Source organism: Caballeronia udeis, from assembly GCF_044909315.1.
GTDB lineage: Bacteria > Pseudomonadota > Gammaproteobacteria > Burkholderiales > Burkholderiaceae > Caballeronia > Caballeronia udeis_A.
Window position 1 is genome coordinate 1 of sequence record NZ_JBIYEB010000021.1, and the last position, 178,929, is coordinate 178,929.

General features: G+C 61.4%; 154 protein-coding genes and 2 pseudogenes. 64 read left to right on the forward strand and 92 right to left on the reverse strand.

Going from position 1 to position 178,929, the window contains the following annotated elements:
• The 11 genes and pseudogenes from ABH944_RS28710 to ABH944_RS28760 form a co-directional block, all read right to left on the reverse strand.
• Positions 1 to 1,261: pseudogene (locus ABH944_RS28710) on the reverse strand (hypothetical protein); the annotation flags it as partial.
• 924 nt (positions 1,262 to 2,185) lie between these two features.
• Positions 2,186 to 3,121, reverse strand: coding sequence for an ABC transporter permease (locus ABH944_RS28715; protein ID WP_404610654.1), 936 nt, complete (start codon positions 3,119 to 3,121; stop codon positions 2,186 to 2,188).
• Positions 3,121 to 4,011, reverse strand: coding sequence for an ABC transporter permease (locus ABH944_RS28720; RefSeq protein ID WP_404610655.1), 891 nt, complete (start codon positions 4,009 to 4,011; stop codon positions 3,121 to 3,123). The genes ABH944_RS28715 and ABH944_RS28720 overlap by 1 nt, the downstream gene beginning before the upstream one ends.
• Complete coding sequence (locus tag ABH944_RS28725) at positions 4,008 to 5,087, reverse strand: ABC transporter ATP-binding protein (RefSeq protein WP_404610656.1); 1,080 nt, start codon at positions 5,085 to 5,087, stop codon at positions 4,008 to 4,010. The genes ABH944_RS28720 and ABH944_RS28725 overlap by 4 nt, the downstream gene beginning before the upstream one ends.
• A 104-nt stretch (positions 5,088 to 5,191) precedes the next feature.
• Positions 5,192 to 6,343 carry an extracellular solute-binding protein gene (locus ABH944_RS28730; RefSeq protein WP_404610792.1) on the reverse strand — a complete coding sequence of 384 codons (1,152 nt, stop codon included), beginning with the start codon at positions 6,341 to 6,343 and terminating at the stop codon, positions 5,192 to 5,194.
• A gap of 506 nt (positions 6,344 to 6,849) precedes the next feature.
• The gene (locus tag ABH944_RS28735) at positions 6,850 to 8,310 is read right to left on the reverse strand and encodes a heavy metal sensor histidine kinase (protein ID WP_404610657.1); all 1,461 of its coding nucleotides are present in this window, start codon (positions 8,308 to 8,310) and stop codon (positions 6,850 to 6,852) included.
• Positions 8,307 to 8,993, reverse strand: coding sequence for a heavy metal response regulator transcription factor (locus ABH944_RS28740; protein ID WP_031363551.1), 687 nt, complete (start codon positions 8,991 to 8,993; stop codon positions 8,307 to 8,309). The genes ABH944_RS28735 and ABH944_RS28740 overlap by 4 nt, the downstream gene beginning before the upstream one ends.
• A 129-nt stretch (positions 8,994 to 9,122) precedes the next feature.
• Entirely contained in the window at positions 9,123 to 10,583 is a 1,461-nt protein-coding gene (locus ABH944_RS28745; protein ID WP_404610793.1) for an efflux transporter outer membrane subunit, read from the reverse strand.
• A gap of 53 nt (positions 10,584 to 10,636) precedes the next feature.
• Complete coding sequence (locus tag ABH944_RS28750) at positions 10,637 to 11,860, reverse strand: efflux RND transporter periplasmic adaptor subunit (RefSeq protein ID WP_404610658.1); 1,224 nt, start codon at positions 11,858 to 11,860, stop codon at positions 10,637 to 10,639.
• A 15-nt stretch (positions 11,861 to 11,875) separates the two neighbouring features.
• Positions 11,876 to 15,118 (reverse strand): efflux RND transporter permease subunit, encoded by a 3,243-nt coding sequence (locus tag ABH944_RS28755; protein ID WP_404610659.1) that lies wholly within the window; start codon positions 15,116 to 15,118, stop codon positions 11,876 to 11,878.
• 324 nt (positions 15,119 to 15,442) lie between these two features.
• Positions 15,443 to 16,321: a LysR substrate-binding domain-containing protein gene (locus ABH944_RS28760; protein WP_404610660.1), complete on the reverse strand. Its 879-nt coding sequence runs from the start codon at positions 16,319 to 16,321 to the stop codon at positions 15,443 to 15,445.
• A 189-nt stretch (positions 16,322 to 16,510) separates the two neighbouring features.
• On the opposite strand from ABH944_RS28760, the gene argH reads away from it, so the two are divergent.
• From argH to ABH944_RS28780, 4 genes are all read left to right on the forward strand, one after another.
• Positions 16,511 to 17,944: an argininosuccinate lyase gene (gene argH / locus ABH944_RS28765; RefSeq protein ID WP_404610661.1), complete on the forward strand. Its 1,434-nt coding sequence runs from the start codon at positions 16,511 to 16,513 to the stop codon at positions 17,942 to 17,944.
• Positions 17,938 to 18,822, forward strand: a complete 885-nt coding sequence (locus ABH944_RS28770; protein WP_404610662.1) for an amino acid ABC transporter permease — start codon at positions 17,938 to 17,940, stop codon at positions 18,820 to 18,822. The genes argH and ABH944_RS28770 overlap by 7 nt, the downstream gene beginning before the upstream one ends.
• Before the next feature lie 31 nt (positions 18,823 to 18,853).
• A complete protein-coding gene (locus tag ABH944_RS28775) occupies positions 18,854 to 19,618 on the forward strand; it encodes an amino acid ABC transporter ATP-binding protein (RefSeq protein WP_404610663.1) in 765 nt (254 codons plus the stop codon).
• A gap of 78 nt (positions 19,619 to 19,696) precedes the next feature.
• A complete protein-coding gene (locus ABH944_RS28780) occupies positions 19,697 to 20,533 on the forward strand; it encodes an ABC transporter substrate-binding protein (RefSeq protein WP_404610664.1) in 837 nt (278 codons plus the stop codon).
• A 92-nt stretch (positions 20,534 to 20,625) separates the two neighbouring features.
• Here ABH944_RS28780 and ABH944_RS28785 read toward each other — a convergent pair whose 3' ends face one another.
• The 10 genes from ABH944_RS28785 to ABH944_RS28830 all read right to left on the reverse strand — a co-directional run bounded on the left by ABH944_RS28785 (position 20,626) and on the right by ABH944_RS28830 (position 32,622).
• Positions 20,626 to 21,678, reverse strand: coding sequence for an extracellular solute-binding protein (locus ABH944_RS28785; RefSeq protein WP_404610665.1), 1,053 nt, complete (start codon positions 21,676 to 21,678; stop codon positions 20,626 to 20,628).
• An 891-nt stretch (positions 21,679 to 22,569) separates the two neighbouring features.
• Positions 22,570 to 23,727: an NAD(P)/FAD-dependent oxidoreductase gene (locus tag ABH944_RS28790; protein WP_404610666.1), complete on the reverse strand. Its 1,158-nt coding sequence runs from the start codon at positions 23,725 to 23,727 to the stop codon at positions 22,570 to 22,572.
• On the reverse strand, positions 23,720 to 25,150 hold the full coding sequence (locus ABH944_RS28795) for an FAD/NAD(P)-dependent oxidoreductase (protein WP_404610794.1): 1,431 nt from the start codon (positions 25,148 to 25,150) through the stop codon (positions 23,720 to 23,722). Before ABH944_RS28795 ends, ABH944_RS28790 begins: the two co-directional genes overlap by 8 nt.
• 23 nt (positions 25,151 to 25,173) lie before the next feature.
• On the reverse strand, positions 25,174 to 25,527 hold the full coding sequence (locus ABH944_RS28800) for a (2Fe-2S)-binding protein (protein WP_404610795.1): 354 nt from the start codon (positions 25,525 to 25,527) through the stop codon (positions 25,174 to 25,176).
• A 31-nt stretch (positions 25,528 to 25,558) separates the two neighbouring features.
• Positions 25,559 to 26,353 (reverse strand): ABC transporter permease, encoded by a 795-nt coding sequence (locus ABH944_RS28805; protein WP_062082558.1) that lies wholly within the window; start codon positions 26,351 to 26,353, stop codon positions 25,559 to 25,561.
• A 19-nt stretch (positions 26,354 to 26,372) separates the two neighbouring features.
• A complete protein-coding gene (locus tag ABH944_RS28810) occupies positions 26,373 to 27,287 on the reverse strand; it encodes an ABC transporter permease (protein ID WP_404610667.1) in 915 nt (304 codons plus the stop codon).
• Positions 27,280 to 28,356 (reverse strand): ABC transporter ATP-binding protein, encoded by a 1,077-nt coding sequence (locus ABH944_RS28815; RefSeq protein WP_404610668.1) that lies wholly within the window; start codon positions 28,354 to 28,356, stop codon positions 27,280 to 27,282. The genes ABH944_RS28810 and ABH944_RS28815 overlap by 8 nt, the downstream gene beginning before the upstream one ends.
• A 297-nt stretch (positions 28,357 to 28,653) precedes the next feature.
• Complete coding sequence (amaB, locus tag ABH944_RS28820) at positions 28,654 to 30,168, reverse strand: L-piperidine-6-carboxylate dehydrogenase (RefSeq protein WP_404610669.1); 1,515 nt, start codon at positions 30,166 to 30,168, stop codon at positions 28,654 to 28,656.
• Positions 30,169 to 30,460: 292 nt separating this feature from the next.
• Entirely contained in the window at positions 30,461 to 31,678 is a 1,218-nt protein-coding gene (locus ABH944_RS28825; protein WP_404610670.1) for an aminotransferase-like domain-containing protein, read from the reverse strand.
• A complete protein-coding gene (locus ABH944_RS28830) occupies positions 31,675 to 32,622 on the reverse strand; it encodes a DUF1338 domain-containing protein (RefSeq protein ID WP_404610796.1) in 948 nt (315 codons plus the stop codon). Before ABH944_RS28830 ends, ABH944_RS28825 begins: the two co-directional genes overlap by 4 nt.
• 267 nt (positions 32,623 to 32,889) lie before the next feature.
• On the opposite strand from ABH944_RS28830, the gene ABH944_RS28835 reads away from it, so the two are divergent.
• Entirely contained in the window at positions 32,890 to 33,807 is a 918-nt protein-coding gene (locus ABH944_RS28835; protein WP_062082574.1) for a LysR family transcriptional regulator, read from the forward strand.
• Position 33,808: 1 nt separating this feature from the next.
• Here the strand turns inward: ABH944_RS28835 and ABH944_RS28840 are convergent, their stop codons facing one another.
• Entirely contained in the window at positions 33,809 to 34,723 is a 915-nt protein-coding gene (locus tag ABH944_RS28840) for a LysR family transcriptional regulator (RefSeq protein WP_404610671.1), read from the reverse strand.
• Between the two features lie 101 nt (positions 34,724 to 34,824).
• Between ABH944_RS28840 and ABH944_RS28845 the strand changes: the two genes are divergently transcribed.
• The gene (locus ABH944_RS28845) at positions 34,825 to 35,703 is read left to right on the forward strand and encodes an aldo/keto reductase family oxidoreductase (RefSeq protein ID WP_404610672.1); all 879 of its coding nucleotides are present in this window, start codon (positions 34,825 to 34,827) and stop codon (positions 35,701 to 35,703) included.
• A 12-nt stretch (positions 35,704 to 35,715) separates the two neighbouring features.
• On the opposite strand, the gene ABH944_RS28850 is transcribed toward ABH944_RS28845, so the two are convergent.
• Positions 35,716 to 36,705: a nitrilase-related carbon-nitrogen hydrolase gene (locus ABH944_RS28850; RefSeq protein WP_404610673.1), complete on the reverse strand. Its 990-nt coding sequence runs from the start codon at positions 36,703 to 36,705 to the stop codon at positions 35,716 to 35,718.
• A gap of 102 nt (positions 36,706 to 36,807) precedes the next feature.
• Here ABH944_RS28850 and ABH944_RS28855 point away from each other — a divergent pair, with 102 nt between their 5' ends.
• The 3 genes from ABH944_RS28855 to ABH944_RS28865 all read left to right on the forward strand — a co-directional run bounded on the left by ABH944_RS28855 (position 36,808) and on the right by ABH944_RS28865 (position 39,661).
• Complete coding sequence (locus ABH944_RS28855; protein ID WP_404610674.1) at positions 36,808 to 37,683, forward strand: LysR family transcriptional regulator; 876 nt, start codon at positions 36,808 to 36,810, stop codon at positions 37,681 to 37,683.
• A 206-nt stretch (positions 37,684 to 37,889) separates the two neighbouring features.
• Entirely contained in the window at positions 37,890 to 39,047 is a 1,158-nt protein-coding gene (gene dinB / locus ABH944_RS28860) for a DNA polymerase IV (RefSeq protein WP_404610675.1), read from the forward strand.
• Between the two features lie 17 nt (positions 39,048 to 39,064).
• Entirely contained in the window at positions 39,065 to 39,661 is a 597-nt protein-coding gene (locus ABH944_RS28865; protein ID WP_404610676.1) for an alpha-ketoglutarate-dependent dioxygenase AlkB family protein, read from the forward strand.
• 128 nt (positions 39,662 to 39,789) lie between these two features.
• Here the strand turns inward: ABH944_RS28865 and ABH944_RS28870 are convergent, their stop codons facing one another.
• Complete coding sequence (locus ABH944_RS28870) at positions 39,790 to 41,541, reverse strand: methyl-accepting chemotaxis protein (protein WP_404610677.1); 1,752 nt, start codon at positions 41,539 to 41,541, stop codon at positions 39,790 to 39,792.
• A gap of 205 nt (positions 41,542 to 41,746) precedes the next feature.
• Between ABH944_RS28870 and ABH944_RS28875 the strand changes: the two genes are divergently transcribed.
• From ABH944_RS28875 to ABH944_RS28890, 4 genes are all read left to right on the forward strand, one after another.
• Complete coding sequence (locus ABH944_RS28875) at positions 41,747 to 42,070, forward strand: ArsR/SmtB family transcription factor (RefSeq protein ID WP_097267740.1); 324 nt, start codon at positions 41,747 to 41,749, stop codon at positions 42,068 to 42,070.
• Between the two features lie 65 nt (positions 42,071 to 42,135).
• Positions 42,136 to 42,558, forward strand: a complete 423-nt coding sequence (arsC, locus tag ABH944_RS28880; protein WP_404610678.1) for an arsenate reductase (glutaredoxin) — start codon at positions 42,136 to 42,138, stop codon at positions 42,556 to 42,558.
• Complete coding sequence (gene arsH, locus ABH944_RS28885) at positions 42,558 to 43,310, forward strand: arsenical resistance protein ArsH (protein WP_404610679.1); 753 nt, start codon at positions 42,558 to 42,560, stop codon at positions 43,308 to 43,310. The genes arsC and arsH overlap by 1 nt, the downstream gene beginning before the upstream one ends.
• 160 nt (positions 43,311 to 43,470) lie before the next feature.
• Complete coding sequence (locus ABH944_RS28890) at positions 43,471 to 44,682, forward strand: ABC transporter substrate-binding protein (RefSeq protein WP_404610680.1); 1,212 nt, start codon at positions 43,471 to 43,473, stop codon at positions 44,680 to 44,682.
• 79 nt (positions 44,683 to 44,761) lie between these two features.
• Here ABH944_RS28890 and ABH944_RS28895 read toward each other — a convergent pair whose 3' ends face one another.
• The 3 genes from ABH944_RS28895 to speB all read right to left on the reverse strand — a co-directional run bounded on the left by ABH944_RS28895 (position 44,762) and on the right by speB (position 47,589).
• Entirely contained in the window at positions 44,762 to 45,685 is a 924-nt protein-coding gene (locus ABH944_RS28895; RefSeq protein WP_404610681.1) for a 2-hydroxyacid dehydrogenase, read from the reverse strand.
• 96 nt (positions 45,686 to 45,781) lie between these two features.
• The gene (locus tag ABH944_RS28900; protein WP_404610682.1) at positions 45,782 to 46,552 is read right to left on the reverse strand and encodes a class II aldolase/adducin family protein; all 771 of its coding nucleotides are present in this window, start codon (positions 46,550 to 46,552) and stop codon (positions 45,782 to 45,784) included.
• 86 nt (positions 46,553 to 46,638) lie between these two features.
• The gene (speB, locus tag ABH944_RS28905; protein ID WP_097267752.1) at positions 46,639 to 47,589 is read right to left on the reverse strand and encodes an agmatinase; all 951 of its coding nucleotides are present in this window, start codon (positions 47,587 to 47,589) and stop codon (positions 46,639 to 46,641) included.
• 199 nt (positions 47,590 to 47,788) lie between these two features.
• Between speB and ABH944_RS28910 the strand changes: the two genes are divergently transcribed.
• Positions 47,789 to 48,679: a LysR family transcriptional regulator gene (locus ABH944_RS28910; protein ID WP_404610683.1), complete on the forward strand. Its 891-nt coding sequence runs from the start codon at positions 47,789 to 47,791 to the stop codon at positions 48,677 to 48,679.
• Positions 48,680 to 49,018: 339 nt separating this feature from the next.
• On the opposite strand, the gene ABH944_RS28915 is transcribed toward ABH944_RS28910, so the two are convergent.
• The 4 genes from ABH944_RS28915 to ABH944_RS28930 form a co-directional block, all read right to left on the reverse strand.
• Entirely contained in the window at positions 49,019 to 50,584 is a 1,566-nt protein-coding gene (locus ABH944_RS28915) for an amino acid ABC transporter permease/ATP-binding protein (RefSeq protein ID WP_404610684.1), read from the reverse strand.
• A gap of 67 nt (positions 50,585 to 50,651) precedes the next feature.
• Positions 50,652 to 51,491 (reverse strand): transporter substrate-binding domain-containing protein, encoded by an 840-nt coding sequence (locus ABH944_RS28920; RefSeq protein WP_404610685.1) that lies wholly within the window; start codon positions 51,489 to 51,491, stop codon positions 50,652 to 50,654.
• 62 nt (positions 51,492 to 51,553) lie between these two features.
• Complete coding sequence (locus ABH944_RS28925; protein ID WP_404610686.1) at positions 51,554 to 52,615, reverse strand: isopenicillin N synthase family dioxygenase; 1,062 nt, start codon at positions 52,613 to 52,615, stop codon at positions 51,554 to 51,556.
• Between the two features lie 19 nt (positions 52,616 to 52,634).
• Positions 52,635 to 53,513 carry a sugar phosphate isomerase/epimerase family protein gene (locus ABH944_RS28930; protein ID WP_404610687.1) on the reverse strand — a complete coding sequence of 293 codons (879 nt, stop codon included), beginning with the start codon at positions 53,511 to 53,513 and terminating at the stop codon, positions 52,635 to 52,637.
• A 322-nt stretch (positions 53,514 to 53,835) separates the two neighbouring features.
• Here ABH944_RS28930 and ABH944_RS28935 point away from each other — a divergent pair, with 322 nt between their 5' ends.
• The 4 genes from ABH944_RS28935 (at position 53,836) to ABH944_RS28950 (ending at position 58,046) form a co-directional block, all read left to right on the forward strand.
• A complete protein-coding gene (locus ABH944_RS28935) occupies positions 53,836 to 55,038 on the forward strand; it encodes a GNAT family N-acetyltransferase (RefSeq protein WP_404610688.1) in 1,203 nt (400 codons plus the stop codon).
• 382 nt (positions 55,039 to 55,420) lie between these two features.
• Positions 55,421 to 56,998, forward strand: a complete 1,578-nt coding sequence (locus ABH944_RS28940; RefSeq protein ID WP_404610689.1) for an FAD-binding oxidoreductase — start codon at positions 55,421 to 55,423, stop codon at positions 56,996 to 56,998.
• Entirely contained in the window at positions 56,995 to 57,438 is a 444-nt protein-coding gene (locus ABH944_RS28945; RefSeq protein ID WP_404610690.1) for a hypothetical protein, read from the forward strand. The genes ABH944_RS28940 and ABH944_RS28945 overlap by 4 nt, the downstream gene beginning before the upstream one ends.
• A 320-nt stretch (positions 57,439 to 57,758) precedes the next feature.
• Positions 57,759 to 58,046 (forward strand): hypothetical protein, encoded by a 288-nt coding sequence (locus ABH944_RS28950; RefSeq protein WP_404610691.1) that lies wholly within the window; start codon positions 57,759 to 57,761, stop codon positions 58,044 to 58,046.
• A 169-nt stretch (positions 58,047 to 58,215) separates the two neighbouring features.
• On the opposite strand, the gene ABH944_RS28955 is transcribed toward ABH944_RS28950, so the two are convergent.
• From ABH944_RS28955 to ABH944_RS28985, 7 genes are all read right to left on the reverse strand, one after another.
• Positions 58,216 to 59,004, reverse strand: a complete 789-nt coding sequence (locus ABH944_RS28955) for an iron-containing redox enzyme family protein (protein ID WP_404610692.1) — start codon at positions 59,002 to 59,004, stop codon at positions 58,216 to 58,218.
• A gap of 386 nt (positions 59,005 to 59,390) precedes the next feature.
• Positions 59,391 to 59,651 (reverse strand): hypothetical protein, encoded by a 261-nt coding sequence (locus ABH944_RS28960; protein WP_404610693.1) that lies wholly within the window; start codon positions 59,649 to 59,651, stop codon positions 59,391 to 59,393.
• Positions 59,652 to 59,772: 121 nt separating this feature from the next.
• Entirely contained in the window at positions 59,773 to 60,417 is a 645-nt protein-coding gene (locus ABH944_RS28965) for a response regulator (protein WP_404610694.1), read from the reverse strand.
• Positions 60,414 to 62,441: a hybrid sensor histidine kinase/response regulator gene (locus ABH944_RS28970; protein WP_404610695.1), complete on the reverse strand. Its 2,028-nt coding sequence runs from the start codon at positions 62,439 to 62,441 to the stop codon at positions 60,414 to 60,416. Before ABH944_RS28970 ends, ABH944_RS28965 begins: the two co-directional genes overlap by 4 nt.
• Entirely contained in the window at positions 62,438 to 64,591 is a 2,154-nt protein-coding gene (locus ABH944_RS28975) for an ATP-binding protein (protein ID WP_404610696.1), read from the reverse strand. The genes ABH944_RS28970 and ABH944_RS28975 overlap by 4 nt, the downstream gene beginning before the upstream one ends.
• Before the next feature lie 319 nt (positions 64,592 to 64,910).
• Entirely contained in the window at positions 64,911 to 65,219 is a 309-nt protein-coding gene (locus ABH944_RS28980; protein WP_404610697.1) for a hypothetical protein, read from the reverse strand.
• Between the two features lie 299 nt (positions 65,220 to 65,518).
• Positions 65,519 to 66,856, reverse strand: a complete 1,338-nt coding sequence (locus ABH944_RS28985) for an MFS transporter (protein WP_404610698.1) — start codon at positions 66,854 to 66,856, stop codon at positions 65,519 to 65,521.
• A 296-nt stretch (positions 66,857 to 67,152) separates the two neighbouring features.
• Between ABH944_RS28985 and ABH944_RS28990 the strand changes: the two genes are divergently transcribed.
• Entirely contained in the window at positions 67,153 to 68,091 is a 939-nt protein-coding gene (locus tag ABH944_RS28990) for a hypothetical protein (RefSeq protein WP_404610699.1), read from the forward strand.
• A 9-nt stretch (positions 68,092 to 68,100) separates the two neighbouring features.
• Here ABH944_RS28990 and ABH944_RS28995 read toward each other — a convergent pair whose 3' ends face one another.
• Positions 68,101 to 68,841, reverse strand: coding sequence for an OmpW/AlkL family protein (locus ABH944_RS28995; protein WP_404610700.1), 741 nt, complete (start codon positions 68,839 to 68,841; stop codon positions 68,101 to 68,103).
• 558 nt (positions 68,842 to 69,399) lie between these two features.
• Here ABH944_RS28995 and ABH944_RS29000 point away from each other — a divergent pair.
• The gene (locus tag ABH944_RS29000) at positions 69,400 to 70,254 is read left to right on the forward strand and encodes a helix-turn-helix domain-containing protein (protein ID WP_404610701.1); all 855 of its coding nucleotides are present in this window, start codon (positions 69,400 to 69,402) and stop codon (positions 70,252 to 70,254) included.
• Between the two features lie 22 nt (positions 70,255 to 70,276).
• On the opposite strand, the gene ABH944_RS29005 is transcribed toward ABH944_RS29000, so the two are convergent.
• The 4 genes from ABH944_RS29005 to ABH944_RS29020 all read right to left on the reverse strand — a co-directional run bounded on the left by ABH944_RS29005 (position 70,277) and on the right by ABH944_RS29020 (position 75,013).
• Positions 70,277 to 72,112: an ATP-binding response regulator gene (locus ABH944_RS29005; RefSeq protein ID WP_404610702.1), complete on the reverse strand. Its 1,836-nt coding sequence runs from the start codon at positions 72,110 to 72,112 to the stop codon at positions 70,277 to 70,279.
• Positions 72,082 to 72,579: a putative pterin-binding protein gene (locus ABH944_RS29010; RefSeq protein ID WP_404610703.1), complete on the reverse strand. Its 498-nt coding sequence runs from the start codon at positions 72,577 to 72,579 to the stop codon at positions 72,082 to 72,084. The genes ABH944_RS29005 and ABH944_RS29010 overlap by 31 nt, the downstream gene beginning before the upstream one ends.
• Positions 72,580 to 72,587: 8 nt before the next feature.
• On the reverse strand, positions 72,588 to 74,225 hold the full coding sequence (locus tag ABH944_RS29015) for an ATP-binding domain-containing protein (protein ID WP_404610704.1): 1,638 nt from the start codon (positions 74,223 to 74,225) through the stop codon (positions 72,588 to 72,590).
• A 116-nt stretch (positions 74,226 to 74,341) separates the two neighbouring features.
• A complete protein-coding gene (locus ABH944_RS29020) occupies positions 74,342 to 75,013 on the reverse strand; it encodes a glutathione S-transferase family protein (protein WP_404610705.1) in 672 nt (223 codons plus the stop codon).
• A 214-nt stretch (positions 75,014 to 75,227) separates the two neighbouring features.
• Here ABH944_RS29020 and ABH944_RS29025 point away from each other — a divergent pair, with 214 nt between their 5' ends.
• The gene (locus ABH944_RS29025; protein ID WP_404610706.1) at positions 75,228 to 75,398 is read left to right on the forward strand and encodes a hypothetical protein; all 171 of its coding nucleotides are present in this window, start codon (positions 75,228 to 75,230) and stop codon (positions 75,396 to 75,398) included.
• A gap of 60 nt (positions 75,399 to 75,458) precedes the next feature.
• Here the strand turns inward: ABH944_RS29025 and ABH944_RS29030 are convergent, their stop codons facing one another.
• From ABH944_RS29030 to ABH944_RS29040, 3 genes are all read right to left on the reverse strand, one after another.
• Complete coding sequence (locus ABH944_RS29030) at positions 75,459 to 75,872, reverse strand: response regulator (RefSeq protein WP_231936976.1); 414 nt, start codon at positions 75,870 to 75,872, stop codon at positions 75,459 to 75,461.
• A 398-nt stretch (positions 75,873 to 76,270) separates the two neighbouring features.
• The gene (locus tag ABH944_RS29035) at positions 76,271 to 77,026 is read right to left on the reverse strand and encodes an AraC family transcriptional regulator (protein WP_404610797.1); all 756 of its coding nucleotides are present in this window, start codon (positions 77,024 to 77,026) and stop codon (positions 76,271 to 76,273) included.
• Between the two features lie 314 nt (positions 77,027 to 77,340).
• Complete coding sequence (locus tag ABH944_RS29040; protein WP_404610707.1) at positions 77,341 to 78,294, reverse strand: 4-hydroxyproline epimerase; 954 nt, start codon at positions 78,292 to 78,294, stop codon at positions 77,341 to 77,343.
• Between the two features lie 275 nt (positions 78,295 to 78,569).
• On the opposite strand from ABH944_RS29040, the gene ABH944_RS29045 reads away from it, so the two are divergent.
• The 3 genes from ABH944_RS29045 (at position 78,570) to ABH944_RS29055 (ending at position 81,878) form a co-directional block, all read left to right on the forward strand.
• Positions 78,570 to 79,475, forward strand: coding sequence for a dihydrodipicolinate synthase family protein (locus ABH944_RS29045; protein ID WP_404610708.1), 906 nt, complete (start codon positions 78,570 to 78,572; stop codon positions 79,473 to 79,475).
• A gap of 367 nt (positions 79,476 to 79,842) precedes the next feature.
• Positions 79,843 to 80,340 carry a hypothetical protein gene (locus tag ABH944_RS29050; protein ID WP_404610709.1) on the forward strand — a complete coding sequence of 166 codons (498 nt, stop codon included), beginning with the start codon at positions 79,843 to 79,845 and terminating at the stop codon, positions 80,338 to 80,340.
• A gap of 164 nt (positions 80,341 to 80,504) precedes the next feature.
• Entirely contained in the window at positions 80,505 to 81,878 is a 1,374-nt protein-coding gene (locus ABH944_RS29055) for a DUF2325 domain-containing protein (RefSeq protein ID WP_404610710.1), read from the forward strand.
• 38 nt (positions 81,879 to 81,916) lie between these two features.
• On the opposite strand, the gene ABH944_RS29060 is transcribed toward ABH944_RS29055, so the two are convergent.
• The 3 genes from ABH944_RS29060 to ABH944_RS29070 all read right to left on the reverse strand — a co-directional run bounded on the left by ABH944_RS29060 (position 81,917) and on the right by ABH944_RS29070 (position 83,630).
• Positions 81,917 to 82,240, reverse strand: a complete 324-nt coding sequence (locus ABH944_RS29060; protein WP_183085537.1) for a winged helix-turn-helix domain-containing protein — start codon at positions 82,238 to 82,240, stop codon at positions 81,917 to 81,919.
• Between the two features lie 136 nt (positions 82,241 to 82,376).
• On the reverse strand, positions 82,377 to 82,952 hold the full coding sequence (locus tag ABH944_RS29065) for a nitrogen fixation protein NifQ (protein WP_404610711.1): 576 nt from the start codon (positions 82,950 to 82,952) through the stop codon (positions 82,377 to 82,379).
• Positions 82,953 to 83,138: 186 nt separating this feature from the next.
• Positions 83,139 to 83,630: a molybdopterin-dependent oxidoreductase gene (locus ABH944_RS29070; protein ID WP_404610712.1), complete on the reverse strand. Its 492-nt coding sequence runs from the start codon at positions 83,628 to 83,630 to the stop codon at positions 83,139 to 83,141.
• A 190-nt stretch (positions 83,631 to 83,820) separates the two neighbouring features.
• Here ABH944_RS29070 and ABH944_RS29075 point away from each other — a divergent pair, with 190 nt between their 5' ends.
• A complete protein-coding gene (locus tag ABH944_RS29075) occupies positions 83,821 to 84,774 on the forward strand; it encodes an NHL repeat-containing protein (protein ID WP_404610713.1) in 954 nt (317 codons plus the stop codon).
• A 31-nt stretch (positions 84,775 to 84,805) separates the two neighbouring features.
• Here the strand turns inward: ABH944_RS29075 and ABH944_RS29080 are convergent, their stop codons facing one another.
• Positions 84,806 to 85,234, reverse strand: coding sequence for a TOBE domain-containing protein (locus ABH944_RS29080; RefSeq protein WP_404610714.1), 429 nt, complete (start codon positions 85,232 to 85,234; stop codon positions 84,806 to 84,808).
• 227 nt (positions 85,235 to 85,461) lie between these two features.
• Between ABH944_RS29080 and ABH944_RS29085 the strand changes: the two genes are divergently transcribed.
• On the forward strand, positions 85,462 to 86,337 hold the full coding sequence (locus ABH944_RS29085) for an extracellular solute-binding protein (RefSeq protein WP_404610715.1): 876 nt from the start codon (positions 85,462 to 85,464) through the stop codon (positions 86,335 to 86,337).
• Positions 86,334 to 88,163, forward strand: coding sequence for an ABC transporter ATP-binding protein/permease (locus ABH944_RS29090; RefSeq protein WP_404610716.1), 1,830 nt, complete (start codon positions 86,334 to 86,336; stop codon positions 88,161 to 88,163). Before ABH944_RS29085 ends, ABH944_RS29090 begins: the two co-directional genes overlap by 4 nt.
• A gap of 54 nt (positions 88,164 to 88,217) precedes the next feature.
• Here the strand turns inward: ABH944_RS29090 and ABH944_RS29095 are convergent, their stop codons facing one another.
• The gene (locus ABH944_RS29095) at positions 88,218 to 88,946 is read right to left on the reverse strand and encodes a response regulator transcription factor (RefSeq protein ID WP_404610717.1); all 729 of its coding nucleotides are present in this window, start codon (positions 88,944 to 88,946) and stop codon (positions 88,218 to 88,220) included.
• Between the two features lie 369 nt (positions 88,947 to 89,315).
• On the opposite strand from ABH944_RS29095, the gene ABH944_RS29100 reads away from it, so the two are divergent.
• Positions 89,316 to 90,776: an MFS transporter gene (locus ABH944_RS29100; protein ID WP_404610718.1), complete on the forward strand. Its 1,461-nt coding sequence runs from the start codon at positions 89,316 to 89,318 to the stop codon at positions 90,774 to 90,776.
• 105 nt (positions 90,777 to 90,881) lie between these two features.
• Entirely contained in the window at positions 90,882 to 91,052 is a 171-nt protein-coding gene (locus ABH944_RS29105; RefSeq protein ID WP_404610720.1) for a hypothetical protein, read from the forward strand.
• 79 nt (positions 91,053 to 91,131) lie between these two features.
• Here ABH944_RS29105 and ABH944_RS29110 read toward each other — a convergent pair whose 3' ends face one another.
• Together ABH944_RS29110 and ABH944_RS29115 are read right to left on the reverse strand one after the other, a co-directional pair.
• Positions 91,132 to 91,404 carry a hypothetical protein gene (locus tag ABH944_RS29110; RefSeq protein WP_404610721.1) on the reverse strand — a complete coding sequence of 91 codons (273 nt, stop codon included), beginning with the start codon at positions 91,402 to 91,404 and terminating at the stop codon, positions 91,132 to 91,134.
• A 135-nt stretch (positions 91,405 to 91,539) separates the two neighbouring features.
• A complete protein-coding gene (locus ABH944_RS29115; protein WP_404610722.1) occupies positions 91,540 to 92,193 on the reverse strand; it encodes a hypothetical protein in 654 nt (217 codons plus the stop codon).
• Between the two features lie 338 nt (positions 92,194 to 92,531).
• On the opposite strand from ABH944_RS29115, the gene motA reads away from it, so the two are divergent.
• Both motA and motB read left to right on the forward strand, forming a co-directional pair.
• Entirely contained in the window at positions 92,532 to 93,401 is an 870-nt protein-coding gene (motA, locus tag ABH944_RS29120) for a flagellar motor stator protein MotA (protein WP_404610723.1), read from the forward strand.
• An 81-nt stretch (positions 93,402 to 93,482) separates the two neighbouring features.
• Positions 93,483 to 94,547 carry a flagellar motor protein MotB gene (motB, locus tag ABH944_RS29125; protein WP_404610724.1) on the forward strand — a complete coding sequence of 355 codons (1,065 nt, stop codon included), beginning with the start codon at positions 93,483 to 93,485 and terminating at the stop codon, positions 94,545 to 94,547.
• Here the strand turns inward: motB and ABH944_RS29130 are convergent.
• The gene (locus ABH944_RS29130) at positions 94,536 to 95,018 is read right to left on the reverse strand and encodes a nuclear transport factor 2 family protein (protein ID WP_404610725.1); all 483 of its coding nucleotides are present in this window, start codon (positions 95,016 to 95,018) and stop codon (positions 94,536 to 94,538) included. The genes motB and ABH944_RS29130 overlap by 12 nt on opposite strands.
• Before the next feature lie 237 nt (positions 95,019 to 95,255).
• On the opposite strand from ABH944_RS29130, the gene ABH944_RS29135 reads away from it, so the two are divergent.
• A complete protein-coding gene (locus ABH944_RS29135; protein WP_404610726.1) occupies positions 95,256 to 96,437 on the forward strand; it encodes a porin in 1,182 nt (393 codons plus the stop codon).
• 95 nt (positions 96,438 to 96,532) lie between these two features.
• On the opposite strand, the pseudogene ABH944_RS29140 reads toward ABH944_RS29135, so the two are convergent.
• A pseudogene (locus ABH944_RS29140) lies at positions 96,533 to 98,177 on the reverse strand (bifunctional aspartate transaminase/aspartate 4-decarboxylase).
• A gap of 736 nt (positions 98,178 to 98,913) precedes the next feature.
• Here ABH944_RS29140 and ABH944_RS29145 point away from each other — a divergent pair.
• Positions 98,914 to 101,577 (forward strand): excinuclease ABC subunit UvrA, encoded by a 2,664-nt coding sequence (locus tag ABH944_RS29145; RefSeq protein ID WP_404610727.1) that lies wholly within the window; start codon positions 98,914 to 98,916, stop codon positions 101,575 to 101,577.
• 85 nt (positions 101,578 to 101,662) lie between these two features.
• Here the strand turns inward: ABH944_RS29145 and ABH944_RS29150 are convergent, their stop codons facing one another.
• Positions 101,663 to 102,724 (reverse strand): alkene reductase, encoded by a 1,062-nt coding sequence (locus ABH944_RS29150; RefSeq protein ID WP_404610728.1) that lies wholly within the window; start codon positions 102,722 to 102,724, stop codon positions 101,663 to 101,665.
• Between the two features lie 67 nt (positions 102,725 to 102,791).
• A complete protein-coding gene (locus ABH944_RS29155) occupies positions 102,792 to 103,088 on the reverse strand; it encodes an ArsR/SmtB family transcription factor (protein WP_404610729.1) in 297 nt (98 codons plus the stop codon).
• 238 nt (positions 103,089 to 103,326) lie between these two features.
• Between ABH944_RS29155 and ABH944_RS29160 the strand changes: the two genes are divergently transcribed.
• The gene (locus ABH944_RS29160) at positions 103,327 to 104,238 is read left to right on the forward strand and encodes a LysR family transcriptional regulator (protein ID WP_404610798.1); all 912 of its coding nucleotides are present in this window, start codon (positions 103,327 to 103,329) and stop codon (positions 104,236 to 104,238) included.
• Between the two features lie 24 nt (positions 104,239 to 104,262).
• Here ABH944_RS29160 and ABH944_RS29165 read toward each other — a convergent pair whose 3' ends face one another.
• From ABH944_RS29165 to ABH944_RS29205, 9 genes are all read right to left on the reverse strand, one after another.
• Entirely contained in the window at positions 104,263 to 105,636 is a 1,374-nt protein-coding gene (locus ABH944_RS29165; protein ID WP_404610730.1) for an MFS transporter, read from the reverse strand.
• A gap of 84 nt (positions 105,637 to 105,720) precedes the next feature.
• On the reverse strand, positions 105,721 to 107,460 hold the full coding sequence (locus tag ABH944_RS29170) for a GMC family oxidoreductase (protein WP_404610731.1): 1,740 nt from the start codon (positions 107,458 to 107,460) through the stop codon (positions 105,721 to 105,723).
• 52 nt (positions 107,461 to 107,512) lie between these two features.
• Positions 107,513 to 108,319, reverse strand: a complete 807-nt coding sequence (locus tag ABH944_RS29175; RefSeq protein ID WP_404610733.1) for an enoyl-CoA hydratase/isomerase family protein — start codon at positions 108,317 to 108,319, stop codon at positions 107,513 to 107,515.
• 3 nt (positions 108,320 to 108,322) lie between these two features.
• Positions 108,323 to 109,873, reverse strand: coding sequence for an AMP-binding protein (locus ABH944_RS29180; protein WP_404610734.1), 1,551 nt, complete (start codon positions 109,871 to 109,873; stop codon positions 108,323 to 108,325).
• Entirely contained in the window at positions 109,866 to 110,423 is a 558-nt protein-coding gene (locus tag ABH944_RS29185; RefSeq protein WP_404610735.1) for a (2Fe-2S)-binding protein, read from the reverse strand. Before ABH944_RS29185 ends, ABH944_RS29180 begins: the two co-directional genes overlap by 8 nt.
• Positions 110,420 to 111,235, reverse strand: a complete 816-nt coding sequence (locus ABH944_RS29190) for an FAD binding domain-containing protein (RefSeq protein ID WP_404610736.1) — start codon at positions 111,233 to 111,235, stop codon at positions 110,420 to 110,422. Before ABH944_RS29190 ends, ABH944_RS29185 begins: the two co-directional genes overlap by 4 nt.
• Positions 111,232 to 114,294 (reverse strand): xanthine dehydrogenase family protein molybdopterin-binding subunit, encoded by a 3,063-nt coding sequence (locus tag ABH944_RS29195; RefSeq protein ID WP_404610737.1) that lies wholly within the window; start codon positions 114,292 to 114,294, stop codon positions 111,232 to 111,234. The genes ABH944_RS29190 and ABH944_RS29195 overlap by 4 nt, the downstream gene beginning before the upstream one ends.
• On the reverse strand, positions 114,291 to 114,914 hold the full coding sequence (locus ABH944_RS29200; protein ID WP_404610738.1) for a UbiX family flavin prenyltransferase: 624 nt from the start codon (positions 114,912 to 114,914) through the stop codon (positions 114,291 to 114,293). Before ABH944_RS29200 ends, ABH944_RS29195 begins: the two co-directional genes overlap by 4 nt.
• On the reverse strand, positions 114,911 to 116,395 hold the full coding sequence (locus ABH944_RS29205) for a UbiD family decarboxylase (RefSeq protein ID WP_404610739.1): 1,485 nt from the start codon (positions 116,393 to 116,395) through the stop codon (positions 114,911 to 114,913). Before ABH944_RS29205 ends, ABH944_RS29200 begins: the two co-directional genes overlap by 4 nt.
• A gap of 285 nt (positions 116,396 to 116,680) precedes the next feature.
• On the opposite strand from ABH944_RS29205, the gene ABH944_RS29210 reads away from it, so the two are divergent.
• The gene (locus ABH944_RS29210) at positions 116,681 to 117,595 is read left to right on the forward strand and encodes a LysR family transcriptional regulator (protein ID WP_062082727.1); all 915 of its coding nucleotides are present in this window, start codon (positions 116,681 to 116,683) and stop codon (positions 117,593 to 117,595) included.
• 15 nt (positions 117,596 to 117,610) lie between these two features.
• On the opposite strand, the gene ABH944_RS29215 is transcribed toward ABH944_RS29210, so the two are convergent.
• A complete protein-coding gene (locus ABH944_RS29215) occupies positions 117,611 to 118,003 on the reverse strand; it encodes a VOC family protein (RefSeq protein WP_404610740.1) in 393 nt (130 codons plus the stop codon).
• Between the two features lie 26 nt (positions 118,004 to 118,029).
• Positions 118,030 to 118,398: a YciI family protein gene (locus ABH944_RS29220; protein WP_404610741.1), complete on the reverse strand. Its 369-nt coding sequence runs from the start codon at positions 118,396 to 118,398 to the stop codon at positions 118,030 to 118,032.
• 216 nt (positions 118,399 to 118,614) lie between these two features.
• On the opposite strand from ABH944_RS29220, the gene ABH944_RS29225 reads away from it, so the two are divergent.
• Together ABH944_RS29225 and ABH944_RS29230 are read left to right on the forward strand one after the other, a co-directional pair.
• Positions 118,615 to 119,043, forward strand: a complete 429-nt coding sequence (locus ABH944_RS29225) for a DUF6232 family protein (protein WP_404610742.1) — start codon at positions 118,615 to 118,617, stop codon at positions 119,041 to 119,043.
• A gap of 196 nt (positions 119,044 to 119,239) precedes the next feature.
• Positions 119,240 to 119,479 (forward strand): hypothetical protein, encoded by a 240-nt coding sequence (locus tag ABH944_RS29230; protein ID WP_404610743.1) that lies wholly within the window; start codon positions 119,240 to 119,242, stop codon positions 119,477 to 119,479.
• Between the two features lie 1,014 nt (positions 119,480 to 120,493).
• Here ABH944_RS29230 and ABH944_RS29235 read toward each other — a convergent pair.
• The 8 genes from ABH944_RS29235 to phnS form a co-directional block, all read right to left on the reverse strand.
• Positions 120,494 to 122,944 (reverse strand): glycogen/starch/alpha-glucan phosphorylase, encoded by a 2,451-nt coding sequence (locus tag ABH944_RS29235; RefSeq protein WP_404610744.1) that lies wholly within the window; start codon positions 122,942 to 122,944, stop codon positions 120,494 to 120,496.
• Positions 122,945 to 123,207: 263 nt separating this feature from the next.
• Positions 123,208 to 123,771, reverse strand: coding sequence for a phosphonate degradation HD-domain oxygenase (locus ABH944_RS29240; protein WP_404610745.1), 564 nt, complete (start codon positions 123,769 to 123,771; stop codon positions 123,208 to 123,210).
• 3 nt (positions 123,772 to 123,774) lie between these two features.
• Positions 123,775 to 125,229 (reverse strand): phosphonoacetaldehyde dehydrogenase, encoded by a 1,455-nt coding sequence (gene phnY, locus ABH944_RS29245; protein ID WP_404610746.1) that lies wholly within the window; start codon positions 125,227 to 125,229, stop codon positions 123,775 to 123,777.
• A complete protein-coding gene (phnA, locus tag ABH944_RS29250) occupies positions 125,226 to 126,494 on the reverse strand; it encodes a phosphonoacetate hydrolase (RefSeq protein ID WP_404610747.1) in 1,269 nt (422 codons plus the stop codon). Before phnA ends, phnY begins: the two co-directional genes overlap by 4 nt.
• A gap of 161 nt (positions 126,495 to 126,655) precedes the next feature.
• Entirely contained in the window at positions 126,656 to 127,495 is an 840-nt protein-coding gene (gene phnV, locus ABH944_RS29255; RefSeq protein WP_404610748.1) for a 2-aminoethylphosphonate ABC transport system, membrane component PhnV, read from the reverse strand.
• A complete protein-coding gene (locus ABH944_RS29260) occupies positions 127,485 to 128,384 on the reverse strand; it encodes a 2-aminoethylphosphonate ABC transporter permease subunit (RefSeq protein ID WP_404610749.1) in 900 nt (299 codons plus the stop codon). The genes phnV and ABH944_RS29260 overlap by 11 nt, the downstream gene beginning before the upstream one ends.
• Complete coding sequence (gene phnT / locus ABH944_RS29265; RefSeq protein ID WP_404610750.1) at positions 128,362 to 129,450, reverse strand: 2-aminoethylphosphonate ABC transport system ATP-binding subunit PhnT; 1,089 nt, start codon at positions 129,448 to 129,450, stop codon at positions 128,362 to 128,364. Before phnT ends, ABH944_RS29260 begins: the two co-directional genes overlap by 23 nt.
• 71 nt (positions 129,451 to 129,521) lie before the next feature.
• A complete protein-coding gene (phnS, locus tag ABH944_RS29270) occupies positions 129,522 to 130,610 on the reverse strand; it encodes a 2-aminoethylphosphonate ABC transporter substrate-binding protein (RefSeq protein WP_404610751.1) in 1,089 nt (362 codons plus the stop codon).
• A 329-nt stretch (positions 130,611 to 130,939) separates the two neighbouring features.
• Between phnS and ABH944_RS29275 the strand changes: the two genes are divergently transcribed.
• Positions 130,940 to 132,055, forward strand: a complete 1,116-nt coding sequence (locus ABH944_RS29275) for a 2-aminoethylphosphonate--pyruvate transaminase (RefSeq protein WP_404610752.1) — start codon at positions 130,940 to 130,942, stop codon at positions 132,053 to 132,055.
• Positions 132,056 to 132,087: 32 nt separating this feature from the next.
• On the opposite strand, the gene ABH944_RS29280 is transcribed toward ABH944_RS29275, so the two are convergent.
• Positions 132,088 to 132,843: a DeoR/GlpR family DNA-binding transcription regulator gene (locus ABH944_RS29280; protein WP_404610753.1), complete on the reverse strand. Its 756-nt coding sequence runs from the start codon at positions 132,841 to 132,843 to the stop codon at positions 132,088 to 132,090.
• Positions 132,844 to 132,935: 92 nt separating this feature from the next.
• Between ABH944_RS29280 and ABH944_RS29285 the strand changes: the two genes are divergently transcribed.
• Entirely contained in the window at positions 132,936 to 134,114 is a 1,179-nt protein-coding gene (locus ABH944_RS29285) for a TIGR03364 family FAD-dependent oxidoreductase (protein WP_404610755.1), read from the forward strand.
• A 159-nt stretch (positions 134,115 to 134,273) separates the two neighbouring features.
• Positions 134,274 to 134,462 carry a hypothetical protein gene (locus ABH944_RS29290; RefSeq protein ID WP_404610756.1) on the forward strand — a complete coding sequence of 63 codons (189 nt, stop codon included), beginning with the start codon at positions 134,274 to 134,276 and terminating at the stop codon, positions 134,460 to 134,462.
• A 48-nt stretch (positions 134,463 to 134,510) separates the two neighbouring features.
• On the opposite strand, the gene ABH944_RS29295 is transcribed toward ABH944_RS29290, so the two are convergent.
• The 4 genes from ABH944_RS29295 to ABH944_RS29310 all read right to left on the reverse strand — a co-directional run bounded on the left by ABH944_RS29295 (position 134,511) and on the right by ABH944_RS29310 (position 138,644).
• Positions 134,511 to 135,026 (reverse strand): hypothetical protein, encoded by a 516-nt coding sequence (locus ABH944_RS29295; protein ID WP_404610757.1) that lies wholly within the window; start codon positions 135,024 to 135,026, stop codon positions 134,511 to 134,513.
• Between the two features lie 164 nt (positions 135,027 to 135,190).
• Positions 135,191 to 135,373 carry a hypothetical protein gene (locus ABH944_RS29300; RefSeq protein WP_404610758.1) on the reverse strand — a complete coding sequence of 61 codons (183 nt, stop codon included), beginning with the start codon at positions 135,371 to 135,373 and terminating at the stop codon, positions 135,191 to 135,193.
• Positions 135,370 to 137,868 (reverse strand): ATP-binding protein, encoded by a 2,499-nt coding sequence (locus tag ABH944_RS29305; RefSeq protein ID WP_404610759.1) that lies wholly within the window; start codon positions 137,866 to 137,868, stop codon positions 135,370 to 135,372. Before ABH944_RS29305 ends, ABH944_RS29300 begins: the two co-directional genes overlap by 4 nt.
• The gene (locus tag ABH944_RS29310) at positions 137,865 to 138,644 is read right to left on the reverse strand and encodes a transporter substrate-binding domain-containing protein (protein WP_404610760.1); all 780 of its coding nucleotides are present in this window, start codon (positions 138,642 to 138,644) and stop codon (positions 137,865 to 137,867) included. Before ABH944_RS29310 ends, ABH944_RS29305 begins: the two co-directional genes overlap by 4 nt.
• A gap of 366 nt (positions 138,645 to 139,010) precedes the next feature.
• On the opposite strand from ABH944_RS29310, the gene ABH944_RS29315 reads away from it, so the two are divergent.
• Complete coding sequence (locus tag ABH944_RS29315) at positions 139,011 to 139,331, forward strand: DUF4148 domain-containing protein (RefSeq protein ID WP_404610761.1); 321 nt, start codon at positions 139,011 to 139,013, stop codon at positions 139,329 to 139,331.
• Positions 139,332 to 139,950: 619 nt separating this feature from the next.
• Positions 139,951 to 140,388 (forward strand): PRC-barrel domain-containing protein, encoded by a 438-nt coding sequence (locus tag ABH944_RS29320; RefSeq protein WP_404610762.1) that lies wholly within the window; start codon positions 139,951 to 139,953, stop codon positions 140,386 to 140,388.
• 108 nt (positions 140,389 to 140,496) lie between these two features.
• Here the strand turns inward: ABH944_RS29320 and ABH944_RS29325 are convergent, their stop codons facing one another.
• From ABH944_RS29325 to ABH944_RS29345, 5 genes are all read right to left on the reverse strand, one after another.
• Positions 140,497 to 140,799, reverse strand: a complete 303-nt coding sequence (locus tag ABH944_RS29325) for a putative quinol monooxygenase (protein WP_404610763.1) — start codon at positions 140,797 to 140,799, stop codon at positions 140,497 to 140,499.
• Between the two features lie 56 nt (positions 140,800 to 140,855).
• On the reverse strand, positions 140,856 to 143,006 hold the full coding sequence (gene katE / locus ABH944_RS29330) for a catalase HPII (RefSeq protein ID WP_404610764.1): 2,151 nt from the start codon (positions 143,004 to 143,006) through the stop codon (positions 140,856 to 140,858).
• Between the two features lie 110 nt (positions 143,007 to 143,116).
• Positions 143,117 to 144,754 carry a S10 family peptidase gene (locus ABH944_RS29335; RefSeq protein ID WP_404610765.1) on the reverse strand — a complete coding sequence of 546 codons (1,638 nt, stop codon included), beginning with the start codon at positions 144,752 to 144,754 and terminating at the stop codon, positions 143,117 to 143,119.
• A gap of 123 nt (positions 144,755 to 144,877) precedes the next feature.
• The gene (locus ABH944_RS29340; RefSeq protein WP_404610766.1) at positions 144,878 to 146,440 is read right to left on the reverse strand and encodes a S53 family peptidase; all 1,563 of its coding nucleotides are present in this window, start codon (positions 146,438 to 146,440) and stop codon (positions 144,878 to 144,880) included.
• Positions 146,441 to 146,735: 295 nt separating this feature from the next.
• Positions 146,736 to 147,155 carry a GFA family protein gene (locus ABH944_RS29345; protein WP_404610767.1) on the reverse strand — a complete coding sequence of 140 codons (420 nt, stop codon included), beginning with the start codon at positions 147,153 to 147,155 and terminating at the stop codon, positions 146,736 to 146,738.
• Between the two features lie 190 nt (positions 147,156 to 147,345).
• On the opposite strand from ABH944_RS29345, the gene ABH944_RS29350 reads away from it, so the two are divergent.
• The 7 genes from ABH944_RS29350 (at position 147,346) to ABH944_RS29380 (ending at position 155,133) form a co-directional block, all read left to right on the forward strand.
• Complete coding sequence (locus tag ABH944_RS29350) at positions 147,346 to 148,665, forward strand: inositol monophosphatase (RefSeq protein WP_404610768.1); 1,320 nt, start codon at positions 147,346 to 147,348, stop codon at positions 148,663 to 148,665.
• Positions 148,655 to 149,179 carry an isochorismatase family protein gene (locus tag ABH944_RS29355; RefSeq protein WP_404610769.1) on the forward strand — a complete coding sequence of 175 codons (525 nt, stop codon included), beginning with the start codon at positions 148,655 to 148,657 and terminating at the stop codon, positions 149,177 to 149,179. Before ABH944_RS29350 ends, ABH944_RS29355 begins: the two co-directional genes overlap by 11 nt.
• Before the next feature lie 178 nt (positions 149,180 to 149,357).
• Positions 149,358 to 150,158 carry a transporter substrate-binding domain-containing protein gene (locus ABH944_RS29360; RefSeq protein ID WP_404610770.1) on the forward strand — a complete coding sequence of 267 codons (801 nt, stop codon included), beginning with the start codon at positions 149,358 to 149,360 and terminating at the stop codon, positions 150,156 to 150,158.
• 336 nt (positions 150,159 to 150,494) lie between these two features.
• Positions 150,495 to 151,205 (forward strand): 2Fe-2S iron-sulfur cluster-binding protein, encoded by a 711-nt coding sequence (locus ABH944_RS29365; protein ID WP_404610771.1) that lies wholly within the window; start codon positions 150,495 to 150,497, stop codon positions 151,203 to 151,205.
• A 9-nt stretch (positions 151,206 to 151,214) separates the two neighbouring features.
• Positions 151,215 to 152,204 (forward strand): FAD binding domain-containing protein, encoded by a 990-nt coding sequence (locus ABH944_RS29370; protein WP_404610772.1) that lies wholly within the window; start codon positions 151,215 to 151,217, stop codon positions 152,202 to 152,204.
• Complete coding sequence (locus tag ABH944_RS29375; RefSeq protein WP_404610773.1) at positions 152,201 to 154,429, forward strand: xanthine dehydrogenase family protein molybdopterin-binding subunit; 2,229 nt, start codon at positions 152,201 to 152,203, stop codon at positions 154,427 to 154,429. Before ABH944_RS29370 ends, ABH944_RS29375 begins: the two co-directional genes overlap by 4 nt.
• Positions 154,430 to 154,545: 116 nt before the next feature.
• On the forward strand, positions 154,546 to 155,133 hold the full coding sequence (locus ABH944_RS29380; protein ID WP_404610774.1) for a nucleotidyltransferase family protein: 588 nt from the start codon (positions 154,546 to 154,548) through the stop codon (positions 155,131 to 155,133).
• A 271-nt stretch (positions 155,134 to 155,404) separates the two neighbouring features.
• Here the strand turns inward: ABH944_RS29380 and ABH944_RS29385 are convergent, their stop codons facing one another.
• Both ABH944_RS29385 and ABH944_RS29390 read right to left on the reverse strand, forming a co-directional pair.
• Positions 155,405 to 155,689: a type II toxin-antitoxin system RelE family toxin gene (locus ABH944_RS29385; protein WP_404610775.1), complete on the reverse strand. Its 285-nt coding sequence runs from the start codon at positions 155,687 to 155,689 to the stop codon at positions 155,405 to 155,407.
• Positions 155,686 to 155,928, reverse strand: coding sequence for a type II toxin-antitoxin system Phd/YefM family antitoxin (locus ABH944_RS29390; protein WP_404610776.1), 243 nt, complete (start codon positions 155,926 to 155,928; stop codon positions 155,686 to 155,688). Before ABH944_RS29390 ends, ABH944_RS29385 begins: the two co-directional genes overlap by 4 nt.
• A 283-nt stretch (positions 155,929 to 156,211) precedes the next feature.
• On the opposite strand from ABH944_RS29390, the gene ABH944_RS29395 reads away from it, so the two are divergent.
• Both ABH944_RS29395 and ABH944_RS29400 read left to right on the forward strand, forming a co-directional pair.
• Positions 156,212 to 156,709 (forward strand): hypothetical protein, encoded by a 498-nt coding sequence (locus ABH944_RS29395; protein WP_404610777.1) that lies wholly within the window; start codon positions 156,212 to 156,214, stop codon positions 156,707 to 156,709.
• Positions 156,710 to 157,127: 418 nt separating this feature from the next.
• Positions 157,128 to 157,307 carry a hypothetical protein gene (locus ABH944_RS29400; protein ID WP_097268209.1) on the forward strand — a complete coding sequence of 60 codons (180 nt, stop codon included), beginning with the start codon at positions 157,128 to 157,130 and terminating at the stop codon, positions 157,305 to 157,307.
• A 21-nt stretch (positions 157,308 to 157,328) separates the two neighbouring features.
• On the opposite strand, the gene ABH944_RS29405 is transcribed toward ABH944_RS29400, so the two are convergent.
• Positions 157,329 to 158,624, reverse strand: coding sequence for a sugar efflux transporter (locus tag ABH944_RS29405; protein WP_404610778.1), 1,296 nt, complete (start codon positions 158,622 to 158,624; stop codon positions 157,329 to 157,331).
• 463 nt (positions 158,625 to 159,087) lie between these two features.
• On the opposite strand from ABH944_RS29405, the gene ABH944_RS29410 reads away from it, so the two are divergent.
• From ABH944_RS29410 to ABH944_RS29420, 3 genes are all read left to right on the forward strand, one after another.
• Positions 159,088 to 159,456 (forward strand): helix-turn-helix domain-containing protein, encoded by a 369-nt coding sequence (locus ABH944_RS29410; protein WP_404659569.1) that lies wholly within the window; start codon positions 159,088 to 159,090, stop codon positions 159,454 to 159,456.
• Between the two features lie 4 nt (positions 159,457 to 159,460).
• Positions 159,461 to 160,810, forward strand: a complete 1,350-nt coding sequence (locus ABH944_RS29415) for a type II toxin-antitoxin system HipA family toxin (protein ID WP_404610780.1) — start codon at positions 159,461 to 159,463, stop codon at positions 160,808 to 160,810.
• Between the two features lie 254 nt (positions 160,811 to 161,064).
• Positions 161,065 to 161,286, forward strand: a complete 222-nt coding sequence (locus ABH944_RS29420) for a hypothetical protein (RefSeq protein ID WP_404610781.1) — start codon at positions 161,065 to 161,067, stop codon at positions 161,284 to 161,286.
• Positions 161,287 to 161,986: 700 nt separating this feature from the next.
• On the opposite strand, the gene ABH944_RS29425 is transcribed toward ABH944_RS29420, so the two are convergent.
• The 3 genes from ABH944_RS29425 to ABH944_RS29435 all read right to left on the reverse strand — a co-directional run bounded on the left by ABH944_RS29425 (position 161,987) and on the right by ABH944_RS29435 (position 165,639).
• Entirely contained in the window at positions 161,987 to 162,241 is a 255-nt protein-coding gene (locus ABH944_RS29425; RefSeq protein ID WP_404610782.1) for a hypothetical protein, read from the reverse strand.
• A gap of 720 nt (positions 162,242 to 162,961) precedes the next feature.
• Positions 162,962 to 164,239, reverse strand: a complete 1,278-nt coding sequence (locus ABH944_RS29430; protein ID WP_404610799.1) for a Zn-dependent hydrolase — start codon at positions 164,237 to 164,239, stop codon at positions 162,962 to 162,964.
• Between the two features lie 14 nt (positions 164,240 to 164,253).
• The gene (locus ABH944_RS29435) at positions 164,254 to 165,639 is read right to left on the reverse strand and encodes a dihydroorotase (RefSeq protein ID WP_404610783.1); all 1,386 of its coding nucleotides are present in this window, start codon (positions 165,637 to 165,639) and stop codon (positions 164,254 to 164,256) included.
• A 124-nt stretch (positions 165,640 to 165,763) separates the two neighbouring features.
• Here ABH944_RS29435 and ABH944_RS29440 point away from each other — a divergent pair, with 124 nt between their 5' ends.
• The 10 genes from ABH944_RS29440 (at position 165,764) to ABH944_RS29485 (ending at position 178,822) form a co-directional block, all read left to right on the forward strand.
• Complete coding sequence (locus ABH944_RS29440; protein WP_404610784.1) at positions 165,764 to 166,654, forward strand: LysR family transcriptional regulator; 891 nt, start codon at positions 165,764 to 165,766, stop codon at positions 166,652 to 166,654.
• Between the two features lie 259 nt (positions 166,655 to 166,913).
• Entirely contained in the window at positions 166,914 to 168,005 is a 1,092-nt protein-coding gene (locus tag ABH944_RS29445; RefSeq protein ID WP_404610785.1) for a DUF917 domain-containing protein, read from the forward strand.
• A gap of 13 nt (positions 168,006 to 168,018) precedes the next feature.
• Positions 168,019 to 169,659, forward strand: coding sequence for a urocanate hydratase (locus ABH944_RS29450; protein WP_404610786.1), 1,641 nt, complete (start codon positions 168,019 to 168,021; stop codon positions 169,657 to 169,659).
• Positions 169,660 to 169,663: 4 nt separating this feature from the next.
• Positions 169,664 to 170,998, forward strand: a complete 1,335-nt coding sequence (locus ABH944_RS29455; RefSeq protein ID WP_404610787.1) for an MFS transporter — start codon at positions 169,664 to 169,666, stop codon at positions 170,996 to 170,998.
• Between the two features lie 20 nt (positions 170,999 to 171,018).
• Positions 171,019 to 172,662, forward strand: a complete 1,644-nt coding sequence (locus ABH944_RS29460) for an HAL/PAL/TAL family ammonia-lyase (protein WP_404610788.1) — start codon at positions 171,019 to 171,021, stop codon at positions 172,660 to 172,662.
• Positions 172,663 to 172,686: 24 nt separating this feature from the next.
• The gene (locus ABH944_RS29465; protein ID WP_404610789.1) at positions 172,687 to 173,550 is read left to right on the forward strand and encodes an MBL fold metallo-hydrolase; all 864 of its coding nucleotides are present in this window, start codon (positions 172,687 to 172,689) and stop codon (positions 173,548 to 173,550) included.
• A gap of 47 nt (positions 173,551 to 173,597) precedes the next feature.
• Positions 173,598 to 174,851 (forward strand): NAD(P)/FAD-dependent oxidoreductase, encoded by a 1,254-nt coding sequence (locus ABH944_RS29470; protein WP_404610790.1) that lies wholly within the window; start codon positions 173,598 to 173,600, stop codon positions 174,849 to 174,851.
• Positions 174,848 to 175,690 (forward strand): sulfite exporter TauE/SafE family protein, encoded by an 843-nt coding sequence (locus ABH944_RS29475; RefSeq protein WP_404610800.1) that lies wholly within the window; start codon positions 174,848 to 174,850, stop codon positions 175,688 to 175,690. Before ABH944_RS29470 ends, ABH944_RS29475 begins: the two co-directional genes overlap by 4 nt.
• Before the next feature lie 213 nt (positions 175,691 to 175,903).
• The gene (locus tag ABH944_RS29480) at positions 175,904 to 177,010 is read left to right on the forward strand and encodes a porin (RefSeq protein WP_404610791.1); all 1,107 of its coding nucleotides are present in this window, start codon (positions 175,904 to 175,906) and stop codon (positions 177,008 to 177,010) included.
• 270 nt (positions 177,011 to 177,280) lie between these two features.
• Positions 177,281 to 178,822: a methyl-accepting chemotaxis protein gene (locus ABH944_RS29485; RefSeq protein ID WP_404610801.1), complete on the forward strand. Its 1,542-nt coding sequence runs from the start codon at positions 177,281 to 177,283 to the stop codon at positions 178,820 to 178,822.
• The last annotated feature ends 107 nt before the right edge of the window (positions 178,823 to 178,929 follow it).

Consider the following 178,929-nt stretch of genomic DNA (forward strand, 5'->3'; position numbering starts at 1 on the left):
CCGCCGTCGTTGCCGTGACCGCCGTCGTTGCCATGACCTCCATCGCTGCCGCGACCGCCGTTGTTACCATGATCACCGTCGTTGCCATGACCGCCATCGTTGCCGTGACCACCGTCGTTGCCATGACCGCCGTCGTTGCCGTGACCGCCGTCGTTGCCGTGACCGCCGTCGTTGCCGTGACCGCCGTCGTTGCCGTGACCGCCGTCGTTGCCGTGACCGCCGTCGTTGCCATGACCTCCATCGCTGCCGCGACCGCCGTTGTTACCATGATCACCGTCGTTGCCATGACCGCCGTCGTTGCCATGACCGCCATCGTTGCCATGACCTGATCCACTGCCCGTATTACCGCCGGAATTGCCCCCTGAACTTCCACCCGAACCGCTACCGGACGCACCGCTGCCGCTTCCACTCCCGCCACTACCTCCGGACCCACCGCTCCCACCGCTGGAACCTGATCCGCTACCTGCACCCGCGCCGCTACCGCCCGAACCGCTGCCGGATGCACCGCTGCCGCTTCCACTCCCTCCACCACTTCCGGAACCACCGCTTCCGCCACTGGAACCTGACCCACTACCTGCACCCGCGCCGCTACCGGACGCACCACTACCGCTTCCACTACCTCCGGCGCCACCGCTTCCACCACTGGAACCTGACCCGCTGCCCGCTCCCGCGCCGCTACCGCCCGAACCGCTACCGGACGCACCGCTCCCACTCCCTCCGCTACCTCCAGAACCACCGCTTCCGCCACTAGAACCTGACCCGCTACCCGCTCCCGCGCCGCTACCGCTCGAACCGCTACCGGACGCACCGCTTCCACTCCCTCCCGCACCACCGCTTCCACCATTTGAACCCGATCCAGAACCCGCTCCCGCGCCGCTACCACTCGAACTACCGCCTGACGAACTGCTTCCGTGTCCACCGCTGCTACCAGATCCCGTCCCGCCGCTGCTACCCGACCCTGCACCGCCAGCGCCGGCGTTACCGTTCGAGGTGCCCGAGCCACCTGTACCCGAACCGCTGCCCGAACTACCCGTACTGCTTCCACCGCTTCCGTTCGCCCCGGCACCGCCGCTACCTGCACCACTACCCGAACCACTACCGGAACCACTACCGGAACCACTACCGGAACCACTACCGGAACCACTACTTGAGGTACCGCCCGAAGAGCTACCCGAAGAGCCTCCCGAAGTTCCACCTCCACTTCCCTTGCCTTTGCTACCTGATCCCGTACCGCCGCCCGAAGTCCCGCTCGACGAATCATCACCGTGTCCCTCGGAGGCAATGCCGGAGTTAGACCCGGTCGCTGCCCCGACGGCGAAACCCGACTCCTGCGAGCTGGATGTATCGGACTCCATGCCATAGTCACCGTTCACGGATCCACAATTGCCCGCCATCAGCTTGTGGTGGCTGTCGTAACAAGGCAGCAACGGCGCTGCCGAAAGCGGCGGGCTTCCGGCTTGCGCATTGGCCATTGGCGGAATCGCGCTGGCGATAACAATGCAGCTCACTCTAAGCGCAGTTTTCAGATTCTTTTTATAAGTAGTACTCATATTTCCCCCGGATTTAAACGCGTTTTTATTCCGCATTCCCCGTCAATCAGGGACGCGATGTGATTCCAGAATGACAGTCTGGAAAAAGCGTTCTGTGCGCTGTGCCACGCGAGTGGGGGGAGATGGTTCGAAAGGGTGTGAGAGAGCGCAGAGAACGTTTGCGCACAACGGAAAAACCGTTATGGAAAACCCGACATCCTGATCGAAAACCCTGATACAAGCCTTGTTTTATAGGGGGTTTTTCAGTTCTGAGCCGGTCACGCATCGACATCGACGACCATGCTTTCGTCGTGGCGGCCACGTCGTCTTGCAGATAGAGTGAGGAGTTAGCGACACAACCGGAAACCCATGCGCGAATCACAACGACGGGTGTCGAAACACCGGCGTGATTGCCGAAAAGATAAAACGAAGGATGGTAAAGCGCGGGGTAAAGAGATGACTGCTGCCACGATACATCTATCGGCTGGCAGCGGTCATGTAATCAACTGCATAGATCTTTTCAACAGCCGGCCAAGCACGTCGCGGGTGCCGGATTAAACAAGCCAAGCGCGTTATGCGGCTTCAAATGCTCCGCACACGTCTGCTTGCGTCCGCTCGCCACATCCAAGCATCAAGCGGTCGCGACTACTCGCCTGTCACTGCCGCTGTTCCTTGACGCGCGAGACCAGTTGCGTCGGGCTGACGAACTGCAGCGCGATCAATACCCATACCAGCGTGATCGCCATGTAGATCATCGCCATTGCATCGATGGATTGAGGCGCGCGCACGCCCGTCGAAAAGACCGCGTAATACAGCGCGACCACCAGCGTCTGCGTAGTCGGTCCCGCGGTGAAGAACGTCAGTTCGAACATGCCGATCGTGCGAACGAGCACCAGCAAGCCCGCGGCCAGCATGCCCGGCATCAGCAGCGGCAGCAGCACATAGCGGAAGTACTTCGCCGTGTTAGCCCCGAAGATACGTGCGGCTGCTTCAAGATTCGGATCGATCTGTTCAATGAACGGCGTCATCACAAGAATGACGAACGGCAGCGCGGGCACCAGGTTCGCAAGGATCACGCCGCTCAACGTCCCGGCAAGACCGACCTTGTACATGACGGTTGCCATCGGAATGCCGTAGGTGACGGGCGGCACCATCAGCGGCAGCAGGAACACGAGCATCGCAAAACGCTTGCCGCGAAATTGCACGCGGGCAAGCGCGTAAGCCGCCGGCACGCCCAGCGCAATCGACAGGATCACCACCGCGCCAACCACCTCGATCGTTACCCACAACACGCTCGCGAGCTGGAAGTCGCTCCATGCCTGCGCGTACCAGTGCAGCGTGAACCCGGGCGGCAAGAGCGTGCCGAACCAGCGTGTCGCAACCGAGTTGACGGCAACGGTCGCAATCAGCAACAGGACGTTGAACAGGAAGAACGCCATCGCGCCCCAGACGAATATCTTCCAGAGCCGGTCCCCGAGACTGACACGCGGTTTCATCGGCTTGGCCGGTTGTGCGCCGTCGTTGCGGCTGTTGCGAGGAGCCGAGGCATGAGTGGAAGCCGTCCAGGCAGGTGCATGATTATCGGTCGCCATCAGCCTTTACCTCCGGTCACCGGACCTGTGTAGAAGAAGCGGCGCGCGCTCAGCATGCCTGCAACCACCAGCAACTGTACAAAGCCCATCACCATCGCGATCGCGGAGGCGAGCGAATAATCGTAGCTTTCGAAGGCGGCTTCGGCCGCGGCAATCGAGATCACACGCGTGGGTCCGGCAGGCGCGCCGAGCAGCACCGCCGACGGAAACACCGAGAACGCCTGCACGAACGACAGACACGCGGCCATGGTCAGCCCAGGCATCAGCAGCGGCAGGTAGATCTGCCGAAACTGTTCCCACGGGCTCGCACCCAGGGTTGCCGCAGCACGCGCCAGCGTCGGATCGATGCCGGTCACATACGAAAGCGTCAACAGAAAGGCGAACGGAAAGCCCGAAACGATCAACGATATCAACACGCCCCAGTAGTTATGCGTTAGACGGACTTCGTCGCTATATAAGTGCAGCCCGTGCACCGCCTGCGAGAACCAGCCGTTCGGGCCAAAGTAAGTCAGCATGCCATCAGCGATCAACACAGTGCCCAATGTCACGGGAATCACCAGCAGCGTGGTCACGAACTTCTGATACGGTGAATTCCGGCGCAAAGCGAATGCAACCGGAACCGACAAACCCACGTTGATGATCGTTGCCGGCACCGCAAGCTTCAAGGTGACGATGATGGTGGGCCACATCGCCGTATCGGTGAAAAAGGCGATGTAGTTGGCGAACGTGGAGCCGCCGTTCATCGGCTGGAACGACAGCACTAGGCCGTACACGAACGGATAAACAAACAGCGCGAGGATGAAGATCAGCGCGGGAGAAACCAGCCACGCCTTCGCGTCGCGGGGGACTGCGGAAGGGAGCGGAGAGGTCGGAACGGTTGGCGAGTTCATGGCGTTTCCCCGTCGTACACCAGCGTGCGCGATGGCGGAACCCGCAGGCAAATGGGTTCACCTACTGCCACATCACCCGTCACACGCGCCCACAGATTGCCGAACGCAGCCTTCACGCGGATCAGCGAATCGTGCCCCCCGTATTCCACCGTCAGCACCTCTGCATCAAACGCATTTTCAGCTCCAGACGCGGCGCGTTCCAGGTCTTCGGGACGCATGGCAACACTCACGCGCTTGCTGTCGAAACCGGCCATCGGCATGCCGATCAGCCGCACGCCGTCCGCGCTCACGGCAACCCCTTCACCCTGCATGCCCTCGAGCGTAAATTGAGCCACGTTCCGATACCCCATGAAGCGCGCGACATGCAGATTGCCGGGCCGTTCATAGATTTCTTTCGGCGACGCAACCTGCTGCACGGTGCCCTCACGCATCACGACAATGCGGTCGGCCATCGAGAGCGCTTCGTCCTGATCGTGGGTCACGTAGATCGTCGCGCGTCCGAGCTGGCTGTGAATGCGCCGGATCTCGGCGCGCATTTCAATGCGCAGCTTGGTATCCAGGTTCGACAACGGTTCGTCCATCAGCACGAGCGCCGGTTCGATCACAATCGCCCGGGCGATGGCAACCCGCTGCTGCTGCCCACCGGATAACTGCCCCGGCAGCTTCTTCTCCTGGCCGACGAGCTGCACCATCTGCAACGCTTCATACGCGCGACGGGCAGCTTCGCTCTTGGCCACGCCGCGCATCTTCAGGCCGAAGCCGACGTTGTCGAGCACGGACATATGCGGAAACAGCGCGTAGTTCTGGAACACCATGCCGAAGCCGCGTTTTTCCGGCGGCAGGACATCAATACGCTGGTCGTCAAGCCAGATCCGTCCGCCGGTCAGCGGTTGCAAACCGGCGATGCAATTGAGCGCCGTCGACTTGCCGCATCCGGACGGCCCCAGCAACGCGATGAATTCGCCGCGCTGGATGTTCAAGGCGAGACCACGGAGCGCCGCGACCGCCTGACCTTCGGCGTTCATGAAATTGCGGCTGACCGAATCAAGACGCAACTCATCAAACTGATGCTTCATGGCAGGTTCCTGAGACTAAGAACAACGCCGTGCGACGGGCTTGACGCAATCATCAAGCCGCCGCACGGCCGTTAAAACACGCACTCGTTACTTCGGCATCCAAATTACTTCGACTTCTGCGAGCCGATCTCGCGGTCCCACTTCTGGAATGCGGCGACCATCGCAGCAGCGCTGAGCGGCACCACATGCGGACGGTCGGCAAGCAGCTTCGCGTATTCCGGCCGGCCGTACTTCTTGATGACCTCCTGGCTCTTCGCCGGGGCCTGGTCGATAGTCACGCCCTTCACTGCCGGACCCGGATAGAAATAACCGTCGTCGAAGGTCATGGCCTGCTGCGCGGGTTCAAGCAGGAAGTTCATCATCTTGTAGATGACGTCGAGCTTTTCTTTCGGCACGCCGTTCGGGATCACCATGTAATGGGCGTCGTTGACCCACGTCATGTTGTCGAAGGCCTGGACCTTGTATTCCGCCGGCACGAGGCCGAGCGCGCGCGGGTTGATGTCCCAGCCGGTCACGGTCACCGTCATGTCGCGCGAGCCTTCGCCGAGTTCCTTCATCACCGCCGACGTACCGCCCGGGTAATACGGAATGCAGTCGTTCAGTTGCTTGAGGAACGCCCAGGTCTTGTCCCAGCCGTTGATTGGATCCTGCGGATTCTTGTCGCCGAGCACATACGGCAGGCCCATCAGGAACGTGCGGCCAGGACCGGAATTAGCGGGGCGTGCATAGATCAGCTTGTCCGGATGCGCCTTGCACCATGCGAGCAATTGCTCCGGCGTTTTCGGCGGATCGGTCACCTTGGCGGGGTTGTATTCGATCAGCGGACCCGCCGGCATATAGGTCACTTCAATCCCGTAGCCTTGCGCCAGATCCTGCATCTTGCGCGGGCCGGGCGCGTATTTATCGAGTACGCCGGGGAACGCCGCGGCTTGATCCGGCAGCAGCTTCATCCAGAGCTTTTGTTCGATACCTGCGGCAAGCGCGTCCGTGCCGGTCAGCACGAGGTCGATATCCGAGCGGCCGGCTGCCTGCATCGCCTTGATCTTGCCGGGCAACTGCGGCGCGGGTGCGTTGGTGAACGTGATGTTGGAGACGAGTTGCGGGTACTTCTCCTTGAAGGCCTCGAACGCCTTCTGGGTCAGTTGCAGATTCCCCGCAACGTCCACGATGTTGATCGCCACCGGGTCCGCCGCGTACGCGGCAGATGCGGTAACCATAGACACCGCGGTGACCGCCGCCACGGCGCTCAACGCCATGCGCAGCACCCCCAGCTTCGCCGACAAACGGCCGGACAGAATCATTTCGTCTCCTCGCTCTTTGTATGGATTTTATTGCGGATCGATTAAGGCCGATGCCGGCCGCGCGACACAAATGGACCGCAGCAAAGTCAGTTTCGCGGCGCATTTATCGATGTATGTTGTCGTATGAGAACATAACCGTGAAGACGCGCGCTTTCTATCACCGTAAACCCCTAATCGCGATGACTTCGATGTCTCTGGAAAGGTCGGATAAATCTCATCTTTAGCTTTACGGGTGGCCGTTCCCACGATTTGAACCAGAGCCGAACCAGATCGGCCGAAAGCAGCGCGGCATCGGACATCGGCGTAAATATAATCTCTCTTGTTGTACGACAACCTATCTTTTAAGCGCACAACGGGGCACCGCGTTGAGTAACACGGGAAGGACGATTAAAGACGATTATTGCCCGAAAAAGCCGCTCCCCGGCACGCGAAGCGCCGGGCAAGCTATGCAGGGATCAATCTCAATGACTTGCCGAGGCCGGCTGCATCGGTACGCTGGCGGGCGCGTTGGCAGCCTGCGTCTCAGGCGTACTCTCCTGCTCGCTACCGCGTTCGCTACGAGACGCTGCGACCGAGAACGAAAACGTGTTGACGCCCCCGGCGCTGGTCGCGGACACCTTGCCGCCATGCATTTCCGCGGTCGCCTTGACGATCGCCAGGCCGAGTCCATGGTTCTCGCGGCTGTTGGTCCGCGAGACCTCGGCGCGATAAAACCGGTCGAACAGATGGTCAAGCACGGCGCGCTCGATGGGCTCGCCGGGATTGGCCACCGCCACGCGCACCTGATCGTCTTCGCGGGTGATCGAAACCTTGATGGTCGATCCAGGCGTGCAATGCTGGATCGCGTTCATCAGGAGGTTGATGCACGCGCGGCCGAACAGCGACTTGTTCACCCGCACGAGCGCGTCGCCGGTGGCAACCGCGCGCACGTGCGCCTCCTCGAGCGGAATCTCCAGGAACTCCAGCGTATGCGCGACTTCCGCGGCAAGCGATGCATCGACAAGCCCCGTCGCCCGTTCGCCCTGGTCGGCTCGCGCGAGAAACAGCATGTCGTTGATGATCGCCCGCATGCGCTCGAACTCTTCCAGGTTCGACTGCAGCGTGTGACGCAGGTCGTCGACGGAACGGTTGCGGGTCAGCGCCACCTCGGTCTGCCCGATCAGGATGGTGACAGGTGTACGCAACTCGTGCGCGACATCGGCATTGAACGATTCAAGCCGCCCGTATGCGCCATCGAGGCGCTCAAGCGCCCCGTTGAATGAATTGGCAAGATCATTGAGTTCCAGCGGCAGCGAGCGCGTGTTCAGCCGCTGCGAGCGATTGTTCGGGCTCACCGCCGACGCGTCCCGGGTCAGCCGTGTGAGCGGCGCAAGCCCGATACGGGTGACCGAGTAACTCAGCAGCAGCACCCCGAGACTGCCCAGGGCGGACAGGGCGGCCAGCGCAAAGCCGAAGGCGCGCATGGTCCGGGCGTTGGCCGAATAACCGGCCGCGACCTGCAGCATCACGGCCGGCCGCTGGCCATAAGCGGGAAGCGTAACCGTATTGGTCAGCATGTCGTTTTCGCTGCCCGGGCCGGTTCGCACCCGTTCGTAGCCACCCGACCAGCGGTCCATGACCTGCCCGGTGACCGGCTTGCCGAAGTGGTAGGACGAATCGGCGCTCCACACCGAATACAGCGTGACGCCGTCGCGCGGCGTCATGTCGGTGAGCTTTTCGCGCGCCATCTTCCACTTTTCAGGCGTGACCGCGTGATAGACGATGATCCGCGCGATCTGCGTGCGATCGTCGAGCGACTCCCGCAAATGCAGTTCGAGCTGCGTGCGCAACACCAGGAAAAGCCCGGTTCCGACCAGCGTGAAGACGAACAGCGCGACGGCCGCGAACATGAAAGCCAGACGCCGGGCGATGGATCGATTCATGATGTTCCCGCTTCTTCGCGGACCTCCAGCACATAGCCCATGCCGCGCACCGTGTGCAGTAATTTGGTCGGGAATGGGCCGTCCAGCTTGGCCCGCAAGCGCTTGATCGCGGTTTCCACCACATTGGTATGGCTGTCGAAATTGACGTCCCAGACCAGTTCGGTGATCGCCGTCTTCGACAGGATATCCCCCTGGCGGCGCGCCAGCACGCTCAGCAACTGGAATTCCTTGGCCGTCAGGTCCAGCCGCACACCGTCGCGGGTCGCGCGCCGGCCGATCAGGTCGACGTACAGGTCGCCCAGCGAGATCAGCGTCGACTCCTGCACGCGGGTGCGGCGCGCCAGTGCGTGCAGCCGCTCGACCAGTTCCAGGAAGGAGAACGGCTTGGTCAGGTAGTCGTCGGCGCCTTCGCGCAAACCCCGTACCCGGTCGTTGATCTGGTCGCGGGCGGTCAGCATGATGACGGGGGTCGCCTTGTGCGCGCGCAGCGACTTCAGCACGCTGAAGCCGTCGCGTTTGGGCAGCATTACGTCGAGCACGATCACGTCGTAGTCGAATTCGATCGCGAGATGCGTGCCTTCCTCGCCGTCAAGGGCTACGTCGACTATCCAGCCCTGCTCCGTCAACCCGGAGCGCAGGTAGTCAACCACCTTGTGTTCGTCTTCCACGATGAGCAGTTTCATGCGCGCCTTCTTGTGTACGTCTTCCCATTATAGAAAAACGCTGTGTCTCCCCCTGCGGCGAGCGGTGAAACCCGGTCTCCACAACCCGGGCCAGCGGCACCCGGGCGAGTTCACGTCATCGCACGTCAATCAGTTTGACGGGTTGGCTGCCGCCGTTTTCTCCAGTTCTGCCGCATTGTTGACGTCCCAGCCGCCCCCCAGCGCCTTCACCAGCGACACCGACAGGTTCCATTGCTGACCATGAATCTGCACATCCTGACGCTCGCTCGTGAGCAGCGACTGCTGGGCGGTGATCACATCGAGGAAAGCGACCAGGCCGCCCGAATAACGATCGTTGGCAAGCGCGAGCAAATGCTGTGCGTCGTTCACGGCCTCTTGCGACTCTTTCGACGCTGCATCGAGCACCGACAACCCGGTCACGCCGTCCTGCACCTGCTGGAACGCGTCAAGCACCGTCTGGCGATAGTTCGCCTCGGCCGCCTGGTAGCCCGCGCTCGCAAAGTCGACGTTGGCGGCGCGCCGGCCGCCATCGAAGACGACTTGCGAGAGCGTCGCGCCAAGCGTCCACATCAGCGTGGGCGCGCTCAGCAGGCTGGCGAACTGCGTGCTTTCCCAGCCGATGCCCGGCGTCAGCGAAAGGCTCGGGAAAAACGCGGCCTTCGCCACGCCGATCTGCGCATTCGCCGCGGCCATCGCGCGTTCAGCCGACGCAATGTCGGGACGCCGCTGCAGCAAGTCACTCGGCAGCCCGAGCGGAATTGCGGGCACGGTGGTGTCGATCACCTTCGGCGCAATGGCGAATTGCGGCGCCGGAACACCGATCAACGCAGCAATCGCATGCTCGAACTGGGCGCGCTGGTTGAGCAGCAAGCGCGCCTGGACCCGCGTGGAGTCGAGTTCGGATTTCTGCTGCAGCACGTCAAGCCCGGACACCGAACCGAGGTCATGCTCCGCGGTCACGTAATCCAGCGCCTTCTGCTGCAGGACGACTGACCGGTTCAGCACGTCGATCTCGGCATCGAGTTCGCGCATCGAAAAGTAATCGGTCGCGAGATCGGTGGTCAGCACGAGCCGCGCGTTGGCGAGATCGTCGCGCGATTGTTCGGCGGACGCTGTTGCTCCCTCGACTTCGCGGCGAATCCGGCCGAACAGGTCGGTGTCGTAGTTGATGGTCGGACCGACACTGAGATTGTTCTGCACTGTCGACTGGGTCGGCGTGGAGTAGCTGGTCAGCGGCCGGCTCTTCGAAATCCGGAAACGCGAGCCGCTGGCTCCGAGATCGACCTCCGGAACTTGCTGCGCCTTGTTGTTCGCCAGCGTCGCACGCGCCTGCGCGTAATGCGCGCTCGCGGCAGCGAGCGTCTGGTTCTGCGCGAGCGCCTGCTGTTCGAAGCCATTCAACGACTCATCGCCGAAACGGGTCCACCATTCCGGCGCGAGCGGCGCATGCGACGGCTCGGCGACACGCCAGTACGAGTCGGTATGCCACGCGGGCGGTGCATCGGCGTGAGGCTGCTTGTAGTCCGGCCCGACCGTGCAGGCGGACAGCAGAACCGCTCCGGATGCCACCACGGTCGTGCTGGCCAACACGGTCTTGAGGGCATTGAGCCGTGCCGGCAGAATCGGCCACTGGCGCGCGCGCTTCACGACGTCCCCTTCTTGGCGGCCTGTTGCGGTGCAATCAGGACATGGTCGCCGTCCGCAATGGAATCGCTCGGATTGATGATGATCTTGTCGGTTGCTTCAATGCCGCTTTCAATTTCCAGCGACTGCCCCAGGTCCTGTGCAATCACGATCTTGCGCAGGTTCACCTTGCCGTCCTGGTCAACCACTGCAAGCCGCGGCCCTTCGGAGCGGAACAGCAGCGTATTGCCCGGCACCAGCAATGGCGCCCGCACGCTAGCGGGCAAAGCCACCTGCACGTACGCACCCGGGCGCAGCTTGTTGTCCGGATTGGGCAGGCGCACTTCGATCTGCAGCGAACGGGTGGGAACATCGATTGCGCCGGAGATATGAGCGATCGAGCCGTGGAACTGCTGGCCCGGCAACTCCGCCTGCGTGACGACGACGTCCTGCCCTTGCGTCACGTTCTGTGCATAAGCCTGCGGAAGCTGCACGTAGACTCTCAGCGGGTCCGACTGCGCCAGCGCGAAGAGTGCGCGGCTCGCGCCGCTGCCGGCATCGATCAAATCGCCCACATCCACGTTGCGCTGCGTCACCACGCCCGTGAACGGCGCGACGATACGCTTGAACGATTCGAGCTGCTTCAGGCGCTGCACGTTGGCGTCGGCGGCGGCAAGATTCGCGACGTCCTGGGTATACGTGCTCTGGCGTTCATCGAGCTCTTGCTGCGAAACCGCATCGCGTTGACGCAATTGCTGCCAGCGCTCGTACGAACTCTTCGCGAGCACGAGGCTGGACGCGGTCTGCTCGCGTTGCGCCACCGCCTGCTTCAGTTCCTGATCGATCTCCGGCGTATCGAGATCCGCGAGCAACTGGCCTTGCTTGACCCGTGTGCCAATATCCGCATACCAGTGCAGCAGATAACCCGTAGCGCGTGCGTAGATAGGCGACTCCACGTAGCCGCGCAACGTGCCCGGCAGCAAGGTGTTGCCGCCGCCCACGGCCTGCTTGGGCAAGACGACATTCACGTACACCTTCGCATTTTGCTGCGAGGTCGCGGCCACCGAATGGCTTTGCATCACGTCCGACACCACCGTGCGTCCGGCGCCCAGCACGAGCAGGACCAGCACCACGATGATGGCGATCTTCGCGCGCTTCCATTCCCGGCCGCGAGGCGGCAACGCGTGCCCGTCCTCGGTGTCCCTTGCAGGAATCGCCAGCGAAGCATGAGTTTTTTCAGTCATATCAGTCAGCCATATTTAACTTGGAGCATGCTCGCCGGTGCCATGGCCCGGGCCATCGTGGCCTGGGTTGCCACCTGAATGGCCGCCGCCATGGTCGTCCCCGTCACCCGCTGAACGATCACGCCGCCGCGCCAGCCGGCTGTGAATACCCGCAAACACGAGCGGCACGAAAAAGAGTGTGGATACAGTAGCAAACAGCAATCCGCCGATCACCGCACGGCCCAGCGGCGCGTTTTGTTCCGAGCCCTCGCCAAAGCCGAGCGCCATCGGAATCATGCCGATGATCATGGCGAAGGCCGTCATCAGCACCGGCCGGATACGGCTCGCGCCGGCTTCGAGCGCAGCGGTCAGCGGCGGTGCGCCGGCTTGCAGCCGCTGGCGTGCGAAGGCGACCATCAAGATACTGTTCGCGGTCGCGACGCCCATGGTCATGATGGCGCCGGTCAGCGCCGGAACGCTCAAGTGCGTGCCGGTGAGGAACAGCATCCAGACAATACCGGCAAGCGCCGCCGGCAGCGCGCTGACAATGATCAGCGGGTCGACCCACGACTGGAAATTCACCACGATCAGCAGGTACACCAGCACGATCGCCATCGCCACGCCGACACCCAGGCCGAAGAACGACGAGCGCATGGTCGCGACCTGGCCGCGCACGACGATCTGGCTGCCGCGCGGCAGGGTTGCGCGGGCCTGGTTCACGAGTTTGTCGACCTCCGTCGCAATGCTGCCGAGGTCGCGTCCTTCGACGCTCACGAACACGTCGATGACCGGACGGATGTTGTAGTGCGTGACCACGGCGAACTGGCTTTTCGGCGTGACCTGCACAAGATTGCCGAGCAGTTGCGTGGGCCCGGTGGCGCTGCCGGAAACGGGTGTGCGCAGCAACTCGTCAATCGATGAAACCTGGTACTGCGGTGTCTGCACAGCGACAGAATATTCAACGCCGTTCTTGTTGTTGAACCAGAAACCCGGCGATGTCTGCGAGCTGCCCGACAGTGAAATCAGCACATTCTGCGCGACGTTGTTCGCGGTCAGGTTGAGCTGCTGGAGCCGGGTGCGATCCATCTGAAGATTGAGCGTGGGTTCGTCGAGCTTCTGCTGAATGTGCGTGTCCACCGTGCCGGGAATCTGGCGGATCGACTTCATCAGCCTCGCCGCGACGTCGAAATTACCTTGCTGGTCGGCTCCGGAAATCTGCACGTCGATGGCCGCCGGCAGACCGAAGTTCAGGATCTGCGTCACGATGTCCGCAGGCTGGAAGAAAAATTCAACTCCCGGAAAACGCTGCGGCAGCACGGCGCGCAACTTGTCCACGAAGTTCGCCGTAGGATCGTGGTCGGGCTTCAGCGCCACCTGGATCTCGCCGTCGAGCGTGCCGATCGTGCCCGCGTTGCTGTACGACAGGTTGATGCCGCTATACGGCAAGCCGAGGTTATCGAGGATCGTGTTGAGTTGAGCCGCCGGCACGATCTGCCGCACCACCTCTTCGACATGGTCCGCCAACCGCGCGGTTTCCTCGATCCGCGTGCCGGTCGGCGCACGCATATGCAGGCGGATGTCGCCCGCGTCGACTGTCGGGAAGAAGTCCTCGCCAAGCACGAACACGAGGCACACCGACAGCACGCAAAAGCCGAGAAACGCCGATGCGAACATCCGGCGCCGCACGAGCAGCGTACTCAGGATCACGATGTAGGTAGCGCGCATGCGCTCGAAGCCGGCATCGAAACGGTGATACAAACGCATGAACAGATTCGGCTTCGATCCGTTCTTCGGCTTGTGCGCGTGGCCCATCAGCAGCATGGCGAGTGTAGGCACCAGCGTACGCGACAGGATGTAGGACGCGAGCATGGCGAACACCACGGCTTCGGCGAGCGGCACGAAGAGGAATTTCGCCACGCCGGTCAGGAAGAACATCGGCACGAACACAATACAGATACACAGCGTGGAGACCAGAGCGGGAACTGCAATTTCGCCGGCCCCTTCAAGGATTGCCTCGTGCAGGTCCGTGCCCATGTGCAAGTGCCGCTCGATGTTCTCGATGGTCACCGTTGCATCGTCCACCAGGATACCCACCGCAAGCGCTAGCCCGCCCAGCGTCATGATGTTGATGGTCTGGCCGAGCGCATGCAGCACAAGCAAGGACGAGAGGATCGACAGCGGAATGGAGACCGCGATGATGCAGGTGCTGCGCCAGTTGCCGAGGAACAGCAGGATCATCGCGGCCGTCAGTGCGGCGGCGATCAGCGCTTCGCGAATCACGCCCTGCACTGCCGCCTTGACGAACACGGACTGATCGAAAAGCGGCGTGATTTTCAGATCCTGCGGCAGCGACGCCCGGGCATTCGGTAACAGCGCATAGAGCGAATCGACAATGGACAGCGTCGACGCGCTGCCGTTTTTAAGCACCGAAATCAGCACACCGCGATGTCCGTCCTGGCGCACGATATTCGTCTGCGGAGAGAAGCCATCGCGCACATGGGCCACCTCCTTCAGGTAGGTGGTCGCGCCGTTCAACGTGCGTACCGGAATGTCGTTCAGCGCGTCGATGGTGGCCGGCGAGCCATTCATGTTGATCGTATATTCCTTCATCCCGATCTTGGCCGTGCCGGTGGGCAGGATCAGGTTCTGCGCGTTGAAGGCGCTGACCACGTCAGACGGCGTCAGGCCTTTCGCCAGCAGTGCGCGTGTATCCAGATCGACTGAAATCAGGCGGCTTTTACCGCCATAGGGATAAGGCACGGCCGCGCCGGGAATGGTCACCAGTTGCGGTCGCAGGAAGTTCAGCGCGGTGTCGTTCAGATTCTGCTCGGACAGCGTGGGACTGGACAATCCCAACTGGATCACCGGGATACTGGAGGCCGAATAGCTGATCACAAGCGGCGGCGTGGCGCCTGGCGGCATTTGCTTCAGCTGCGCCTGCTCGACCGCTACCGTCTGCGCAATGGCGGTCTGGATGTTCGCGGTGGGTTGCAGGAATATCTTCAGGATCGCGATGCCGGGCAACGACTGCGACTCAATGTGCTCGATGTCGTTGACGGTCGTGGTGAGACTGCGCTCGTTGACTTGCGTGATGCGGTCGGCCATGTCCTCGGCTGACAGGCCCGTGTAATTCCAGATAATGCTGACGACAGGAATGTTGATATCCGGCAGGACGTCGACCGGCGTTGTCAGGAGCGCAAACGGCGTCGCCAACAGGATCAGGATGGCCATCACGATAAACGTGTAAGGCCGCTTCAGCGCAACGTTGACGATCCACATTGAGGCGCGCTCGAAAAAAGCAGGAATGAAAATGAACCGCTGGGATGCAACGACACCGTTCAGGCAAGGCCATCAGGTACTGTTTTGCACACGGCGAGCCGGATTGATTGCGGCCCGAAGCCATGTGGTCCCTCAGACAGTCGACAACAACCAACGACACGTGACAGGTAACTCACGCCCCGATCTTAACGGGCAGGTGCCAACACCCAGATGGCGCCAAAATGGCAGAAATGTCAGGAAGCGCGGGAGCATCTGCGGGTTTTCCATAGGCAAACGTTTTCGCGCAATCAGGCTGCTTTTCTTATCCAAAAAAAATAGAAGACGTCACGCCAGTTTCGAGTCCACCCACGATACAAACGCCGCCACCAGCGGCGCCTCCGTCAGCTCGTGACGACACACCCAGTAGTACGCATGCTTGGCCGGCACGGTAAACCGGAATGGACGCACGAGGGTGCCATCGGCGAGATCGTCGCGTACGGAAAAGCTATCGCCCAATGCTACGCCTTGTCCCCGCACCGCGGCTTCAATACCTACATGCGCAATGCCAATTTCGAGGATCCGCAAACCTTCCAGCTTGTCCGCCGACGCCTCCGCCAGCCATCGCATCCACGACTCGGCGTACTCGCAGAACAAGGTCCGGTTAGCCAGGTCCTGCACCGTGCGAAGCGCGCGCGGCCCGTTCATCAATGCCGGACTCACGACGGGGAACAGGACCGGATGCGTGATCATCTTGACGTCGCGATCACGCCAGCGGCCCTCGCCGTATCGAACGCAAAGGTCGACATCGGACGAATAGATTTCCTTGTCGTCGTTAGATGGAATCAGTTTCAAGTTGACTGCGGGGAACTGCTCGAGGAAGTCGCCAATGTGCCTTGCGAGCCAGCGCGTAGTGAACAACAGCGGCGCCGACACCACCAGGTCGCCCGCAATGACCGGCGAATCCAGCCTGACAACGGCTGTCGCAATCATGTCGAACGCGTTCTTGACCGGTTGCAGCAGCGCCTCGCCTGCGGGCGTCAGTTTCACCCGTGCCTTCGAGCGGATGAACAAGGCCACGCCAAGGGTGCTCTCCAGCACACGCACCTGATGGCTGACCGCGCTTGCCGTGACGTTGAGCTCTTCGGCGGCGCTTGCAACCGTCCCGTGCCGCGCCGTTGCTTCGAACGCGCGCAGGGGATTGAGCGGGGGCAGCCGATGGCGCATGAGGAAGCCTGCAAAAGCGTGGAACAACCGGAACGATGCTGAGAAAAATTTGATTTAAAGCGAATTTAATTCTCCCTACAAGCAAAAAATTTGTTTGCGTAAGCTAGGCATCATCGGCGACGAGCCGTGAACCAAGCCTCATCCCGAAACGCTTCGAAACGATTCCTTATGCAAACCTGGGCAACGCGCATGAACACTACCGACACAACCGAACGCCTCTGGGGCGGCCGCTTCAAATCAGGACCTTCGCCGGCGCTGGAAAACCTGTCCCGTTCGGACCCAAGCTTCTTCCGTCTCGCCCCCTACGATCTCGCCGGTTCGCGCGCTCATGCAAACGAGCTGAAACGAGCCGGTATTCTCACCGCCGACGAGCTTCAGCAATTGCTCGACGCCATGCAGCAAATAGAAACCGAGTTCGTCGCGGGTGAGCTCGCCCCGATTCTTGCCGACGAAGACGTCCATACCTTCCTCGAACGCGAACTGACGCAACGGCTCAAGGCGATCGGCGGGAAGCTGCGTGCCGGCCGCTCGCGCAACGACCAGGCGGCTAACGACCTGCGTTTGTATCTGCGCGACAAGGCTCGCAAGCTTGCGCTGGCCGTGATCGAATTGCAGCGCGCGCTGGTCGAGCAGGCCGAGGCGCACGTGGAAACCGTCACCGCAGGCTTCACGCATTTGCAGCCGGCGCAGCCTATTGTGTTTGCGCACCAGTTGCTCGCGCATGCGCAGTCCATTTATCGCGATGTCGACCGGCTGGTGGACTGGGACCGGCGCAGCGCACGTTCACCGCTGGGCGCGGCGGCACTTGCGGGGTCCGCAATCTGCTTGCGTGCCGATCTCTCCGCGCAGGAACTCGGCTACGACGGCCCGTGCGAGAACTCTATCGACGCGGTCGCCTCGCGCGACCACGTTGCCGAGTTCACGTTCATCACCAGCATGCTCGCGGTCAACCTGTCGCGGCTTTCGGAAGAAGTGATCCTGTGGACCTCGCGGCAGTTTCGCTGGGTCGAACTCGACGATGCCTATGCGACCGGCAGCTCGATCATGCCGCAGAAGAAAAACTCGGATATCGCGGAGTTGACACGCGGCAAGGCGGGCCGGTTGATCGGCAACCTGAGCGGCTTGCTGGCGACACTCAAGTCGCTGCCGCTTGCGTATAACCGCGATCTTGCGGAAGACAAGATCGCCGCATTCGACAGTATCGATACACTCGAACTCGTGCTCCCCGCGATGGCCGGTATGATCAGCACCATGCACGTGAACGTGGATGAAATGCGGCGTCAGGCGCCGCTCGGGTTTACGCTCGCCACCGAAGTCGCGGACTGGCTCGCGTTGCGCGGCGTGCCGTTCAGCGAAGCGCACGAGATCACCGGTGCACTGGTGCGGGCCTGCGAACAGCAAGGCATCGAACTGGGCGACGTGTCCGTGGCAACCCTTGCAACGGTCGACGCACGGCTTGAACCCGGCGTCCTCGATCACGTCACGCTGGATGCCGCGGTGGCGGCACGCAGCGGATATGGCGGCACGGCGCCGGTACGCGTGGCCGAACAGATCGCGCGCCTGCGCAGCGCTATTGAAGAACAGGTCGCATGGGCGGCTTACTACAAGGGACCTTCATGCTGAGCGCATCGAACGACCGGGCACCGGCGTCCGGCAACGCCGACAGCTTCACCGATATCTCGCACTTCGAACATGTGCCGCGGCGCTATTACGGGCGCTATCTCGCTTCGGCCGTGATCCTCGCGATCGTGGCGTACGTGGTGGTGGCGTTTGCGCGCGGGCAGATCGAATGGGCTGTTGTAGGACGTTTCCTGACAGCCAAGTCGATCCTCACCGGCCTCGGCAATACCATCATCATGACCATCCTCGCGATGGCACTGGGTATTGTGCTTGGCGTGATCATCGCGATCATGCGGCTCTCGACCAACCCGGTCCTTCGCGCGGTCGCGCATGGTTACGTGTGGCTGTTTCGCGGCACGCCGGTGATCCTACAACTGTTGTTGTGGTTCAACCTGGCGCTGGTGTTTCCGGTCATGGGCATTCCCGGCCTGTTCGAGTTTCGCACGGTCGACATCATGACGCCGTTCCTCGCCGCGCTGCTCGGACTCGGGATCAACCAGGGTGCCTACACATCGGAAGTCGTGCGCGCGGGATTGCTCTCGGTAGACACCGGCCAGTACGAAGCCGCGAAATCGATCGGCATGCCGAGGCTCCAGGCGCTGCGCCGTGTGATCCTGCCGCAGGCCATGCGCGTGATCGTGCCGCCTATTGGCAACGAGCTGATCGGCATGGCCAAGCTGACCTCGCTGGCCAGCGTGATCCAGTACGCGGAAATGCTGCACAACGCCGAGAACATCTATTACGCGAACGCTCGCGTGATCGAATTGCTGATGGTCGCGGGCGTCTGGTATCTCGTCATTGTCACGGTTCTTTCCCTGCTGCAGTCGCGAGTCGAATTGCGCTTCGCGCGTGGCGCGGGACGTGCATCCGCGAAACAGTAAGCAGCCCACTCCTACGCGAGCCCAGGCAACCATGAACCCACTAGTCAAAGCGGTCGACCTGCGCAAGTCCTATGGCGAATTCCAGGCGCTGCACGGCATCAATCTCGATGTCGCGAAGGGCGAAGTGCTGTGCATCATCGGACCATCGGGTTCGGGCAAAAGCACCTTCCTGCGCTGCATCAACCAACTCGAGACGATCACCGGCGGCGCGCTGTGGGTGAATGACGAACTGGTCGGATACCGGCGTGTCGAGAAGAAGCTGTACCCGCTGTCTGAAAAGCAGATGGCGCGGCAACGTCTTGCGACCGGCATGGTGTTCCAGCGCTTCAACCTGTTTCCGCACATGACGGCGCTGGAAAACGTGATCGAAGGACCGGTCCAGGTCTTGAAGAAGAAAAAGTCCGCGGCTGTTGAAGAAGCCCGCGCGCTGCTCACGCGCGTCGGACTCGGACACAAGTGCGACGCGTTTCCGGTCGAGTTGTCCGGCGGCCAGCAGCAGCGTGTAGCCATTGCACGCGCGCTGGCAATGCATCCCCAGCTCATGCTCTTCGACGAACCCACCTCCGCCCTCGACCCCGAACTCGTGGGCGAAGTGCTGAGCGTCATGCGCGACCTGGCCAAGAGCGGCATGACGATGATCGTTGTCACGCACGAACTCGGCTTTGCGCGCGAAGTGGCGAACCGCGTGGTGTTCATGGACCAGGGCAAGGTGGTCGAAATCGGCACGCCCGAACAGGTGCTCTCGCGACCGCAGCAGCAGCGTACTCAGGAGTTTATTTCGGCGGTGCTGTCCTAGTTTGATCAGGAACGCATGGCAACGGTTTTCCCCCGGCTTTCGGGCCCCTTCCGTCAACCTCATGTGCAGGCGACTTTTATGATGAATTCCTTGTTCCGGCGAACCCTTGTCACCCTCGCGTTCAGTGCTGTTTCGCTTGGCTCGTCGTTGGCCCTCGCCCAGACGCCCGTGGGGGGCAACGGCACGCTCACGGCCGCCATCGTGCCGAACTATCCGCCGTTCGAGTACAAGGACCCCGCAACCGATGAACTGACCGGCTTCGACGTCGATCTCGGCGTGGCGCTGGCTGCGAAGATGGGTGTGAAACTGAAGTGGGAAGAGACCAACTTCGACCAGATGATGAGCGCGCTGACCACTCATCGCGTGGATGTGATCCTGTCGGGAATGACGGACTTGCCGACGCGCCGCGACGCGGTCAACTTCCTCGACTACATCAAGAGCGGGCCGCAGTTTTATACGTTGAGGACGCACGCGGGCGACTTCCCGTCGATCGAATCGGTGTGCGGCAAGCACGTGGGCACGAGCCGCCGCACGTCCTGGCCTGACGACATCAAGACATGGAGCGATGAGCATTGCGTGAAGGCTGGAAAGCCTGCTGTAGTCGTGGTGGGAACGGATGGTTCGGCCGACGCACGTCTGCAGTTGCGCCAGGGACGGATTGATGCCGCCGTGCAAGGCGGTGAGACGCTGCCGTATCAGAACACCCTTGAGAAAGATGCGTATGCGCCGATCGGCCAGCCGTTTATGTCGCAATACACCGCAATTGGCATGGCGAAGAGCAGCCCGGCCTTGAACGATACGATAAGCCAGGCATTCGGCAAGCTGATCGCCGACGGCACCTATGCAAAGATCCTGAAGAAATGGGGCTTGCAGGAGCATGCGGTGTCGAAGGTCATCATCAACTCGCAGGAGTAAGAGCGGACCGTTACGCTTGATTGACGCACACAACGTAAAACGGGCGTTGTCGGGGCACTCCCTGACAACGCCCGTTTCAATCCAGCTTCAGGTTACCGTTCGATCTGACGGTTCCAGCGCGCGTCCCACTGCGGACGATTCGCGTTGATCACGTCCCAGTCCACCACGTTGACCTTCTTGACCAGCTCGTCGAGGTTGCCCAGTTGTTTCTGCATCGAGTCGGGCATGGTTGCCTGGCGGTTGGTCGGGATCTGGCGGCCGGCGCTCGCTGCCTTGCTTTGCGCGGATGCCGAGATCATGAACGCCGCGAGTTTTTGTGCGAGGACCGGATCGGGGTTGTTCGCCACCACGCATTCATCGACCAGCAACAACACCGGACCTTCCTTCGGGTTCACGTAGGCAACCGGAATGCCCTTCGCCTGCAGGTCGCCCACGGCGGTCGGCGTGAGCGGGAACAGGCCGGCTTGGCCCGTTTGCACCATCTCCGAGATCTTCGCGGAGTTGGGGATGTACTCGATCACGTTCCGGCCCACGGTGCTTTGCCATTTCGTGAAGCCGGGTTCGACGTTCTTCTCCGACCCGCCTTCAAGCCGGTTGATCATCAGGAAACCGTGCAGGCCGAACGTGCTGCTCGATGCCGACTGGAATACCACTTTGTCCTTGTATTTCGGGTCGGCGAAATCGAGCCATGACGTGGGCGGCGCCCAGCCATTTGCCGTGAAGAGTTTCGTGTTGTACGCAATGCCGGTCATGCCGAGCTGCACGCCCGCGCCGATGTCGTCCTTCATCCGCGCGAACGGATAGAGCTGCTTGAGCTCGGGGGTGTCGTTGAGTTTCTGGCAGACGCCCATGCTGACTGCACGCGCCATCACGCCGTCGTCGAGGAACACCACGTGGATTTGCGGCTTGGCTTTGTTCGCCAGCAGCTTGGCGAGAATGTCTGAGGATGTGCCTGGGACCACGACCACTTTTACGTTATTGGCCTTTTCAAATTCGGGCAGGACCTCGCTCGTGTAGGCCTTTTCCATCGCACCGCCGTTCATGCCGATGTATATGGTCTTGTCGTCGGCTTGCGCGGGGGTGGAGAGGGCTGCGGCGCACAAGGCGGCTATGCCCACGCTGGCTACTGTATGAAATGCTTTCATTTACTGATCTCCTTCTAACAGGGTGGTTTCGTTCGTACTTCTTGAAAATGTCTTGGGTTTTTGGTTTTGGGGATGGGCGGAGGGGTTGGCGCCAGGTTGATAGGTTCTTGGGTTAGCGGTCGGGGTCAGTGCCGGGTTGTAGGTTCTGGGGTTAGCGGTCGGAGTCAGTGCCGGGTTGCTGCTTTCGGTGTTAGCGGTCTGCATGAGTCGGATTTTCTCTTTATCACTATTAGCCACTGTGCGTGGCGGCACGTCATTTCTTTGTCCAAAGCGACAAAGAAACGAAGCAAAGAAAACGCTTTCACCGCACTACCCTAAGTGTCCACAGCGTGCAGTTCCAATTCATGGGTGCCCCAAAAGCACGGTGCTCGCCAGAGCGAAGGATGTGTGAACCCCTCCTTCTCCGAACACGGATACCCACACGCTTCGCCACCAGTGATTGAACCTGCCCAAGGACCACCCCGCGCTATCCGCGGACAACCTCCCACCGAATTTGTACGCACGTCGAACCACGTCGCCAACCCACGGAGAAACAAGGTCCAAAAACGCGTGAGGCCGTGCTGACCGTGGGGTGCTGGTGCTTGCCCGAGAGCACTGGTGGCGAAGCGTGTTCATGTCAGGATTCGCGAGAAAGAGGGGTTCACACATCCGTCGCTCTGGCGAGCACCGTGCTTTTGGGGCACCTATGAATAGAAACTGCACGCTGTGGACACTTAGGGTAGCGTGGTTTGAAAGCGTTTTCTTTGCTTCGTTTCTTTGTCGCTTTGGACAAAGAAATGACGTGCCGCCACGCACAGTGGCTAATAGTGATAAAGAGAAAATCCGACTCTCGCAGACCACTAACGCCGAAAGCAGCAACCCGGCATTGACTCCGACCACTAACCCCAGAACCTACCACCTCGACCCCTGCCCCCTGCCCCCAACACCCTCCCGACCAAACCGCCCAATAGAAAACGCCTCAATCGGCGTCCCCGATCCCCCCTCCACTATCAGGTCGGAAAGCACTTCTCCAACCCCCGGGGCAAGCAGGAACCCGCCGCCAGAAAATCCAAACGCGTGAAGCAATCGCGGCGTGGTACGGCTAAAGCCAATCACCGGATTATCATCAGGCGTACTGCCTTCCACACCTGTCCAGGTCCGCAACAGCAACGCATCTTTCAACGCGGGCAACAGTGCACATGCCGCACGCATCACCGTCCGTGTAGTCTCGGTGAGCGGCTGGGCATACTCGCCATCCCCCAACCCACGACCGCCGCCAATCACTACATTGCCGCGCGTGACCTGCCGCGCATAAATGCCGCCACCATAAACCCCAAGATTGTGATCGATGAAAAAAGGCAGCGGCTCGGTCACCCACATGTTCGGGTAGATCGGTTCCATTGGAATGGCCTCGCCAAAGGACCCGGCCACCGTGTTGCCCCACGCGCCGGCAGCATTGACCAGCCAGTCGCTCTGCACCTCGATCGCCGCACCCGAGTCATGCCGGGCCTGCACAACAAACCGTTCCCCCTCCCGCACGATGTTCGTCACGGCAGTCTGCTCGCGGACATCGGCACCGGCCGCACGCGCCGCGCGCGCAAAGGCAGGAGAAACCACACGCGGATTCGCATGACCGTCGCCGGGGCACAGCGAGCCGCCCACCGCAGCCTCGCCGAGCCACGGGTAACGGCGCCTGAAAGTCGGCCCGCTCATCACTTGCAAGTCGAGGCCGTACGGGTTGGCAAGCTGCGCGTATGCTTCCAGCGCCGCCAGATCCGCAACGCTGCGCGCCAGCCGCAAATGCCCCGACACAACGAACTCGCCATCCGTGCCCACGAGTTCCGGCAACCGGTCCCAGATCGACCGCGCACGCACGGCCAACGGCAGTTGTTCGACCGGCCGGCCCTGGCGGCGCACGCCGCCATAATTCACGCCGCTCGCCTGCGCGCCGCAATACCGGCGCTCGAAAAGTCCGACCTTCAGGCCACGCTTTGCAAGCATCAGGGCCGTCGATGACCCCACCAACCCACCGCCCACCACCAGCACGTCAAACCGCAATTTCTCAGTCATCGCGTGCGTGCTCCGGAATGGCCGCGAGATGATCCGCTGGCGAGACTTCGTCCATCATCGCTATCGATAAAGGTACGGGTTTGATCGGCGCCTGTCCACGCAAACGCCCGGCCTCCGCAATGGGTTTGCCCGTCTCCGCGCTCAGCAATTCCGCCGCCGCCGCGCCGCACATGCGCCCCTGGCAACGACCCATGCCCACGCGCGTAAGCGCCTTCAGCCGGTTGATCTCGCTAGCCTCGCCGTTACGTACACAACGGCGCAGCGTACCGGCATCGATCTCTTCACAACGGCACACCGTCATGTCGTCCGGCCAGTTCGACGCGCAATCGGAGGGCGGCGCAAACGCCTTCTCCAGCCCGATACGAAATTGGGCGATGTTCGCCAGTTGCCGGTCCAGCTTCGCAGCCTGAGCCTGAACATCAGCGTTGCCAACTCGATGCCCAAGGTCTTCCAGCATCGCCAGCGCCGCGCGACGGCCAGCCAGTTCCGCAGCATCCGCGCCCGCGATACCCGCGCCATCGCCGGCGAGATAAACGCCCGGCACCGAACTACGGCCGGCCGAATCGCGCTCCGGCAGCCAGGCGCGATTGAGCGCATCGAAGCGAAAACGGCAACCTGCGAGGTCAGCCAACTGCGTTTCGGAACGCAGGCCGTATCCGAAGCCAACCGCGTCGCAGGGAATGGTCAATTCCTGGTCGCCATCACGATAGGTCATGGCCTGCACGGCTTTATCGCCCGTGGCGCGCACAAGCGTCACGCCACGTTCGATACGAACCCCGCGCGACGCAAGCCAGCCGACGTAATAAAGGCCCTTCGCAAAGGTGGACGGCTGACGCAACAAACGCGGCGTCGCGGCGATCTGGCGCGAGAACGGATTGGTATCGAGCACTGCCTCGACCTGTGCGCCCGCCTTCGCGTATTGATACGCCACGAGGTAAAGCAACGGCCCCGTTCCCGCGAACACCACGCGGCGTCCGATCGCGCAGCCTTGGGATTTCAACGCGATTTGCGCAGCGCCAAGCGTGTAGGCACCCGGCAGCGTCCAGCCCGGAAACGGCAGCACGCGATCTGTCGCGCCGGTCGCAATCAGCAAGTGCGAATAAGGCACCGCGCGCTGACGGCCGGCGTGGAAGGTATCGAGTTGTGCAGCACCGCATCCCCACACCAATGTGTCGGGCCGGTAGTCAATCTTAGCGATCAGTCCCGCCATGGTGGAATGCACCGCGTCGGCCTTGCCTGCTTCCATGCCATACAACGTGCGTTTGCTGCGAGCGAAACCCGCATCCGCCGGCGGCTGGCGATAGATCTGGCCACCGGCACGCGGCGCTTCATCGATCACAACAGGCACGATTCCAGCCGCCACCAGCGTCTCAGCCGCGCGCACACCCGCGGGTCCCGCCCCGACGATCACGACCCGACGCATGCTGTCCTTATCGATTGTCGTGCTCACGCTCCTGTCACTCCCAGAGACCGGGTCAGCACTCGCATGCCGTCCTTCACGAAGGTAGAGCAGGCCCTGATCCGTGTGCCCTCTTCCAGTTGTACCCAGCAGTCCTGGCACGCGCCCATCAGACAAAAACCCGCACGTGGCTCACCGCTGAACTCGGTGTCGCGCACCCGGCGAGCATGCAGCAGGATGGCGCTTAATACCGTATCGCCGGTCAGCGCTGTCATGGCCGCGCCGTCCACCGTCAGCGTCACCTGCTTGCGATGCGTCTCCGTAAGACGCACGAATTGCGGCGCGGCATCGGCCGCTATGGGCGGCTGGGTGGCAGATGCTGCACTTGGAAGGTTTGTCATCGCGTAGAAAGAAGTCGTGGGCACCAGGCGATCAATGCGAACCGATCAGGATCCGGTTCAGTCCATACACGCGGTCCAGCACGATCATCGCGCCGGCTGTAATAAAGATCACGAGCGCGGACACCGAAGCCATCATCGGGTCGATCGATTCTGTCGCGTACATGTACATCCGCACCGGCAAGGTAATGGTCTGCGGCGATGTCACGAAGATCGACATGGTCAGTTCATCGAAGCTATTGATGAACGCAAGCAGCCAGCCGCCCGTGATGCCGGGCAGGATCATGGGCAGCGTGATACGGCGAAAGGCTGTCCATCGGTCCGCACCCAGCGATTGCGCCGCGTGCTCAATGCTGCGATCCATGCCGCTGACCGAGGCCAGCACCAGCCGCATCACGAACGGCGTGATGATGATCATGTGCGCCGCGACGAGCCATGTGAACGAGCCGGTCGCCCCGATCATCGCAAAGAAGCGCAGGAATGCAATGCCGAGCACGAGGCTTGGAATCACCAGCGGCGAGAGGAACAAACCGTTGAGGAATTCGCGCCCCGGAAAACGTTCACGGCCGATGGCAAGCGCCGCCGGCAGGGCCAGCGCGAGCGACAAGGTAGCCGACGCAAACGCCAGCCTGATGCTGTTGAAAAACGCGGAGATGAAATCCGGATAGTCGAGAATCGCGCGGAACCAGCGCAGCGAGAAGCCATGCGTGGGCAGCGTCAACGTCTGGTCCGGCGTGAACGCCACCAGCACGATGATCACGAGCGGCGCCAGCACGAACAGGATCACAAGCGTGTGAAAACTCAGGGCAACGAGGCCGTTCTTTCGCATGGCAGCGGTCTCCTTAACCTTAACCCAGGCTTCTGGAGTAACGACGCTCCAGAACCCGGTAATACGTGATCATGATCACGAGGTTCGCGATCAGCAACAGGATCGCGATGGTCGCGCCCAACGGCCAGTTCAGCGAACCGAGGAATTCGTCGTAGACAGCGGTGGCCGCCACTTTCAGGCGACGGCCGCCGAGCAGGCCGGGAATCGCAAACGCGCTCGCCGACAAACCGAACACCATCAGGCTGCCCGACAAAATGCCCGGCGCGATCTGCGGCAACACGATGCGCCGCAACGTGGTTGACGGCGACGCCATCAGAGAGAGCGCAGCGTTTTCCACTTGCGGATCGAGCTTCTGCAGCGAGGTCCACACGGGAATCACCATGAACGGCAGCATCACGTGCACGAGCGCAATCACGATCGCGAAGGTGGTGTATTCCAGCTTGTACGGACCGAGGCCAAAGAGTCCGAAGAACTGATTCACGATACCGCCGGTGTTGAGCAACATGCTCCAGCCGAACGCACGCACCACGACTGAAACGAGCAACGGTGCAAGGATCACCAGCAGGAACATCGAGCGCCACGGGTCACGCATGCGGTACAGCACGTACGCCTCGGGCGCACCAATCGCGACGCACAGCAAGGTCGTCAGGATCGCGATGCCGAAGGTCCGCGCAAAAATGGTCTGGTAATAGCTGTCCGTCAGCACTTCGGCATAGTTGCCGAACTGGAACGCCGCGATCGGGCCGCTGGCCGGATCGAAGCGATAGAACGTCAGCACAATGGTCATTGCGAGCGGCGTCAGCACGAGGACCGCGAAGAGGATGAAAGCAGGCAGACTCATCAGCCATGGCGGCACGAACGCATGCCAGGGCGCGCGGTCTTTCTTCAGCGCGCCGCCATCTTCAGGGCCGGTGGAATCGATCGTACTAGCCATGGCTCGCTTCCTGAATCACGCGCACGGCGTCACGATGCCAGTCGATGCCGACCATCGCGCCCTCGGCCACTGGCTCCGTGCCTTCGTTCTGGCTACAGACCAGCACTTCGCCAATCGCGGTATCCACACGATAAAGCCATTGGCTGCCGAGGAAAAAGCGGCTGGTGACAGTCGCCGTCAAGCGCCCCGCTCCCACCTCGCACAAGTGCAGTTTTTCCGGACGGATGCACAAGGTCACCGTATCGCCTTCGCGCCACACCGTGCCTGGATCAATGCAGGCAATGCCGGTCAGGTCATGCCCGAGATCCACATGCACTTCGTTATGACGCGCCTCGGTCACCTTGCCCGCCAGCATGTTCGCCTTGCCGATGAACTGCGAGACAAACCGGTTCTCCGGCCGCTCATACGCGCGATACGGCGAGTCCACCTGCGTCACGCGCCCTGCTTCCATCACGACCACGCGATCGCTGATGGAGAGCGCTTCCGATTGATCATGGGTAACCATGACCGTGGTCGTGCCGACCTTGCGCTGAATCCCGCGCAATTCGAACTGCATCTCTTCACGCAGCTTGGCGTCGAGGTTGGACATGGGCTCATCGAGCAGCAGCACCGGCGGCTGGATCACCAGCGCGCGTGCAATGGCAACCCGTTGCCGCTGACCTCCCGACAGTTCACGCGGATACCGTGCCGCGAGCGCATCGAGCCGCACGAGGGCCAATGTCTCACGAATCCGCTCCGCACATTCAGCCTTGCCGACGCCCCGCATTTCGAGGCCGAAGCCAACGTTTTGCGCCACCGTCATGTGCGGAAACAGCGCGTAACTCTGGAACACCACGCCCAGGCCACGCTTGTTCGGCCGCACGTTCGTGATGTCCTTCCCGTCGAGCGAAATCCGTCCGCGGGTGACATCGATGAAACCAGCGATCATTTGCAGCGTCGTGGTCTTGCCGCAGCCCGAAGGCCCCAGCAGGGAAACGAATTCGCCTTTTTCAACCGAGAGGCTCACGTCGCTCACGGCGTTCAGGTCGCCGTAGGCTTTTGTCAGTTTGTCCAGCACGAGAAACGACACGGTGGCCTCCAGGGTCAGGCAGAAAAACAGTTGAACGGTCGCGAGGCATGTGCATAAAAGCAAACGCAAACACAGCGCGTGGACAGGCGGAACGCGCTTCTTATGCGAAGCGCGTCATGGGACAGGTTCGAGACAGGTTCAAGCGCAACAACCGGGGATGACCGCGGAGGCCTGACGTCCGCCTGAGCGCGCCGCGGTTCGCATGCGCCCAAGCAGATGAAAGGAGTCGGCGTCGGGGTGGGACGCCAGGTTCATGTCTCGTTTTGATTCTTCTTTTAACGCTGCTGCAACTTCAGGTCAAACGTCGAACTTCACGCCTTGCGCAAGCGGCAATTCACGGCTGTAGTTGATCGTGTTGGTCGCGCGGCGCATATAACCCTTCCACGCATCGGAGCCCGATTCGCGGCCGCCGCCGGTTTCTTTTTCACCGCCGAACGCACCGCCAATTTCTGCGCCGCTCGTGCCAATGTTCACGTTCACAATGCCGCAATCGCTGCCCGCCGCCGACATGAACTGCTCGGCTTCGCGAATGTCGTTCGTGAAGATCGCCGACGACAAACCCTGCGGCACGCCGTTTTGCAGTTGCAGCGCGTCGGCGAAGTTATCGTAGGTCATCACGTAGAGGATCGGCGCGAAGGTCTCGCGTTCGACCACAGCCGTTTGTGCAGGCATGCGCACGAACGCGGGGCGCACATAGTAAGCATCGGCATGGCCGCCTACGTCTACACGCTCGCCGCCCTTCACGTTTCCGCCTTGCTCGCGGGCATCACCTAATGCCTTCTGCATGGCGTCGAACGCGGCGCGGTCGACCAGCGGACCGACGAGCGTATCGGCTTCAAGCGGGCTGCCCACTTTCACCGATCCGAACGCTTTTTCCAGGCGCGGCAGCAACTGATCGACCACGCTGGTATGCACGATCAGGCGACGCAGCGTCGTGCAACGCTGGCCCGCCGTACCGACTGCCGAGAAGGTCACGCCGCGCACGACCAGATCGAGGTCAGCACTGGGCGCGACGATCGCTGCATTGTTGCCGCCGAGTTCCAGGATGCTGCGGCCCAGGCGCTTCGCCAGCACTTGCGCCACTTCAATGCCCATGCGCACGCTGCCGGTCGCGCTGACCAGCGGCACCTTGGGCGACTCGGTCAGCACCTGGCCGACATCGCGTGCGCCGAGCAACAACTGGCTCAGGCCCGCAGGCGCTACGCCCGGATGGGTTTTGTCGAATTCACGCAAAGCCTTTTCGAACAGCGCGTGACAGGCGATAGCCGTCAACGGCGTTTTTTCCGACGGCTTCCAGACCACGGCGTCACCGCAGACAAACGCCAGCGCCGCATTCCACGACCACACCGCGACCGGGAAGTTGAACGCGGAGATCACGCCGACCACACCCAGCGGATGCCACGTTTCCATCATGCGGTGACCCGGGCGCTCGGACGCGATCGTCAGGCCGTAAAGCTGGCGCGACAGGCCCACGGCGAAGTCGCAGATGTCGATCATTTCCTGCACTTCACCCAGGCCTTCGGACGTGATCTTGCCGGCTTCCAGCGTGACGAGGCTGCCGAGCGCAGCTTTGTGTTCGCGCAGCACATTACCGAAAACGCGCACGAGTTCGCCGCGTTGCGGCGCGGGCACGGTGCGCCATTTGAGGAAAGCGGCGTGGGCAGCATCGATCTTGCGGGCGGCATCGGCGGGAGAATCCACGGCCAGTCCGGCCAGCGTTGCACCGTCAAGCGGCGAACGCGCCGTCAGGGCGTCGCCCTTCCATTGACCGAGGTCTACACCGAGTGCGCCAAGAATATCATTCAGTTTCATTACTTCCTCTCTATGTCGGGTGGCTGCCGGACACGGCGGCGCAGCTTGTGGCCGCAGTCCGTCAGTGCCGCTCTGGAACCCGCTCCAGCGCTTGAATGCTTACATTCGCCGGAACAGAGTTTCAGGGCTTTAAAAAACCGCTGCAATTGATTAATCAGCACGACTTGGTGCACTGGAGGAACCAACTAGTCCAAGCCCAAGCCATCATCAGCGTTCAGGTTACGCGATTAGAACGCGTTTCACCGCATCTGGCGAGCCAATACGGTGGCTTGCCCGCGCGTCTGCGCCCGGTCTAGCGGTTCGCCAGCGCGAGCTTGAGCCGCCGCACGCCTTCGAACACTTCGGCCTCGCCCGGTGCGGCGGCAAATGAAAGCCGCATGCTCGATTCGTCCGGATCGCGCACATAGAACGCCGGTCCGGGAACGTAGATCACGTTCTGTTCGATCGCGCGCTTGAGCAGCGCGGCAGACTGCCGGCCACCCGTCAGTCTCGCCCAGATGAACATGCCGCCCTCGGGCATCACATAGTCAATCTCGTCGGGAACAAACTGGCGCAACGCGCTCGACAACGCCTCGCAACGCTTGCGATAAGCCAGCGCAATCGTCTGCATGTGTTCCGCGAGACGCCCGCGCTCCAGATAATGGCGCGCCGTTTCCTGCGCGAGCGGCGAGGTGCAGAGATCGCTGGTCTGTTTGGCGACGAGCATGCGGCGTGTGATGGCGGGCGGCGCAATCGCCCAGCCGATGCGCAAGCCCGGCGCCACGATCTTCGAAAGACTGCCGAAATACACGAGCCAGTCGCTTGCACCCGGAATGGCATCGGCGAATGCGGTAATGGGTTTCACCGGCTCGCCCGAGAAACGCAGTTCGCCGTACGGGTCGTCTTCGACCAGCACGAAACGAAACCGCATCGCAAGCCGCGCAAGCGCTTCGCGACGCGCCGCTGGCAAAGTCGCGCCGGTCGGGTTCGCGAAGGTCGGCACCGTGTAGAGCAGCTTTGGCCGCCGGGACGGATCGAGCGCTTCGAGTTGGGCGGCGAGCGCATCCACGTCGATACCCTGTGCGTCAGTACGCACCGGGATCAGGTCCGCGCCCGCGAGCCGCAGCGCCTGGATCGCGGCCGGATAAGCCGGCTCTTCGATCAGCACCGTGTCACCCGGCGCGACCAGGATCTTGATCAGCAGGTCGAGACCCTGCTGCGAGCCCGTTGTCACGATCACGTCGTCCACGTCGCGCGTCACGCCGCGATCGTTCATCAAACGCAGGATCTGCCGGCGCAGCGCGGGTGAACCGGCCGTGTCGCCGTATTGCAGGCACGCGACCGGATCGGACGAATAGGCGTCTTCCAAAGCCTGACCAATCCCCGCCCGGTCGAACAGATCCTTCGACGGATATCCGCCCGCAAACGAAATCATGCCGGGCCGGCTGAGGTACTTGAAAAGCTCACGGATCGCGGAGCCTTGCGGCGCCTTGAACGGTTCCGTGAAATCGTAGAGGTCAGAGGAGTTCACGCGGCCGCCGTCATCTTGAAGATGCCCGTGGCGTTGCCGGCATCGAAACCCAGATCAAGTTTGCCGCGGCCCGTGGCTTCATCCATGACCGCGTCGCGGCTGATGAACTCGTAGAACGAGCCCGGCACGTCGCGTTCGATCCGCGCGCCATCGGCGCCAATGAACTCGCGGCGCACGGGGTCGGCGCGAAACGCCGTCTGGCGCACCCGGCCCGACTTCGAGATTTCAACGCTGTCCTTGATCGGACGGCCGAGCGCGCGTTGGGCATCGGCGACGGCGAAGACATCGTCCACGCGGTCGGTCGCATGATTGAACGCGTTGCCTTCGGTTGCGATCCACGCCATTTCCGCCGACTCGGCGCGCAGCGTTTCATAGTCCGTCAGGCGCGGCACGGGGTGTTGGCGCTCGAAACAACGCACGAGCACCGGCAACAGGTCGAGGGCGGCCGCCAGCGGCAACGAGCGGTCGCGCTCCAGTTCCGCCAGCGACGCAACCGCTTGCGGCGTGAGCGGATCGACACTCCGGCCGATCACGTTCGTTACCGCTTGCTGGAACTCGGGGCTGAAGCGCTCGGGATGCAATTCGCTCACGAAGTACTGCGCGATTTCATCGGGGGCATCGAGGTGCATGTAGGAGCGCCCCGTCATCTTGATCCGATCGAGCGGATACGTGCCGTTCAGCACGAAACCCAGCGGCTTCAGGATGCGCGTGAACGCGGCTTCGCCCGGCGGCAACGCGCCGGATTCGGTCCAGCGCACGGTGCGCAGCGCGCCGTGGTCGAACTGAACGCGGGTTTGCGTGTGTTGAAGGTCATCGGTATAAGCGCGGCCCGTCGGCACGCGCTCGAGCAGACCGGAGAACAAGGCCATGTTCATCGCCTGCGCCAGTTCGGCGCGGGTGACCGTACCGGGCGTCACGCCGGCGAGCACGGAGGGCAAGTTCATTAATTGCAACAACCCGGTGACATCTGATTCCGGAAGAGCTGTGGCGAGCAGTGCGGCTAGATTCGAGTTCATTGGTTGTTTTCCGGCTGATCCAGCGTGGTGCGAGCCCAGGGCCCGGTTCGGCGCTTCAATGGAAAGCGATTCTGGGGTGTGTCGAAAAGCTGCACAATTGATATAAACTCACCACTTCATTCTGAAACTGAACCAAGTCGGCTGAAAACAGCTTCCGGCCCGGGGTTTTTATAGCGTAATTGGCACAAGGCGAACATGAGAAAAGGCATTCCCAACCTGGTTGCCCTGCAGATCTTCGAGGCCGCCGCGCGTCACGAGAGCTTCACCCGCGCCGCCAATGAACTGGCGCTCACGCAAAGCGCGGTGTGCCGCCAGGTCGCGGGACTGGAAAGCCGCCTGGGCGTCGCTTTGTTCCTGCGCATCAAGAAGCGCATTGTGCTGACCACGCACGGCCGCCATTACGCGGCGCTCGTGCGCAAGAATCTCGACCGGATCGAGCGCGACACCCTCGAATTGATGGCGCAGCGCGGCGTGGGACGGATTCTGGAAATAGCGGTCGTGCCAACGCTCGCCAGCCAATGGCTGATCCCGCGCCTGCCGCAATTTCGTGCGCTGCGGCCGGATATCACCGTGAATCTGTCGATACGCACCGAGCCTTTCCTGTTCAGCGATTCGCCCTTCGACGCCGCGCTGTATTTCGGCGATTCGGTCTGGCCCGGCACGCAGGGGAAGCTGCTGTTTCGCGAGGGCAAGGTCGTGCCGGTCTGCAGTCCGTCCCTGCTCGCCGGGAATGCGTCCGGTTCTTCTGTGTCGCTTGAGCAGCTCGCCGACTTGCCGCTGCTGCATTTATCGACACGGCCCGACGCCTGGCGCACCTGGTTTCGCCTGAACGGGCTGGAGCACGATGTGCGCGCGGTACGCGGCGCGCGCTATGAGTTGTTCACCATGCTCACCAGCGCGGCTCAGGCAGGTTTGGGTGTCGCGTTGCTGCCGGAGATCTTGCTCGCGGACGAATTGTCGTCTGGCCGGCTGGTCGTGCCGCTGGATAAACCGATGTCGGGCACGTCAGGTTATTACCTCGTCGCACCCGATGAAATCGCCCACGACGAACCGTTCGTCGCGCTCTCGGATTGGCTGAGTTCGATCGTGCCGCGAACGCAAGGCGACGCGTAGATCAAAGAGCCGGCGGAATGGATGAATTCGCCGCCTTCACGAAATCGATGAAGACGCGCAACGGTGCGGGCAGGTGGCGGCGCCCCGGATAGTAGAGAAAGGGGCCGGAAAAGCGCGGCCACCAGGGTTCCAGGATCGGCTCCAGCGCGCCGCTGTCGAGGTGCGGGCGCAGCATTCCCTCAAACAGGTGAATCACGCCGACACCCTCCACGGCCATGCTGATTGCAAGGTCCATTGCCGCGCCGGGCCTGACCAGCAGCGGCCCCGTGGGGTCCAGCCGTACCGCCTCCCCATCCCGCTCGAAATCCCACGTAGGCTTCGCGCCGCCGGAAAACTGACCACGCAAACATGCGTGAGAAAGCAGTTCGCGAGGGTGCTCGGGTCTGCCGTGCGTATCAAGATAGCCCGGTGCCGCAGCAGTCGCGAAACGCTGCACACGCGGCCCGATCGGGATGGCGATCATGTCCTGCTCGAGCCTTTCGTCATAACGAATGCCGGCGTCGCAGCCGATCGACAGCACATCGACGAAACCATCCTCGACCACGACTTCCACGCGAATGTCGGGGTACGCTTTCAGGAACGGCGCGATGACCCCGGGCAGCACGATCCGCGCAGCGCTCGACGGCACGTTGAGTTTCAGCGTGCCGCTTGGCGTGTCCCTGAAACCATTCAGGACATCCAACGCAGCTTCCATCTCGCCGAACAACGGCGTCAGCTTTTCGATGAGACGCGAACCCGGTTCGGTCGGTGCCACGCTGCGCGTGGTCCGGTTAAGCAAGCGCAGGCCGAGCTTCGCCTCCAGGCGGCGCACGGCAATGCTGAGACTCGACGCGGAGACGCCGCTGATCCGGGCGGCGTCGCGAAAACCGCCGGCGCGAGCGACCGAAACAAACGCGGCCAGATCATTCAGTTCCATGGTCACTGTTCACTTTTTTTAACAACCCGTGCAATTTAGACCGGATTATCGAACAGCGCAATCGTCTCCATACTGGCGCCACGTTCATCGAGGAGAGTGTCATGTCGAAGTCAACCATCAACACATTTCCGCTTGGTCACCGCCCGGTGCATCGTCTGGGCTACGGCGCCATGCAACTGGCCGGACCCGGCGTATTCGGGCCGCCGAAGGATCATGATGCGGCGGTCGCCGTTCTGCGCGAAGCGGTGGAGTCGGGTGTCGATCACATCGATACAAGCGATTTCTACGGGCCGCACATCACCAACCAGATCATTCGCGAAGCGCTTCATCCGTACCGGGACGACCTTGTGATCGTCACCAAGCTGGGCGCCGTCCGGGGTGAAGACGCCTCATGGCTGCCGGCGATGGAACCGGAAGACCTCAGGCGTGGCGTCCACGACAACCTGCGCAATCTCGGCCTGGACGTGCTCGACGTGGTCAACGTGCGGATCATGGGGAACATCCACGCCCCTGCGGAAGGATCGATTGAAAAGCAGGTCACGGCGCTTGCCGGACTTCAGCGCGAGGGACTTGTGCGCCACATCGGACTGAGTAACGTGACCGCAGCCCAGATCGCCGAGGCGCAGGGCATCGTGGAGATTGTCTGCGTTCAAAACCATTACAACCTGGTTCATCGGGAAGACGACACGCTGATCGACGACCTGGCGAGTCAGGGCATTGCGTACGTGCCGTTCTTCCCGCTTGGCGGGTTCACGCCGATTCAATCGTCCGTGCTGTCAACGGTCGCTCAAACGATCGGCGCGACACCCATGCAGGTGGCGCTCGCCTGGCTGCTGCATCGTGCGCCCAACATTCTGCTGATCCCGGGCACGTCGTCGCTCACGCATCTGCGGGAAAACTTGCAGGCGGCAGATTTGACTTTGCCGGACGCGGTGCTCGCTGAACTGGATGCGATCGGCGAAGCCCACGGGGAACATTGATCGCGTGGAACGCTAAGGCTGGCGGCTGCGGCTGACCTGAGCGAAGCTCAGTGCAATCGCACCTTTTGATGCGGTCTTGCTGCGTTCCGCAAACGCGTTACCGTATGGCGGCATCGAGCGGTTGGGCTGCCCTCCACTATCAGAGCGGCGGGCAGCCAGGCATTGCTGGCCGACGCTTCCCGCTATCAGGCCGGGATCCAGGCTTGCGGAAACCATGGGGCTTGATGAGGAGCCGTGCTCGGCCAGCACTCGCCCGCCCGGATCGATGATCATGCCGTTCTGATGGCTGCCGGTGTCCGAGCCATTGCTAAAGACTACGAACATTCCATTGTCAGACGCTCGCGCGGTCAACGACCGCCGCAGCCAGTCCGTTGTTCCCACGCTCTCTGCGGCATGCGCGCGAGATCGCTGCACTGGAGAAAGCCTCTGTAACGAAGGCTCTCCACGCCCGTCCGATCCATACGTCCGATGCGGCGCAACCAATAACGTCGCGCCCATCATGGCCGTCATGCGAACATTCTCGATCAGATAATTGTCAGCGCCAATCAGTATGCCGATACGAACACCCCACTTCGTATCCACGACGGTGTACTGCTCGCCGCGCTCAATACCCGGATGTTCAACCGCCTGCCGTTTGCGATGACAACAACGTACACCTCCCGGCATGCAAACCACATAGCTGTTGAACAAACTGCCGTCCGGCGCCTGCTCGATGAATCCGACGCCCGCGGCAACGCCGGTGCGCTCGACTGCGTTAGCGACTCCATCGATTGAACGCCCGTCGAGCGGCTCGGCGAGCGTGGCAAGCTGGCGCAGACGAACGTTCAGGGTATCGCCGTATCCGGCAAGGCTGGCCTCAGGAAAAACAACCAGGGATATCTCTTGACGCGCAGCCTCCCCGAGCCAGGCTGACACGTTCGCAACGTTCTGCGACGCATTCCCGCGCAGCGAGATGAGCGGAACCGTCGCAACCTGGAATGGGGAAAACGAAGATAAAGACATGTCGTTCACCACCTGACTGAAGAGCTTGTTGAAGAGTCCATTGGACTGCCCCGCCTTCAATAAGTAAAATGAATCATTCGATATATTCAATAACTCATTGGAATGGAACTCAAACTCCTGCGCGCCTTCCTGACGGTGACTGAACTCCACCATTTCGGGCGTGCTGCCGACGTGCTCAATGTCACTCAACCTGCTCTGAGCAAGCAGGTCGCGGCCTTGGAAGACTCATTGGGTGGGCGGCTTTTTGAACGCGGCAGGCATGGCGCCGAACTGACTTCATTCGGCGCCGGCTTCCTTGCGGATGCGCAAACACTGCTACGCGATGCGGACGAACTGCTCGCGCGGGCGCGCGAAGCCAGCAGTGGAAAGCGTGGATATTTACGCGTCGGTCTCGGACTCACGACCTTGACCCTGGCGCCGCAACTGATAGCGCAATTTCGCAGGCTGAATCCAAACGTCAGCGTGACGCTCAATGATCTTTCTTCAGCCGAGCAAACCCGCCGGCTTCTCGGGGGGAAGCTCGATGTGGGCTTCGTCCGCCTGCCGGCCGACACGGGGTTGTCGTGTTTGCCGTTGCTCACCGAGGCATTGGCGCTTGCCGTGCCTCAGCACGCAAGATGGAAGCGGCTTCCGTCGAATCTGAACGAACTCAACGAACCCGGGTTGATCGCGCTCGCGCGCAGCAGTGGCCCCGGACTGGCAGCGCAGATAGACCGCTGGTGCAGCGAACACGGTTTCGTGCCCCGGGTAATTCAGCAGACCGATGATATCCAGTCCGTTCTTGCGGCCGTGGCTGCAGGCGTCGGCGCTGCATTCCTGCCGTCCAGGGCGAAATACCTGTTGCGGGATGCCCGGGTCCTGCCCTTGCGCGATGCCGCCGCCCGTTGGCAAGTCGGGCTGGCCTGGGAGACGACCCGCGAGAACGCGGTGGCAACACGCTTCGTCGAATTCGTACGCGCGAAGATACCGGCGTTGTGAGTCACCGGCTGCGATAGTTATCCGAGTCCGGGCATCGCTTTCGTCACATGGCCCGCAACGCTCGGATTCTGCTTTTGATGTAAAATACTGTACATCCATACAGCTATTTTCGTCATGCCCGCTCCCAGTGGAAACGTCGGCACATCCGGTTCTTGCGCATTGGTCGCGTCGATCACGTTAAGGCGCTCACCCGCCGGAGCGCAGCGATGACAGCCATGCGGCGCATCGCTCACCTGGACATGGACGCGTTTTATGCGTCCGTTGAACTCCTGCGCTACCCCGAACTGCGCGGCCAGCCGATCGTGATCGGGGGCGGCAGGAACGCCACGCCCGAGACTCTCGCGGACGGTACGCGGCGCTTCAAGCGGTTGCGCGATTACGCGGGCCGCGGTGTTGTCACCACCTCGACCTACGAAGCCCGCGCGCTCGGCGTGTTTTCCGCCATGGGCATGATGAAAGCCGCGCAGCTCGCACCGGACGCCATTCTGCTGCCCACGGACTTTGATTCATACCGGCACTACTCGCGCCTCTTCAAGGAGGCCGTGGGCACCTTTACCACGCAGATCGAGAACCGCGGTATCGATGAAATCTACATCGACCTGACCGACCTGCCGGGCGACCCCGCCGAGACCGCCGCGCGCATCAAGCAGGCCGTGCGCAATGCCACCGGGCTGTCGTGTTCGATCAGCGTCGCACCGAACAAGCTGCTGGCGAAGATCGGATCCGAACTCGACAAACCCGACGGCCTGACCATCCTCACCGCCGCCGACATGCCGCTGCGAATCTGGCCGCTGCCCGTGCGCAAGGTGAATGGCATCGGCCCGAAGGCGACTGAAAAACTGGCGGCTATCGGCATTGAAACAGTTGGCGATCTGGCGCGTGCCGACCTCGAGATACTGCAGGCCCGCTTTGGCCGGACTTACTCCGCATGGCTCGTGGAAGTGGCACAGGGTTTCGACGAACGGCCCGTCGTTGTCAGCTCCGAGCCGAAGTCGATGAGCCGCGAAACCACCTTTGAGCGCGACCTGCATCCGCGGCAGGATCGCGGGGAGCTCTCGTCGGCGTTTACCGACCTGTGCACGCGCGTGGCCGACGACCTGCGGCGCAAGGGGTACGAAGGCCGCACGGTCGGCATCAAGCTGCGTTACAACGACTTCAGCACGGTCACGCGCGACCTGACGGTCCCGTTTCCAACGGCCGATGCAACGGAGATCCGCCGCGCCGCCACGGAATGCCTGAAGCGCGTGCCCCTGGACCGGCGGCTGCGTTTGCTCGGCGTGCGCGTGACTGCGTTGCTGCCGGTGGGATCGTATGTGGCCGAGCCGCAACCGGTTCAGGGTGAACTGCCGTTCGCAGCGGATTAGCCAGGAAAGGAGTCGCCGTGCTTCAAAGCGATCTGTTCGATGCCACCCCGCTCACGCTTGTCGAAGACGCCGAAAGCGGGATTCGTTACCTGCCCGACGTGGTCCGCCAAGCCACTGCACACGCCTGGTTCGAACAGGCGCTTGCCAACGTGGCGTGGGGCAACCAGCGCCGCCTGATGTATGAACGCGAGGTGGATGTGCCGCGCCTGATGGCGCATTTCTCGCTGGAGGCGCCGGATTTGCCTGAACCTTTAATAGCGGCGGCCGCCCAAATGCGCATGATTGCCGGCGCGCAATTCAACAGCGTCGGCTTGAATCTGTATCGCGATGGCAACGACAGCGTCGCGCCTCATAACGACAAGACCCAAGGGCTTGTGCCGGGAGCGCCTATTGCAATCCTGTCGCTGGGCGCAACCCGTCGCATGACACTCCGCGCCAAGTCGGGCAAGGGCCGTACGCTCAATGTGGATCTGCATGCGGGCAGTGTGATGGTGATGAGCTACGCGTCGCAATTCACGCACAATCATGGAATACCGAAAATGAGCGGCGTTGACGGACCGCGCATCAGCCTTGCGTTTCGATGCTTTGATGCTTCAAAGCTCAAAGAGCGGTAAGCATCTACCGCGTGGCTTGTTTGAGCACCGTGAGCCCGCGGAGTGAGCGTGATTGCTGCAGAAAACGCAGCAGGGAGACGCGAACATTTAACGCCTCCCTGGGCCTCCGGCTAAATCAAGCCACCAAGTTAAAAGGCTTCCCAATCAGCGGCTCCGGCCAATGCAACCTGCTTCGACTTCGCGCCGGTCAGCGCCGGCGTCTTGAGCGGTGCAGCCACGGCAACCGGGCCCGGTTTCGAACTCGAATTGTCGACGATCGCGCGTTTCTTCGGCGCCGCCAACGCACGATGTGCCGCGGCACGCGCCGGTTTCACGCCCAGCGGTGTCTTGCTGGTATCGAAACCGCGCTCGTCCAACTGGAACACCGCCACGGCTTCCTTCAACGCACCGGCCTGATCCTCGAGCGATTGCGCAGCAGCCGCGGCTTCTTCCACCAGCGCTGCATTTTGCTGGGTCACTTCGTCCATCTGCGTGACCGCGCGGGCCACTTGTTCAATGCCGCTGCTCTGCTCGGCGGACGCCGCCGCGATCTCGCCCATGATGTCGGTCACGCGTTGCACCGCGCCGATGATTTCGTTCATCGTGCGCCCTGCATCACCCACCAGCGTCGTGCCCGTCTGCACTCGTGACACCGATGTGTTGATCAGTTCCTTGATCTCCTTCGCTGCCGCCGACGAGCGTTGCGCAAGGCTGCGAACCTCGGCGGCGACCACGGCGAAACCCCGTCCTTGCTCGCCGGCACGCGCGGCTTCCACGGCCGCGTTCAGCGCAAGGATATTCGTCTGGAACGCAATCCCTTCGATGATCGTGATGATGTCGGCGATCTTCGTCGAACTCTGGTTGATGTCGCCCATGGTGACGACAACCTGCGAGACCACCGTGCTGCCCTTGTTCGCGATCTCCGACGCGTTGGCCGCCAGCGAACTGGCTTGCCGCGCGTTATCGGCGTTCTGCTTCACGGTGCCGGTCAGCTCGTCCATGCTCGACGCGGTTTGCTGCAACGCCGACGCCTGCTCTTCCGTACGCGATGACAAGTCGATATTGCCCGCCGCAATCTGCTTGGTCGCCGAGGCGATCGATTCACTGCCCGAGCGCACCGTACGTACCGTGTTGACGAGGCTCGCCTGCATCTTCGCGAGACCTGACAACAGTTGCCCCATCTCGTCGCGCGAGGTGACGATCAGTTCACGGCGAAGATCGCCGGCGGCGATTGCGTCGAACTGCGCAAGCGCTTCGTCAAGCGGACGCCCGATCGAACGACGCAGCGACAGCCAGGAGAAAATAGCCGCCGCCAGGCCAACCAGAATGGAGGCTATACCGATGATCCGGAAGTCGACGAACGTTTCCTGCGAGTTGTCATAGTCGCTCTTCGCAGAGTCGAATTGATACTTGCGGAGCCCGTCGCCAATCGTGGACAACTGCCTGAACGCAACCTGCATGGCTTCCGCTGAGGCGACGATCTTGTCTGTGTCGTTCGCCCTGATATTGGCGTAACCGTCGTCCAGCAGCTTCTGGAGTTCAAGACGCTTGGCTGCGAAATCCTCAGCCAGTTTGTGTTCACCCGGACCCTGGGGCAACGCGGCGTAGGTCGCCCACTCCTTGTCGGCACGCGCGCGCATCGTTGCCCCGGTTCCAATGGCTGTCTCCGCGCCGGGCTTGCCGGCCAGCAAAGCCGCGCGATCGAAGCTGAGCCGCTCACGGGCAGTAAACATTTCCGCGTTGCCGGCCGCGACAGCGCTAGGCATCTGGTTCATGAATAGACCGCGAGTGGTGTCGTTACCGCGGCTCATTCCCCAAAGCCCCAGTCCGCCGATCACGATCAGCAACAGACCCAGAAGCGCCATGGCAATGCCCAGGCGGCCTTTAATCGTCGAAAACATGTTCGTCTCACCTTTATATTTCACACCAGTGTCAAAGCGGTGGCGTGCGTCGATGCCTGGCGAACGCGACCGAAGCCGACAGCATTCTCCGGCCCATATCCTTTAACGGCAAACACCGGCGTCACTTGAGCAAATGCTTACATCGCCTTAGCTTACATTTCAATAATTATTGAAATGTAAAAGCGTTTGTTGTACGCTTTGCCACATGAAATCGAACATGGTTGTCCGCGCGCTGGGCGCGCTCGCGCATGAGTCGCGCCTCGCAATCTTTCGGGCGCTGGTTGTGGCTGGACCCGAGGGTCTGGCGGCCGGCGACATTGCCCAGCAACTCGGCGTCTCACCGTCGGGTCTCTCGTTTCACTTGAAAGACCTGTCACACGCAGGCCTGGTCAACGCTCGCCAGGATGGACGCTTCATTTTCTACTCGGCGAACTTCGACGCCATGAGCGGGCTCATTGGCTTTCTTACGGAAAACTGCTGCGAAGGCGGCACGTGTTCGGTAAGCGCGGTGTCGAAACGCTCACGCTGAACGGCGTTGCTCAGTGGTGTTGATAAAGCAGCGCCCTTCTTTAACCATTCATGGAGACATTTAGCATGGCCGTCACGATTTACCATAACCCCGCTTGCGGCACGTCGCGTAACACCCTGGCGCTGATCCGCAATGCGGGCATTGAACCGGAAGTGGTCGAATACCTCAAGACGCCGCCCAGTCGCGACACACTATCCAGCATGATCAAGGATGCGGGACTGAGCGTCCGGCAAGCCATCAGGGAGAAAGAGAAAGTGTTCGCGGAACTCGGCCTTGCCGATGCAACGCTAACGGACGAACAGTTGCTGGACGCCATGCTGGCGCACCCTGTCCTCATCAATCGTCCATTCGTGGTGACGCCTGCAGGCTCACGTCTGTGCCGGCCGTCCGAACTGCTTCTGGAAATCCTGCCCGAGGCGCAAAAAGGACCGTTCAGCAAGGAAGACGGCGAAGCGGTGATCGATGACAAAGGCAACCGGGTGCGCTAATGTCATCAGGAATACAAAATATAAGCTACGCACACAGCGACATTCCGAGTGTCGAAAAGCTGGCGCCCAAATCCGCTGCAACACATCCTCCGCGGATTCTGCTGCTGTATGGTTCGCTGCGCCCCACGTCATATAGCCGCCTCCTGACCCTCGAGGCTGAACGCATCCTTAACCACTTCGGCGCCGAGACGAAAGTCTTCGATCCGCACGGTCTGCCGATTACGGACAGCGTTCCAGCCGATCATCCGAAAGTCGCGGAGTTGCGCGCGTTGTCCACGTGGTCTGAAGGTCAAGTCTGGTGCAGCCCGGAGCGGCATGGAACGCTGACCTCGGTATTCAAGAACCAGATCGACTGGATTCCGCTGGAAATCGGTGGCGTGCGGCCAACGCAGGGCCGCACGCTTGCGGTCATGCAGGTGAGCGGCGGGTCGCAATCGTTCAATGCCGTAAACGCGTTGCGCATCCTCGGCCGGTGGATGCGGATGGTGACGGTTCCGAACCAGTCGTCGGTGGCAATGGCCTACAAGGAGTTCGATGACAACGGCCGCATGAAACCCTCCGCGTATTACGACCGCGTAGTGGATGTCATGGAAGAACTGGTCAAGTTCACTTTGCTCGTGCGCGACCGTGCGTCTTACCTGACTGACCGCTATAGCGAGCGCAAGCAAGCTTCGCCGATGGAAGCCACAACGCTGGCAAATGCCGCGATGACTCATGAAACTGCTCCACCGGAAGACGACGACGTCGAGTAGCGCCGCAACGGTCGTGCTGTAAGCCTTGACTTCATTCCTCTCAAGCGGATATTTTCGATCCTGACGGATTGCTCGCACGAGCCGCCCTTCAGGAATATCGAGAATACACAGCAATACGCGGTGGCCTTTGCACCGCCCATAAAAACCGATGGAGACGTGAATGAACAACACACTCGCCCGACGCTCTGCGTGCGGCCTCGTTACGGCAGCCATCCTGAGCTTCACCGCGAGCGCGGCATATGCAGCGGCCGACTCGGTCAAGCTCGGCTTCATTACAGACCTTTCAGGGCTCTACTCCGACTCCGATGGCCAGGGAGGTCTCGAAGCCATCCGCATGGCGATCGACGACTTCGGTGGCAAGGTGAACGGCAAGCCCATCGAACTGCTGTATGGCGACCACCAGAACAAGGCGGACATTGCGGCATCAAAGGCGCGCGAGTGGATCGACCGCGACGGCGTCAACGGGATCATCGGCGGCACGAATTCAGCCACCGCGCTTGCGACCAACCAGATTGCCGCCGAAAAGAAGATTCCGTACATCAACGTAGGCGCGGGTGTCGACGCGCTGACCAACGAGCAATGCACGCCCTACACGGTCCATTACGCCTACGATACGGTAGCGCTCGCCAACGGCACCGGTCAGGCCGTGACGAAGCAAGGCGGCAAGACCTGGTACTTCCTCACCGCCGACTATGCGTTCGGCAAGGCGCTGGAAAAGAACACGTCGGAGGTCGTCAAGGCGAATGGCGGGCAGGTGCTGGGCGCAGTGCGGCATCCGTTATCGGCATCGGACTTCTCGTCGTTCCTGTTGCAGGCGCAAGCGTCGAAGGCACAGGTCCTGGGGCTGGCAAACGCGGGTGGCGACACGATCAATTCGATCAAGGCCGCGAAGGAATTCGGCCTGAACAAGTCAATGAAAATTGCCGCCTTGCTGATTTTCCTCACCGATATCCATAGCATCGGACTCGAGACCGCCCAAGGTCTGCTCGCGACCGATAGCTGGTACTGGAACAAAGATGCCGAAACGCGCAAATGGGCGCAACGCTACTTCGCCAAGATGAAGAAGATGCCAACCAGCCTGCAGGCCGCCGACTATTCGGCCGCGACCACCTACCTGAAGGCGGTACAGGCGGCGGGCTCGACCGACAGCACGATGGTGATGGAGCAACTGCACAAAATGAAGATCGACGACATGTACGCCAAGGGATATATCCGGCCCGACGGCACCATGATCCACGACATGTACCTGATGCAGGTGAAGACACCCTCGGAGTCCAAAGAGCCGTGGGATTTCTACACGATCACCGCGACCATACCGGGCGAGCAGGCGTTCGGCTCCAAGGCCATATCGCGTTGTGCGCTGTGGAAGTGAACGATAAAGCGGGGCATGGTGGCGCCGCTTGTCCAAAGCGGTCGTCATATGCAACGGGCTTTACCGTTTTAGACCTTCGCTACCGCTGCCCCACGTCCACCTGATTGTTCAGCGGCTCGCCACGCATCAGGCGCCGCACGTTCTCGGCGATCTGCAAGCCAATGGTTTCGAGGCTCGCGATCGCCGCCATATGCGGCGTGACGATGAGCTTCGGATGACACCAGAGCGGATCATCGGGCGGCAGGGGCTCGTTGGGAAAAACATCGACGATCGCACCGCCCAGATGTCCGTCTGACAATGCCGCGAGCAATGCGTCCATCACCAGATGTTCGCCCCGTCCTACGTGGATCAGTTTCGCGCCCGGGTTCAATTGCCTCAGCACCTCCGCGTTCAACAGACCGCGTGTCTCGCTGGTCAGCGGCAACAGGCACACGAGGATATCGACCCCCGACAGGAACGCCGGCAGCGCGTCCCGGCCGCTGAATGACTGGATACCCGGCAGCGCCCTTGTACTGCGCGCCCAGCCCTTCACCGTAAAACCCGCTCGCATCAGATCGATGGCAACCCGCGCGCCGATTTCATCCAGGCCCATCACGCCGATCGTGCAATCGCCGGCGAGTGTTTGCGCCGGCACCCGCCATACTCCACGCTGCTGATTCGCGAGCACCTGATCGAACTGCCGATGAAAATGCAACGCACCCCACATGACAAATTCGCTCATGGCGCGTGCCTGATACGGATCGACCACGCGGCATAACGGTACGGCCGGCAGATGGGGATCGCGCAAGATGTTGTCGACACCCGCGGCAATGCCATGCATCAGCCGGAGATTGGGCAGCGAGCGCAACGCGCCCGCCGGCGGATTCCAGCACACGGCGACCTGCGCATCGCCGGCATCGGGCGAGCCGAACGAATGGACTTGCAGTTCGGGCGCCGCGGCAACAATCGAGGGCGCAAGCGCGGACATGTCGTAGTCGCGACTGATGAGAACGAGCTTGGTCATGAGTGGCTTGAGGAGTGACGCTTGACGCGACAGGCGATCGAGGGATACCGGCGCACGACACTCTTCGTCGTGCAGCCGGTCGTGTGGTCGTGCGGATCAGGACCGGTAGTCGGGAAGGTTGTCGGCTATCAGGCGCAGCGCCGCTTGCCATGCCAGTTCGATGATGGCGTCCGCACCTTCGGAGTCGAACTGCCGCGAGGTGAGTTCGCGGACATGCGCCGGCGGTATCCGCAGTTGCGCGCCGCCGGCCAGCGCCTGAACCTGCGCCTGGCAAGCGCGCTCCAGGAAGTAGATCTCGTGGAACGCGTGCGCGGCGGTCGCACCGCCCGCGAGCAGGCCGTGATTGCGCAGGATCATCGCCTTGTGCGGGCCGAGATCGGCAACCAGGCGCGCGCGTTCGCCCAGGTCGAGCGCAATGCCTTCATAGTCGTGGTAACCCAGCTTGCCGTAGAACTTCAGCGCATGCTGGCTGATAGGCAAAAGCCCCTGCTCTTGCGCCGACACCGCGGTCCCCGCAGCCGTATGCGTATGGATGACAAACGCAATGTCCTCGCGCGCCATGTGGACCGCCGAATGAATCGTAAAGCCGGCCTCATTCACAATAAAGAGTTCGGGCGTGTCGCGCGCACGCTCGTCGATCACCTTGCCTTCGTAGTCGATCTTCACCAGGTCCGAGGCGCGCATCTCATGGAACAACACGCCGTACCGGTTGATCAGGAACGCGGGTTTCGCGCCCGGCAAACGCGCGGTGATGTGCGTGTCGATCATGTCCGTCATGCGGAAATGCGCCATCAGCCGATACAGCGCCGCCAGATCCTCGCGGACCTTTTGTTCGGCGGCCGGGATCGGCGTAGTTGTCGTTTCCATGATGTGCTTCTTCCTCCTGATGACGCGGCTTGGAACTTGATAGGGGGCCTGGCGCCTTATCGACGCTTATCGACGTTTAACGATGCTTATCGACGCTTCACGCCGGGCAGCACGCACAGCATTTCATAAAGCAGGTTCGCGCCTAGCAGCGAGGTGTTTCCGCTCGTATCGTAGGGTGGCGACACTTCAACCAGATCGCCGCCGATCAGGTCCAGCCCATGGCAACCACGGATGATCTCGATGCCCTGGATGGTCGTCAACCCGCCAATCTCGGGCGTGCCGGTGCCCGGCGCCCACGCCGGATCAATACCGTCGATGTCAAAGCTCAGGTACACCGGCCCGCCCGCCACCTTGGCCCGCACTTCGGCCATCAGGGGCTCGAGCGACTTGTGCCAGCACTCCTCCGCCTGCACCACGCGAAAGCCTTGCCGGCGGCTCCAGTTGAAGTCGTCGGCGGTATAACCCTGCGCGCGCAAGCCGATTTGCACCACACGCTCGCAATCGAGCAGGCCCTCCTCCACCGCGCGCCGGAAGGTCGTGCCGTGGGCGATTTTCTCGCCGAACATGTGGTCGTTGACGTCGGCGTGCGCGTCCACATGCACGAGGCCGATCTTGCCATGCTTGCGATGCAACGCGCGCAGGATGGGCAGTGTGATGGTGTGATCGCCGCCCAGGGTCAGCGGCATCACGTCATGCTCGAGGATGCGGTCATACCATTCTTCGATAATGCGCACCGCGTCCAGCAGATTGAAGGTATTGATGGGCACGTCGCCAATATCGGCCACTGAAAGCGAGTCGAATGGAGCGGCGCCGGTCGCCATGTTGTAAGGCCGGATCATGACGGACTCGGCGCGAATGCCGCGCGGGCCGAACCGGGTACCGGCACGCAGCGACGCGCCTATGTCCAGCGGCACGCCGATGAATGCAGCGTCCAGGCCCGCAGCCGAGGTGAGATGCGGCAAGCGCATCATTGTGGCAATGCCGCCAAAGCGCGGCATTTCATTACCGCCAAGCGGCTGATGAAAGATCTTTTCCATGGCACTTCCTCACATTCATTCGTCGAACTGTCTGGATTGAATTCTGGCGCTCACCGGCGCACCGACAAAGTGCTGGTGCGAAATATTTAGTTCAGTTATTTCTAAAGTATCGGCACGTCCGGGCCGGGGTCATTGCTTCGCTGCCCTTGGGCACCGGCTGTTCGCTTGCCGGCATTTACCGTATTCGATGGAGTCCGATGTGGCCACTGTTTTGCCTGAAGCACGCCTGCTGCGCATTTTTACCTGCGTGATCCGACACCAGGGTTTTGCCGCAGCGCAGCAGGAACTCAACTTGTCCACGTCTGCCATCAGCACCTACATGAGCCAGTTGGAGTCCCTGGTGGGCGTGGTGCTGTGTCATCGCGGACGCGGCGGTTTCAGTCTGACGCCAAAGGGAGAGGAATTCCATCAGGAAGCCTTGCGGCTGCTTGGCGAGGTGGACGGTTTCGAGCGCTACGCCGCGGGGCTGCGCGGAGAATTGCGCGGCAATATCAAGCTTGGCGTGCTGGATTCCACAGTCAGCGATAAAGCGTTGCCGCTCTCCGAGATCATTGGCGCATTTACGCGTGAGCATCCGGCGCTGCATCTGCATTTGCATGTGCAAAGTCCTTATGAATTGCAGCTTAGCGTGCTGGGCAATCGCCTTGACCTGGCAATCGGCGCGTTTCAATTGCGCATGAACGGGCTGATTTACCATTCGCTTTATCGCGAGCAGCACTGGTTGTATTGCAGCGACAGCCATCCGCTCTTTAATGAGCGTCATATCCCGCTGGAAACGATCAGCCAGCAGCGGATGGTCGGGCGCGCGTACTGGAGTCAGACTGAGCTGGCGCGGCATGGGTTCAAGCGGAGCGAAGCGACGGTGGACAGCATGGAAGGACAATTGATCCTGATCCTGTCCGGTGCGTTCATTGGTTTCCTCCCGGAGCATTACGCGCAGGCCTGGATTGACAACGGGCGTTTGCGTGCTCTCGCGCCGGCAGGGTTCGGCTATCAGGCGCCGTTTGCATTGATCATCAGGCGGGGGCGTTCGAAGGAACCTTTGATCCAGAAATTCCGCGACACGTTGAAGGGGCATCTTGGGCGCTGAAGGAGGTCAGGATTGGGGGGGTGGGGGTGGGGGTCAGGGGTCGAGGCGGTAGGTTCTGGGGTTAGTGGTCGGAGTCAGTGCCGGGGTGCTAGGTTCCAGGGTTAGCGGTCGGGGTTGGTGCCGGGGTGGTGGGTTCCAGGGTTAGCGGTCTGAGTCAATGCCGGGTTGCTGCTTTTGACCTTAGCGGTCTGCCTGAGTCGGATTTTCTCTTTATCACTATTTGCCGCCACGCACAGTGGCTAATAGTGATAAAGAGAATATCTCACTCTCGCAGACCACTAACCCCAAAACCACCCAAACCCCCACCCCGTCCACCGGCGCGAGCGAAAATTGCACTGTCTAAGACCCCAGCACAACCGACACGCCCTGGTCCACGTGCGACCGTTCCCCTTCCCTTGTTACGCCAATAAACCGCCGCACGCGTTCCGCGCCATCCTGCTGCCTGATCGCATCGGGTGCGGCATCGAGTTCGATTACGCCGTTCTCCATAAAAACAATCCGGTCTGAAATCGACATCGCAAAATCCATCTCGTGCGTGACGATAATCATCGTCATCCCTTCTTTCGCAAGTTCTCCAATCACATTGAGCACGTCGCCGACAAGCTCCGGATCAAGCGCGGACGTGGGCTCGTCAAACAGCATGATGGCCGGGTCCATCGCCAGAGCCCGCGCAATTGCCACGCGCTGCTGCTGCCCGCCGGAAAGCTGATGCGGATACTTGTACGCATGCGCAAGCAGACCCACCTTGTCGAGCAATGCCAGCGACCGCGCAGTCACATCCGCGCGCTTGCCACGGCCGTGATAATGCGGCGCGAGCGTCACGTTCTCCAGGATGGTCCGGTGCGGAAATAAATTGAAGCTCTGGAACACCATGCCGATGTGCCGCACACCATTGCGCACACGCCGGATGTCAGGTTTGTCGGCAGCGGAAATGAAGGTCTTGCCGAACAGGATGATCTCGCCCTCATCAATAGGCTCGAGCGCGTTGATCGTGCGAATCAGCGAAGTCTTCCCCGAACCGGATGGTCCAATCACCGCAATGACTTCGCCCGCCCTGACCTCAAGGTCAACACCCTTGAGCACCTCATGTTCGCCGTAGCGCTTATGCAGGTTCTTCAGCAACAACGCATGCGGCGCACCCTTGCCGTCCGGCCCGGCGTCAGGCGGCGCGACCGGCACAAGCCGCGTGCGCAGCGCCGCTATTTGCTCCGCCGCGAGCGTTTCAGGCTTGCGCTTCGTAAGATCAAGGCGACGCTCGACATACTGCAGCAACCAGCCGAAGACGGTGACGATCAGCACATAATAAATAGCGATGGCCGACAGGGTTTCCATCACCAGGAAGTTCTGCGAATAGAGCCGTTGCCCGACCAGCAACAACTCGCTCAGCGATATCACCGAGATCAGCGACGTCAGTTTCACGCAGGTAATGAACTCGCTGATAAGCGTCGGCAACGCAATGCGAAGCGCCTGGGGAATCACGATCAGCCGTTGCAAACCGAACGGCCGGATCCCCAGCGCCGCACCCGCCTCATGCTGTCCTTTAGCTACGGACAATAATCCGCCGCGATGAATCTCCGCCATATAAGCGGTTTCCGTAAGCGCCAATGCGACAAAACCGGAGAAGAACGGATGCGACAACGCAACGCCGCTAGCGGGAAAAAGCTGCGGCAAGTTATAGACGAACACAACCAGGACCAGCAGCGGGACGCTTCGAAAAAACCAGATGTAAACGGCAGCCGGCATGGCAAGCCAGCGCGAACCGGACAGTTTCGCCGACGCCAGCAGGAAGCCCAGCACCAGGCCTGTCAGCCACGAAAGCGCGCTGAGTTCCACCACGGTCACGCACGCCTGCCAGAAGGCCGGCAACGCAAATAGCGACAGCAGGTAGGGGAAATCGTAGTGCATGAGTGCCTCTCGCTAAACGCGGTGCGCGGATCAGGTGCCGCCAGGAATCGTGACGACTGAAGACAAGTCAGGACGACTTGGCGGGCGGCATGGACAGGTTGTATTTCTTGAGCATCGCATCGTACTCGCCGTTTTTCTTCAATGCGTCGAATGCTTTCGTAAGCGTGTCGTAGAGCGCCGTGTCATCCTTCCTCACATAGATACCCAGTGTCTGCGGATAGATCAGTTGCGGCGACTGCACCACCACCACGCGCCCCGACGACTTGGCAGCCAGTGCATGAGCCGCTCCGGCAATTTCCATCTGCGCTTGCACGTTATTCGAGAGCAGCGCCTGCAATACCTCCGGCGCCGACGGATACTCGCTGACCGTGATCTCGCCCTTGCCGTTCGCCTTGCAATAGTCCTTCGACAACGCCTGCAGTTGCGCTACCCATGTCGTGCCCTGCTCGAGGCCCACGTGCAGTCCGCACAATTCCTCAGGCGTCTTGGGTTTGACCGTGCTGCTCGCGGTGACCATGATGGCGGCCGAGGTTTGCGCGTATGGAATCGCCTTGGCCTGTGCGACACGCTCGGGCGTGACGTACATGCCGGAAATGACCGCGTCGTAATGACGTGCGTTCAAGCCGAGGATAAGACCGGAAAAACGGGTGTCGACGAAGCTCGCGCTCGCGCCGATTTGCTTGGCAAGCGCCCGTGAAAAATCGGGATCGGAGCCCACCACCTTGTCGCCGTCGTAGGATTCGAACGGCGGATAGGTGATCTCCATGCCAACCTTGAACTGGCCGGGCGTCAGCGTAACGGCGTTAGCCGGCGTCTGTGCAAAGGCACTGCTAATGGCACATGCGCCGGCAAGGGCGGCAGTCGCGGCCGCGATCAGGAAGCGCTTGGTGTCGGGCTTGAAAATCATCGTGTGACTCCGCTTGAAGAAGGGGTGGTGTTGATGAACGTACTCAGTTGCCCGGGCGGCGATCAGCCTGGCTGCCCGGCCTTTTTCAGGTGTCCGAAGCTTGATGGCTTGCGCGCACGCGAGGGCAGCGTCGCACGTCCTTGCGCCACCCGCTGGCGCAAGTAGGTGTAGGTTTGCAGCGCTTGCCCGTACATGTGTTCGCCAATCGCGATCTCTTCGTACTCGTCGCCCTCCTTCGCAAAGGCCGGCAGCGGCTTGATGAGCGTGTGGTAATCACATGCGTAGAACAGCGGGAACGAGTAGCGCTCCTCGCGCACGGTCCGCACGCGGTGAGCGGTGGCAACAAACGCGCCGGAGGTCATCACTTCCAGCATGTCGCCGATGTTCACCACGAACGTCCCCGGCAGCGGCGGTGTATCGATCCATTCGCCCAGGCCGTTCATCACCTCGAGGCCGGGCGCGTCGGCTTGCAGGATCGTGAAGCACTCGTAGTCGGTATGCGCGCCAATGCCGGGCGCATCCTGCGCCGCACCGTCGAACGGATAATGAATCAGGCGCAGCTTCGAGGGCGGCCGCGTGACCAGCGCATCGAAATGATCTTCAGGCAGCCCAAGGGCCAATGCGAAACCATGGAACAACACCCGCCCAAGCGCGAACACCTGCTGGTAGTAGCGCTGCACAGCCGGTTTGAAACCGTCGAGCGCGGGCCAGTGATTCGGTCCCAGCAACGGGGTCCCGGCGAGAACCAGGGGATCGTCGGCGGGAACTTCGAAGCCGACGTCGAACGCCTCCTTATGGTCGGGCTTGCCTTTCGCATAGACCTCTTCGCCCTCGGGCACGAACCCCTTGTGGGTGTCCGACGCGCCTATGTAGTGCTCCATCTTCTTCTCGAGCGGCTGCCTGAAATAATCCTTGGCCGCCTGCCTCAGGCCGTCGATCACCGCAGGTTCTATACCGTGACCGGAGATATAAAGGAACCCGACATGACGGGCGGCTTGCCCGAGTTCGTCGGCGACAGCCTGGCGATCCGCCAGCTTGCCGCTGAACAGGCCGGAGATGTCGATCACTGGAATCGATGTGAAATTTTTATCCGGCGCAGCTTCGCCGGCGTGGTTCGCTTGCATCGCGTTTGGCTCCTGGGGGTCAGTGCGGGTCCGTGATCTGACTGAAATTGATCTGACTGAAATGCTTGCGCTCGGCGTGCACCATCCACTCATTGAGCTGGGACAGATCGGCGACCGGAACATCGGTGAACGGCAGGTGATGCAGGTAGCCGTCCCGTCCGAACTCGGGTGTGAGGGTCGTGGTCTGGTAGCCGCGCGCCGCTTGCGAGCGCCAGACGGCTGCCCAGTGGTCCTGGTGAAAAGCGAGCGGTAACGAATATTCGGCGGCAGCGGGATGCGGCACCTGCGGCCCCTGGTCATAACCCACACGTGCCTGGATGTGATGCACACGCTCAATGAACGGCGTGAGGTCGTCCTCGGCGTCATCCAGCAGACGTTCGCATACGACCACCCAATGACTGATGTCGCTGGTGAAGCGCAAGCCTGGCACCTGCCGGATCAGGTCGAGCGTGACCCACGGGCTATACAGGGAACGCGCTCTATGCGTTTCGAAACTGCAAAACTGCTCATGTTTTTTGGCCAGCTCAAGCGCGCTGCCGAAGAACTCGGCCTGCTGCGCGAGCGGCCAGCGGTCGTTGCCCGCCAGCACGTTGATAAAGCGCGGAGATAACTGCGCAGCGGTCCCGAGCTTGCGATCCAGGTCTTCCAGGTGTTGAGCAGGCGTTGCACGCTGGTCGGGCAATACCGCGTTGTCGGTGAAGACAATGGCGATGTAGTCGAGTTCGTGTTCCTTCAGCTCCCGCGCCAGCGCGGCACGTTCGTCCGCTGTCGGCGGCAGGCGTGCCTCGATACCGGCCAGACCCGCCTCGCGGACTTCACTGAAAGTACTGCGCCGGTCGCCTCGATGGCCCCAGAGCGAACGAAAGATGTCCAGTTGCATTGGCAGAGTTTGGATCATGGGACCGGCACCGCGCCGTTCTTGTGAAAACAATGTCGCATACAGCCCGGGCGGCAAAAAATCCTGAAAACAAAACAATTAGTTTTGAAATTCCTGAACTAAGTTTTGCCGTCATGCGGCGGTCATACCGGCGTCGTACAGCCGCCCACCTGTTTCCTCATACGATTGTGTGCTGTCGAACATCGCGCGGCGCCGACAACCGGCACCATGGATCCGTATCAGTTCCCGCCCTACCCATCGTTTGACTTCCGACTTCTTGTCAGACCGGCCGCACCCGCCGGCGGGCAAGAGCGGACAGCGGCCTTTATTTACCCGAGACACCATGAACCAGGCAGATTGTCAGTTTGAGATCGTGAGCAACGAAGACGACTTGCGAGCTTTAGAGCACGAATGGGACGATCTCTGGTCACGCGCGCACGGTCAGTACGGCCAGTCTTTCAGCGTGTGCTGGCTCGCCTGGCAACATGTCGCCAAGCCGCGCGGCAGACGGCTCTGCTGCATCGTGCATCGTGAGAACGGGCGTGTGGCAATGGTCTGGCCGCTCGTGACCTACCGGCGGCTGCTATGGACTTATCTCTGCCCGCTCAGTCCTGAAGCCGGGGACTACACGAGGGTGCTCATGGCCGATAGCCCCAACTCCTCCGCTCTGATTGCCGGCGCGTGGCGTACAGCGCTCACGCGCTGCGGTGCCGACTTCATTAAATTGCCCTATGTGGACGAAGGCTCCGACCTGCACGCTGTCGCCTCACGCGAACGCCATGTGATGATTGCCGCACGCACCGTTGCCGCATTTGCAAAGCTCCGCGACGAGACCGAATGGGACGCGTTTTGCAAGACGCTGGGCACGATGAGCGGGAAAAAACCGGGTGCGCTCGAACGCCGCTTGTCGAAGGAAGGCCAGCTTGCGGTACGTGTGACTGAGCCCGGCGACGCCCGCGAAAACGCCGTGCTGGTCGACTGGATCCTGGCGCGCAAACGCGCGTGGGGCGATCGTGTGGGCAAACGAGGCGAGTGGCTCGACTCGTCGCACTACCGGGACTTTCTCGTCAATCTGCTCTGCCCGGCGAACGGGCGCGCCATGGGCCGCCTGTTCGTGGTCACCCTGGATGGCGCGCCGGTCGCGGCAACGGTGGTTGGCGTGGGCACGACCTGCGTCGACGGCCTCATTGCCAGTTTCGATGACCGGTATGCCCGGTTTGGCCCCGGCTCAATCGTCGTTGAACACGTCATCAAGTGGGCATTCGAACAACGCCTGAACGTGGACTTCGGCGTGGGCGCCGAACGCTTCAAAGCCTATTGGAGCCGCAATAACATTACCGGGGCCTGGAGCGCGCAGATTGCCAATTCGCGCTGGGGAGTATTTGCGTTTCGCAGCAAGAAAACCGTGCGGGCGGCTGCCCGGCGAATGGCGCGATTAAGCGGTGTGTCAGGGGGACAAAGGCGCGGTGCATCGGCCTTCGTTCCTGACAATCATGACAATCCTGACAGCGTTCGCGGGCTTGATCTCCCGATGAATCCGTCCTGACTTCCGCCCATGGACACGAACCTCGTGCTTTCGCATTGGCGACCCATACGCACGATGTCAAACACGAAGGGAATAATTTGCCACGCCGGCTCGTTTAGCTCATGAGTGCCGCATATCGCGCTTGACGCTGTTGCGCGCTCGTCCAAAACTCATGGGGAAACCAAATGAACTTCAAACGCATTGCGTCGGCGTTGCTGGCTATTCTGACCATCTCGCTCGCAGTCTCCCTAGCCGGATGCCAGACCGATAGCCCGGCCTCAGGGTCTAGCACAGGCGGGAGCAGCAGCGGCGGGTACTGAAACCACCCGATATCACCCGAGCTCGCCCAATTGAAGTCTATTGAAAGCATCGCGTTTATGAAGGTGTTCCGGATACCCGGAACATGAGCGATCCGCCGCGTCCTCCCGGGATGCTGGAGTCTGATTTCCAGCAGGTGCTTGCGGCATTCAGGGCAATCGCGGGTCAGAACGCCGTTCTCGTGGGAGACGGTGCGGCGAAGCCGTATCTGGATCCGTTCGCACCGGGGGACGCGCATGCTCATGAAGCGTCGGCCATCGTGATGGTCTCGGATGTCGAACAGCTTCGTGCCGTGCTGAGCGTCGCGAACCGGTATGGAGTGCCTTTGTGGAGCGTATCGACCGGACGCAACTTAGCTTATGGCGGCGCAGCGCCCCGGCTCAGAGGCAGTGTCGTACTGGATTTGCAGCGCATGAACCGCGTCATCGAGATCAATGAGACGCTCGGTTATGCGCTGGTCGAACCGGGTGTCAGCTACTACGATCTTTATCAGGCGCTTCAGTCGCGTGGCATCGGGTTGTGGCTCGACCCGGCCGCCGCCGGCTGGGGCAGCGTGGTTGGCAATACGCTTGAGCGCGGTTTCGGCACGACCCCATACGGCGATCACGCGGCCATGCAGTGCGGGATGGAAGTGATGCTCGCGAACGGCGAGACCATACGCACCGGCATGGGCGCGATGAACGGCAACCAGGACTGGCAGGTATTCAAGGCAGGTTTCGGTCCCTCCTACGACACCATGTTCATGCAGTCCAACTTCGGCATTGTGACCAAGCTCGGCATCTGGTTGATGCCGAAGCCAGAAGGCTACATGCTGTGCCGTTACACGTTCAGACACGACGCCGATCTAGACAGCATTGTCGAGACGCTGCGTCCCTTGAAACTCGACGGCACGATCCAAAGCAACGCCGTCATCGAGAGTGCGGTGCGCTGGGCTGCGGGCGCGTCGGCACGCAAGCAGTGGTATGACGGTCCGGGCGCCATGCCCGACGCTGCCATAGAGACCATGGCGCGCAAGCTCGGCATCGGCCGCTGGAATCTACGCTTCTGCTTGTATGGTCCCGAAGCGCTGGTGAAGGCTCGCCGCGATGTCATCCATCAGCGCTTCGTGTCCATCAAGGATGCGGAGTTGACCGAGTCGCCCTATACGCCTGCCGGCGACAAACCCGAAGGCGGCGGCGATCGCAGCCAGGTCGGCATTCCTAATCTCGACGCATTCAACCTGCTCAACTGGCGCGGCGGCTCGGGCGCGCACATCGATTTCTCGCCCATCTGTGCGCCGCTCGGTCGCGATGCGGTGCGGCAGTATCGAATGATAAAAGAGCAAGCTGCGCGGTATGGCTTCGACTATTACGGCGGTTTTACGGCAGGCCCGCGCAGCATGCATCACATCTTCGCAGCCATCTTCGACAGTGACGATCCGGCTCAAGCGCGGGCTGCGGGCGACCTGCTCAAGACATTGATCAACGACTTCGGCGCGGCGGGTTACGGTCAATACAGGACCCATCTCGCGCTCATGGATCTCGCTGCGTCCCAGTACGATTTCAACGACCACGCGTTGATGCACATGAGCGAGACCATCAAGGAGGCGCTCGATCCAAACGGCATCCTGTCGCCGGGAAAACAAGGGATCTGGCCGAAGAGGATCAAGGAGCGGGACAGATGAAAACGGGCCGGCGTGAGTTCATCGGGGCTGCTTCTCTGGCTGCGGCATGTGCGCCGATGTCCTGGCCCGCGCAGGCAATAGTCCGATCAACGACATTATTGGACGAGCGAGTAGCGTGTGACCACGCGCTCGTCATCGTCTTCGATGAACGCGTGGCCGACAGCCGTGCTTTCGCTTTCAGATCGCGCACGAGGGGTGCGCACCTTGTGCCGATGGGACACGACATAGGGGTGCTGTGGTTTCAACACCTGATGCCCCTGGTCAGCTTATCCGGCAACACCGTCGCCGGGCTGACAAGGTACGCGGACGCGTTCCTGCTGACCCGCTTCGCACAAGGCATCGGCTTGCGGATCGCACAGCGCACAGCCGAGGCGCATGCGGGTCCCAACACGCTCGTCATGTGGCGGCTCACTGCCGGCAACGCCCGCACATGGTCCTGACCAGAGCGGCGAGTATGTTCCTGCAGGTCCGCGGCCACGTTACAGCAAGAACCGGGAAGCAATGTGGGACGGCCACCCAATCGGTAAAAAGAGCGTGTAAGCGAAAATGAGAGCGCGTAAGAACGCAAGGTTGACCGTTGAACAAGCACCTCATTGCCCCTATCAAGCCCCTTTACCGTGCTGTTTTATGTGCGCGAACGCACCCCGTTCCGGCTGCCCTCTTTTGGTTGTGATGTAGCGCACACATCAGAAGGTTTTCTCGTTGGTCCCCGTATTCGTCGTCGATACACTTTGGCTAAATCGTAAATCCGGGGAACACGATGCAACCCATTACGGGCTTTCTGCTGTACGGCGTCTGCGCAGCAATAGTCGCCGCGATTGCAGGCAAACGAGGGCTGAGCTGGAGCGCGTACCTGCTCGTGATGCTGCCCTTGGGGCCGGCGATCGCTATCATTGTTCCGCTGTTCACACTTGGCTCGGCCAACAGCCTGATGACAACGGTACTCGTTTTTTGCGTGCCGCTTGCCGCGCTGCTGGTGGCGCTCCTCAGCAAGGAGCCCGCGACGCTGACATCAGGCGCCGATTCACGCGAGCAGAAAGGCGCCTAGAGTACGGTGGACGTATATAGTCAGGACAACACATGTCCTGCCGCCGCAACGGTCTATTGCGCGCCGATTGCATCTCTCACGCCAGATAGCATGGCATGCACCCATCAAAAAAACAGCGCCTGTCATTCGATGACCGGCGCCGCTAGTCAACCACTCATGCCCGGCTCACTCAGGCCGCCACCGGTTCTTCCTCCACCGCACGTACCGTCACCGGCTTTGGCGTTCCATACGCGTAATCAAGCGTCATGCGCATATAGTCGTAGCTCTTGCGAATGGCGGCGCGGATCTTGTTGATCGACTCCACCGGCGGATTGGTCCCCAGCAACGTGGCCACGATATCCAGCGCGACCCACGGGTGCTCATCGTCGTAATGGGCGTGCACCTTGAGCCAGCGCATCGCCGACTTGCGAACCGGTTCCGGAAAGGTCAGCGCATAGGTTTCTTCAGAGCAGACGAAACACGAGAAGTCACCGGTTGCGCCCTCCACTGCGTAGTTCGTTGCCGCCACCGCCACCGCCAGTTCGTCGGTAAGGCTGACATGGCCGCACCAGTGCGCGAGCGCATGCATTTCGCTGGGCACCTCTTGCGACAACAGGTCATCAAGCTCAAGGCCGCTCGCTCCCGCCCACTGCAGCCAATGCTTGGCATGCATGTTCTCAACCCGGATATTCTGGATGAGATAGGAGCGCGCCATCCCTTCGCCATGTGAATTACCGAACCTTGCTTTCATCAGGTTCGACGCCATGAACTGCGGAAACTGCTCAATGACCGGGAAGAAGCCAATCAGAAAACGATGCGTACTTTCGATATCTAGCGTCGCGTCCTTCATGGCCTTGCAGAGCGGGTGATAGACAACCTTTCGCTTCGCTTCTTCGCAATCCTTGACTACCTCTTGGAGCCATTTCGGATAGCTGGCGATGTTCTTGAGTTCGCCGGTACGGGTGAAGTCTGCTTTCATCGGATGATCTCTCACAGGAATGGGTTTCAGGTGTTGGGCTTCGGCGCCCTATGCGGGTATAACCGGATCTCAACTCGCCATCGTGATGCTCGCCAAGCTTCGGGGAGCAGAAGAATTTCCTATATGCAGACGCGCACATTTCCCGGAACATTTAATAAAGGCATTTCTTCAGACAACATCGCAACGGCATCCTTTTTCGACACGCAGCGATGTTGCGCCCGGGCTCCTGGACCTTGGAAACGGTTGAGAGATCAAGACCTGCGCAGAGTCGACGCAGCCCGTCTGAGATCTTAGTCCACGCGGCGCATTGAAGTGCTTGTACGGGGGCGATCGCCGGGGTGTCGGTTTTTTCTAGATTTTGGCGGAGAGCGACTAGCCGGGCCCGCTTAAGCGGCCAGCCGTCCGAGACTCATGGCGGGGCGTACGGTTTCGGGCGGATAGATGTGCCAGGCGCCGTCATCGTGGCGAAAAAAGAAGAGCGTGAAAGCGTTGGTTGCGAAGCCGGAGGTCCGTTCCACTTCAACGCAGATGCACCGGCGGCGCCCCGCACGGATACGATGAATGGCGCGCACATGCAGGTGCCCGGCGCTCACTGCGCCCAGCCATTTTTCAACCAGTACACGCAACGACAGCTCCGGCGCAACCATAAGACTCTCCGTGGTGTGCTATTCAGCCCATAGGACCATGCTAGGAGCAACACAATCTCTTGTCCGTCGGGAGACACGGATTATGGCCTCAGGCGCTGCTGCTTTTCTTGTCGGAATATCCTTACGACCCATCTCGTTCGGATGTCAAACCATGCTTGATCGCATAGCGGATCAGTTCGGCGTTGTTCTCAATCCCGAGTTTTTGCATGAGCCGCATCTTGTGCGTGCTGATGGTCTTGGCGCTCAGCACGAGCACGTCGGCTATTGCGTTGATGCTCTTGCCCGCCGCGAGCAAGTGCAGCACCTGGAACTCCCGGTCCGACAGGATCTTGTGCGGCGCGGCGTCAATGGAGTGGGTGTCGAAAACCATGACGTCGACCAGCTTCGGATCCATGAACCGGCCCCCGCCGGCCAGCTTGCGAATGGCGGCAAGCAGGATGTCGGGATCACTGTCCTTCGTGACATAACCGGTCGCGCCGGCGCGCACCGCACGCGCGACCACCTGCGCCTCATTGTGGATACTGAGCACCAAGACCGGCAGCACAGGGTGTTCGGTGCGCACCCGCCGGATCAGATCAACGCCGCTGATGCCGGGCATGGTCATGTCCAGCAGCAGCAGGTCGACGTGGCAGGTACGCAGTTTCTCGATCACCTCGGCGCCCTGCGCCGCTTCGCCCGCGACAACAATGTCTTCTGTCGTGGCAATGATCTGTTTCAATCCGCTGCGCACGATGGCGTGATCGTCGGCAATCAGGATCCTGATCATGAGCGTGCTCCGCCATCCAGCGGCACGTGAATCGACACCACCGTCCCTGTTTCAGGCGAGCTGTCAATCCGCAGCGATCCACCAATCAAACGAGCACGCTCACTCATGCCGAGTAGTCCATATGAATATCCTTTGCGTGCCGCCGCCGGGTCGAAACCGCAGCCATCGTCGCTGACATAGAGATCGAGGGCCGTCCCGGTGCTGGTCAAGGTCACGTCAACGCGCGAGGCACCCGCGTGGCGCGCAACGTTGGTCAGCGACGCCTGAACGATACGAAACACCGCCGTGGCATGGGCATCTTCAAGAACCGGCTCGCGGCCATTGATCCAGAGCTGACAGGAAAGACCCTTGCGGCGGCCGAAATCTTCCACCAGCCATTCCAGCGCCGACACGATGCCGAAGTTGAGCGCGGCAGGCCGCAGATGACTCGCGACGTTGCGCACCATCCAGATCGTCTTCTCGACCAGCTCGCGCATGTCGTCGGCTTTTTTTGCGGCGCCCGAGTCATCGGCCAGACGCATCTTCAGCAAGGAGACATCCATCTTCAGGGCGGTCAGCAACTGCCCGAGTTCGTCATGAATTTCCATCGCTATGCGTTTTCTTTCTTCTTCGCGAATCGCTTCCATGTAGGCAGACAACTCGCGCAGTTGTTCGCGCGACTCCAGGAGTTCATGCTCGATACCCTTGCGCTCGGTAATGTCCTGGATCGTGCCGACCAGCTTGAGCGACCGGGTCTCGGCGCCGGGCATCGCCTCCGCCTGGAACTGGACGATCCGCACCACGCCGTCGGCGCCGCTTACACGGCAATCCAGGCCGTATGGCCGCCGCTCGGCCAGCAACGCCCGTACGGCGTGGCGCACCAGCGGCCGGTCGCTTCGATGCACGGCCGCCAGAAACGTGCGGTAGGTCGGCCGCGAAAGACGCGGCACCAATCCAAGGATCCGATACATCTCGTCAGACCAATGAATCACCCCGGCCGTCGTATCCCACTCCCAGTCACCGAGCCGCGCAAGCCGCTGCGCGTTCGCGAGGCTCGCTTCGCTCGCACGCAATTTCCCCTCGGCCAGCTTGCGTGCGGTGACGTCGTTAAGACCGACATAGATGGCAGGCGCTTCGTCGAAGCTCGCCACCCGGGCGGTCAGGATTGCCCAGAATGTGCTGCCGTCTGGCCGCTTGAAATGGACTTCAGTGTTGCGAAAAGCCCCGAGCATGCGTAACTGCCGCACGAGCCTGTCTCGCGTAGCGGGGTCCACATAGAAATCGATCACACGAATGTCCGTTTCGCCCCTGAGGGGGAGACCGAACAGCTTGCGAAACGGCTCGTTCATGTAGAGCAGCGTGCCGTCCGGCATTGATGTGATGCAGAACGGCAGCGGACTGGTCTCCACGATGTTGCGGAAACGGGCCTCGCTCGACAGCAGCCTGGCTTCCGCTCGCCTGCGCTCCTCTATCTCCAGCCGCAGGCTTGCATTCGCCCGCGCCAGTTCCGCCGTGCGTTGCGCGACCCGCGCCTCGAGTTCGTCGCGCGCGCGAGCCAGCGCTGCTTCAGCTTGCTGGCGCACGCTCACCTCGTTCGACAGCTGCCGGTTCTGCGCGACAAGCTGCTTGTGCATTGCACGCAGCGACAGATGCGTGCCGATCCTCGCCATCATTTCGTCGACCCGCACGGGCTTTGTCACATAGTCCGCGCCGCCTGCGGCAAAACCCTCGATCAGATCCTCGATGCGAGTCAGCGACGTCATGAAGATCACCGAAATGTCCCGCGTCTGTTCGTTCATCTTGAGCCGGCGGCAAGTTTCAAAGCCGTCTATGCCGGGCATCTTCACGTCGAGCAGGATCAGGTCCGGTTGCGAAAACTGCGCGCGTTCAAGCGCCTCCACGCCATCGAGCGCCACCAGCACGCGAAAGCCCCGGTCGGCGAGGCTGTCGACCACGAGGCCGAGATTGGCCGGCATGTCATCGACAATAAGAATGGTTGGCGGCTCGCCGGCGTCCGGGCCGAGGCCGGCGCTTGTCTCGTTCATGGCGCCGGCCTCGCTTCAAGATGGCGCTCGACCAGCCGGAGGATTGTCTTCGATTGATAGCCCCTCGCCAGCCCGCGCAGATGTGTTGCAAATGATTCGCACTGCGGATCGATTAACGAAATGCGGTCAGCCCAGGCAATGATGTCACGCATGTTGCCTAGCCGCGCAAGACGATGCAGCTCATCCATCTGCGCCGCCTGCACGCCAGCCGGCATATCGGGAAATGGGCACGGCGGGGAATCGCCCCTCGCCGCATAGGTCCACTCCAGCTTCAGCAATGTTCCGATCCTGGCCAGCAACAGGCCAAAATCGACCGGCTTGGGAAGGAACGCGTTCACGCCGGCCTCGAGGCTCCTTCTCTCGTCGACACCGGACGGGCTGGCAGTCACCACGATGATCGGCAGATCGGCCAGCCCGGGTGTCTGACGCAATCGCCGCGTAGTCTCGAGGCCATCCATGCCGGACATCACGATATCCGTAATGACCAGTGCCGGGCGCTCGCTTTGGGCCTTCTCCAGTCCCTCGCGACCGTTCGCCGCCTCCATGATTTCAAAACCGAGCCGGTGCAGCAATTCCGCAATGACCGTGCGATTGACCCCCACGTCGTCGATCACCAGCACCTTCCTGCGCGGCCCTTCATAGCCGCTCGCAACGCGTGCAGCCGGGTCCCGGGAAAGACCCGAGCGTAACGTCGTGGCGGGCATCAGTTCGAACCAGAAGAGACTGCCCCGCCCGATCTCGCTCTCGACGTGGATCTCGCTGTCCATCGCCCGCACGAACTCCCGGCTGATGGCGAGCCCGAGTCCGGTGCCCTCGGCGCGGCGCTCGGGATTGCCGACCTGTTCGAACGGTTCGAAAACCCTTCGCAACTGGTCCGAGGGAATACCTATGCCGGTGTCACGCACTTCGAACCGCACTGCACCGGCAGCGGTCCGCGTGACAAGCAGGCTCACCCTGCCGCTATCAGTGAACTTGACGGCGTTCGCGAGCAGGTTGAGCAGCACCTGCCGCAACCGCCGCGGGTCGGCCTGCACGCCGTCCGGCACATCGGGCGCGATCGCGCAGACACATTCGAGCTGTTTCTCCTCCGCCTTCACGCCGATGATCTCGCGAATCGCATCCACGAGATCCGGCAGTGCCACGTCGACGATCTCAAGCCGCAACTTGCCTGCTTCTATCTTTGCGAAGTCGAGCGTGTCGTCGATCAGCGTCAGCAGATGTTCGCCGCTGCGCTGGATCACGGCCACGCCCGCGTGCTGCCGTTCGTTCAGCGCGCTGTCGCGCTGCAGGATCTGCGCATAGCCCAGGATGCCGTTCAGCGGCGTGCGCAACTCATGGCTCATGTTAGCCAGGAATTCGCCCTTCGCGCGGTTCGCCGCCTCGGCCGAACGCAGTGCCTCGCGTTGCATGGCGGCATTGCGTTCGTCGAGATAGGCAAGGTGCAGGCGTACCCCCATTGCGTGAAATGCGGCGACCACGCGATCGAGTTCGTCGGCCCGTCGGGGTGGGCGACGTTGCAGGGCGAACGGGCGCGGCGACTCGCGAAAATCGTAGCGGCCGACAAGCCGCGCGATAGCGGCAAGGTGCCGCGTAACCAGCCGCGAAAAGATATAGATGATGAACAGCGCAACGAGGAACGTGTTGGCCGCCTGGCTCACCAGGATCACGAGCGCTGTCTGTGCCAGCGCGCCATAGAGATCGGAGAGCGTGGCCTCGACGTATAACGTGCCGAGCACGCGTTGGGTGCCGCGAACGCGGTAAGAGATCGGGAATTGCCGCCATATGACTGCATCCTTCATCCGCTTGCCGGCGCTCACCACCAGGGGCGAGGCGATCGAGCCGGTCTCTCGGACCTCGGCGGCACGAATGTCGGCAAGACGAAGCATGCCATCCAGTTCGAGTTGCAGTTGCCGCCGGTCAAGGCGCCACAAGCCCTCGCTGAGACTGTCGCGATAACTCTGGTCGATATCCGACAGCCGGTTTTCGACAAGCGCGATTCCGCGCTCATAGTCGCCGTAGAGTTGAAGCGCGGTCAGCACCAGCGTGACCCCGCAGCTGAACAACAGGACAGTCGCGAGAAGCCGCAGGACCACACTGTGGCGGAAGCGGCCCAGCGAACTCCACAGCGCGCTGAACGTGTTGAGAACCATATCTCCCCGCGAGTGCCCTGATTCTCGTTTTCTCGAATCCGCACTCGTTGCCGAATGACGGTTCCCGTGAGTTCATCGGGCGGACGGCCACGCGTGTTGCATACCGTCGGTACTGAGATGGTTTAAGTGAGCAGACCGGCGTTGCGCCTCATCGCACGCGCCCGCTGCGGACTGGAATCAACTGGCTGAGACGATCACTTCCGTATGCTTTTCCTGGAAGCGCTTGAGCAGACAGCCGGAGGACTCGAACGGAAACAACCGATGCCCTCAAGCTTTCTAATTCATTTAGTTCACCGCAGCATGAAAACATGGCGCAAGCTTAGCCGTTTGCCGCGATATTAAACGAGCCGAACGAGTTCCCCAGAATCTCGTCGATGCAATCGGCCAGATCGCACAGCGCACCCGAATCGTCGCCGTCGAGCGTTTCCGAGTGGAATTTACGCAGCTCCCACATGGTGTCAGCCAAACGTCTGATCGATATGGGACCGCTGTTGATCAGGGGCCAGCAATGCATCAGATAAGCGAGCGGAATCACGTTCCTGTTCTCACACCATGAATCGAACAAGCGCAGGCAGATAGTGTGGATATGCTCCACCGCGTTTTCGCGCTCGGACAGATACGGAATCATGGTGGATAACCGGAAGACCCATTTCGATCCTTCAAATTCTAGGCGGGTGACCCGTCTCGCACAGTCAGGAAACGCGGATATTGAGCCGGGACGTATGCTGATTTCCCTGTCAGGAAATCCTTATGCGGAAAAAAATGCGCTGCGGGGAAAGGGAATGATGGCAGCACCGGCGGCAAGGCGCCGTCCCGCCTGGGTGCATAAGGAGCCAAAGGAGCCCACGTGCATGGGCTCCTTGATCCTGGTTTGTGTGGTTTGCGTGGAGGTTTGCGTGTGACTTGTGCCAAGCACGGCGTAAGCCCTTAAGCGGGCCCCGAGCTTTCTTCAACAAGCGGACCGGGCGCGTTTTCCAGAGCGGTGTCGTGGCGCAGCAGCAGGACCGCCGCAACACCGATCAGTCCTGCTCCAGACAGGCAGAGCAAGCCGGCGGCGAAACTGCCGGTACTGTCCTTGATCCACCCCATGGCGTAGGGTCCGAAGAATCCGGCCAGGTTGCCGAGTGAGTTCACCGCGGCAATGCCGCCCGCTGCGGCCGCCCCCGAAAGAAATGCGGCGGGCAGCGTCCAGATCACCGGCAGGCAGCCGAAGATGCCAAATCCCGCAATGGACAGCGCGATCATTTTCAGCACAGGATCATCCAGTGCGGTTGATGCCGCGATCCCACCGGCTGCCACCAGCAACGGGATAGCCACATGCCACTTGCGTTCAAGCTTGCGGTCGGAGCGGCGTCCCCACAGGATCATGCTGAACGCACCGACAACATACGGCAGCGATGTCACCAGCCCCGTCTGGACATTGCCAAGGCCAAATCCCTTGACGATCTGCGGCAGGAAGAAACTCAGGCCATAGTTGGTCGCGTTGGCGCCAAAGTAAATAAGCGCGACAGCCAGGACTCGCGGGTTGAACAAGGCTTCCCGCACGCTGAAGGAACGCACGGCCTCCCGCTGCGCACGTTCCTGTGCTTGCCGTGTCACCAGCCAGTCGCGCTCATCTGCGGCAAGCCAGGTTGCATCGGCTGGTTTGTCGGTGAGATAGAACAGGACCACGAACGACAGGAACAGGGCCGGCAATGCCTCAATCAGATAAACCCATTGCCAGCCCGCGAGATTTGCGAGTTTATCGAGGTTGAGCAACGCACCGGAGATGGGTGCTCCTATCACGGTGGACAGCGGGATGGCCACCATGAAGTAGCCGACCACCCGGGCCCGGTACGCCGCTGGAAACCACAACGTCAGGAAGAAGATGATGCCGGGGAAGAAGCCCGCTTCGGCGATTCCGAGCAGCACCCGCAGGGTATAGAACACGTGCGCCGCCGACATGCCCGTGAACCGCGAGATGTCGGGGATGAACGCCATGGCGCCGGCGAGGATGCCCCAGGTGAACATGATCCGGGCAATCCAGCGGCGCGCCCCGAATTTCTCAAGCAGGAGGTTGGACGGAACTTCGAAAAAGAAATAGGCAATGAAGAAGATCCCGGCGCCGAAGCCGAAGGCGCTTGAAGAAAACCCAAGGTCCTTGTTCATTTGCAACGCAGCAAAGCCGACGTTGACGCGGTCCAGGTACGCTATGAAATAACAGAGGATCAGGAACGGGACGAGCCGCATCGTCACACGTCCCAAAGTACGGGATTCGAGTTCCACCAGCCTTCCTCCAAGTCAGAGTTTTCAAACCTTCGTCATGCGTCGAATGTTCATTTCTCTTTGCCGTAGAAAGCATAGTGCTCCTAAGACGAAGCGGGAAGTAGTATGTGCCCGTGGGCTCCTGATTAATGCGTGGAAGATGTCAGGCCGGCTACCGGCAGAATTGGCCGACTCCCCCGAAGGGAGCCCCGGATTCGGAAGAATTGTCCGCAGGCAATGATGCATGAACGCCTGCCAGGAACACATCGCTTGCCTGTCCAGGCGCCAGCGCCACGAGACCCGTCATGAGAAGGCATATGCGAAGCGATTGGACAGCCGGCGTTCGTGCTCTGGCCGGCGCCGCGTTGCTGGCGAGCGTGGCCAGTCTTTCAATGACCGGCATTGCTACGGCCCAGGCGAGCGATCCGAAGGATGCGGCCATGCATATCCGCCTCCTTCGCGTGGCGGACGAAGTCGTTCGGGAAAGGCGCTGGGACTTTCTCATAGCAGCGCTGGACCATACGATCCCCGCTTACGGACCGTACGTCATAGACGCATACTCCGAGCCAATGTCTACGCAGCGCGAGATCGAGGAGGTGATATCGGGCCGGCTCATCAATGTGATCGCGAGCGATCCCGGTCACCCCGACCTCAACGCGCAGACCATTCCGATTGCCATTCCTATCGACAAGGGTTTGCTCGGTTATCGGGTCGCGCTGATCCGGCGCGACAACCAGGCGCGGATCAACGAAGTCAACGACATCCAGGGCCTTCGTCTCCTGAGCGTCGGGCAGGGTCAGGACTGGGGCGACGTGCCCGTGTACCGGTTCAACGGCATTCCCCTGGTCACGTCGAGCCACTACAACCTGCTGTTCCCGATGCTGGCCCGTCGCCGCTTTGATCTGTTCCCGCGTGGCGTTCTCGAGATCACGCCCGAACTCATTTCATTTCACGCCCAGTACCCCGACATGGCCATAGAGACTCACCTGCTGATACGGTATTCCTATGCGCAATTCTTCTACGTCAACAAGTCTTACCCGATGCTCGCGCAGCGAATCAGGGACGGGCTGGAGGCAATGCGCAAGGATGGAAGTTTTGACGCGCTGTTCCAGAAGAATTTTGCGCAGGCCGTGGCCGGCCTGCATCTGGAACGACGCGTCCTGATCGAGTTGAAAAACCCCTTTCTTCCCCCGTGGGTACCGGTCGGGCGCAAGGAACTCTGGCTCGATCCGGTCACGGTCGGCAACCCGGGTTAAACCCCGGGGTCAGAAACGGTAGCCGATCGAAACAAACGAGACGATAGGGTCGAGTTTGATCTTGGTGCTGCTCGTCACGGTGCCCAGTTTCGACTGGGTGGTCAGCGTGGCGCGTGTTGAAAGCCACATATAAGACAGCGAGGCATCGACGGACCAATGCTTGTTGATGTTGTAGGAAAGCCCTGCGTTGATGACCGGCGCAAACGAACTGCTCAGCTTCACTGTCGTTGGTCCTTCCAGTGCCGTCCCATAGGTTGAGGAATACAGGAAACTGCCGCTGGACATGACTGGACTCAGCTTCACACCGCTATACCAGACATACGATCCACCGGCGCCAAGATAGGGCCGCAGGCGGCTCTGAGCGTCATTGAAGTAATACTTCAGCAGCAGGGTCGGGCTCCATTCATAAGCCGTCCCCATCTGCCCGAGTGACGAGAGCGTTCCGCTGCCCGACAGATCGAACTTGGGCGGCACGCCGAGCACCGCCGTGGCGGCAATGTGATCGGTAATGAAATAAGTCGCCGTCAGGCCAAACGTGTCCGCGTTGTCGACAGATGTTCCCGTACCGTTTTCTGTCGTACTCATACCCAACGCGCTGACCGTCAGCGGCTTGCTCGAATCCTGCGGCGACAGATGAAACCAGCCGAGGTTCGCGACCACGTCGCCTGCGCTCTGCGCATGCGCGCCGGTACTGATCAACAATGCGGCCATCACCGTCATCACGCCCAACGCTCGTATCTGCATGCTCATGTCTCCTCCGTTTTTGTCCGACCCTGTCAGTGGATCTGGAGAAGATTCTATGCGAACGATCGTACGAATAATTCCCCTGGCGGTGGAGCAATACTTCTGGAATCTGGTAAGAATCAGGAACTCGACGCAGGCCCCCGATTCAGGCACCGGATTTGCTGCGCGTTTGTCTGTCGATGCATCGCGATACCAGGCTTGACCGGACCTGATGACAGATGGTTGTTGAACCGCGTCGGCGTGTTGCAGCCCAAATGCCGCCTCGCGCCGGAAAAGCGATTGACGCCTGCGCATGAAATAGCCGGAGCACTCGCCGGCCGCTCATGTTGCTTCGGACGGCTTCATGCCGTCATACAACGCACGAGAACGTTTGCTACGTGCGAATCGGCCGGGACCGTGCTTCCTCGACTCGACACGAAGCGCACGTCCCTTGCGAAAGCCCTCTTTATCTTCTCAAGAGTTTTCGAACAAACCCCCTCTTACGCCTACAATACAGCCCCATCCACGCCATACCGCGTCACCGTCTTCGAACCCATCACGCGCTTTTACCGGTCCACAGGCAGCATGGTCACAGAAACCTCATCCTCTGATTCCCTCGCAGTCGCCCAGCGTGTACGCGACCTGATGAATCGTCACGGCATTGGCAAGCGGCAGCAGACCGCCGAACTGTGCCGGATCCTCGACCTCAGTTTTTCGCAAGGACATCGAAAGCTGCGCGGTAACAGCCCGTGGACACTCGCGCAGATCCGCCGCGTCGCCGAAGCTTTCGGCGAGCCTGCACTGCAGCTCTTCGACGCGAAGAACGCCGACGTGGACGACACGGAAGGCACGGCTCAGGACGCCGTCCTGATGCTTGGCGCTATCGAGATTCCGTGCGTTGCGTGGATTGGCGAGGCGCTCGAACCGGGTAGCCGCCCGGATTTCATTGCGCAAAACATGAACGGCCGCTGGCTCGTGACAACGCATGAAGGCGTGCTGCTGCACGCCGCCCACGATGTCCACAAGATCGAGATCCAGCCCCGCCGCACCGACATGGACAAGCCGCTGATCGCAGTCGTGGACGACGACCAGACCTCCGCCGACAACCTGCACGACTACCTCGAGCGCAGCGGATTCACAGCGGTCGCGCTATATGGTCTGGAAGGGTTTTCGCAAGCGCTGCAGACACAGGTGTTCGACGCGGTGGTGATCGACTGGCTGTTCGGCGCGCACACATCGGCCGATGCTATCCGCGCCGTGCGCAACTCCGACAATCCGGATGCACCCATCTTCGTATTGACGGGCGAACTGACCACCGGCAAGGCCAGCGAATCGGAAATCAGCGACATCATCCAGCGATACAACGTCACGTGTTTCGAGAAACCGGCGCGCATGGCGATCCTGGTAGCCGATCTCTCGAAGCGCTTGCAACGCGCCTGATTTGCAACGGCACGCACGCCGCTCAATGGATCCGGCGTGTCGCCGATAACGCCCGCGCCAATGCGCTTTTCAGCACTTCGTAGCGCACCGGCTTGAGCAGGTAATCGAAGAACAGGATGGCGGCGCTCGGGTCGACCAGATCGGGCGCATAAGCGCTGACCGCGATCACCGGCAAGCTCGCGCCCGCCGCCCGCCGTGCCCGGTATTCATTGACGAACGAATAGCCGTCCTTGCCCGGCATGTGCAGGTCGGCAAGGATCACGTCGGCCTGATTGCTCTCCAGCCACGCGAGCGCGCTGTCCACGTCGGGCATGGCCACGCTTGCATAACCCAGGTGCGCCAGCATTTCAGTCAGCGACTCGCGGATGGAATCGTGATCGTCGATCACCAGCACGCGCGCTTTCTTCAACGGCGGCAAGTCTGCGGGCGCGCGCTCGCGCTCAGGCATTCGCGCCACCGGCGCAGCGGGCAAACTCACGCGAAACGCCGCGCCCCGGCCGACGTCGCTCGACACGTTGACCACACCGCCCAATAACTCGACCAGCCCGCGAACGACCGCGAGTCCCATGCCGGCGCCATCGAAACGCCGTGTGGTCGATGAATCGAGTTGCGTGAACTCCTTGAAGATCAGCGGTAACTGTTCGCGTGCAATCCCGGGACCGGTGTCGATCACAGAGATATCGAGCCGTTCCAGCGAGCGTTCGAAACGGACATCGACCGAGCCGGAGTCGGTGTACTTGATCGCGTTCGTTACCAGGTTCGTCACGATCTGACGCAGCCGGTGCTGATCCGATTCCACCAGCCCCGCCTCGCCCGAGAACTGCCCGCGCAATACCAGGCCCTTCGCGACCGCTGCCGGCGTATTCGCGTCCACGATGGAGTCAAGCAGTTCCATTGGATCGAATACGGTCAGCCGCAATTCAAGCTTGCCGGCGCCGAGCCGCGCGAAGTCGGTCAGGTCGCGCATCTGTGCCTCGAGATGGCGTGCACCGGTCTCGAGCCGCTGGATGATCTTGCGGTCGCTTTCGCTATGCAGGTTCAGTTCGAGCAATTCCACCGACGACACAATGGCATGCAACGGCGTGCGCAATTCATGGCTGATCATGCCGAGGAACGCATCCTTCGCCTGCGATGCTTCGCGCGCAGCGCGGGTTGCCTGATGCTGCGCTTCGAGCGCCGCTCGCTGCTGGTGAATCAGCTTCGAACGCCGGTAGCCGTTGAGCAGCAGCATGGCGGTGGCGACCATGGAGAGCAGCGCGAGCAGCATGCCCGCCCCGAACAGGTAACGCCGCTTCGAAATGAAATCGCGGGCAATGTAGTCACGCTCCTCCACGTCGACCACGCGGCGTCCGTTAGCCAACTCGTTCACTGCATCCTGGTTCTGCCGCAAGACGCCAATGATCTTCAGCGTGCGCCCGGGCTCGCGGCCCAGCGCTTCGACATCCGTTTCGATGGACTCGAGCGCCGCGTCCAGCTGGCGCAGGATTTCCTGCTGGCGGTTCCGCAGGGTGCCGCCGTCGGAGAGCATCGCGGTGGAAGCGGTGACAATGGCCAGCTTCGATTCAAGCACCTCGAAGCGGAGCTGGATCTCGTCGGTATCGGCGTCAATACCGCTGCGATACAACAGCACCTGGTTCGCAAAGCGGCCGTACGCAATCTGGAATTGCGCACCGTCCCAGTAGAAACCGTCGTACGGCATGGTGAGTTGCTGCGTGGTCTGGTTCGCCAGCAGAACGGAATACAGCACGTAGCCGACCCCCGCCAGCGGCGGCGCAATGGCTGCAGCGACCAGCATGGCGACCTTGAAACGGCGGAACAGCGCACGCATCATTTCACGACCAGCGCTTTGATCAGCCACACGAACTTGGCCTCGGCGACCGACCCGCTCAGCTCGGACGGGTAAGCGTCGCGCGGATAGACCAGGAACAGCGGCCCAAAGTTGCTGACCGTGAGACGCACACCGTCCCTGCTGTACGCGAGAATCGCGCCGTAATGCTCGGCTTCCCTCGCGCTCACCGTGTACGAATAGTCGTCGATCGTGCGCAGTTCCACGTTGTCGGCGCGTGCGTCCACCAGCTTCAGCACGTCCCCGAGCAACGGTCCGGCGAAGGTGGATTTCGGCGTCCAGGTGGTCGAGGTCGTGATGGTGTGCACAGGAAGCTTCAGCAGGTCGGCTTCGCTGAGGTGATACACGGTATGGTCCGCGTCGTTGGTGCGCCCGATCATGCCTTGCACGTCCAGCGCCAACGGAGCCGCACTCGCGGCAAGAGGCAACGAGGCGAGCAGCGAAGCCGCCAGCAATCCCAAGGTCCGCTGCAGTGTCATGGCGGCGGTCAATGCTGTTCGTCGAACGCGAGCGCCGCACGTTCGGACGCCACCACGATCAGCTTCATGGTGGCACGCGTTGCGCCGACAAAGAACTTGCGCGCGACCTGTTCGTCGAAGGTGTCGAAATCGACTTCGGTCAGGATCACGCAGGGCGCCGACTGTCCCTTGAACCGGTAGATCGATTCGAGCAGCACGTCGCCTTCCCGATACTCCGGATTCCCGAACAAATCGTAACGGCCGGTGAAACTGCGCAGGCGATGCGGTCCGAGCTGGTCGACCGACATCAGCACCGAACCCTCGCGCCCCCGAAAGGACAACACGGCGATGTCCTGCTTCCGGTAGCCAAGCGCCAGCGCCTGGGTAATGGCCCGCTTGGTCGCCTCGATCACTTCGTCGGGATGGCCGTTTTCGTAAGTGGAGAGACTGACTTCGGAACCGTCGAACGGACTGCCCGCATCAAGCCGCACGTCGCGTCCGACGATCCGCCGGATATACGCGAGCAAGTCGCGCGGACTGCGATAGTTCGTGGTCTCGCGCAACGTGGTCCAGCCGGGCAACGGCACGGGGTCGCGGAAATACAGGTTCTGCATGGGATCTTCGAGCCACCACCACGCGCCGTCCGGCTTCAGCAAACGAGCCAGCGCGTCCACCCAGACCGCCTGGAAATCCTGGCCTTCGTCAACAATCAGTATGTCGAACTTCCAGTTTTCCGTAATCTCCACATTGGCGAACCGCTCCTCCAGCGTAGCGAATGCGTTCGGCTGGCTAAAGTCCGGCGGGGTGCCCGCATCGCGCGCCACGCTTGCACTGAGCTGGTGATAATTGGCAATGCGTGCTTCGGGCGGCGCAACCCGGCGGATGTGATCCGCAAGCGGCCGGTTGAAGCACACGTAGAGCACGCTGAGGCCCTTCGCCACCGCGTCGCGCATCACCTGCACCGCCAGTTGCGTCTTGCCCGAGCCGGCCGTGCCAATCACGCGCAGCCGGAACGGCTGGAACTCGAGCCGGCGTGCCCACGTGGCCAGGCCTCCCGAGAGCCGGGTGACGAGCATGTCGGCCTGACCGACCAGCGCGTTGGTATCGGGCGTAAGCGCGAGTTCGTCGGAGAGAAAATGATGGATCCGCGCTGAGGTTTCGAAACGCGGCTCATTGGGCGGCAGGATGTCCAGCACGACCGCCGGCAGCTTCGCCTTGCGGCTGGCATCGACAATGCGCGCTTCAGGTACGCCTGCAATGGACGCGTCCTTCACCGTGTAGTCGGGACAATACAGCAGCTCTTCAATCCGGTAGGTACCCGCGCCGAATGCAGCCGTGAAACGCCGGTGCAGGTTCTCGAGCGTGCGTGCCAGCTGGATGGCGACGTTGCGCTCCTTCTGCATGTAGACCTTCATCAGGCCCGCGGGGGTCTCGCGCAGGAACCCCGCCTTCTGCTCAATGACCAGCACCCGGCCCGACGGCGCGACCACCACGAAATCCGCTTCGCCGAACACCGAAAAACCTTCGTTGATACGGGTCCAGTGAACACCGTGGTAGACGGTGTATTCGTCGGGAAGTTTTGCGAGCAGCGCGAGCGTGTCGAGTTCACGCACGGCCGCGCCGGTCGCTTCCATATTCTTCCAGTCGTCGGGGACGATTCGAGCCATGCTTCGCCTTCGCGCCTAAGTGCGTATGAATGCGTGTAAAAGCCGGAAAGACCCTGATTCAGGCAGGATTCCGGGAACCAGCGGCCATTGTACGCAAGCCGCGCGGCCGTTCCGGGTCAGTCGGCAAAATCGTATTTTCCGCCGCGCTCCAATGCTCGCTGATAGGCCGGACGCGCGTGAATCCGCTTCACGAAAGCCGCCACGTGAGGCAGCGTCCTCGCGCCCGCGCGCTGGATTCCGGCTTCGAGCGGGAAGCTCATTTGCACGTCGGCGGCGCTGAAGGAATCGCCGGCGAACCATTCGGACTTCGACAGCTCGCTCTCTATGAAGCCGAAGTGGAGTTTCAATTGCGGGTCGATGAAACTGTCCTGCATGGTTTGCGCGATCCGGCGCGCGATAGGCTTGACGAAAAACGGCATGGGCGCGCTGGCAATGCGCAGCGCCACCAGCTTCAGCAGCAGCGGCGGCATGGCCGAACCTTCGGCGTAGTGCATCCAGTAGTTATAGCGAAGGCGTTCCGGCGTGATGCCGTGCGGGGGTGCGAAGCGCCCTTGTCCGTAACGCTCGTTCAGGTACTCGATGATCGCGCCCGACTCGGCGATAGTCTGGCCGTCGTCCGTGATGACCGGCGACTTCCCCAGCGGATGCACGGCGCGCAGCTCGGGCGGCGCGAGCATGGTGCCGGGATTACGCTGATAGCGCTTGATTTCGTAATTGACCCCCAGTTCTTCCAGCATCCAGAGCACACGTTGCGAACGGGAATTGTTGAGGTGGTGAACAATCAGCATGGGGGATAGCCGTAAGGGTTGAAGTCCGGGCATGACCGCGCCAAGAATACAACAAGCCCGCGTACGGGCGTTCGTATTCACACTGAGGTCATCTTCGGATTCGCACCGGATTCGAGGACGAGGCCCGCTTTGTGCGACGGCAATGATCTGACGCGAGCTGCCGTTTCCTGCTTGTTCGCTTTTCCAGACCAAAACAACACAAAAGGACAATTCAATGACCCTGGTTATTTATCTGTTGGGCTGGCTGATCCTGATTGGCGGCGTGTCATGGGCGCTGATCGCCATGCACGTGTCGCAGCACATCATCTTGATTGTCGACGTGATCCTGCTGGGTATAGCGGTCATCACCGGCGCCACCCGCGCGCGCAACCGCGACCGGTCATAAGACCGTCATCAGCACGCCGGGCGCATCCGCCCGGCGCTTGTTGGCGGCGGGCGGATCGGCTCAGGACAGCACGCGCGTACTAAGTGACTGCTGGATCAGTGTCACAAGCACATCCGGATGCGCGGGTTTGGTCATGAAGTGCTGGAACCCTTCGCCGATGCTTCGCAAGCGGTATTCGTCTCCGTCATGGCCTGTGAGGGCAATCGCAATCGATGGCGTCAGGTTGCCCCGGATCTCATGGTCACGCAGGCGCTGGATCAGGTAAAAACCATCCATCATCGGCAGGTCGATGTCGCAGATGACCGCGTCGGGCAACTCCCGGATGACCGTCTCGGCGCCCTCTTCGGCGTCCGCCACGGCAACGACTTCCGCGCCTTCCTCCTCCAGCAGCATTCGCAGTGATTCGCGGCTCTCAAGGTCATCTTCTATCAACACAATCCTGGCATGTCCCAGTCTCGCTACTTCATTCATCATTATCTTTTCTAACAGCCCCAAACAGGATTCCGGCGACCGCGTCGCGGCTCTCGCGTCTCACTCACTGCGGACCTTGCGGCACGATGGCATGAGCTCCATGCGGCACCGTGTGATGTGCCGCGCACGCCGGTGTCGAACGTCGCGCGGATTAAGAAATTTCAACGGGCGCAGTATGCCTGATCGCCTGTCGAGCATGCTTGCAGCAAAAACCAGACCGAGCGCAGAAACTGCATGAGGAACCACGGCGAAAGCCCCGGCACGCATGCGTTTGCGCAAACCCTAATGGGCTCGCAACGGATCTGCGCAAAGGGGCGAACGGGCGGCGCCGCAGGTAAGTTTTTACCTCGGCGTGCCGGTTCGAAAGTTCAGACTTATCGACGGCGATATTGACGCGGATATCACATGGAAAGCTTTGCGGCGCCATGGCTTGCAGGGTGCGCCGCCACATGATGAGTGCGCAGCAGCGCGCGATATTCGGTCGGCGTCAGGCCCACGGTCGCCTTGAACTGCCGCGTGAACGCACTGTGGTCGGTATAGCCGCATAACGCCGCTACGTCGGTGACTTTCTCGTGCGTGACAAGCAGCGCGGTGGCTGCATCCAGCCGTGTCTTGAGCAGCACCTGGCGCGGTGTCAGATGAAACACCTTGTGGAAATAACGCTCGAGCTGCGCAATCGACATATTCGCCATGGCCGCCAGATGCGGCATGTTCAGAGGCTGCACAAAGTTGGCCTGAATATGCTGGACGACAGCCGCGAGCCGGCTGTAAGCCGGATGCGTCCCTTCGTCCGCCTGCAGGTCTCGCGAGATGCCGGCCAGGCCGACAACCTCGCCGCGGGAATCGTGGAGCGGCTGCTTGGACGTCATGCACCAGCCCGGCTGGCGCGCCGGATATAGATGCAGTTCGAGCTGGTCGATCATCGGGCTGCCCTGCGCGATGATCGACTGGTCCTGTGCGGTGTAAATGCGGCCAAAGCGTTGCGGAAAGACTTCTTCGGCGGTCTTGCCAAGCAGCCCCAGCTTGTCCTTCAAGCCGCAGCGCGAAGCCAGCGCACGGTTCACCAGGGCATACCGCGCCTGCGCGTCCTTCACGAAGAAAACGATATCAGGCATGGCGTCGAAGACCGGTTCCAGCAGCCTGAAATGCTGCAGCATGGCCTCGAGCGTCGCCGCACCCGCAGGCGCGTGCAGCGTAGCGTGCAAGCCCGGCGGCGTGGCGCCGCGTTCATGCTCAGCATGCGCCGGACTGTCCGTCGTAGTGGTCATTCGCGTCTCGCTGGCATCGTCGGGATCCGCAAGTGCCGTCAATGCCGCGTAGGCCGCATGCATGGGCGCGCACCGCGCTGTGCCCGATTATAGAGGCGGGAAGCGTCCGTCAAAATTGGTGTTGACGGCAGGGAAACCCGGGGCTGCCGGGGAACGAACGAAAGGGTGGGCGCGTGCCGCCGCGCGAGTGTCCGGTCGGGCATTCACGCCGCAGGAATACCCCAGGCGAACGGGTCGGTGCTGTCGAAGCAAAGGCGGCCTTCGGCCATGATGTGCGCGTGTCCGGTGATGGTCGGAATCACCGCCCCGCCCGCGAGTTCGCCGGAGCGCCGGTAGCTCGCTTCGAACACGCTGCCAATGATGCTTTCCTGGCGCCACACCTCGCCTTCCGCCAGCTTGTTGTCAGCGGCGAGGCATGCAACCTTCGCGCTTGTCCCTGTACCGCACGGCGAACGGTCGTAGGCGCTGCCGGGACACAGCACGAAATTGCGGCTGTCAATACCTGCACGCGGCGAGTCCGCGAACAATTCAATGTGGTCGATCATTGCACCGTCCGCGCCGGTAATACCTTGCGTCTGCAATGCGTCGCGAATGGCGTTTGTAAGCGCCGTCAGCCGGGCCAGGTTCTTTACAACCAAATCCTGGCCATGATCGGCCACGAGAAAAAACCAGTTGCCTCCCCAGGCAATATCGCCTGTCAACGACCCGTAGCCGTCGACGTTCACGCTGACCGCCTGCCGGTATCGATACGCCGGGACATTACGCACGCTCACGCTGCCGTCCTCATGCAGGGTGGCCTCCACAACACCCGCCGGCGTCTGGACCCGGTGCGAGCCCGGTTGTATCTTCCCAAGGTAAGCAAGGGACACGATCAGGCCGATCGTGCCGTGGCCGCACATGCCGAGGTACCCGACGTTATTGAAGAAGATGACGGCCGCCGCACACCCCGGATCATCCGGCTCGCACAACAACGCCCCCACGATCACGTCCGAGCCGCGTGGCTCGGTGACCGCACCCGCACGCCAGTCGTCATGTTTCGTGCGAAGGTTTTCCAGGCGCTCGGCCAGGGTGCCGGCGCCCAGATCCGGTCCGCCCGACGTGACGAGGCGAGTGGGTTCGCCGCCCGTATGGGAATCGATGAAGTATAGGATTTTCATGCTGACATCGTAGAAATTCGGACTGGATCCGTCTTGGTGCCGCTCAACGGATTTGATGCCGATTTCGGCATAGATGGAGCAAGTTTTCTTAAGTCTGGAGCCCTCGGATAATGCTGGCTGCAGGCCCGATTCCCTAATGGGCAAGCCGTGCACTTGGGAAGGTTGTGGTCTTGAAGTTGTGCCGAAATCGGCATCGCAGTTGCGTGCAACATGCAAGACGGTATTTTCTGCAATGCTTAGACTGCTCTCAACCGATCACTTTTAGGAGAGCCGCTATGGCGCATATCTGGGAAGGCGTAATACCCGCCGTCACGACCAAGTTCAATGCGGATTTCAGCATAGACAGTGCTTGGACGAAGAAGAATATCGAGGCGCAGATCGCGGCCGGCGTGGACGGTATCATCGTCTGCGGATCGCTTGGCGAGGCGTCAACGCTCTCGCTCGACGAGAAGCTGGACGTGCTGGATATCGCGGTTGATGCAGCGCAGGGACGCGTGCCCGTGCTGCTGACCATTGCTGAAAACAGCACCCTGGACGGTTGCCGCCAGGCCGAACTGGGCGTCAAGCACGGCGCTGCCGGTTATATGGTGCTGCCGGGTTTGCGTTATTTGTCGGACCGGCGCGAAACGCTCAACCACTTCCGCGTGGTCGCGAGCGCGAGTCCGTTGCCGATCATGGTCTACAACAACCCGCTCGCGTATGGCGTTGACGTGACACCGGACATGTTCGCCGAACTCGCCGATGAAAAGAAGCTCGTCGCGATCAAGGAATCGGCCGGCGATGTTCGCCGCTTCACGGATCTCATCAACGCGGTCGGCGATCGCTACGCGCTCTTTTGCGGCGTCGACAACCTCGCGATGGAAGCCTGCCTGATGGGCGCACACGGCTGGGTTGCGGGGCTGGTTTGCGCGTTTCCCGAAGAGACCGTGGCTATCTTCAAGCTGCTCAAGGCGGGCCGCCTGGAAGAAGCGCGGACGATCTACCGCTGGTTCGCCCCGCTGCTGGCGCTCGACGTCTCGGCGAAGCTGGTGCAGAACATCAAGCTGGCCGAGGCAATGGTCGGTCTGGGCACCGAACCGGTCCGGCCGCCGCGCCTGCCGCTTGCAGGCGAAGAACGTCTCGCGGTGGAAGCGTTGATCAAGCGTTCGATCGAAACCCGGCCGGTGTTGCCAACATTCTGAATGTCCTGAATGAAGTTTTACCCTCGGCGGCTGCGGCCTGTTCTCATGCGAACAGGCCGCAGCCACCGCAGTTCCAGTTCCTGCCAAATCCCCTACTCCCTCCTGATCTGCCGGCCGAAAAAAATGAGCCTTCCTGGCTCCACTTCCCGTGCCCGGCGCGTTGCCGCCTGAGCATAAAGCAGCCCACCGGGCACGCTCCAAAGCCTGAAAACCGGCCAGGCGCTGTCTGACCCCCGTTAACGCCCAAGACAAAAAATCCGCACTCGTTATATTCTACGGAATATCACGATACTATTCGTTAGCTACCGCTTTCTCACGCTGCCGGCGCAAAGAAACCGGTTCACTCATACATCTCGAGGATTCCCCCATGTCCGGGCAACAGGCATCGACACCCCGCGCTTGCGCCCCGCTACGCCACGACCTGTCGGTTGCGATCACGCCGCTCAACTCGGCGCGCAATCCCGAGCGTACAGAAGCGATCAGGGAAGTGGTCGATGCATTCCGGAACCTGCGCGCAAGCGTCGCCCGGTTTGTCCTGATGCTGGAGGACATCCGCGGCAATGCCCGCTCCCTCGAATCCACCACCGCCCAATCACTCGGAGACCTTTTGTCTTCCCTTGAAGATCATGCGCGTGCGCTCGACTTCGGCCGTCTCGACGACCTGACGTTTGCGATCAAAACCGCGCGGTCTGCCGAACAACAGCGCGACCTGGTATTCCAGGCCTCGCCCGGGAGCGGGACCGCCGGCCTTCAGCAGGTTGCTCGAAGTCTCGAGCGCCTTGACGCCACCTTCGTCGGCTTGTGCGTCGAGCATGTGCTGGAGCGGCACTATCGAGAGCGTGCGGGCAGCGGCGTGTCCGCCTGAAGGCAACCCCTGACAGACCGGCCCAAGCCGATGTTGATTTCATTGGATAACCGCCCGAATTCGTACCGTTATATTCAATGGTATATTTCGATATCCGTTTATCGAACAGGCAGGGAGCCATTGTCTGTTCAGCCGTTTGACATCCAGATCGATTCGAGGTGAATGTGCAATCCGTTCCCCCCTTCCGCCTTGCTCGCACCCCGTCCGGTGAATCGACCAGCGCCGCGGGCGCCTATGGAGCCGCTTATTCAGCCACTCCCGCCGGCGCGGCGGATGCGTGCTGCACACCGACCGAAGCACAGCTTCGCAGTCCGCACCGCCGGGCGCGGCTATCGGATCTGGATTCGCATTTGCATTGCTCCGTCATCGGCACATGCCTGAGCACGAACGAGCTTAGAAAACTCGTGCCGAAGTTTACGGATCTCGACCGGCAGCACGCAACGGACCTTGAAATTCATCACGCTGCGGTGGAACTCGCGATAGAGGGCGGCGCGGCCGCCAAGGCGCTGCAGAAGGCACTGGATGCGCGTTACTCAGGCGCCGTGCGCCGCTTTGAAGTGGCGAAAGATCCGGAAGCCCTGCTCGCACTCTGGAAAGACGCGCTCAAGAGCGGCGATATTCCGCCGGCTTACTGGGCGGTGATGACACATCCGCACGCCATCATGAGCGTGCGTCAGGCCGCGTTCGGCGACTTGCACATGCTATCCCATCTCGTGGGTGTGGCTAACCGGGCCGACATCCACCGCCTGGTTGCACTTGAAGAAGAGAACGCGGCGCTCAAGGACAAGATCGAGCGGCAACAAGAAAAACTGCACGAACTGACGACGGAGCGCGACGCGTCACTGCGTCAACTGAGCACGCAAGTGGCCGAATTGTCCGCGAAGGCGGAGCGTCGGCCAGATACGTCCGAGGTCAACCTGGAGGCTGAAATCGAGGCGCTGCGCGAGGCACTGGCTGCGCGCGACGAACGCCTCGCGATTCACACGAGCCGCCGGGAAACGGCCGAGCAACGTGCGCTCGACGAGCAGCGCCACGCGCAGACACTGAGCCAGCGCCTGGACAATACGATCGCCACGCTCAACGTGGTTCAGGCCGAATGCAACGCGCTAGAACAGGCGCTGGTGGCACAGGGCGGCGAAGCCGGTTCAAAGGCTGAGGACCTGACCAGCCTGAGTGGCAAGCGCGTGGTTTATGTGGGCGGCCGGCCCGGTTCGAACGCCGCGCTAAGGCAACTGGTCGAATCGGCGGGGGGCGATTTTGTCGTCCACGATGGCGGCATAGAAGACCGCAAGGGCATGTTTGCTGCAGCGCTCCCGCGCGCGGATATTGTGGTGTTTCCCGTTGACTGTATTGACCACGACTCCATGAATCTGCTCAAGCGCGTATGCGACCGTCATCAGGTCGACTATCACCCGCTAAGGACCGCGAGCGTGGCGAGCTTCGTGGAATTGATGACCCGGCTCAGCCGGGCGTCGCAGCAATCCGGCAAGTCCGGCAATACGCCGCCGGCCTCCCGTTTCTGCCTGCGGCACGGCTAAGCCCTTGCGCCTTGAGCTTGCTGTGGCATGCACCCTGATCAGCGCTTCATAAGCCTGGTCAGTGCGGAAATCTGCGGCGCGCAGGTCCTGGCCGCTTCCGCTTCAATCTCACGGTAAAGCCGTACGATCTTTTCGCCAACCGGCGTCAGCACGCAACCGCCGCCCGCCGAACCACCCGTCTCCGAAGACGTTGCGGGCGCTTTGAGCGTGCGGTTCAGCTCGTCGATAAGCAACCACGCGCGCCGGTACGACATGCCGAGACTGCGTGCCGCGGCGGAGATCGAACCATGCGCATGCACCGCCTCGAGCAAGTCAATTTTCCCGGGGCCGATTGCCACGGCATCGGCCTGGCGAATGCGCATGCGAAAACGCACCTCGGGTTGACGGGATAGGGAAGTCGCTGGATCTTTCACGGATTTGGCCATGCGCGAAAGCATACACGAGGCCGACAGGCCCATGCATTGGCGCCATTACCAGTGCGTCGGGTAACCGCGGCGCTCAGGCGCGGCTTCCCGATTTAGCGCCGGATTCACCGCCGAAGCAATAGCCAAAATCCTCGCAGCCCGGGCACCCCGGCGCGGGCTGCGGCGGTTTTCCCAGCGACAGCGCAAGCTCGCGCGCCAGGAATTTTTTCCAGCGCATCCCGTCAACGTTGCGTGCCACCAGCGCGGGGAAATATCGGTTGAGCATGTTCGTGACGTCGTCACGCCCGGTCAGCCCGAGATCACGCCACAGATGGTCCGGCCGCAAGCACGCATGGGCGATGATCGACGCGAGACAGTTCGCGTCGGCCATGCCGGCCACGTCATTCGCTCGAGCATGGCTCAGCAGGAAAGCCTCAAGCGCGCTCACGAAACCTGCCTGCTCTTCTGAGCGGATAAGCAAACCCACGCCCGGCGGCTGCATTGCACCGAAATGCCGGCCATACAGCAAGGCGATTTGTGCCCGCGACAACCCAAGCAAAGAAGGCTCGTCGCGCGCGGCAAGCAGCGTGGCGAACAATGCGGTGCCGGGAGAATGGGGGGTGGCGGAGGCGGCCAGCAGCTCGGCGCGCGTCGCGAGAAGGTGTGTCATTGCCGGATGCCAGAGGTATCGCAGGGTGCGGCAGCGAAATAGCCGAACGCGGATGTCACGCGAAGGATCAACTCAAAACCAGTATGCCATCGCAGCTGGCAGTCAAGCCCGTGTCTCGCTAACCCTTATTGCAAGAAGCGCCTCGCCGCCCCGGGCTCCAGAGGGTCACCGGGTTTCAGACGGCCATCAGACAGTCAGGACCCTCGCCACGATGCGCACCAGCCGTTTTACATGACGGGGCGCGGGAAGAATATCCGCGCCTGAAAACAGAATGGGCACGCCGTCCTCGCCGCTGAGCGCGCGGCCTCCGCATTCATGCGCGACGATCACGTGCTCGCCGACTGGCGTATTGAACAGTTCATGCCATGAGAAGGTGACCGCGTAGCCATCGTGCGCGACCGCAATGAATACCGTGCGCTTGAACTCGCCCTTCGGCTCCGGACGCAGGCCGGCTTTCAGGATCAGGTCTTTCAGCAACACCCCGCGATACGTGTCGACACTGCGGATAAACCGGTTCGTCGTATAACAACGCAGATCGAACGGATCGGCAACGACGTTGGGTTGCTCCCTGAATTCCGCAAGATCGATAGTCAACGGCCGCAGGAAATCTCCTTCAAGCGACAGGACGGTTTTCGCCGTGGTTTCGAGCGCGACTGCGTGGGAGTGGGCTTCACTCATTTCTCATCCTCCAGGGGCCGGATTCAGATGGCTTGTCCGGCATTATATCCACGCGAATATTACGCTGCTGTCGCGGCCGGCGAGTCAGTGCGCAAGCAATAGGCAACATACAAATCCACGCATGTGCGCGCCAGGATGGCACTAAGCGATATATTGGTGGCCTTCGATCCCCGCGCCCAAGGAAAATACGATGCTTTCTTCGCACTATTCTCAACGGTTCTTGCAGCGTTTCAAGCGCCAGGCGCTAACCGTAGCCAGTGCCTTGACGGCCGCTGCGGTCCTCACGCTATCCGGTTGCGGTTCGACCCAAGTCGCCAGCACGCCGCAGCGAATCTCCCTGGATGCACGGGCAAATGGCATTGCAATCCGTCCCGCCGACGGGGCGGTCTTCATCACCGACGACAAGACTAACAGCGTGCTTTCATCGGCTGACGGCAAGGCATTCAAACCGTTTGCCTCGCTTCCTCCCGTCGCGGGACAAGCGAACGCGCTAAGCCAGGTGAGCATGGCGGATGACGGGTCGCTACTGGTCGGACGATTCGGATTCGGCACGGCAGGCGCCGTGTTCGACGTTGACGCGAACAGGTCCGTCTCCATCCTGTCAGGACCCGATCCGGTACGCCGGAGACTGGGACTTGCGTCCATTGGTATGGGGAAAATACTCTCGACCTGGTTCGTCAAGAACGGCAGCAGCCCGGCAACGGGCGGCCTCAGCCTGATCACGTACGATGTTTCGACCCACGCCGCGTCCGAACATAATTTGCTGACGGGATTGGCGAAACCCGTTGGCATAGCCGTACAAGGCGACGCCGTTTTTATATCGGATCAGACCGACAACATGATCTTGAAAACGAGCCTCTCCGGGTTGCTCAATCATGCCCAGGCCGGCGGCTTGAACACGACGGTCATCAAGATCAATGGACCTGACCTGCTCAGCATTGATTCAAGCGGCACGCTCTATACGAAATGCAACTCGACCGCCGTGTGCCGGATAAGCCCGGATGAATCGGTTACGGTCATCGCAAACGATTTCGAGGATGCACGCGGCGTGGCTGTTGACCCGGTGCATCACCTGTTGTACGTCATCGACCGGCCGAAATCCGCTGACAGCGCCAGTACCCTGCGGACCATTCCACTGAACTGATGAACTGGCGTTGCGCGGATTCGCGAGAGGACTAGTTGTCCACGCCGACAATCACGCTCGACGCCTTGAAGATTGCCGTTGCCGCTTTCCCGCTGGCGAGCGCGAGCCGTTGGGCGCTTTCGTTCGTGACAATAGCGGCAATCTGCGCGCCGCCCTCGACCGTAATAACGACTTCGCTGTTGACCGCGCCCGGGGTCATGGCCGACACCGTGCCGGCAAAACGATTCCTGGCCGATACCTGGCTATCCGCTACATCGACCATCACGATCACAGACGACGCCTTGACCAGCGCGAACGCGGGCTTTCCGGCGGCCAGCCCGAGCGATGCCGCGCTGCCATGCGTGATCACCGCGACGATCTCGAGGCCGTCATTGGCGCGCAGCAGGATCTCGTCATTAACCGCGCCGTGCTTGAGCTCAATCACTTCACCGACAAATTGATTTCGGGCGCTTGTTCGCATGTTCATCTCCGGTTGCGGCGTCCTTCGAAGACGTGGATCACCTGGATCCGAGGACGCACGTTTTGCTGGGTTACCTGGGTGGCAGGCAGGCCACAAGTGTAACCGCACCACGCCGCCCGCTTGGGACAAATAGCCACGCGAAACATGTCGATGGCGTTAGCGAACAAGTTGAGTCTGAGCGTAATATAGCGCCCTTTATTACGCACTTTATCAATGTGGAGAATCAGATGATCCGTAAGGTGATGGTGTCGGTTGCTGTCATGGCTGGTGCGCTCTTGAGCCATGCCGCCGTGGCGGATGAAAACGCCGTAAACGTGTTGTATGCCGGGTCGCTCGTCAATTTGATGGAGCGCAGTGTCGGCCCCGCTTTCGAGAAGGAAACCGGCCTGCATTTCCAGGGCTACGCGGCGGGTTCGAACAAGATCGCCAACGAGATCAAGGGCAAGCTGCGTCGCGGTGACGTGTTCATTAGCGCGAGCCCGAAGGTAAATACGAGCTTGATGGGTGCAGCCAACGGTGACCATGTCGCGTGGTACGTCACGTTCGCCGAATCGCCGCTGATGATCGGTTATAACCCGCGCAGCAAATTCGCCGCCGACTTCAAGACAAAACGCTGGGACAAGGTGCTGCAGGAACCGGGTATTCGCATTGGCCGGACCGATCCCAAGCTGGACCCGAAAGGCGCATTCACGGTCGAGATGGTGACGAAGGCCGCCACTCTTTATAACCAGCCGGATCTGGTGGAGAAGACGCTGGGCGACGCCGAGAATCCCGATCAGGTCCTGCCTGAAGAAACACTGGTTGGACGTTTGCAATCCGGGCAGCTGGACGCCGGTTTCTTCTATTCAACGGAGACCTCGGACCTGAAGATTCCGTCCATTCGTCCCGCGCCCGAATTGCAAGCCAAGGCAAGCTACACGCTGACCATTCTTGGCGATGCCCCGAACTCCGCGGGCGCCACGCGCTTTGTCGATTTCCTGCTGAGCGAGAAGGGCCGCGAACTGCTCAAGGAACACGGTGTCGATGTGATCAAACCCGCGATCACCGGTAACACCCAGGCCATGCCGCCATCCGCTCAGGCCGTGATCGACGCGACTCGATGAAACGCACCGCCGCGCGACCGCTGCTGTGGCTTGCCGCCCTGCTCGCAGTCTATTTGTGCGCGCCCTTCCTTGCGAGTATCCCGCAAGTGGGCGCGGCGGACTGGCATGGGGTCGACTGGACCAGCACGCTGTCGGCCGTGGCTGTATCGGCGGGCAGCGCGAGTGTCGCGGCATTTGTCATCCTGTTGGGCGGCGTACCGCTGGGCTATCTGCTCGCCCGGTCGAATTCGCGCAAAGCGGCGCTGCTCGGTTTTGTCGTCCAATTGCCGCTGGCCTTGCCGCCACTCACCAGCGGTGTGCTGCTGCTGTTTCTTCTCGGCCCCTATAGCTGGGTCGGACAACTGACGGGTGGCGCACTGACCGACTCGTTCGCCGGCATCGTGCTGGCTGAAACGTTTGTCGCCGCGCCGTTCCTGATCATTGCTGCGCGCTCCGCGTTCGCGGCCGTCGACCCCGTGTTCGAGGACGTGGCCGCCACGCTGGGTCATCGTGCCGGCAGCCGCTTCTTTCGCGTCACCCTGCCCGTTGCATGGCCGGCAATCAGCGCCGGACTGGCGCTGGCGTGGCTGCGCGCATTCGGTGAATTCGGCGCGACCGTGATGGTCGCTTATCACCCGTATTCGTTGCCTGTTTATACCTATGTCGTGTTCGGTGGCCAGGGCTTGCCGGCCATGATGCCCTTGCTGCTGCCTACGCTTGCCATCGCGGTCGCGTGTGCCGCGCTGTCCATCTACAGCCGCAAAGGCCGTGTTTCGTTGGGCGCGGAACTCGTCAATGGTGATGAGGCCGACGACAGCACGCCCGCACATCGGTTGGTGGATGAGGATGACCGGCGCCTGAGCATCGTGTTGAAAAAGCGTCTTGGCAGCTTCGATCTCGACATTGAATGGGCGCCGCGAACCCGGCGTCTTGCGATCATCGGCACGTCGGGGTCGGGCAAGTCGCTGACGCTGCGCCTGATCGCGGGGCTGGAAGCCGGCGAGACAGCTAGCGTGACACTGGGTGGAGAACAGCTCCATGCCCTGCCGCCCGAGGAGCGCAGGATCGGTTATATGCCGCAGGACTACGGTCTTTTCCCGCATATGACGGTCGCGCAACAACTGGCGTTTCCGCTAAGCGCGGATGCTGCGAGCGCGCGGCAATGGGTTGATCAACTGGGTCTTTCAACGCTGCTTGGCCGCTTGCCGCGTGAGCTTTCATTCGGTCAGCGCCAGCGGGTGGCACTGGCTCGCGCACTCACGCAGCATAGCCAGTTGCTGCTCTTCGACGAACCGTTCGCCGCGCTCGATACCCCTCGCCGCCGCCGTCTGCAGCAGTCATTGCGCGCATTGCAGCGAGAGATATCGGCGGTCACGGTGATCGTCACGCATGATCCCGATGAAGCCGCGCTGCTCGCCGACGAAGCATTGCTGATCGAACATGGCCGCATGCTTCAGGCGGGACCGGTGAGCGAGGTCTTCGAACGTCCCGCTTCAATGCGCGTGGCGGAATTGCTTGGGCTTCACAACGTGGGGCAAGGCCGCTTGATTGAAGCAGACAGGGTGGAACTGGGCAGCGAATTGCGCCTGAACATCGCACGCAACCCCGCACTCCCCGTTGGACAAACCGTGATGTGGCGGCTGCCTGCGCTCGCCATCACACCGTCTGATGAAGGTCCGTTCGAGGGTACGGTCGAGGGTATCGAGGTACGGCGCGGAGAGCGGTATGCAAAGCTGAAAATACGCGGCGTGGCCTTCGATATCCCCAGCGACGACACCCGCCTGAAGACCGGTACATCACACCGGTTTTCGGTGGATATCGACAAATTAACTATCTGGTCCATTTGAAGAGACCACCGAAAGAACCCACGGCTTGTTCTGCTTCACGGCTCCACGCACGCATCAAGCCGTGGCTTCCTCTTGCATGCGCGCTTCCTCGGCTATGTCACCGTAAAGATGCAGCAGCCTGTAGCCGCTCTTGTACACGGGCTGCAAGCGGAAGTGATTGACCGGCTCGATTGTCAGTGCAAGCCTCAGGCGCGAAACATGGCTGTCGATGGTCCGGGTGGACTCGCGAAACTCGCGTCCCCAGACCATGGCGAAAATATGATCGCGTGACAACACGCGTCCAATGTTCGAGAAAAACAGCAACGCCAGCCGGAATTGCGTGCCGCTCAGCTGCACGGGCCGCCCGCGTACCGTGACGCTCTGCTGGCGCGAATCGAAGCGATACGGACCCAGCTCCGTCACAGCGGCGGTTTTCGCCGGATAGGCGCGCCGCAACAGCGTTGTCACGCGTGCACCGAACTCGGCGGAACGCACGGGCAGCGTGACGTAGTCGTCGGCACCCGCACTCAGTGCACGCACCACGTTGCTCTCTCCGCCATCCACCGAAGCGAACATCACGGGCACGCGCTCGCCGATGCCCGAGCGCATCGACTTCAGCAGGTTGAGCCCGGACAAGCCGGTGGAATGCCAGTCGAGGATCAGCATGTCCACCGTGGAGCGGGAGAGCGATTTCGACATCGACAAACCATCGCCGAACGGAATGCATTCATGGTTGAGCCGTTCAATGATTCCGCCGATAACGAAGCGGTGCTGGGGATCGGACTGAAGAACTGCGATGCGCATGATGACGGGACCGGTGGCCTGTAAACGGCGGCTTCGGGACGTCCTTGGAAGACGTCATTGAAGGCGCCCAAGAAGGTCTCATGACGCTCCACGAGACCGCTTTCAACGCGCGAATTCTGAAGAGCGGTACCGGGTTGATCCATCGGAAAACTCTTAATTGCGTCCGCGGGGCTGTAACAAATGCTTTCAATATGTCTCGCGAAGTCTCAGCTTGTGCCGACACGTGGCGGGGCCGGATCGTTTGAACAAGCGGTGTCCGGACGTCGGCCGATGACATTGGCGCGGGCGCGCACGGCCGCAAAGTGCAGTACATCCATATTTCAGGAATCACGGAAACGTTGAAGGTTTCGGGTCGATAAGCTGGTCTTCATGAACTCGAACCTTATCTCCTCACGCGCCGGACTGAGCACACGCCAGGCGCTGATCGTCACCACGGCCAGCATGGGTTTCGTGGTCTCTCAACTCGATGTCACCATCGTCAATGTGGCGCTCGCGAGCATCGGCCGCGACCTGCACGCGAGCGTGGCGGGCCTGCAGTGGACCGTCGACGCCTACGCGCTCGCGTTCGCCGCGCTGATGCTCTCGGCGGGCGTGCTCGGCGACCGCTTTGGCGCGCGGCGTTTGTTCGTTGCGGGCCTGATGGTGTTCGGGCTGGCTTCGGCCGCTTGCGGCTTTGCCATGGATGCGGGCCAACTCGTCGCCGCGCGGGCATTGCAGGGCATAGGCGCGGCTGCCATGCTGCCCAACTCGCTGGTGCTGCTCAACCAGGCCTGCGGCCACGACGACGGCTTGCGGGCCCGCGCAGTGGGCTTGTGGACGGCAGCAGGTGCGGTATCGATTGCTGCGGGGCCGATCGTAGGCGGCCTGCTGATCGCGGCGTTGGGCTGGCGCAGCATTTTCTGGGTCAACGTGCCGCTGTGCGTGGCGGGCATCGTGGCGACCTATGTATGGATCGCCGATAAGAAACCGGAGCAGAACGCACGCGGTATCGACTTGCCCGGGCAGGTGCTTGCGACCATCGCGTTGACCGCCTTCGTGGGCGCGATGATCGAACTCCGGCCGCTGGGCCTGACCCATCCGCTAGTGATCGGAGGCATTGCCGTGGCGCTTCTCGCCGCCATCGGGCTCGTGCTGGTCGAGCGGCGTGCGGCATCGCCCATGCTGCCGCCTGCGCTGTTTCGCGACGGCACGTTCAGTTCGGCCACCGTGTTCGGCATCTGCGTGAACCTCACGTATTACGGCATGGTGTTCGTGCTCAGCTTGTACTTGCAGCGCGTGCTCGGCCATACGCCGCTGGAAGCGGGGCTCGCGTTCCTGCCCCTCACCGGGGGGTTCCTGTTGTCGAATCTTGCCAGCGGCCCAGTGGTCGCGCGCTACGGCTCGCGCTTGCCGATGATCGTTGGTGCTTTGATCGATGCAACCGGTTTTGCCGCGCTCCTGTTCGTCAATGCATCCACACCGGTGCGGGCATTGCTGCTGCCTTTCCTGCTGATTCCCACAGGCATGGGTCTGGCCGTTCCCGCGATGACAACCGCCGTATTGGGCACGGTCTCGCCTGACCGGGCAGGCACGGCGTCGGCGGTGCTGAACACCGCGCGGCAAGCGGCCGGCGCGATTGGCGTCGCCGCGTTCGGCGCGCTGGCCAGTCACGCGGCCCTGGGGGAAAGCGCGCAGATCGTGATGGGCGTAAGGGCGTCGGCGGGGGTATCGGTGGCGCTGCTGTTGTTCGCTGCATTCATGGCGCGGCGAGTGGTTGAAAGCAAGCGCGCAAAGGGTGCTAAAGCACCCGAGGCGATATTGGTCAAATGCAGCAGGGGGACGCAGCACTGAGTCCCGCTGAAGGCATCAACCTGTGCGGGAACGCGCGTTGCGTACGCAATGACACGCACTTCTTGTGTAACGCGCGGTCCGCAGGCCGCAAATGAGGAGCTGGACATGTCCACCCCGCCGCCCGACCCGACATACTTACCGATTGAACCCGATCCCGACGAACTGCTGGACCCCGATGCACCCCCGCCCCCGGACGATCCCGACTCGCCCGACGGTCCGGATTCCTCAACGCCTCTGGTGCCTGCTGATCCGAACAACGGCACACCGCGTCTTTGATGCCGGCATCACGGATCAGCAGAAAAAATGCCCGCCTGTTTTAGAAGGCGGGCATTTTTTCTGAGCAGCGTGATGCGCGTCAAAGGCTCGTTGTCAGGATTTCGCCCGTTGCGAGCGCCCGTTCAATCAGGCCTTCCTGCTGGGCCTTGCGCACGGCTTCGGCAACAAACGTCTCCGGCGCTTCGACCTCGGCCTTGATCGCGCCGATGATCCCCGACGCCTCGACAATCACCAGCGATTTCGCCGAATCCGCCCGGCTGATTATGACGCGCTGCGGACTACCGCCGTCTGCGATGCTTGCGCAGAACTGAACCGACTGGCCGTCAATGGTTTGCTCGAAAGTTTGAATCATCGCTAGGGTTCGCCTGTAGTAAATGGAGGTCAGGCCAAGGCACGCATAAAACATTCCGCACCCTGTCCGCCCTTGTTACCTGTTGAACATCCCGCGCGACACAGGTTCAAATTTTGCAAGCGTGGAACCCGTGGTTCAGAACCGGTAAGTCACGCCCAGCTGCACTACCGGGTACCAGCGATACTTCTCCACTTGATTGGTGATGTTCTGCTGCTCCTGGTCGATATTCGCCTGCGTCGTCAACTGGCTGTAGACCGCGGGCACGAAATACGAAACGTGGGGACGGCCATATGCCACGCCGAGGTCGCACATGAAGCCAAATCCCTTCGACACCGGCTTGTGGCCATAACCGACGCCAAGATACGGCATCACGCCCGGAAAGCGCGCAGTGGCTGATGGCGCGGCGCCAATGGCGGGCACGTAATCATTGCCGATCTTGTAGTTGCCGTCGGCGTTGGGCACCGCATGCGCGGTGATTTCGTCGCCGTTGAACAACGCGCCGCCCGTCACGCGAAATCCGCTGCTGGAAAACGGGAACAGGTCAAGGTAGAGCCCTCCCTGCTTCAGGCTCAGGTGGCCCTCGTATTGGCCGCCGCTGACGTTGAACGAATGCGACAGGCCAAAGCCCTCCACATCCGCGTGCACGCCCGCCCACGAGTTGAAGGGATACGCCGCACCTATACCCGCACCCAGCGTGCCGCCCAGTACATAAACTTCCTGCGCGTGGACAACGCCCATTGCGAGCGTCGCGATCGTTGCGGCGGTTGCCGCCCTCAAGACAGTGTTCACTGCACCCTCTCCGTAATGTGCCGGGCCCTTTCCCGTGGCGAGACTTTACGGTTTCACCAATCGATTCAATAAAGCGAACAGTGACTGTTTTCGAGTTCAATTCGCCAATCGGCGGAAGCGAAGAGAAACCAATGAATCGAGGCGCATCAGGTCATTTTTTCGCTCAATCCTCTGAAGATTCAATAACAAAGTTGTTTTGAACCCTCGCGCCGCGCGGCTTATCGACGATCCGGAGAAAAGATACCTTCGTGCCACCCTAAATCTGCGGGTCTGATTGCCGTTAAAGTCTTGGACAGCTTCATTCAAAGGAAGCACTGAAGAAATCAAGCGGAGAGAGCATGTTCGTCGTTATTGGCTGGGTCGTGGTCATCGGGTCGGTGATCGGAAGTTTTTTGGGTGTAGGCGGCCATCTGCTGGCGCTGTTCCAGCCCTTCGAACTGCTGTGCATCTTCGGCGCGGCAATCGGTGCGTTCGTCGTATCCAATCCGCTCACGACGCTGAAGAAAACCATCGAGGTCCTCCCGAGCGCATTCAAGGCCAGCAAGTACTCGAAGGAAAAGTATGTGCAACTCATCGCGCTGCTTTACGAGCTACTTCAGAAGGCGCGCAAGGAAGGCATGATGGCGCTCGAAGCGGATGTGGAAGCGCCCGAGAGCAGCGCGACGTTCAAGAAGTACGAACACGTGCTGTACGATCATCATCTGCTGGAATTTATTGTCGACTACTTGCGCATGATGTCGAGCGGCAACATCAACGCGCTCGAGATGCAGGACCTGATGGACGAAGAACTCGAGACGCATCACGCGGAAACATCGCTGGTGGCCGGTGCAATCCAGAAGATGGCCGACGGCCTGCCCGCGTTCGGTATTGTCGCGGCCGTGATGGGTGTCGTGCATACCATGGGCTCGGTGGGCGCCGCGCCCGCGATACTCGGCGAGATGATCGCAGGCGCACTGGTCGGCACGTTCCTCGGCATCCTGCTCTCGTATGGTTTCTTTGGACCGCTCGCCGACCTGCTGACTGCGAAAGGACAGGCTGAATCCAAGCCGTTCCAGTGCGTGAAGTCCGTACTGCTCGCGTCGATGAACGGCTATGCACCGGCTATTGCTGTCGAGTTCGGACGCAAGGTGCTGTTCACCGCCGATCGTCCGACCTTCAAGGAGCTCGACGACGCCGTCCGCGCCACCAAGCAACCGAAGCCGGCGTGACGGGCCGCTCGCAACCGGCCCTGATCATGCGTCTCATGTATCTCGCGCACCTCAAGCGACACATCACCAGGAGTTTCGCTCATGGCTGACAACTCCTCTCGCGACCCCATACAGTCCGTCCTGTCGCCAACCGTCGTCGTGCGGCGCAGGAAAAAATCCGGACACGGCGGCCATCACGGCGGCGCATGGAAGATTGCCTACGCGGATTTCGTGACGGCCATGATGGCGTTCTTCCTGCTGATGTGGCTGCTCGGCTCGACCTCCAAATACGACAAGCAGGGTATTGAAGACTATTTCAACACCCCGCTCGCGACGGTCTTCGGCGGCAAGGACGGCAGCGGCGCCGCACGCACGAGCGTGATTGAAGGCGGTGGCCGCGACCTCTCCAGCTCCCGTCCGGGCGAGGCCACCAAGAGCCAGCCCAAGCCATTGCCGAAGACACCCGTGCGCGCTGCCACGACTGCGCAAGACGACTCGCAGCGCCTGCAGCAACTCAAGCAGAAGCTCAGCGCGTTGATCGACCACACGCCCGCACTGGCTGCGTACAAGGATCAGATCCGGATCGATATCACGAGTGAAGGATTGCGCATCGAGATCGTGGATTCACTCAAGCGGCCGATGTTCCCGTCTGGCAGTGCGAAGCTGGAAGCGTATGTGGTGACCATCCTCTCGCAGATCGGCGCCTCGCTCAATGACGTGGACAATCGTGTGTCGATTGCCGGGCACACGGACGCGGTGCCATACTCGGGCGGTGAGGCCGGTTATTCGAACTGGGAGTTGTCGAGCGAACGCGCGAACGCCGCGCGCCGCGCGTTGATTGCAGGCGGCATGAACGAAGGCAAGGTCCTGCAAGTGCGCGGACTCGCCGATGTATTGCCGCTCAACAAGGCTGTCGCCGATGAACCGACCAACCGGCGCATCAGCATCCTTGTATTGAACAAGGCTGCCGAACAGGCGTTCTTCGCGGACGGCGGGCGCACCGCCGTCGACGAGTCGCAACCGGCAAGCTCGGTGATCCCGGCGGCCGTCGCGTCTCAGGCCGTCGGGTCTCAGGCCGCAAGCGTTGCCATTCCCGTGGCAGCGCTGGCGCAACCGGCGAAGCCGAATGCCGCCAAACCAAGCGCCGTGCCGTCCTCAAAAAGCTAGCACGCTGCAGTGGGCGGCGGCGATCCGCCAGCCGCTTTCCGTCTCCACCCACATGCGCGTATAGCGAAGGTTGGCCGAGAGCGGCATGCCGCCGAACTGTCCGCTCAGCGCCGCATGCGTAAGCGTCACCGCGCTCTTGTCGTACACGCGCACTGTCTGTTCCTTGATCTCCAGCCGTTCGATCCGCTGTATCCCGTAGCGATGCGCGTTCAGGTCGTCGGCCTTGCTCCACACCTTGCCTGTTACATCGACGAACGTCAGGTCGTCGGCAAGCAGCGTGTCAAGAACCTCCACATCGGATGCCAGCATGGCCTCCCTCAACTGCACTTCCAGCTCCGCTATCACGCTCTCGGTCATGGCTTCGTCCCTAGCTTGAAGATGAGCCGCCAGCATAGCGCAGCGGCTCGCGAAAACGCCCGCCGGGGGCTCGGGCAGATCCCTGTTCACGCCCGCCGGCGAGCCCGTTTGCATGGGTCAATTCCGCTTCTTGTTCAGTGCCCGGTTAGTGCTCACTAACCGCTCGCGATGCTTACAGGAAGTATTTTTTATGTAGCCGTCGCTTAAAAACAACTGTCATATACCTTACATACGCTTTCGATAAAGTCCGCCCGTCGCGAGCTACAGACCGTCAGAGTCCGATGCCGCGCATCACTTGCTCGCAGCGCTTATTTGCATGACTTACTCACACCCACGCTTAGGGAGAACGTTTTGAACCGTCAAACACTGCTCGCCACTGCTGCAATGGCGGCATTCGCCGCATCGGCTACTTCCGCTCAAGCTCAAAGCAGCGTTACCCTCTACGGCCTCATTGACGCCGGTATCAGCTATGTCAACCACAGCGCCGTCGGCACGACCGGCAGCGGCAAGAACTTCAAGTACGACGACGGCGTGGCGCAAGGCAGCCGTTGGGGCCTGCGCGGCGCAGAAGACCTGGGCGGCGGCCTGAAGGCGATCTTCACGTTGGAGAGCGGCTTCAACAGCGGCAACGGCACGCTCGGCCAGGGCGGTGCGGAATTTGGCCGGCAAGCGTACGTGGGGATTTCGAAGTCCGACGTCGGCTCGGTGACCCTCGGCCGGCAATACACGTTCTCGACCGACTACCTCGGCGGTTCGTATTCCATCGGCGGTCAGACGGTTGCCGGCAACTACGCGTACCACATCAACGACGTCGACCAGCTCACGTCAAGCCGTATCAACAACTCGATCAAGTTCAGCAGCGCCAACTTCCACGGCGTGACGTTTGGCGGCTTGTACGGCTTCTCGAACCAGGCCGGCGCGTTCTCGGGTTCGCCCACCACCACGACCGCAGGCGTAACCACACAAGGTTCATCGCGCGCTTACAGCTTCGGCGTGAACTACGCCGGCGGCCCGTTCGGCATTGGCGCGGCTTACACGGACATCCACTACCCGGGCTCGTCCACGCCGGCGTTCACCACGAATATCGCGAACGTATCGACGGGCGGCTCGAAGGACCTGCGCACGTTCGGCGTTGGCGCCAGCTACAAGTTTGCGGCCGCCACGGTGTTCGGCCTCTGGACCAACACGCGCTTCGAGTCCATCACGGGCGCAACGTCGAAGTTCAACGCGTATGAAATCGGCGGCAAGTATGCGTTCACGCCGGCTCTTACCGGCGGCCTCGGCTACACGTACATGAAGCTGACCGATGCAGCACAAGGCAAGTGGCAACAGGTCGACGCGAGCGTGGACTATGCGCTGAGCAAGCGTACCGACGTCTACGTGCTGGGGATCTATCAACACGCGTCGGGTTCGAACGGCGGCACTCCGGTGCAGGCGGAGATCGGTTCGAGCACGAGCTACTTCGGAACGTCGTCGGGCAAGGGTACGAACGAGCAGATCGCTGCGCGCGTGGGTATTCGCCACAAGTTCTAAAGCAGGCTTCAGCTGTTGAAACGGGCCACCGGGTAGTTGATTCCCGGCGGTCCGTTTTTTATTCGACGCCTGAAGTACCAGGCATCGCAGACGTATCAGAGCACCTTGTTTTTATCGAGCGACTTGCCCGTAGCGGCGTTATAACGCTCGACGTATTCGACCATCAGCTTGCGCATTGCGCGGCCGATCGCCCTGTAGTCGCTCTCGTTGAGGTTGGCGAGCGACACGCGCCCCGACGGGTGTTGCGTGCCGAAGCCGCGTCCCGGCAACAGCACGACGCGGGCTTCCTTCGCGGGCCGGAACAGCAGTTCGGAGGGCTCGGTATTCTTGAAGAGCCACGCGACGAACTCCGGTCCATACGCACGATTACCAAGGAATTCGAGGTCGATGATGGTGTAGTAGTCGACCTGGTTCACGTCGCTGTCGTCGAACCTGATACCTATCTCCCGGTACAACGCTTCCTTGCGGCTGCGAATCAGGCGCTTGAGCGCGTTCTTGCAGGCGTCCGGGGTGTCCATCAGCGCGAAGAGCGAGAACAGCACCATCTGCACCTGCTGCGGCGTGGAAAGCCCCGCAGTGTGGTTCAGCGCGACAGTACGGCTGTCGGCTACCAGGCGGTCGATGAACTTCAGGTTCTCCGGCTCGGTGGTGATGGATTCATACCGCTCATGCAACTCCTTGCGCTGTTCCTTCGGCAGCTTGCGGATCAGCTCGTCGATCACGTTCTCGCGATGCATGGCGATGGTGCCGAGCCGCCAGCCGGTCGCGCCGAAGTACTTCGAATACGAATACACGAGGATGGTGTTCTTCGGACACAACGCGAACAGCGAGACGAAGTCGTCGGCGAAGGTGCCGTACACGTCGTCGGTCAGGAGGATCAGGTCCGGCCGCTCTTTCACGATCTCGGCTATGTACGCGAGGCTCCCGGTGTTCATCTTGACGGAAGGCGGATTGCTCGGATTCACGAGGAAGAAAGCCTTCACCTTCGGATCGCGCAGCTTGTCGAGTTCCTTCTTCGAGTATTGCCAGCCAAGTTCCACCTCGGCGTTCAGGTTGACCCCGTTCAACCGATAATCGTTCAGCGTGGGGATTTCTATGTACGGCGTAAAGATGGGGGAGCCTAGCGCGATGGTGTGATCAGGTGATTCTCGCGCATCGTGTTGAAGATGTAGGTCATGGCGGCAGTGCCGCCTTCGGTCGCGAAGATATCGAAGTCGCCCACGAACGGGTGCTTGCCGATCATCTCCTTCTTCAGGTACTGCGCAACAATCACTTCCGACAGCTTCAGCATCCGGTCCGGCACCGGATAGTTTGACGCGAGAATACCCTCGCACATTTCGTAAAGGAATTCACCGCCGTCAAGGCCAAGCTGATCGCGCACATACGAGAGCACGCCGCGCAGGAAGTCGATACCGGCCACGCCCTTGTTGTCGCGCGCAAAAATTTCAAAGCGCTCTTCGAGTCCCTGGTGCTTGGGGAAACCGCCCAGCCCTTCGGGCATGTGGGCGAACGAGCGCTCGGACTCGCGCATGGCGAAAAGGCCGAGTTGCCAGAAGCCGTGGCGTGGAATAGTGGCGAGGAAATTCGGGTTGCCGCGGCCCGCGTTGAGCATGGCCGCGTTGGCGGGACGCTCGGCCACGCCGCCGCCGGCAGCCTTGATCGTTCGTCCTTGAGTTCGAACGGGCTGAGCGCCGCGATCTTGGATCGTTCCCGCGAACCCGCCTTTGTAGATTTTGCCATCCAACACCTCCAGAAATGATCGACTGCTTGAAAGAGTGACGTTCGGAAAACCCGTCAATCCTTTTGGGAGAAAAAGCGGCAATGAAATTTCAGGTAATGCGTCTTTGATCGCAATCGATTATCGGGAAACTACGTCGCGGCAAACTGCCTGGATCCCTTTCAACCGATATTCGCAACCGCGCCGCAATTCAACACGCGGCTGGTTTATGCATGATGACCACGATAGTTTTAGGAAACGAAATAATCCCGACGCCACCCGCCGGGCAGAGAGTAAATAGTCTAGGGGGGAAACTTCAAACGCAATCGGTTTATGTTTGCTCCTGGGGCTTGCGCCATCTGCTTTTCGCTGGCAAAGACGATGGCGAATGTATTCGACAACATTTAAAGAACTCAATACGCGGTCATATTACCGTTCGCAATCATGGGAGTCTGGCGCGTGAATGCAATTACATCACCCACGCAAACATGAAAGGCTAATTACCAGAGTCAATCCCGGTTGCTTGAACCCTTCAGGACGCACGGGTAAATATCGCGGATATCAGCGCATGAGCAGGTGGGCATGCTCCGTGCGGCAAGTGTCCGGCGCCGGATCAAGAGCCGCTTCACAAGACGCTTATGCAAACCCCTTAAACTGTCTTCCATTCGCGCGGCCAGGCGGCGTGGGACTGCGCATGATGTCCCGGCATGCCCTTGATGCCGTCCAGGCAAACAGACACATATAACGGCTTTGAAGCGCATGACGAATCGAAACAAGAAGACTGAAACCCCGTCGGCCCATCCTTCCCGGGCCGGCTTCGTGCGCGTACGGGGCGCCCGCGAACACAACCTTCGCAACATCGATGTCGACATTCCCCGCGACGCGCTGGTTGTCTTCACAGGCGTCTCGGGATCGGGCAAATCGTCGCTGGCGTTCGGCACGCTCTACGCTGAAGCGCAGCGCCGTTATTTCGAATCCGTGGCGCCCTATGCACGTCGTCTCATCGACCAGGTAGGCGTGCCGGAAGTGGATTCCATCGAAGGTCTGCCGCCCGCCGTCGCGCTGCAGCAGCAACGCGGCACGCCCAACGCGCGCTCGTCGGTGGGCAGCGTAACCACGCTGTCCAGCCTCGTTCGCATGCTGTACTCGCGCACCGGCACGTACCCGGCGAAACAACCCATGCTGTTCGCTGAAGACTTCTCGCCGAACACGGTGCAAGGCGCTTGCCCCACCTGCCACGGTCTGGGGCGTGTCTACGAGGTGACCGAGCAATCGATGGTGCCCGACGACTCATTGACTATCCGCGAGCGCGCCGTCGCTGCGTGGCCGCCGGCGTGGCATGGCCAAAACCTGCGCGACATCCTGGTCACGCTCGGGTTCGATGTCGACACCCCGTGGCGCGAGTTGCCGAAGAAAGACCGCGACTGGATCCTGTTTACCGACGAGACACCGACGGCTCCCGTGTATGCCGGCATGACACCGCAGGAGACGCGAGCCGCGCTCAAGCGCCACGCGGAACCGAGCTACCAGGGTACGTTTACCGGCGCGCGGCGCTACGTGCTGCACACCTTCGCCAACACGCAAAGCGCGTTGATGAAAAAGCGCGTGTCTCATTTCATGGTGAGCAGTGCGTGTCCGTCGTGCCATGGCAAGCGCCTGAAGCCCGAGGCGCTGTCCGTGACCTTCGCGGGACTCGATATAGGCGAGTTTTCGCAGATGCCGCTCGCGCGTGTTGCGGACGTGCTGCGCCCTATTGCCCGCGGCGAGAGCCCGGAGCCCGGGACAGCGTCGGCGGATGAAATATTGAGCAAGGACGAGATGCGGGCAGCCGTCGCACGCCGGGTCGCGTCCGGTGGAGCGGAACACAAGGCCTCCCCCGATATCAGACGGACTACGAATCAATCCAGGGAGAAGCAGGTTGCTGCGCAACGAATTGCAAGCGAGTTGCTCGAACGGCTGACCACCCTGATCGATCTTGGCCTGGGGTATCTTGCGCTGGACCGCGGCACACCGACCTTGTCGTCGGGCGAGTTGCAGCGGCTGCGGCTTGCGACACAACTCGCATCGCAGTTGTTCGGGGTGATCTATGTCCTCGACGAACCCTCCGCCGGCCTTCACCCCGCCGACGGCGAAGCGTTGTTCAGCGCGTTGCTGCGCCTGAAGGCCGCGGGCAATTCGCTGTTCGTGGTCGAGCACGACCTGGAGATGATGCGCCGGGCGGACTGGCTGGTGGATGTGGGTCCTGCCGCGGGCACGGGGGGCGGCCAGATTGTCTATAGCGGGCCGCCTGCAGGCCTGGCGGACATCGAGGAATCGCAAACGCGGCTGCATCTGTTTGGCGACGCCCGGCCGGCTCCGCGTTCGAAGCGCACGCCGACCGCCTGGCTGCGTCTTGAGAACGTGACGCGCAACAACTTGCTGGACCTGGAGGCAGCCTTCCCGCTTGGCTGCTTCACGACCGTGACGGGCGTTTCGGGCTCGGGTAAATCGAGCCTGGTCAGTCAGGCGCTGCCGGAGCTGGTTGCGGACCGGCTTGGACGGCCGATCGTGGCCGATACGGACGAGGAAAGCGACCCGTTGCTGGATGCCGAGGACATTCCGACCGGTGGCGAAATAACGGCCGGCATGGAGCGAATCCGGCGGCTGGTACGGGTCGATCAGAAACCGATCGGACGCACGCCGCGCTCGAATCTCGCGACCTACACGGGCCTTTTCGATCATGTGCGCAAGCTGTTCGCAGAGACACCCACCGCGCGTAGGCGGCGCTATGACGCGGGCCGTTTCTCGTTCAACGTTGCAAAAGGTCGATGCCCGACATGCGAGGGCGAGGGCTTCGTGAGTGTCGAGTTGCTGTTCATGCCTAGCGTATATGCACCGTGCTCGACATGCGGAGGGACACGATACAACCCGGAGACGCTGGAGATCGAGTGGCACGACAAGAACATTGCGGACGTGCTGCAGATGACCGTGGACACCGCATGCGCCTTCTTTGCCGGCGAGCCGCAGATCATGCGTGCGCTGACCGTACTCAAGGACATTGGACTGGGTTATTTGCGCCTGGGCCAGCCTGCCACGGAACTGTCGGGCGGCGAGGCGCAGCGGATCAAGCTGGCGACGGAACTGCAGCGGGCGCAGCGGGGCGAGACCCTTTACATCCTGGATGAACCCACGACCGGCCTGCATTCCACGGACAGCGACCGCCTGTTGATTCAATTGCAGGGTCTGGTCGATGCAGGCAACACCGTGATCGTGGTCGAGCACGACATGCGGGTCGCGGCCCAAAGCGACTGGGTCATCGACATGGGACCGGGGGCGGGCGAGGAAGGCGGCAAAATGGTGGTCAGCGGCACGCCGGAAGACGTGGTGAAGCGGGGGGAAACCAGCAGCCATACGTCAAGGTATCTCAAGGCCTGTATGCCCTGAGGTTCGGCGGCGCAAGACTCTCAAGACAAAACAGCCGGTGACTCCTCTTAGAGCCACCGGCTGCCGCCAGCCAATACCAGAACGCTTAGTCCATTGTCTCGAGCATCGGGTAGTCCGTGTACCCTTCCGAGCCGCGAGCATAGAACGTCTCGGGGATCGGCGCGTTCAACGCGGCATCGCTTTCGAAGCGTTTCACGAGATCCGGGTTGGCGATAAACAACTGCCCCCACGCAACGGCGTCGGCGTCACCCCGGTCAAGCGCTGCCTGCGCGCTTTCCTTGGTGAACTTCTCGTTAGCGATATAGACGCCGCCGAAGGCCCGCTTCAGCTGCGGTCCGATCGAATCCTCACCAACGCGCTCACGCGCTGCGATGAAAGCGATCTTGCGCTTGCCCAGCTCACGTGCAACATAACCAAACGTCGCCGCGCGATCGCTGTCGCCCATGGTATGGGAATCAGCACGCGGCGCAAGGTGCACGCCGACCCGGTCAGCGCCCCAGACTTCAATACATGCATCAACTACTTCAAGCATCAGGCGAGCGCGGTTTTCAATCGGGCCGCCATAGATGTCCGTGCGCTTGTTCGTGCTGTCCTGCAGGAACTGATCGAGCAGATAACCGTTCGCGCCGTGCACTTCAACGCCGTCAAAACCGGCAAGCTTCGCGTTCTCGGCACCCTTTCTGAACGCGTCAACCACGCCTTGGATTTCGTCGAGCTCAAGGGCTCGCGGCGTCACAAATTCACGCTGCGGCCGCACCAGGCTCACATGCCCTTGCGCCGCGATCGCGCTCGGCGCCACCGGCAGGTCGCCATTGAGGAAGATGGGGTCCGAAATCCGGCCAACGTGCCACAGTTGCAGCAGGATCGTGCCGCCGGTGTCATGGACCGCCTTCGTAACCAGCTTCCAGCCTTCGACCTGCTCGTCCGACCAGATCCCCGGCGTTTCTGCGTAACCCACGCCTTGCGGCGTAACCGAGGTCGCTTCGCTCAGGATCATGCCTGCCGCTGCACGATCGGCGTAATACTGCGCCATCAATGCATTTGGCACACGTTCAACGCCTGCGCGCTGACGTGTCAGCGGCGCCATGATGATGCGGTTGCGAAGATTAAAGGCACCGGCTTTGAGCGGGTCAAAAAGATTGGGCATTTGAAAGTATTCCTAAATAGGTTCTAAGGGAATCCGGCAACCGGAACCCGACGGACAAACTCATCGGTCAGAGGCCGTTACGAAGCTGATCAAGAAACGCCTGGATGACCGCTTCCTCGCGCTTGAAAAATATCCACTGCCCGATCCGCTTTGAACTCACCAGGCCCGCTTTATGAAGCGTGGCCAGATGAGCCGACACCGTGGATTGGGACATGCCGCAACGCGCGTCGATCTGGCCGGCGCACACGCCATTCGCGAGCGGTAACTCCTGCTCGCTGAAATAAGCCTCGGGCTCCTTGAGCCACGCGAGAATCTCGCGTCGCACGGGGTTGGCCAGGGCCTTGTGAATGGCGTCGATATCCATGAAAAACGCTTTGGGTGGAATCGTAATGAAGCGAAGTATATTTCGTAAAAACACGATATACAAGCAAACCACTATCACCGATAGGGGTAATCCCTGATCAACCCGGTTGCTCGCTCCCGTCAGGACGCTTTGTGCGTATCGGGCGGCCAGGGCGCGTCGTCTCGTGAAAGCCCGAACATGCTGGCATCGGGCGGAGGGTTATGGTCTCATTCGTCCTTTGGATCACCCGCCGCCGTCCATGGACCTGAAGCAGATTCACTATTTCATCGCGCTGTTCGAAGACGGCTCGGTCACGCGCGCGGCGAAGCGGCTCAACATCGTGCAGCCGGCGCTCAGCATGCAGATCTCAAAGCTCGAAGCGGAGCTTCATCAGCCGTTGTTCGAGCGCGGCCCCCACGGCATGACGCCGACCGAAGCCGCGCGCCTGATGTACCGGCTCTACGTGCCGATCATTCGCGATATCGAACACGCTCGCGAGCAACTGAGCCGCAGTGATGTGATTGTTACGGGGCGTGTGGCGCTCGGCATGGTGTCCTCGGAAGCGGAGAGCGTGCTGCCCGAATCGCTCGCCACCTTCAACGCGCTGTTTCCGCAAGTGGAAGTGTCGGTGGCGGACGGCTTCAGCGCGCAGCTGATTGATGCGGTCGAAACCGGGCGCCTGGATGCCGCGGTCATCAACAAGCCGCGCGGCCGTCTGTCGCTCGACACGCGCTCCTTGCTCGACGAAGAGATGGTGCTGGTCACGAGTGTCATCCACGGACGAGCGATGCCCGATGTTATCAATCTTGCTGAACTCGGTGACCTGGAGCTTGTGCTGCCCACCCGCCGCAACGGCCTGCGCGGCGTGCTGGATGCCGCGCTTCTCAACGCGGACATTGTGATCAAGCCGAAGTTTGAAATCGATCTGCTGAACACGATCGTGCAGTTCGTCGAACAGAGCAACGTGGCCACGATCCTGCCGCGGGTGGTTGTGCAGCGGAAGGTGGATGACGGCCTGCTGCGCGCCTACCGCATTGCGTCTCCGGGAATCGTGCGGCATATCGTGTGCGTGAGTCACCCGAAGCGGCCGATCGGCGCCGCGACGAATGCACTCATTGAAATCATCACCGACAACATTCGTCGCGTGACCACGACCGCCGTGTCCCTTTGAGTCGCAAGGTCAGTTCAAGAAAGATCAACCCGCACGCGCCAGACGATTCTCGAGCTTGCCGAGCGTCTCCGGCACGATGAACGCCCCCGCAAGAAAGATCACGCTGATCACGCCGACGAAGATCGCGAGCGTCATCGGCAACTCGCTCGGGTTCTTCGCTACCAGCGAGACAGCGGTCGGCATCATGCCGCCAATTGCAAAGCCGATATTCCACGAGAGCCCCGTTCCTGTCGCGCGGATAGCAGTCGGAAAACGCTCGTTCAGGAAGATCAGGATAGGCGCATAACCTGCACTGCCGAGTGCGCTCAACACAACCGCATACACACCGATCATCGTGATGCTTGGCGCGGTGGGCAACAGGAGGAACAACGCAGGCAGTGCGATCAGGCGCACCAGCCCGATCCAGATGAATGCCGTCTTGCGGCCGATGAACGTGCTCAGGTGCCCCGCCGCCACCGACGCAGCAAGTACCCCCACGCTCGCGATCATCAGGATGGCAGCGGCGGCGCCATTAGGCACGTGGCTGACCACCTTCAGGAAGGTCGGCAGGTAACCCGAGGTCAGGTAATAACCGCTGCCGCCGCCAATGGTGAGCAGCAGGTTCACGAACAGGATGCCGCGGTAGTCCCGCGAAAACAGCGTCCTGATCGGCGAGCGGATGACTTCCACCGGTGCGGACATATCGCGTGATGCTGCCTTCGCGGCCTTCTCCGCCGCCAGCTTTTTCCACAGCGGCGACTCTTCGAGGCTATTGAACACGAACAGCCCGAGCACCGAACTGATGATCCCGGTGAAGAACATGCAACGCCAGCCCCATACGTCAAAGAGCGCACCTGGAAAGAGTGACGACATGGTCAGGAATACGATGGAAGCGAGCAAGGCGCCCAGGCCCGCACCGCCGCCACCGATCAGCCCGGACACCGCGCCGCGATACTTCGGCGCAACCGATTCCGTGCCGATGGTATGCGTGGACGCTACCACCCCGCCCACGAACACACCCTGCACCAGCCGCAACAGGAGGAACAGGACCGGCGCTGCCAGACCGACCTGCGCAACCGTAGGCAAGGCGCCGAAGAGCGCGGTCGATATCCCCACGCCTACGACGGCGAGAATCATCGCGCCCTTGCGGCCGTGCCGGTCCGCGTAGGAACCGAACCACGCGGAGCCGAGCGGACGCATCAGCAGGGTCACCGCAAACGACGCGTAGACCGCTGCCAGCGAGAGCATGGCGTGTTCGGACGGGAAGAACAGCCGGCCGACCACGGGAGCCACGTACAACAGCACGAACAGATCGAATAGATCGAGTGCCCAACCCAGGCATGACGCCACTACTGCGCCCATCACCTGTCGCGTGTTTACTTCGGGTGCGGCGGCGCTTTCCTGTGCTGCTACGGACATTGTCATCTCCTTGAAGGTCACGGCGCCCTCTTTCGAATGGCGCCGCGTTTTAGGCACGTCGGACTGCCGTGCTCTCGTTGGCGGTTAAGAAATGGTTGAGTGCGTTTGATATCGGTGCTGCGCTTGCGCGCCGGAACCCGCTTGTGTGCTCAGCATCGTGTCGGCGATTTTCTCGGCGATCATGATGGTCGGAATGTTGGTGTTGGCCGAAGGCAGCCGCGGCATCAGCGACGCGTCTGCTACGCGCAAGCCTTGCGCGCCGTGCACGCGTCCCTGGGTATCGACCACGGCTTGGCGATCGCTCGCCGGACCCATCCGGCACGTACCGCTTGCATGCCATACCCCGAATACATTCGCGCGGATAAACGCGTGCAGCGCGTGCTCGTCGGCCAGCAGGGACGCCATGTCCTTGCCACGTGTAAAGAACCGCTCGATCAGCAAACGGCGCAGCGGTGCGGGCGTATCGAGCATCGCGCCGAGCAGCGACGTCACGAACGCGTTGGTCTTGCTCACGCGGCTGAGCGCCTTAACACGCGGCGAAAATGCAGCCGGGAAGAAGTCGCGCGGGTCACGGTTCAGGCCCGATGCTTCAACCACGTTCGCCAGCAAGCGGATGCCCGCGGCGAGGCGCGCGGTGTCGCGTTCATCGTCGAGCAGGTTCAGGTCCACGCGCGGTGCGACAGCGGCGTCAGGGGAAACCAGTTGCACGCGGCCGCGCGAATACGGCCGGTTGCACCAGAGGAAGAACAAGCCGAGGCGGTTACCCAGCGCATGCCACGCAGCACGGGTCGCGCTCGACAAATACATGTCGGAGGCGTCGCAGTGATCGACGCCCGATGTAAAGCGCGCAGCCGTCATGCTTGCGCGGCGCCGCGTCAGCGGCATCCTGAACCGGGGTTCGAGGAAGTGACAGAACGTCAGGGACGGATGATCCTGCAGGTTGCGCCCCACACCGGGCAAGTCGATCGCGCAACGCAGGCCGAGTGCATCGAGATCCGCCATGCCGCCGATACCCGCGCGCAGCAGCATGGCCGGAGACTGCAACGCGCCGGCCGCAACAATCACCTCACGCGCGTCGAATCGCACACGCTCACCATTGGCTGCGATCGCTATCACTCCCTTTGCCGTGACACCTTCCATCAGAATGCGCTCGACATTCAGGTTCGCGAAGATCGACAGGTTCGGCCGTTTGCGCGTCGCCGCATCGAGGTAGGCAGTCGCGGTGGTCACACGCCGGTCGTCGAGATTCGAGAACGCGCCGGGGAAAACACCATCGCCGAATTCCGCGTTCTGGTCTTCCAACAGGGTCAGCCCATTCTTGCGCAGGCCGTTCGCGAATGCATGGCAGAAAGGCGGCCAGTCGTGCGGCATGATGCGGCGGATGGCAACCGGCCCATTGCGGCCATGCAACTCGGCATCGGGAAAATTCACATCGCGTTCGAGCTTGAGAAAGTACGGCAGCACGTCGTCCCAGCTCCAACCCGCTGCGCCGTTCGCAGCCCAGTCGTCGTAGTCGCGCGGCAAGCCGCGATTCGCCGACTGGACGTTGATGCTCGAGCCGCCGCCCATCACGCGGCCCTGCTCGTACACGCGCTCGGCCGCCTGTTTCGTGGCGCGCGCTTTCAGCCCGGGCCAGATGTAGGTGTCGCCGCAAAACACCGGCATGGGGTAGCTGTCGAGGATCGCTTCGGGCACCTGGCCCGGTGGCGTATCCGCGCCCGCTTCGATCAACGCGACGCGCAACGACGGCACGGCCGACAGCCGGTGCGCAAGCACGCACCCCGCCGACCCACCACCCACGATCACGTAGTCGAACGCCTCCACGCCTGTCTCCCTGGTCCCATGCACGATGATTACTTATGGTGTGCTGCAGTCTTCAACTACCTCGAAACACCGGCTTGCGTTTGCTGTGAAACGCTTCCACGCCTTCGCGGAAATCGTCCGATGTGCGCAACCGGCTATAGCTGTGCCCTTCAAGTTCGATAGCAATCGAGAGCGGCGCATCTTCCGTGTCATTGAGCAGCTTCTTGGCCGTGCGCTGTGCGAGCGGCGAAAACGCGCGCAGTTCATCGACGAGTGCATCGGTCGTGGCTTCCAGCTGCGCGTCCGCTACACACTCCACCGCAATGCCCCACTCGTACGCCTGCTTGCCGGGAATCCGGCGCGAGCGCATCACGATGTCCTTGGTCCTGCCAATGCCTACCATCTGCTGCAGGCGAGCCGATCCACCCGAACCCGGGATCTGGCCCAGCTTCTGTTCCGGCAGTGCGTAGAAGGTCGTGTCGGTCGCAATGCGGAAATCACAGGCGAGCGACAACTCGAAGCCCACGCCGAAGCAAAAGCCGCGATTCGCCGCAATCACCGGCTTCGAGCAGCGAGCGGGCGCCGCGATATTCCACGCCAGCTTCGACACATGTTCCGGCGATGCTTCAAGGAAACCCTTGATGTCACCGCCGCTCGAAAAATGCTCACCGTTCGCGCGAACCACGATCACGCGCACGCGGTCATCTTCGTCAAGCGCTTCGAACGCCGCGCGCAACTGGTCACGTGCGTGCATCGAAATGACGTTGAGCGGCGGACGATGCAGGATGATGTCGGCACGCTCGCGGGTTTCATCGACTTCGATCGAGAAGCCGTCCAGGTCCTGCAACAGCGTCTGGCCGCGATGGGTCAAGTCAGTCATCGGTTACTCCTTCGTTGTTTCAGTAGGGTTGTTCGTGGTGTCGAGGTCATATTCACCGGCGGATAATTTGCGCCGCAGGATCTTGCCGACCGGCGACTTCGGAATCTCGTCGACAAAAACATAGTCGCGCGGACGCTTGAAATTCACGAGATCAGACTCACGGCACCAGGCGTCGAGCGTACGGGTATCGACGTAATCACGGCGCTTGATGAACGCGACCACGCGTTGTCCCCAACGCTCGTCCTTCACGCCCGCGACCGCCACTTCGTCCACGGCGGGATGCAGCGACAACACCGATTCAATATCCACCGGTGAGATGTTTTCACCGCCGCTGATGATCATGTCGTCTACCCGGCCGCTCACGAAGAGGTCGCCGTCCTGGTCGAAGAAACCGGTGTCGCCGGTGAAATACCAGCCGTCGCGCAAGGACTTCGCATTCGCGTCCGGACGATTCCAGTAACCTTCGAATGCTTCGTCGCCAAGCAGGTCCGCAATGATCTGGCCTTCCTCGTGCATGGCCGCGAGATCGGCCGACGAGACCGCATCCAGCTTCACCACGCGCAGCCGCGTGTTGATACCCGCGCGTCCCGCGCTGCCCGGCTTGCGTGTGGCGTCCTGGTCGATGCTGAACGTGTACACCTCGGATGATCCGTAGTGGTTCACGAACAGTTCGGGCTTGAATGCAGCCGACAGGCGTTTCAGCAAGCCGTCGCTCATGGGTGCGCCGGCAAAGCCGAGCTTGGTCACCGAGGCTACGTTTTCGCACGCGAAGCCGGGGGCGGCCAGCAGGTCGTGATAAAGCGTAGGCACGAGATACAGGCACGTGAGTTCGAACGAGCTGATCGACTCCAGCGCCTGGGGCCCGTTCCAGCGCCGCATGCAAACGAACAGGCCGTCGACCAGCGCCATGGCGAGAAGCGAGCGCACGCCCATGGTGTGATACAGCGGCATGACGCCAAGCGTGCGTTCACCGTAGCGGTAGAGGTTTTGCGCCACGTGCGCGAGCGCAGCGGCACGCTCATGCCGGTGACGGCGCGGCACGCCCTTCGCTTTGCCTGTTGTGCCGGAGGTATAGAGGATGAGCGACAGGTCCTCGGCCGTGGCTTCCGTTGTGCCGCTCGCCGCCTGCCCGCTCAGCAACGCATCGAACGAAGTCGTGCCGAGGGCGTCGTCCAACGCCACACGCGGCAGCTTCTGCGCCGCCTCGCTTGCGTAGACCGCATCGGCGGAAACCGGTTCGAATACGACCGCTTTCGCGCCCGCATCGGTCACGCAATAGTCGAGTTCCTCCGGCTTCGCGCGCCAGTTCAACGGCGTCATGACAATGCCCGCGAACTGGCAGGCCCAATGCAGCGTTGCCATTTCCCAGCGGTTTTGCAGCACCACGAGCAAGCGGTCGCCGCGTACAAGACCCAGCCCGCGCAAACCGCCGGCCGCCTTGAGGATGGTTTCGTGCCACTGCGCATAAGTCAGCCGGACGTCGCCATCCACGAGGGCAAGCGTGTTAGGACTGCGCTCAACGCTTTGCAAAAAGGTCCGGCCGAGATCAAGCATGTTCCGGCTCCTTCTTGCTGCTCCCCTTGCTGCACCCGTCGCTGCACCCGTTACGCTGTGCCGCTACATCCAGCACCGCCGCCACTATCGGCGTGTAGCCTGTACAGCGGCACAGATGGCCCGACAGCATCTCGCGTACCTGCGTTTCCGTCGGGTCAGGGACCCGCTTGAGATAGTCCGCACACGACATCAGGATGCCGGCCGTGCAGAAGCCGCACTGCAATGCGTGATGACGTTGAAACGCCCGTTGCAGATCGCCAAGCGTTTGGTCAGGCGCGAGACCTTCGACCGTGTCCACCCGGCGCCCCTCCGCCTGCACCGCCAGCATCAGGCATGACCGTGCCGCCACGCCATCCACATGCACGGTGCACGCACCGCACACGCCATGTTCGCAACCCACGTGCGTTCCCGTCGCGCCCAGTTCATGACGCACGAAATCGGACAGCAGGTCGCGCGATTCGCAATAGCCGGTCCGCTCCCGTCCGTTGAGCGTCACGGTGATCCGCCGGCGCTCACCGCGCTGCAGCGTGGTGGATGATGTCTTGCTCACTTCGCCTCCTCTATCACGCGCCATCCGAGTTGCCGCACCAGATGGCGTCTGTAAGTTGCGCTGACATGGGTGTCGTCCTGCGCATTCAGCTTCCAGCTCAAGTCGTTCAACGCGCCGCGCAAGTCATCGCCATGCAGCCTGGGCCATTGCTCGACCACGGGCCGGTCCGCCACGCCGCCGACCGCGATCCTGATGTATGTATCCGTGACCACGGTGGCGCACGCGACCATCGCGAAGTCCCCATGGCGGGCTGAGAATTCCGTGAAGGCATATCGCTCGCCGGCTCTCTTCAACGGGAACCGCACGCCTTCCACCAGTTCGTCGGGCTCGCGTGCAGTCATCAACATGCCCTGGAAAAAATCCCCGGCCTTGAGCACGCGCTTGCGTTTCTTCGATCGCAACATCACGTCGCCACCCAGTACCGAGAGCACCAGCGGCAGTTCCGCGCTGGGGTCCGCATGCGCGATCGAACCGCATACGGTGCCGCGATTGCGGATCTGAAAATGCGAGATATGCGGGAACGCAAGCGCGAGCAAGGGCACTTCGTTCTGCAATGACGGCCGCCATTCCACGCTGCCTTGTGTAGCGGCCGCATTCACCACAAGATGACCATGGTCAATGATCGTGCGATCGAGGTCTTCGGTACGAGAGATATCGATCAGCACCCGTGGTTGCGCAAGCCTCATGTTCAGCACGGCCATCAGCGACTGGCCACCCGCGAGGATGCGTGCGTCTTCGCCGGTTTGGGCAAGGACCTCGAGCGCGTCGTGCGAGGAAGCGGCGCGCAGATAATCGAATGGCGCCGGTTTCATGACTTCCTCCTGAAGTGTGCAACAAGCCTGCCGAGCCACGAACCGCCGGTTTTCAAGGGCTTGCCCGCTGCCTGACGTCCCAGCGACTCAAACAGTTGCCGCAGCACGACCTTCGCCGCGCCTTCAAGCATCCGGCCGCCTACGGCTGCGACCTTGCCAGACACCTGTGCCTCGTAGTCGTAGGTAAGCCGCGTACCGGTAGCGACGGGCGTGAGTTCCACCAGGCCATTGCCGCGCGCGCTGCCAAGCGACGACATACCCGCGCCGGCCAGACGCAACCGGTGCGGCGGATCGAGATCTGACAGCGTGATCTCCGCTTCGAAGCGCGCCTTGATCATGCCCACGCCCACGGTCACATCCGCGCGGTACGCGTTCTCGCCCGTAGCTTCCAGCGCATGACAACCGGGGATCACCTTGGCGAGCGCGTCCGGATCGAGCAGCACCGCGAAGATCGCTTCCGGCGACGCAGCGAGATCAACGCTGCCCTGCGCGGTCAGCGCCTTGCCGCCGGGCAGGGTCGGCCGCTTCTGCTGCGTCTCGCGGAACTCCGGCCGCGAAGGCTCCGGGTCGTCGATACCGATCAGCGCCATCACCTTCGAAGGCGTGAGCGGCAAACGGATGTCATCCACACCGAGCGCGTCGGCCACCGCATTCGCAACGCATGGCGGCGTGCTCATGTTGTTGCCCTCGCCCAGTCCCTTGGCGCCGAGGGGCGTGAAAGGCGACGGCGTCTCCAGATGGATGATCACCGGATCGGGCACTTCGCACGTGGTCGGCATCAGGTAATCGGCGAGCGTGCCGGACTGGAAACTGCCGTCGGCGCCATAGCGAAACTCTTCCATCAGCGCCGCGCCGAGTCCCTGCGCAAACGCGCCGCGAATCTGGCCGTCGGCGAGCGCGGGGTTCAGCAACGTGCCGGCATCGTGCGCGGTCACATAGCGGTCGATCCGCACGCGCCCCGTTGCGCGGTCCACTTCAACGCCGCACATGTCGAAGGCAAAACCATATGCGGCCGAGGTATTGATGCGGTCCTGTTCATCGGGCGCATCCATGTTTTCCGGCGTCCAGAACACTGTCTCCCGCAACCCCGGTTCTTCGCCTTCGGGTAGCAGCGCGGGCGCCCAATGCGGAGCGTTGCTGGCGACGCGGCCAAAGGGCATCGCACGGTCTTCAGCACCCTTTGCATACACCCGGCCGTCCTCGAAGCAAATGTCCTCGGGCCGGCAACCAAGCTGCGACGAAACAATGCGCGCCAGCTTGTCGCGCACCCGCATGGCCGCAAGATGCACCGTGCCTGCGACGGCTCCGGCAAAGCGGCTTGAATAGTTGCCCGCCGCCACCGACCACGCGTCCTTGTGCGTATCGAACTCCACGTTCACCACGATCTCGTGTGGCGCGAGCCCGAGCACATCCGCCACCACTTGCGCGCACACGGTCATGTGACCCTGCCCCGCCGGTGTCGATGCAACCGTGACGACCACGCCGCCAAGCAGATCGACGCTGACCGTCGCACTCGCAATCGCGCCGCTCTTGGGTCCGGCCTTCTTGCGCGCCTCAGCGGGCATCACGGTCGTGATGTAGCCCATGTTCGATACCGACGGCTCGACAATGGCCGCAAAGCCAATGCCGTACAAACGGCCTTCCTTGCGCGCGGCTTCGCGGCGCGCCTTGAGCTCGTCGTAACCGCCCTCGGCGAGCGAGCGCTTCAACGCTTCCTGATAATTGCCGGAGTCCAGCAACGCGCCCGCCGCGGCACGATAAGGGAAGGCATCGGCGGGAACGAAATTGCGCCGGTACACGTCGAGCACGTCAAGCTTCAACTCGATCGCGATGCGTTGCACCAGGCGTTCGAGCGCGAAATAAACTTGCGGACCGCCAAAACCGCGTACGAGGCCGGTAGGCGTCTTGTTGGTCAGTACCACCCTGTTGCGCACCAGCAGCGCGGGAATGGCATAGGCGCCCGTTAAACAGCCGTGCATACGATAAAACGTGGCGGGCTCGGGCGCACGCAGATAACCGCCGCAATCCTCGATCTGGTCGTAGTTGAGTGCCGTGATCCGGCCGTCGTTTTCCACGGCCGCTTCGAGCGTGGTCAACCGCGCCGTGGCGGAGGTCGCCGCACTCAGGTGTTCAAGCCGGTCCTCCACGTATTTCACCGGCGCGTTCGCCTTGCGCGAGGCCAGGCACATCAAAACCACGTACGGGAACACCGCCTGCTTCACGCCGAAGCTGCCGCCCGAATCCCGCGGCGCCTTGTGACGCAGGCGGTTGGCCGGCACGTTCAGCGCGAGCGCCATCACCGCGTGCAGCGAGAACGGCCCCATGAAATTCGAGGTCACGTCATACCCTTCGTCGCCGGAAAGATACTCGGCGATGACCACGCCGCATTCAATCGGTGCGCAGGTATTGCGCGGATAGTGCGCTTCGAGCTTCACGCGATGCGGCGCGTTCCTGAATGCCGCTTCGGGCTCGCCATAGCGAAAACTGCGGTCGCTGATGACGTTGGTCTGGACGTTCGCATGCAGGACGGGTGCATCGCTTTTGAGCGCACCTTCTATTGACGTGACCGGGTCCAGCGTCCTGTATTCCACCTTGATCAGGTCGAGTGCGTCTTCGGCCAGCGCACGCGTTTCTGCCATCACCACCGCCACCGGTTCGCCGACATAACGCACGCGTTCAGTCGCGAGCGCCCACTGCTCCATCTTCGACTTCACGCCGACCACGAACGGCCGGGACCACGCGGCGAGATCATCACGCGTCAGGACCGCCCGCACGCCTTCGTATGCAAGCGCGGCCGTGGTGTCGATGGAAATCAGCTCGGCATGGGCATGCGGCGAGCGCAGGACCGCTGCGTGCAGCGTGCCCGGCTTGATCGCCAGGTCGTCGCCATAACGGCCGCGGCCAGTCAGGATCGCGGGGTCCTCGAAACGTTCGAGCGGCTTCCCGACGTGAGTGGTTCTGGGCTTTGGCGGCGTTTGCTGTGCCTCTTGCACCAGGTCGACCGCTTCGGATGCGCGCGCGTCGGCACCGGCGAAACCGGTCTGTTCGCGCTGATTCATTCGTCTGCTCCTTCGTTGCGCCGGGTGCCGAACTCATCGGCAAGACCGCTCCAGCGCCGGGTTATTTCGCTGTGCTCGATACTGAACAGATCGAGAATCCGGCCGACGGTATGGTCGACAACGTCTTCAATGGTCTTCGGATGTGCATAGAACGCCGGGACCGGCGGCATCACGATCGCGCCCATTTCCGTCGCCATGGTCATGTTGCGCAAGTGCGCGAGGTTGAGCGGCGTTTCGCGCGCCACCAGCACGAGCCGGCGGCGCTCTTTCAACATGACGTCGGCTGCGCGCGTGAGCAGGTTGTCGGCAAAACCATTGGCCACGGCGGCCAGCGTTTTCATCGAACACGGAGCCACGACCATGCCGCTCGTCACAAACGAACCGCTCGCAATCGATGCGCCGACATCGCGTATGTTGTGCACGACATCGGCGAGCGCATCGAGATCAGTGCGCGTGATGCCAAGCTCCTGCGCCGCGGTCACCGCGCCCGACGCCGACACGACCAGATGCGTCTCGTGCGTGCCGGTCCTGCGCAGCGCGGCAAGCAGCCGCACACCGATGACAGCGCCGCTCGCCCCTGAAATGCCGACGACCAGGCGCGGCTTTTGATCGGCGTTCATTCCGTGTCGCTCAGATAGGAGTCGAAGCCGGCGTTGTCGGCAACGACGAGCGCGTCGAGGTCGACCGCGTCGTAGCCCGGAATCCGCACGCGGGTGAACACATGGCCGGAATACATGACCGGCCGCGTGGCGTCGAGACCCATCTTCGCGCTGATACCCTGCAGATGCGGGGGTGCGTCGTCGGGATGACCGACGGTTGTCGACGGGTCCAGCGGCGAGCCTTGCGCGCCTTCGATCAACACAAGATCGCGGTCCGCCTGGAACCGCGTGGCGACCGCCCATTCAATTTCGGCGGGATCATGAGTGTCGACGTCGGTGTCCACCACCACGACCTGCTTGATGTCGTAATGCGCGCCGAATGCGCACAGGATCACGTTCTTCGCCTCGCCCTCTCGCTTCTTCGCGAACTGCACCCACAGGTGATAACGGCACACGCCGCCCACCGAAAGATGCACGTCGGTCACGCCGGGGTGACTGCGCTGAAGGTGCGACAAAAGCGTCGCCTCGCGGGGAATTCCACCCAGCAGCAAGTGCTCCATTTCGGCTGGCACGATGGTGTGATAGACCGGATTCTTCCGATGCGTGACCGCCGTCACCTCGATCACTTCGCGTGCTTCCTGAGCGCTGTAGTACTTCGGGAATTCACCGAACGGCCCTTCCGCTTCCCGCACGTCCGGCAGGATGCGGCCTTCGATCACGATCTCCGCGAACGCCGGCACGCGCACGTCGTTCGTGACGCATTTGACAACCGGCAAGGGCGCCCCATGCAGTGCGCCGGCAATCTCCAGTTCGTCGAAATCGATGGGAGAAATGGCTTGGGATGCGAGCATGGTCAGGGGATCGACGCCGATCGCCACCGCAATATCGAGTGCATCGCCGGCGGCTTCGGCTGCCTTCTGGAACGCATGCAGATGGCGCGGCAGCAGCAGGATTGCCATGCGATCGCGGGCGTGAACCTGGATACGGTTGATCGAGACATTCTGCACGCCGGTGCGGGGATTACGCGCAATCACGAGCCCTGCCGTGATGTACGGACCGTTGTCGTGTTCGCTATGAGTGGGGATCGGCAGCAACGCGTGAAGGTTGATGTCGTCGGTATGCAGGACCTGCTGGCAGGCCGCTTCACCAGCGGGCACTTCCTTCCACGGCAGGGGGTGGTCGGCTGCATCGCGGAAACGTTGCAGCAGGTCTTTCTCGGGCACGCCCATGGCTTCGGCAATCCACGCGCGCCTGGACATGAAACCGCTGACCACCGGCATGGTGTGACCACCTGGCGCCAGGAACACCGCTGCCTGCTTGCCGTCGAGCCGCTTCGCCACTGCCGCGAGTTCGTGTTTCAGCGAAACCGGCCGGGCAATAGTCGCCAGGCGGCCCGTGGCGGACAGGTGGGCGAGCCAGCCGCGCAGCGACAGCGCGCCGGCGAATTTCGGCGCGGGTTGGGTTGATGCGGTACCGTTCGTTGCGGCGTCACGTTGATTCATCTGCGTCTCCATCGTTGCTGAAATGAAGCGTAACGAGAACGCGATATAACTTCTAATACTGTTTTTTGATGCGTTCGATCAGTACCCGTGATATCCGTATTTGCCCCGATGTAAGTGTTTCGTTAGTGGAATATCGATAGCATGGGACTTGGGCGCACCGCCTGCCGGCCGGGAATCTGATAAATAATTGCGCTCTCATTAGACTTATTGATGGCCTGCCGCCGGGCCACTATCCGCTGTCTTTACTCAACTGAGCTGAACTGAGCCGACCAACATGGACCTGAAATGGACCTGAAGCAGATTCAGTATTTCATCGCGCTGTTCGAGGATGGGTCGGTCACGCGGGCGGCCAAGCGGCTGAACATCGTGCAGCCGGCCCTGAGCATGCAGATCGCGAAGCTGGAAGACGAACTGCATCAGCAACTCTTCGACCGCGGCGCACACGGCATGGCGCCCACCGCGGCGGGACGCCTGATGTACCGCCTGTTCCTGCCGATCATGCGTGACCTCGCGCACGCGCGCCAGCAACTGGTGCAGCGTGATGAAGTGGTGACCGGGCATGTATCGATCGGCTTGATTGCGTCGGTAACCGAAAGCGTGCTGGCGGATTCGCTGTCGCGGTTTCACGCTCGCTACCCGCATGTGGAGGTGACCGTGTCCGACGGTTACAGCGCAACGTTTATCGACTGGGTATCCGGGGGACAACTCGACGCCGCGCTGATCAACAAACCGCGCTCGCGGCTGTCGCTCGACTCGCAACCCTTGCTTGATGAAGAGATGGTGCTGGTCACCAGCGCCGTGCATGGGCCTGACCTGCCGCATGCCATCGAACTGGCGCAGCTTCCTGAACTTGAACTGGTGTTACCCACGAAGCGCCATGGCTTGCGCGGCGTACTCGATACCGCCGCCCAGCACGAAGACGTATTGCTCGCACCGCGCTTCGAGATCGACGTGCTGAGCACGATCGTCAGGCTGGTGGAAAGCACGCGCTTCGCGACGATTCTTCCGCGCATCGTGGTTGAGCGCGCAGTGCGGCATGGAACGTTGCGCGCCTATCCCATCCTTGCGCCGCGGATCGTGCGCCATATCGTGCGGATCAGCCATCCGCGACGTCCGTTGAGCGCGGCGGCGGAAGCGCTGATTGCAATCATTGCGGACGAATTGCGGCTGGTGTCCAGCGAATCGACAATGGAAGCTTGAACGTCGCCAGTGGCTTTATCGTTCTTCCAGCACCGAAAAAATGTTACCCGACGGGTCCTTGAACCACGCGATCACCGGGCCTCCGGAGCCGCGGCAAATCCCTTTGGCATCGGTCTTGAGAGTCGGCATGTCGTAGTGCTCGAAACGCACACCGTGCGCGCTCAGCGTGTCGACTGCCTGGTCCACGCTGTCGACCGGGAAATTCAACACCGTGTACGTCGCGGGCACATGATTGGACTTGGGATAGACCAGCACGTTGTTCCCGCCTGCCAGATGCAGCTTGAGAACGCCCATGGATCCGCTCGTCACCTTCAGGCCCAGCGTTTCGCTGTAGAACGCCTTTGCTTCGGCCAGATCCTTCACTGCAAAACCGCTGAACGCGTGACTGTCTTTCAATAGCGTTGGCATTGTTTGCTCCTTTCAGGTTGTGCAACTCATGCGTCCGACCATGACGCGCGCAACTCCTTGACCGGACGCACTTCCACGCCGCCCAGGCGTGCGCCGGGAAAGCCCGATGCCACGCGCATGGCTTCATTCATGTCTCGTGCCTCGATCAGGAGAAAGCCACCCACCTGCTCCTTGGTCTCGGCGAACGGGCCGTCCGTGATCGAGACATGCTCGCCACGGACCCTGAGCGTGACCGCTTCCCTGGCGGACTGCAGCGCCTGCGCCGCAATAAGCTGGCGGCTCTCTCGCAGACGTTCGTCGTACGCCAGGGATTCGTCGACCAATGCGTCGTACTGCCGTTTCGAAAGATCGTCGAGCACCCGTTCGTCAAAGAAAATAAGGCACAGGAATTTCATCAATGTCTCCGGTTAGGGGCTTCATCCGCTAGACGCTCGAACCGGGTCCGAATCGACCGCAACCGGGCACAAAAAAGTATCGAAATGTAACGGGCCGCTTCCGTTTGCGGGATCGAGCCGGATCCTGCTGGTTCTGCTGCGGCGATCTGCAGGATGCGGCGTGTTGGGCGGGTCTGTTAATCTGCGCCTTTCTTCCCGCCGACAAGACTTCGAACCATGCAACAGAATCTCCCTTTCAACGAACGAGGTATTACATTTGCCCGTGCTGGCCTGAGTGCGTCGGGTCAGTTGTTTCCGTTGCGCGATTTGCTCGGTGCAACGGTGGTGATGGTGCCGCGGCAAAAACCCTTGCCTATTGGGTTGGGCGTGATCGGCCTGGTCGTCGCGGTGGCGGGTGGAATTCTCGGCTCGGGGCCGGCGTTGCTGCTCGGCGTGATGATTGCGGTGGTGGGGTATTTGTCGTGGATTACGCAGGACGTGATTTACCGGATGTACGTGACCACGCCGGCAGGCGAGCGTGAGGTGTTCACGACGAAGGACGAGGAGTTTGCACAGCGTGTCGCGAAGCTGGTGCGCGAGGGCATTCCGGGGGCGCCTGCGCCTGTGCCTGCTGCTGCGCCCCCGTCTGAGCCTATGCCTGGTTAACGCTTTCTTTACGCGGACCGCAGCGATCCATGCCCCTTGTTAATGCGCCGCTCGCTAAAGTGGTGTTGTTCCCACCACCGCCCGTCGCGAGACGGCGCACTTCCCGATGCTTCAGGCAAGCGTTGCTTCCCCGGTCCGTTCCTCTTCTGTTCCTGTGCCCCAGCCGTTCGTGCGGGCTGCTCGAAAACTTCAAACAGTGGTTGCCTTTGATCTCATCCTGCCGGGGCTTGACTCCAGCGGGCCGCGGCGTGTTTTGCAGAAGGCGTTGGGCGGCGAAGCACGCATGCAGGTCGTGGCGACGGATCGCCGGCGTGAATGCGTCACGTTGCACGTTGAAGTGCCGTCGAGGTCGTTGAGCGATGTGATTGGCGTGGTGACTTCGCGATTTGAACAGGCGACGCTTGGGCATGCAACCACGTTCACGCTGCGGCGCTAGTTTGGTTTTACTCGCGCCGGTTTGGTTTCGCTCGCGCCGGTGGACGGATTAGAGTTCGCCGGTGCGCTGGGGCTTGGTGTTTGCGGTCGGGGTCTATGCCGGGTTGCTGCTTTCGGCCTTAGCGGTCTGCTTGAGTCGGATTTTCTCTTTATCACTATTAGCCACTGTGCGTGGCGGCACGTCATTTCTTTGTCCAAAGCGAGAAAGAAACGAAGCAAAGAAAACGCTTTAACCGCTCTACCCTAAGTGTCCACAGCGTGCAGTTCCCATTCATAGGTGCCCCAAAAGCACGGTGCTCGCCAGAGCGAAGGATGTTTGAACCCCTCCTTCTCCGAACACGGATACCCACACGCTTCGCCACCAGTGACTGAACCTGCCCAAGGTTCACCCCGCGCTATCCGCGAACAACCTTCCACCGAATTTGTACACACGTCGAACCACGTAGATAACCCGCCTGGGAAGAAAGCCTCGGAAATGCACAAGGCCGTAACTCACGAAAATAACCGTGCAGCTCATGCCGTCAACCCACCAAGAAATGAGGCCGCAAAAATGCGTGAGGCCGTGCTGACCGTGGGGTGCTGGTGCTTGCCCGAGACCACTGGTGGCGAAGCGTGTTCATGTCAGGATTCGCGAGAAGGAGGGGTTCAAACATCCTCCGCTCTGGCGAGCACCGTGCTTTTGGGGCACCTATGAATAGAAACTGCACGCTGTGGACACTTAGGGTAGAGCGGTTAAAGCGTTTTCTTTGCTTCGTTTCTTTGTCGCTTTGGACAAAGAAATGACGCGCCGCCACGCGCAGTGGCTAATAGTGATAAAGAGAATATCTCACTCTCGCAGACCGCTAAGGCCGAAAGCAGCAACCCGGCATTGACTCCGACAGTTAACCCCGGAACCCGGCAACCCGGCATTGACCCCGACCGCTAACCCCGGAACCTGGCACCCCGGCACCAACCCCGACCGCTACCCCCCAGCCCGCCAAAACCCAAAAACCCGTCCACCGGCGCGAGCGAAACGCTAAACCACTAAAGGCTCCACATGCCAGATATGTTTCGCATATTCCGCAATGGTGCGGTCTGAAGAGAAAATCCCCATCCCGGCGACGTTTTCAATCGCACTGCGCGTCCACGCTTCCTTATCGAGAAACTTCGCATCGACGTCCGCCTGCGCTTTGTCGAAACTCTCAAAGTCCGCCAGCACCATGTAGTGGTCGCCCCAATCCACCAGCGTATGAAAAATGTCGTAGAACCGATGCGGCTGGTCCGGCGAAAAATGCCCCAACCGGATCTGGTCAAGCGCCATCTTCAATTCGGGATTCTCCTCGTAGATATGACGCGGCCTGTATCCCGTCGCCCGCAGCGCATCAATCTCCTCGGTCGAGTGCCCGAAGATAAACATGTTCTCACGGCCAACGGCATCGCAAATCTCAATATTTGCACCGTCCAGCGTCCCGATAGTCAACGCCCCGTTCAACGCAAGCTTCATGTTACCCGTGCCTGACGCCTCAGTCCCCGCCATGGAAATCTGCTGCGATAAATCCGCCGCCGGAATGATCAGCTCCGCCACGCTCACCCCATAGTTCGGAATGAAACCGACCTTCAGCCGATCCCCGATCAACGGGTCGTTGTTGACCTTCTCCGCCACGTCGTTGATCAGCTTGATGATCGTCTTGGCCATCTTGTACGCCGACGCCGCCTTGCCGGCGAACATCACCACGCGCGGTGTCCAGGCCTTCTCCGGCTGCTCGCGAATCCTGTTGTAGCGCACGATCACATGCAGGATGTTAAGCAACTGGCGCTTGTATTCGTGAATGCGCTTGACCTGCAAATCGAACAGCGCGTTCGGGTCAATGATCGCACCCGTCTCAAGCTTCGCGCGCGCAGCCAGCCGCACCTTGCTGGCAAACTTCGCGTCATGGAAGGCTTTGGTGAACTCAGGGTCATCACGCCATTCACGCAGCCGGGCCAGTTCGAACAAGTCGGTCCGCCAGCGCGGCCCAAGCCGCTCATCGATCAACGACGACAGCGTCGGACTAGCCTGCGACAACCACCGCCGCGGCGTGATGCCGTTCGTTACGTTCGTGAACCGCTCGGGATACATGCGCGCGAAATCGGCGAAGATGTTTTGCGTCATCAACTGCGAATGCAGCTTCGACACGCCATTCACCGTGTGGCTCGCAACAATGGCCAGATGCGCCATGCGCACGCGCCGCTGACCATATTCATCCACCAGCGAAATGCGGCGGATCAGGTCAACATCACGCCCGAATTTTTCACCCACCTGCTTGAGAAAATCCGCGTTGATGTCGAAGATGATCTCAAGGTGGCGCGGCAGCAGCCGCGACAGCATCTCCACGTCCCAGGTTTCCAGCGCCTCAGGCATCAAGGTGTGGTTCGTATACGAGAACATCTGTTGCACGAGCTTCCAGGCCTTGTCCCACGGCAAGTGATGCGTATCGACCAGCAAACGCATCAACTCGGGAATAGCCAGCACCGGATGCGTGTCATTCAGGTGCACCGCCACCTTCTCCGCCAGCCGCCCAAAATGCGTATGCGTGCGTTGATAGCGGCGAATCAGATCCTGCATCGTCGCGGACACAAAGAAATATTCCTGCCGCAAACGCAGTTCCCGGCCGGCCTGCGTGGAGTCGTCCGGATACAGCAGGCGCGACACGTGTTCAGACGTGTTCTTTGCTTCGACCGACCGGCGGTAATCACCCTGGTTGAACGCGGACAGGTCGAATTCATCGGTCGCCCGCGCCGACCAGAGCCGCAATGTATTGGTCGCGGTCGTGGCAAATCCCGGGATCACGGTGTCGTACGCCATGGCGTTCACGTGTTCCGTGTCGATCCATTCGGTCCGGTCGCCATGACGTACCGTGCGCCCGCCAAAATGAATCACATAGTTCACCTCCGGCCGCGGAAACTCCCACGGATTGCCCGCGCGCAGCCAGTAATCGGGCGTTTCGACCTGATTGCCGTCCACGATGGTCTGCCGGAACATGCCGTATTCATAGCGGATGCCGTAACCAAAACCGGGAATGCCGACGGTTGCCATGGAGTCAAGGAAGCACGCGGCGAGGCGGCCCAGGCCGCCATTGCCAAGCGCCGCATCCGGCTCCAGGTTCTCGAGGGTATTGAGGTCAATGCCCAAGCCGGCAAGGGCGTCGCGGACTTCGTCGTGAATGCCCAGCGCCAGCAACGCGTTGGTGAAGGTCCGGCCGATCAGGAACTCCATCGACAGGTAGTAGACACGTTTGACGTCCTGCTCGTACTGCTGGCGCGTGGTTTTCATCCAGCGCGCCACCAGCCGGTCGCGGACCGCCAGTTCGGCGGCATGAAGCCAGTCGCGCGGCTGCGCGGTGACCGCGTCCTTGCCGACTCCGTACATGAGACGGTTGGAAATGGAGCGCCTGAGCGCATCAACGGTGCTGTTCAGCTGTTCGAATTCCAGGTCGACGGATGTCATCGAACTCTCCAGAAATGCATCGCTGGACAACGCGCTAGGTGCGAGCCGCGTTCTGTCAAGCGGGACGGGGCCGGGTGAACAGGCAGGTTACGCTATTTTTATTTTTTTGGTAATGGCCCCCGGCCGCCGTGGAATCGGCACGACAGCCGCCGGCGGTCCGTCCTTTTGTCGCATTTCCGTCATCGGGAACAGTCCGGCTGATCCCGGACCAGAATTGTTAAATTATTTTGGTTTCCTGATCATTTCCCCGTTCCAACGCGGATTCATGCCGCCGTGCGGTGGTTTTCCGCCAGCCTTTCGATTAGCTGAATATAGTGGTCGAGCGGGGGCGTAACACGCTCGGGGCGCTTGGCCAGATCATCCCAGCGGCGCAATGAAAGCGCGTCTTGCGCAAAAGGCTTGCGCAGAAAAACGTCCGCCTCCTCCTTGCTGAATATGCCGCCCTGCAGTTTCAGGCTGCGGACCGAATCCGCGGATAGTGTCGAAAAATAGCCGTCGTCAATGGCACATAAACAGCGTTTTGCGTCCACGTGCAGGCGGATCGGCTCAAGCACGGCATCGCCGAACAACGGCCGCAGGAACGGCAGCGCGAAATACTGGTGCAGGTCGTCAATACCCCGCTCGCTCGGCGTCTCGCCCTGGAGATTCAGCAAGTGGCCCAGGTCGTGCAAAAAGGCCGCGCCAACGAGTGTTTCGTCGGCGCCCGCTTCCTCGGCCAGCGCCGCCGTCTGCAATGCGTGCTGGAGTTGCGTGACCGGTTCACCGCTATAGGCAATCGCGCCGTAAGTATCGAAGAGATGCCGGATGTCAGTCAGCGTGAGCGCCATGATTCAGCCCCAGGGTAATGAAAAGGTCTTGAGGTTCGTGAAGCTTTTCATCGCTTCCTGCACCCCTTCCTTGTAACCCAGGCCCGAGTCCTTGATGCCGCCGAACGGCGTCAGCTCGATCCGGTAACCCGGCACTTCCCACACGTTCACGGTACCCACGCGCAGTTCGTTCACGAAGCGCGTGATCAGGTCAGCCCGGTCCGTACATATCCCGGACGACAACCCGAATGCCGTGCCGTTGCTGATACGAATGGCGTCGTCGATGGTATCGAATTCGATGACCGGAGACACCGGCCCGAAGGTTTCCTCGCGCACCAGCGTCATGGCCGGATCGACGCGGTCAAGCACCGTAGGCGAATACAGCGCGCCATGGCGGTGATTGCCGCAGAGCAGCCGCGCGCCCCTGGACACCGCTTCGTTCACACGTGCCTCGAATAACTTGGCCGCGGCCTCGTCGATCACCGTGCCCATCTGGTTGGCGGGATCGAAGGGATCGCCATAAGTCCACGCAAGCGTTTTTTCCACCACGAGTTCCGTGAACCGGGCGGCCACGCGCTTTTGCACCAGCAAACGCTTGACCGCCGTGCAACGTTGTCCGGAGTTCTTGTACGAGCCTTGCACGGCAAGCGTTGCCGCGCGGTCGAGGTCAGCGTCGTCCAGCACGATCAGCGGGTCATTGCCGCCGAGTTCCAGCACCACGCGCCGATACCCCGCCCTCGCCGCAATCTCCTTGCCAATAGCCACGCCACCCGTAAAAGTGACGAGGTCGGCATGCGGGTTCGTGACGAGTTCCACCGCGATCTCGCGCGGATCGCCGGTTAAAACCTGCAGCATGGGGGCGGGCAAACCGGCTTCATACAACACGTCGGCGAGGTAATAAGCCGATAACGGCACTTTCTCCGACGGCTTCAGGATCACCCGATTGTTCGTCGCGATAGCCGGCGCGAGCTTGTGCGCAACCTGATTCATCGGATGATTGAACGGCGTGATTGCAACGATCACGCCAGCCAGCGGCTCACGCTGCGAGAACACGCGGCGAGCCTTGCCGTGCGGGGTGAGATCGCAGGAAAAGCTCTGGCCGTCGTCGCGCAACGCTTCCATTGCGGCGAATTTGAGCACGTCGGCCACGCGGCCGATTTCATAGCGCGAATCCTGCTTCGACAAACCCGACTCGAGCGAAATAAGATCCGACGCTTCTTCCGTGCGCTCACGCAGCAGCGCAGCGGCGCGTTCCAGAATCTGCGAGCGTTCGTAACGCGTCAGCGTCGACCGGTAGTTCACCGCGTACTCGAATGCGTTGCGCACGTCGTCGACGCTTGCCATCGGCACAGTGCCAACACGGGTGTTCGTGTAAGGATCCAAAACATCAATAGTGCGTGCACGCGCCGCACGTTCGCCCTTCAGGCGCAGCGTTTCAACCCGCAATGCATGCTGCTCAACCGCAAGGACGGCGTTCATGATGCAAGCTCCAGATGGTTCAACGCGATGTTGAAAACATCGAAGTTGCGTAGACGCTTTCCCTCTTGCTTCGACTCGAAGCCGTCGGTTGGACGATTGAACAGCAAGGGCACCTCCTGCTCGGACACACCGCCGTGCGAGCGCAACGGCACCGTCAATCCCGACAGGTCATGCTCCGCGCGCCGGGTGCCAAGCGCCGTATCGCGGCGGCTTACCACCACAAGATCTCCCACACGATCGTTGGGCAACTCGAAGCGCTCGCAAGCCGCCGCGTTGTCGAGCACGATATCCACGCCCGGCAGTTCGGCAATGCGCGCGGCCAACGCTTTGGCATCGACGGAAGCCGGCAGGTAGATGGTCGCGAATGAACCGAGCGCCCCGTGGTGGACCACGTAGGGATCCGTGATCGGCAGGATCACGCGTGCGTTCGGGACGTCCGGCGTTTCATCCAGCCAGTCCTGCAGGTACACCACGTTCGGCTCGCCGGTTGCGGCGTCGTGCTTCGCGTTCATGCCATGGTCAGCGGTCAGGCCGATCACCGCGCCGAGTTCGTTCAGACGCGCGAGATAACCGTCCATCATCGCGTAGAACGCGTTCGCGCCGTCCGTGCCGGGTGCGCATTTATGCTGCACGTAGTCGGTCGTCGAGAGGTACATGATGTCGAGCTTGCGCGTCTCGGCAAGCCGTACGCCGGCCGCGAACACGAACTCGGAAAGGCCGGCGCTATACACGTCCGGCACCGGCTTGCCGACCAGTTCCAGCACGTTCTCGATACCGTTCTCCGCGAGCGTCACCGCGTCCGCTTTCTCCGCCGAGAAACAAATGCCGTCGAGTTGCCAGCCGAGCAGGCGGCGCAGCTTGTCCTTCGCCGTGACCACGGCCACTTTCTCGCCGCGTTGGGCCGCAGCCGCGAGGATCGTGCCGGCGCGAAGGTAGGCCGGGTCGTTCATCATCACTTCGGCACCCTTGCCGCCGTTCGCCAGCGGGTCGTAAAAGTAGTTGCCGCAAATGCCATGCACCGAAGGCGGTACGCCCGTCACGATAGACAAGTTGTTCGGGTTGGTGAACGACGGGATCACACAGTCAGCGCGAAAGGCGGACCCGCCACGCAACATGATGCCGATAAACGGTGCGACACCCGCCGCAACGGCCGCTTCCAGGTAATCGTATTCGCAACCGTCGACGCAGACGACCACGGTCAGCGCACGCGCCGGACCATAAGCGCGGCCGTTGACTTCCATAAACATTTCGGTGGACGTGGACATGAAGTTCCTTTCCGTGATGAACCAGCGTTTTGCCAACCCGTTTTGCGAACCATTAGGTCAGGCACGATATTCCATATTTTGATGCACAACGCCAATATTTGCCACATTTTTCGGCGCACGAAAGTCCCGAAAAATGGGATTTTCGGCAGGACCCGGCTGGATCAGACCATTCGCCGCCGTGGCACTTTTGCCGCGATCAGCAACAATGCAGCGAGCGAGACGCCCAGCAAGATCAGCGAAAGCGCCGACGCTGGCAAGTAATAACCGCGGTTCACCTGCCCGACCACCACGATGGGCACGGTCGCAAAACCCGGGGGATAGACGGTCAGCGTCGCGCCCAGTTCGCCGAGCGACAAGGCAAACCCCAGTGCGAGGCTCGCGCGGATCGCGGGGACAAGCTGCGGCAGGACAACGCGTGAGAGGACCATCGAAGGCGGTGCGCCGAGACTGGCTGCCGCTTCACGCAGGATGGTAAGTTCGGGGCGCAGCGCAGCGGCCGCGCATCTATAACAAAAGGGCAGCACGAGCGCGAGCTGCACCAGCACCACGATCGCCGCCGACCCCGAAATATCCAGCGGTTTCTTGTGGTATGCAATCAGCACGGACAGCCCGAGCACGACGCTCGGCACGCCGTTGGGCATCATCGCAATGGTGTCGACCCACGCTCCCACACCGCGGCGGTCACGGCCTTCCAGAGCCAGCGCAAGCCAGAGGCCAAGCACGGTACCCAGCACCGCGACGCCAAAGCCGACTTCAAGGCTCGTGGTCAATGCATCGAAGTCGCTTCCGCTCAGGCGTTCGAACCAGCGCATGCTGAGACCGTCGGGAAAGATGGTCCCCGACCAGTGCGACGCCACACTCGAAAGCGCGACCACGATCACCGGCAACACGAACAGCCAGAAGCACAGCAGCGCGGCAAAACCCGTGAATGCCCATGCGCCTGTCCGCTTCAGCGAATGCGGCTTCGAAGTCGTCGCGGGCAGCGTGAAATCAGTTGCCATTACGGCCTCCCGTGCGTCGATTGACTCGCCTGTACAGCGCATACAACGAGAGCGACATCGCCAGCATGACGACCGCGCCGGCGGCGGCCGTCGGCAAGTCGAGATCGACCGTGGCCGAGCTATAGATGGCCATCGGCAATGTGATCAGGTGCGCGCTGCCGAGCACCAGCAGAATGCCGAACTCATTGAGCGTCAGCAGGAAACACAGGATCGTGCCTGCCGCAATGCCGGGCCACGCGAGCGGCAGGATGACCTTGAACGCAACCATCCAGCCGTTCGCGCCAAGGCTCTTGGCGGCTTCGATCAGGCGCGTGTCGAGCGTCGCGAACGACGCGAGCGTGGGGCGCACGACGAACGGCGCGTAGAACACGACTTCCGCGAGAATCACGCCGCCGATACCGAACAGGAAGTTGAGCGGCGGGTCCTGCAGGTTGAACAGCCGCTGCAAGCCGATGCTCACCGACCCCTGCGAGCCATATAAGAAGATCAGCGTGAACGCGACCAGGAACGACGGGAACGCCACGAACAATTCGAGGAACCGAGTAACGAGCTTTGCGCCGGGAAACGGCTTGAAAAACAGCATGGCAGCAAGCAGCACACCGAGCACTGAAGCGAGTGTCGCGCTGGCGAACAGGATGCCGAGCGTCGTGCCGACCACCCCGCTGGTCTCGGGATTGCCGAAGAACGCGGTGTAGGCATGAAAGCTCAGGCCATGCGCACCGCTCACGCTGAGAATCAGGAGTTGCAGCAGCGGATAGATGACCAGCGGACCCAGCACAACAACCAGAATGAACCACAGGTGCCACTGCGCCAGCCGTTCGCGACGCCGCTTCGCGGCCGTATGCGCGACGTCGTCGACTACATGCTCACTCACTGATAAGGACGACATCGTCAACCTCATGGCGTAGGGAAACGCGCTCGCCCTTCACGGGCATCGGGCCGTGGGCACGCTGCATGGTGACGAGCACGGGCTGATCGGGGAGCGCGTCGATCATGACCGATACCGACAGGGCCGCACCGTACCACTCCACCGAAGTAATAGTGCCGTGCAGTTGGGCATCCCCAAGCGGCACGATCTTGAGGCACTCGGGACGCACGCACGCGACATGCTCGCGGTCGTCGTGACGGGCGTCGCCGATGGGGAACATGATGGACGGCGGCAACAGGTTCGCCGCGCCAAGATAACGTGCGACGAACGCGTCCTTGGGGTTGTCGTAGAGTTCGCGCGGCGTGCCGAGTTGCGCAATGCGGCCATCGCGCATCAGCAACGTGCGGTCGGAAAGCACGAGCGCGTCATCCTGGTCGTGCGTGACGCATACGATGGTCAGGTTCGGCAAACGCTCATGCAACGCCTTGAGTTCAGTCCGGACCGAGGCGCGCAGGTTGGCATCGAGTGCGGACAGCGGCTCGTCCAGCAGCAGCACATCCGGCTCGATCACCAGCGCCCGCGCCAGGGCCACGCGTTGCTGCATGCCGCCCGACAACTGCGCGGGCATCACATGCCCCGCGTCGCCGAGCTGCACGAGCTTGAGCGCATCGGCTACGCGCCGTGCGATCTCCCCTGCTTTCAGGCGCCGCGCCCGCAGGCCGAACGCGACATTGTCATACACCGACAGATGCGGAAACAGCGCATAACTTTGAAACAGCAAGCCGAGATTGCGCTTGAACGGCGGCACGTGCGTGAGGTCACGCCCCGCCACCGTCAACGTCCCCGCCAGCCCGTCCGCCTCGATGAAACCCGCGATAAACCGCAGCAACGTGGTCTTGCCGCATCCGCTGCGGCCAAGCACGGTCAGCAGTTCCCCGCGCTCAATGGTCAACGACAGGTCATCGAGCACGGTGCGTGTGCCGAAGCGCACGCTCAGGCGGTCGATACGCACGCCGCCGTGCGCGTGCTGATCTGAATCCACGGCGGCGGCTTCACGAGCGGCCGGAGCCAGCGTCAAAGTGTTCACGGTTCGCATCCTTGAAAGCTTGGGGAAAACAGGACGAGCCCGAAGGTCAAGGCAGATTAAAGCTCAGACGCTCAGGACTTCGGCTTGACGACCTCGAGCTGCTTGTCGGAGTTGCCGATCACATCGTTTTTCCAACGCGTGGTCCATGCAGCCTTCTTCTCCATCACCTGGTTCCAGTCCACCGGAATCAGCTTCACGCCGGCTATAGCCTGCTTGACCGTCTCGCCGTTCTTGCCGGCCAGCGGTACGTCCGTGCGGCCCGGAATGCCGTAGATATCCGGCACCTTCGCCTGCACTTCCTTCGACATCAGGTAGTCCACCAGCTTCTTGCCTTCAGCCTGGTTCGGGCCGCCCTTGATCAGGCCGATTGCGTAGGGCAGCTGGAACGTGGTCGGTGCTTCGCCGGGCTTGGCCGAGAGGAAGATCGGCTTGAGCGACAGGCCGCCGTTGGTGGCGTCGTCCAGGTCCATCTGCAGGTCGCCGTTGGCGAACGCGATCTCGTTGCGCGAGAGCAGGACGTCGAGATAGCCCGTGCCCTTGGTGTGGAATTTTGCGCTCTTTTCCAGATCCTTCAGATAGTCGAACGCCTTGTCTTCGCCCATCAACGCGCTCGTCAGGATGATCACGGCCATCCCGTCGCCGGCGGTGGCGGGATTCGAATAAGCCACCTTGCCGCTGAAGTCGGGTTGCAGCAGATCACCAAAGGTCTTCGGCGCGGTCTTCGTGATTTCAGGGTTGATCGCGAACGAGAAATAGTTGTTCACGAAGGTCGCCCACGCGCCGTCCGGAGCCTTGGCAATCGCCGGCACGTTCTTGTAGTTGACGCTCTGGTATGGCTCCAGCAAGCCGCTTTGCGACGCCTGCTGAATGAATGGCGGCAGCGTGACGAGCACGTCCGCTTTCGGCGAATCCTTCTCCACGGTCGCGCGATTCACGACCTCCCCGCTGCCCGCGATCACGATATTGACCTTCACACCTTCTTTCTTTTCGAAGGCCGGCAGTACGTCCTTGTACAGGTTCTCCAGGCCGTCGGCGCTGTACAGCACGACTGCGCCGGCAGCAAAAGCCGGCACGGTCACAACGCTCGCGAAAGCGGCCACGGCCAGGGCCGGCAATACGCGCTTTGCAAAACGGGAGGCGGGGAAGCGATTTTTCGTCATGGTGCTTGTTCTCCGGGATAGCGGATACAACCAGGTGGCGTGAGGGTTAGACGCACGTTTTTCTGAACATCGGCTCGATTCTTTTAAGTCCGATGCGTCTGATGATTCATTGGTGCGGCGTCCCGAATTTCAGTCCGCCAGCAGCCCGAACGAAGAATCACAGAACTTCATGACAGCGACATGACGATGCCACATTTTTCCAACAAAAACCACAATTCGCCAAAATTCCGACGTAGACTATCTCAACCCTGCCGCATGAAGCTTGCGCGTCGACCAACCGTCGAGGAAGCCATCGAAGCGGCGCTTGAAAGCTATGAATGGAGAAAAACATGATCAACGGAAGCGACCCGATTTTGCTGACCCCTGGGCCACTGACAACCTCGCCCGCCACTCGTCAGGCGATGCTGCGCGACTGGGGTTCCTGGGACGCGGCTTTCAACCGGATGACAAGCGATATCTGCCGCGATCTCCTGACGATCGTGTCCGGTCAAAAAGATTTTGTGTGCGTCCCCATGCAAGGCAGCGGCACATTTTCCGTGGAAGCCGCGCTCGGCTCGCTCGTGCCTCGCGATGCGGTCGTGCTCGTACCGAACAACGGCGCGTACTGCACACGCTTACTGAAAATACTCGAGCGCTTGGGTGTGGCGTCCGTCGAGCTGAAGTTTCGCGATGACGAGCCGGCCAGCGTCGCGCGGATCGAGGAGATGTTTCGCCGCGAGCCGCGCATCACGCACGTGGCGCAAGTGCATCTGGAAACAAGCGCGGGGTTGCTGAACCCGCTCGACGAGATTGCTGCGCTGTGCAAGCAACATGGCAAGAGCCTGATCGTCGACGCGATGAGTTCGTTCGGCGCCTTGCCTGTCGATGTATCGAAGGGTGGCATTGATGCGGTGATTTCCGCCAGCGGCAAGTGTCTCGAAGGCGTGCCGGGGATGGGTTTCGTGATCGTGCGGCGCACGCTGCTGGAAGCATCGGCGGGCAATTCGCGCTCGCTCGCGCTCGATCTCCACGACCAATCCGCGTACATGGTGAAGACCACGCAATGGCGCTTTACGCCGCCTACGCATGTGGTCGCCGCGTTGCGCGCAGCGCTCGATCAGTTCATCGCGGAAGGGGGGCAGCCGGCGCGTGGCGCGCGGTATCGCCGCAATTGCGCGGCGTTGATCGACGGCATGGCGTCGCTGGGTTTCAAGCCGTTCCTGGATGCTGCGGTGCAGACGCCGGTGATCGTCACGTTCCATGCACCGAACGATCCGGCCTACGATTTCAAGCGCTTCTATGAAGCCGTCCGCGAAGCGGGTTATGTGCTCTATCCGGGCAAGCTGACGGAAGTGGAGACGTTCCGCGTGGGCTGCATCGGGGCCATAGATGCAAACGAAATGTGTAACGCGGTAGCGGCCATCGGGCGGGCGCTGGGCACGCTGCACGTGCGTCTCGCAGCATGAAACAAGCGCAGGAACACGTGAACGCCTGCCACTCAGGCGATCACCAGCTCCGGCCCGCGCGCGGCAATTGCACGGCGCATGGCTTTGTCGGGTGCGACTTCGGTGATCAGGTAACGCGCCTTCTCGAAGTCGCGGATGCGCACGGGCGTGACGTTGCCGAACTTCGAGTTGTCCGCGACGATAGCCGCCGCGCTGGCCGCCAGGATCATGCGGCTGCGTACCTCGGCGGCGAGACGCGAGTAGTCGGTCAGGAAGCCTTCGGGTGTGATTGCGCCCGCGCCGACAAACGCGAAGTCCACGTGGTATTGCGAAAGTTGCTGCACGGTGTCCAGCCCGAATACCGCGTCCTCGTTGTCCGAGAGCTCACCGCCGAACAGCGTGACCTTGTTGTCGTTGCGGCGGCCGAGCAGCAGCGCGATGCGCCAGTCGTTGGTGTAGACCGTCAAGCGGTGCCGGTCGCCCAGCGCGCGCGCGACGGCCTGGGTCGTGCTGCCCGAGTCGATGATCACCGACGCGCCGTCGGGCACGAGTTGCGCGGCACGTTCCCCGATCGCGCGCTTGGCGGCTGCGTTCGCCGCTTCACGCACGTCGAGGTCGGGCTCCCGCCGGTCGTTGGACAGCGCACCGCCATGGGTGGTCGCGATCAGGCCGCGCTCGGCAAGAGCGTTGAGGTCGCGCCTGATGGTCTCGCGCGACACGTCGAGTGCACGCACGAGTTCGGCGACCGACAACGCGCCGTTCTTCGACAACTCCGACAGGATGTATTGATGACGTTGTTCGGCGAGCATCGAGTACGGCCGGGCATGCCGGCAATGAATGAACGGGCAAAGGGATAAACACGGGACCGCGCGTATTGTAGTACGCGAAGGCCGTCACACGAATGATCACGACAACAACACAGACTCCTGTTCACACCGATGTCGCGATTGTCGGCGCCGGTATTCTCGGCCTCGCGCATGCCTGTGCGTTCGCTCAACGCGGCTTGCGCGTGACCGTATTCGAGCGCAGCGGCACACCGGTGGGCGCATCCATCCGCAATTTCGGCATGGTGCTGGTGACCGGCCAGCCGCCGGGCGCGATGCATGCGCTTGCGCAGGCGTCGCGGAAAATATGGCTCGACTGGGCGGCCGGCGCGGCGCTGCATGTCCGGCGTTCCGGCTCGCTGATGTTCGCCCGCAGCGCGGCCGAGGCGCAAGTGATGGAGGCGTTCGCGGCGACCCGTGCCGAGGGGGCCGGCTATGACACGGCGTTGCTTTCGCGCGCGGCGCTCGACGATCTCTACGACGGCCGCTTCCGGAAACATCGCGCTGCACTGCATGGGCGCGCCGACTTGCAAGTGTTTTCACGCGAAGCGGTGCCGGCACTCATCGACTATTTGCGGCGTAGGTTCAACGCCGATTTTCGCTTCGGCACGCTCGTGCAGAATGTCGATGACGGACGGATCGAGACGACCGCGGGCCCGTGGCGCGCGGAGCACGTGGTGGTCTGCGCGGGACATGATTATCTGTCGCTGCTCGCGCCGCAACTCGCCGCGCTTGCGCCGCGCGTCTGCCGGTTGCAGATGCTGCGCGTGCGGCCGGCTACCCCGTTCGCCCTCGATCACGCCGTGCTGACCGGGCTGAGCTGCCTGCATTACGGCGCGTTCTCGGACCTTCCCGAAGCCGCCGCGTTGCATGCGGAAGTGGCGGCGCGGGAACCCGCGCTGCTCGAGCACGGCATTCACCTGCTGGCAAGCCCGACGCCTGGGGGAGATCTGATCGTGGGGGATTCGCACGACTACGGTGATGATCCGTCACCGTTCAATGCGCAGGCGATTGATGAACTCCTGCTGGGCCTCGCCGAAAACACGCTCGGCAGTACGCTGCAGGTCGTCGAGCGATGGCAAGGAGTGTATGGCGCACGCACCGGGACATCGGGCGCACCCTTTTCCGTCCTGCGGGCCGCACCAAATGTGACCGGTGTGTACATGCATAGCGGCGTGGGCATGAGCATTGGGCCCGCGCTTGGCGAGCGCGTGGTCAGTCATCTGATTGACGGGGCAGCGCTGCCCACGGCGTGACAACTTGTCGCAGACGCAACGTCTTCAGGCCTTGCGGCACCGGGCCGCTTCGTTAAACCAGTGGCAAGAGACTGTTTCCTCGCCGCGCGCCAATGAAGGCCGACTGGCCCGGTAAGATCGACGCCTGTTCTTTTCTGCGACCGCGCGGAGTGTTGATCGATGAGCTACAAGAAAGGCATTGTGCTGGAGATCCAGTTTCCGCCCGAGCGTCTGAACGACGGCGCGGGAGACCCGTACTGGATCGACCTGACACTCGACGAAGCCCGCCGTCTTCATGACCAGTTGGCGAGACGCTTCGCCGGCGAGGCGCAGGCGAATCAGCCGCTTGATACCTTCACGATGGGATAAGAAGTCGTTCGGAGCGGTGCTGATCGCCAGTGGCGAACCAGCATCCCCTCACCCGCCGTTGCACGTGGGACTCGACAGATTGCGGAAACGGCTCGGCCAGTCGCCCGCCATGGCCGCCTGCGCGTCTGCCAGCGGCATGTCGCCGGTGCACACACAGCGCTTCAGGAACACCGCCAGCCGCTCCTTGCGGCGCTGCCCGGCACGCCCGTCCCAACGGCGGATATCAAGGTTCGCCGCGGCAGTCGGGGAGCCTCCCAGCAGGATCGGCATGCGGTGATCGAGCGCGTAGTCCGAGGCGCTCTGCGGGTCCACATGGCGCTGGCTCAGCAGTTGCTGCTTTTGGCGCTGCAAGGTGTCGAAGGGAGGCAGGACGTCGTCGGCATAACCGGGGCGGCAGATGGTGTCCACGATGGTCGACTGGGTGACGCGCGGATCCAGCAGCTCGGGCTTTTGCGCGTGAACCGGCAAACTGCCGGCGGCGAGCGCAAGCAGGAACCATACGGCGGCAACACGCCGGCGACTGTGGCGGCGGTGACGGTAATGCGAAAGAAGCCTTCTATTCATTCGGCGATCGGGCCGCGCCAGAAACGCAACGGCCAAGTGTCGGAGCGAGAGGAGGGGCTAATTAAAACACATGCGCGTTCCCGGAACGGAATCGGACATTAATCAAGACGCGGGAACAAGCAGGATGGCTCGCCGTGGAGCGACCATAAAGCAACGTGGCGAGCTTAGGCAGGGTGCTGCTCTAGCGCCGTATCGAGTGCTGTCGCTTCAGTGTGGAAACGGGCGTAGGCAATGCGGATGGCCGCGGTGTCATAGCTCTGCTCCGGCGTTATCGCGCATGCATGCTGCAGGTCCAGGCAGGCATTGGAGAAAGACGTGGCGCCTATCACGAACGCAGCGCCCTTCATCCGGTGCGCAAGTTCGAGCAGACGCTGGAAGTCCGCCGATGCGAACGCCCGGCGCGCCTCACATCGAGATCTTGCCGGTTCGCGGATTTGAGTGCGTCGACCAGCGCGGCGGCTTGATCGCCGAAGCTGTTGAGCTGGTCCGCGTTGAAACGCGGAACCGTGGCAGGGGTGGCAAGTTGATCAGGTTCGGGGGTGGTACCGGGTGCAGGCAACACCACCCGGCGAACGACAATGTTGGCCGGGAAGTTTTGCGTGGGGCCATAGGCAACGGCACGCGCACGACCTGGCCCGGAGCGCCCCGCAGAACCGGCCGATGCGGCCGATGCGGTCGACATATGCATGGGTGCAACACGCGATGCAGCGAGCAAGGAACCGTCCGGCGCGCTGGCCTTCGGCTCCTGTCCATCATGCAGGGCAGCCACCAGCGCCCGGTGCAGCGCGTCGAGCCCAAGCGGCTTGACCAGGCACAACGTCATTCCCGCAGCCAGCGCTTGCGTGAGCGCCTCGGCCTGCGCGTTCGCCGTCACGCCTACGATGGGTACCGGCTTCACATCGGCGTTCATGCACATCAGCGCCTGTTCACGCGCACGAATTGCGCGCACGAGATCCTCGCCGCTCATCGTGGGCATCGAACAATCGGTCAGGATCAGGTCGAAGGGCAGACCTTCTTGCCGCTGCCGGTCCCAGCGCGCGAATGCCGCGTCTCCGTCGTTGGTGGTCTCAATCACGCAACCGAGCGTAGTCAACTGGCTCGCCAGCAGGATGCGATTCGCCGGATGATCGTCGACAATGAGTACGCGCAGGCCCTGCAAATCATGTGTATCGAGCGCGGGGATGAGCGCCGGCGCATGCGGTTCGACCGGCGGGCGGGCGACAGGCAAGCGCACTCGCACGGTGAAGCGGCTGCCCTGCCCGGGTCTGCTCGATAACCTGATCGTGCCGCCCATCAGGGTCATCAGGCGCAGGCAGATGGTGAGGCCAAGACCCGTACCGCCGAAGCGGCCGGGCCGTTCCTGACGTGCCTGCGCGAACGGCTCGAACAACAAGGCTTGTTGATCCGCAGCAATGCCAATACCGGTGTCGCGGACCACCAATAACAGTTCGTAATACGAAGTATGTTTGTCACCCTCCTTCGCTGCCCCGATCGCGTACTCGAGCGTCACGTGTCCCGTCTCCGTGAACTTGATCGCATTCGACAACAGATTGCCCAGCACTTGCCTCAGGCGCAGCGCATCAGCCATCGCCCATGCATGCCCGTGCGCGAGGCCGCCACGCATGCGCACCACCAGCGCGATACCCTTGCTGCGCGCCGCCTGCTCGTAGATCGCCGCCACGCTGTTCACCCATCCACCCAGTTCCAGCGGCGCGGGTATCAGCACAAGCCTTCCCGCTTCGATCTTCGCCATATCGAGGATATCGTCGATCATGCCGAGCAGGTCGCGGGCCGCCTGATGCGCAGTGCCAAACGCTCGCTCGGTCGATGCGCGATCCCCCGGACTACGCAATTCGAGTTCCAGAAGGCCCAGCACGGCGTTCATCGGCGTTCGGATTTCGTGGCTCATGGTGGCGAGGAACATCGACTTCGCGCGGTTCGCGGTTTCGGCTTCTTCCTTCGCCACGCGCATCGCATGCTCGGCCGCCCGCCGGCGCGCGATCTGCGCTTTCAACGACACCGCCCAGCCAGTCAGCAGCGCCAGCATCAGCCCACCCAGCAGCAGGCCAAGAAGAACCTGCGGACGCCGCCGTTCCCACAGGCTTTCCGGATGATTGACCAGCACCCATCGACGGCGCATGGCATCGAGTTCTGTCGGCTGCATGTGTTCGATCGCCTGATTCATGATCGTGAGCAGCATCGGCTGGTTTCGCGCGACAAGAAAGCCGTACGGCACGGGTTGCTCCGAGAATGCGCCGGTGATGACAAGCTTGCCGCGATACGCGTCGCCGACCGCATAGTTGGCGAACGGAAGGTCGGCGATGGTTGCGTCCGCCTCGCCTTTCACGACGGCGTCGAACTGGCCATCGACCGGCGAGGCCGCGACAATCCGCGCTGACGGCACGCGCTCGCGCAGCATCGCGATGATTGGATGGTTGCGCCATAACGCAATGCGCTTGCCGGCGAGTGCACGCACATCGCGCAGCGGCGGTGCGCCCACGCGCGTCAGGATCACGAATACGCCTTCCCCGTAGGGCCGGGTTGACACGAGCTCCGGCGGAACCTCGCCGCTACTCACGCTATGCGCGATCAACATTGCGCTGCCGTTGCGTATGTCGCCCATGACCTGGTCTGTCGAAGCACGCAAGCGGCCTTCGAACCGCAACCCCGTCAACTTGCCGATAGCAGCGAGCACCTCGACGGACAGGCCCGCCGGTTCGCCACTTGCGTCGCGGAAGGTCATGGGCGCGGCGTTGGCATAGGTGGTGTAGTCGATCACCGGATGCGCCTTGATCCACGCACGCTGCGCGTCGTCCAGCGTGAGTGGCCGGGTAAATGTCACGGTCGACGCAGCGGCCCATCGGGCGCCCGCTCCAGCGCAAAACGCTCTGGCAGCGCAGCCAGCGCCGCATCCACGCGTTGACGCAATTGTTCGCCCTGTGCGTCCGCTGCGAAAGCAAAGCTGTAACCCGCTTCGTCGAAGGGAGCGAAACCCGACAGGGTCAGGTTGATCAGATCAAGGTGATCGACGGTATAACCTGCCGTGACGAGATCGCCGACAAACGCGTCTGCATCTCCCTGCGACACCGCAAGCAATGCGCTCAGCGTATCGGCATATCCGACCGGATACAGCGCCGGATAAGCACGGCGCAGCCGCTGCACCGAAGTCTGCTGCCCGACATAAGCGATACGTCCGGTATGCGGGTCAGCCACCCGGCGTTCGACGAAGACCTGTTTGGTGACCACATACGGGCGGCTGTAGAGCAACGCGGTACCGGAATCGTTGCCGGTCGCGCTGGTGGCGGCATCGATCTCATGGCGGCGCAATGCGTCGATCATGGCGGCGCGGTCATGAAAGGTCCTCCATTCGAGCGGCCTTTTCAACGCGCCGGCAATACGCTGCGCAAAATCGGCGGACATCCCGCGAACAGTGTTGCCGGCCCCGCTCAGGTCTTTCATTTCCATGGGCGGCAGCGCGCCGGGCACGGCGCCAACCAGAAACGGCTTGAGCGTGGAGGCATGGGCTGCAACGGCAAGCGCGAGCAGACAGATGAACAAGCGTGCCTGGCGAAACACTGCGGCAGTTAGTGTCGCTGCGTGTGTCCTTAGCGAATTCATTGAGTGATTGCCTGCGCGACGACGCCGGACACGCCTGTTTTGAACGGAGCGCCAGTGTCGCAAATGCAGGCGGCCACGCCAATTGAATAAGCTGAAACGATCGGTCCGCCTAAACGACACAAGCACCCGGGACGGTGTGGGAACGCACGGGGCCTCGCGGCAACTCGACTAACCCCCAAATTAACCAAACAGTTCACCGCACCGATCAAGTGCATTCATTATTGCGAGACGCACAACAATATTTCGACAGATTCAGGGTTAATGCAGCGACGCTTGCTTACCTACACTTAAGTGTTGAGATTGTTCGGCATGACCTCAACGGTCCTGGAACAAACTCGACCCACAAGACCCCGAGGAGATTCCATCATGAACAAGTCACTGGTTCCCGCAATGGTGCTGGCTTGCGCGCTGGGCGCACCGGCATTTGCCTATGCGCAAGATGCAGACACGGTAAGCCGCCCTGCAGTCAAGGCCGATCTGGTTCAGATGGAACAATCCGGCTATAACGTCGAAGGCGATCACACGACCTACCCGGTGCAGGCCCAGGCAGCGGAGCAACGCGTGGAAGCGAACCGCGGTGTCACGGCAACGTCTTACGGCTCGCCGACAGACGGTTCATCCGCGGCCGGCATGCGCATGCCGATGGCACAACCCGACGGAACACATTCGGTGTACTTCGGACACTAAGCTCGACACTCATGACCCGACGGACATCGGGCGAAAATTAACGCTTTAGTTAAATTGAGTTGATGAAGAGGGCCGCCTTGCAGCGGCCCTCTTCATTTCAGCCTCGTATTTAAATCTCGCATTCAAACCTCGTATTAAACCTTACAAACAGCGCCATCCGCACTTTACGGATAGACGGACATGCGAGCAGAGTTCCATCTCGGGTCCTGTCCGCTCTCCTGACCCTAGGTTGGGCCTCCTCTGACAGAAACTGATTTCACCGCTACCATTCAGCAAGGTTCTGTTGCCGTACCCAATCAGCTCGCTCGTTGCGATACGAAGACACATCCATGTCACATCGCTCAAGCGAACCATCCGGACAAGGCCACATTCAACCTGACCGGTCACACGCCGACGTTCATTGCCGGCATGACCGTATTCGTTCGCTTTTCCCAACGTGTTTTGTGGCACTCGTATCAAGCCGTCCGTTTCGCTTAGCTTAGTCGTGCAACGCTCCACCCACCACCATCAGCCATGATCTGTCAGCCGATGGTTTTTCCTGTGGTCGATGCAAGCGTGTCTCCGGTTTTCCAACCTGAGCCCCGCATGCCCGTTCATTCACTCGCGCAAGAGGACACACATGAAGACGAAACTCATCGCAGCGCTACTCGCCGCAGCGCTTGCTCAAGTCGCCCTTCCTTCGCAGGCGCAAGTTGCCGGCTCGCAGCCACTCGGTATCAGCGTGCAGGAGTCCACCGCCATCCTCGGCGGCTGGAGCATCAAGAAATCCATCCTGAACAAGCCGGTGGTCAACGAGAACGGCGCGCGGGTCGGTGTGATCCACGACATCATCGTGGCGCCGGACAAGTCGGTGTCGTTTGCAATCATTGCGGCCAGCCAGTTTGCCGGCGTCTCGCATCACGACGTCGCCATTCCTATCGAGCAACTCGATATAGTCGGCGGCAAGATTGTGCTGGCGGGTGCGACAAAGGACGCGATCAAGGCGTTGCCGGAATTCGAATACGCGAAGATGCCGGCCACGCCGAAACCCCGTGCAGAGTTCAACGACCATCATTGAACCCGATTTGAAATGATTTATTTGCAATGACCGGTCCGCAATGAATCGGTGGGTTTGCTGCGGCGTTGCGCTCAACGCCGCAGCACGTGACACCCATGCCGCGTAGGTTCAGCCCGGCAGCTTCGCTGCCAGCAGATCAACCTTCATGATCTGCGGCGGCGAAGCAAGCAGTTCATCCGCCTTCGCCATCAGCGCTTCGGCGACCTTGCCGGAAAGATGCGCGTCGCGACCGGCTTCGTCGGGGAAGGCATCGAAGATTCCGAACGTGCTTGCGTTCAACTTCAGCGCAAACCACGCGGTCGTAGCGGGCTCCTGCTCGACCAGCGCCAGGCCACCCAGCAAGAACGCCTCGACATCTTTCTCCTTGCCGGGCTTTGCTTCCAGCCGGACCCACAATGCTGTCTTGACCATGTCATCCTCCATGGAAATTAATCGGCTGATTGAGCAGCTCAACCAGTCACCCTCGATCACGCCGGCACGCTTTCCGCCTTTTCAGCCCGCGTCCATACGCGATGTTTCGACATCGCGGCAATAAACGCCTTCATGACCTTCTTCACGTCACTGCCCACGCTGACGCCCTCGTCATCTGTCGGCAAATGCGCGGCGGCCAGCACGTCCTCGCCGTCGCCCACTGCGCCGATAGCCTTGAGGTGCTTGAACGATTCGAGTACGAAGTGGCGGGCATCGCCGGATTCCGACAGGAGCTTTGCGCTCGCCGCGCCGCCGGCCACCACCACGCCGTCGAACATGATCGATGGCAAACTAAGAATGGTTGCATCGACTTCGACGCTGTCGCCAAGCGTGCCGAGCTGCGGCGCCACCACCTTTGCATGTGCGCCTTCAGCAGCCAGCGCCTCCTTGATCGCCTTGATGGTGGCGACATCCGCCCCCTTGGCCGCAAGAATGGCGACTTTGCGCGTCTTCACTGACGGCTTGGTCTTCGCGACAATGCTCAGCGCCGGCGACTCCGCCAGCGACGACTTGCCCAGTTCAGCCGCGCTTGCAGTCGCTTTCGGCGCCGGCAGGCCGAGATTCCCGGCAACCCGCGCACACAGTTCACTGTCGATATTCGCGAGAATCCCAAGCTGCCGTTCGCGGATGAACTTGCGTTCGACCTTGCTCAGTTCGAACGAATACGCACCCACAATATGATCCTTCTCCGGCTTCGTCATGCTGTTCCAGAACAGCGTGGCTTGCGAATAATGGTCGGCGAAGGACTCGCTGCGCTGCCTGATCTTCACGGCATCCACGCGTTCCGGATAGGTTTCGAAACCACCACCGGCTGCAGCCGGTTCAGTTTCCTTTGGCCAGCCGCTATCGATGGAATTCGGCTCATATGAAGCCTGACCGCGATTCACCGTCATCCGGTGTTTCGCGTCGCGCTGGTTGTTGTGCATTGGCGCGATGGTGCGGTTGATCGGGATCTCGTGGAAGTTCGGACCGCCCAGGCGGCTGATCTGCGTGTCGGTGTACGAGAACAAACGGCCTTGCAGCAGCGGATCGTTCGAGAAATCGATGCCCGGCACAATGTGCCCGGGGCAAAACGCCACCTGTTCCGTTTCAGCGAAAAAGTTATCCGGGTTGCGGTTCAGGGTGAGCTTTCCGAGCATGGTGATCGGCACGATTTCCTCCGGAATGATCTTGGTCGGATCGAGCAGGTCGAAGTCGAACGAATGCTCGTCGTCCTCTTCCACGATCTGCACGCCCAGTTCCCATTCCGGGTAGTCGCCCATATCAATCGCTTCCCACAGATCCCGCCTGTGGAAATCCGCATCCTTGCCGGCCAGCTTCTGCGCTTCGTCCCATAGGAGCGAAGCCGACCCGATGGTTGGACGCCAGTGAAATTTCACGAACCTCCCTCGGCCTTCGGCATTCACCAGACGAAACGTATGGATACCGAATCCTTCCATGGTGCGCAAGCTGCGCGGAATGGCGCGGTCGGACATGGTCCACAACACCATGTGCGCAGACTCCGGCACGAGCGAGACGAAGTCCCAGAATGTGTCGTGGGCCGAGCCGCCTTGCGGCATTTCGTTATGCGGTTCCGGTTTGACCGCGTGAACGAAGTCGGGAAACTTGATGGCGTCCTGGATGAAGAAGACAGGCATGTTGTTGCCGACCAGGTCGAAGTTTCCCTCTTCCGTATAGAACTTGACGGCAAAGCCGCGTACGTCGCGCACGGTGTCAGCCGAGCCGCGCGATCCCTGCACCGTCGAGAATCGTACGTACACCGGAGTTTCCTTGTTCGGGTCCTGCAGGAACGCGGCCTTGGTCAGGTCGGTATGCGCCTTGTACGGCTTGAACACGCCATGCGCGGCCGAACCGCGGGCATGCACGATACGCTCCGGAATCCGCTCATGGTCGAAGTGCGTGATTTTTTCACGCATGATGAAATCTTCGAGCAGCGAAGGTCCGCGAGGACCGGCCTTGAGGGTGTTCTGGTTGTCGGAAATCTTGACGCCCTGATTAGTCGTCAGGGCTTGATTCGTCGCGTCCGAGCGGAACTGCTCAAGACTATCGAGCTTCGTGTTGGTGTTGGTTTGTGAGGGGGTCCGCGCAACTGCGCTGGCATTTTTCGACGGCGCAGTTGCGCCACCGTTCTTCTTCGAGGTTGGCATCGGGGGAACTCCAGTGTGCAGTTGAAGTGGCGCATTCCATATGCGCTCGTTCATCCATTCGCAACTTGTGTTCCCGCCGACGCCGTGATCCAACCCTCGCTAATCGCCTGCTATTTCAATTCAGCCCTGCGTTGCTGCAGTGCGCGGATCCGGCCCATTGCCTGATGATCCGTTGTCGCGGCCTCGTACATCTTCGCCAGATCCGCCTTCAATTGCGTGCGCGAAGGGCCGTCGAGATAGATCATGTGCCCCGACGGATAAAACTTCGCCGATAAATTCTCCCGCACGGTTTTATCGATAAGCGGCATTTGTTGCAGGTCGATTATCGTCTGGTAGAACGGCGTCACGAAGTCGTAGAAACCATTCGCCGACAACACCTTCAGGTCGATGTTGAGCGCCATCACCGCGGCCAGGTCGCCGGCCGTGTAGAGAATGATGTTGCCCTGCGCATCCACACCCTTCTGCGCGCCGGTCGGGTCCGTGTGATGGAAGTCCCAGTTGGCGAAAGCCTGGTCGTTCAGGTCCGTGAATGACGACGTGGACGTGAACTTCAGCTGCTCGTTCAGGTACTCGTTCCACATGGCCGTGTACACGCCGGTCACGGCCGTCATGGTGGGGTCGTTGCCGCCGGAATTCGGATCGATCTTGCCCGCTATGCCCGTCGAGATAGCCGTCACGCGGCCATCGTAGGAGCCTAGCGCCACGCCTTTGGATTTCAGCAGCGTCGTAAGAAATAGCGAGTTGCCCTGGCTGTCGTAAGAAGCCACGTCGATACTCCACGCAATCAACGTGACTTTGTCGATGCCCGTGTATTCGGACAGTTTCTCCACCGTGTCGTTGTCGGTCTGCGGGAATTTACGCAGCGCCGCGATGTAGTCCGTGCGCGAGAACTGCGCGACTTCCTCAGCGAACGTCAGCAGGTCGGCCGGACGCGGATGTACCCCGAGCTTGCGATGAAACCACGCGTCGGCGGCGGCCGTCGGCAGCGCGCCCACCGGATTGCCGGATTGCGTGTAGTCGAGAATCGACGACTGCAGCGTGACGCCGTTCAGGTCCACGCCGTCCTCGTGCAAGAGGTACGCAAGCACGCAACTGCGCGCCGTGCCGTACGACTCGCCGTACAGGAATTTCGGCGAATTCCAGCGGTTGTTTTTCGTCAGGTAGCGCTTGATGAATTGCTTGAGCGAGTTCGCGTCCTGGTCGACTCCCCAGAAATCGATGTTCTTGTTTGGCGCCATGGCAGCCGAATAACCCGTGCCGACCGGATTGATGAACACGAGATCGCTCTTGTCCAGCAAGCTGTCCGGGTTGTCCTCCATCTGGTAGGGCGCGGGCGGAGTGAACGAGGGCATCGAGGTCTTGATGCGTCTCGGAGCGAAAGACCCGAGCAGCACGAATACCGACGACGATCCCGGTCCGCCGTTATAGAAAAACGTGACCGGGCGCGATTCTTCCGTCTGATTATTCTGCGTGAACGCGACGTAAAAAAGCTTCGCGTCGGGCTTCGAACTGCTTGGATCGACAATCACGAGATGGCCGGCCGTTGCCGTGTAGTCGATCTGCTTGCCGCCTATGACGACCGAATGCTGCGTGACGGCGGCGTTTTCGTCGGTCAGGCTGGCATCGATGGAATCATTGGGGCCATTGCCATAGGGAGTGGGATCGAAATAAGGCTGATCCGGTGCTGTTGTAGGAGTACCTGCAGACGTGCCTGAAGATGCATTTGCCGCTGAACCGGAGTTCGTCATGATTGCTCCCTTGCCGGTGTTGTTGGAGTTCTTGCCTGGGCCCATCGTCACAACTCAACCAATCTCAACTCAATCACTGCGTCAACTCAACCGCGTCACTCAATCAATCCGGACCTGCAACCGCTACTTCAGCGCAGCCGCGACTTTCACGCCGTCCGGGCTGCCCAGCCCCGTGCAGGCGTCCCATCCCGCCGTCGCCTCGAAGCTGCCGTTGTTTCCCTGCGTGATGTCGTGGCCCGCGGTCTTCGCGGCGTACAGCTTCGGGTTGAGGAAACCCGCCGGCTTTCCCGCCGCCGCGTTGATCCGGGTGATCAGCCCGGCCCATAGCGGCGCGACCGCGCTCGTGCCGCCCACCACCGTCTGCGTCCCGCCAATGATCACATCGTAGCCCGTGAGCGGCGACGCGTCGCCGGCAACATCGGGCACGCCGCGTTTGGTCAGCGCCGACCTGCCGCCACTGACGCGCGTCACGCTCAGGCCGTTCTGCCAGACCGGCAGCGCAAACACGGCGCTCACGCCGCCACCGCCCGCGCCGCCCTGGTCACCGTCGTTCCACACCACCTCACTGCGGATCCCGCTCGCCGATGCCAGCAGGTGCGTCCCTCCGCACGCGAGCACGTACGGGCTCGACGCCGGGAAATCGACATGATCGCCGTTCGCGACACCGTCGCCGGAACCGCTGTCGCCGGAAGCTGCGCACACCGTCACGCCCAGCGCCGCGGCGGATTGCAGGACTTCATCGAAGGCGTTTTGCGACTGCGACGTCCAGTTGGTTTCCGGTCCGCCCCAACTGATCGAAATGACCGATGGCTTGTTGGTATCGTCGTGGACTGCGCGGTTCACGGCGTCGATAAAACCCGCGTCGCTGTTCGCCGTGAAATACACCGCGATGCGCGCGCCCGGCACGATCGCACCGACAATTTCTATGTCCAGCGTCACCTCGCCGTCGGGCCCGTTCGGGTTGCCCGATGGCGCGTTGTTGGCCTGGTCGACGCCGACCGCCACCACGTTCGGCTGGGCCACGCCCAGTTGCGAAAAATAGGCGCTCAGGTCGCTTTCGCTATACCCCCCGCCCAGTTCGATAATGCCCACACACTGGCCGCTGCCGTCGCCGCCGGGAAAGTCGTAGAGCCGCGCGAGATCGAGTGGCGTGTATGACGTGCTGGATTCGCTGAGCGCCGTCTTGAACGGCGGCCGGAAGCGGAAATGCGGGCGCGCCTGTGGCCGGCTGTCGAGACCCAGCACGGCGGTCACCACGTCCTTCATGTCCTCCGGCACGTTCACCGGTCCCGTGCGCCCGCGATACTCGCCGATCGCGTGATGCTCGAAGCGCTCCAGCTTGACGCCGAACACCGTGCTGAACTGGGAGATCGTGCCGGAGAGCACCACACTGCGCGCGCCCGGATCGGCGCGGACTACGGTCAAACCGTGCGCCTTCGCGAACGCTTCCGTCCGGGCCACATCCTGCGCCGATGCCCCGAAGCGTTTGCTGAATTCCTCTCGCGAAACCGGCACGGCGTCGGCAGCGCCGCTGTTGATCTTTTGCATCAACTGCCGGAATGCGTCCTCGTTTTGCCGCCGAAGCATGACCACCACTTCGATTTTTTCGTCCGGATTGCATGCGCCGAGGCAACGAGCGCCCTCGGGTTGCGGCTTGTCGCTGCCGGCTATGGGATGCTTGTTCATGGGTCGCGGTTCCTTGCTGTTACGGGAAAATTCGTGTCACGCGGATTCGGGGGTCGAGATGACCGGCAAACGGTGACCTCAATTCCAGGGCGCCCGTTGCTTGCTTCAGCCTGATATCCGACACGGCGCAACGGGCACAGTTCCAGCATAGGCAAACGATTGCCTTCTGCTTGGTCATCGAATGCCGGGAGAGGGTCAATTCGGTGTCGCTCCCGCCGTTGTGCCGGATTCCGGGTAGATCGGTGCGGTCTGCTGGCGGTCGCGCTTGCGGCGATCCGGCGATCCGGTGCGCTCGTCAGGACCGGTCTTCGGAATATTCGCGCCGTCCATCGCCTGACAGCCACGGCTCGCGGTGGATGCACCAGAGTTCATAGGTGGGATCGAGGAAGCCGGTTTCATCGAAGGCGCCAATCGGCAGGTCGATCTCGTCATTGTTGACGTACGCCATGTAGGCTACCGACCCGCAGACCGGGCAGAAGTGGCGGCGGGCATCGGCGGAACTTTGCCAGGCTTTGGTCGCGCCCGACATGGTGACCTGCTCCTCGGGGTAAACCGCGTACGCGCCAAACGCCGAACCGTGCACGCGGCGGCACGTCATGCAATGGCAAAGACCGACGCGGTCCGGCTGCGCCGACACCGTAAAGCGCCATGCTCCGCACGCGCAGCCACCTTCGTGTCGAACTTCCTGATGAGTTTGATCATTGATGTCATTCATCGCGGCCTCCCTATAATCTGGTATCTGTTATCTGCTGGCATGCAGGACGCCGCCATTCAGGCAGCAGTTGCAGCAACAAATCGTTCGAGCAATCCGCGTGGTAGCAACCTGCGCGCCGCATCGGCGTTGCGTCGTACAAAAAAACGCGTTTTTGCTACGATGACACCCCCAAGAGACGGAGATGGCACTCATGAAGCACCTATCCCTGCTGGCTCTGCTCCCCTCCGGCGCGGCTGTTTCCACCGCGACCGGATCGCACGCGGTGCCGGGCGCCCCCGATCTCGCTGCCTACGTGCTGTCGCACGAACGCTATGACGCGGACGAAAACGCGCCGTCTGCGCGCAAGGATTACAAAAACGTGCACGTTGCGGATGTCATGACCGACGAGTACGTGTTCCCGCTTGGAGAAACCGGCAAGTCGATCGTGCTGTCCGGTTATCAGATTGCAGCAGGATTTCTGGCGGAGCGCGCCGCCGACGCATGGCTCGAACTCGCGCGCCAGCAACACGTTGAAAACGGCGGCGCTCAGGGCGACGGCACGCGGCACGTACCCGATCCCGCTGAAGCCGATCAGTTGATGGATCGCGCAATGGAATCCGCGGAGCGCATTCTTGCGCCGTTCGAAACGGCGCCGGTCGCGTCGTTATTCGAAACGCACTATCGCGGCGCTCGCGAATTTCTTCGCCTGAGCTGGGAAGGCTTGCCGGAGGACCTGGTGCCCAAGTCGCGGCGACCGGCCGTGGTGTTGAAAACGGCCACGGATCCTGCGCCTGTAACAGCCGCTACGGCCGCGCAGGACTACGACCCGTACGGACTGGAAGGCACGAGCGATTACGACGTCGACAAGCCGTTGGCCTATCGGGAAAAAATCGGCCCGTTCCTGCTGACCATGACGTATCGGCATGAATATCCGCAGGTCGACGACGAACGGCTCGGCACGGCTTTCGCCGTATTTCATGAGGCGGGTACGGATATTGTCGCGGCGGCGGTCGAGTTGAAACTCGTGAAGGTGCCGCCCATCCACAGCAGCGCGGACCTGGTGTATGTCCTCGACACCTACTCCGGCGAGATGCTGTCCCTCGCGCTCGCCGCTACCGAAGCCCTCGGGCCGGAGCGGCTGTGCAGCGTGTTCAATACGCATCGGGTGGTGTACATCAGCACCTGGGAAGTGAGGAAACAGTGGCGCGGCCAGGGCCTGGGCGTCGCGTTGCTGCGTGAAGCGTTGCAACGCTTGCCCGCGGATCCCGATGGCCGTCCCGACGCGTTGTGCGTCGCACCTGAACCGTATCAGACCGAAGCGCGATATCTCGGTCAGTTGCCGCCCGCGTTGCGCGCCGAAATCGATGTCCCTGCGCAAAGGCTCACCCGGCATCTGACGGAATGGCTGGATCGTGCAAACCTGCCGAACGTGAAGACGCATTTTTTCATTCCAATGGCCAAGCATGAAGGCATCGGATCGGCGGGTGAAAACGCCCGGTTGATTGACCGGATCATGGAAAGTGAAGCCTGATCCGGTGCTTGTTGTCATTGATATGCAAGCGAAGTTGATGCCGCATATCGATAACGGCGCAGCCGTGTTGAAGCGTTGCGTGACGCTGGTGAAAGCGGCCGATCTGCTCGATATCCCGGTGCTTGTCACCGAGCAGAATCCAGGTGGGCTTGGCGGGAGTGTCGCTGGCCTGATCAGCGAGCGGCATCGTGTGATAGAGAAAGATACGTTCGACGCAACGCTGTGCCCGGACTTCGTGGCGGCGTTGCCGTCAAAGGACTCAGTGCTGTTCGTGGCCGGTTGCGAAGCGCATGTGTGCGTGCTGCTGACGGTGAACGGCTTGCTGAAGCTCGGCTATACGGTGGAACTGATTGCCGATGCAGTCGGTTCACGTGCCCCGGAGAATAAGGCAATCGCGCTGGCGAGAGCGCAGCGCGAGGGAGCGCTTGCCACCACCACGGAAAGCACGATCTTCGGCTGGCTGGGAAGCTGCCGGCATCCGCGTTTCAGGAACGCGTTGGCGCTGATCAAATAACTTCGGCAAACGCCCCTCAAGCCATGCACTCTGGTCATGGCTGGCATGAGCATATTTCGATTGTTGCGGGTTTTTGGCCTGCCTAGAGTGCTTTCACGCGTACGGTCACGTAGCGCTCCGGGATGTCGAGTGATTAGCGACCTCCCACTCTCCGAATTTTCTGCTCAAGGCCACCATCATGACGACTCGCCTCTCCCGCCTTGCCCGGCGCCTCTTCGTGGCTGCGGCTTTCGCCGTGCCCTTGGCGGCCACGGCCACTTTCGCCCACGCGGACGCCCTCGATACCGTGCAGAAAAACGGCGTGCTGCGGGTTGGCGTATTCATGGACTATCCGCCGTTCGGCTCGATCGGTCCGGACATGAAACCGCAGGGTTATGACATTGAAATGGCCGACTATCTGGCCAGGACGATGAAGGTCAAGGTCGACCTCGTACCAATCACCGGTGAAAACCGCATCGCTTATCTCGCCACCGGCAAGGCCGACGTGCTGCTGAGCGTGGGCCAGACGCCGGAGCGCGAGAAGGTGCTCGATTTTTCGCGGCCCTATGCGCCTTACTATCTCGCGGTATTCGGACCGAAGTCGTTGCCGGTGAAAAGCGAAAAGGATCTGGCAGGCAAGACCATTTCCGTCGCGCGCGGAACACTGGAGGATCTGAGCGTGACGAAGGTCGCGCCGCCGGACGCGACGATCAAGCGTTTCGACGATCCCAACGGCGCTATTTCGGCGTTTCTGTCGGGGCAGGTTCAGTTGATGGTGGTGGGTAATGACGTCGGCGCGACAATCATTGCGCGTAATCCGCCGATCGCACCCGAGCAGAAATTCGCGCTTTTCAGTTCACCCGATCATGTCGCCGTGAACAAGGGTGAGGCGCGCCTGCTGAAGGAGGTGGACGCAGCCGTGTTGAAAGCGAAGACCGACGGCACGCTGAACAAGCTCTCGACAAAGTGGCTCAAGGCGCCGTACCCGAGCGATTTGTAAGCAAGGCTGAAGCCTCAGCGATGCGAAATACAAACTGCCACCGTGAGGTGGCAGTTTGCATTTCTGGCTAGTGCGGCCAAGGTGACAACCACCCCGATTTACCGATGAATGTAGCCCTTACCTGCAATCCTGAACGGCAAACACCGTCAGCGCGCAGCCCTTATCGATGGCATTGGATTTGCAGACTCCCTTGGTCTCCATTCGCCTCATTGGCTTGCACTCCGCAAGGTCCAGGCGAATGGTGTCAGCGCCTCGGTTAGCCGGACACGCCAACTCCCCCGACGCGTCCAGCCAAACCCGGCGCTCACTCGATCGAGCGAGGAGCTTCATATCGCCATGCGCCACATCAACGTCCCCCGTAACAGCAACCCAGACACCGAACCATCCGAAGCAATCAAACCGTCGCGCCGCAGGTTCCTGCAATCCGCGGCGGCAGCGGCAACCGTTTCAGCCGCGCCGCGAGTTCATGCGCAACAACCGGCAGCGACATCCGCACCACCGCCGTCACCGGCCGTCACAGCCGCACCGCTCATGCCCGTGAAGCTGACCATCAATGGCCATGCTTACGAAATGCAACTTGAAGCACGTACGACCTTGCTCGACGCATTGCGCGAATACGCGAGCCTCACCGGCACAAAGAAAGGCTGCGACCGAGGCCAGTGCGGCGCGTGTACGGTGATCGCAAACGGCCGGCGCATCAACTCGTGCCTGACGCTCGCCGTCATGCACGAGGGTGAATCGATCGTGACCGTGGAAGGACTCGCCAACGCGCAGACGCTCAGCCTCAGCGCGATACAAAAGGCTTTCATCGATCACGACGCCTTCCAGTGCGGTTTCTGTACGCCCGGCCAACTGTGTTCGGCAACGGCGCTGCTGGACGAATTCCATGCCGGCGACGCCAGCGCCGTGACCGCCGATGTCCGCTACCGTCCGCCCCAACTCTCCGACAATGAAATCCGCGAGCGCATGAGCGGCAATATCTGTCGCTGTGGCGCCTATCCGAACATTGTCGCCGCGGTGAAAACCGTCGCGATGAACAAAGCCTAGGAGCGCCACATGGATGCCATTTCCTACGAACGCGCCACGGACGTGAGCGCGGCGATCAAGGCAGCACAGCAGCCGGGTGTTGCGTTTATCGGCGGCGGAACGAATCTGCTCGATCTCATGAAAGGCGGTATTGCGAGGCCGGTGAAGCTTGTCGACATCACGCACATAGCCGGCTTGAACACAGTGAGCGAACTGCCCGACGGCGGCCTGCGGATCGGTGCGCTGGTTCGCAACAGCGACGCCGCGAATCACACGTGGATTCGCGAACGTTATCCGCTGCTATCGCAGGCGTTCCTCGCGGGTGCATCGGCGCAGTTGCGCAACATGGCCACCGTCGGCGGCAACCTGATGCAACGCACGCGCTGTTATTACTTCTACGACACCGGTTTCCCCCAGTGCAACAAACGCACCCCCGGAAGCGGCTGTGCAGCAATAGAAGGCAATAGCCGCATCCACGCCATCCTGGGTGCAAGTGCGCAATGCATCGCGACGAATCCATCCGATATGAGCGTGGCGCTCGCAGCACTCGACGCCGTGGTGCACGTGAACGGCCCTCACGGCGAACGCACGATTGCATTCGCGGAGTTTCATCGTCTGGCCGGAGATCATCCTGAAGTCGATACCACGCTGCAACCCGGCGAACTGATCACGTCCGTCGATCTGCCGCCCCCGCTCTTTGCGCAGCACTCGCACTACCTGAAGGTGCGCGACCGCGCGAGTTACGCGTTCGCGCTTGTGTCGGTCGCCGCCGCATTGCAGATGGACGGCAACACGGTGAAGACCGTACGCATCGCGCTGGGGGGCGTCGCGCACAAACCGTGGCGTGCCACGGCGACTGAGCAAGCGCTCACCGGGCAGCCGTTATCACGTGACACGTTGCGTAGCGCAGCGGCGCTTGCCGTTCGCGATGCGCGGAGTTATCGCGACAACGGCTTCAAGATCGAACTGGCGCAGCGCGCGATTGTCCGCGCGGTGTCGACCGCCGGAGGTGTGGCATGAGTGTTTTTGGACAACCGCTCGACCGCACCGACGGTCTTCTGAAAGTCACGGGCCAGGCGAAATATTCCGCCGATAACCCGGAAGCCAAGCTCGCGCATGCGGTTCTGGTGACGAGCACAATCGCTCATGGCAGAGTGGCTTCCATGGATACTGCGCGCATCCAGGCCATGCCCGGCGTGCTGCTCGTGATGAATCACGAAACCGCAATGCGCCTGCCCAATGGCGGCAAACCGAATGCGGAGCCGCCGGCTGTGCGCGGATTGTCGCTCCTGCAAACCGACGAAGTACGCTACAGCAATGAACCCGTTGCCGTAGTCGTTGCCGATACGCTGGAACGCGCAACCGATGGCGCCCGCAAGCTCCAGGCATCGATTCGTTATGAGGCCGCGACGCCGAACACGGACTATCAGCGCGCGAAGGCCACGGCATATCAGCCGGAAAAGATGATGGGCCGGCCAATCAACACCCAGCGCGGCGATGTGGCCGCCGGACTGCGTCAGGGCCCTACTCACCTCGACGCCGTCTACACCACGCCGAACGAGCACCACAATCCAATGGAGCCGCACGCCACGCTGGCTCGCTGGGATGGCCCAAACCTCACGCTCTACGATGCCACCCAAGGCGTTTCCGGCGCACGCAACGCGGTGGCGAAAACGCTCGGCATCCCGGATACGAACGTGCGCGTGCTCTGCCCGTTTGTCGGCGGCGGTTTTGGATGCAAGGGCTCGGCCTGGTCGCATGTCGTACTTGCGGCCATGGCCGCGAAGCAGACCGGCCGGCCGGTTCGGCTGGTGCTGGAACGTCCGCAGATGTTCGGCATGGTCGGCAACCGGCCGTTCACGGATCAGCATATCCAGATCTCGGCCCGCGACGACGGCACACTCACCGGCATGCGCCATGACGTGATCTCGACCACATCGACCTTCGAAGACTGGAACGAAAGTTCGGCTATTGTCACGCGCATGCTGTATGCCGTGCCGAACCAGGCGACCACGCACAAGCTGGTGAAGCTCGATGTCGGCACGCCGACGTTCATGCGCGCGCCCGGTGAAACGAGCGGCTCGTTCGCGCTCGAATCCGCGATGGACGAAATGGCCTACCAGTTGAACATGGACCCGCTCGCGTTCCGGCTGAAGAACTATGCCGAGATGGAACCGCAGGAAAAGAAACCGTGGTCGGAGAAGTCGCTGCGCGAGTGTTATCAGATCGGCGCCGATAAATTCGGCTGGTTGCGGCGCAATCCGAAGCCGCGTTCCATGCGCGAAGGCAACATGCTGATCGGTCTGGGCATGGCGACGGCGACGTATCCTGCAAACCGCAGCGAGGCATCGGCTATTGCGCGCATCTTGCCGGACGGCACGGCGATGGCCGCATCGGGCACGCAGGATCTCGGCACCGGCACCTATACCGTGATGACGCAAGTCGCCGCCGATGCGCTGGGTTTTCCGGTGGACAAGGTCGACTTCGCACTCGGCGATTCGTCGTTGCCGCATGCACCGGTGTCGGGCGGTTCGCAGTCGGTGGCGAGCGTCTCGCCCGCGGTGCGCGAGGCGGCGGCGCAGGCGCGCGCCAAGTTGATTGCGATGGCAATAGCCGATCCAGGATCGCCGCTAAGCGGGGGTTCCATGGACGATGTCACCGTCGATAACGGCTGGGTCATCAGCCGCGCCGATCCATCGAAGCGCGATCCGGCTGCCGCGGTGATCGCACGCAATGGCGGCAAGCCGATCGAAGCGATGGCGACTACGAAGCCCGGCGATGAGAAACAGCAGTTCGCGTTTCACTCGTTCGGCGCGGTATTCACGGAGGTTCACGTCGATGCCGACCTGGGCACGATCCGCGTCCCGCGCATTGTGGCAGTGTATGACGTCGGCAGCCTGCTCAACGAAAAGACCGCGCATAGCCAACTGATGGGCGGATTGGTGTGGGGCATAGGCTCGGCGCTGACCGAGAAGAGTGAACTCGATACGCGGTATGGCCGGTACACCAACGCCAATCTTGCCGAATATCACGTGCCGGTAAATGCCGATATCGGTCTGCTCGACATCACCTTGCTGGGCAAACCCGATCCGCATATCAATCCGCTCGGCGCGCGGGGCATTGGCGAAATCGGCATTACAGGGGTGGCGGGATCGATCGGGAACGCCGTGTATCACGCGACCGGCGTACGCGTGCGCGATTTGCCGATCACGCTCGACAAGGTCATGCCGAAAACTACCGTCTGATCTTTTGCCGGGAAAGTTTTGTCGGCAAAACCGCGCGGTTTTTTTTGGACTTGCGGCACGTCTTGGGGCTTGTCAAAATCGACCCTTCTTACCTTCTTACGATCGGGAAGCCGGCCATGAGTTATTCATCGAGTGCGACCGGCATTCTGCTTGCAGCCGGCTACGGTTCCCGCTTCGATCCAAGCGGTCTTCATAACAAACTCCTGGCCACGCTTCCAGACGGTACGCCGGTCGTGTTTCAGTCTGCCCGGCGCTTACTGTCAGCCGTATCGCGGGTGGTCGCCGTGGTGCGCCCGGGGTCGGAGAAGCTGGCGGAAGTGTTGAACGAAGCGGGCTGCGACGTGATGTTTTCCATCGATGCCGAACGCGGCATGGGCGCGACGCTTGCCGCCGCGGTGCGTGCAACGCAGGACGCGGAAGGTTGGCTCGTGACGCTTGGCGATATGCCGTGGATCGAGCCGGAGACGGTCGAGGCGGTGGCGCGATCGCTGGACGCGGGAGCGTCGATTGTTGCGCCGTTTTATCGCGGACAAAGGGGGCATCCGGCAGGGTTTTGCGCCATGCATCTGGAAGCGCTCAGCGCGCTTGACGGCGATGCCGGCGCGCGGGCGCTGTTTATGTCGGAGGCGGTGGAACGCATCAATGTTGAAGACGCAAACATTTTGCGGGACGTGGATTTGCCGGCGGACCTGGGGTTGCATTGAGATGTTGAAGCGATCGGGCACTATCCGTTCATATAGCGCCCGCAACCGAACTTCATGGAAGATTCGATTACTCCAGTGTGAGTGAGCCATTGCTTGACCACCCCGATACAAATCGCCACCTGAAACATCAATAAGGGGTTTTTCACGTTCCGGCGTCGATCTGCGCCAGAACTCACGCCGGCGATTGTCCTGACCTGACGCTCGCGGCGGTATGTAAGGCCGCTCGTGCGACGCGTGTCGAAATCAACCATGGTGGCGGCCGACTACGGTGCTACTGCCGTTCTTCTGCTGCGTCGTATACGTCGCCGCCGTTGCGCTTGCCAACCGCGATAGCGACAACCGTCACAATCTCATCCTGTACCTGATAGACAAGCCTGTATCCTCGGGTACGAAGCTTGATCTTGTAGCAGTCCTTCATTTCGTACAGCCGTGAAGCCGGCACTTTCGGATTCTCGAGCCTCTCGTCCAGCTTCTTGGCGAACTGCCGTCGCGTCTCGGCGTCAAGTTTTCGCCATTCCTTCTCCGCGTTGAGTTTGAACCTCAGCTTGTATGTCATTTATGGATGTCGACCTCGACCAACGGTTCATCCTGCCTGGCTCGGACAATGTCGGCCAATTCATAGTCTTCCAACCGATCGAGCAGCGCTCCGTAATGATCTGCCGGCAGCAGGTACGCCACCGGCTTGTTGCGATTGAGGATGGCGACCGCACCGCCGTCCGCGCTTTCGATAACCGCGCTCGGATTGAGCTTCAGCTCAGAAATTCCCACAGATTGGGTAGCATGAATAGCTTCCATGACGCTCCTCGCCGGTGAAATAATCTTCAAGAAGACCTGATAATAGCTCTTTTAACAGATCACCGTAAAGCCACGGTACGGCGAAGCCACGTTATTAATACTGCCACCCGGGCTCGCACCACCCGACCTCTAATAGCTGTCCAAATGGCTAACGAGTAAAACCGCCGAAACATTTTGAGACCCAACTGAAACAACACGTAACCTGAGTCAACTTTCCTGAAAGCTTGGCGTTAACCCGTGGATAGCGCCAATCCTGGCGACGCTTTTCAAGGCAACCGACTCCATGGCAGCCCTTCCGTTTTCAGCACTTCAGCAACGTCGGCAAAAACAGGGCCACGCGGCACTCGTTCCGAGATCCGCCGGGCAACTCAAGGCGGAACACGATCGCATCGTCGGCCGCGCGCAGTTTTTCCTCTACGCGACCATCGCGCTGGCTATTGCGGGCGTGATTGCCGTCGCCATGCTGCCGTTCTCGTCCATTCCGAGCGACTTCAGTTTCGGCGTCCAGGAAGTGGTCGGCGTGGCCGTGTTCGCGGCTTGCCTGTTCCTGCTTCACGAGCGCACGGAACTCACGCTGCGGCTCTACAACTACGAACCCGTCGAACAAACCACGCAGGGCGAGCTGCGCGCGCTGCTGCATCGCGTACCGGAAGGCATCTCGTACCAGAACGCCCTCGCCGCCGACAACCGGACGTTCGTGACCGTGGAAGCCGAAGAAATTCGCCGTCGCGCCGATGCATTCAAACCGCAAACCGAAGGTCTGGAAGCGGCAGAAAGCTGATAGTCGGTCCGGCGGTTGATCCACCGCCAGACCTGGCGATAGACACCGCAAAAATCTCCGTCTCGGCCAGGGTGAAACTCTGGGTGTGCGGAGTCTGTTTCTTGCCACACAGCTTCCCGCCCGCGAAACGCATCCTCGCCTTTCGCCTCTGTTGACCCGCGGGGCGACACCACATCAAGTGCAAGCCTGCGAAAGTCGGTCGTGCGGGCAGCTCGAGGACACACCGCGCATGAACGCGGCACTCCGTTAATTGTCACTGGACGGTGCGATGCAGACGGTTGCGCAAACCGTTACCCGCGTGGCGCCCGGCCACATTTCCGTGCACGGGCTACCTGTACCGCCTGCCTTCCATCCCGCATGCGCCTATGCTGGAGGACACGACATGAACTGTCGACGATGGACCATACGGAGGCCACTCATGAACCCCATGAACATCCTGCAGCCCACAAGATACGACCTGCAGTCCAATCCGATTCCCGACCCGCTCGCCGATCCGAACCGCGATCCGGAGGCCGACCCGCTGTCGCCGCCATCGCCGGGGCACCGGCCGGAGGAGCCGCAGCATCCCGATGCACCGCCGGACGGGCATCCGGTTTAGGTCAGGATTCAGCAACCCATGTCATGGCGCGGTTTCCGATCGTTCGTCGACAACGACGAACGTAGTAACCGCGCGGCTCTGAGCAACGGGCTCCGCGGCAGGATCGGAGAAAATCTTCGCGCCGCGCTGATAGTTGAAAATAAACAGCACGACAGACGCTGTGGACGCCAGCATCACGCAGAACACGAACACCGCGCGATAACCCCAGGTCGCGGCTACAAAGCCCGACGCCACCCCCGCCAGCACGGAGCCCGTGCGCATGGTGTTAAAAAACAGGGTGGTCGCGCGGGCCAGCGCGCCAGGCATCAGTTCCTGAAAGTACGACATGCCGAGACATGACGTCACCGCGACCACGACAGCGTTCAGGATTTGCAGCGGCACGAGCACCCAAAGGTTCGGTGCGAGCGCGATACCCGCGAAATACACAATGTGCGATAACGACGCGAACGCGATCATGTTCGCCTTGTTGATGCGCCGGGACGCGCCGCCGAGCAGGAGCATCATCGGAATCTCGGCAAACGCGCCGAGGCCGACCATCTGTGCGACGTGCGCGGTCGTGCCGTGCAACTGATCGACGATCAGCACCGGCAGCATGATGGTCGCGATCGCCGAGCCCATGCCGATCAGCGTAAAACTCACCAGCGCCGCATAGACGTGTGCATTTTTGGCTTGCGGCGGGATCTCGCTGGAGGTCTTGTCGGCGGCCTCGTAAGTGTCATAGGTCTTGGGTTCGCGCATGCAGAGCACGATCAATCCAGCCGCCGCGAACGCACCCGCCGCCGACAGGAACAGCCCGTTGAAACCCGACACCCCCAGCACGATTGCACCCACCGCCGGACCAAACACCCATGCGCAGGACAGCGTGGTGCGCAAGGTGGCCATCGGTAGTTCGGTATGTTCGATGCCCTCGGCGTGCAGCCGCGCTTTGCCGAACGTGAAAAGCTGCGGGAATACCGCCGCGCCGATGCTCAGGAATACGCAGCCGAAGATCGTCAGCAACACGTAGTTGCGCGTGACGCACAGCAATGCATAACCAAGCGCCGATCCCGCAATGGACAGCAACACGATACGTTTTTTATCGCTCCGGCGATCGGCGATGCGCCCCAGATAGGTACTCACGATCACGCTGCTCACCGCTGTCAGCGTCATGAAGATGCCGAGCCGGAGCGGCGTCATGTGCGCCTCGGTCGCGCCAAACAGCGACGTGTACGGCACCGCGAATGAGGAAGCGATGCCTGACAGGAACATCGCGAGGGAAATGCCGGGATAACCGGGAAGACGGATAAGCGCGAGAAAAGTCTTGAAGACGGCGTTCATTGAAATTCACGTTGGCGGCGAAGGTCCGTCGCGTGACGCTCCGTTTGAGCGATAAAAACGACGTTCAGCGGGCACTTAAACACGCGCTCACGTTTTTTTCAATAACGTTTTCCTTTGGTTTCAGACTGGCGAAACCTGCTCGCGGATAAACGCAACGCTATTGGGCAATCAGCATGGAGACCGAACATGCAATCGCGCGAGATGCCAACGCGCCCTGATCATCGGCGGGGGAGGCAAATACCAGGGCGGAGCATCGATGCCATCACGCACCATCGGGAACGGGACAAAACCTGAGGAAGACTGTGGGAACGCAAACCCAGTCGGGTTAAATATACGGCCGTGCTCAGATGCCTTGCCGAATTAAAAACCCTCATAAAGGCTACTATTTTCTTTAAAAGCCCATGTAGGGCCTCTTAAATCATAAATTAAACGACATCTTCGTAAAACTACTATAATGGCCCACATGGAGCCTACTAAACCTCTTAAAAGCCCTTCTGAAGGCCGTAAAGCCGGTAAACCGCTTCCTATCCCGGTACAACGGACACTCACGAAGCTTGGCGAAGACATCAACCGCGCGCGCCGCCGCAGAGGGCTGACGCAGCAGGCGCTCGCCGCGCGCATCGGGGCCGGGCTCAATACCGTCAAGCGCATGGAGAACGGCGACCCGCACGTGCAGTTGCACTTCCTCGTAAGAGCGCTCCATTTTTTTGGAGAGCTGCAGCGGCTCAATGATCTTCTCGACAGCGGCCAAGACGATATCGGCCTCGCATTGATGGACGAAAAGCTGCCGCAGCGGGTGCGAACCGCGAAGAAAACCACCAAAGCGTTCTAACGGCATGGCAATAAAAAAACAGCCCGCCAAGTCCGGCAAGCCCGGTATCAGTACAGCCCTGGAGGTTCACCTCGGGGCCGCTGGCACGCTCGTGGGTCACCTGAACTACGTGAGCCAGGGGCGGCGCGAAGTGTCGCAGTTCGCCTATGACGAAACCTGGCTGGCCCATCCGGACCGGTTTGAAGTCTCTCCCGATCTGCCCCTCGAACCTGGCTACCAGCCGCGTCGCGCGCCCAACGTCGTGGACTCGGTGTTTCACTTTGCACTGGCCGACAGCGCCCCTGACGCCTGGGGGCGTCGTGTCATCAACCGGATACACGCCAAGGCGCGCCGTGACAATCCTCGCCTGTCGCCCCTGAGCGAACTCGACTACCTGTGTGCAGTGGACGACTTCAGCCGCATCGGAGCGCTTCGCCTTTGCAAGGAGGGAATCTATCTGAGGACGGTTGACGAAGGCCGGCGCACGACACCGCCCATGATCGAACTCGAGCGGATGTACAAAGCTACGCGTGCGGTCGAGACGGCCAGGGAGACCGTCGAGGACCTGCGCTATTTGCAAGGCAAGGGCACCTCGCTCGGAGGCATGCGGCCCAAATGCACCGTGCTGGATCAAAACGGCACGCTCGCCATCGGGAAGTTTCCAAGCGTCAATGACACCATCAACGTCACCCGGGGCGAAGTGCTGGCGCTAAGACTCGCGCGCCAGGCCGGTATTACGACGGCCAATGCCCGGTGCGTCACATTGAATGGCACACCGGTAGCCATCATCGAACGGTTTGACCGGGAGGATGGCGACCTGCGCGTCCCTTATCTGTCGGCTGCATCCATGCTGCAGGCTTCGCGCCAGAACGCCCACGCCTACACCGAGATCGTGGACGTCATGCAGCAAAAGTGCTCGCACCCCGACAACGACGCGCGGGAGCTATGGCGCCGCCTGGTTTTCAACCTGCTCATCACCAACACCGACGACCATCTGCAGAACCTGGGGTTCCTATACGACGGCAACGGCCTGTGGCGCATTTCTCCCGCGTTCGACGTGAACCCGATGCCCGGCAAGGTGCGCGAGTCCAAGACCTGGCTCACTGAAGACGCGGGCCCTATTGAATCAGTCCGGATGCTTCTGGATACGTGCGCCTATTTTTCACTGACCGACGCGCAGGCGAAGATGATCCTGGCCGAAGTCCTGGATGCAGTCATGGACTGGCGGCAAGTTGCCGTTACGCCGGAAGTCGGGCTCGACGCTCAGGAACTGGATGACTTCGAGGATGCCTTTGAGCACGCCCAGACGGATCAGGCCCGCAAGATATTGGGCCGGCCCATGCTGCGGCCTGAGCTCGCGGAAGACGCCGGTTAGGAGCCCCGCGGCGAGCTGTGGGTCCAGCGCATTCGTCCGCCGGACAGATGTCGCCAGTCTAAGATTTCTTTAAGTATTCCCGCCTACTCTTGTGATAACGGCTGTTCACAGACGCCGGCATGGACGATGAAACCGTTCAATACTCAGCCCGGCTATTTCCCGTGTATACGGCTCGAAGCGCAAGGCTGTTCGCGTCGTTATATTCCTCGACGAGCGCAACGTCTTGCATGAAACGCGTGGTCTGGGAGTCCATCATGAAACAGCTTGTCTCCGCGGTCGCCGCCGCTTCGGTCCTGATCCTGCCCGCCGTGTCGTTTGCCGCCCAAGCCGATGGCCCAAGAGCACTGGACCGCATCGTTCAACAGAACGAGAAGTATGAAAGAGATCACCCGCGGCAATCACCAGCCGCCCATGGCGAGCGCAAAGCTGCGGATAAGTACATGGGCGAGTCCCCCTCCAGCGCAGACTCGCGTTAAGCCGGAATTAAACCGATGCACGGAGAGTGGTGCCCGCGCCAGGCGCACCGCATTTCTCGCCCTCTTAGTCGGCTAGAGCGTGCATGTTTCCGGCGACTAGCTGACTGCATGCTGAGTCACTGCGTTGGTGGGGATTGGGGGGTGCAAACTTCGACCTTCTTGTCTCGCAAACCAAACGCCGCAGCGATATCTGCAAAGCCGTTTCCTCATGCGGATAAAACGGCTTCGCGAACATCGCTGCGGCGCTTGATACTCAATAGACAATTCTCGCGCAAGCGGCCTTCACGCGAATAGATGTCTGATCCTTTGCCAGAACGCGAACCGGTGCCGGGGTGCGACCTCCGCCGACACTTCTTCGTCGGGATGAAAGTGGACCTCCTTAACCTGCCGAACCTGTGAGACAAGCAGCCCGATGTACATGGTGACTCTCCCAACGTTAGACTTTTAAGTTCACGGAAAAGTCGGCAGCTCGGAGTTTGAACGCGCAGGCGCGTGGCGACGGGCTTACCCTCTTCCGCGAATAGCGGGAATTGCGTGTGAAGATATTGTTGTTTCCGCCATAACCCCCCTTTCTTTTCCGCTTATCAGTCGTCCGTTGTCAGCCGCCGGTATCGGGTGACCATTGTTTTTTATACTAGCAGCTCAATAAGATAAGTATCCCAAACTATTGATGTGTCCCTCAATGCATTCAAAACGCCGGTCAATGTTCGGTGACACGTCCCATGGTCATATTAGGCCGATCCGACGCAGGGGGGAACACACACCAGCAACCGTCGTCGTGGCGAAAGAAAAGCAGTGCGCGAGATCCAAGCGGCAATGCGGTTTCTACACACACATACCGCCTTCCGCCTGAGCGCGTGCGGCTGAACTCGGTCACACGAACTGGCGTTGAGAGACCGGGAGCCAGCCATTTGTCGACCTGCGTACGTAGCGAATATTCATGCGTGGATTTCATGTGCTGCTCCGGCAAATGACTCTTGCTCGACCTCGTTTCGCACGGACTTGATGCTGTCCGTGGGCCGCCCTGTTTCTTCATCCGGGCTTTGACCTATGGTCCTGCTGAGCGCTGACGCCCTCAGTGCGCTACACCGCGCGAGATGCTTTAAATCCGCAAGTTGAGCAACAAGCTGTCTGGCTGTCCTGCGTTTCATGACAAACCTCCCGCACCGCAACCTGAACTTGATAAAACACTTTAACTCTATGCCTGGATCGCCCGTTTGGGAGCGTTGTAGGCAAAATCGCAACACTTTGTCGCAAAGGGAGTAAGCGCCGGATTGATCACCACGTATTTGCGACGGCTGTTTAAATCGGCGGCTGCTCGCCATGTTTGTTTATCGGCACAGGGGATTCGGACTTGAGTGCCGGCAATCAATGCCGCGGACGTTTTTTTAGGTGGGGATGATCGCCATACGGCAACGGTAGCCTGTCATGGACAAGAAGCGTGACGCTCCTCACGCGACAGCGTTGTCATTAATCGCCCCCCAGATGCGCAAACGGCTCCGTCGAGATATCGAGGGAGCCGTTTCGTGGCACATTGGAATGCATTACGCCGAGGAACAATCAGTCGACGCTTCTCATGGCGCCGGTGCGAGTGTGCGCGGCACATCGCCGGGTTGAAACGAATTGGCAGCGCAGGATTCACAGTTGGTGAACGCTACGGGCTCGCGCCCGTTCGTTACAGTCCCGCCTCACGCGCCAGCACCGTGTCCAGCTCGCGAATGGTCTGATACAAAACGCGCGTGCCGTCGACCAGCTGTTGCGGTTCGATCCATTCTTCAGGGCAGTGGCTGCGGCCGTTCAAACAGGGAATGAAGATCATGCCGATCGGTCCCGTTGCAGCCACATACACACCGTCGTGCCCCGCCCCGCTCGGCAAACGCATGCTTGCATATCCGAGGCTGGCGGCCGACCGCTCCACCGCGTCCATCACCAGCGGCTGGCATTGCGTCGGCCTCGCGCGGCTCACGTGCACAGCGGACGCCGTCAGCCGCAACGCCAGCAGATCATCGGCCACGCTCGCCATGAGCTCCTCGGGGAACTGATCGAGCACGGCGTCGCTGTCACTGCGCACTTCCAGCATCAACTCGACGCGACCCGGCACCGCGTTCGGGACGTTCGGTGTCATCGCCAGCCGGCCGATAGTCGCGACCACGTAGTGCGGCTCGCCGTTCATCGCCGACGCCATGCGATACGTCCGGTCGATCACCCGCGCCGCACCGACGAGCGCATCGCGCCGGATATCCATGGGCGTGGTGCCGGCGTGGTCGGGCTGGCCGGTCACCGTGATCAGCACACGCCGGATGCCGACGATGTTCGTCACCACGCCAATGGGCAAGCGCTTCGTCTCGAGCACCGGCCCCTGTTCTATGTGCAGTTCCACGAACGCCGCCGTGCTGCCGGGGGCGCGCAGCGCCTGCGTCAACGCGTCGGGATCACCGCCAATGCGCTGCAGCGCCTGCCTCAACGATTCACCCTCCGCATTCTTCGACGCCAGCATGCCGGCGTCCAGCACCCCCGAAAACGCCCGGCTGCCGACGCACGAAATGCCGTAGTCGCTGGGTTCTTCAGAGAGGAAATCGATCACTTCGAACGGATGGTCCAGCGTCACGCCCTGCTCGTTCAGCGTATGCGCCACCTCGATACCCGCCAGCACCCCGATGATCCCGTCGAAGCGGCCTCCGCCCACCACCGTATCGCAGTGCGAGCCGGTAATGATCGGCTTGGTCAGGCGCCCCGCGCCTTCACGCCGACCGATCAGATTCCCGCCCGCATCCTGCGAAACGGTCAGGCCGGCGCCCGCGAATTCACTGCGCAACCAGGCACGCGCCTCTTCGAACAAGGGCGAAAACGCGCGACGTGTCCACGGGACATCGGGCCGCGTGAACTGGCTGAGACGTTCGACGCGGGCGTTCAGGCGTTCGGCGTTGATCGGCGGGAAATGAGTGTTGGACATGGCGTAGGTTTGATTCATGAGGCCGCCGGCGATAAGCCAGCGCGATTAAAAGAGGCCGGGCGCAGGAAGCGCCCATCGCCTGTCTGATTGACGATACGCACACCGTCGAAGACCTGTTTCCCGCGGCAATAGGTTGCCGCAACGCGCACCGTGAATTCCATGCCTTCGAACGAACTCCACTGCACGGCGGACAGGCTGTGCGACGGGTCGAACGCATACCGTTCGGGCGTGAGGATCACGAAGTCGGCGTCCGCGCCGGTATGGAAGGTTCCTTTGCGATCGTGCAGCAGGAAGTGGCGCGCAGGATTGCGGGCGAGTTGCCTGGCGACCATCGTCGGGAAAATGCCTCTCTGTTCGCATCCGCTCCAGAACGCCGGCAGCAGCGTCTCCAGTCCCGGGCCGCCCGATGAATTCCTGAACACGTTCGGATTGCCCTTGCGTTCGAGCCCCCAGCTCACGTGATCGGAGGAGACGAACGTACACGCGTCGTTCGCAATATGAGTCCACAGAAGCTCGGTCTCGGCTTTCGGGCGGATCGGCGGATAGTGCTTGGTTTTAGCGCCGAACCGCTTTGTGTGCTCCTCGTGATTGAGCATCAGGTACTGCACGCAGGTTTCGATACTGGCCTGATGCCCCGCGTTCCGGTACATGCCGCACAGTTCGAAACCACGTGAAGTGGACACATGCACCGCGTGCGCGCGTGCGCCCGTCTCGGCCCCGATCTCATAGATCAGCGCCGTCGCCAGGTTCTCGATCAGCGGCGTATGCGCACGCATGAAGGCGTCCCAGCCGGTGTCGCCTGCTTCGATCATGCGGCTGACGTTCTTGCGCGTCAGGTCCTGCATCTGGTTGTGCACGCCGCACACGAGACCCGACGGCGCGATCAGCCGGAACGCCTCGTACAGGTCGTCCTCTTCCACGCGGGGGAAGCGGCCGGGGGTCGCTTCAAAAGTCGAGAACTTGAAGGCGCACACCCCACCGTCGATGAGACCGGCCGCCGCCTGCAGTCCGTGCTTGTCGTTGAGCGTGCCGAACAGCGCAACGTCCACATGGCAGTCGCGTTCGACCTCGGCAATCTTCGCGTCGAGTCGTGCCCGCGAGGCCACCGGTTCGGGATCGTCATACGGCATGTCCACCATCACGGTCACGCCGCCTGCCGCCGCCGCACGCGACGCGTGGCCCAGTCCCTCCTGATTCGCCTGACTGCCCGAGTGCACTTGTCCGTCGATCACCCCCGGCATCACCCATTGCCCTTTTGCATCGATGAAATCTTTCGCGGCCGGCGGCTTGCCCGCGCCCCGCGTCACCACGCGGCCGTCGCGCACCGCCAGCCAGCCGTCCATCACGACACTGTCCGCATCGACGATATTGCCGCGAACCACCAGATCGAAATCGCTCATGCTCTCCTCCCCCCCTGTGCCGATACTGCTTCGATATCACCTCAATCGGAGTCAAGTGTAGGCAGCGGCATCCCAAAATGTCTTATGCTTAATTGTCCTGTCCACATAACATCGGGTTAATCGTTTGAGACTCAATCTGCGGCAAATCGAAGTCTTTCGCGCCATCATGCTGACGGGGTCCATCAGCGGCGCGGCCAAGCTCCTGCATGTCTCGCAGCCGGCGGTATCAAGGCTGATTTCCTATACGGAACAAAGGCTTGGGCTCTCGCTGTTCGAGCGCATCAAGGGCCGGCTGTACCCCACGCCCGAAGCGCGCCGCCTCTTCACGGAGGTGAACGTGGTGTATCAAGGCGTGCAGCGCGTGAACGAGGTGGCCGACGACCTGATTGAAAACCGCATGGGCCATCTGCGCATTGCGTGCAGCCCGAACCTCGGGCAGTCGCTGATTCCCCGCGCCATTGCGCTTTTCTACGAACGTTTCCCCGATGTCCGCATCATCCTGCACACGCTGTTGCCCAGCATCCTGCTGCAGGCGGTGATCACGCAGCAGGTTGATCTGGGCATCGCGTTCATGCAGGAGACCCATCCCAACGTGCAGATCCGCCCGATCCACGAGAACCGCATTGTCGCGGCGCTGCCGGTCGGTCATCCGCTCGCGCAACGCGAGACGTTGCATGTGCGCGATCTGGTCGATCAGCCGTTCATTGGCTACGGCAGCGACATTCCGTTCGGGCAGCTCGTGCGCAAGATGTTCCTCGACGCCGACTGCCCGCTGCGCATCAAGACCGAAGTGCAGCAGGCTCATGTGGCCTGCGCGCTGGTCCAGGCCGGCGTGGGCATTGCGTTCATCGATGAACTGACAATCGGTGGACCGGCCTGGTCGAACATGGTCGTGCGCCCGGTCGAGCCGGTTATCGCCGCGCCGGTCAGTGTCATTCACGCGGTGCTCGAGCCGCTGTCGCGCACCGCGCAAGCGTTCATCGCCACGCTCGAAGCCATGCGCACCGAGCTGTAAGCACGCTAGATTTAGCTTATTCGCGTATACCCTCCCTATAACACCGCGTTATGTACTCGCCATAAAAAAGCAATAACGCGTTAAAAAATTGGCTCCCTAGACTCATCCCCATTCGATTCCCCGTACCGCTTGCCGGCTCTTGCCCGCAACGAGCCAGCCGTGTCTTGCACTCGCCTTGGTTCGCTGCTTCGTGACAGCGGCAAGGCCACAGCAAGCGTGCGCAGGGTCGAGCACTTCTTAACGAGAAAAGGGGAAAGACATGGGACGCATCCTGAACTTGAAGGACGTTGAAGCAGCCGTGAAGGGCGGCTCGGTGTTCGCCTGCGGTGGCGGCGGCTGGGCCACGCACGGCCGTGAACTGGGCACGCTTGCGGTGACCATCGGCCGCCCCGAACTGGTGTCGATGGATGAGGTGCCTGACGACGCGTGGATTGCTACCGCCGCTGCTATCGGCGCACCCGGCGGCCTGACCGAATGGGAGATGCTCGGCGCGGATTACGTGAAGGCCGTGCAGCTTGTGCAAGAGGCGCTGGGCGCGCCGATCCATGGCTTGATCATCGGCCAGAACGGCATGTCGAGCACGCTCAATGGCTGGCTGCCTTCCGCGCTGCTCGGCACGAAGGTGGTTGATGCAGTGGGCGATATCCGCGCCCATCCGACCGGCGACATGGGCTCGCTCGGTCTCGCCTCCAGCCCTCAGCCGATGATCCAGGCCGCCGCCGGCGGCAACCGCGCGCAGAACGCTTATATGGAACTCGTCGTGCGCGGCGCGACCGCCAAGGTGTCGCCGGTGCTGCGCAAGGCCTCGGACATGTCTGGCGGATTCATCGCCAGTTGCCGCAACCCCTTGCGTGCGAGTTATGTGCGCGAGCACGCGGCGCTCGGGGGAATCAGCCGCGCACTGGCACTGGGCGAAGCGATTATTGCTGCGGAGTCCAAAGGACAACGCGCGGTCATCGATGCAATCTGCAAGACGACACAAAGCACGATCATCGGCAGCGGCAAGGTCGTGCGCAACACACTGAAGTACACCGGCGAAGCCTTCGACGTGGGCATCGTGGAGATAGGAACCGGCGCGCAACGCTGCGTGATCCACGTGATGAACGAACACATGGCCGTGGACGATGCCCATGGCGCGCGCATCGCAAGTTATCCCGACGTGATCACCACCCTCGACACCGAAGGCCGGCCGGTCAGCGCCGGCCAGCTCGTTGAAGGACTGGAGGTCCTGGTCCTGCATGTCCATAAGGCGCATCTGCCGTTGTCATCCTCCGTACGCGATCCGGCGGTGTATCCGCCGGTCGAGAAAGCGCTTGGGATCAGTTTGTCCGGCTACGCACTCGCCGTTTAAGGAAATGCCAGATATGAAACGCGAATTCAACGTCACTTCAGGAACCACGCTGCGATGCAAAGGCTGGCGCCAGGAAGCGCTGCTGCGCCTGCTGGAAAACGTGCTGGCCGTGGGCGAAGACCCGGCTCAATTGATTGTCTATGCAGCACTGGGACGCGCGGCGCGCGACTGGCCTTCGCACGATGCCATTGTCCGTGCACTCAAGACCATGACAGAGGACCAGACGCTGGTCGTGCAGTCGGGCAAACCGATAGGGTTGCTGCGCACGCATGCCCACGCACCGCTCGTGATCATGGCAAATTGCAACATGATCGGGCAGTGGGCGAAGGCCGAGAACTTCTACGATCTCGAACAGAAGAACCTGATCTGCTGGGGCGGGCTCACGGCCGGTGACTGGCAGTACATCGGTTCGCAAGGCGTGATCCAGGGCACTTACGAGATCTTTTCGCGTATCGCCGAACGTCACTTCGATAACGACCTGCGCGGCCGTTTCATCCTGACGGCTGGCCTGGGCGGCATGGGCGGTGCACAGCCGCTCGCGGGCCGCATGGCAGGCGCGGCGATATTGACGATCGAGGTTGATCAGGAACGCATCGACAAGCGGATGAAGATCGGCTTCCTCGAAAAGCAGGCGCGCAACCTTGACGGCGCGCTCGCGATGATCCGCGACGCGCAGGCGAAGCGCGAACCGTTGTCGGTCGGCTTGCTCGGTAACGCCGCCGAGATCTATCCCGAGATCCTCGCGCGGGACGTCATACCCGACATAGTGACCGACCAGACCGCCGCGCACGATCTTGTCTACGGCTACGTGCCGGTGGGACATACGCTCGAGCAGGTCCGCGCGCTACGCACCACGGACATCCCCGCGCTCATGAACGCAAGCCGTACTTCGATCGTGCGGCACGTCAGCGCGATGCTCGGTTTCAAGGACCGCGGCGCGATCGTCTTCGACAACGGCAACCTGATTCGCACGCATGCGAAGGAAGGGGGTGTGGAGCGTGCGTTCGAGATTCCGGTCTTCACCGAAGCCTTTCTGCGTCCGTTGTTTTGCCGGGCGATCGGACCGTTCCGCTGGATTGCCTTGTCGAACGATGCCGACGATATCCGCAAGATCGACGACTACCTGCTCGAGCACTTTGCGGACAATGCGATTGTCGTCAACTGGATCAGGCTTGCGCGTCAATACGTGCCGTTTGAAGGCTTGCCGGCGCGCATTGCGTGGCTGGGTCACGGCGAACGGACGGAACTCGCGCTCGCGGTCAACCGGATGGTGCGCGAAGGCCTGCTCAGCGGACCGGTTGCATTCACACGCGACCATCTGGATGCGGGCGCCATGGCGCATCCGAACATCATGACCGAGAACATGCGCGACGGGTCGGACGCTATCGCCGACTGGCCCCTGCTCAATGCAATGGTCAACTGCTCGTCGATGGCGGATCTCGTCGCGATCCACTCCGGCGGCGGCGGTTACAGCGGCTACATGACGAGCGCCGGCGTGACCGTTGTTGCTGACGGAACGGCGCAAGCCGATGAACGCCTGCAACTCTCGATGACCAACGATACGTCGATGGGCGTCATGCGTTACGCCGATGCAGGCTACCCCGAGGCACTCGATGAAGCCGAACGCAAGTCCCTGCCCTACATCCGGATCTGATCCCATGTCCAATACGAGTCAGGTCGCGGTAACGAGCGCCACAGCCGAGGTCCCGTCAACACCCAGCAGCCTGAAGACCGGGCGCCGGGCGTTGCTCGCAGCGTCCATTGGCAATGCGCTGGAGTGGTACGACTTTTCGGTGTACGCATTTTTTGCGGTGTATATCGCGCAGAACTTCTTTAGTCACGGCGATGCCGGCGCGGAGTTGCTGCAGGCATTCCTGGCATTCGGCCTCGGATTCGTTGTGCGTCCGCTGGGCGCGCTCGTACTGGGTGTCTATGGCGACCGGGCGGGCCGAAAGGCTGCCCTGACCGTCACGATTCTCATCATGGCGCTGGGCACCGCGGTCATCGCGTTTGCACCGCCCTACACCGCCATCGGCTTCGGCGCGCCGTTGCTGATTGTGTGCGGGCGCATGCTGCAAGGCTTTTCGGCCGGCGGCGAAGTGGGCGGCGCCGCGGCGTTCCTGATCGAACATGCGCCGCCGGACAAGAAGGGGAAATACGCTTCATGGCTGCAGGCCAGCATGGCGATCTCGAACATCCTCGGGGCATTGATCGCCACCGCCGTCACGCTGCTCCTGACACGCGAGCAGATTGGCGAATGGGGCTGGCGTGTTCCGTTCATCCTCGGGCTCGCGATTGCACCGGTGGGTTTATGGCTGCGAAAAACCCTTCATGAAACGCCGCAATTCGAAGCGGAAATGGACCGTCAGCATCGGGGGCATCAAGCGGGCAGGACGCCGCTGCTGCAGATTGTTCGCGACTATCCGAAGGCGCTCGCGACCGGCTTTGGTTTCTCCGTGTTATGGGCGGTGTGCGTGTACGTGCTCATCATCTTCATGCCGATCTACGTACAGCGGACGCTGGATTTCTCAGGCCAGCAAGCGTTTCTCGCGGCATTGATCGGCAACTGTTTCATGGCGGTGGCGTGCGTCTATGCCGGTTCGCTGTCCGACCGTTTCGGCCGGCGCACCGTGCTTACATGGGGAGCCGCGTTGATGCTGGCCGGGGTCTATCCGTTGCTTGCATGGCTGCAGGCAGCGCATACGCTTTCCGTGCTGATCGTAGTCCAGATCGTGTTCTGCGTAATGGTCGCCATCTTTACCGGCGTCGCGCCCTCCGCGCTCTCCGAACTTTTCCCGACCCGCGTGCGCTCCACCGGCATGTCGCTTTCCTATAACGCAGCCGTCACTGTTTTTGGCGGTTTCGCCCCCGCCATCCTGACGTGGCTGACTGAAAGTACGGGCAACGCATTTGCGCTCGCCTGGTACGTCATGGCTGCAAGCATTGTCGCGTTGATTTCCATTGCCTTCCTGCCTCGGCAAGCCCAACTTTAAATAATAAAGGAATCCGAATCATGTTACGTCCCATCCGATGCGCGCTCATCGCGGCCGCATTGCTTCATGCTTCCCTGTCATTTGCCGATGTCGTGCTCGACGGCCGTTCCGCGACGCCCGAAATCATTGCCGGCATTGCCGACGGCGAAACCGTTCGGATTGCGCCGGTTGCGATGAAACGCGTGGAGGACGCGCATACCGTGCTGCTGGAAGCAGCACAGGACGGGCAGCAGATCTATGGGTTGACAGTAGGCGTGGGGTTGAACAAGGACCGCAAGATGGTCGATGCGCAGGGCAAGCTCACGCAGGAGATTATCGACGCGTCGGGGCGCTTCAACGTCGGCCTGATTCACGCGCATTCGGGCAGCGTCGGCCCCGACATGGACGTGCGTACCGCACGCGCCGCAATGGCGGCCCGCCTGAACGCGATGCTCGACGGCGGCGCGGGCGTGCAGACGAGTATTGTGGATACCTATGTGCAATTCCTGAATCGCGGTGTGACGCCGGCCATGCCGTCGGGGGGATCGGTGGGTGAAGCCGATATCACCATTCTCAGTCATGTCGGCCTGGCGATGCTGGGTGAAGGCGATGTCTACTATCAGGGCCGCAAGATCCCCGCGGCCGAAGCACTCGGCGCGGCAGGCATCACACCCATCAAACCCTACGGCAAGGACGCGCTCGCCATCCTGAGTTCGAACGCGTATTCGGCGGGCATGGCTGCGCTGGCGCTCAACGACATGGGCCGTTTGCTCAAGGTCTCGAAGCTCGTCTACGCGCTGAGCCTGCAAGCGTTCAACGGCAACGTGTCGCCGTTCCTGCAGGACACGCTGGCACTACGCCCGTTCCCCTACACCATCAAGGCGGGTGACCAGCTTCGCACACTGCTTGCCGGCAGCAGCATCTGGAACCATGACGACAAACGCGCGCTGCAAGATCCGCTGAGCTTCCGCTCGGGTGTGTATTTGCTGGGCGAGGAAGACCGTATGTACGCCGAGACGCGAGCGCTGCTCGACATCCAGCTCAACTCGTCGGATGACAACCCCGGCGTCGCCGTGGGCGTCACGCCCCACTCGACCCGTGCGCAGGAATCGCGCGGTTATGTGAAGGTCAACGGCGTGACCGGTGCGGTGCTGCCCAGCGCGAATTTTGAACCGCTGCCGTGGGTATTGTCGTTTGAAGAGACGGGGCTTGTCCTGGCTCATAACTCGTTGGCATCGGCCCAACGTATCATCAAGCTGAACGATCCGCATCTGACCGGCTTGTCGCGCTTTCTCGGCACCGATCAAACCGTACACGCGTTCGGTGCGATGGAAAAACCGCCGGTCGCGCTGGCGATGGAAAACAAGGAACTGGCCATGCCGGTATCCATGGACTACCTTCCGGTGGCCGGTGACATCGAGGACATTGCAACCAATGCGCCACGCGTGGTGGAACAGGTGCAACAGCAAATTGACAACAGCTTCACGCTGCTGGGTATCGAGCTGATTCACGCGAGCCAGGCCATTGATTTGCGCAAGCAGCAACAACCGGACTTCACGCTTTCGCCGGCCACCGCGGGTCTTTACACTGCGCTGCGCGGCAAGGTTGCATTCCTCGATCGCGATCGGCCGCTGACCCCGGATTTCCGGGCGGCAGAAACCTTGCTGCACAGTTACCCCGGCTGACTTTGTTAATTTTCGGAGCACGTCATGACGCCATGCGTTGAAGCATTCCCGGACCCGGCGACCTCTACCCTCACCTACGTGGTGTATGAGAGAGGGGGTTCACCATGCGCGGTCATCGACGCAGTGCTCGACTATGAACCGCAATCCGGCCGCACTTCGACGCATTCGGCGGATCGCGTGATCCGTTTCGTGAACGATCAGGGCTTGCAGGTGCAATGGCTGCTCGAAACGCACGCCCACGCCGACCACATCTCGGCCGCGGCGTATCTCCGGAAACAACTGGGCGGCGCCATTGCCATCGGCGAACACATCCGGTCGGTGCAGGCGGTGTTCGAACGAATCTTCAATCTTGAACCGGCGATGTCGTCGATTTCGCCCGCCCCTTTCGATCGCTTGTTCGCGGATGGCGACACATTCCAGGTCGGCGCGCTGACCGGCCGTGTGATGCATGTCCCCGGTCACACGCCGGCCGATGTCGCCTATCTGTTCAACGGCATGGCGTTCATGGGCGACACCCTGTTCATGCCGGACGTCGGCACGGCGCGCTGCGATTTCCCCGGCGGCAACGCCGGCACGTTATACGAATCGATTGGGAAACTGCTTGGCCTCCCACCACAGACGCGCCTGTTTGCGTGCCACGACTATCCTCCCGATGGCCGTGAAGCCTGCTGGGAAACCACGGTCGCCGAGCAGCGTGCAGCAAACATCCATGTCCGCGATGGCATCACAGTCAGCGATTTCGTCGCCATGCGCACGGCACGCGACGCGACGCTGGGTGCACCGGCGCTGATCATCCCCGCCATTCAACTGAATATCCGCGCGGGCGTTTTTCCGCCCGCCGAATCCAACGGCGTGAGTTATCTGAAGCTTCCGCTGAACACGTTTTAAGCAGTCAGGCAGGGTAAGCAAATGAACTTGGAAGCAGGGGTACCGCGATGAGCACGAATGCAGCATCTTCAGGCAATACAGAGACCTTCGACGTGGTGATCATTGGCGGCGGCGCTGCGGGTATTGGCGTGACCGCAAGCCTGCTGCGCCGGCGGCCCGATCTTCGCATCGCGATCATCGAGCCGAGCGACCGGCATTTCTATCAGCCTGCGTGGACACTGGTCGGCGGCGGTGCTTTCAACATAGACGACACCATGCGGCCGATGTCATCCGTGATGCCTGAAAAAGCGCACTGGCTGCGTGCCAGTGCGAGCGCGATCGAGCCTGAGCAGCGTCTTGTCCGGCTCGACGACGGGCATACCGTTGGTTACGGGCACCTGATCGTCTGTCCCGGCTTGCGGCTCGCGTGGGAAAAAATAGAAGGCCTGGAAGACACACTGGGCAAGAACGGCGTGACGTCGAATTATCGATTCGATCTTGCACCATACACGTGGAAGCTGGTCAATGAGCTCAAGCGTGGCAAGGCGCTCTTTTCGCAACCGGCCATGCCGGTCAAATGCGCCGGTGCCCCGCAAAAAGCACTGTACCTGTCTTGCGATCACTGGCTCAGGCAAGGCGTGCTCGATCATATCGATGTCGAGTTCAACCTGGCCGGCGATGTCCTTTTCGGGGTGGCAGCGTTCGTGCCCTCGTTGATGAAGTATGTCGAGCGTTATCGCGCGTCGCTTGCGTTCGGATCGAACCTGGTGAGTGTCGACGGCCCTCACCGGGTCGCGTCGTTCAGTGTCAAGGACAAGGGCGGCAGCATAGTTCGTATCGACAAACCGTTCGACATGCTGCATGTCGTCCCGCCTCAGCTTGCGCCGGATGTGATAAGCAGGAGCGTGCTCGCCGACAAGGCCGGCTGGTGTGAAGTCGACCACGCCACACTCGTGCACCCGCGTTATCCGGACATCTTTGCACTCGGCGACGCCTGCTCGGCACCCAACGCAAAAACAGCCGCTGCCGTTCGCAAGCAGATTGTCGTGGTGGCAGAAAACCTGCTGGCCGCGCGTGAGGCCAAACCCCTGCCCGCACGCTACGACGGCTACGGCGCCTGCCCTCTGACAGTTGAAAAAGGCAAGGTCGTACTGGCGGAATTCGGCTATGGCGGTAAGCTGCTGCCGGCCTTCCCGCTCGATCCGACCGTGCCGCGGATCCTTGCCTGGCATCTGAAGACATCCGTCCTTCCTTGGCTGTACTGGAACGGCATGTTGAAGGGCCGGGAATGGCTCGCCGGGCCGGTGAAACCTCGGGCATGAGCGTCCTGTTCTCCGCCACACTCGTCACATCCGTCACGTTGACGAGCACCGTGCTGGGCGCCTGCGTTGGCGCGACGCTCGCTCTGACCGGTGCGGGCGGTGCCATTATCGCGGTGCCGCTGCTCATGTTCGGCTTGCAGCTTTCCGTAATTCAGGCGGCGCCCATCGGCCTGCTCGCCGTGGCGTCATCCGCTGCGCTAGGCGCCTTCCTCGGGCTGAGGGCGGGTATTGTCAGGTACCGGGCAGCCAGCCTGGTCGCTGCCGCCGGCATGTTCATGACGCCGGCTGGATTGTGGGCTGCGCAACGGGTACCGAATACGCCACTTACGGTGCTGTTCGCCGCCGTCCTCGCCTATGTCGCGGTCCAGATGTACCGCCGGGCTCGTGGATCGCACAGCGCGTCTTCGTCCGCCCTATCCATACCTTGCCGCCTGGATTCAGTACGCGGACGCCTGATCTGGACGCTGCCATGCGCACGCGTATTGGCCATGTGGGGGGCGGTAGCGGGCTTTCTTTCCGGTTTGCTCGGGGTGGGTGGCGGCTTTGTGATCGTGCCGGCTCTGAAAAAATCGACCGACCTGCCAATGCAATCCATTGTCGCGTCCTCGCTCGCGGTCATCGCGCTGGTCTCGGTAACGGGCGTGGCGTCATCCGCGGTGCAAGGTCATATGGACTGGCCCGTCGCCATTCCATTTGCCGTGGGCGCCGTCTGCGCGATGCTGATTGGGCGCACGTTCGCGAAACGCCTGAGCGGCCCGAGACTGCAACAAGGTTTCGCCGTGATCGCGGGGCTTATCGCGTTTGGTCTGGTGATAAGGGTGGTGATGGAGCACGTTTGATCGTTCACGGAAGAATGTTGGGCAAAATTGTGATTTGTTTCCAATCTCTATACATAGTTATCCGAAATACAATTTCGCAATCTTGACAGATAGCGCTTCAATTATCGAATGGACGAAATTTGACACGCCAATCGCTCGCTTTTCTACGTTTGTTGTACTAATTGTATGCCCTCGAAATCAAACCATCCCCCAACCTTCCAAAGCGGCGTTTATATGATTAAAAAACTTGCAACCATTATCCCGATCATGGCCACCGCCTCCCTCGCGCATGCGCAGAGTTCGGTCACGTTATATGGGATCGTGGAAGACGGTGTCGACATTGTCAGCAATGTGCAGGGCAGTCATCTGGTTCAACTGGCATCCGGTGTGACCGCAGGCAGCCGCTGGGGCGTGCGCGGCACCGAGGATCTGGGCGGCGGTCTTTCAACCATCTTCCGTCTCGAAAGCGGCTTCAACCTGAACTCCGGACGCCTTGGCAGTGGCCTGGAGTTTTCACGCAACGCTTACGTGGGCCTTCAGAGTGCTCAAGCGGGTACGGTGACACTTGGACGCCAATGGGATTCGGTTGTGGATTTCGTCGAGCCCTATACGCTTAACGGCAATATCGGCGGCTATTACTTCGCGCACCCGAACGACATGGACAACACCGACAACGGCTTCCCCATCTCGAACGCCATCAAATATCGCAGCCCCACCTTTGCCGGTTTCACCTTCGGCGGACTCTATTCGCTAGGCGGCATCGCCGGGCAGTTCTCGAACAACTCCACCTTTAGCGCGGGCGCAACCTATGCCGCCGGACCGCTCAGCGCGGGCGTGGGCTACCTGCGCATCAACGATCCGGGCGTCTCCACGCAGGGTTACCAGAACTATCCGGGCTTCACGAACGCGGTCTATGGCGACTTCCTGGCCGCCGCCCGCGCGCAGAAGGTGCTGGGCGTAGGGGCTTCATATCAGGTACTGGCGTCGCTGCGCGTGCTGGCCGATTTCACTAATACGATTTTCCAGCAGGGCAGTGCGGGACATGATGCAACGTTCCAGAACTACGAGTTGTCCACCCTGTTCAATCCGACACCCGCAGTGACGATTGGCGCGGGCTACACCTACACCACCGGCCGCGATCATGCGACCAGCGCACAGCCCAAATACAACCAGTTCAACCTGACGGCTGAATATGCGTTGTCGAAGCGGACATCGGTGTATGTGCTGGGCGTGTTTCAGAAAGCGGCCGGCGACGCATCCGTCGCCCAGATCGCGGGCTTCAATCCTTCAAGCAACCAGAAGCAGGCGGTTGGACGAGTGGGGATTCGCAGCAGTTTTTGATTCCATGATCTGACCACTGGCAGTAAAGCAACATGACCGGTTGCGCTATGAAGTCATGCAACCGGTCACGCGGCTACAAGTATCTGTATCGCACGGTCTTATCGTCTGATGAATAAAATGGCGTGCTCATTTCATCGCTAGGGGTTATCCCACCCCTACATTCCGCCACCGCTTTGCCGTAAAGAAGTCACGCATAGCGTTCGGCAAAGCCCGACGCCGCACATTCAATCAAACGGTTCAACATTAGGCGACGGCGAAAACATGAAGAAGATGACATTGAATCAGAAGCTCGGATCGATGATCGCCGTGCTCTGGATCGGACTGGTCGCGATCGGATTTATAGGGGCGTGGCAAAGCCGCGCATCGACAATGGACGATCGCCGTGAACAATTGAAAGCGCTGGTTGCTGAAGGTACCAGCGCCGTGGCGCATTTCCAGAGTCTCGCCGCGAACAAGACGATCTCGGAAGACGAGGCGAAAAAGCGAGCGCTTGAAGTGCTTTCTTCGATTCGCTACGGCACCGACGGCTACATCTCGGTCAACGACTCGCAGTCCACGATGATCATGCATCCGATCAAGCCGGCCATGAACGGGCACAACTTCGCGAACTTCACCGACCCGGCGGGCAACAAGCTCTTTGTCAATATTGTCAACGCCGCCTCAACGCCCGAAGGCGGTTTCGTCAACTATCTGTGGTCGAAGCCCGGCAGCGATACCCCCGTGCCGAAGATGAGTTTCGCGAAGCACTTCGTGCCGTGGGACTGGTTCATCGTGACCGGCATGTACACGGACGACATCGACGCCGCGTTCTACGCAAGCGCGTGGCGCTGGTTCGCGATCACGGCCGTACTCGGCGTACTCGCTTCGATAGTCATGTTGCTGGTGTTGCGCAGCATCAAGCGTGAACTTGGCGGCGATCCGTCAATTGCTGTCAGCGCGGCACAGCGCATTGCACGAGGCGACCTGACCACGCACGTACCGCTTGCCGACGGCGACTTGCATAGCCTGATGTTCGCGTTGAGCGAGATGCAGAGCGGTCTGGTGGAAACCGTCACGCGCGTGCGCACCGGGACCGAGAACATCAACGTGGGAGCGTCGGAGATTGCAGCGGGAAATACCGACCTGTCGCAACGCACCGAGCAGCAGGCGGCCGCACTTGTACAGACTGCATCGAGCATGGACGAGATGACGGCGAACGTGAAGCAGAACGCCGACAGCGCGACACAAGCAGCCAAGCTGGCCGGCGAAGCCGCCGATGTAGCCCAGCGCGGCAGCGGCGTGGTCGAACAGGTCATTCACACCATGACGCGTATTACGGAAAGCTCGAAGCAGATTGGCGACATCATCGGCGTAATCGACGGCATTGCGTTCCAGACCAACATCCTGGCGCTGAACGCGGCCGTGGAAGCGGCACGTGCCGGTGAACAAGGCCGTGGGTTTGCCGTGGTGGCGGCGGAAGTGCGCAGCCTCGCACAACGCTCGGCGACCGCCGCGAAGGAGATCAAGGCGCTGATCGGGACGTCGACGGAGACAGTGAAGGAAGGCGCATCGCTGGTGTCGAACGCCGGTGCGACGATGGGAGAAATCGTGAGTTCGGTGCGCCGGGTGAACGAGATCCTCGATGAAATCAGCCACGCCTCGAATGAGCAAAGTGCCGGTATTGAACAGGTGAACCGCGCAGTGGGTGAAATGGACCAGGTGACACAGCAGAACGCGGCGCTGGTGGAAGAAGCGGCAGCGGCGGCGCATTCACTGAAGGATCAGGTCGATGTGCTGCGTGAAGCGATCGGGAGCTTTTCGCTGCCGGCTTGAGCGATTCTATTGAGTCGGCCCTGAACAATCACCAAAGCCTTTACTGACGGGCGTTTAAGGGCGAAACCGGATTGCTGGAATTGCAGGATACGGGCATATTAATACAT

Coding starts and splice junctions, on each gene's coding strand:
- ABH944_RS28715 (WP_404610654.1), bottom strand. CDS start 3,121: ATGGCGACCGATAATCATGCACCTGCCTGGACGGCTTCCACTCATGCC.
- ABH944_RS28720 (WP_404610655.1), bottom strand. CDS start 4,011: ATGAACTCGCCAACCGTTCCGACCTCTCCGCTCCCTTCCGCAGTCCCC.
- ABH944_RS28725 (WP_404610656.1), bottom strand. CDS start 5,087: ATGAAGCATCAGTTTGATGAGTTGCGTCTTGATTCGGTCAGCCGCAAT.
- ABH944_RS28730 (WP_404610792.1), bottom strand. CDS start 6,343: ATGGCGTTGAGCGCCGTGGCGGCGGTCACCGCGGTGTCTATGGTTACC.
- ABH944_RS28735 (WP_404610657.1), bottom strand. CDS start 8,310: ATGAATCGATCCATCGCCCGGCGTCTGGCTTTCATGTTCGCGGCCGTC.
- ABH944_RS28740 (WP_031363551.1), bottom strand. CDS start 8,993: ATGAAACTGCTCATCGTGGAAGACGAACACAAGGTGGTTGACTACCTG.
- ABH944_RS28750 (WP_404610658.1), bottom strand. CDS start 11,860: ATGACTGAAAAAACTCATGCTTCGCTGGCGATTCCTGCAAGGGACACC.
- ABH944_RS28755 (WP_404610659.1), bottom strand. CDS start 15,118: ATGTGGATCGTCAACGTTGCGCTGAAGCGGCCTTACACGTTTATCGTG.
- ABH944_RS28760 (WP_404610660.1), bottom strand. CDS start 16,321: ATGCGCCATCGGCTGCCCCCGCTCAATCCCCTGCGCGCGTTCGAAGCA.
- argH (WP_404610661.1), top strand. CDS start 16,511: ATGAACACTACCGACACAACCGAACGCCTCTGGGGCGGCCGCTTCAAA.
- ABH944_RS28770 (WP_404610662.1), top strand. CDS start 17,938: ATGCTGAGCGCATCGAACGACCGGGCACCGGCGTCCGGCAACGCCGAC.
- ABH944_RS28775 (WP_404610663.1), top strand. CDS start 18,854: ATGAACCCACTAGTCAAAGCGGTCGACCTGCGCAAGTCCTATGGCGAA.
- ABH944_RS28780 (WP_404610664.1), top strand. CDS start 19,697: ATGATGAATTCCTTGTTCCGGCGAACCCTTGTCACCCTCGCGTTCAGT.
- ABH944_RS28785 (WP_404610665.1), bottom strand. CDS start 21,678: ATGAAAGCATTTCATACAGTAGCCAGCGTGGGCATAGCCGCCTTGTGC.
- ABH944_RS28790 (WP_404610666.1), bottom strand. CDS start 23,727: ATGACTGAGAAATTGCGGTTTGACGTGCTGGTGGTGGGCGGTGGGTTG.
- ABH944_RS28795 (WP_404610794.1), bottom strand. CDS start 25,150: ATGCGTCGGGTCGTGATCGTCGGGGCGGGACCCGCGGGTGTGCGCGCG.
- ABH944_RS28800 (WP_404610795.1), bottom strand. CDS start 25,527: ATGACAAACCTTCCAAGTGCAGCATCTGCCACCCAGCCGCCCATAGCG.
- ABH944_RS28805 (WP_062082558.1), bottom strand. CDS start 26,353: ATGCGAAAGAACGGCCTCGTTGCCCTGAGTTTTCACACGCTTGTGATC.
- ABH944_RS28810 (WP_404610667.1), bottom strand. CDS start 27,287: ATGGCTAGTACGATCGATTCCACCGGCCCTGAAGATGGCGGCGCGCTG.
- amaB (WP_404610669.1), bottom strand. CDS start 30,168: ATGAAACTGAATGATATTCTTGGCGCACTCGGTGTAGACCTCGGTCAA.
- ABH944_RS28830 (WP_404610796.1), bottom strand. CDS start 32,622: ATGAACTTGCCCTCCGTGCTCGCCGGCGTGACGCCCGGTACGGTCACC.
- ABH944_RS28835 (WP_062082574.1), top strand. CDS start 32,890: ATGAGAAAAGGCATTCCCAACCTGGTTGCCCTGCAGATCTTCGAGGCC.
- ABH944_RS28840 (WP_404610671.1), bottom strand. CDS start 34,723: ATGGAACTGAATGATCTGGCCGCGTTTGTTTCGGTCGCTCGCGCCGGC.
- ABH944_RS28845 (WP_404610672.1), top strand. CDS start 34,825: ATGTCGAAGTCAACCATCAACACATTTCCGCTTGGTCACCGCCCGGTG.
- ABH944_RS28850 (WP_404610673.1), bottom strand. CDS start 36,705: ATGTCTTTATCTTCGTTTTCCCCATTCCAGGTTGCGACGGTTCCGCTC.
- ABH944_RS28855 (WP_404610674.1), top strand. CDS start 36,808: ATGGAACTCAAACTCCTGCGCGCCTTCCTGACGGTGACTGAACTCCAC.
- dinB (WP_404610675.1), top strand. CDS start 37,890: ATGACAGCCATGCGGCGCATCGCTCACCTGGACATGGACGCGTTTTAT.
- ABH944_RS28870 (WP_404610677.1), bottom strand. CDS start 41,541: ATGTTTTCGACGATTAAAGGCCGCCTGGGCATTGCCATGGCGCTTCTG.
- ABH944_RS28875 (WP_097267740.1), top strand. CDS start 41,747: ATGAAATCGAACATGGTTGTCCGCGCGCTGGGCGCGCTCGCGCATGAG.
- arsC (WP_404610678.1), top strand. CDS start 42,136: ATGGCCGTCACGATTTACCATAACCCCGCTTGCGGCACGTCGCGTAAC.
- arsH (WP_404610679.1), top strand. CDS start 42,558: ATGTCATCAGGAATACAAAATATAAGCTACGCACACAGCGACATTCCG.
- ABH944_RS28890 (WP_404610680.1), top strand. CDS start 43,471: ATGAACAACACACTCGCCCGACGCTCTGCGTGCGGCCTCGTTACGGCA.
- ABH944_RS28895 (WP_404610681.1), bottom strand. CDS start 45,685: ATGACCAAGCTCGTTCTCATCAGTCGCGACTACGACATGTCCGCGCTT.
- ABH944_RS28900 (WP_404610682.1), bottom strand. CDS start 46,552: ATGGAAACGACAACTACGCCGATCCCGGCCGCCGAACAAAAGGTCCGC.
- speB (WP_097267752.1), bottom strand. CDS start 47,589: ATGGAAAAGATCTTTCATCAGCCGCTTGGCGGTAATGAAATGCCGCGC.
- ABH944_RS28915 (WP_404610684.1), bottom strand. CDS start 50,584: ATGCACTACGATTTCCCCTACCTGCTGTCGCTATTTGCGTTGCCGGCC.
- ABH944_RS28920 (WP_404610685.1), bottom strand. CDS start 51,491: ATGATTTTCAAGCCCGACACCAAGCGCTTCCTGATCGCGGCCGCGACT.
- ABH944_RS28925 (WP_404610686.1), bottom strand. CDS start 52,615: ATGCAAGCGAACCACGCCGGCGAAGCTGCGCCGGATAAAAATTTCACA.
- ABH944_RS28930 (WP_404610687.1), bottom strand. CDS start 53,513: ATGATCCAAACTCTGCCAATGCAACTGGACATCTTTCGTTCGCTCTGG.
- ABH944_RS28935 (WP_404610688.1), top strand. CDS start 53,836: ATGAACCAGGCAGATTGTCAGTTTGAGATCGTGAGCAACGAAGACGAC.
- ABH944_RS28940 (WP_404610689.1), top strand. CDS start 55,421: ATGAGCGATCCGCCGCGTCCTCCCGGGATGCTGGAGTCTGATTTCCAG.
- ABH944_RS28945 (WP_404610690.1), top strand. CDS start 56,995: ATGAAAACGGGCCGGCGTGAGTTCATCGGGGCTGCTTCTCTGGCTGCG.
- ABH944_RS28950 (WP_404610691.1), top strand. CDS start 57,759: ATGCAACCCATTACGGGCTTTCTGCTGTACGGCGTCTGCGCAGCAATA.
- ABH944_RS28955 (WP_404610692.1), bottom strand. CDS start 59,004: ATGAAAGCAGACTTCACCCGTACCGGCGAACTCAAGAACATCGCCAGC.
- ABH944_RS28960 (WP_404610693.1), bottom strand. CDS start 59,651: ATGGTTGCGCCGGAGCTGTCGTTGCGTGTACTGGTTGAAAAATGGCTG.
- ABH944_RS28965 (WP_404610694.1), bottom strand. CDS start 60,417: ATGATCAGGATCCTGATTGCCGACGATCACGCCATCGTGCGCAGCGGA.
- ABH944_RS28970 (WP_404610695.1), bottom strand. CDS start 62,441: ATGAACGAGACAAGCGCCGGCCTCGGCCCGGACGCCGGCGAGCCGCCA.
- ABH944_RS28975 (WP_404610696.1), bottom strand. CDS start 64,591: ATGGTTCTCAACACGTTCAGCGCGCTGTGGAGTTCGCTGGGCCGCTTC.
- ABH944_RS28980 (WP_404610697.1), bottom strand. CDS start 65,219: ATGATTCCGTATCTGTCCGAGCGCGAAAACGCGGTGGAGCATATCCAC.
- ABH944_RS28990 (WP_404610699.1), top strand. CDS start 67,153: ATGCGAAGCGATTGGACAGCCGGCGTTCGTGCTCTGGCCGGCGCCGCG.
- ABH944_RS28995 (WP_404610700.1), bottom strand. CDS start 68,841: ATGAGCATGCAGATACGAGCGTTGGGCGTGATGACGGTGATGGCCGCA.
- ABH944_RS29000 (WP_404610701.1), top strand. CDS start 69,400: ATGGTCACAGAAACCTCATCCTCTGATTCCCTCGCAGTCGCCCAGCGT.
- ABH944_RS29010 (WP_404610703.1), bottom strand. CDS start 72,579: ATGACACTGCAGCGGACCTTGGGATTGCTGGCGGCTTCGCTGCTCGCC.
- ABH944_RS29015 (WP_404610704.1), bottom strand. CDS start 74,225: ATGGCTCGAATCGTCCCCGACGACTGGAAGAATATGGAAGCGACCGGC.
- ABH944_RS29020 (WP_404610705.1), bottom strand. CDS start 75,013: ATGCTGATTGTTCACCACCTCAACAATTCCCGTTCGCAACGTGTGCTC.
- ABH944_RS29025 (WP_404610706.1), top strand. CDS start 75,228: ATGACCCTGGTTATTTATCTGTTGGGCTGGCTGATCCTGATTGGCGGC.
- ABH944_RS29030 (WP_231936976.1), bottom strand. CDS start 75,872: ATGATGAATGAAGTAGCGAGACTGGGACATGCCAGGATTGTGTTGATA.
- ABH944_RS29035 (WP_404610797.1), bottom strand. CDS start 77,026: ATGCTGCAGCATTTCAGGCTGCTGGAACCGGTCTTCGACGCCATGCCT.
- ABH944_RS29040 (WP_404610707.1), bottom strand. CDS start 78,294: ATGAAAATCCTATACTTCATCGATTCCCATACGGGCGGCGAACCCACT.
- ABH944_RS29045 (WP_404610708.1), top strand. CDS start 78,570: ATGGCGCATATCTGGGAAGGCGTAATACCCGCCGTCACGACCAAGTTC.
- ABH944_RS29050 (WP_404610709.1), top strand. CDS start 79,843: ATGTCCGGGCAACAGGCATCGACACCCCGCGCTTGCGCCCCGCTACGC.
- ABH944_RS29060 (WP_183085537.1), bottom strand. CDS start 82,240: ATGCGCATTCGCCAGGCCGATGCCGTGGCAATCGGCCCCGGGAAAATT.
- ABH944_RS29065 (WP_404610711.1), bottom strand. CDS start 82,952: ATGACACACCTTCTCGCGACGCGCGCCGAGCTGCTGGCCGCCTCCGCC.
- ABH944_RS29070 (WP_404610712.1), bottom strand. CDS start 83,630: ATGAGTGAAGCCCACTCCCACGCAGTCGCGCTCGAAACCACGGCGAAA.
- ABH944_RS29075 (WP_404610713.1), top strand. CDS start 83,821: ATGCTTTCTTCGCACTATTCTCAACGGTTCTTGCAGCGTTTCAAGCGC.
- ABH944_RS29080 (WP_404610714.1), bottom strand. CDS start 85,234: ATGCGAACAAGCGCCCGAAATCAATTTGTCGGTGAAGTGATTGAGCTC.
- ABH944_RS29085 (WP_404610715.1), top strand. CDS start 85,462: ATGATCCGTAAGGTGATGGTGTCGGTTGCTGTCATGGCTGGTGCGCTC.
- ABH944_RS29090 (WP_404610716.1), top strand. CDS start 86,334: ATGAAACGCACCGCCGCGCGACCGCTGCTGTGGCTTGCCGCCCTGCTC.
- ABH944_RS29095 (WP_404610717.1), bottom strand. CDS start 88,946: ATGCGCATCGCAGTTCTTCAGTCCGATCCCCAGCACCGCTTCGTTATC.
- ABH944_RS29100 (WP_404610718.1), top strand. CDS start 89,316: ATGAACTCGAACCTTATCTCCTCACGCGCCGGACTGAGCACACGCCAG.
- ABH944_RS29105 (WP_404610720.1), top strand. CDS start 90,882: ATGTCCACCCCGCCGCCCGACCCGACATACTTACCGATTGAACCCGAT.
- ABH944_RS29110 (WP_404610721.1), bottom strand. CDS start 91,404: ATGATTCAAACTTTCGAGCAAACCATTGACGGCCAGTCGGTTCAGTTC.
- motA (WP_404610723.1), top strand. CDS start 92,532: ATGTTCGTCGTTATTGGCTGGGTCGTGGTCATCGGGTCGGTGATCGGA.
- motB (WP_404610724.1), top strand. CDS start 93,483: ATGGCTGACAACTCCTCTCGCGACCCCATACAGTCCGTCCTGTCGCCA.
- ABH944_RS29130 (WP_404610725.1), bottom strand. CDS start 95,018: ATGCAAACGGGCTCGCCGGCGGGCGTGAACAGGGATCTGCCCGAGCCC.
- ABH944_RS29145 (WP_404610727.1), top strand. CDS start 98,914: ATGACGAATCGAAACAAGAAGACTGAAACCCCGTCGGCCCATCCTTCC.
- ABH944_RS29150 (WP_404610728.1), bottom strand. CDS start 102,724: ATGCCCAATCTTTTTGACCCGCTCAAAGCCGGTGCCTTTAATCTTCGC.
- ABH944_RS29155 (WP_404610729.1), bottom strand. CDS start 103,088: ATGGATATCGACGCCATTCACAAGGCCCTGGCCAACCCCGTGCGACGC.
- ABH944_RS29160 (WP_404610798.1), top strand. CDS start 103,327: ATGGACCTGAAGCAGATTCACTATTTCATCGCGCTGTTCGAAGACGGC.
- ABH944_RS29165 (WP_404610730.1), bottom strand. CDS start 105,636: ATGTCCGTAGCAGCACAGGAAAGCGCCGCCGCACCCGAAGTAAACACG.
- ABH944_RS29175 (WP_404610733.1), bottom strand. CDS start 108,319: ATGACTGACTTGACCCATCGCGGCCAGACGCTGTTGCAGGACCTGGAC.
- ABH944_RS29180 (WP_404610734.1), bottom strand. CDS start 109,873: ATGCTTGATCTCGGCCGGACCTTTTTGCAAAGCGTTGAGCGCAGTCCT.
- ABH944_RS29190 (WP_404610736.1), bottom strand. CDS start 111,235: ATGAAACCGGCGCCATTCGATTATCTGCGCGCCGCTTCCTCGCACGAC.
- ABH944_RS29195 (WP_404610737.1), bottom strand. CDS start 114,294: ATGAATCAGCGCGAACAGACCGGTTTCGCCGGTGCCGACGCGCGCGCA.
- ABH944_RS29200 (WP_404610738.1), bottom strand. CDS start 114,914: ATGAACGCCGATCAAAAGCCGCGCCTGGTCGTCGGCATTTCAGGGGCG.
- ABH944_RS29205 (WP_404610739.1), bottom strand. CDS start 116,395: ATGAATCAACGTGACGCCGCAACGAACGGTACCGCATCAACCCAACCC.
- ABH944_RS29210 (WP_062082727.1), top strand. CDS start 116,681: ATGGACCTGAAGCAGATTCAGTATTTCATCGCGCTGTTCGAGGATGGG.
- ABH944_RS29215 (WP_404610740.1), bottom strand. CDS start 118,003: ATGCCAACGCTATTGAAAGACAGTCACGCGTTCAGCGGTTTTGCAGTG.
- ABH944_RS29220 (WP_404610741.1), bottom strand. CDS start 118,398: ATGAAATTCCTGTGCCTTATTTTCTTTGACGAACGGGTGCTCGACGAT.
- ABH944_RS29225 (WP_404610742.1), top strand. CDS start 118,615: ATGCAACAGAATCTCCCTTTCAACGAACGAGGTATTACATTTGCCCGT.
- ABH944_RS29235 (WP_404610744.1), bottom strand. CDS start 122,944: ATGACATCCGTCGACCTGGAATTCGAACAGCTGAACAGCACCGTTGAT.
- ABH944_RS29240 (WP_404610745.1), bottom strand. CDS start 123,771: ATGGCGCTCACGCTGACTGACATCCGGCATCTCTTCGATACTTACGGC.
- phnY (WP_404610746.1), bottom strand. CDS start 125,229: ATGAACGCCGTCCTTGCGGTTGAGCAGCATGCATTGCGGGTTGAAACG.
- phnA (WP_404610747.1), bottom strand. CDS start 126,494: ATGTCCACGTCCACCGAAATGTTTATGGAAGTCAACGGCCGCGCTTAT.
- phnV (WP_404610748.1), bottom strand. CDS start 127,495: ATGGCAACTGATTTCACGCTGCCCGCGACGACTTCGAAGCCGCATTCG.
- ABH944_RS29260 (WP_404610749.1), bottom strand. CDS start 128,384: ATGTCGTCCTTATCAGTGAGTGAGCATGTAGTCGACGACGTCGCGCAT.
- phnS (WP_404610751.1), bottom strand. CDS start 130,610: ATGACGAAAAATCGCTTCCCCGCCTCCCGTTTTGCAAAGCGCGTATTG.
- ABH944_RS29275 (WP_404610752.1), top strand. CDS start 130,940: ATGATCAACGGAAGCGACCCGATTTTGCTGACCCCTGGGCCACTGACA.
- ABH944_RS29280 (WP_404610753.1), bottom strand. CDS start 132,843: ATGCTCGCCGAACAACGTCATCAATACATCCTGTCGGAGTTGTCGAAG.
- ABH944_RS29285 (WP_404610755.1), top strand. CDS start 132,936: ATGATCACGACAACAACACAGACTCCTGTTCACACCGATGTCGCGATT.
- ABH944_RS29290 (WP_404610756.1), top strand. CDS start 134,274: ATGAGCTACAAGAAAGGCATTGTGCTGGAGATCCAGTTTCCGCCCGAG.
- ABH944_RS29295 (WP_404610757.1), bottom strand. CDS start 135,026: ATGAATAGAAGGCTTCTTTCGCATTACCGTCACCGCCGCCACAGTCGC.
- ABH944_RS29300 (WP_404610758.1), bottom strand. CDS start 135,373: ATGAAGGGCGCTGCGTTCGTGATAGGCGCCACGTCTTTCTCCAATGCC.
- ABH944_RS29310 (WP_404610760.1), bottom strand. CDS start 138,644: ATGAATTCGCTAAGGACACACGCAGCGACACTAACTGCCGCAGTGTTT.
- ABH944_RS29315 (WP_404610761.1), top strand. CDS start 139,011: ATGAACAAGTCACTGGTTCCCGCAATGGTGCTGGCTTGCGCGCTGGGC.
- ABH944_RS29320 (WP_404610762.1), top strand. CDS start 139,951: ATGAAGACGAAACTCATCGCAGCGCTACTCGCCGCAGCGCTTGCTCAA.
- ABH944_RS29325 (WP_404610763.1), bottom strand. CDS start 140,799: ATGGTCAAGACAGCATTGTGGGTCCGGCTGGAAGCAAAGCCCGGCAAG.
- katE (WP_404610764.1), bottom strand. CDS start 143,006: ATGCCAACCTCGAAGAAGAACGGTGGCGCAACTGCGCCGTCGAAAAAT.
- ABH944_RS29335 (WP_404610765.1), bottom strand. CDS start 144,754: ATGACGAACTCCGGTTCAGCGGCAAATGCATCTTCAGGCACGTCTGCA.
- ABH944_RS29340 (WP_404610766.1), bottom strand. CDS start 146,440: ATGAACAAGCATCCCATAGCCGGCAGCGACAAGCCGCAACCCGAGGGC.
- ABH944_RS29345 (WP_404610767.1), bottom strand. CDS start 147,155: ATGAATGACATCAATGATCAAACTCATCAGGAAGTTCGACACGAAGGT.
- ABH944_RS29350 (WP_404610768.1), top strand. CDS start 147,346: ATGAAGCACCTATCCCTGCTGGCTCTGCTCCCCTCCGGCGCGGCTGTT.
- ABH944_RS29360 (WP_404610770.1), top strand. CDS start 149,358: ATGACGACTCGCCTCTCCCGCCTTGCCCGGCGCCTCTTCGTGGCTGCG.
- ABH944_RS29365 (WP_404610771.1), top strand. CDS start 150,495: ATGCGCCACATCAACGTCCCCCGTAACAGCAACCCAGACACCGAACCA.
- ABH944_RS29370 (WP_404610772.1), top strand. CDS start 151,215: ATGGATGCCATTTCCTACGAACGCGCCACGGACGTGAGCGCGGCGATC.
- ABH944_RS29375 (WP_404610773.1), top strand. CDS start 152,201: ATGAGTGTTTTTGGACAACCGCTCGACCGCACCGACGGTCTTCTGAAA.
- ABH944_RS29380 (WP_404610774.1), top strand. CDS start 154,546: ATGAGTTATTCATCGAGTGCGACCGGCATTCTGCTTGCAGCCGGCTAC.
- ABH944_RS29385 (WP_404610775.1), bottom strand. CDS start 155,689: ATGACATACAAGCTGAGGTTCAAACTCAACGCGGAGAAGGAATGGCGA.
- ABH944_RS29390 (WP_404610776.1), bottom strand. CDS start 155,928: ATGGAAGCTATTCATGCTACCCAATCTGTGGGAATTTCTGAGCTGAAG.
- ABH944_RS29395 (WP_404610777.1), top strand. CDS start 156,212: ATGGCAGCCCTTCCGTTTTCAGCACTTCAGCAACGTCGGCAAAAACAG.
- ABH944_RS29400 (WP_097268209.1), top strand. CDS start 157,128: ATGAACCCCATGAACATCCTGCAGCCCACAAGATACGACCTGCAGTCC.
- ABH944_RS29405 (WP_404610778.1), bottom strand. CDS start 158,624: ATGAACGCCGTCTTCAAGACTTTTCTCGCGCTTATCCGTCTTCCCGGT.
- ABH944_RS29410 (WP_404659569.1), top strand. CDS start 159,088: ATGGAGCCTACTAAACCTCTTAAAAGCCCTTCTGAAGGCCGTAAAGCC.
- ABH944_RS29415 (WP_404610780.1), top strand. CDS start 159,461: ATGGCAATAAAAAAACAGCCCGCCAAGTCCGGCAAGCCCGGTATCAGT.
- ABH944_RS29420 (WP_404610781.1), top strand. CDS start 161,065: ATGAAACAGCTTGTCTCCGCGGTCGCCGCCGCTTCGGTCCTGATCCTG.
- ABH944_RS29425 (WP_404610782.1), bottom strand. CDS start 162,241: ATGAAATCCACGCATGAATATTCGCTACGTACGCAGGTCGACAAATGG.
- ABH944_RS29430 (WP_404610799.1), bottom strand. CDS start 164,239: ATGTCCAACACTCATTTCCCGCCGATCAACGCCGAACGCCTGAACGCC.
- ABH944_RS29435 (WP_404610783.1), bottom strand. CDS start 165,639: ATGAGCGATTTCGATCTGGTGGTTCGCGGCAATATCGTCGATGCGGAC.
- ABH944_RS29445 (WP_404610785.1), top strand. CDS start 166,914: ATGGGACGCATCCTGAACTTGAAGGACGTTGAAGCAGCCGTGAAGGGC.
- ABH944_RS29450 (WP_404610786.1), top strand. CDS start 168,019: ATGAAACGCGAATTCAACGTCACTTCAGGAACCACGCTGCGATGCAAA.
- ABH944_RS29455 (WP_404610787.1), top strand. CDS start 169,664: ATGTCCAATACGAGTCAGGTCGCGGTAACGAGCGCCACAGCCGAGGTC.
- ABH944_RS29460 (WP_404610788.1), top strand. CDS start 171,019: ATGTTACGTCCCATCCGATGCGCGCTCATCGCGGCCGCATTGCTTCAT.
- ABH944_RS29465 (WP_404610789.1), top strand. CDS start 172,687: ATGACGCCATGCGTTGAAGCATTCCCGGACCCGGCGACCTCTACCCTC.
- ABH944_RS29470 (WP_404610790.1), top strand. CDS start 173,598: ATGAGCACGAATGCAGCATCTTCAGGCAATACAGAGACCTTCGACGTG.
- ABH944_RS29475 (WP_404610800.1), top strand. CDS start 174,848: ATGAGCGTCCTGTTCTCCGCCACACTCGTCACATCCGTCACGTTGACG.
- ABH944_RS29480 (WP_404610791.1), top strand. CDS start 175,904: ATGATTAAAAAACTTGCAACCATTATCCCGATCATGGCCACCGCCTCC.
- ABH944_RS29485 (WP_404610801.1), top strand. CDS start 177,281: ATGACATTGAATCAGAAGCTCGGATCGATGATCGCCGTGCTCTGGATC.